Source organism: Rothia mucilaginosa, assembly GCF_901875305.1.
Classification (GTDB): Bacteria; Actinomycetota; Actinomycetes; order Actinomycetales; family Micrococcaceae; genus Rothia.
The window spans coordinates 173015-349170 of the sequence record NZ_CABFLY010000003.1 but is presented as its reverse complement, the minus strand read 5'-3'; the positions used below and the strand labels follow the sequence as shown (position 1 = coordinate 349170).

Below are 176156 nucleotides of genomic sequence, written 5' to 3'. Positions count from 1 at the left end.
AAACACCCACCCAAACACCAAAATACCTAGTCAGTACGTTTCAGGCGTGCCAAAAAATCTCCAAAAAACTTCCAAAAGACCTCAAAAATCTGCGAATTTCCCTCTCGGGAGCCCCAAAACTGGGCCGAAAGGCACCCAAAGCCCTCGCCAACAAAGACAAACCAAGAAACCCCAGAGCCAGAGGGCAGCAGAATGATACAAGAACAGCCCCTCCTGACGGAGGGGCTCTGTCTATATAGGGAACGTACATAGGAAACAGAAAAGGAGGGGCACTCCCCCGCCGAACATTCAGTACTAAACACTCAGTACTGAACACTCAGCAGAGAAGAACTCCTCCCCATCTATATGTATCGAGAAGGCTAAATCAGCTCTGTACTAGATCAGCTCTACAGCGCCCTGGTTCTTCTTACCGCGGCGAACCATCGCAAAACGACCGTGCAACAGGTCATCCTTGGAGATGGTGGCGTCCTCACCCTGAACCTTCACACCGTTCACCGAAGCGCCGCCCTCCTTCAGAATACGACGAGCCTCAGAGTTAGACTTCGCAAAGCCCAGCTCAGTCAGAACAGAAATCATGTCCAGACGATCCTCGGACAGCTTAGCCGAAGGAAGCTCAGCCACAACAGACTCCAGGGTAGCCTCGTCCAGCGCAGCGAAATCGCCCTTACCAAACAAAGCCTCCGAAGCAGCCACAGCCTGATCAGTAGCCTCAGTACCGTGAACCAGCGAAGTCACCAGGTACGCCAGAGTCTTCTGAGCCTCACGCTTAAACGGCTCCTTCTCAACCTTCTCGGCAAACTCAGCAATCTCAGCACGAGTCAAGAAGGTGAACACCTTCAGACGATCCACCACATCCGCATCCGCGGTGTTCAGCCAGAACTGGTAGAAAGCGTACGGCGAGCACATCTGCGGGTTCAGCCAAATAGCGTTACCCTCGCTCTTACCGAACTTGGTGCCGTCAGAGTTAGTAATCAGCGGAGTACCAATAGCGTGAACGCTCTTACCCTCCACCTTACGAATCAGCTCGGTACCGCTGGTCAGGTTACCCCACTGATCAGAACCACCGGTCTGCAAGGTGCAGCCGAAACGACGGTTCAGCTCCAAGAAGTCCAGGCCCTGCAGAATCTGGTACGAAAACTCAGTGTACGAAATGCCCTCATCAGAGTTCAGGCGCTTCGCAACAATCTCCTTCTTCACCATGGTGCCCACGCGGAAATGCTTACCAACATCGCGCAGCAACTGCAGAGCAGACATCTGACCGCTCCAGTCCAAGTTATTCACCATGCGGGCAGCGTTCTCACCCTCGAAAGACAGGAAACGCTCAATCTGAGCACGCAGAGACTTAACCCACTCAGCAACAACCTCCGGAGAGTTCAGCACACGCTCAGACGTCTGACGCGGATCACCAATCAAACCGGTGAAACCACCCACCAAACCCAGCGGCTTGTGACCCGCCAGCTGCAGACGACGCATCACCAGCAGCTGCACCAGGTGGCCCAGGTGCAGCGAAGCCGCGGTCGGATCATAACCCGTGTAGAAAGTCAGGGTCTCCTCACTCAGCGCCTTCTCCAGGGCAGCCTCATCAGTGCTCACATGCACCAGACCGCGCCACTTTAGCTCCTGCCAAATATTCTCGAAGGTATCGTCGTTATGCTGCGCGTTGAGGATCTCGGCAGACATGCTTCTCCCATTCACAAGGTAACAACGCCCAAAGGCGCTCGAACAAAATATGTAACAAGCCTAGCACCGCACCATCACAAACGCTCAGAACAAACGCCCGACGGCGGATGCAAGGATACGGCTACAAGCCCGCGGGCATCCGCGAACCCACCATGTGCAGGCGCTGAGTCGGACGAGTCATCGACACGTACAAATCACCCACAGCACCATCAGCATCATCAATCAGCTGCTGCGGCTCAACAATCACCACAACATCAAACTCCAGACCCTTCGCCTCCCACGGAGTCAGAACCAGCACCTGATTCTCCAACGCCGTCTGCGCGGTACCCGTGCGATCGGCGTGCGCACGAGCCACGGCCCGAGCCGTCTCAAGGTACAGGCTCGGCGGGCAAATCACGCCGATAAGCGCGCCGCCGGACTGGGCAACCTCATCGCTCACCACGGACACGGTTTGTTCCACCACGGCATCGGGGGCAACCTCATAAATCAGCGGAGGCCACTTGCCCTCACGCACAGCACGAGGCGCAGACACCTCATAACCAGCAGCCTGAGCAACCGACACCGCCGCCTCAGCAATCTGAGCCGGAGTACGGTAATTAATCGTCAGTTCTTCCAAAGTGAAACGCTCCTTCACAAACGGCTCCAATGCCTGCGACCACGAGGATGCAGCCGCAGCAGAAGAAGCCTGAGCAATATCGCCCACAATCGTAAACGACTTCATCGGGCAACGACGCATCAGCAGACGCCACTGCATGGGTGAGAGCTCCTGCGCCTCATCCACCACAATATGGCCATACGCCCACGTACGATCAGCAGAAGCCGCAGCCGCAGCAGTCATACGCTCGCCACGAACCTCATTCATCATCGCAATCTGCTCAGGAGTAATCACGCCATCAGCGCCAATATCCTCCAGCGACTGGTGAACATTCTCCAGCGCCTTCGCCGCATTCTCAAGGTTCGCACGATGCTCCGCCGTAGCACGAGCCGCCGCAGCCGCACCGGTCACCTTCGAAAAATCACCCAAAAGCTCAGCAGCTTCATCCAACAGGGGGACATCGGCCTCGGTAAAGGGAGCGTCCGCCGGGCGAGCCAGCAGAGCACGCTCAGCCTTCGACAACTCGCGGGTCGCAGACTCCAGGTAATGAGGCTTCGAGAACAACGAACGCAACAGGGTCTCGGGCGAGAGCGGCATCCACGCCAGATTCAGGGCGCGGCGCACATCCAAGGAGGCGCGCACATCATCCTGCAGGTACGGGCGCTCCACCACGCGGCCCGCCGCACGGTTCAGCTGATTATCCAGCTTAGCGGTCAGCTCCTTCAACAGAATCTTCACGAAGGTCTCGCGAGCCTCGTTGTGCGGCTTGCCGGTCGAGCGAGCGCGAGAACGAGCCGAACGCACCATCTCGGGAGTCAGCTCGACATCCGTTCCCTCAACATTCAGACGCTGAACCTGAGCCGGCACCTTCTGACGATCCGCCACCGCACGCTTAATAACCTTGACCATGCGCAAATCGCCCTTCAGAGCGGCCACTGCACGGTCTTCCTCAGGCACAGCGCGCAGACCCGGGTACAGGGTCGCCAACGAAGACATCACCACGCCGGTCTCACCCAGCGACGGAAGCACACGCTCGATATACCACATGAACGAATTCGACGGACCAACCACCAGCACTCCAGCCTTCGACAGGCGCTCACGGTTCGTATACAGCAGATACGCCGCACGATGCAGCGCCACAGCGGTCTTACCGGTACCGGGACCACCCTGGACCACGCGCACGCCCGGCAGCTCCGAGCGGATGATTGCATCCTGCTCGGCCTGAATGGTCGCCACGATATCGCCCATGCGGCCGGTACGCTTCTTATTCAACGCCGCCAGCAGAGCGCCCTCACCGTGCAGGGCCTCCGAATCCTCCAGCATGGCCTCATCGAAGACCTCGTCCTCAATATTCGCGACAATGCGGCCCTCAAGCATCAGATGGCGGCGGCGGCGCACACCCATCGGCTGGAAAGCAGTCGCCTGGTAGAACGTACCCGCCTCGGGGGCGCGCCAGTCCATGAGAAGGCGACGCTGATTTCCGTCGGTAATGCCGATGCGTCCGATGTAGCGCACCGCATCAGCACCCTCACGGTCCATGTCCAGGCGACCGAAAGTCAAACGAGAATCCACGGCGTTCAGCTGAGCCAGACGATCCTCGTAATAGGTCGCGAAAGAATCGCGCTCCGAACGGTTCTGGTGCCCGCCCACCGCCTGGTTCTTACGCACATCCGCCAACTTCTGAGCGGTCTCTTCGCGTAGCTCATCCAGACGAGCGTATACGCGGGACACGTACTCACGCTCAGCAGCCATCTGCTCGGCAAATAGCTGCTCAGCCATCGAGGATTCCTCGGGCCGGTGGGACTGGGATTCAGATGACACGCAAGCTCCTTAAACATCGTGCGTCTCAGTGCGGCGCCGTAACCGGTACCTAAAAATACGGGTCACTATTCTACAGGATGGGCTCTCGAGCCCAGAAATATGACGGCTCTCAAAGAGGCCGGCCAGACGACGAGGTGCCCCTCCCGAAAGCATCGGAAAGGGCACCTTTGACTCTGCCTTCTACAGCAGAAAGAAGTAGTGCGGAATCCGCTATCAGGCCGCAGCCCAGAACCGCTACTCAGAAACCAAGCTCAGAGTCTCAACACGATAGCCGGCCAGCGCCTCGCGGCCACCCAAGCCGTCTAGCTCCAGCAGGGCCGCCACACCAGCCACTTTAAGCTTGGCACGCTCCACGAGCTTCACCGCCGCCTCCAAGGTGCCGCCGGTCGCCAGGATATCGTCCAGGATTAGCACACGGGTACCCGGCGCAAAGTCGCTACAGTGAATCTCGATAGCCGCAGTACCGTACTCGAGCGCGTACTCCTCACGGTAAGTCTCGCGGGGCAACTTGCCGGCCTTACGAATCGTCATAATGCCCTTGCCCGTAGCGTAAGCCAGGGCCGATGCCAGCAGAAAACCGCGAGCCTCCACACCGGCAACCACATCAAACTCACCATCGAACCGGTGCGCCAGCTCATCGATGCAGGCCTTAAACACCTCAGGATTGGCGAAGAGAGTCGTCACATCGTAGAAGAGGATGCCCTCGTGCGGGTAATCCTGAATCGTGGCACAGGCCGCGGGGATGCGCTGTTCGATGGGGGTAGCCTCAGAAGCGGGAACGCTCATGCTCTCTCTTTCGTGGGGTGGCGTCGGGCCCGAACGGCCCGGAATCGTCTGCTGCGGCACAGGCCGCCTAGAGAATTCTACTCTGTTCCTGCCCTTTTTTCCTCTACACGCCTGCCTGTCACCCGCATTAGTCGGCGTCGACGTGAGATTGACGCGAGGTTCACGTACAAAGCCCCGGCCGCTTCCTCATGTGAGGAGGCCGGGGTTGTGAGGCCCGGGAAGCACCGGGGCTTAGGACCCTCCGGTTCTTAGGAGCCGGTGCTTTTAGGGCTCTGTGCTCTTAGGACTCCGCCAGCTTCGAACGCAAATCCCTCTTCAGAATCTTTCCGGTCGGTCCCAGAGGCATCGCATCCACCGCCACGTATCGACGCGGATACTTGTAGGCCGCAAGGCGACTTCGGGCCAGCGCATTGAGCTCCGCCTGCACCACACCCCAGTCGGCTCCAGCCCGCAACACCACGACGGCCACAATCTCCTCTCCCACGCGCTCATCCGGCACGCCCAGCACCGCTACAGACTGCACCGAATCGTGGGTGTACAGCACATCCTCAATCTCGCGCGGGTACACCGAGTATCCGTTGCGTAGCACCATGTCCTTGATGCGGTCCACAATAAAGATATTGCCGTCGGCATCCAGGCGAGCCACGTCACCGGTTGCAAACCACTCACCGTCGAACACGCTGGCGGTTGCCTCGGGGTTATTCCAGTAACCGAGCATCACGTTCTCGCCGCGCACCCACAGCTGGCCGCTCTCCCCCGTCGGGCACTCGACACCCGCGGAGTCACGCACCTGAACCTGCACACCGGGCAGGACGCGACCCACCGAACCGAGCACCATGCCGAAGGCCGCCTGGTTGAAGGAAACCACGGGCGAGGTCTCGCTCAGGCCGTAGCCCTCGTACACGGTGCAATCGGCCAGGTTCTTCCAGGCCTCATGCACCGGAGCAGGCAGAGCCGAACCACCCGAAATGCCGAAGCGCACCATACCGCGGAGGCGGGCGCAACGCTCCGGGTGTTCAGCCATGAGGGCCGCAAGAGAAATATACATACTCGGCACGGCCGCCAACACCGATACCTCAGCTGACTCAACCAGGCTCAACGCGTGATCGGGCGTAAAGCGCGGAAGCAAAGCCACCGTCGCGCAAGCCGCAAAAGCCGCATTCATCGATACCGTCTGGCCGAATGCGTGGAAGAGAGGGAGGCCGCCAAAGATGACGTCCTCGGCGGTGAAACCAAAAACCTCCACACAGCTACGGGCGTTCGAGAGGATGTTCGCGTGGCTGAGGGTCGCTCCCTTCGGGCGGCCGGTCGTACCCGAGGTATACAGGATAACCGCAGGATCCTGCTCCTTCACCGCGGCGGGTGCCAGCGGACCATCCACCCCATCAAAGGGCGCCAAGGGGGATGCGGAGGGCTCAAAAATTTCACACCGCACCGAACCGTTCTTCACCGGCACCGTCGAAGCGGCCTCCTGCGCCAGACGAGTGCCCGCAAAGGCGAAGAGCACCTTCGCGCCGCTATCTTCCAGATGATACTCCAGCTCCGCGCCCGACAACAGAGGGTTGAGCGGCACACAAATCGCCCCGCGCGCAGCAATACCGTAGTAGAGGGCAGGCATCAGCGGCACGTTCGGCATAGACAGGGCCACCCGGTCGCCAGATTCCACACCCAAGGCCCCCAGATACCGTTGCACCTCGGCCGCTGCGGAGGCCAATTCGCCATAACCGATGCTCAGCAACGAGGAAGGCTCGGAGGCATCACCCCCCACAGGCAACGCGAGCGCGGCCTTGTGCGGGGAGGCCGCGGTCGCCTCCACCAGAATTGAGGCGATATTATTCCGGGCCGAAGGCCCAGCCTGCGAGGGGTCACGGAGTGTGGAAGTCATCGTTGAGTTCTCCTGCGGTGTTGTTCGTATCGTCTTCGTCTGTAGTTTAAAGCCCTCATGCGGGCTCTCGGCATCCAGGTGCACTCACCATGAGCCGGACACACAACGGGGGTGCATCCGGAGCCACCGATTCATTCATCGGGAAGGCCCAAGACACACCCCTCACACACTACTGGGCTGCCGACCAGTCCAGGAAGCTTTCAGCCAGCGCAGCCCCGCCACTGGGGTCACGGGTAATCACTATTACGGTGTCGTCTCCAGCAATCGTACCCAGGACGGCGTCCATGCCGCTCTGATCAATCGAGGAGGCCATGAATTGAGCCGCCCCCGGAGGAGTACGCAACACCGTGATGTTTGCCGAACCCTCAGCGGTAATCAGTAGCTCCTTAAACAGGGAAATCATGCGGGCGTCCGGTGCGGTACCACCACCACGGCGCGCCGGATAGTTCGGGACAGCATAAATCAGGCCAGCGCCCTCATCACGGATACGCTCGGCCCCAATTTCAACAAGATCACGGGAAAGGGTGGCCTGGGTAACCTTCATACCGTCGTCGGTCAGGTACTGCGCCAGTTCAGCCTGGGAACGTACACGTCGGGTCTGCAGCAATTCAACGATGCGGGCCTGACGCGCGATCTTGGTCGAGGGGAAAGGCATGTTATCTCTTCTTCCTACGGTGCCAATCACGAGTGTGGACCTTCCCATCCGTCGGCGGAACGGGTAGCGTCCTCTCTACCCAAGATAATACATATACACATAAATATGCGTCATAAATATGGATTATTCTCATATTTATAGGGGAATCCGCCCCGTAATCTCACAATATGTACGCCCCAGCCGCCGCATCGCGCCTCGCAAATACGCATCCAAACGTATAACCTCACGAGTTATGCATAGAGCGGAGCTTCCCGAAACATAGCGAAAGCCCGCTCCCCGCACCGGCCACGCTCATCACGTGCCTGCGCAGGAGGCGGGCCCCCACAAAATCATTTGAACGGACGAATCGGTTAGTCCTCGTTATCCACCAGACCGTCCAAGTCCTCGTACTCCACGTTACGGGAACGACGGTTCAGCCACACGGCAAACACCATGCCGCCCAGCAACACCAGAACCGCACCGATAATACTTGCAATGCCAGCCACGCGATGACCGGTCACCTGCCCCTCGGTCACGGGCTTCAACGTGCCCTTCTCGGCGGTGTAAACAACCTCAAGCTGGCCATTATTTTCAACCAGCAAGCCGTCCACCTCACGCGGGAAGTCAGCCGGGACGTCACCGGTCTGCGACCCACGGAATTCCACCGTAGCGCTGGAATTGACCTTGTACTTATCCTTCAGATTCGACACGTAGATCTTGCCATTGAGCGCATCGTCAGCAGGGAGATTGCCCTTGTACCGCGCAACGTTCTCCTTGGTAATCAGGTCGGGAGTCAAATCCTGGTAGGTTCCCTGCATCACCCAGCTATGACCGGCATAGTTAGCATTCGTATTCACCCAGGCGAAGGAACGCACACCCACAACCGCCAGAATAATGGCCAGGACCACCGCGACGACAGCCGAAAGCACCGACAGCCAGTTCACACCGGGACGCTCCTCCAGCTCATCCTCGCTCATCGCAAAGAGGGAGGCGTTTTCCTCATCGTCGTCATACTCTTCGTAGTCGTCATACTCTTTGTACTCAGCATCAAACTCATCGGACTCCTCGTAGCGGAAATCCTCGGAATGATTAGTTGCAGAATCTTCATTCTGCAAACGGCGATTATGCGAGCTCTCTCGGTTAGCCATTATCTCTCCCTCAAATCGTCTACCTTCTAGGGTACCCATTACCGCGAAGCATCACCAATAAAAGAACAAACTCACACTTTATTCTTTACCTGACGAGGCCAAACACGCAGATTCAAATACCAAATCGGCGGATGCGCCATCAGCACTACAGGTGCAGGCGTTCACGCAAACGGGGTGAGAGCCGAAGCCCCCACCCCGTCAACATCGCTCAGCCTCAACTAGACGCGAGCCTCAGCGCCCAGCTGCTCAACAGCAGCCGCCACGGCTGCCTCTCGAGCGGCGGAAGCTTCATCCGCAGTCAGAGTGCGATCCGGTGCCCGGAAACGCAGCGCGAACGCCAGGGACTTCTTCGACTCGTCAATGCCGGTACCGCGGTAATCATCGAACACACGGATATCCTCCAGCAACTCACCAGCACCCTCGCGCAGCACGCGCTCCACCTCAAAAGCGGGCACACCGCGGTCCACCAGTAGAGCCACATCCTGGGTTGCCGCCGGGTAGGTCAGCACCGAAACAGCCTGATGCACCTCGACGCGGTGCGCAAACAGGGCCGAGAAATCCAGCTCGAAGGCGCAGGTACGCTCCGGCAGGTTCAGCTCCTGCAGCAGCTTCGGGTGCAACTCACCGGCAAAACCAATGCGCTCGCCGTTCGCGTCCAGCACCTCAGCCACGCGGCCCGGGTGGAACGCGGAATGCGCGCCGTTACGCACGGTAATCGGCGCAGATACGGCATCAGCCACCAGACGCACAGCATCCAGGGCATCACGCCAGTCATAAGGACGCGGAGCCGCACCGGGCATCACCTCGTGCTCGGCGCCGGAGAACAGGCCGGCAATAAACGAGGGCTGCTTCGGGATGCCGGCGTTCAGGTCCGCCAGAACCTCATCCGAAGGACGAGCACCCAGCGGCGGAATAGAGTCAGAGCCCAGCTTCTCACCCGGGATAAACACGTGGCCGGATTCGAAGATGGCCAGGTTCTTAAAGCCGCGGGAAAGGTTACGTTTGAGCACCTCAACCAGGCCGGGCAGCAGCGAACGGCGCATCCAGCCCTCGGCCGAAGAAATCGGGTTCTCCAGGCGAATCGAGGGCACCTCGGTTACGGGGTTCTCGGGGGTGCTGACCCACGGAGCCGACCACAAGTTGTTCGCCTCAGCCGAGACGAAGGGGTAGGCGAAGACCTCGGTCAGACCGGCGGCGGCCAGCGCGTTCAGGGCGCGGCGCTTACCTGCCTGCTCCGGGGTGTAGCCGCGGCCCGCGGGAGCCACCGGCAGGGTCGAGGGGATGTTCTCGTAGCCGTCGATACGGGCGATTTCCTCGGTCAGGTCTTCCTTAGCGCGCAGGTCGGGGCGCCAGGAAGGAACGGCCACCAGGTAACCGGACTCGGTGCGCTCCATCGAGCAACCAATCTCGCGCAGGCTCGACTCAATCTGCTCCGGGGAGTAGTCCACGCCGATGCGGCCGGCGGTGTACTCGGCGGGCAGCTCGATGACGACCGGCTCATAACCGAGGGTCTCGTCGGTGACGCCCGGCTCAGCCTGGGCGCCGGCCAGCTCGACCAGTAGCTCCACGGCACGCTGGGCGGCAGCTGCCTGAATCTGCGGATCAACGCCACGCTCAAAACGCTTCGATGCCTCAGAAATCAGCTTGTGGCGGCGAGCAGTACGAGCCACCGACACCTCATCAAAACGAGCAGCCTCAATCAGGATGCGGGTGGTCGAGTCGGTCACCTCGGTCGAGGCGCCGCCCATCACACCGGCCAGACCGATCACGCCCGAGTCATCGGCAATCACGATGTCCTCGGGGTGCAGGGTACGCTCCACGCCGTCCAGGGTCACCAGCTTCTCGCCGGCCACCGCGCGGCGCACCACGACTTCGCCCTGGACCTTATCGGCATCGTAGAAGTGCAGGGGCTGACCGGTCTCCAGCATCACGTAGTTGGAGATGTCGACGGGTAGCGACAGCGAACGCACACCGGCCAGACGCAGACGCGAGGACATCCAGGTCGGAACCGGAATCTCGGCCTTCACGCCGGAAACCTCGCGCATCACGAAGCGCACGCAACCCGGGTTACCGTGAATCGGGGCGTCGTCGCGCAGGGCCACCGGGTGGCCGGAGGAGTTCGCCTCGGGAGCGCGCTCACCGTAGGCAAGCACAAAGTCCTCGAAGGGAGTTCCGGTTGCGTGGGACCACTCGCGGGCGATACCGCGCAGGGAGAAAGCGTAACCGCGGTCCGGGGTCACGTTCACCTCGGCAGCCTGGTCGTACAGGCCCAGCAGTTCCATCGCATCGGTGCCGACCTCGGGGTCCAGGCCCAGGGTCGAGAGCACCAGAATGCCGCCGTGGTCGTCGCCGATACCCAGCTCGCGGGTCGAGGCAATCATGCCGGCCGACTTGTGGCCGTAGGTCTTGCGGGCGGTAATCGCGAAACCACCGGGCAACACGGCACCGGGCAGAGTCACGACGACCTTGTCGCCGGGCTTGAAGTTGTGGGCACCGCAGATAATGCCCTGAACGCCGGAGGGCTCGATGCCCTTGCCGGTCAGGGTCTGCTCCTGGCCCTCCGGAACCACACGCACCTGGCACCAGTTCACGGTCTTGCCGTTGGAGTGGGTTTCGGGTTCCATCGAGAGAACCTGGCCTACCACAATCGGGCCCGACATCTCGTCGGTGGGGCGGTGAACGTCTTCTTCTTCCAGACCAACCTTCACCAGGGTTGCCATCAAATCTTCAGCCGAAGCATCCTCGGCGACCGGCACGAACTCGCGCAGCCATGACAGGGGAATACGCATAATTTAAATCTCCATCCCGAACTGCTCAGAGAAACGGATGTCGCCCTCGACCATGTCGTGCATGTCGGCGACGTTGTTACGGAACATGAGGGTACGCTCAATACCCATACCGAACGCAAATCCCGAGTACTCCTCGGGATCGATGCCGGCGGCACGCAGCACGTTCGGGTTCACCATGCCGCAACCACCCCACTCAATCCACTGGGGGCCACCCTTGGCGTTGGGGTGCCACAGGTCCAGCTCAGCGGAGGGCTCGGTGAAGGGGAAGAAATTCGGGCGCAAGCGAATCTTAGCCTCTTCGCCGAACATGGCGCGGGCCATGTACTCCAGGGTGCCCTTCAAATCGGCCATGGTCAGGCCCTTATCCACGGCCAGGCCCTCAATTTGGTGGAAGACCGGAGTGTGGGTGGCGTCCAGCTCGTCGGTGCGGTACACCTGGCCGGGGCACACGATGTACAGGGGCAACTCGCGCGAGAGCATCGAACGCATCTGCACCGGGGAGGTGTGGGTGCGCAACAGCAGGTGAGCGTTCTTCGGCTCAACGTAGAAGGTGTCCTGCATTTCGCGAGCCGGGTGGTCCGGCTTAATGTTCAGAGCGTCAAAGTTGTACCACTCGGACTCCAGCTCGGGGCCATCGGCAACCTCCCAGCCCATGCCGACGAAAATGTCGGTCAGGCGCTCCTGCATCAGAGCGATGGGGTGGCGGCCACCCAGGGAACGGCGCGAGGATGCGGCTGACATATCCACGGTCTCCTCGGCCAGGATGCGGGCCTCACGCTCAGCCTCCAGCTCCTTGGTGCGAGCCTCAATAACCTCGGTCAGTGCGGCGCGGGCCTGACCCAGCAGTTTGCCCACGGGGCCCTTGTGCTGGTTCTGAAGGTCGCGCATCTGGCGGTTGGCAACGCTCATGATGCCCTTCTCACCGAAGAAGCTCAGGCGCACCTCCTTGAGGCTGTCAAAGTCTTTTGCCTTCTCGCGAATCTCCTGCTTGGCGCGCTCTCGCTCGGCCTCAAATGCCTCACGAACGGCGTCCAGACCCTTTTCGGGGTTGTTCTCCAGGACCTGCGCAATGTTGGCGAGGACCTGAGCCGGACCCTTCGGGCCCTCGTGTTCCTGCACGGAATCGGTCATTGTCACTCTTCTCTGCGTACCACCGGCGCGTTGAGGCCGGTCGGCTGGTTGTCACTATGGGGCTGCACCGCGGAACCGCGAGAGCTCACCAAACTACCTCAGGCACGGCGGGTACCGAGCGGGTCAGAGGCGGAGCATCCCGGTAGGGTCTGCGGGCGCATATCCTACCCATTTTAGACCAGAGAACAATGCGAAAGCATCAGAGCGCCCGGATAGTCCATCCGGGCGCTCTGATGCTTTGATAAGGCGTGGAGCCAACAGAGGCGCGCATCCCGCGGCGGCATATTCACCAAACGGGTCATCGCGGCAACAACGGTTAAGCCAGCATTTCCCTGACCTCGGGGTCGAAGGACGCGCGAATCCACAGCACGTTAGCGATAAACCATGCAGCGTACAGCGGCACAAAACCGTAGCGCTGAGCGTCAATCACGTTGCCAATCAGCGAGAGAATTGCGACGAAAGCACCGAGAATCGCGAAGATCAGGCCGACGGTCAGGCCCTGGCGCTTGCCCTTCTGAATCGTGACGTACACCCACGTGTACACGATAGCCGAGCCAATGAGCAATCCCAGGCCGCCCACGATGCCGAACTCCGGCAGGCCCTTCAACGGAGACAGATTGTCCGGCGCGAACGAGGAAATGATGCCGTGAATAAAGCAAATCAGCGCGGAAACAATCATAATCTCCTGCAGGTGCAGAATCTTGGGGTGCTTAGTCGGCGAATGGAACAGAATCCCACCAGGCTTGGAGCCACCTTCCTGAATGTAGATAGCTTGGGTATCCGATGGTACCGCGTCGGAACGGTACGCATTCGGGTCGTACGGAGGTTGAGCAGTCATCATTGTCTCCCAAATTGGATGTGATTTCTCCCTCAATACTACCCGGTTGGTAAGAGGTTTCCAAAGAAAACACCCGTGTTGAGCTCACATATGGCGACGTGCCGGCGAACCTCCCATCGAATGGTTCGTCGGCACGTCGCACAGTATCAGAGCATCAAACCAAGCCTGTCCACGCTGAGCAGACCTAGCTAAAAAGGCCCGAGCAGATGTAGTCGTTCTCGTCCTTCACCCCGGGCGGTACCGCGAAAAGAGCGTTACCGGTATGGCGCAGGTACTCACTCATCGCATCTGAAGCGGTCATCTTACTCAGCATCGGAATGAAATGGGTACGCGGATCACACACGTAAGCGATGAAAAACAGACCCGCATCCAGGCGTCCCAACTCATCAGCGCCATCAGTGTAGTTGAAGCCACGACGCAGAATCTGCACACCCTGGTTCTGATCCGGATGCATCAGACGCACATGGGAATCCGCAGGAATCAGGGGGCCGGAGCGACCCATCGCCGAAAAATCGAGCTTGGTGAACTCATCACCGCCAGAGAGCGGGGCACCGGTCGTCTTGGTACGGCCCACAATCTCCTCCTGCTCACGCAGTCGGGTGCGGTCCCATGTCTCAATCTTCATACGAATGCGGCGCGCGGCCAGGTAGCTACCGCCCTCCATCCACGCCGGGCTGTTCGCCGAATTCTGCGAGGAGGTCCACACGTGCTTCTTCAGCAGGTCCGGATCCTCAACCTTCAAGTTGTTCGTGCCGTCCTTGAAGCCGAAGAGGTTACGCGCCGTCACCTGTGTGGTGGTCGTGGAGGCGGTACGCCCGAAGCCCAGCTGCTGCCAGGCCACCACGGCGCGGCCACCAGCGATGCGAATCAGGTTGCGAATCGCGTGGAAGGCCACCTGCGGGTCGTCCGCACAGGCCTGGATGCACAGGTCGCCGTCGCTACGCTGCGCCTCCAGCGCGTCCCCGGTCATATGCGGGATGCGCACAAGCGCCTCCGGTAGCTTGCTGGCGAAGCCGAAGCGGTCCTTATCATTTTCGTCGACAAAGAAGCTACGGCCCAGGCCAAAGGTGATGGTCAGATGTGCGGCGGAGAGATCCATAGCCTCGCCCGTATCCTTAGGCGGTGCCTCGTAGGAGCGTTCCTCCCCCACGACCTCGCCAGCCTGCATCTTTGCGGAGGCCTTCGTCCACTCCTGGAAAAGGGAACGAATCTCTTCACGGTCGGTGGTCTTCAGGTTCAGCGCCACGAAGTACATGCGGTCCTGCACCTCGGTGGAGATACCGCTCTGGTGCTCACCGTAGAAGGGGTGAGAGTCGTTCGAGGCGCCCGAGGCTGAATTCGAGGCCGCGGCCTGGTTGTGGTTGTTGGAGGCTGGGCTGGCGCATCCGGCGAGCGCGCCTAACGCCCCCAAGGCTCCGGCGCCAGCAAGTGCTACGCCCAACGCGCCGCGACGGGTGGTACCGGCGGTGCGGGAAGTCTCGTGGTGTGCCTCCGGGGTTGTTTCAGTGGTATGGGAATTGCGGTCGGTAGGCATGGGAAGCCTTTCTTCTGTGCTGTGGTGAATATGTGAGAGCGCGGTAAATCTATGGGAGAAACGGAGCCCATAAAGGCCCCAGCCGGGCGGGGGCTCAATGTTCCCCCACCCGGCTACAGGTAGCGCATCCGTTTTAGCGGGCCGCTACCGTACGATGTGCTACTTCGCCGCGGAACCGGTGACGACCTCGGTCATCTTCGACACCGGCTCGGACAGAGCCTCTACAGCGTCGGACAGCTCGCGGACCTGGTCCTTGGTCAGCTCGTTGTACAGAGTGTAGCTGTCACCCTTCTTGTACTTGTCGAGCAGCTTCTGCACGGCCTCAAACTTCTTCTCGATGTCCTGAGCCAGCTTCGGGTCCTTCTGCTTCAGAATCGGCAGAACACCCTCGTAGGCCACGCGGGCTCCATCAATGTTGCCTTGGAAATCCGAGAGGTCGGTGTGCGACCAGGTCTCTTCCTCACCGCTGATCTTGGTGTTGAAGACCTCGTCCAGCAGTTCCTTCGAGCCGTTAGAAATCTGGAATGCCTCAAGCTTGAAGTTGGAGGAGTGCACCTCGTCGTAAAGCTTCTGGGTGTCTTCCACCAGCTTCTTGGCGACCTCCGCGCGCTGTTCCTTGGTCAGCGGGGTGTACTTCTTACCGCCGTTATTTTCGGCGGTCGGTTGCCACAGGTCCTTCTCAATCTTGTGCCAGCCGGTCCACTCCTTACCCTCTTCAACGTCTGCCTGGCGGGCATCCAGTGCCGGGTCCAAATCGCCGAAGGACTCAGCCACGGGCTCGATGCGTTCGTAGTGCATGCGAGCTGAGGAGTACAGGGCCTTCGCCTCGTCGTCCTTACCGGCGGTGTATAGCTCAGCAAACTGCTCAGTCTTGGTCTTCAGTGCCTCGACCTGGTCCTTAACGTAGGCGGTGTACTGGGTAACTGCGGTGTCGCGCAGGGCCTGTTCGTCGGCGGAAATCGAGGGAGCCTTCTCGTTCTTGGTCACGGTGAAGTCACCGCGGATACCGTCGCCGACCATGCCGGGCTTGCAGGCGGTTTTGTAGCTACCCTCGGGCAGTTCCACGGTCAGGTCGCGGCTGAGGTTCGGGCCAATGTTCTCCACCTCGGAGACGATGCGCAGGCCGTCAGCGCCAAGCACGTAGAACTCGTTGACCTTGGTGCCCTCGTTCTTAACCTTGAAGGTCACGGTGCCAGCCTTGACGGTGGTAGCCGACAACTTGCAGGCGTTGTCGCTTGCGGTGACGTTAATGGTGCCATCGGAGGATGCGGCGCCCGAAGCGGAGGACGCTACGTTCTGGTTGTTGGGGGTGCAGCCGGTCAGGGCGAGCGCACCGACCGAGAGCAGTGCACCTGCGGAGGCGAAAGTCTTACGCATGGTTTCTCCTTATTGTGTATGTGTTGGCGACGGTTCTTTGTCGCACCTTGAGGGGATATTTCTGGGGGATGATTGGTGAGCCATTCGGGCTCATGCAGGCTCATCCGAGCGGGTTAGCTCTAGCTCTGAGAACCCGAGGCTACCGTCTTTTCAGCTTCAGGCTTCGCCACCGGCTTCTTAGCCGAAACCTTCAGACCCGGACGCTGCGCACGGATGAACAGCGGCATCACGATACCCACGTACAGGATCCAGGCACCGGCCTCAAGCCAGGTGGTGGTCGAGGACAGGTTGAACACTGCCTTGAGCAGGGTACCCACAAAACCGCTCGGGTCGATGTAGTGGTAGGACTCAAACGCGGTGTTATTGAGGCCAGGCAGGATGCCCGACTCCTGCAGGTCGTGAATACCGTAGGAGAGCACCCCGGCCGCCACAATCACCAGGAATGCACCGGTGATAGTGAAGAAACGGGAGAGGTTGATGCGCATCATACCGCGCATCATGGCCCAGGCCATGAGGATGGCAACCAGGATACCGACGAGAGCGCCGAGCATGGGGGTTGCGTTCGCCTCCTGGCCGGCGGTGCGGGTGGCCGACCAAATGAACAGGGTGGTTTCGAGACCCTCACGGCCTACCGAAAGAGCAGCGAGCAGGATGACCGCCCAGGCGCTGGTCTGCGCGGCGTCCAGTTTTTCCTTGAGTTCGGCAGAGAGCAGGCGGGCGTTTTCTGCCATCCAGAAAATCATCCAGGTGACGAAGCCGACTGAGATGATGGACAGGGAGCCGCCGATAGCTTCCTGTGCCTCGAAGGTGAGGGTTTCGGGGCCGAAGGTGAGTAGCGCCCCAAAGCTGAGAGAGATGATGACCGCGACCGCCACGCCTAACCACATGGGTGTGAGCAGGTGGGTTCGCTTTGTCTTGCGGATGTAGGCCAGGAGGATTCCGACCACCAGGGCCGCTTCAAGGCCTTCGCGTAGGCCTATCAGAAAGTTTCCGAGGAAGGCTCCCCAAAAATTCATGTCAGTATCACCAAATCAACATATTTTTTTATCCTAATTGACTTCTTAAGAGTACGAGGAAAATGGTGCGTTTGACGACACTACTGAACACTCTGTCTGAGCGACTCGAAGGCCAGCCGAGCCTTCACCCACATCAAGGCCCTCCCACCAATACAAGTTGTCAGCATATCTTTACAGCAAATGAATACATAACTGACAATAAAGATAGGCTAGACTTAGTTTTAAGTTATGTTTCACGCATAAAAATACACGTGGGGTGGGGCTCCGCATCGGAGCCCCACCCCACGTGGACTTTTAAAAAAAGCTGAGAAAAATACTATTCGAACGAAAATATTACGTCACATGAACGCCATTACATTCCGCCAAGACGCCGCGACGACTACCTGAGCAGCCTCTGCCAGCGAAGCGCTCACCCTTAGCTTTCGCCCGTCCCAAGCCGACCGAGCTGACGCAAGAGCGCCTCCACAATCGGAAAGTCAGCAGGAATCCACGGTAGCGCCAGAATCTCAGCGGCCTCCACAGCCTCAAGGATTCCCTCCCCCACCGGAGGAAGCGGCATCCACCGCAGAGCACTGTGGTCCTCCAGAGTCTCCGGAGTACCCGAAAGAATCTCAGCGAAGAACACACGCATCGCCAGGCGCTCATTCAGGCGCCAACCCTGCGGGTACGCACCGGGCACCTCAGCACCCAGACGCGCCTGCACACCCAGCTCCTCTGTCAGCTCACGCACCAGCGCCTGCTCACAGCTCTCCCCCGGTTCAACCTTACCGCCCGGAAACTCCCACAGGCCGGCAACAGTCTGCGGGGCAGAACGCTGAGCCACCAGCATACGGGTCGGCGCCTCCAAAGAATCAACAATGGCGGCACCAACCACCTGAACCTCAAACGAGGGCGATACTTCACTCATCTTTATTACCTTCTTCTACGCCTTCTACCCATTCCATCTGCTCATCGTTCATATTCGAAGCCTCAGCGACCTCACGGCGAATGGTAGTGCCATCATTGAGCAGAATCAGCAGACGGTTACCGTTCTTGAACTCCATCAGGAAGACATCCTCAAGTTCAACCTTCGCCGCACGCAACTGCAATCGCACCCAGTCCTCGGTCTTGTGAGCATCCGCAATATCACGAGTGACCAATTTGCCCTTCACAATCAGAGCAAAGTTCGGCGCACCATCGCCCTTACGGATCACGCTCAGCGCACCATTCGGCTCAATCTGAGCGAACTCAATCTCTTCCAGGTCATAAATACCCTGCGCACGCAGGTCAGCAATCAGATGCATCGGGTCAAGAACCACATCGGACTGCTGGAAGCTCTTAATATCAATATCACCGTCGGTAATGACCGGCACACGCTGCTCACGCACCGCCATATGCAGAAAACGAATCTTCGTCGTCGCCACGTTCAGCAGCTGAATCATGCACAGCGTAAACACCAGGTAGACGATGAAGTAGAACAGACTAATCTGCGTGCTATACAGCACGCCACCAAGCAGACCACCGATAACAAAATTGCCGATGGTATCAATCGGGGTCTGGTGCCCCGCCTGAGAACTGTGAGTCAGGCGCAGGTACACCAAAATAATGATCAGGCCACAGAAAATCTTCAGCAAACCATCAACAATCGTCTCAACGGTCATAACAAAAATCTCCTAGAACTAAGCCCGGAAAATATCCGGCTCCAAATAGATAATGCGAGCCGCAGGAACAGCCTCACGAATACGCACCTCAGCCGCGTCAATCTCATCAGCTACCGCGCGACCAGTATCAGCATCATGGATGCGGATCTTTGCCGCCACCAAAATCTCCTCGGGGCCCAAATGCACGGTCTTAATGTGAATAATTCGACCGGAGTCGCCATCCTCAATCGCCGCACGAATCTTCGCCAAATCCTCCGGCGAAGCAGCCTCACCCAAAATCAGCGACTTCATCTCCACGGCCAGGAACGCCGCGATGAAGACCAGCAGAATACCGATAGCCAGGGTACCGAAAGCATCCCACAGACCGTTACCGGTCAGTAGGGTCATGCCCACACCAACCAGGGCCAGTAACAGGCCAACCAGCGCGCCCGCGTCCTCAAGCAGAAGCACCGGAAGCTCCGGGTTCTTCGAGGTGCGCAGGAAACGCAACCAGCTCTGCTGCCCCTTCAAGCCGCCGGATTCCTTGACCGCCACGCGGAAGGAATTACCCTCCAGCAGAATCGAACCCACCAGCACGGCTACAGGAACCCACTGCCACTCAGTAATACCGTGCGGATCGTGAAGCTTCTCGAACCCCTCATACAGGGCGAACAAGCCGCCCAACGAGAAAATAATAATCGAGACAATAAACGCATAAATGTAGCGGTTACGGCCATAACCGAACGGATGCTCTTCATCGGCCTGCTTGCGGGAGGCGCGACCACCCACCAGCAACAGCAACTGGTTACCAGAGTCAGCCAGCGAATGGATACCCTCGGCCAACATCGAGGAAGAACGGGTCAGAGCAAAAGCCAAGAACTTCAGGATGGCAATACCGATATTCGCCCCCAGGGCGGCAATAATCGCTCCGGCTCCTGAATGACCGGAATGACTGGATTGAGACATAGTTACCTTTCTGCAGGCCGCACCAGCCCGAGAGGCACGGAACCAACGGGGGCGACGCTATTCAAAAGTCTGTGAAAAAGCCCGAGGTGGGCACGACTAAAACCTCGGCCGGTACAGCCCCGGCGAACACAGCTCGCCGAAGGGCCGCATCGCGAAGTGATTAGCCCAGGAAATTAGCTCAGGGTGGTCGAGCGCTGCGCCATCGCCGAGGCGTACAGGCAGACCGCCGCAGCGGTACCCACATTCAAGGACTCCGCCGAACCGTACACCGGCACAGCCACTCGCATCGTAGCGGCCGCCTTCTCCTCGGCGTTCAAACCCTGCGCTTCATTCCCGAAAAGCCACATCGTCGGCTTGGACAAATCAAAATTACCCTTCACGCCTGACGGAGCGCTCGCCTCCACACCCGCGCGACGAGCCGCAGTGTACTCCGCCAGCTCCTGCAGGTTCACCGCACCGTAGCCGTCAGCAGCCAGCACCGCAGTCCCCTGAGACTTCACGTCCTCCGCGAAGTCCTCAAGCTCCACGCCCTGGATCACCGGCACATGAAACAGCGAACCCGCGGTGGAACGCACCGTCTTCGGGTTGTACAAATCCACCGAGCCCTTGGTGGTAATCACCAGGTCGGCACCGGCAGCATCCGCAACACGCAGAATCGTGCCCGCGTTACCGGGGTCCTGAACGCGAGAGAGCACGGCAATCAGCTTCGGGTTCAACGCGCCCTCACCCCACAGTAGCGAGAAGGAGGCGTCCACCATGAAGGAAACCGCAATAATACCCTGCGGGCTTACCGAATCGGCCATAGCCGCCAGCACCTCTTCGGTCACCACTCGCATGAAAACGCGGCGGCCCTCCTCGGGGGTGGGGGTGCCGTACACCCGCTCCAGCAGCTCAGCAATATCCTCGTGACGGTCGAACGCGGCCTCCGTAACGTACACGGCATCCAGGACGGGGCTCTTCAGGTGAGCCTTCAGAGCCTCACGCACAGCCTGCGGCCCCTCCACCAGGAATTGGCCCTTCTTCGTGCGGGCCGAGCGGGTGCGAAGCTTCGCAATATCACGCACACGGTCAGCCTGCGGGTTGGACATCACAACGGGAGTACTAATACGTTCAAAAAAATTCACCCCTTAAGGGTACAGGTAAAGCAGGACACAGCAGATGCCCGCACGGGACAAAAACCCCTCGAAGGATGCGAGAAGCCTAACACCGCCCTGCGTCATGATACGGGCGGTGCAGATACAGCAAAAGCGACCGCCCACACTCAACAGTGCGGACGGCCGCTCATGATGCTTGAGCACCGACCCCGGGCCTAGATTCCCGAGGAGCGGAACACACAACCTAGACTCAATTAAGCCTTGGGAGCCGAGGTGTCCTCGGGCAGGTTGTTCTTAGCAATCTCAACCAGTGCGTTGAAGGCAGCGGGCTCGTTCACGGCCAGCTCAGCCAGCATACGGCGGTCAACCTCAACACCAGCAGCCTTCAGACCCTGGATGAAGCGGTTGTAGGTCAGGCCCTGTGCGCGGGAAGCAGCGTTGATACGCTGAATCCACAGGCGACGGAAGTCACCCTTCTTCTTACGACGGTGGTCGTAGCTGTAAACGAGCGAGTGGGTGACCTGCTCCTTAGCCTTACGGTACAGGCGAGAACGCTGACCGCGGTAGCCGGATGCACGGTCGAGAATAGTACGGCGCTTCTTGTGCGCGTTAACCGCGCGCTTCACACGTGCCACGTGTGTCTCCTTCGTCTTATGTCCTGAACAGCTCACATATCACGCTGAACAGGAGCGAGTCTTTAATCAGTGCGCACCCCTATCGGTGCGCCAGGTGCAGAGCGTAAGCGGTGCTTACTTACCCAGCATCTTCTTGACAACCTTTGCCTGGCCGCCGGTAACGATCTGGTCAGAAGCCAGACGACGGGTCAGACGAGAGGACTTGTGCTCCAGGTAGTGGCGACGGTTCGCCTGCTGGCGCTTAACCTTGCCGCTACCGGTGAGCTTGAAGCGCTTCTTAGCACCAGAGTGGGTCTTCTGCTTCGGCATAGCTGCCGTTCTCCTTACATTCATCCCCCGCCACAACGGCGGGGTAGCTTAGTGGGGCTACGTACGCGAACGTATCAGCCCCAAGGACCAAAGGTGAGGCGCCTCTTGCGAGGAGCCTCGGAACCGGCACCGGGTGAACCCGCTCAACCACCCAACGGTGGAGGCGCGTGCCCATCCTAAAGTGACGACCCGGTTCCCTACTCGGCGGAAGCCTGTGCCTTCAGCTCGGCAGGCATAGCGTCTGCCAGAGAGTTGGTAACGGGCTTCGCCTTGGTCGTGTCAATACGCTCGCGACCCTTGCGACCGCCGGCGCCCTGCTCACGGCGAGCCTCTGCCTTACCGCGAAGCGGAGCCAGAACCATCACCATGTTGCGGCCATCCTGACGGGGGCGAGACTCAACGGTGCTCACCTCAGCCAGCTCAGCTGCCAGACGCTCCAGCAGACGCACACCCATCTCGGGGCGCTGCTGCTCACGACCGCGGAACTGAATCATTGCCTTGACCTTGTCACCACCGGAGAGGAAACGACGAGCGTGTCCAACCTTGGTTTCGTAGTCGTGGGTATCAATCTTCAGGCGGAAACGGATCTCCTTCAGAACGGCGTTTGCCTGCTTCTTGCGGGATTCACGAGCCTTGATCGCGGCTTCGTACTTGTACTTGCCGTAATCCATGAGCTTGCACACGGGCGGCTTCGCGTTCGGGGCAACCTCGACCAGGTCGAGTTCGGCGTCCTCAGCCAGGCGCAGAGCGTCCTTCAGAGGGACAACGCCTACCTGCTCGCCACCGGGGCCGACGAGTCGGACCTCGGGAACGCGGATACGATCGTTAATGCGTGGTTCGCTAATGACTAGCTCCTGTGCTCTGTGGGTTTCCCCGTGAATACTATCCGTTGCGGGCGCTAAAAAAGCCCCCGCAGTTACACAAGCGGAGGCGCAAACCAGCGTACGCCGAAAACGGCGGACGAACCCATTCACCTTAAATCCCAGGGGAAACCTGCGACGGCCAATCGGGTGGGAGGCATGCTCCACTTGCAAACTGTCTACAACCATACCCCAGAACCGCCCGACGGCGCAAGGGGTATTACCCCATAAACGTTGCGTGACGAGTCACCACGCGAGACCGCATCGGGGAACATCATATAGGGCAGTATGGCGAGCCCTAAGACCGCAGGGTGAACGCATTTACCGAAATAAACGAAATATGAGATTCTAGGGGTATGAGCACTGAAAACAATAGCTTCCGCTTTACCGCGGGAGAAGAAACTCCCGTCCACGGTCACACCGAACTCACCGAAGAGCAGGTCGAGGCCGTTAACGAGCAGCTGCGCGACATCGCAGACGTACCCGCCATCGAAATCATCAGCTCCGCCGCCATCCACATGATGAGCGCCGCGGCTGTCAAGTGCGGCCTCGCAGCCGACGAGAACGCCGACGATCTCAAGGACCTCGACGAAGCACGCAAGCTCATCACCGCTCTGGCAGGCCTGGTCACCGCCGCTGCCCCCGAGATTGGTTCCCAGCACGCAGCACCCCTGCGCGACGGCCTGCGCACCCTGCAGCTGGCTTTCCGCGAGGCATCCCCCTTCCCGGATGAGCCCGGTATGGGTCCCGGAGAGAAACTGACCGGCCCGGTCTACTAAACCACCCGGTCCACTACGCCATATCCGGCTTACTAAGCTCGAAGCCCCGACTCCATCGAATGAAGGAGGCGGGGCTTCGTCGTTTCTATACATGACATGAAAGCGCAGACAGCCACCCTATCGGGAGCCAGCAACCTTAAGGGCCTGCTCAAAGCTAAAGTTTCCCACATACAGCGCCTTGCCCAACACCACGCCCTCCAAGCCGGAAGGCACCATGGCACGCAACTTCTCAAGATCGGCCAGCGACGCCACACCACCGGATGCCACCACTCGACAGGCAGTCTGGGCCAACACCTCATCCAGCAGTTCCGCGCCGGGACCCGCCAGGGAACCATCTTTACTAACATCGGTCACGATGTAACGATACACGCCCACCGAGTCAAGCCACCTCAAGGCTTCGGGAACTCCGGGGCCCGACCAGTCGGTTCCACGGGCCACCGTCACCCAGCCCCGTTCAGGGTCGTAACGGGCGTCAAGCCCCAGAGCCAAAAGATCAGAACCCGCGTAGCGGGCCAGGGTGCCCTCAAGCCAGGAGGAATCCGCCAGCGCCGCACTGGTCACGTTCACGCGATCGGGATTGAGGCTCAGGGCTCGCTCCAGGGATTCGGCATCGCGAACACCCCCACTCACCTGAACACGCACCGGTTTGCCACGTTCGGCCGCGCAGGCACGAACGGCGGTGACAACCTGCGCCAGAACCTCGGTGTTAGTACCGCGCCCAAAGGCTAGGTCAAGGTCGACCAAGTGAATCCAGTCGGTGCCAGCTTCCACCCAGGTGAGCGCCGCCTCCACCGGATCGAGGCGACGCTCACCCCCGGACAGGGTGCCGCCCACCGGGCGTACCGCGTACCCCTCGGAGATATCGACGGCCGGCAAAAGTTCGAGGATAGGTTGAGCCATTATGCGCCCTCCCCACCGATAGCGGATTCATCCGGGGTAAGCGACAGCCGACCGGTCACCGCGAGAGATTCCACCCAGCGGCGCATAAATTCCGCACCCAGCTCACCGGACACCACCGGGCAGAACTGCACAGCGGTCAGCGGGCCGTTCTCCACCGCGGCAATATAGGGAGGTTCGGTTGCCGTCCAGCTCACCGAAGGCGGAGCGATGTAGTCAATGCTCTGATCAAAAACCCACTCAAAAACACCATGCTTAGACTTGAAACGCGCCTCGCCCTCAAGATCTTTGAGCAACTGACTGTCGGGCGAGGGGGATAGTGCGGAGGAGCCGGGAACCAGGTCCCGAGTGGACAGCTCCACACTCTCGCCGGGCCACTCCCCCATGCCCTGAACCTGCACGCTGCCCAGCTGCGGGTGGTTCACCGCGACGCTTTCAAAAAGACAGCTCATAGCGGCACCGGCCGCGAGCACGGGACGGCCGCCGGCCACGCGGCGCCCAATCACACGCTCAGCATCCTTGGCCTTTAGCTCATCGTATGCCTCGAGGGATCCGGCAGGACCAGCCACCACCATGCCGTCGGCTTCACGGAGCTGATACGGTTCGGCAGTAACAATGACCTCCGCGCCCGAATCCCGAAGAAGCTTTACCATGGCGCTGTGAGTTCCGGGGTCCCCTAGAACGGCGACCACGGGGCGCGGCGAGGAGACAGCATCCTGACGGGGATGAGAGGACGAGGATATGGGCATCGCATGTTCCTTGGGTAGTGCGGTAGACGGTTTGTCGTTAATTCACAATCTGCTAACGGGCGGGCCGAGCGCTCTCATGCGCCTCGGTAGCTTAGCCTAGTGGCGCGGCTGGGGAACCTCGAGGCGCTGACCGACATCGACTGCAGTGCTTGTCAGTGAGTTCAACTCCATAATACGCACCACGGTATCACGGGCATCACCGCCGGGGTTCACCGCCTGAGCGATGTCCCATAGTGTCTCGCCGTGCTTAACGGTCACCGTGGCTTGGGTGGCCGCGGCGTTCTCGACACGCGGGCCGAAGGACGGACCGAGGAAGGTAACGGCACCCAGCACCACGAGAGCAGCCAGGGTTAGCAAGGGCAGCCCCTTCAAATTGTGCAGGGGATTGAAACGTTCCAGCCGAGAAGACAGGGAACGAAGACCCGAAATAGCAGAAGGAACGAGGCCCGCAAGCGGGGAAGACATGTCCACGCCCTGCTCGGCGGGGCGCCCCGAAACGGAGCGTTCATTCGCCGGAGCGGAGGGGGTTGAAGGCTGAGAATCCGTTGCACTGGGAAAGACACGGCGGGCGGACACCAGGTAAGAAGAAGGCTGAGGGGCGGATGCACGACGGGAGGAGCCTCGAGCGGCGCGCGCGGACTGCCGTGCGTGCGCGGGGTGAAGTACCACCAAACCTTCCGGAAGGGTAACAGATGCAGAGGCACGGTGAGGAGCCAAAGAAGCTGCAGTCATAATTGTGGTTCCTTTCTCTCAAGCTCACTCCCGCGGCGATCCCACGGGGGTGAACAGTGCCGACTCTCTCTAGACTCGGCGGGTGAGTTGAGTGTGGTTGTTCGCTTTCTGTAGGGGCCCAGTGAAGGAACGTTCGAAGAGTCGCTCCACGGGCTCAATCTTCAGAACCCTCCTTCAACTGGAGAGGGCCGGCCGGTTTTCCGTTCGAATACTCTCGAACATTCGACACCTTCACCCACACCCCCATAACAGAATGGGTATTCGAATTGCATTGGAAATAATCCATCATCACCCCGAAATTCGGGCGGATTTTCCATTTATTCCGAATCCATGTTCTAAAGTCTAGCAGATACATACTAAAAATCCCTACGGTTTCGAAGAAAAAATCTAGTATATTTGTTTGAATTTATCGGTGAAGTGTTCTACACTGGTGTCAAGAGATGTTCCACACGCTCGTGATGAGTTCCATCATCGCGGGGCGTCACCCATGACGGATATAGATTCTGGTTTACCCCTGACGAGATAAGGGGTCCTACTCGCCTATACCGTGCGATATACGTCACCGCGGAACAAACATGTGGACGATCCATCCGTGCTCCGGCGAAGGTACGTAGCCTTCGACGACACAAACCGAAGGAAGAGATATGGCAACAGCACCCCGCCCGGCGCTGACCGCGCGCCAGCAGAAGATTCTTGACGCGATCCGCACCGAGATTGAACAGAAGGGCTATCCGCCGTCCATGCGCCAGATTGGCGACATGGTGGGTCTTGCTTCTCTCTCTTCGGTGACCCACCAGCTTGGCCGACTCGAAAATATGGGCTACATTCGCCGCGATCCCAAGCTCCCGCGTGCCATTGAGGTGCTCGATGAGAATGGTGCCGGCATCCACACTCCCCTGCCTGAGCTTCCGAACTTTGAGGTCGGCGAGGATGACCTTGTGCCCGTCCCTCTCGTCGGTCGCATCGCCGCAGGCGGTCCTATTACCGCCGAGCAGTCCGTGGAGGATGTGCTCGCTCTGCCGCGCCAGCTGGTTGGCAACGGCAAGCTCTTCATGCTCAAGGTCAAGGGCGATTCCATGATTGATGCCGCAATCTGCGATGGCGACTGGGTCGTCGTGCGCGAGCAGCACACCGCCGACAACGGTGACATCGTGGCCGCTCTGCTGGATGATGAGGCCACCGTGAAGGTCTTCCGCCAGGTTGATGGCCACACCTGGCTCATGCCGCGCAACGCAAGCTATGAGCCGATTATGGGTGATCGCGCCACCGTCATGGGCAAGGTTGTTTCGGTATTGCGTAGCCTCTAATTCCCCGCTCTTCGCGAAAAGCATTACGGGGATTCGGCCGCCCAACCCCGAGTTCCCGAGATCCCAGCACCCCGAGGTGCTGGTCGCGTCCTTCGAGGTTTCAGCGTTTCCGCATCCCCTAACGGGAAAACCTAACGGCCAAGCCAACGAATAAACCTGCTTGGCACAGAGAAAGCCCCGGCACTCGCAAACGTGCGATTACCGAGGCTTTCGGCTTTTCCCGTAGCTTGATGGAGATCTTAGCTTAGCTCGCTCGGTGGGGAAAGACGCGGCCACTCAGCACACGGGAATCCGCTAAGCACAGTCCCCCACTCAGCACACGTCGGGTTGAGGCTATCTATCAATAGATTCCGAGAGGCGGGCCAGCGCCCCCACCACGGCCTGCTTATTCTGAGTGGGCCACATCGGCGGCATAGCCTTCATCAGGTAGCCACCGTAGCGCTTCGTCGCAAGTCGCGAATCCAGAACCGCCACAACCCCGCGGTCGTCTACCGAACGAATCAGGCGACCCGCGCCCTGCGCCATGCGGATAGCCGCGTGATGCGCCGAGACGGCCATGAAGCCGTTGCCGCGGTGACGGTTCACCGACTCTGTACGAGCCTGCGCAATCGGGTCATCCGGGCGTGGGAACGGGATGCGGTCCATCACCACCAGGCGACAGGAATCGCCGGGGACATCCACACCTTGCCACAGGCTCATCGTGCCGAACAGGCACGAGTCGACGTCCTCGCTAAACTCCTCCACGAGGGCCTTCAGCGAAGACTCACCCTGCAGAAGAATGTTCAGGTCACTGTGCTCACGCATGTACTCGGCGGCGCGCTCGGCGGCGCGCTTCGAGGAGAACAGGCCGAGGGCGCCACCTTCTGACGCTTCACACAGCTCGCGAAGTCGCTCCAGCTGGCCCTCGTGCACGCCAAATCCCGGAGGCTTCAGGTCCCCAGCAACGTACATGATGCCCTGCTTGCGGTAGTCGAAGGGCGAGCCCACGTCGATGCTCGTCCAGCGGGGAGCGCCCTCCCCCTGCAAACCGAGGGCACTGGCGGCAACGTCGAAGGAATCACCCACTGTCAGGGTCGCGCTCGTTAGGATCACGGTGCGGTCGGCGAACAAGCCGTCGCGCAGCTGCAGGCCAACGCTTAGCGGGGCGATATTCAGGGTTGCCGGGTCGGTATCGGAGGCAGCCACGTAGCGGCCGTTCTCCCAACCGCCCTGACGCGAAACCCACAGCACATCCTGCTCAGCCGAGGCTTCCAGGATGCGGTTGCTCACCTCGTGCACCTCCGAAACACGGGAACGGGCCATCTGCAGGCCTGCGTCAACTTCTTGGCCGTCCGGTTTCGTGTCGGAAAGTGCGGCGCGGGCCGCATCGTTCACAGCGGACAGGGCCGTAAGCAGGCGACCATCCAAGCCCTTCAACAGGCCCTCAGGCAGGCCCTCCAGCGCGGTTTCCAGGGTTCCGGCGGCCATCTCCAGGGCGCCGGAGTCGGCCCTAGAATGTTTCTTCACACCTCGGGCGGCGCGGTGAACCATCGCAACGGTCAGCGATCCGGAAACCGCACCAGTCACGCGGTCCACCAGCTCGTGGGCCTCGTCAATAATGACGGTCTCATGTTCGGGCAGAACCTTCATGCCTTCGAAAGCGTTAATTGCCAGCAGGGCGTGGTTCGTGATGACAATGTCAGCCTCAGCGGCGCGGCTACGCGCCATCTCGCTGAAGCATTCCTCCACCAGAGGGCAGCGGCGGCCCAGACATTCGGCGGCGCTCACCGACACTTGCGCCCACGCGCGATCGGACACGCCGGGCTTGAGCTCGTCGCGGTCACCGGTCTCAGTGCGGTCAGCCCACTCGCGCAGGCGCACGACCTCCTCGCCCACGCGGGAGGTCGAAGACGGCATGTCGAAGAGGGCATCCGGCTCGTCTTCGGGGTAGCCACCCTCCAGCTTGTGCAGGCACAGGTAGTTATTGCGGCCCTTGAGCAGAGCCACCTGCGCTTGAGATTCCGGGCGCGGCTCCAGCGCTTCCAAAAGACGCGGGATGTCGCGGTTCACGATCTGCGCCTGCAGGGCCAGGGTCGCAGTCGCTACCACAATCGGCTGGTCGGACTCCCCCACACGTGCGAGGGCCGGGACCAGATAGCCCAGAGACTTACCGGTGCCGGTACCCGCCTGAACCAGCAGGTGACGCTGCAGCTCAAGAGCCTGCGCCACGTGCGCCGCCATGGTGCGCTGGCCTTCACGTTTCTGCCCACCGGTGGCCTCCACAACCTCGTCGAGCAGGTTCAGGGCATCCTTCGCACCGGGCAGGGTCTCAAGCTCCTGCCCGGTAAATCGGGTACTGTCGGTTATGGATTCTGGGGCGGCCCCGGAGGTGTTTTTGGGCGCGCTGGTGCGTCCCGTCGTCTTCTGCGTCACGTTGACCGGTTCCTAGTGAGTCTCGGCGGTATCGGCCTCGGCTGTGAGGGCGCGGGCCTCAGCCAGCTCCTCTTCCAGGACCTCCAGCAAGTCGCCCTCCAGCACGTACTCGGCCAGATCCGAAGCGACATCTTCACGGACCAGAGCAACTACGAACGTGCCGTCCGACACGAAATCGGTGCTCTTAATTTCGGCATCCCACTCGTGTAGGCGCGAAATAATCTCACCGTGGTTGTAAGGAATCAGCAGCTTGACCTCAATCGAAGGGCGCGGAATCGTGTCCGCAATCTTCTGCTTAAGCTCCTCGATGCCCTCGCCGGTACGCGCCGACACGATGACGTGCTCCGGCTCGCGCTGGCGCATCCGCTCCAGCACGAACGGGTCGGCGGCGTCCGCCTTATTCAGCACAATGATTTCGGGGATGTGGCGGGCATCCACCTCGGCGAAGACCTCGCGAACCGCGCGAATCTGGCCCTCCGGGTCGGGGTGCGAAGCATCCACCACGTGCAGGATCACGTCGGCGTCCGCGACCTCCTCCAGGGTGGAGCGGAACGCCTCAACCAGCTGGGTCGGCAGCGAACGCACGAAGCCCACCGTGTCGGAGAGGGTATAGCCGATGCCGTCGGGGGTCTGCGCCTTACGGACGGTCGGGTCCAGGGTTGCGAACAGGGCATTCTCCACGAGCACGCCGGCATCGGTCAGACGGTTCAACAGCGAGGACTTACCGGCGTTCGTGTAACCGGCAATAGCCACCGAGGGCACGCGGTTGCGGCGGCGATTCAGGCGCTTCGTCTCGCGGGCCGGAGCCATCGCGGCGATTTCACGCTTGAGCTTGGCCATGCGGGCGCGCAGGCGGCGACGGTCCATCTCGATCTTGGTTTCACCGGGACCACGCGAGCCGATGCCTTCACCGGAGGCGGCACGGCCACCGGCCTGACGGGACAGGGACGCACCCCAACCACGCAGACGCGGCAACATGTACTCCAGCTGAGCCAGTTCAACCTGTGCCTTACCTTCGCGGGACTTAGCGTGCTGAGCGAAGATGTCGAGAATCAGGGCGGTGCGGTCAATGACCTTGACTTTCACAATGTCTTCGAGGGCACGACGCTGAGAGGGAGCCAGCTCGGAGTCGACAATCACGGTGTCGGCGCCGGTGGCCTCCACGATATCCTTGAGTTCCAGGGCCTTGCCGGAGCCGAGGAAGGTGCCCGGATCGGGCTTGAGGCGGCGCTGAACTAGGCCGTCCAGTACCTCGGAGCCTGCGGTCTCGGCCAGCGCGGCCAGCTCACGCAGGGAGTTCTCGGCATCCTCGACGGTGCCTTCGGTCCACAGGCCAGCCAGCACCACGCGCTCCAGGCGTAGCTGGCGGTACTCGACCTCGGTCACGTCCTCCAGCTCGGTGGAGAGGTTAGCTACTCGGCGCAGGGCGCGGCGCTCGGCGAGGTCTTCCTGGTCTCCATCGAACTCGGAGTGCTCGCGCTGAACATCGGAAATTTCACGCGCGCGGGTGTCGAGCACGCGGTGGCTACCGCGCGTCGGCGCGGTCTCGTGATGCGCGGTGCCCGCGGCATCGTAGGTAATCAGTGAGGAGGCGGACTGGGAGCGGCCCAGAACGCGGTCCACGGTGCGGCGCAGCTGCTCGTCGCTCGGCAGCTTCTCGGCCTCGGATACGGAATTATTCTTAGAAGTCATACGCCTTCCATTATACCGCCGTTGCCCCGCTCGGGTAGGGGGTTTGGTCACCTGTGCGCTCAGGGCGTGCAGGCGGGCACGGCGGTGTGCGGGCCATGAGCGTCAGGCAGGATCGGGGCGCCGTTCGGCCCCGGAAGCCGGAGGGCGCGGGCCGCCCGGTACACTGGATAGCATGAGCGAGCAGCATTACTTTTCTGAGATCCCCGAGACGGAGTTCAAGCCCCGCCCCGTGCAGGTGGAGCTGGTAGGCCGCATGGTCACCGTCACCACCGCCAACGGCATCTTCAGCCCCTCCGGCATCGATAAGGGCACGGCCATCCTGCTTCAGGAGGCGCCCGAACCCCGCGGCGAGCGCCTCCTTGATATCGGCTGCGGTTGGGGCCCCATCACCCTGACCCTGGCGATGCTCGCCCCGCAGGCTCAGGTGCACGCCGTGGACGTCAACTCCCGCTCCATCAGCCTGACCAAGCGCAACGCCGCTGCACTCGGACTACCGAACGTCACCGTGGGAACCCCCGACTCAGTCGACCCCGAGTTGCGCTTCGACACCATCTGGTCGAATCCGCCAATTCGCGTGGGCAAGGAGGTTCTACACGAGATTCTGCTGACCTGGTTGCCACGCCTGGCCCCCGAGGGGGAGGCATACCTGGTGGTGCAGAAGAACCTCGGCTCCGACTCACTGCAGAAGTGGCTGGATGCGAAGCTGGACGAGCTGTACCCAGGCGAGTTTGAGGTGTCGCGATATGCGACCTCGAAGGGCTTCCGTATTCTGCAGGTGCACCGCTACGAGGACTAAAACCTGTAGCGCAGATTGCTAAAAACATAAAAGCGGCGGGTGTTTTCTGAATGTGTTGTCAGAAAACACCCGCCGCTTTTGTCTATAAAATCTCTGGTCTAGGACTGTTCGTTATCGCAATACGACGGTCGCAACCATCTGCGCCGGACCAGCCAAGACAACATGCTCCAGCTCGTCCGGGCCCAGCACGAAAGTCACCGCGAGGGTACCGCCGGGCACGTGTACGAGCCATTCGTCCGGTGCTTCCTCGCCGCCCCAGAAACGGGTCGCCGCAGCCGCAGCACACGCACCGGTACCGCACGACAGGGTCTCGCCCACGCCGCGTTCGTGCACGCGCATACGGATAGCACCAACATGTGAACCACCATCGTTATCAAGATCAGCCGGCACCACAAACTCAACGTTCGTGCCATCTGCGGGCACGGGGTTGACCTGCGGCTGGCTGTGCAGGTCCAGGCCGTCCAGCTTGCCCTCGGAGCCGAGCATGACCACGGTGTGCGGGTTACCCATCGAGATGGACAGGCCAGCACGCGGAGTCTTCAGGCCACGTGCAGACACCAGGCAGTCCTCGCCTCCCTCACGGGCGGCGTCACCGTGAATGAAGCTCCACGGGCCCATATCAATCGCGTAGCCCTCTTCGGTACGGGCGACGGTCTTCACACCGGCGCGGGTACCAATCTGCACGGTCTGGCCAATCTCAAGCTCAATCAGACCCTCGGTGCGCAGGTACTCCACGAAGGCTCGCACGCCGTTGCCGCACATCTCTGCGATAGAGCCGTCACCGTTGCGGTAGTCCATGAACCACACAGCGTCGGGGTATTCCTCGAGCAGCTTCTGACCCGCGCGGGAGGCGGTGCTGTGGGCAGCGCGAATGAAGCCGTCCGCGCCGATGCCGAAGTGGCGGTCGCAGGCGCGGGCGACCAGCTCGGGGGTGAGGGCAATCTCTGCGTTTTCGTCCGTCACGAAGACGAAATCGTTACCGGTGCCGTGACCTTTGGTGAGGGTTAGGCCTGCCAGCTCGCCCCAGATGGAAGGGTTCTCGCTCATATGCTGTCCTTAAAGTTGGTGACCAGTCCGTCTATGATTTTACCGCGACGACCGGTTCGAAGGGGTATCTGTTTGGCTACAGCTCGTTATTGTGGCTTATCGGGTACTTCCTCGGATGATGGCTTCCGCCTCATCTGCAAGGGTGGGTGAGAGCGCATCCAGCCAGTGCACACGCGGGTCCGCACGGAACCAGGTTAGCTGGCGGCGCGCAAACTGGCGGGTAGCAATCGTCGTATCCTCAATCGCCTGCTCCACACTGTAGTCCGCATCCTCAAAGGCGCGAGCGAACTGCGCGTAACCAATCGCGCGGGAGGCGGTCTTGCCCTCCTGCAACCCCTGCGTATTCAGGGTGCGAATCTCATCGAGCAGACCCTGCTCGTGCATCAGCTCCACGCGGCGGTGCAAACGCTCGTGCAGCAGGGCACGATCCATATCCAGACCAATCTGAATACTCTCAGTCACGTACTCGCGCACCGGCATGAACGCCGAGAACGGGCGGCCCGTCACCTCGAACACCTCCAGGGCACGAATAATGCGGCGCTCATCCTTCACACGCGCGGCCGACTCCGGGTCTACCTCCGCCAGGCGGGCATGCAGAACACCAATACCCTCGGTACGTGCCTGCTCCTCCAGGCGCTCACGCACCCGCGCATCCGTTCCGGGGAACTCCAACTTATCGAGGGCGGCGCGCACATACAGGCCGGAACCACCCACCAGAATCGGGTAGCGGCCACGGCCGCGAATCTGCTCAATCAGCTCACGGCTACGCTCCTGAAACTCCGCCACGGACGCCTCATCCCGCACATCCATAATGTCCAGCAGGTGGTGCGGGACGCCGCGCATCTCCTCAGCGGTGACCTTCGCAGTACCGATATCCATGCCCCGGTAGAACTGCATGGAGTCGGCGTTAATGCACTCGCCGTTCAGGCGCAGAGCCAGCTCGATGGCGAGCGCGCTCTTACCGGTGCCGGTCGGGCCCACAATAGCGATAACGGGCAGAGTTTCGGAGATAGTCATGCGCCCCATTCTACCGGTTCCCTCACCCCCACTCGCGGTGAGGATAAGGGCCCGAAGAACAGGGCGCATGATTCGTTATAGGTTTTAGGGGCGCAGACCGATGGTCGGCATGCCCAGACCCACCGGCGCACCGGGCACCTGGGTGGTGCCGGTACCGCAAGAGTCAGCCTGGGAGCGGTCCCACGCGTCACCGGCGCGGGTGCGGCGCAGCTGGTACTGCTCGGAGGTCGGGTCAGAAATCAGGTGGAAGGAACCAGCCTCGGTAATAGGCACGGTCACCATGTCGCCGGGGCGGGGAGTCTCGCAACCTTCGGGCACCGAGAAATGCACGAGGCGCTGGTCCGGTCCACGACCCGAGAGGCGGTGGGTCTGCTCAGCCTTACGACCAGCCTCCGCAACCACCATCAGCTCAACGGTCTTACCGAGCTGCTTGCGGTTCTCTTCACCGGCGATGCGGTCCTGCAGGGCAATCAGACGCTCGTAGCGTTCCTGCACGACCTCCTTCGGGATCTGGTTCTCCATGGTCGCCGCGGGGGTGCCGGGACGAATCGAGTACTGGAAGGTGAATGCGGAGGAGAAACGAGCCTGCTCCACAACTTTCAGAGTCTCCTGGAAGTCCTCTTCGGTCTCGCCGGGGAAGCCCACAATAATGTCGGTGGTGATCACGGCGTTCGGGATGCGCTCGCGCACCTTGTCCAGAATGTTTAGGAACTTCTTGGAGCGGTAGGAACGGCGCATGTCCTTGAGCACCTTGTCGGAGCCGGACTGCAGCGGCATGTGCAGCACGGGCATGACGTTCGGGGTTTCGGCCATCGCGTCGATTACGTCGTCGGTAAACATGGCCGGGTGCGGGGAGGTGAAGCGCACGCGCTCCAGGCCCTCAATTTCACCGCAGGCGCGCAGCAGCTTGGAGAACGCCTGGCGGTCGCCGAACTCCACGCCGTAGGAGTTCACGTTCTGGCCCAGCAGGGTCACCTCGATAGCGCCGTCGTCGACCAGCGCCTGAACTTCGGCGAGTACGTCGCCGGGGCGGCGGTCCTTCTCCTTACCGCGCAGGGACGGCACGATGCAGAAGGTGCAGGTGTTGTTGCAACCCACGGAGATAGACACCCAGCCGGAGTACACGTGATCACGTTTGGTCGGCAGGGTGGAGGGGAAAACTTCGAGAGATTCGAGCAGCTCCGCCTGCGCCTCGTGGTTGTGGCGGGCACGCTCCAGCAGAGTCGGTAGGGAGCCGATGTTGTGGGTACCGAACACGACGTCCACCCAGGGTGCCTTCTTGATAATGGCGTCCTGGTCCTTCTGCGCCAGACAGCCGCCCACGGCAATCTGCATACCCTTGTGGCGGCGCTTGACGGGGGCCAGCTGGCCGAGGTTACCGTAGAGGCGGTTGGCGGCATTTTCACGCACCGCGCAGGTATTGAAAACAACCAGGTCGGGTTCGACGCCCTCCTCAGCACGAACGTAGCCGTTGGCTTCAAGCAGACCCGACATTCGCTCGGAGTCGTGCACGTTCATCTGACAGCCGAAAGTGCGCACTTCGTAGGTGCGGGGGCTGGTTTCGGTGGTCTGGGCGGAATCGCTGAGGGTCGAAGTCATGCCCTATAGGGTATCCGATGGGAGATAATGGCTCTATGCAGGTTTCCCTTAGTAGTGACATTTCGCGTTTTTCACTGAACGATTCTTCCGGCTCTTCCGATGTCCCCGCGCAGCAGGCGGAGGCTCCCAAGGCGCTGAACCCGGAGGGGGCCGCCCCCGAGGCCGAGCGCTCCCCTAGCGGCGAGGCCGACCCTACCGGCAACGCCCTCGACGAGGCCCTCATCCAGGAGGCCATCACCCTCTACACCCCCGTGCCGCCCCAAGCGAGCGCAGACTCCGCCGCGATGCGCCGCAATCTCTCGCGCATGCTGGCCTGGGCGAGGGGCCTAGAGCAATCCGGCGGCCGCGACCTTGCGAACGTACGGATCCTGGGAACTGGCATGCGCTCGGTCGTGGTGCGTGTGAACTTTGAGGATTCCGGCCCCGCGGAAGCCGCCGAGGCCCTGCCCTCCTCCATGATTCTTAAGCGCTACCGCCGCAAATATTCCACGCAGAACGCCGGCGGTTTCGGCTACCTGCGCGAACGCTACGGTCTGCCGGCCCTCAACGAGCAGGTGCCCGGGCTCTTCCCGCGGTTCTACGGTGCCGACGCCGAACTGCGGGTTATCGCGCTCGAGGATGTCAGCGCAGGGACCGCCGAGGGCGAGCAGTACTCGGTCGCCCACGCCCTGCTGGAGGGCACCGAACAGCAGGCACTGGACGCGCTGAACTACTACATTGAGGCGTACCGCTCCCTTGCCGCCAGCGGCATTATGGGTGAGGCGGTGGAGGACTACCGCCTGAACCTGGCGCGTGCCGACCGCAAGGCACAGTTCCCGGGCGCTATTGCCTCGCCGGGGTTGGCCGAGCGCGGTTTGAAGAAGCTGTACGGTGTGGCTGATGAGGCGCGCACCCCCGAGCACGATGCTGACTCTAGCCCCGCCTCCAGCCCATCCGCACATGAGGACGCACCCGTTCTTCCCGCCGCAGTGGAGGAGCTCTCCTTCCGCTTCCGCCGCGTTCTGCAACCCTTCTTCACCAAGCGCCCGCCCGTTCCTGAGCAGTTCAAGCTCAACCGTGGCAAGGTGTATATGCTCTCTTCGGGCGATTTTTCGCCGCAGAACGTGCTCATCGGCCCGGCCGAGGACGCGCCGGCGCGCATCGTTGATGCTGAAGGCACCTGCCTGCACCACCGCGGCTTCCCCTTCGTTGAGGCGATGCTGGGCTTCCCCTCCTCGCCGGAGTACCCGCGCTATCGGGTGGACCGCAAGAAGGCCCTGCCGGCGCTGTACTCCGCGCTCTTCGACGACGCTCCGCTCGAGGCACACCTCGCCGAGGATCTCGCGGTGTGCACCGCAATCACGGTGTGCGTGCTCGTGGAGCTCTACTCCGCTTCCCCGCGCGCGACCCTGCTCCCGATGATTCGCCGCGAGGGCGCGCAGCTGATGCGCCTGCTCCTGCAGATTTCGGGTTCTCAGGATGCAACGCTCGCCGAATGTGCAGAGCGTCTGGACGCACCCGAGTAGGGAGCGGCTATAGGCCTTTGACAGGGCGCTTTATGGCTTGAGAAAGAACAAGGGTGAGCCCGCCACAGTGTATGTCTGTAGCGGGCTCACCCTTTTGTTCCTCATAGCGCGGAGCGTACCCGCACAGTCCTCCTGCCAATCTCTTATCGAAGGCCTCTACCAGAGCTCGTCCTCCGCACCATAGGCGGCCAGCTCCTCACGAATCACCGACATTGACACCGAGGAGGAGTACCCGCGGCGAGCCAGCATCCCCAGCAGTCGGCGGGTGACCCTATCCTTTTCAGCTCGGTCGCTCAGATCCATACCGGGGCACAGCTTCTTACGCACCAGCTCGGCGGCGTCCTCACGTTCCTGCTCGTCGGTGCGCTGAGCCAGGGCGTTCTCAGCTTCTTCACCGCGCACCCCGCGTTCAGCAAGCTCACGGCGTAGCGCGGCGCGGGAGAGCTTCTTGGTGCGGCTCTTCTGCGCCACGAACGTTTGGGCGTATTCGGCATCGTCAATGAGTTTTGCCGCCTCGAACTTATCGAGTAGCGGCTCGATGAGCTCCGCTTCGAAGCCTTCTGCCTGCAGTTTCTTACGCAGCTGACCTCGGGTTTTTGCCGAGTACGCCAACTGGTTGTACACGATGGTTTTAGCGCGCGTGTAGGGGTCGGCTTCTTCGGCTGTGCGGGCGGCACGCACCTTCTGTTTCCAGGAGGGTTGCTGCCCACCCATCCCCGCGGAGCCGTTCCCGCCGTTTCTCGGCGCGTGAGCCTCAGAGGCTTGAGAGCCTCGAGGGGCGGCCGGGCGCTTGCCGCTACCGATGCCCTGCGCCTCTTCCTCGGCGATGCCTCGAATAAAGGCTTCCTCGGCCGCGGTGAGCTTCTCGTTCAAGTTGCTTCCCTCCCTGAATAGGTTGCTCCCCGAGCCGCGGCCCGAGGGGCTCTTTCGGGTTTCCTCGTCGTCGCTCCGAGCCCCGAAGGCGGGCGCGTAGGGCGAGCGCTTCTGCATCTTTTCCCGCTGCGCCGGGCTCATGCGACGGAATCCGCGCTTGTAGTCGGTGTTCTTGGAGGCACACGAAGACTTGCGTTGCTTCTGCTTATCCCGCTGAGCTGCTTGCCTCTCAATTTCTTCTTTTTCTTCGGCGGTAAGTCCCGACCCGATGGATGCGGCACCGGCCCGGCTCATGCGACCGGCCGCCATGGGGCGCGGTTCTGCGCCTCCCGGCATGAAGGCCCGCACGGGAGCTTCATCGATGGAGACGGCCGGCAAGTTCGGGTCCACTCGCAGGCTGCGGCGCGGCGAGCCCTCGGAGGCTCCTTCGGCCCCTTGTTCCGCTTCCCCGCCCGGTACGGGTTCGAGGGGCGCCGTGGGCACCGGAAAGTAGCCCGGGTAGTCGTCGCCAAGGTCGCGGGCGATGCTTTCTTCAACAAAGCCGTGCGCGGCAGGATGCCAGTCCGGGAACTCCTCAGCGGCTACCGGATCCGTAGCACTGTTCCGCACCCATTTCGTAGGTACGTGTCCCTTAGACGCAGATGGTTCTGGTACAGGTTTTTTCGATACAGGTTTTTCGTGCGGCAGCGCAGCGGGCGCGGAGTCCAGAACAGCAGGAGGCGCCTCCCAGGTAAGGGTAGGCTCCGCCAGGGGCGCGGGCGCTTCGAAGGCCAGTGCCTCGAAGGCTCCCAGCTCGGCCGGGGCGGTGGGTGCTTCAAAGGTGAGGGGTTCAAAGCCTCCGTGAGCCGCGATACCGCCGTCCGCCGATTCAAACCCTGAAAAGCCGTCGGTGCCCGACACCGCGCCACCGAGGTTCTGTGCCGGAGAGGACCCGAAGAAAGGTTCGGTTGCGTCCAGGGCGGCGAAACCGGCGTCGTCCTCGCGCATACCGTCACGCTCGCCGCCGCGCGCGTTCTCGTCTTGGCCGAATACGCCTCGTTCCATCTGCCTGTCCCCTCCTCTCTTTCTAACCCACCGGAGCCCGTGTGCCTCCGGTTGGAGGCGCTCCCCCATTGTATCGAGCCGCACCGCCGCCGGTTCCGGCTTAAACGGTAATCGCCGCGCACCGTGCGAAAAGCACAGCGCACGGCGATTACCACGCGTTGTCGAGCGGACCGCACATCCTATCGGGGACGGGCCAGGGTTTAGAACTCCTCAGCCAGCTCGTCCAGCGGATCGTTCTCGGTGCCCTCGGCCTCTGCGGCCTCCTCGGTGGGCTCCTCCTCGATGATGCCCAGCTTCACCAGAACCTTGTACTGCAGTTCCTCAGTCAGCTCGGGGTTGTCCTTGAGAAGCTTACGAACGTTCTCACGGCCCTGGCCCAGCTGCTCACCGTCGTAGGTGAACCATGCGCCGGACTTCTTGACGATGTCGTTCTCCACGGCCAGGTCGAGAATACCGCCCTCGACGGAGATGCCCTCACCGTAGAGGATGTCGAACTCGGCCTGCTTGAAGGGCGGAGCCATCTTGTTCTTCACAACCTTGGCGCGGGTGCGGTTACCAATCGGGTTCGCGCCGTCCTTCAGGGTCTCGATACGGCGAATGTCGATACGCACCGAAGCGTAGAACTTCAGGGCCTTACCACCGGTGGTGGTTTCGGGCGAGCCGAAGAACACGCCAATCTTCTCGCGCAGCTGGTTGATGAAAATCGCGGTGGTGCCGGTTGCGGAGAGGCGACCGGTAATCTTACGCAAAGCCTGGCTCATCAGGCGGGCCTGCAGACCGACGTGGGAGTCACCCATGTCGCCCTCGATTTCGGCGCGGGGCACCAGCGCGGCCACGGAGTCAACCACCACGATGTCCACGGCGCCGGAGCCGACCAGCATATCCATGATTTCCAGGGCCTGCTCACCGGTATCGGGTTGGGAGACCAGCAGCTGATCGATGTCCACGCCCAGCTTAGCGGCATAAATCGGGTCGAGAGCGTGCTCGGCGTCGATGAACGCGGCCACGCCGCCAGCCTTCTGCACGTTAGCCACGGCGTGCAGGGCCACGGTGGTCTTACCCGAAGACTCGGGACCGTAAATCTCAATTACGCGACCGCGGGGCAAACCGCCGATGCCGAGAGCGGCATCCAGGGCAATGGCACCGGTAGAGATAACCTCGGTGGTAGTGGTTTCCTTATCGCCCAGGCGCATCACGGCGCCCTTGCCGTAGTTCTTATCAATCTGTGCCATGACGGCTTCAAGTGCCTTGGCGCGACCCTCTTCGGGAACGCGAGCTACGCTCTGAGACTTGGTGCTCTTAGCCACGTTAGTACCTCGTTCTTTGTGGTGTCAGTGATGACGTCAATAATGTTTCTAGGATTCGGCGGGGCTCGTCGCCCGGGCTTCTCGCCTGCCGGTTCCTTCTGAGACTACTCTAGGGTCACGACCTGACAGGATAAGGCCATTTTCACGATTTGTGGAAAAATCCCGAGGATTCTTCGAAAAATTCTCGATGTGGAAAAGTTTAGCACGAATCGAACAAAATTACGAGGTATTTTCGAATACCTCGCATAAAATTTCGGCAAATATTTTCGAATATTCGAAACCCGCCGAGACCGCCTCAATCGGCGTGTGCTCACCTTCCGGACTCTGGAGCTCGCCGTAACCCGGCAGCCACGGCTCCCCGCAGTCCGTCCCCGTGACATCTCCACCGCGCCCCGGCACTCACCGAGCTAACACAACGGCTCCTTATCCGGACCCCAGCGGCGTTCCTGCGGAATCTCCTGTTCCTCACAGACGGCAAACCAGACCGTCTTCGGATTGACTCCGGCATCCAGCGCCTCGGCCGCCGTCCGGTGGCCCAGGGATCCCAGCACCAAATCCCGGGCCAGCACCGGGGCGTACCCAGCACCAAATTCGTGCTCCATGAGCGCCCAAAACTCGCTCAGCTTCATCGCATCCTCCTTCATCTCACCCAGCGGCAAAGCGCCCGCGCCCACCTGCGGAGCACCCACCCCGGACTCTCCATTCTCACAATTCCGTCTCGTCACACGCCCGACAAAGAACCGATGCCGCACACCCGTTCGGGGTGTACGGCATCGGCCCAATAGCGGTGCGGTGCTCCCGCACCCTCACGTCTTAGAGGGAGACGTAGTAGTCGTTCTTGTAGCGCTCGGACAGCTCAGCCGGAACGGTATCCGGAATCTGAACGCCCTCAGCGACGGCCATACGATCGGCAACCTCGCGCAACATCTGGGACATCGGGATGTCCAGAGCCTGGCAAATCCAGGCCAGCAACTCGGAGGAAGCTTCCTTCTGACCGCGCTCCACTTCACTCAGGTAACCGAGGGAAACACGGGCACGCTGCGAAACCTCTCGCAGAGTGCGACCCTGACGCTGACGGACATCGCGAAGAACCTCACCGATGGCCTGGCGGAGGGGAACAACTCGTGCTTCCTCAACGACCGGGGCCACCTGCTGAGGGGTCTCGTCAATTTCCTTCCACTTCGTAATACCGTTGATTGATACGCGCTGCTTAGCCATGAGCTTCTTTATCACTTTCCTGAGTAGGTCTTCCCGACGCGCGGGACTGTACAGAGTTAAGCCTAACCGATTTTTAGGATGCGAGCTACAAAACTCGCTATTTTCGTCATCTTCTTCAGGCTCGTATCTATTCAAACAGACCAAGCTATGTGTTTATTCCCTTGAAGCTGGGAGAAGACTGGGAAATTCTTTGAAACGTAAAATATTTTCCCCGAGTCCTCCCCCATGCTTTTCCCCGAAGCTTCACGGGCACCGCACCAGTCACCTTGCGCGCCGCCGGGCTACTACAGGGTCATGTCACAGGGCCATGTCACAGAGCCGTTTGCAGAGTCGAACCTTAGAGGCTCTCCCTCAGAGAGCCCGAGGCGCTCCCCCGTACCGCGCGAGCCAGCAGCGCAATCGCATCCGCGGAGGCCGCCGCGCGAACCTGAGCGCGATCGCCGTCGTAGTGACGTTCGAACACCTCGCAGCCGCCCGGGGCGTGCACCCCGATAAACACGGTGCCCACCGGCTGGCCGTCCGCCGGGTCGGGCCCCGCCACGCCCGTGGTCGACACCGCGTAATCGGCACCGCACACCCGCGCCGCACCGGCCGCCATCTGGGCCGCCACCTCCGGGTTCACCGCGCCCTCGGTCGCAAGCAGCTGAGCATCCACGCCCAGCACCCGCGCCTTCACCTCATAGGCGTAAGAAATCACGCCGCCGCGGTAGTAGGCCGAGGCGCCGGGCACCGTGCAAATCGCGCCACCCACGTCCCCGCCGGTCAGCGACTCAGCCGTGGCCACCTGCACCGGACGTTCCTGGGATGCGCACGAGCGCACCGCATCGCGCAGCAGCAGAGCCGCCGCCTGCGGGGTACCCGAAAAAACCTCGGCGCGCGCCAGCTCGGGCGAAGCCGGCTGACCGCCTTCGTTCAGAAGAGGAACCATGATTCATCCTTTCCCGGCGGCCGGAACGACCCGACCGCCCGTTCACGCACCCGCTTCTTCCACGAGCGCCCCGGTGTTCGAGCGCCGCCACCGCTCGCCCCGGATACAGTTCGGGGGAGCGGCACGGGCCGCTCCCCCATCAACGCCTATTGAGCGCGCTGTTTCTGCGCGGCCTGGTTCTGCAGCCAGGTGCGGCGCAGGTTGTAGGCATCGCGCACATACACCAGGCCGGTCCACACGGTAATCGCTGTAACCGCACCCATCAGCACCCAGCCCGGCACCAGCCAGCCCAAGCCCAGCTGGCCCAGCGGCAGGAGCATCAGCACCAGCGCCACGGTCTGCAGCACCGTCTTGATTTTGCCGCCCTTACTAGCAGCCATGACGCCGTACTTGATGACGAACAGGCGCATCACCGTAATGCCCCACTCACGCAACAGAATTACGATGGTCACCCACCACCACAGCTCGCCCATAGCCGAAAGCACAATGAACGCGGCGCCGGTCAGGAACTTATCGGCAATCGGGTCGGCAATCTTGCCGAAGCTCGTGATGAGGTTGCGGGAACGCGCCAGATAGCCATCGGCCCAGTCCGTGAGCATGGCAAGAATAAAAATAATCCACGCCAGCCAGCGGTGGGTCGGGTCATCGGCGCCGAAAGTACCGCCGCTAACCAGCGCCACGATAAAGAAGGGCACCGCGATAATGCGCAGAACCGTCAGCACGTTCGGAACGTTCCAATTCGACGTGCGAGGCTGCACCACCCGGACCTCATCGGTGGGGGCTGGGGTGTGAGCGTCGCTCATGGGTGCTCCTTAGAGTCGGCGGGCTCGGCGGGTGAGCCCGATGTCATGGGTTCGTTCGAGGCGGGCCATACACCGCGCGAAGCGCGAGCACAGCCCCGTCAGATAGCGGCACTGAAGGGTATCGGGAACGCACAAACGCCCCGTACGTCCATTATACGGGTGCCTCATCGGGCACCGCCGAACGTACGGGGCGCTTGTGGATAACGCGTGAGCCTAGCGGCCCGTCAGCTGCCAGGCGTCCTCCGAACCCTCGTCATCGGATTCGTCGTAATAATCCGTGACGGGCTCCCCCGGGCCCACCGCGTTCGCGTACGGGTCGGCCGCCGGTGGCTCCTCACCGCGAATACGTGCCAAGGTCGCCTGTAGGTCATCCGGGCGGACCAGCACCTCGCGGGCCTTCGAACCCTCCGAAGGGCCCACTACTCCCTGCGACTCCAGCAGGTCCATGATGCGGCCGGCCTTCGCGAAGCCCATGCGCAGCTTACGCTGTAGCATCGAGGTCGAACCGAACTGCGTGGTAATCACAATCTCGGCCGCCTGCAACAGATCATCGAGGTCATCGCCGATTTCCTCATCAATCTGCTTCTTCGCGGCAGACACCATCACATCCTCGCGGTAGATGGTCGGGGCCTGCTTCTTCACGTGCTCAACCACAGCGTGAATCTCAGACTCAGACACCCACGCACCCTGAACACGCATCGGCTTCGAAGCGCCCATCGGCAGGAAGAGCGCGTCACCCTGACCAATCAGCTTCTCGGCGCCAGGCTGATCCAGCACCACACGGGAGTCAGTGACCGAAGAAGTCGCAAACGCCATACGGGACGGAACGTTCGCCTTAATCAGACCGGTCACCACATCCACCGACGGACGCTGGGTCGCCAGCACCAGGTGAATACCCGCCGCACGCGCCAGCTGCGTGATACGCACGATGGCCTCTTCCACGTCACGCGGAGCGACCATCATCAGGTCGGCCAGCTCGTCCACAATCACCAGCAGGTACGGGTACTCGTGAATCGTGCGCTTGCTACCGGGCTCCGGCTGAACCTTACCCTCGCGCACCGCCTTGTTGAAATCGTCCACGTGCTTGTAGCCGTAGTGGGCAAGGTCATCGTAGCGGGCGTCCATCTCGCGAACCACCCACTGCAGGGCCTCGGCGGCCTTCTTCGGGTTCGTGATGATGGGCGTAATCAGGTGCGGAATACCCTCGTAGGCGGTCAGCTCCACGCGCTTGGGGTCGACCATCACCAGGCGTACCTGGTCGGGGGTTGCGCGCATCAGAATCGAGGTAATCATCGAGTTCACGAACGAAGACTTACCGGCACCGGTCGCACCGGCAACCAGCATATGCGGCATCTTGGCCAGGTTGGCCAACACGAAGCCGCCCTCAACGTCCTTACCCACGCCCATGACCATCGGGTGGTGGTTCGCGTGGGCCTGCGGGGAACGCAGCACGTCGCCCAGGGCAACGGTCTCACGGTCCGTATTCGGAATCTCAATACCAATCGCGGACTTACCCGGAATCGGGGACAGAATACGAACATCCGGGCTGGCCACCGCGTAGGCGATGTTCTTGCTCAGCGCCGTCACACGCTCCACCTTCGTGGCCGGCCCCAGCTCAATCTCGTAGCGGGTCACGGTCGGTCCGCGCGAGAAGCCGGTCACGTGGGCATCCACCTTGAACTGCTCCAGCACGCTGGTGAGGGCCTCGACCACGTGCTCGTTAACCTCGGAGGATTCCTTGGCGGGCGGGCCGGAAACCAGCATCTCCTCCGAAGGCAGCACGTAGGCGCCGCGGGAGGACTGCACGACCTGCTCGCCGCGGGCCTGCTCGGTGGTCGCGGTCTGGGTGTTGTTCTGCAGGGAGCGGGATAGACCGCCAGCGGGACGTGCCGCTTGCTGCGACGCGCCCTCGCTCGCACTCTGGTGCGCGCCCGCCGAATGCATGCGGGTCGGAATCGGGGCTTGATCCGCGGTAGCACCTCGGCCGGCCTCCTGAGCGGATGCACCCGCGGTCGGAACCACGTCGTGGGGCCTGGTCTGCGGGGTGGACTCGGAGGGAGTCTGTTGCGAGGAGTCGGCGCTGAAACCGTCGTAGGCCTCAACATCGAAGAGAGGCTCCTCCCCCGGGATGCGGCCGTGCGCCACCGCCGCACGCTGCACCTGTTCCAGGCGGGCGGCGGGAGCCTGAGAGGCCTCCACGTCAAAGAGATCGGGACCGTTCGAAGCCGCGGCAGGAGCCTGGTTCAGACGACCAGGCAGACGGCTCAGGCGGTTCGGCTTGGAGCCGGTACGAGCGCCCGGAGCGGAGGTGGCGGGCTGCACGGGCATCTGGGTGGTCTCGGGGTGGGCGTCGTCCACCACAGCGTTCACGAAGGCCTCGTCACCGGCGTACTCGTCGAGAGGGCCGTCGTCGCCCTTGGAAACACCAAAGCCCAACCAGCCGCGCAGACGCGCCATCAGGCCACCGCCCGCAGAAGAGGATCGGACCGGCTTTTCGTCGTCACCGTACAGGTAGCTACGGTCGTGTTCCTCGGCGTTCAGATCCACGGTCTGGGTTGCATCATCCGAAGAGGAGCGCTCACGGGTGGTGCCGTTGGGCTTCTCGCCCAGGGCCAGACCCACCAGGTACAGGGTGCGAGGCACAACCTGGCGGATTGGGGTGTTGGTCATGACCATCAGCCCGGCGAGCGCCAGCAACAGGTGAATCAGGATCTCCACCGCCGTAATACCCCCGCTCAGACGAACGATGGGGGTACCGAGGATTACTCCCGTGACGCCACCTCCGGCCCATACGGCCTCGAAACCGTCCGCGAAGGTCGGGTGCCCAGCATGACGGGCGAAGAAGAGGGAGGTGGCAATCAGCAGAAGCAGAGACCCCAAAGTCACCCGGTTATTACGTTTGACCTGGTCGGGGCTCCGGAAGACGCACCAGGCGAGCACAAAGCTGAGCACCGGAATCAGCAAAGCGCCCTGACCGAAGATACCGCCGAGCATCGTGTGCCAGGCGTCCAAAGGTGCGCGCAACAGGCCGAGAGAGGTGTGGGCGCGCCAGTTGTACCACTCAACGCCAGCACTGATCAGGCCGAAGAGCAGCAGTACAAGTGCTCCGCCGTCACGACGCTGTTCGGGTTCCAGGTCGGTGCGTGCCGTGCCGATCGAACGCACCGCCCCGCCAATGGCATGAGCTATACTCAGCCAGACGGAGGCAATGGCGCCGGCGATAGGATTCGTCGCCTCGGCACCGCGACGGGCACCGCCCCTCGAGGAGGTGGTGCGCTTGCGGGTGGTTTTCTTTGACTTAGCGGTCGTACTACGACCCTTCGTGGTCCGTGGAGCCATACCTTTTAGAGTATCAACCTTCCCGTTAATCTAACGATTTCTTCGTCATCCGCGAGCGCCAGGGCTACATATGGGGCGTCGAGCACGGGCGCTATGCCAGCCGAAAACCCGCTGAGCCCGGCCCGCCCGGATGCACAGGAGGCGAGGCCGACACTCGGTATCGACCCCGCCCTTACATTTCGGGCAACCCGTTTCAGGTAACCCGTTTCAGCCTCGGCCCGAAAGCCGATGCCACCTACAGGAGGCGGCCGCGCTGATATTTAGTTCTTAGCGTCCGGAGAAGCACCCTCGATCACGACGGGCACAATCATAGGCTTACGGCGCAGGCGGCGAGAGATCCACGCGCCGATGGTGCGGCGCACAATCTGCTGCAGCTGCTGCACGGTGTGCACCTTCTCGGGTGCGCGGTGCAGCGCGTCCTCCAGCGCGGCGGTAATCTTCGGAACAATCTCGTCAAAGACGGCGTCGTCCTCCGCAATACCGCGGGCGTGGATATCCGGACCGGTCACCACACGCTTGGTCGCGCGGTCAATCGCGGTCACGATGGACACGAAGCCTTCCTCACCCAGGATGCGGCGGTCCTTCAGGTCGCTCTCGGTCACCTCGCCAACGGAGCGGCCGTCAACGTAGAGGTACTCGCAGGGAATCTCGCCGACTACGGTGGCCACGCCATCGCGCAGATCCACCACGGTGCCAGACTCGCAGAGCAGCACATTCTGTGCGGGAATGCCGGTCTCGATGGCCAGGTCACCGTTGGCAATCAGGTGGCGCACCTCGCCGTGAACAGGCATGACGTTCTTGGGCTTGAGGATGTTGTAGCAGTACAGCAACTCACCAGCAGCCGCGTGACCGGATACGTGAACCTTCGCGTTGCCCTTGTGCACCACGTGAGCACCCAGCTTCATGAGGGCGTTGATGATGCGGTACACGCTGGTCTCGTTACCGGGAATCAGCGAAGAAGCCAGCACCACGGTGTCGCCCGGCTCAATCTGAATTTTGTGGTCGCCGTTGGCCATGCGGGAAAGCGCCGCCATGGGCTCGCCCTGCGAACCGGTGCACATCATCACAATCTGGTCGGGGCGGTAGTCGTCGACCTTCTTCAGGTCCACGAGCACGTTGTCGGGCACCTTCAGGTAGCCCAGCTTCTCGGCGATGGTCATGTTACGCACCATGGAGCGGCCCACGAGCACGACCTTGCGGCCGCGTTCGGCGGCGGCGTTCAGCACCTGCTGCACGCGGTGCACATGCGAGGAGAAGGAAGCCACGATGATGCGGCCGCGAGCATCACGGAAGACGTTCGAGAGCACCGGGCCGATGTTTTTCTCAGTCGGGGTGAAGCCGGGAACCTCGGCGTTGGTGGAGTCCGGCAGGAACAGGTCCACGCCCTCCTCGCCCAGGCGGGAGAAGTGGCGCAGGTCGGTTAGGCGACCGTCCAGGGGCAGCTGGTCCATCTTGAAGTCACCGGTGTGCAGAACCTTGCCGGCCTGAGTGCGGATGAACACGGCCAGCGCATCCGGAATCGAGTGGTTCACTGCCACGAACTCGCATTCGAAGGGGCCGAAACGCTCCACCTGGTGCTCCTTCACCGCGAGGGTGTAGGGCTTGATGCGGTGCTCGGCCAGCTTCGCCTCCACCAGCGCCAAGGTCAGTTCAGAACCGACCAGGGGGATGTCGGGGCGGCGACGCAGCAGATAGGGAACCGCGCCGATGTGGTCCTCATGGCCGTGAGTCAGCACCATGGCAACCACGTCGTCCAGACGGTCAACAATGTAGTTGAAATCGGGCAGAATCAAATCCACACCGGGCTGGGACTCTTCGGGGAAGAGCACGCCACAGTCAACAATCAGCAACTTGCCGTTGATTTCATACACGGTCATGTTACGACCGACTTCACCCAGGCCGCCCAAGGGCACCACGCGCAGGGTGTCCTTCTTCAGGCGGGGCGGGAGGGGAAGATTCGCTTCAAAGACGCTCATCGTATGTCTCCTCTTTCTATTTTTCTTACTGTCTGTGTCGTGATTCATTCGAGGAGCCTAAACGCCGAGCCTCTGCAAGCGAGCCTGCGCTCATCTCCTCGTTCATCACGGGAAGTCTCATGGAATGCGTTCCGGAGCGGATTTCACTCCGAATCTGGGTTCCGAGGTATTCCGAAGTTTCCGCGGGTGATGTGGCATGTTTCTGCTGCCTAATTAGTGCTGTACCGCGGTGGGTCAATGATCGTTTAGAACCCTTCGGGAAATACACCAGAGCGGACCCCTCGCCGTCATAACAGCGAGGAGCCCGCGTATGGGGGCCGCGTTCTAGGTGTACCGAGGGGCACACGTCACGGTAGATATCGCCGCTACGAGCGGCCATCAATCACCGTGTGGGCGGCCAAAAATCTCTTAACCTGCTTCACGCTGCCCGAGCAGAACAGCCCGGACGCATAAAAGAAGCTGGATAAAAGTTTATGCGTTTTTCAGAGTGTGAGCAAGGCTCGAGGTCATCAGGTCCTCGCGCATAGCGGCCAGCACCTCCGGCTCGGAGAGCACGTGCGGCAGGCGAACAACAGGCTGATCCAGCACGCCCTGCCACGCGAGAATCTCCTTAGCGGCCACGCAACCAGGGGCGCGACCCATGGTGGCGCGCACAATCGGAGCCAGCTCAAGGTGCAGACGCTGCGCCTCCACGAGGTCCTGAGCCACCACTGCATCAATAAGGGCGCGGAAAAGATGCGGAGCAACATGCGCAGTCACCGACACCAAGCCGACAGCACCCATTGCCATCCACGGCAGGGTCAGACCGTCATCACCGCTGTAGTAGTGCAGGTCAGTGGTTGCCATCACCTCGGTTGCGGCACCAAAGTCAGCCTTGGCGTCCTTCACAGCAACGATGCTGTCAATTTCTGCCAGGCGACGGTAAGTTGCAGGAGCAATCGGGATGCCCGCACGGCCCGGGATGTCATAGAGCATCACGGGAGTATCGGTGGCCTTAGCCACGGTAGAAAAGTGAGCGTACACACCCGCCTGGGTCGGCTTGTTGTAGTAGGGGGTCACGACCAGCAGACCGTCCACGCCGACCTTCTCAGCGCGGCGGGCCAGCTCAATAGTGTGCGCAGTATCGTTTGAACCCACACCGGCAACGATCTTGGCGCGAGAGCCGACGGCGTCCTTCACAATCTGGAAGACGCGTTCGTTCTCGTCGTCGGTCATGGTCGAGTACTCACCGGTGGTACCGCAGACCACCAGTCCGTCGTGACCATTATCGACCAGGTAATTCGCCAGGTCCGCCACCTGTTTTTCGTCTACGGAGCCGTCCTGGGCGAAGGGGGTGACCATCGCGGTCAGCAAGCGACCAAAAACGGGTTCAACAAAGGTACCGGGGTTAGATAGGTTCTCAGACATATCTCCAGGTTACCCTCGAAATACAGATTTTTACCACATACCGCATAAATTTTCATATAGTGTCGCGCAACACTTATTCGCCCGCGCACCGCTGTGAACCCTAAAGCGCCTTTTCCACGCAGACACCAGCCTGACACCCCGAGACTAATACGCCAGTGGCCGCGCTGAGAACTCCCCCAGCACGGCCACTCAACCTTCGGAAACCCTACCGTTCCCTGCGTTATTCATAGTTACTCTTAGCGCATTTCCTTCGCAGCCCTACCCGAACGCAACGACCACGCGTTACGCATCGCCGCACGGGCTCGCTTACGCTCACCCACCGCATCGTACATACAGGCCAGGTTGAACCAGGCCTTCCAATCCTCCGGACTGGCCTCCACGGCCTCAGCAAAGGACTCAAACTCCGCCGTAGCAGCCGCCCGGTCCACCTTACCGCTCGGAGTGCGCGGCAGGTGATCCTCCGCCAAATCACCCGAATCAGACAGCTGCTGAGCCATCATCTGAATACGCGTACCAAAGAGAATCTCACGCACCAGGGCCCATGCGCCAAGCACGGGTAGCAGAATCATGCCAATCCCCAGCACCACGCCGGCCACCGAACCCGAAAGAAGCAGAGACATGCCGCGATCGGCCGTGTACACCAGGTACAGCACCAGCAGCGTGCAGGTCAACGCGGCGAAGGTCTTGCCGAACCCGCCAGCGTCCACAGTCACAAAGACCGCGCTGAAAATCAGCACACCCAGAATGAAGGCGCGCACCACGATGGGAAGCGGCAGAATGAGCACCGTCAGCACCAGCAGAACGCACGCGCACACCGTCCACAGACGTAGCGAAGTCCACCACGGGCCGCGGCTTCGCACGGCGGAGGGAACCGGCGAACCCTCGGAAGAAGTCTGTTCAGACATCAGGCCTTCCTAAGACAAATCCATGTAGGCGTCCAGCCCCACACTCAAACCAGGATGCGCCGCCACCTCGCGCACGCCCAACAACACACCCGGCATGAACGAAGCGCGGTCAAAGGAATCATGACGAATCACCAGTTGCTGGCCGGGATCACCCAGCAGAATCTCCTGGTGCGCCACCATGCCGCGCAGACGCACCGCATGCACATGCACACCGTCCACTACCGCGCCGCGCGAACCCAGCGGATCGGATGTAGTGGCGTCCGGGCTCGGACCCACGCCAGCCTCGGCGCGTGCGGCCGCCACCTTACGGGCGGTGTGCACCGCGGTGCCCGAGGGAGCGTCCACCTTGTTCGGGTGGTGAATCTCAATAATCTCGACCGAATCGAAGTAGCGGGCTGCCTTGGCCGCAAACTCGGTTGCCAGGATTGAACCGATCGCGAAGTTCGGGGCAACCAAAACACCCACGCCGGGGTGCTCACCCAGCAACTCACGCAAAGATTCCAGGCGCTCGGGGGTCCAGCCGGTCGTGCCAACCACCGCGTGAATCCGGTGCTCAACCGCGAAACGTACGTTGGCTTCGCTCGAATCCGGAACGGTCAGGTCAATCACAATCTCGGCGCCGGAGTCGACCAGTTCCTGCAGGTCATCACCGCGACCCAGGGCCGCGACCAGGTCCATGTCCTCGGCGGTGTTGACGGCGCGAACCGCCTCCGACCCCATACGGCCCGCGGCTCCAAGAACCGCTACCTTCCAAACCTTCTCGCTCATACGTTATCCGTTCCTTCACTTCTGATGTAACAGGTTTTTTGCTGACGGGTTCTCCCCAGGGCAATGCACCCCATCATTTGGGTGGCGCGTCGTTTAGGTGGCCCGTCGCCATTTCTTCCCTTCCATTATCCCCGATGCGTTAGCGTACCCCCCCCATGGGTTCCTTGTTGAAGGCGTCTTCTGCTCTCTCAGTCACCTCACTTAGAAAATCCGCTCGGGCCTCCCACCCCTCGGGCCCCACCCAGGCGCTGACGTGCTGGCTCTTTGCGTCATATACGCAATCCGGTACGTCATCTAATGGAAGCAAACCTATAATAGGTTGGTATTTTATTTTCAACCCGTCCCTCGGAGTACACAGACCGTATGAAATCCCTCTTTACCTCCTCTGTACGCCCATATGAAGCGAACCGGCGTTATATTCTGCCGGGTTTGGACGGTTTGCGCGCCATCGCCGTGCTCCTGGTCATCGTGTACCACTTCTGGCCCACGGTCCTGCCCGGCGGCATGATCGGCGTGGATATCTTCTTCGTCATCTCGGGTTTTCTCATCACCTCGCTCCTGTTGCGCGAAGGCGCCCTGAACGGCCGCATCGCGCTCGGTAGCTTCTGGGTACGTCGCGCCCGCCGTCTGCTGCCGGCTATCGCCCTCATGATTCTCGTACTGGGGCCCGTAAGCCTCATCGTCGGAGGCGATATTCAGGTTAACCTGGGCCGCCAGCTACTGGGCGCAGCAACTTTCTCGTCCAACTGGATCTCCATCTTCGCCGGAAACGACTACTTCGCACAGACCTCCCCGGAGCTCTTCACGAACTTCTGGTCCCTTGCCGTCGAGGAACAGTTCTACGTTCTCTGGCCCCTGCTAATTGTTGCGTCCGGCCTGCTATTGGGCCGCCGCTGGCGACATTTCAGCGCCATCATGGTGCTGGGAATTCTTGCCTCCCTGGGTGTGGCCGCCTTCCTGCTCATGAACGGCACGCCCATCAGCCGCATCTACTACGGCACCGACACCCACCTGTACGGTCTGCTGCTGGGTGCTCTGCTAGCCTTTGCCCGCCCCTGGTCGCTATACCCGCCGATGGGGAAGAAGGCGCTGTACCGTGTGGCTCAGCCCTTCGGTCTGATCGCGTTCACCCGAGTGATGGTGAGCTGGCTGAGCCTCTTCGCGCTCATCCCCTACGCAATTCTCGTGCCCGAATCTGCACCAGGTGCAATCCCCTGGGGTCTGTTCGGCGCCTCCCTGCTGGCCCTTGGCGTGATTCAGGGCATGCTGCCCGATATGCTTGCCGGCGCCTCCGAGGCTCTGCGCCGACTGCTGAACTTCGCACCCCTACGCTGGGTGGGTGAACGCTCCTACGGCCTGTACCTCTGGCACTGGCCGCTGGCCGTGGTCATGCACTACGTGCTCGGTGCCGATCGCTCCCCACTGGTGAACGTCGGCGTGCTGGTGGCGACCTTCGCCATCGCTGAGATGTCCTACCGCTGGATTGAGACCCCGATTCGACGCCGCGGCTTCCGCGAAAGCGCTAACCGCGTTATCGCTTCCTTCCAGAACGCCACCGTTAAGGCTCTGCCCATCGCGCTGACCCTGCTCGTGATTGCGGCCGCCGGTGCGACCGGCGTGGCCGTGCGCACCGCGCCGGCCATGACTACCGCCCAGCAGTCCGTTGAGGATGGCAAGCGCGCCGCGGCCGAACGTCTGAAGGCCCGCCAGGAGGCTCGTGCCAGCGCCTCCGCGAGCGCCTCGGCCGCTGCCAAGGATGGAAAGGATGCGAAGGTCAACGCTTCCGCAAGCGCCTCGGCCTCCCAGGAGGCCACCGGCCCTATCAACTCCTCGCAGGTGACCGTCGTGGGTGACTCCATCGTGGTGGCGGTCTCCCCCGATCTGTACGACAAGATGCCCGAGGCGCAGATTGACGCGGCTGAGGGACGTACCATCGCCAAGGCCCTGCCCATCATTAAGACCATGGGTGCCAGCGGCCAGATTCGACAGACCCTGGTGCTGTCGGTGACCGCGAACTCAACCATTCTGGACGGTCAGCTCGACGAGGTTCTGGCGGCCATGCCCGCCGATTCGAAGCTGGTGCTGGTGACCGGTTACGGCCCGCGCAACCTGAGCTGGATCGAGTACTCGAACACGAAGATTCACGAGTTTGCCTCCCAGCACTCCGATCGCGTGATTATCGCGGATTGGAACTCGGCTATTCGCCAGGCTCTGCAGACTCAGAGCGGTCTGCTCGCTTCCGACGGCGTGCATCCCGAGGCGGCCGGCCAGGAGCTTTACGCCCGGGTCGTGGAGCAGGCCATCGCCAAGGCGCAGAAGAAGTAGCGGCGTTGCAGACAGTGACGCGCAGAAACCGCATCGAACCAGTCACGCTGGCCCGGTGACGCTGGTCGGAGCAATGCCTGGGCGGTTCTAACGCACTGAAGACCCGCTGAAGACGCACTGAAAGGCCCGTTGGTTACTCTCGTGAGAGTGGCCAACGGGCCTTTCGATTCCGCATGGGCTTTATATCTCAACCGGCGAGGGACTGATGCCCCCCGCACGGGCCAAACTAACGCACGATGGTCGTAATCATCTGCTGCTCGCCCAGGAACGCGGCAAGCTCGCGTACCTCTTCGAGGGAGACCGCGCGAATCTTCTCCAGCAGCTCGTCGGTGCTCGTGAACTGGCCGGAATCCATCTCCGCGCGGCCCAGGCGGGACATGCGCGAACCGGAGTCCTCGCTGCCGAGCACGGTGGAGCCGGCCAGCTGGCCGCGCACCTTCAGCAGCTCCTCTTCGGTGATGCCGGCGGCCGCAAGCTTATCGAACTCGTAGCCCATGACCTCGCGCACCTGCTCGGTCTTGGCGGGCAGGCAGCCCGCGTACATGCCGAAGTAGCCGGCATCCGAATAGGCGCCAGAGAACGCGAAAGTGCTGTACGCCAGGCCGCGCTTCTCGCGAATCTCCTGGAACAGGCGCGAAGACATGCCCGCACCAAACGCACTGGTCAGCACGCTCAACGCGTAGCGGCGGTCATCGCCCGCGATGATGCTCGGGCAGCCCATCACGATGTTGGTCTGCTCAAAACCCTTCTGAACTTCTCGCAGCTCGCTCAGCGGCACGATGCCGCTGTCGGTGCGCGCACGGCGCGGTGCCGGGGCCACACCCTCCCGCAGGTCCCAGCCGTAGCGGGTCAGGGACTCCAGCACGAGGCGAACCATAGTGCTGTGCTCCAGGGAACCGGCGGCGGAAATCACCAGGCGGTCCGGGGTGTAGTAGCGTTTGTAGTGCTCCCACACGGCATCACGCGGGACCGCCTGAATCTCTTCGGGCGTGCCGCCGATGGGGCGTCCGAGGGGGTTGTCGCCCATGAGTTGCTCCACGAAGTTCTCAAAGGCAACGTCGGTCGGGTCGTCCTGATCCATCGCGATTTCCTCGAGGATCACGCCGCGTTCCTGCTCCAGGTGGGCGGGGTCCAGCAGGGCGTTGGTCACCATGTCGGTGATGACATCCACAGCCATGGGCGCGTCGTCGTCGAGCACGCGCGCGTAGTAGCAGGTGTGCTCCTTGGCGGTTAGCGCGTTGGATTCGCCGCCCACCGCGTCGAAGGAGGAGGCAATGTCCAGGGCGGTACGGGTTCCGGTGCCCTTGAACAGCAGGTGCTCCAGAAAGTGCGTGGAGCCGAGCATGCCGGGGGCCTCGTCACGCGAGCCCACCCCTACCCAGAAGCCGATGGACACGCCGCGCGTGCCGGGCATCTTCTCGGTGATGACGCGCACGCCACCGGGCAGGATGGAGCGGCGCACCTCGTTGCCGCCCGCACCCTCGTAGATGAGGCGGCCGTGCTCGTAGTCGAGCTCCTCGGCAATCGCCTCAAGCTCGACGGGCAGAGAAATAGACATAGAGAGAAGAACCTTTCAACAGGTACGTCTGAAGGTAAGCTTTCCTACCCTATTACCTGTAGACAGTCTCACAGTTGATAGGGCGGAAAAGCATCAAAAGATACAGGGCAAGCACAGCGAAGGGGCGTCCGGTGCATCCGGCGGGGAGTGAACCGCGCCGGGTGCGCCGAACGCCCCTCATCACTTAGCGGGGGTTACGACTACTCGTCGTCGCCCTCAACGACCGGTGCGAGCGAAAGCTTGCCGCGGTCATCAATCTTGGTGATCTCCACCTGAACCTTCTGGCCCACGGAGACAACGTCCTCAGCGTCAACCACGCGCTTGCCGCCGTTGAGCTTACGCATCTCGGAGATGTGCAGCAGACCGTCCTTACCGGGGGTCAGCGAGATGAAGGCGCCAAAGTCGGTCACCTTCACCACGGTGCCCAGGTAGCGCTCGCCGACCTCGGGAACCTGCGGGTTCGCGATGGCGTTCACGGCGGCGCGGGCAGCCTCGGCGGAGGGGCCGTCGGCTGCGCCAATGTACACGGTACCGTCGTCCTCGATGGAGATGTCGGCGCCGGTGTCTTCCTGAATCTGGTTGATCATCTTACCCTTGGGGCCGATAACCTCACCGATCTTAGCAACCGGAATCTTCACGGAGATAATGCGCGGTGCGAACTCGCTCATCTCATCGGGTGCGTCGATGGCGCTGGTCAGCACATCCAGGATGTGCAGACGAGCCTCGCGGGCCTGGGTCAGTGCGCCGGCCAGCACGGAGGCGGGGATGCCGTCGAGCTTGGTGTCCAGCTGAATAGCGGTCACGAACTCGGAGGTACCTGCCACCTTGAAGTCCATGTCGCCCAGTGCGTCCTCGGCGCCCAGGATGTCGGTCAGTGCGGCGTAACGGGTCTCGCCGTTCACCTCGTCAGACACCAGGCCCATCGCGATACCCGCGACGGGTGCGCGTAGCGGCACGCCGGCGTTCAGCAGGGACAGGGTCGAGGCGCAGACCGAACCCATGGAGGTCGAGCCGTTGGAGCCCAGCGCCTCGGAGACCTGGCGGATTGCGTAGGGGAACTCCTCGCGCGAGGGCAGCACCGGCACGAGAGCACGCTCAGCCAGGGCGCCGTGACCGATTTCACGGCGCTTGGGCGAGCCCACGCGGCCGGTCTCACCGGTGGAGTACGGCGGGAAGTTGTAGTGGTGGATGTAGCGCTTGGACTTGACCGGGTGCAGGGAGTCCAGCTGCTGCTCCATCTTGAGCATGTTCAGGGTGGTTACGCCCATAATCTGGGTCTCGCCACGTTCGAAGAGGGAGGAACCGTGCACGCGGGGCAGAACCTCAACCTCGGCAGTGAGCTGACGGATATCGGTCAGGCCGCGGCCATCGATGCGTACCTGCTCGGTGAGGATGCGCTGACGCACGATGTACTTGGTCAAGGCGGCGAATGCCACGGAGACCTCATCAGCGCGCTCTTCGAATTCCTTACCTTCGCCGGTCAGAGCCTCCATGAGGTCTTCCTTCAGCTCGGCTGCGGCGGCTTCGCGCTCCTGCTTGCCGGCGATGGAGTACACCTCGACCAGGCGGTCTGCGGCGAATTCCTTCACGGCCGCATCGACGTCCTCGCCGTGGCCGCCGAAGAAGGGCAGTTCGAGGGCGGGCTTGCCGGCGCGAGCAGCCAGGTCAGCCTGGGCCTTGCACAGGGCAGCGATGAAGGGCTTAGCAGCCTCCAGACCCTGGGCGACGACCTCTTCGGTGGGGGCGGTCTGGCCGTCCTCCTTGATGAGCTTCCAGGAGTTGTCGGTGGCCTCAGCCTCGACCATCATAATGGCCACATCTTCGGTACCGTCAGCCTTGGTGACGATGCGACCGGCCACAGCCATGTCGAACACGGCGTTCTCGAGCTGGGAGTACTTGGGGAAGCAGACCCACTGGCCGTCAATCAGGGCCACGCGCACGCCACCGATGGGGCCGCTGAAGGGCGCGCCGGAGAGCGAAGTCGATGCCGAAGCCGCGTTAATAGCGAAAGTGTTGTAGATTTCGTCCGGGTTGTAGGTCAGGACGGTCACGACGACCTGCACCTCGTTGCGGATGCCTTTGGTGAAGGCGGGGCGCAGCGGGCGGTCAATCAGGCGGGCAGCCAGAATGGCCTCGGTGCTGGGGCGGCCTTCGCGGCGGAAGTAGGATGCCGGAATCTTACCGGCTGCGTACATGCGCTCTTCCACGTCCACGGTCAGCGGGAAGAAGTCGAAGCCCTCACGGGGGGACTTGCCGACTACGGTTGCGGAGAGCAGGGTGGTCTCGTCATCAATGGTGACGAGCACCGAGCCGTTAGCCTGCTTGGCGAGACGGCCGGTTTCAAAGCGCACGTGGCGCTTACCGTAAATGCCGTTGTCGATTTCGACTTCGGCAAACTGGATTTCGGGACCTTCCACGGTTCCTTCTTTCTCTTGGTCAGCCGGTGCGTAGCGCACGAGTCGGCCTTCGATAGGAAACCACGGCACCGCTCCCCCGCCGTCGTTACGCCGGTTAAATCCGGCGGTTCCGGGCAGAGTTCCGCACCGTACGCATGTGCTGAGGGGGTGTTATTCCGTAATTCGCTACCGAGGACCGCGGCGTGTGCGCTCGCGGCTGGTTTTCTATCATGGTTGGTGGGGCACCCCACCGGACGGTCTGGGCCGTTTAGCCCGCGACCGGTTGAGGCGAGCGCCCCCGAACGCGGCAGTACGGACGTGCCGATGCCCCACGCCTCCCGAAGAAGGTGAAGAACATCTACAGCACGTCCGCACACACCGCCTCAAGGCGATTAATCACCACAAAAGCGTCAAGACGCTCCTGTTTTATCGGCGCAGACCCAGGCGCTCGATCAGCGAACGGTAACGCTCGATGTCGACGCTCTTGAGGTAGCCGAGCATGTTGCGGCGACGACCAACGAGGATCATCAGGCCACGACGGGAGTGGTGATCGTGCTTGTGGAACTTCAGGTGCTCGGTCAGGTCAGCGATACGACGAGACAGAACTGCAATCTGAACCTCGGGCGAACCGGTGTCGCCCTCGTGGGTTGCGTATTCCTTGATGATTGCCTGCTTGACAGCGGGATCCAGTGCCACTTTTTAACTCCTAGAGTTAGTACCGCATACGTCCCGTACGGACGGTTGCCGCCGGGTGGTGGGCTTACGCCCTGTACTACACGTCGTCTACTGCGGACTGCAGACGCGTTCTTCCCATTCTACGCTACCGGGACGCTTTCGCGGAAGGGAACGCAAAAGCCCGGCGGGAGGTAGCTCATCACACTACCGGCCGCCGGGCTCAGCCCGGATTTAGCGTTCGCTCTTGGTGCGCACCACCACGAGGCGGTAGTAGCCCAGCAGGAACAGGCACCAGATTGCGCCCATCACCAGCGCCAGCTGGGTGTCGGCGAAGAAGCCGAAGAGCACCACGATAAAGACCATAAAGGTCAGGGCCGCGTAGCTCAGCCACAGGGGCTGACTCACGGGTTGGGGGTCAGTATCAGCGCCGCTCCGCTTGTAGGCGATGTGCGCCAGCAGAATCATGACCCACACGAAGACCGTGGCGAAGGTGGCCAGCGAGGCAACCACCTCGAATGCGTTCTCGAAGAGCACATTCACAATCACGCCAACCGCCATGACCAGCACCATGAGCAGGGTGGTCATCCAGGGTGCACCGTTCTTGGTGACCTTCGCGAAGGACGCGGGGGCCAGCTTCTGCTTGGCCAGGCCGTACATCATGCGGCCGGCACCGTACACGTCGGCGTTCAGGGCAGAAATAGCGGCGGTAATGATGACCACGTTCAGGATTGAGGCAGCCGCAGGAATACCCAGACCCTCAAAAATCTGCACAAACGGCGAGTTCTCTTTCGAAACCGAATACCAGGGGTACAGGGACATAATGACCGAGAGGGTCAGCACGTAGAAGATCAGGATGCGGAACGGCACCGTGCGAATCGCCTTGGGAATCGAGGTGCGCGGGTCCTTCGCCTCACCTGCGGCAATACCGATGTTCTCAATACCGCCGAAGGCGAACATCACCACGGTAAAGCAGGCGAGGAAGCCGGTAAAGCCGTTCGCGAAGAAGCCGCCGTCCAGCGACCAGAGGTTCGTGGCTGAAGGCGCCACTAAATCGTGCGCCTGCACACCCACGAAGAGCAGAGCGATGCCACCAACAATCATGGCAACAATGGCACTGACCTTCACGAGCGTGAACCAGAACTCTGTCTCGCCGAAAGCCTTGACCTTCGCCAGGTTGATGGCGAGCAGAATCAGCAGCACCGAGACAATCCAAATCCACGAGGGGCTGTCCGGGAACCAGAACTTCATGTACACGGCGAAGGCGGTCACGTCCGCGACGGCCACCAGCGCCATTTCGAGGGCGTAGCTCCAACCGGTCACAAAGCCGGCCCAGCGGCCCAGGTAGAGGGTCGCATACTCGGAGAACGCGCCGGAGACAGGGTGCGCCAGGGCGAGCTCGCCCATCGCGCGCATCACCATGAACACCGCCGCGCCACCGATAACGTAGGCAAGCAGCACGGAGGGGCCCGCCAGCTGAATCGCGGAAGCAGAACCGTAGAACAGACCCGTGCCGATGGCCGATCCGAGGGCGATGAACATAATGTGGCGCAGGGAGAGGCCTCGCGAGAGCTGTCCGCTCTCAGAGCCGCTCGGCGTTGCCGATGCGTCCGGGGTGGAAACCGGGTTGGTTTGTACCATTTTTCTTTACCTCGTGGGGTTTGCCCGCTTGTGGCGGGGATGTCTTGCGTGTTGTGGGCGACGCCGTACACGGTTCGGCAGGCATCGCAATATTCACTCCCCATCGAGCGATGGGGCGTTGCGCAGAAAGTGTTGCCCTCGCGCATCGCCCCGGCGCATCCCCACCCAGCCTGCACGGCGGGAGGGAATACAAAAGACGGCGGGAAGGCAACGTTGCCTTTCCGCCGTCTTTTCTTCAAAGACTACTTCTGTCGCTTACGTCCAATGACGATAGAAGACAGAGCGGTTACAGCAGTCACGGTATAGACTGCAGGCCACGCGCCAAGTTTCTTGGCGAGCGGATGAGCGGCGCCGAACGCGCCCATGTATACAGCGGTGAGGAAGGTAGCACGGCCTGCGCCAGCCTTACGCTTCCAATTCTTGTAGGCCACAGCACCGCACAGTGCCAGGACAGCACCACCGAGCGGACGAATACCGGTGCTGGATGCAACCTTGTAGCCACCGAGCAAACCTGTGACGGAGGCGAGAGTAGGGCAGAACTTCACGACGTACTCCTCTGTGAGAGCGATTAGTTTCTTCAAACATAGTACTCCACGACACACAGAATGTATATTCACCGCGGCTAATATTTCTGCATTTCTCGCGGGTCGCGTACAAAAAGTGCCGGGGCGCAAACCCGTCGGTTCACGCCCCGGCACTTCATATAGCAAGCTCAGATGTTCATCTCGCCGTAAGTTGAGGAGCTTTAGAGCGCCAACTGTAGCGCCTCCAGCTGCGCCTCAGTCCACAGCTCAGCAGCCAGCTGCAGAGCGTAACGAGCCGAACGAGGAGCCACCACATCCACGGAGAGGTGGAAGTCCTGGTCCGCCTCCGGGCCGCACAGATCCGATACGCAACGCACACCGATAAACGGAATCTCGTAGTTGTGGCAGACCTGCGCAATAGCAGTGGTCTCCATGTCGGTGCTGATAGCACCCTCGAACGCCTCGCGGGTGTCCTTCACGTTGTGGGCGGTCACGAAGGAGTTACCCGCCAGCATCTGGCCGCGGCGCACCTCCCACGGGCTCTCAGCCTGCTCACGCACCGGCTCCAGCGCGGCGAGCGCATGCTCCAAAGCATCCTGCCACTCATCCGCCTGACCATCGTAACTTTCGGGCATACCCGGAACCTGGCCGCGTGCGTAACCGAACGCGGTCGCATCGGCGTCAGTGTAGGTGTAGTTCTCGCCAATCAGCACGTCGCCTACGTTAATGCCGCGAGCCAAACCGCCGGCGGTACCGGCGCTAATGACGCCCAGGCAATTCGAGGAGTAGCTGATCGCCTCGGTGACGGCGCTCGCCGCATTCACCAGGCCAATCTTAGAGCGGACCAGCAGCAGAGGCACCTGGTCCTCCCCCACCTGCAGGTAGCGCGGGTGGAACTGTGCGGCGCCCTCGGTGAAGGAGGGTTGCAACTCCTCGGTGGCCTTCAGGAACGGTGCGAGCTCCTCATCCATAGCCACCTGAATGATGATGGCGTTGGACATGCCGTCCATCAGCTCAAACATGCTGTTGAACGCCTCAGCCGGGTCAAAAGCGTTCGGGTCAAAGTCCACCGGGTTGAAGGCGGCGGTGAAGGCCTCGGGAATCTGCTCGCTCACTACGCCATCACCTGAGCCCATTCATCGCGTGCCGCGAGGAACTCGCGAGCAGCAGCCTGCGCACCCTCGAGGGTGTGGTTGGCGCCCCAACCGCACTGCACCTCGTTCGCCGCCGGAACCTCAGTGGCGTTGAGGATGTCATTGAGGGTTGCCTCCAGAATCGGGAAGAACTCCTCAGGCTCCAAGCCCAGGGTCAGCGCGTAGAAACCGGTCTGGCAGCCCATCGGGGAGAAATCGATCAGACGGTCGGTGTGGTTGCGCATGTGCTCAGCGCTCAGGTGCTCGATGGAGTGCACGGTCGGCATTTCCAGGTGCGCGGTGTTCGGCTGGGTGAAGCGGATATCGTACTTGATGAGGGTGTCGCCACCGGGCAGTACCTTACGGTCGGCGATGCGCACGTAGGGTGCCTTAACGGCGCGGTGGTCAAGGTTGAAGGATTCGACGTTCATTTTTTCCATGACTCTATCTTCTCTTAACTTTGCCGCTTCGCGTCCCCCTGTCTCACGAGGGGCTGAGAACGCTCGAGCACCGGGGCCATGCGGACACTAGGGCTCAGCGGGCGCCGGGGCCCTACGGGTACGACAAACCCCGGCAGCAGGTACGAAACCTGCCGCCGGGGTTCAAGCCTTCTGTGCGTGAGGTGCCGGATGCGACCCGCAGCCTACGCCTCGAGACTCTCCGCCTCGGCCTTCTTCTCGGAATCCTTTTCGGCCCGCACGGAACGCTCCGGCGGGCAGTAGGTCTTCGCGTCCTCCGCCAACACCTCGCGGGTCTTGGCCACGTCGTCGTTAATCTGCTCGATCAGCGCCTCCACTCCGGTGTAGGCCACCATGGGGCGCAGTCGCTTCACGAACTCAATGAGCACATGCTGACCGTACAGGTTGAAGTCTTCCACGCGTTCCTCGGGGCGGTCGATCACGTGCGCCTCCACCTGGCGGTGCTCGATGCCGTCAAAGGTCGGGTTCGTACCCACCGAAATAGCGGAGGGGTGACGGGTACCCGCCTCGTCCACGAGCCAGCCGGCGTACACGCCGTCCGCGGGAATCAGACCGCGGGCCTCCAACTCCAAGTTTGCGGTCGGGAAGCCCAGCTCACGGCCGCGCGCCAGGCCGTGCACAACCTCGCCGGCCATCATGTGGTGGCGGCCCAGCAGCTCGGTCGCGGCCGGCATGTCGCCCTCCAGCAGCAGCTGGCGGATGCGTGTCGAGGAGCAGCGGGTGTTCTCATCCACCATGAGGTCCTCCACGACCACAACCTCGAAGCCGTACTTCTCCCCCAGCTCACGCATCGTGTTCAGGTCACCAGAGTTATTGCGACCGAAGCGCACGTCATCGCCAATCACCACGTAGCGGGCGTTGAGGCCATCCACAAAGGTGGTCTTCACGAACTCCTCTGGGGTCTGCTGCGCAAACTCCAGGCTGTAGTGCAGCAGCAGATAGTCCTCCAAACCCAGCAGGCACATGTAGTGGCGGCGAGCGCTCTGGCTCATGATGTCGTGGTGAGCCACCTCGGGGCGGTGCACCTGAACGGGGTGCGGGTCAAACGAAACCGCGATGGAGCGCAGACCGTGCTCCTCAGCGAGGGACACCACGCGTGAAATCACACGGACATGCCCACGGTGCACGCCGTCAAAGTTGCCGATAGTCACGACCGAGGGGCCATAGCCGGCGGGGACGTCGCTCAAAGCGGTGTAGAGGGTCACGGGCTCTCCTGAAAAAGATAAACGTACCTCTCCATCCTAGACCACGGGCGGCAGGATGAAGAATTAGAAGGCACTCATCGCTAGAGAATGGAACGGGGGCTCAGCAAACACCCCGAAAAAGCCCGGGACGAGCTCCTCTCGAAGCCCCTCCCGGGCGCATACGAGCCTACTTGCGGCCCTTGGCAGCCGCGGCGGGCTGGGTTCGGGATGCGTTAAGCATCTCCTGGCGGATTGCGTTGGACTTGTTGATCCAGCCGTACCACACCAGCAGGCAGGGCGGGATGACCAGCTCGGTCACCATCAGCACAATAAGAATCCAGTTCGGGGTGCCGAAGTTCACCCAGGACAGGATGCGGCCCACACCGCCTAGGAACACCACCAGACACGAGAAGGCCAGCATGTTCACCCACTTAAACTTCAGGGCGATGAACACGAAGGAGAGGCCTACACCCACGTAGGTCGAGGCGAAGAAAACGTAGTTCGACTGCACCGAGGGGTTCGCGAAATCGGTCGGGGCATCAGGTACAGCCTTCACACCGCCAAAAACCTGCCACAGGCCGTAGGCAATCATAAACAGACCGTACAGAGCCACGGCGGCGCGGAAGGCGGCGCGGTTCTGCGGCTTTGCGGCCTCCTCGATGGTCTGGGGGCGGGCGAACGCCTCACGGGTTGCCTTCTTTTCTGCCTTCTTATCGGCCTTCTTCTCAGCCTTGGTGGCGGTGGGCTTTGCGGAGGCCGAAGGGTTCACACGCACGCCCTCGGGGGCCTTCGATGCCGAAATATTGGTCTCTTGGCCGAAGGCACCGGCGGCATCCTCCACCTGGGGAACCGGGGCAGTGTGCGGCTCGGTCTGCGAGGTCTGCTGCGCTACTTCGCGTTCCGTGGCCTTTTCTGCGGCGGCCTTCGATACGTTACGTTCGGAGGGCGTCAGGTTCTCGCTCATGTTCTCTCCTTGAGTCGGGCACCCCGCGCGGGGCGCCTGCGAGTGCTTGTCTGTGTGTAGGGGCCGGGGCCCCGAGTATGAGGAGGGGGCTTCCCCGGTGAGCGGGGAGGTCCCGAAAGGCAGGCTATCCGATAAGTGCTCTAGGATAAGCTTCCTAGTCGAAGGAGCGGTTCGCCTCAAAAACCAGCACCGGGGCGGCCTGCACCTTCCCGCGCTGCTTCTTGTTCTCCAGCAGGGCCACCAGGGTACCGTCAGGGGCGAAACTGGCCACAATACCCTCAACGCTGGCGTGCTGAATCGCGCCCTGATCATCGGCGCTCGCGTGGGTGGAGCGCTTGACCACGGTGCCATCGCCGCTGGGGGCGATGCGACGCCCGTAGGAGATGTCGCTCGCCTCGGCCGCACTGAGCTCGCGGGCCCCGAAAATACGGCGGGCGGCCTCTTCCAGAGGTAGCAGGGGCAGGTCCTCGAGGGGCCCCTCGCAAGCCTCGCGGCGTGCCGTCAGCTCGGCCAGATCGGCCGCATCCTGCAGGTGTACCGCGCCCACGCGGGTTCGGCGCAGCGCCGTTAGGTGCCCGCCCGTTCCCAGGGCCTTACCCAAATCGCGGGCCAGGGCACGAATGTAGGTACCCGATGAGCACGAAACCGTAACCTTACAGTCCACAACGGGAACCGAGGTCTCTACGCGCTCCCCCTCGCTCCGGAGGTCCTCAACAACGTACTCGGCGAAGCCGGCAGTCACGGAATGTACCGTGAACTCGTCTATAGTCACCGGGCGGGCGGGAAGCTTGACGTCCTCGCCACCGCGCACGCGCGCGTAGGAACGCACCCCGTTGATCTTGATGGCAGACACCGCAGAGGGAACCTGCATGATGTCGCCGCGCAGGCCGGCCACCGCCTCCAGGATGCGCGCACGCATCTGCTCAGGGTCAACGGCGGTCAGGACCTCCACGGCCTCGGGGTGGGCGGCGGTGTGCTCGCCTTCGGCGTCCTCGGTCAGCGTCTCGATGCCCAGGCGAATCGTGGCGTCGTAGGTCTTGTCCTGGCCAACCAGGTAGGTCAGCAGCTTCGTCGCCTTGTTCACGCCCAGAATCAGCACGCCGGTCGCGGCCGGATCCAGGGTACCGGCGTGGCCGACCCGTCGGGTTCCGGCGATACGGCGCATCCGCGAAACCACGTCGTGGCTACTCATCCCGGCGGGCTTGTCGATAACCATCAGACCCGAGGGGCCCTGGGACTGTTTCTTGGCCACTTAGGCGTCCTCGTCCGCTTCGGCCTCGTCCTTCTTGTAGGGGTCGGCGTCGCCGGCGTACTGCGCGCCCTCGGCGGCGGCGGCCAGCTTGGCGTCGCGCTCGCGGGTCTCACGCAGCAGGGACTCAATGTGGAAGGCGTTCTCGGGCACCTCGTCGGCCACGAAGGTCAGGGTCGGGGTCAGGCGCGCGGTGATGTTCTTGCCCACCTCCGAACGCAGAATACCTTTGGCCGATTCGAGGGCCTTCTTGGTGTTGGCGGCGTCCTCTTCGGAGCCGAGCACGGTGTAGTAAATGGTTGCGTGCTGCAGGTCGTTGGTCACGCGGGCGTCGGTGACGGTCACGAAGCCGAGGCGGGGGTCCTTCACTCGACGCTCGAGGGCCTTCGCCACGATGACCTTGATGCGGTCGGCAAGTCGTGCCGCGCGGGCTGCGTCAGCCATGTGTCTCTCCTTGTCTGCGGTTGATGGGGGGCCGCCCGATTCCCGGTTGATTCCGGTTGTTAGTTCCGATGCATTCCGAAGCGGACTGGGCGGGATACCTCAAGATGTCGGCACCTCGAGGCTGTAATGCTAGATACAAAAATTCTAGGGGTTGAGGGCAGGATGCGGAAAGCGCCCGCCCCCGCTCCCCCGCTCGTGGGCCCCCGGTCACGAAACCGGGTACCTGCGGGCGGGGTGCGGGTCACGGGCGCATCGGTATGGGAGCCTTAGACGCGCGGCTTCTCGCGCATCTCCCAGGTCTCGATAATGTCGCCTTCCTTGATGTCGTTGAAGGAGCCGAGGCCAATACCACACTCGTAGCCTTCGCGGACCTCGGTAGCATCGTCCTTGAAGCGACGCAGCGACTCGATGGTGAGGTTGTCCGCCACCACGGAGCCGTCGCGCACCAGGCGAGCCTTGGCGTTGCGCTTGATGATGCCGTTCTTGACAATCGAACCTGCGATGTTGCCCCACTTGGAGGAACGGAAGACCTCGCGAATCTCTGCGGAGCCGAGCTCCACTTCCTCGTATTCGGGCTTGAGCATGCCCTTGACGGCCTGCTCGATGTCTTCGATCGCACGGTAGATGACCGAGTAGAACTTCATCTCGACACCCTCGCGGTCGGCCAGCTCGGCCACACGCTCTGCCGGGCGGACGTTGAAGCCGATGATCACCGCGTTATCCACGGTTGCCAGGTTCACGTCGTTCTGGGTAATAGCACCCACACCGCGGTGGATGACGCGCAGCTGAACCTCGTCGCCACCGGCGTCGATCTTCATCAGGGACTCTTCCAGTGCTTCCACAGCACCGGAGACGTCGCCCTTGATGATCAGGTTCAGGGTATCCATCTTGCCCTCGGCCACGGCGGCGTCGAAGGACTCCAGGGTGACGCGCTTGCGACGCTTAGCCAGCTGGGCGTTACGGTCGGCAGCCTCACGCTTCTCGGCAATCTGGCGGGCGGTGCGCTCTTCCTCAGTGGAGAGGAAGGTGTCACCTGCGCGCGGCACGGTGGACAGACCCAGCACCTGCACGGGGCGGGACGGGCCAGCTTCCTTCACGGCCTGGCCGTTCTCGTCGAACATTGCACGAACACGACCGTGAGCCACACCGGCCACAATAGCGTCACCGACGCGCAGGGTACCGGACTGAACCAGGACGGTGGAAACCGCACCGCGGCCCTTATCCAGGTTTGCTTCGATGGCAACGCCGCGTGCTTCCTTGTTCGGGTTAGCGGTCAGTTCGAGCACGTCAGCGGTCAGGGTGACAGCCTCCAGCAACTCGTCGATGTTGGTACCGTTGCGAGCGGAGACGTCCACGAACATGGTGTCGCCACCGTACTCTTCGGGAATCAGACCGTACTCGGTCAGCTGGCCACGAATCTTCTCCGGGGACGCACCTTCCTTATCGATCTTGTTCACAGCAACCACGATCGGCACGTTAGCTGCCTGCGCGTGGTTCAGTGCTTCGACGGTCTGGGGCATAACACCGTCATCCGCTGCGACCACGAGGATTGCCACGTCGGTGACCTTCGCACCGCGGGCACGCATAGCGGTGAACGCCTCGTGACCGGGGGTATCGATGAAGGTAATCGCGCGGTCTTCACCCTCGACGGTGGTGTGGACCTGGTACGCACCGATGTGCTGGGTAATGCCGCCAGCCTCACCCTCAATGACGTTGGTGTGGCGGATGGCATCCAGCAGGCGGGTCTTACCGTGGTCGACGTGACCCATGACGGTCACAACCGGGGGACGAACCTCAAGAACGTCCTCGCCCTCAGCCTCAAGCTCTGCCTCGAGGTTGATATCGAAGGACTCGAGCAACTCGCGTTCTTCGTCCTCGGGGGACACAATCTTGACAACGTAACCCAGCTCAGCACCCAGCAGCTCGAAGGTGTCCTCATCGAGAGACTGAGTCTGGGTAGCCATCTCGCCCAGGTGGAAGAGCACCGTAATCAGCGAGGCCGGGTTTGCGCCAATCTTCTCAGCGAAGTCCATGATGGATGCGCCGCGACGCAGACGAACCTCGGTCGAGCCGTCGCCGCGAGGAACAACCACGCCACCGGGTGCCGGTGCATTCAGCTGCTCCTGCTCGTGGCGGCGAGCTGCCTTCGACTTGCGGCCCTTACGCTTGGAACCGCCGCGACCGAAAGCGCCCTGGGCGTTACCGCGACCGCCGGGGCCGGGACGACCCGGACCGCGGTTGAAGCCGCCGTTACCGCGACGTGCGCCGCCGCCGTTACCGCCACCGTTGTTGGAGCCGGATGCGCCGCCACCCACGTTGGATACCTTCGGCATCATCGAGGGGTTCGGGCGTGCACCACCGGACGGACGCGGTGCGCCGGGACGTGCGCCACCTGCGGGGCGGGGGCCGCCGTTACCACCGGGACGTGCGCCACCTGCGGGGCGGGGGCCGCCGTTACCACCGGGACGTGCGCCACCCGCGGGGCGAGGGCCGCCGTTACCACCGGGGCGGGGGCCGCCGTTGCCGCCGGAGCGTGCGTTGCGTGCCGGGCGGGGACCGCCGGAACGCTGGGAATCGTTGCGCTTCATGCCCTGCTGGGGTGCGAAGGGGTTGTTACCGGGGCGCGGGCCGGGCTTGGGGCCCGGCTTCGGAGCGGCCTCGGGGCGGGCCATACCCTGTTGCGGGGCGAAGGGGTTGTTGCCGGGGCGAGGGCCACCGGGCTTGGGCGCTGCAGACTTTGCGGCCGGCTTCGGAGCGGCCGGCTTGACGGCGGGCTTCGCTGCGGGCTTGGGGGCCGGCTGTGCGGCTGCAGGCTTGGGTGCTGCCGGCTTTGCGGCAGGCTTAGCGGCCGGCTTGGGAGCCGGCTTCGCTACCTTGGCCTCTGCCGCGGGGGCGGACTGCTTGGCGGGGTACTCCGCACGTAGCTTCTTCAGCACCATGGGGTTCAGGGTGGAGGAGGAGCTCTTAACGAACTCGCCCATCTCCTTGAGCTTGGCGATAACTTCCTTGGAAGGTACGCCTACCTCTTTAGCAAACTCGTGTACTCGAGGCTGAGCCAAATTTTCTCCTATCCCGGTCCGCACCGGGATAGGTGCGGACTCTAATGTGTACGGGGTGCGCACCGAGGGGCGCGCCAATTCGTGAAGTTACCGGTGGGTGAGCACGGGAAGGTACTCATTTCGCGGCACTCATTAGATATCCATCAGTTTTCTGACTCGCTTTCAGATAAGAAGTCGTCAAACTCGTTGACTAACAGGGGCTATACGGTGCCGGGTGTGGCTTCTGGCGAGGACTCGCGCGCCGTCAGGACGGCTCGAATCTGCTCGCAACAGGCCTTCAGCGCGGCGGCGGGTACCGCCCTCTTGAAGGCGCGGGCCAGGCCGTTCTTCTTCTCAAGAGCGACCACGCACGCTTCGCTCGGATGAATCCAAGCACCTCGCCCGGGCATCGTTCCCGCGGTATCGGGCAGATAACGCGGGGTGCCGGCCTCCTCGGAGGCGGGCTGAACGCTCGCGATACGCAGCAGGTTTTGCCGTTCGTCGCGAGTGCGGCACCCAACGCAGGTGCGAATCGGGTGTTCCGGCTGAGCAGAGGCGTCGCTGAGGACCGCTTTGGTCACGGCTCTGCCCTCCTTAGATTCTGTCGGAGCCCGATACGGTGTGCGTTTAATGCCTGAGCCGGAGCGAATCCAGGGCGCGCGAGAGCGTCCGGGGTGTTCCGGCACATCTTAACAGTGTATCCCGTTTTTGGATCTTGTGGGTAAAAATGTGAGACAGGCGCAGGGTACGGGGGCCTCCCCGGTACCCTACGCCTGCCGCTTCTCCCGCGTTTCACGCGGATGGACGCTGGTATGCCTTACTCGGCGTCGGTTGCCGCCTCTGCCTTTTCGCCGGTCTGCTCGGCGGCGGCTTCCTCGGCGAGGCTACGTGCCACGCGTGCAGCGACCTCTTCCTCGGCACGCACCTGGGCGTACTTCGATTCGGAGAGAATGTCGATGCGCCAGCCGGTCAGCTTCGCGGCCAGACGGGCGTTCTGGCCCTCGCGGCCAATGGCCAGGGAGAGCTGGTCATCCGGAACCACAGCGCGGGCGGAGTACTCGCGCTGGTTCGCGATAATGACCTCGGTCACCTTGGCCGGGGACAGGGCCGAAGCAATGAAGGTAGCCGGGTCGGGCGAGTAGTCGACAATGTCAATCTTCTCGTCGTTCAGCTCGGAGGCCACGGCACGCACACGGGCACCCATATCGCCGATGCAGGCACCCTTAGCGTTGATAGTCGGGTTCTTCGCCGAAACGGCAATCTTCGAACGGTGGCCAGCCTCGCGGGCGATGGAGTTAATGGTGACTAGACCCTCGGAAATCTCGGGGACCTCGTGCTCAAACAGGCGCAGCACCAGGTTCGGGTGCGAACGAGAAACCACGATTGAAGGGCCCTTGGGGCCGCGGCGTGCCTCTACCAGGTAGGCACGCAGACGGGTACCGTGCGGGTACTTCTCGCCGGGTACCTGCTCGTTAGCAGGCAGAACAGCCTCCACGGTGCCCAGGTCAACCTGAACCATGCGAGGGTTGTTACCCTGCTGAACCACACCGGACACCAGGGTGCCCTCGCGGTCCTTGAACTCACCCAGCACGGAGGCATCCTCGGCGTCGCGCAGACGCTGGGACAGCACCTGACGCACGGTGGCAGCAGCGATACGGCCAAAGTTGTTCGGGGTGTCGTCGAACTCATCGATCTTCTGGTTGTTCTCATCGAGCTCCGGGGCGAGAATCACGAACTCGCCGGTGGTGCGGTCGATGACGGCACGCGAACCCTTGATGGCCCCGGGCTGCTTCAGGTACGCGAGCAGCAGGGCGTTCTCAACCAGGGTGAAGAGCTCCTCCATGACGAGAGAGCGCTGCTTCGCCAATGCGCGCAGTGCGCCCAGGTCAATAGTTTTAATATCCTCCACGCTTTTCAGCCTTTCCCAGTTAGCACGGCGCCGGGACGCTCTCCGCGTCCCGGCTCCCGAACGGTATATACCCGGCACGGAACAGCCCGTGCCCGGAGCTTTAGTGTCTCTATTCTACCGGTTCAACCGGAGAATTGAAGTCAATTTCGACATGTGCAGAACCGATATTTTCCCACGCAACCAAAGCCGGTTCGTGGTACGACTCCTTCTGCCCCTTCTTGGTGTTCTTCTTCCGCGCCAGGACCGGACCCTCGTCCTGAACCTCGAGGAGGCGGGCCAGATACTCAGTGCCGTCGGATGCGGTGACCGCAACCAAGCGGGTACGGGCACGATCCCAATGACGGCGTTCCTTCAACGGGCGGGTTGCACCCGGCGAGGAGACCTCCAGCTCGTAGGGGAAGAACTCGTCGTTGACATCCGCGCGATCGAGAGCACCCGAAATCGCACCGGAAATCTCCGCGAGAGAATCCAACGACAGCGAATCGGTACGTTCCGCGGTGTAGTCCACCGTAATCTTCACGGTGCGGTTTGCCGCCGGACCTGAAATCTTCAGGCCCTCCAGCACGAGCGAGAACTCCGTAAGGACGGGGGCAATCGCCTCGGCGACCTCCTCCTCGCGAATCGGGCGGGTGCCCACACGCACTGGCGCCTCCACCACGGGCTCACGCTCGGCGCGGGTGCGCGAGGTATTCACACCGTTCGCAACGCGGGATGCGGCGCGGCGAGCGCGCGCATTGGGGGCGCTCTTCTTGGTTCCGGAACGCTTCGGCTTATACGCCACGGCTACTCCCCTTTGACCTCTGCGATGACCTCAGCCTCCGCGTTCTCAGCGGAAATCTCGCGGGCCTCACCGCTGCGGCGGTCCTTCAGTTCCAGCACGCCGTCCTTGAAACCACGGCCAATCACCAGAATGGTGGGAACACCCAGCAGCTCGGCATCACCGAACTTCACGCCGGGGCTGGTCTTGGGGCGGTCGTCCAGCAGAACCTGCACGCCGGCGGTCTCGAGGGAGGCGCTCAGCTCATCGGCGTAGGCGTGAGAAGCCTCGTCCTTACCGGTAACGACGATGTGCACGTCAGCCGGTGCCAGGTTGCGCGGCCAAATCAGCCCCTTCTCGTCGTGGTTGCCCTCGGCGACGGCGGCCAGCGCGCGAGTCACGCCCACGCCGTAGGAGCCCATGGTCACGGTCTGCAGCTTGCCGTTCTGGTCCAGAACCTTCAGGCCCAGGGATTCGGCGTACTTGCGACCCAGCTGGAAGATGTGGCCCATCTCGATGCCGCGGGCCGCCACCAGCTCGCCGGAGCCGTCCGGCGCAGGGTCGCCCTCGCGCACCTCGCAGGCCTCCAACACGCCGTCGGCGGTGAAGTCGCGGCCGAAGACCAGGTTCACCACATGTTTGCCCTCGGCGTTAGCACCGGTCACCCAGCGGGTACCGCGCACCACGCGCGGATCCACGAAGAAGGGGATGCCGGTTGCGGAAGCCACGGCGTCCTCGTCCTCGGAGTGCACGCCGAGCAGGGGCGCATCCAGGCTCAGGCCGGGGCCAATGTAGCCCTTGACCAGGTGCGGGTAGGCCTTCAGGTCCTCCTCGCTAGCCGCCTCAACCTCGACCTCGCCGCCGATACCCAGCAACGCACCGATATTAACCTCGACGCGGCCCAGGTCCACCGAGCGGTCACCGGGAACACCCACAGCGAAGACCTTACGCTCGCCGGAGGGGGTGATGACAGTGCCAAGGAAGCACTTGAGGGTCTGGGAAGCGTCCAGGGTGCCCTCGAGCTTCTCAGAGTGCAGCTCGTTCATGCGCTCGACGAGAGTCTCGATGGTCGCGGAATCGGGGGTGTCCACGACGATTGCCGCCGGGGTAGATTCAGTAATCTCGATTTCCTCGGGAACCACGGTGGTCACGGCCTCAACGTTTGCCGCGTAGCCGCCGGCCGAACGCACGAAGGTGTCCTCACCGATGGGAGTCGGGTGCAGGAACTCCTCGCTACGGGAGCCGCCCATCGCGCCAGACTGAGCGGTCACAATAACAATCTCCAGGCCCAGGCGCTTGAAGATGCGCTGGTAGGCGGCGCGGTGAGCCATGTACGCCTCGTTCAGGCCCTCATCGTCAATGTTGAAGGAGTAGGAGTCCTTCATGACGAACTCGCGGCCGCGCAACAGGCCGGCACGGGGGCGGGCCTCGTCGCGGTACTTGGTCTGAATCTGGTACAGGTAAACCGGCAAATCCTTGTAGGAGGAGTACAGGTCCTTGACCAGCAGGGTGAACATTTCCTCGTGAGTGGGGGCCAGCAGCATGTCGGCGCCCTTACGATCCTTGAGGCGGAAGAGGTTATCGCCGTACTCGTCCCAGCGGTTCGTGGCCTCGTAGGGCTCGCGGGGCAACAACGCAGGGAAGTGCACCTCCTGCGCGCCGATGGCTTCCATCTCTTCACGGATGATGTTCTCGACCTTGCGCAGTACCTTCAGACCCAGAGGCAGCCAGGTGTACACGCCGGGAGCGGCGCGGCGAATATAACCAGCGCGAACCAGCAACTTGTGGCTGGCAACCTCGGCATCTACGGGATCCTCGCGCAGGGTGCGCACGAAGAGATTGGAAAGGCGAAGTACCACGATTCTCCTTGAAAAGGTCGGTAGGTGAAGTCTGGGTGCCTCTCGCGCGGGCGGCACGCCCGCTGGAGGGCACAGTCGTCTTTAATTCTATAGCGTTTTCGTAAAGCCCGGGAACGGCGGTAGGATGCCCCGCAACAGCCCGAGCGGCTAATTCTCAAAAATGATGGTCGAAAACCGGCCAATCGGCACCCAGCCGGTACCGCTGTACAGAGCCATTGCCGCCGTATTGTAGTCGTTCACGTAGAGGCTCAGGTGCCTGTAGCGGCGCTGCAGCACCTGCGAGGCCGCCGCGAAGAAGGGCTTTGCCAAGCCCAGGCCGCGGTAGTCCGGGTGCATCCACACGCCCTGCACCTGCGCGGTGTCAAGGCTCGCGATACCCGCATCCGCCTTAAAAATCACGCGGCCGGAGGCATCCGTCACGATAGCACACCGCTTCGCACGAATCAGCCCGTGCAGGCGGGCGCGGTAACCATCACCGTATCGGGCAATCGGGTCGAAGCCCACCTCCTCAGTGAACATGGCCGCCGCCGCAACCAGCACCTGCCCCTCATCCTCCACCGTGGCCAGGCGTGCATAGCCCCTACTCTCAACCGGACGGTCAAGCTCCAGCGGATCCTGCGGACGCGGCAGACTCACCGGCAGATCCGGCAGGGGCGCCTCATAGAGGCCGGAGAGGTCCTCCTCCGGGGGCAGGTAGAGCAGCGGTTGCACGGGCCGCTCCGAAAGCACGCACAGACGCGGATCGTAAGCATCGCGCAGGCTCGGCTGAATCATGTGTAGCAACGGAACACTCGAGGTAGGCTTCTCCGTCTCCTCCGCCATCTGCTGCATCCGCTCCCACAGGGGCATCACGTAATCGCTCTCACCAAAAATCGAGTCCATGCGCGCCCCCACCTGCAACAGCAGCTGAGCCAGAGCGTCACGATGCAACGCCCCAACGCTCCCCTCAGAGGTGCAATCACTGCCGCCGGGAACCTCCTCGTACGCACAGCACAGCCGCACCGGCACCACATTTGAGCCCACCAGAACCACACAGCACAGCGTATCGCCGCGAGCACACCCCACGAACCCCTGATAGTGCTGCAGGGGGATGCGCGGGGCAGACTCAGGCAACGGAACAGCCGCGTAATGCTCAATCGGGTACAGGTTCGGGATCGGGTCCCCGAAAAGAATATCCTCCAGGCCGTCACGCCAGTGGGTGTCCAGGACGAACACCTGATGCTTCAGCGGGTCGTGCGGCTCGGGAGGAGGCGGGGCCTTCTGCGAATGCCGCGGCCTGCGGCGAAAAAGAGAGCGGGAGAAGAAATGAGTGAACATGAACAAATACAGGTGAGAGTGAGCGGATATACGCGCCCAAAAGCGCGTACTCCAAGAATACGCTGTCGCCGCCGGGCAAAGCATCTTCGACGGCTAGGTTTCTTCTACGGGACGAAGAAAACAGCCACGATGAAGAAAAATAGCGAAGGCGCCCTCGTGTGGAGGACGCCTTCGCGTGCAAGAGTTTTAGGGTTGGGGGCTACTCGATTAGCTCACCGACACCGCGGGGGAACCCTCGGGAACGTACTCGCCCGAAGCCTCCATCTCGGCGGCGATGCGGGTTGCCTCCTCAATCAGAGTCTCAACAATCTGATCCTCGGGCACGGTCTTAATAACCTCACCCTTCACAAAAATCTGACCCTTACCGTTACCGGAGGCCACACCCAGGTCGGCCTCGCGAGCCTCACCCGGACCGTTCACCACGCAACCCATCACGGCCACACGCAGCGGAACCTTCATGTGCTCCAGGCCCTTGGTCACGTTCTCGGCCAGCTCCCACACGTTCACCTGCGCACGACCACAGGAGGGGCAGGAAACGATGTCCAGCTTGCGGGGGCGAAGGTTCAGCGACTCTAGAATCTTCGAGCCCACCTTCACCTCCTCCACCGGAGGAGCAGAAAGGGACACGCGAATCGTGTCGCCAATACCTTCAGACAGCAGAATACCGAACGCCACCGAGCTCTTAATGGTGCCCTGGAACGCAGGACCGGCCTCGGTCACGCCCAAGTGCAGGGGCCAGTCACCGCGCTCAGCCAGCTGGCGGTACGCCTCCACCATCACGATGGGGTCGTTGTGCTTCACAGAAATCTTGAAATCGTGGAAGCCGTGCTCCTCAAAGAGCGAAGCCTCCCACACGGCGGACTCCACCAGAGCCTCCGGAGTAGCCTTGCCGTACTTCTCCAGCAGACGCTTATCCAGCGAACCAGCGTTCACGCCGATGCGCAAAGAAACGCCGTGGTCCGAAGCCATCTGCGCGATTTCCTTGACCTGGTCGTCGAACTTACGGATGTTGCCCGGGTTCACGCGTACAGCGCCGCAACCGGCCTGAATAGCGGCGTACACGTACTTCGGCTGGAAGTGAATATCAGCAATCACCGGAATACGGGACTGCTTAGCAATAATCGGCAGAGCCTCGGCGTCCTTATCGGTCGGGCAGGCCACACGCACAATATCGCAGCCGGCAGCGGTCAGCTCCGCAATCTGCTGCAGGGTCGCGCCAATGTCGTGTGTCTTCGTGGTCGTCATCGACTGCACAGAAATCGGAGATTCAGAGCCAACACCCACGGAACCCACCTTGAACTGGCGGGTTTTACGGCGCGGCGACAGAACCGCGGGAGCGGGCTTCGGCATACCAAGGCTGACCGACAAGGTTTTCCTCCATACATGAGTTGTGAAAGACGGTTATGCGTCTTTCTTTCAGCTTTTTATTGTGCCACTGACGCGAAAGAAACCACTAATACGGATACCCTTACCGCGCGTAACATCACATCTTTGAGGCAGTGCGAAGAGAGCAAAACATCTCCCTTAGAAAAGGGTGATCGGTTTGACGACGTCGGCGATAATCAGCACCACCGACATCAGGATGAACGCGCCCGCCACCACGTAGGTCAGCGGCAGAAGCTTCACCGGGTCGAACGGGCCCGGATCCTTACGCCCAGTCAGGCGCGCGAAGAAGCGGCGCATTCCCTCCCAGAGGGCGCCCAACACGTGGCCGCCATCCAGGGGCAGCAGCGGAATCAGGTTGAATGCGAAAAGCATCAGGTTCATATTCGCCACCAGAGAGACAAGCATCGCGGCCTTCGACTTCACGTCAATGCGGTCGGTAGCCGTCACCTCACCGGCGATACGGCTCACACCCACCACCGACACCGGCGACTCGGCGCTACGCTCACCACCGGTCACCAGGGTTACGGCCAAATCCCACACGCGTTGCGGCAGCGAAAGCATCGAGGAGCCCACCTTGCCGAGGGTATCCCCCACAATCCCGGGCACCTCGGTAATGGAACCGGGCACCAGCTCACTCGACGGGGAAATACCCACAAAACCGCCGCGGGTCGTCGCAATCGAGCCATCCGTAGCACGCACATACTGGCCCTTACCATCAGAGACCGGACGAACCATCTCAACCGGAGTCACCGACAAATCCAGACGCTGACCGTTACGCTCCACCGTCAAAGTGCTCGGGTGAGAACCCGCCGCACGAATCGCCGAAGACACAGCCTCCCACGAACCCGTCGACGCACCATTCACAGCAACCACACGGTCTCCCACCTGCACACCAGCAGCCTTCGCAGGCGACGGGGTGGACTTATCCGTGCACTCGCCATAGCTCAACGAATCGTGGGTCACGCTCACACTCGGCACGCACTCAGACACCGCCGACACCTTATTCGTCACCTGCGCCGTACCGAAACCACACACCAAAATAGCCGTGCAGACCACACCGATCAGCAGGTTCATGGTCGGGCCGCCCAGCATAATCACCATGCGCTTGAGCACCGGCAACTTATAGAACAGGCGATTCTCATCACCGGGCTGCATGCGCTCGGCGTCCGCCGCACGCGCCTCCTCAGCCAAGGACGCAAACGGGCTGGTGCTCCCCGAATGCCCCGCCTCATGGTGCTCCTTCACCTCAGCAGGGCTCGGCGGGTACATACCAATCATCGAAATGTAACCACCCAACGGGATCGCCTTGAAACCGTACTCAGTCTCGCCACGGTGGAAAGAGAACACGGTCTTACCGAAGCCAATCATGTACTGCGGAACGCGCACATTGAACAGCTTCGCGGGCACCAGATGCCCCACCTCGTGCAGGGCAATCGAGACGGCAATAGCGATTGCCATGAGGATAATGCCCACAGCGTACAGCAGGATTTCCACGCTTTTTCTCGTTTCGGTTCGGGGATACGAAGCTTCTAGAATACTCGCTTAGCCTGTGAAGGTGCCCTCCCCCGCTTTCTTTTGGGCTTGTTTGGGAGGCGTTGAGGAGGGGCGGCGTTCGTCCTCGTTCCTACAGGGGCACCCGCCCTCGCTTCGCTTCGGGCACCCTGATGTCACTTCGGACGACACCGCCCCTCCGCACACCAAGCTACTCGAGGTGGCGCGCCGCGTTTTCCGGAAGCGCCCTCAGGGTGTCACACGGACGCTCTTCCGCAGCGAAGCAAGGAGGAAGCGGAGCGTCCGGGTGACGGGTGCCCCTGCGTAGGCGCGGAGGAAACATGCGGCGTGCCATCCCAACTAGCGAGGCAAGGACGAACACCGTCCCTTCTGCAACAGCTACACTTCCCGCACAAGCAGGAAGAAAGCCATCTTCTAATTGCCGGTCATGCCCAGCAGCTCATTCGCGCGAACGCGAGCCCAACGCTCCGCGTTTAGCACAGCCTCCAGCGTCAAATCAGCGTCAGAGACAGCCTCAGCGCTGCCGGTGTGCTCCTCCAGCACGCGCGCCACCGAATCGACAATGTCGGTAAAGCGAATCGCGCCCGCATGGAATGCTGCCACGGCTTCCTCATTGGCGGCGTTGAACACTGCCGGATGCGTACCGCCGACCTTGCCGGCGTCCTTGATCATACGCACGGCGGGGAATGCTTCCTCATCCAGCGGCTCAAAAGTCCAGGATGCCGCCTTCGACCAGTCACAAGCAGGCACGGCACCGGGGATTCGGTGCGGCCAGGTCAGACCCAGCGCGATAGGCAGAACCATGCTCGGCGGAGACGCCTGCGCAATGGTCGAGCCGTCCACGAACTGCACCATGGAATGCACGATGGACTGCGGGTGAACCGCCACGTCAATACGGTCCAGGTCCACGCCGAACAGGTGGTGTGCCTCAAGCACTTCGAGTGCCTTGTTGACCATGGTTGCAGAGTTGGTGGTGACGACCAGGCCCATGTCCCAGGTGGGGTGTGCGAGCGCCTGCGCGGGGGTCACGTCGTGTAGCTGTTCGCGCTTGTAACCGCGGAACGGGCCGCCCGATGCGGTGAGGATGAGCCGGTCGATTTCGGCGTCGGTTCCGGAGGCGAGCGCTTGCGCAATTGCTGAGTGTTCCGAGTCGACGGGCACCATGGGAATGTCCAGAGGCGAGGCGTCCACGGTAGCGCGTACGAGCGGGCCGCCCGCGATGAGGGACTCCTTGTTGGCGAGCGCCACGCGGTAGCCGCTGTTCAGGGCGGTGAGGGTCGGTTCCAGGCCGATGGAGCCGGTGATGCCGTTCAGAACGGTGTCCGTCGGATGCGCGGCGGCCTGTACGGAGGCTTCGGGGCCGTGGGCAATCTGCGGGGTGTAGCCGGTGGCACCTGCTTCGGAGGCTGCCGCTTCGATGAGTTCGCGGAGGCGCTGCGCGTCGGCGGCGGTGCCGCTGGTGGCGACCAGTTCGGCGCGCACGTGCACTGCCTGGCGTGCGAGCAGTTCGAGGGATCGGGAGCCAGCCGAGAGGGCGACGACCTTCAGCGGTGCGTCGGCGGCGGAGGCGCCGGTGCCTTTGAGCGCGGCGAGGTGGTCGATCACTTCCATGGCTTGGGTGCCGATGGAGCCGGTTGAGCCGAGGAGGGTGACGCGCTGCGGTGCGCGGGTGAGTTCTGTAAGGGCGTCGGTGAGGCGGTCGCGGCTGCCGCCGACGCGTGCTGAGGATCCAAACTTCATGGTTCTAGTGTCTCACGAGCTCGCGGCTTCGCAGTGGCACGCTGGCTCGCCTCAGCGTGAGGAGCCTCAGCGCAGAAGAGCGCTCACCATAGAAGAATCCCCCACCCTGTAACGGGGCGGGGGATTCAACACATACGGTTTAGAGCAGGTCTTGCAGTAGCTCAATGCAACGGTCGAGGAATGCATCCACCTGCGTCTCGTCGTAGCTGACGGTGCCCGAGGCCGGGCGGAACATTGCATGGCGCACCACCGAGGGGTCGAGGGGCTCCTCGCTATTGAGCTGGGCGTAGACGTGGTCGCAGACGGCGTCCACATCGCCAACGAAGTAACCCATGTAGCGGCGCTTGCTAGGGCGGCGGAATCGTTCACCAACAGGTCGTTCCAGGCGCCCAGCAAGCAACTCACCGGTTTCGACGAGGGAGCGTTCCCAATTGTCCAGGCCGTACGCCTCAATATAGCGGCTACGCTCGAGCTTGGCGAAACGCTCCTCAATCTTTTCGAGGGCGCGGTCAACCACATCGAGCTTGTAGCCGCCGGGCTCTTCCCGGAAGATCACCTGACGAATCCGTCGGGAGGTGTAGAGATCTTCGGGGAGCTCAGATGCTCCGCTGAGCTTCTCGTAGTCCTCGGCGAGGCGGGTGAACAGGCGGTCTACTTCACTACGCTTGTAGCCGGGTTCGGTTTCTCCGGCACGGGCAAATCCGCCTCCGCGGGTGGTGCTGGCCAAGGTGACTCCTCTCAACGACTGAACTTTAAGAATACCAACGTCGAGGCCGCATCGTACAAGAACCTGCGGGCCATGTCTCAGATGCGTACCTCATCTCCGACAACCATCTTGATGCACGGAACCAGGTACACAGACCCGAGCACACACACAAGCGGGGTGCCCCTCCCCCACTGTGGGAGAGAAACACCCCGCTGAGCGTCATGCCGTTAGAGGGGCATCACGAAAACGAAGATAAGGCAACCGACCGCGGCCGCAAACAGAATTGAGTCGAGGCGGTCCATCATGCCGCCGTGCCCGGGCAGGATATTCGACATATCTTTCACGCCCATACGGCGCTTAAAGACGGACTCCACCAGGTCGCCAGCAGTGGAAGCAATCACCATCACCGCGGCGAAGGGAATACCCCAGAACCAGGGCGAACCCATCACGGCGAAAGCAATAGAAGCGACCAGGGCCGAGCCAACGTAGGAACCGGCCAGGCCCTCCCAGCTCTTCTTCGGCGAAATCCGCGGCGCCATGGGATGCTTGCCCCAGTTCACACCGGCGATATAACCGAAAGTGTCGTTGCTGACGGCCATGAGCAGAATCATGAGGATTCCCTGCACGCCGTGCTCACTCCGGAAGTACACCATCGCGGTACCCAGCATAAGGGGAATCCACAGCACGGCCAGCAGGCCTCCAGCCCATGACCTCAGCGGAGACACCCTGCGGTCAGCTCGCGGAGCGTAAGAAGCCAGCAGAAGCAACAACAAAGTCACGCCCACCGCAAGCCACAACCCGCCGAATCCTGCGGCGTAACCGCAGGCCACCGACACCGCTGCGAGGACCCCCAGCGGAACAGCAAGGATACCGTAACCGCGACGGGTATTGAAGACGGTAGCCACTTCCCAGACGCCTATCCCGGCGGCCAGGGCGGCAAAAGCCACCAGGACCGGCTGGATGAAAAAGCCCAACACCAGAACGAGGCCGAAGCTCACACCCACACCGATAGCGGCGGGTAGGTTACGGCCGGCCTTGGAGGCGGGCTTAGCGTTCTCAGAAGTAGTGTTCATTCTCTATCCCCGATTGGCGGGGCAGAGCGGTGAGCGCTACTGTCCCTTCCTTCGCTTCGTTGCGTGTCGTGATGAGGATTTAGACCTCGAGGAGCTCAGCTTCCTTGTGCTTGTACAGAGCGTCGATCTGCTCGACGTGCTTCTTGGTCAGAGCGTCCAAATCCTTCTCAGCGCGTGCACCCTCGTCCTCACCAATTTCGCTGTCCTTGACGAGCTTATCGATGGAGGTCTTAGCGTGACGGCGCACGTTGCGGATAGAGACGCGTGCCTCCTCAGCCTTCTGGTTGACGAGCTTGGTGTATTCCTTACGGCGCTCAGCGGTCATTTCAGGCATAACCACGCGGATTGCGGCACCGTCGTTGCTGGGGTTAACACCCAGGTCGGAGTCGCGCAGTGCCTTCTCAATAGCGGCCAGAGCGGTCACGTCGAAGGGAACGATCTTGACGGTGCGTGCATCCTCAACGTTGAAGGACACCAGCTGCTGCAGAGGAGTAGGAGCGCCGTAGTACTCGGCGGTCAGGCCGCTGAAGATGGCGGGGTTCACGCGGCCGGTACGGACCTTGGCGAACTCAGTCTTAGTTGCTTCGATGGTCTTTTCCATCTTCTCGCCGGCTTCGGCAAGGATTTCTTCGATCACGGAAGGATCTCCTTAGTCGTAATTCTGGTGTGCAGAATTGTCGGTGGGGCGCGTTCCTCACCCTCCCGTTGCTCTGCCGCACGCACTCCGGGGCATCAGACCCCAAATATGCGGAGGAGGCATGAACACATACGAAAGATGGTGAACGCCATGGTTTCTATCAGTTTAGACGGTACCAGCGGGCAGGGCGAGTTAGGCTCTACCCGCCCGGTACCGTGACGTTATTACGCGCCCGAGAGCGCGGTGTGACGGGCCGGATGCGCACCTAGCGGGTGACGAGGGTACCCATCTTCTCGCCCAGAATCGCGCGGGTCACGTTGCCCTCGCCCTGCATGCCGAACACACGCATCGTCACGTTGTTGTCGCGGCACAGGGAGAACGCGGTCTGGTCCAGCACGCGGATGTTACGCTGCATGGCCTCATCGTAGGTGAGGTTGTACAGGCGCTCAGCGTTGGGGTCCTTGTTGGGGTCCGCAGTATAGATGCCGTCCACACCGTTCTTGGCGACCAGCACCTCGTCGGCGTGGATTTCCAGGGCGCGCTGGGCGGCCACGGTGTCGGTGGAGAAGTAGGGCAGACCCGCACCAGCACCGAAGATCACGACGCGGTCCTTCTGCATGTGGCGGATAGCGCGGCGCGGAATGTAAGTCTCAGCGACCTGCGGCATAGTGATAGCGGACTGAACACGGGTGTCGATACCCTCCTGCTCCAGGAAGTCCTGCAGGGCCAAGGAGTTCATGACGGTACCGAGCATACCCATGTAGTCCGCGCGGGAGCGGTCCATACCAGCCTGAGAAAGCTCAGCGCCACGGAAGAAGTTACCGCCACCAATCACAATGGAGGTCTCAACCTCGCCGACAGTTGCGGCAATCTGCTTGGCGATGCTACGAACCACCTCGGTAGAGATACCGACTTCACCACCACCAAAAACCTCACCGGAGAGCTTGAGCAGCACGCGGCGGCGGCCGGTCTCATCACGGTGCATCGGGCGGGAATTCGCTTCAGTCATGGTTCCTCCAGTGGCTTTTTCAAAGAATAGTGTGGGCGGGTTAGTGCCGCCCGGTCCCTATCAAGGATACAGCAAAGCCGGGTAGCCACCACTGGTGACTACCCGGCTCAACGCTATAATCCAAACCTCACTTTTCGCCCCTAATCGAAGCGAATCAGTTTAGACGCGGAACGTGATGTCGTTCCTTATGCACCCACGCGGAAACGTGCGAATGCGGTTGCGGTTGCGCCAGCCTCGGACAGGACCTGTGCAACAGACTTCTTGGAGTCCTTTGCGAAGTCCTGATCCAGCAGGGTGTTCTCCTTGAAGAAGCCCTTCAGGCGACCCTCAACGATCTTGTCCAGAATCTTCTCAGGCTTGCCCTCTGCAATTGCGGTCTCGCGAGCAACGCGCTTCTCAGTCTCAATCTGGTCTGCGGGGATGGACTCGGAGTCCAGGTACTTGGGGCTCATTGCAGCAATGTGCACTGCCACGTCGTGTGCAATCTCGTCGGTGTTCTCACCGGAGACAGCCAGCAGAACGCCAACCTGTGCGGGCAGGTCCTTGGAAGTCTTGTGCAGGTACACTGCAACGTGCTCACCCTCAACGCGTGCAACGCGGCGGACAACGATCTTCTCGCCCAGCAGTGCGCCAGCGTCGGTGGTCAGCTCCTCAACGGTCTTGCCCTCGTAGGTTGCAGCCTTCAGCTCTTCCAGGGTGGAAGCGTTAGCAGCAATAGCGGCCTCGAGCACGTTCTGGCCGAAAGCGATGAAGGGGTCGGACTTTGCCACGAAGTCGGTCTCGGAGTTGACCTCAACCATGTAGCCAACGCCGTTCTCGACGCGTGCAGCCACCAGGCCCTCAGCGGTTGCGCGACCCTCGCGCTTGGTGATGCCCTTCAGACCCTTAACGCGGATGATCTCGGCAGCCTTCTGCTGGTCGCCGTTTGCCTCGTCCAGAGCCTTCTTGACGTCGAGCATACCTGCGCCGGTCTTCTCGCGCAGTGCCTTGATGTCTGCTGCGGTGTAGTTCGCCATTGTGAACTCCTTGTGTTGCTGTAATAATCGGGAAATTTCCCGGTGGTACTATGGCGGACGGCGCCGCGCCCAGGTCAGGGCGGGCGCCGTCCGAACGTGGCCCCCACGGGTGGGGGCCACAAAGCATAAAGCTTAGTGGGCTAAGAAAGCTTACTTAGCTGCCTCTTCAGCCTTTGCAGCCTCGTGCTGCTCCAGGAGCTCGCGCTCCCAAGCTGCCATGGGCTCCTCAGCTGCTTCGGTCTTGCCGTTCTTCTTAGCGTTGCGCTCAATCAGGCCGGCTGCGACAGCGTCAGCAATCACGCGGGTCAGCAGGTTGACGGAGCGGATAGCGTCGTCGTTACCGGGGATCGGGAAAGCAACTTCGTCGGGGTCGCAGTTGGTGTCGAGGATAGCAACAACGGGGATGCCCAGCTTCTGAGCCTCGTTAACTGCCAGGTGCTCCTTCTTGGTGTCAACAACCCACAGCAGAGAGGGAACCTTGGTCAGGTTACGGATACCACCGAGGGTCTTCTCGAGCTTCTCGAACTCGCGACGCATCAGGAGCAGTTCCTTCTTGGTGTAGCGAGAACCTGCCACATCGTCGAAGTCAACCTGCTCGAGTTCCTTCATGCGCTCGATGCTCTTGGAGATGGTGGTGAAGTTGGTCAGCATACCACCGAGCCAGCGGTGGTTCACGTAGGGCATGTTCACGCGGGTTGCCTGCTCAGCAATAACTTCCTGAGCCTGCTTCTTGGTACCCACGAACAGGATGTTGCCACCGTGTGCGACGGTCGACTTAACAGCCTCGTATGCCTTGTCAATGAAGGCGAGGGACTGCTGCAGGTCGATGATGTAGATGCCGTTGCGCTCGGTCAGAATGAAGCGCTTCATCTTGGGGTTCCAACGGCGGGTCTGGTGACCGAAGTGAACGCCGGAGTCCAGCATTTCACGCATAGTTACGACGGGCATGTCGTCTCCTTTGTGGTGCCGCGCGGACCTCCCATTCGGGCTAGCCCAACGCGCGCATAGTAGTTATCAGTTTCTCCTGGCGGCGATTAGCGTTTACGGTTGCCCGTTCAGCTCAGGCCCTAACCACCCGGATGGGTGGACCGAAGGTCCCTTATCGGCGCCCCTTTCCGAGGAGTACCGCTCACGCCGCGCGTCGTCAGTGATGCCCTACGGATGCCTCTCAGAGGAGGGAATATCCGCGCAGGCGCACTGCAATACGACATTGTACCGTATTTTGTGCGATTAATCCGCAAGAGAGGACATAGAGCCCTCCCCCGATTGCACCGGTGTGTTCAGCGGCACTGTGGATGAAGGATTTTCTACCGGAACCGGCGGATTTGTCCACATTTCTCGGCGCGATGTGGCGACCCGATTGAATACATGATGAGCTCACTCTATGAAGAACACTTTGAAGGCTCTAGAGCGAGCACTGCGGGGCTTCGCCCTCCTGGCCTGTTGCCTGCTGGGTGCGGGTAGCCAGAGCTATGTGACTGGAACGAGTATCGAGGCTGCCACGACCGTTACAGCCTCGGTCACGGAGGCACCTGGCCCCAACGCTGCGGGTGGCACAGACCCTGTCACCGTTGAAATCGCCTCCAGCCACACACGCTACCGCTCCCCCACCGCAGACTCCACCCCGCGGGTTATCCACCCCTTCGAGAAACCCGCCCAACGCTGGAGCGCCGGGCACCGTGGAGTGGATCTGGCCGTGCCCGAACACGACCGGCACGTCTACGCACCGGCTTCGGGAAAAGTGGTGTTCAGCGGCATGGTCGTCAACCGCAAAGTACTGGTCATTGCGCATCCGGATGGGCGGCGTAGCACCTTCGAGCCCATGGACGAGGCGCTGCCGGTCGGCGCCGAAGTAACGACCGGGGACGTCATCGGCACCGTCGCCTCCCCTGATAGCGCTGGCGAGAACGGCGAACACCCCTACCGGCGGTGCTCCACCCCGTGCCTGTACTGGGGTGTACGCCAGGGAGGTACCCACGGGGACGGCAGCGGCAAGGATGCCGAATACATCAACCCCATGAGCCTGCTAAGCTCACGAGATCCCAGCATTCTACTTCCGGTACCGGGCGGGTACTAGCCGTCGAGCGGCGGTTACATACCAGTATGCAGAAGACACCCGAAACAGCTGGATACAGCGATGGCCCGTCGCCCCCTTTCGGGAAACAACGGGCCACATACCCCAATCTGGAGCGCGCTCCCTGATGGAGCACCGCCCCCGGAGGCTAGTTACTATTTACTGGAGCACGTCACCGTCAGCATCGCCGAACTGGTTCGGCTGACTAGACTGGTTCGGCTGTGCCGACTGCTGGCCGTACTGTGGCTGAACCGGCTGAGCAGACTGCTGAGGAGCACCCTGAGCCGGAGCCTGAGCGGGCATGGCAACCGTCGGATCTGCCTCACCCTGCACGGGCTGCGCCGTACCGGGCTGAGTTACACCGGGCTGAGCCACGGTCTGGGGGCTGAAGACCTGGGTAGGCGAATCATCACCGGCAGCGTAAGCGGCACCCTGCTGCGGCTGATAGCCGCCCTGTGCCGGATACGCGCCCTGGGCCGGGTAAGCAGCCTGCTGCTGGTATGCACCCGGGCCAGAAACACCCTGAGCCGGAGCAGCATAGCCCTGCGCAGCACCATAGGCCGCACCGGTTGCGCCTGCCGCAGTTGCGGCATAGGCGGCAGCGGTTGCCTCACGACGCTCACGACCCTTCGCACGAGCAGCCGCAATCTTCTTGCGGAAGAGGAACAGCAAGATCAGACCAACCAGAATCAGAGCCAGAATAATACCGTCCACGATCAGGTCGGTCAGGCTCGGACCGGAGGCAGGAATCGTCAGACCCGAAGTGTTAGTGACACCGTACTCGGTCTTGACGCTCAGCTCGCCACCGTTGACGGAAATCTGCACACTCGAACTGTCCTTAACCTTGTTCACGGACTCAACCTTCTGCTGATCCATGGAGGAGAAGGTCGGGGCCTTGAAGGTGAGCTCGAAGGGAGCGCTGTAAGAGCTACCCAGCTTCGAGCTGAGCTTAATGACCGGGGTCACCGTGTAGTCGGAACCGAAGGGGTGGTAGCCACCCGAGCGGCTCACCGTAACCTTCGAGTCGGGCAGGTACTCGTTCAGACGCTGGTTGAACTCTGCTTCATCCTTACCGCGAACCTTCACGCTCACGACGGTGGAGTCACCATCCTGGCGCACCTCGGTCTCGTCGTTACCGCCGCCGGCGAAAACGTCCTTGAGCTTCTGCTCAGCACCGGCAACATCTTCAGTCGGGAAGGCGTAGAGGAAGCGTGCCTCCATCGAGCCATCCAAGCCCAAGGAGGTTGCAATCTTCATGGACTTCATCGACACATCATGCGAAGAGACAAGGGTGAAGGTGGGCTTAATCTTGCTCGAGGATTCCGAGGAGCTCGAGTAGGAGGAGCTGGTGGCGCCGCTGTAGCTAGAGCCCGAGCGGTCCTTCAGAATCATGTTCACGCCGTAGCCCTCCGGGGAGCACAGCAGGGAGCAGTCCAGGGTACCCGAGACCTTCTTCACGACCTTGAAGGAGCCGCTGCTCTCGGTGACCTCACGACTGAAGGCCAGGTCGGTGGTGCCCGCGCCAAAGATCTTCTTAAGCTTATCGCTCAGATCCTGTGAGGAGGAGGCATCAAAGACCAGGGTGCGGCCAATCTCGTCCTTAGCCGCATCGGTCGATGCGGAGGGCGCGGAAGTCTTAGCCTGGGTGGTCTCCAGACCCTTCTTCAGCTCGGAGCCGTCGGGTTTGACCTGGTTCAGGTAGGCATCCACAGCGGAGGAGGTCTCGGTAGCCATGATGTCCTTCGAAACGAAGGAAACAGTGGCGTGGTAGCCACCGTCCTTCTCGGCAGCCTCAATCACAACCTCACGGAATCCGTGATCCTGGATATCCTTCGCGGAGATAGTGGAGCCACCAGAATTCTTTACTTCCTTATCGCCGAACTTCACGGTGGTGTCGCCGTCGCTACTGAACACGCTGCTCTTACGCGAAGACTCAATCACGCCGTCAACCACGAGAGCCTCAGGAACCCAACCCAGCAGCTCCTTCGAGGTGAAGTTCTCCTTCACCTGGATACCCTGAACCAGACCCTGGTTGGAGTTGAGGACCGTGATCAGCGGGGTGGTAGTAGAACCGGAGGCCTTCAGGATGCTAGCCACCTTAGAGCGGTACTCGTCAATCGAGGAGAAGGGCAGGGTGAAGGTCGCACGGGCCTTGTCACCCTCGGTCTGGATACCGCCGTATTCCAGGCCGTTAGGCAGGTGCTTACGGATAGAAGCATCCAGAGCCTGGGTACCGCCCTTAATCTTGTCCTGGTTGTCCTTGACGTCAAAGGAAACCTGCATGGTGCGGGTACCCTTATCGGTATTTTCGAGGCCCAGCTGGGTCTCAATCTTCGCACCGCAGGCACTCAGAATCAGGGCCGCGATGGTCAGCAAAACGGCCAGGAGCATCCGGCGCTGGCGGGAGCCGCGCTGAGCAGAATAAGTCAAAGTCTGCATATGTCCTCCCCTAAGCGCTCGTCATGCGGAAGGCAATGAAGTACACAACCATCACGGTCAGAACCCACGCGGTGCTCAGCAGTGCGTGCATAATAACAGGCGACTTAGCGGCGCGACCCAAACGGTTCAGGCCCAAGTAAATGAGCGCTTCACCTGAGAACACCGCAAAGGACATCAGCAGGCTCAGCAGCATAAAGATGAATCCGAAGCCTTCGTTGCTGCTGACGCCACGCATGAAGAGAGCAACCAGGCTCAGAAGAATGTACGTGGGAATTACGGGCAGGCTTGAAACCGCCACTACCTGCATCGAGGACGAGAAGGTCGCCGGAACCTTACCGATGCGGGCGGTCAGCATAATCTGCACGCCGCGCAGAATCAGCACTACGGCAGAAACCATGAGGAACATCAGGAAGGCGAGGAAGACCTGACCAAAGGTGATTTTGTAAGCCACCAGGCTGTAGGCATCACGCAGCATGAACTTCACGATGCCCAGCGACAGCTGAGTGAGGAAGAACGCCGAAATAATGGCATGCAGAAGGCTGGGGATAACCCAACCCCACACGCCCGATGCCGCAAGACGGGAGTTGGCCTGGCCGGGCTTACCGGCGAAGACCTCAAGGAAGGCATCCCAGGTGGAGCGCAGAGCCGTCACGAAGGGGTTCGGAGCGGCGGGGGCGTAGACAGCCTGAGCGGGCTGACCAGGCTGGCCGGACTGAGCCCCCGGGTAGGGCTGGCCTTGGACCGGCGGAATCGGCTGGCCGGCGGGCTGCTGTGCCTGTGCACCCTGGGCGGGAGCCCACTGCTGAGCCGGCTGGGTGGGCTGTACCGGTTGTGCGGCCTGCGCGGACTGACCTGTCAGCGAAGCATCCTGCGCAGGGCGGGCGCCAGCATCATAGCCGTAGCCTCCTGCAACAGAATCACCCTGCGACGGGTTATGGGGAGTGTTCTCCGACATTGAGATCCTCTCGTATGGTATGTCTGTCAATGATGCGAACCTACCGGTATCTTCCGTACCCAAGGTGCAATCACAGTCTCTCTTTACATGAGACTCTTCCACAGTACCCTATCAAGCACAGGTATGCTCTCCGTGTGGTCATTTGTTGTAACTCGGGGTAAGACTATGGGTGTTGCTCCTTCCAGCCCCTACCAATATGAACTGCCAAGACGGCAAAAGCCCCGCCCGTCGACAAGTGGGTGAAGTCGACGGGCGGGGCCGTAGGGAGTGCGGGGCTCGAACCCGCGACCAAGGGATTATGAGTCCCCTGCTCTAACCGGCTGAGCTAACTCCCCATCCGGTGCAGTGCGCAATACCAGATCTTACCTACCATCTGGCGCGTGCACCATCATCTAGGGTACCCGAAGGCACTCCTAAGAGTGAAAAACATTGCGGGCCGCCTCTGAGTGTCTCTCCCCTACGCGCAGTATCACGAGGGAGCAAGGCTGAGGCACCAGCGATTCCAAAGCCTCGGAGCTACCCGGAAACGTTAGCGACGGGAAGCCAGGTAACGCTCATAAGGTGCGTTACTCACATAGAGCTCCTCGAAGGTACGCCAGGTGTTCTCCGCGCTGTGGAAACCCACAATGCGGCGGGATTCACGGCCCATCTGCTCGCGTTCCTCAGCGGGTAGCGCGATGATAGCCTCTAGCTTCTCCGCCAGGTCCTTCGCGTTATTCGGCTCGAAAAGGTAGCCATTAACGCCCTGCTCAACCAGGTGGGGCAGAGCCAGGGCGTTGGCAAGAACCACCGGGGTGGAGGCACTCATTGCTTCCAACGAGACCAGGGACTGCAGCTCGGCGGTGCCGGGCTGGCAGAAAATATCGGCCATCTGGTAGACCTCGGGCAGCTGATCGTCTGGCACGAAACCGCGGAAAATCACGCGGTCGGCCACACCGCAGTCGTGCGCCTTCTGTTCGAGAGCCTCACGCAATTCACCGTCGCCGGAGATATCGAGCACCACGTGGTCGTACGATTTGGGCAGTAGCGAGAAGGCCTCGATGAGAACGTCCACGTTCTTCTCCTCGGCCAGGCGGCCCACAAAGGCGATACGCAACTCGCCGGGGACTTTGCCGATATCCGTGCCCTCAGCCAGCTCATAATTGCTAATTTCAATACCGTTCGAGACGGGCATGACGGGGTGGGTGAAGTGGCCCAGGTCGCGCATCGCATCCGCACCAATCTGGGTGGGGGTCGTGACCACAGCGGTACGAGCGAAGCAGAAACGCATGTCCTTCCAGGTGCAGCGGTCAATCAGACGCTTAATGGGCGCGGGGAAGGGTAGGAACGGGTCCAGGTTAGCGGGCATGAAATGGTTGGTCGCGATGACGCGAATACCACGGCGCTTCGCCTGGAAAATGAGGGCTCGGCCAATGATGTAGTGGCACTGCACGTGCACGACGTCGGGGCGCACTTCGTCAAGGATCTTGCCGACCTCAGACCAGATTTCCCAGGGGATGCAGATGCGGTTGGTCTCGTGAGTGGGGGGCAGGTGCGAGCGCAGACGATGCTCAATAATGCCGCCCTCAACCTCGGTGCGGTAGCTGGGGCCGGGGATGGGGCTGGCGGCTACCACGTGCACGGAGTGGCCACGCTTGAGCATGGCGTTCGCGAGGCGGTGCCCGAATTGTGCCGCGCCATTAATATCCGGTGGGTAGGTCTCTGCGCCAATCAGAATCGTCTTTGCCTGGTTCATGACGGGGCTCCTCATCGGGTGTAGTGTGTCGGTGACTCGGGTTGGCGAATATCGCCGTAACCGTTCCTGTGTGCCGTATCTGCCTGTGGTCGCCGCGCGCGGAAGGGGCATCCTGTGGGGCACGACATTTGTCCATTCTACCGGGGACTCGCCGTGTTCTCCGACCTGCAAGGTGGGTTGGCCCCTGGGAATTGTCCCAAAAACATATTTGCCTCCGCCGCAGAGGTAAATTGCGGGTCTGCCGGGGCATAACAATGCCCCGACGGGCGGGGCCTGTCGGGGCATTGTGTTATTCGACCGGTGGTCGCGTGTGGCCGGTAGCTCGCTTAGCGGCGGACCAGGCGGTTTAGGAAGTGCAACACGGTCGCGATGGATGCGCCCAGTGCCGCAAAGGACTTCCAGCGGGCCTGCAGGACCTCGGGCTTGCGCACGTTCTCTGCCAGGCCGCGGCCGGTTGCTGCGGCAGTTGCAGCCACCTCGGAGGGCACTGCCTTGAGGGCGTCCAGAGCCTGCTGGGTGCTGTTCTGAACATCACCGGTGTAGGACTGTAGGTCGTCGCGCAGGGCAGCCAGGTGCTGGCGACGCTCTGCGGTGCGCTGCTTGAGCTCTTCGAAGGTCGGCGGCTTGGGCTCTTCCTCGCCGCGTGCCTTGCGTTCTTCGGCTTCCTTGCGGGCGCGTTCTGCGGCTTCTTCAGCTTCCTTAGCCTTCTGAGCGGCACGCTCGGCCTGCTCCTTCTTCAGACGCTCAGCGGACATGGCGGTGCCTTCCTTGAGAACGCCAAGGTCGAAGAGCAGACCGAAGATTGCAGACTCCGGCTTGAAGGGTAGCTGCGCCTTGACCTTCTTGAGGCCGACCAGCGCACAGATAGCCACGATAATCAGGAAGATAAGGGCAAAAATCAGTGCCGATGCCCAGTACGGCATGACGGTGCCGAGACCGAGGATTGCGGCGGCAACCAGGGCGATGATGAGGAAGAGACCGAAGACGGCGGCAACGCCGAAGAAAGCCGCGCCCTTACCAACGGCGATGCCCTTGGTCTTCAGCTCGTGCTTTGCAATCTGGATCTCGTCCTTGATCTGGCTAGGGCCGAGGGACTTGAAGGTTTTGCCAGCGTCGATGATGTTCGCGACGCCGGACTTAATCCCGCTGATGCCAGCAAAGAACCCCTTGGGTGCCTTGGGATTAGTAGTAGTGGTCATGACCACCTCTCCGTGACTCGTATTTGGAGGCTTCTGCTTCGCACTCCACCTCCTATATTTTAGCCCCTCGCCCCAAGTGTTCGTGACCGTTTGAACGGAGGTTACAGCCATCTCTTGGGGTATTTTCGACTTTTTGAGGGGTGGGCTTCAGCCGCAAGCTAAGAATTTGCCTCGCCGAGGGCGCAAGCCCGAGGGGTTACTGGTTCACGGCTTTAGAGAGAACGTGCCGACTGGACTCGAACTAGCGAGGCGAAGATTTTCCGAGCGCGCGAGGAATCATCTTTGTTTCCCTCCGTAATTCTCTGTTGCTCTGGACTCGAACCAGACGGAGCCTGGAGCAGGCGCCCCAGCGCCTGCGTATGGCGGAGTGGTTACTGGTTCGAGCCAGAGGAACAGATAAAGCAAGAACCCCCGAGACGAAGTCTCGGGGGTTCTTGCTTTATACGCTCCCCCGACTGGACTCGAACCAGTAACCCTTCGATTAACAGTCGAATGCTCTGCCAATTGAGCTACGGGGGAATATTTTGTTTTCGTTACGCGGTTTCCCTTGCAACGAGTAATAACTATACCGGGGGTCTCAGGACTCCGCAAGCCGAAATATAATGAAGTGCATCACATTCTGTGGTGGTGGTATGGAACCGCCCATTGGGTCCGCCGGGTGCTCAGCGGACACCCAACGGGCCTCCACACTACGCCCCTCCCCCGTCGCGCCGCATCGGGTAGGGGGCTACAGGCAGCAAACCTAGCCGCGCTGTGCGGTGAGCTGGCGGCGGCGCATTTCCAGTTCGAGGAGCTGACGCTGTACCGCTTCGAACTCTTCGTCGTCGGGGTTTGTGCTGAGCTGCTCCAGGCGCATCATCAGGTCGGATTTTTGGCGGGCAATCTGCTGCTCGAACAGGGCGTTGAGCGCGCCGGTCACGAAGCCGGGCAGACGCTCGGCACTGCTGACGGGCAGAGGTGAGACAGCAAGCTCCGCAATGGCGGGGTGCACCCCCTCCACCGCGCCGGAACGCACGCAGTTAATCCACTCGATGCCGGGCGTGGGGGCCATGACGGTCGCGGCGTGAATAATGCCGGCGGCCACCTCGCGGTGAGTGCGGTAGCGGAACTGCACGGTGGCGAGGGTTCGCCACTGCTCCACACTGATGAGCTCGGGGTGCTGCAGGGCAATCTCCAGGGCGGCCTTTTCGAGGCGCGCGACCGGGTCGCTCGGGTCGGGGGCGAGGAACTCCTCGACGGCGGGGGCGGTCGCCTCCGGCTGGGGTGCGGCGGGCTGAATGCTGCTCGGCAGGTGCGCGGCGGCGTTGTAGCCCGCGTAGGCGCTGGGTGCGGCGTAATCCTCCGGGGGCGGCGCATCGTAGGCGGGGTCGTAGGGTGCGTCAGCATAAACCGCACCCTGGGCACCCGCATAACCCGGTGCACCCTGCGGGCTTTCGTTCAGACGCTCGTAACGCGGCGCGGCGACCGTAGCCTCCGCCTGCTGGGTACGCGAAAGCTTCGGATGGTTCTGCGCATACGCCACGGCACGCTGAATCTCGTCCAGCTCCAGGCCGAGCTGGCCCGACACCTTACGCATGTAGGCAGGGCGCAGGTCGCGGTCCTTAATGCCGGCAATAATCGGGGCGATGGCGCGCATCGCCAGCACACGGCCCTCAAGGGTCGCCAAATCGTACTTGGCGAGGGTCGTGTCGATAGCAAATTCGAAGAGCGGGCGGCGCGAGGCAATCAGCGAGCGCACGGCGGCGTCTCCCTTGTGCAGACGCAGGTCACAGGGGTCCATACCATCCTCGGCCACCGCCACGAAGGTCTGCGCAACGAAACGCTGATCCTCCTGAAAGGCAGCCATGGCGGCCTTCTGGCCGGCGGCGTCACCGTCAAAGGTGAAGATGACCTCTCCGCCGGAACCGTCGTCGGTAATCATGCGGCGCACCATCTTGATGTGCCCGGGACCGAATGCGGTACCGCAGGTGGCCACGGCGGTGGTGACGCCCGCCAGGTGCGCGGCCATCACGTCCGTGTAACCCTCTACGATGACGACCTGCTTCTTCTTGGTCATCTCGCGTTTTGCCAGGTCAATGCCGTAGAGCACCTGGGATTTCTTGTACAGCTGCGTCTCGGGGGTGTTCAGGTACTTGGGGCCCTGGTCGTCGTCGAAGAGGCGGCGGGCGCCGAAGCCGATGGTCTCCCCCGCGATGGTGCGAATCGGCCAGATGATGCGGCCGCGGAAGCGGTCGTACAGGCCGCGGTTACCCTCCGAGAACATGCCGGTCGCCTTCAGCTCCTCGTCGGTGAAGCCCTGGGAGCGAAGGTGCTTGAGCAGGTGGTCCCAGCCGCGCGGGGCGTAGCCCACGCCGAAGTGGCGGGTGGCGGCAGGGTCGAAGCCGCGGGCACCCAGGAAGCGCTGCGCCTCCTGCGCGTCCGGCGAGTAGAGGTTGCGTTCGAAGAACTCGGCGGCAATCTTGTGCGCGTCGAGCAGGCGGCGACGCATACCCGCCTCGTAGCGTTCGCCGGGGTTACCGCCCTCGTAGTGCAGGGTGTAGCCAATGCGGGCGGCCAGACGTTCCACGGTCTCCACGAAGCCGGTGTGTTCCATGGCCATGACGAAGGAGTACACGTCGCCGGACTCACCGCAACCGAAGCAGTGGTACGAGCCGACCTGCGGGCGCACGTTGAAGGAGGGCGTGCGCTCGTCGTGGAACGGGCACAGGCCCTTGAAGGTGCCGATACCCGCGCTTTTGAGACTCACGTAGCCTTCAATGATTTCGCGAATATCGGTGCGGGCACGTACTTCGTCAATGTCTTCTTTGCGGATTAATCCAGCCATAAACTCAATTCTACGGTGGTGATGCGTGAGCCCCGGGGGCTACCCCGGGGCGGGTTGGCCGAGGATTTCAGCCGCGATGGTTCGGACGGGGTTTAGCCGCCCGAGATGTCGAGCTCAGCCTCCACCAGGCCCAGGCGTTCGGCGTCGCCCAGGATGCGCGAATCCAGCCAGCCGTCGGGCAGGTGCGGCTGCTTAGGGCTGCCGGCGCGACCGCGCGAACCCTCCACGGCGGCACCCGGGTAACCAATCGAGTGGTCCAGCTGAGCAATCAGCTCACGGAAGGTCGCCAGGTCGGGCACCTGAGCCATCTTCGCGCGCAGCTCGCCACCGACCGGGTAGCCCTTGAAGTACCACGCCACGTGCTTGCGGATCTCGCGCAGACCGCGAGTCTCATCGCCGAAGGTCTCGACCAGCAACTCGGCATGGCGGTAAATCATGTCCGACACCTCGGTCAGGGTCGGGCGGATACGCTCCGACGAACCCTCAAACGCATTCTGCAGGTCGCCGAACAGCCACGGACGGCCCTGGCAGCCGCGACCAATCACCACGCCGTCCACTCCGGTCTGCTCGACCATGCGCACGGCGTCCTCGGCGGAGAAAATATCGCCGTTGCCCAGAATCGGCACGTCCGGAATCAGCTCGCGCAGCTGGGCAATCGAATCCCAGTCGGCCTTACCCGAATAATGCTGAGCCGCGGTGCGACCGTGCAGAGCAATCGCCGCAACACCGGCATCACGAGCAATCTTGGCGGACTCCAAGAACGTGATGTGGTCATCGTCGATGCCCTTGCGCATCTTAATGGTCAGCGGAATATCGTTGCGGGAGGCTTCCTTGACCGCGGTCTGCACGATCGCGGTGAACAGGTCGGTCTTCCAGGGCAGGGCTGCGCCGCCGCCTCGGCGAGTCACCTTGGGAGCCGGGCAGCCAAAGTTCAAGTCAATGTGGTCGGCACGGTCCTCTTCAACGACCATGCGCACAGCCTTACCGACGTTGACCGCGTCCACACCGTAAATCTGGATGGAGCGAATCTTCTCGTCCGGATCGTGCTCGATGATGCGCAGGGACTCGGGCTTACGTTCCACGAGGGCGCGCGCGGTCACCATTTCGGTCACGTACAGGCCGCCGCCATATTCGCTGCAGAGGCGGCGGAAAGCCTTATTGGTCACGCCGGCCATGGGAGCGAGGACCACGGGAGTATCAACGGTCAGATTCCCCAGTTTCAGGGGCGGAAGAGTCAGACGGGGTGCTTCAGAATTCACCCCTATATTGTGGCATACGGGGGCAAATCGGGAACCGGACTCAGCTGACGGGGTACAGAGCTATCGGGGTACAGCGGCACAGTACAGCAACACAGTACGGCGGCACGGCACAGACTTAACAATGGTGGTGAGGCGCAGGCACGCGAGAGGGGCGGGAGAGTATTCCACTCCCCCGCCCCTCTCGGCAAGAACCAGCCGGCAGACTCGGTACCGAGAATATACTCGGGAACCTACCCGAGAACCTACTCGGTCACGTAAATATAGGTCGGGTCACCCTCCACCGAGGCGGTACCGGCGCGCAGCAGCACGTCGGTCACCTGAACCAGCGCCTCCATGGAGTCGTCGACCTCCACCGTCACCGGGTACTTAGCACTCAGCAGGGACAGCACCTGCATAATCGCCTCCACGGCACCCTCATTATCGAAGTCGTAACCCAGCAGCAACTCCGTAGCAGTCTTATCATCCACCAGCGCCGCCTCCGGGTCCGTCTCGAAGGGGTGGTAGCTCACCGCAAACGCCACAATCGGGCCCTTCTTACCCTCTGCGGCAGCCTCACGAATATGATCGCGAAGCACCACGGCACCAAAAGCACGCACCTCATCCGAAAGGAAGTAGCGGTTCACCGTGCCCATACCCACCTCAGCAGGAACATCCCACTGATGCGAGCGGCGGTAGAACTCCCAGAGGGCGGCGGTTAGCTCCACCGAGCCGGTCGCCAGGTCCTCAATGGCCTGAGTCTCGTTACCGTCAGCATCCTCACGCAAAGACACCGGGGGAATCGCTCCCGGTTCCACGCGCACCATGCGGGAACGCTGAATCAGCTTCATGCCGGTCGCCTGCGCGAACTCCTCGCCGTCGCTAAACGGCGACAGCTTCACGCGCAGGGCGGTGGTCTGGCCGTTCGCCGCGGCCACCTCTCGCAGGGCGTCCATCAGGGTGGTGCCGATGCCCTGGCGGCGGTGGTCAGCTGCCACCTCAATGTAGGACCACAGACGCGTCGGATGCAACAGCGAAGCTACCACAGTACCGGCAGCCACCGGCACACCCGAAGCAGTCACCACCAGAGTACGGCTAAAAGGCGCGTCACTGTCCGGGCCAAAGAGGCCACGCTGGCGCTCCTCAACCTCATTGCGGGCAGAGTTCCAAATCTCAAGCAGGGCAAGGTCATCACCCTCCTGCCAGGGGCGAATCTCAAATTTTTCACTGAGGCGTTCAGCCATGTCTGCGCACCTTTCCTTCACTCGCGTCTATCGCGCCAATCAGTCTAACCAGGGTAGCCCAAATACACGACGGCGGGTAGCCTCTTTCGCTCTAAGAGGCTACCCGCCGTCCATGTTATGAATATTTTTAGCCTGCCAGGCGTGCAGCCAAGTAGGACTTCACCTGATCCAGAGCCACACGCTCCTGGCTCATGGTGTCGCGCTCACGGATGGTCACCGCCTGATCCTCGAGAGTGTCAAAGTCCACGGTGATGCAGAACGGGGTACCGATCTCATCCTGGCGGCGGTAACGGCGGCCAATAGCGCCCGCCTCGTCATAGTCTACGTTCCACAGGCCGCGCAGCTCATTCGCCAGCTTGGTTGCCGGCTCGGACAGCTCCGCCTTCTTGGACAGCGGCAGCACAGCAGCCTTCACCGGTGCCAGGCGCGGGTCGAGCTTCAGCACGACGCGCTTGTCCACACCACCCTTAGTGTTCGGTGCCTCATCCTCGACATATGCGTCGACAAGGAACGCCATCATGGAGCGAGTCAGACCGAAGGACGGCTCAATCACGTACGGCACGTAACGCTCACCGGTGGCCTGGTCGAAGTACTCGAGCTTCGCGTTGGAGTGCTCGTTGTGAACGCCCAGGTCGTAGTCGGTGCGGTTCGCAACGCCCATGAGCTCGCCCCACTCGGAACCCTGGAAGCCGAAACGGTATTCGACGTCAATGGTGCCAGCCGAGTAGTGCGCACGGTCTTCCTTAGGAACGTCGAAGCGGCGCATGTTATCCGGGTTAATACCCAGGTCAACAAACCAGTTCCAGCAGTCCTCAACCCACTCGTTGAAGTACTTGTCAGCGTCGTCCGGGTGCACGAAGTACTCGATTTCCATCTGCTCGAACTCACGAGTACGGAAGATGAAGTTACCGGGGGTGATCTCGTTACGGAACGACTTACCGATCTGGCCGATACCGAACGGCGGGCGCTTGCGGGACGCAGTGACCACGTTGTTGAAGTTCACGAAAATACCCTGAGCGGTCTCGGGGCGCAGGTAGTGCAGACCCTCCTCATTATCCACCGGGCCCAGGTAGGTCTTCATCAGACCGGAGAAGTTCTGCGGCTCGGTCCACTCACCACGGGTACCGCAATTCGGGCATACAATCTCGCTCATACCCTCAGCAGCGCGGCCCTTCTTTGCCTCAAAGTGCTCCAGCAGGTGATCCTGACGCAGACGCTTGTGGCAGGAGAGGCACTCGACCAGCGGGTCGGTGAAGGTTGCCACGTGACCGGATGCCTCCCACACCGCACGGGGCAGAATAACGGAGGAGTCCAGGCCGACCATGTCCGCACGGGAGCGGACGAAACGCTGCCACCACTGCTGGCGGATGTTTTCCTTCAGCTCCACACCGAGGGGACCGTAGTCCCATGCGGAGCGGGAACCGCCGTAGATTTCACCGGCCTGGAAAACAAAGCCGCGGCGCTTTGCGAGCGCAATAACGTTATCGAGGGTGGACTTTTCAGCCATAGTTACTCCTTCTGCCCCGCCACCGGCTGTGACGTGCGTGAGTTCGGGTTATTGAGGGCACCACCCAAAGCAGGGGCGCCCGATATTCGCGCTCATCGGCGCAATATGCACACTTTTGATGCAAGACACTAGGGTACCATCACCACCCCACCCCTGGGTATGCCTACCCGGCCCACCACTCCCCCATTTTTGCCGGACGCCAGGATGCACCCGGCGGGATAAACTAGAGGGCATGGAAGAGATTTTTATTCGCGACGACATGATCCGCCTCGGCCAGTTCCTCAAGCTCGCCAACCTCGTAGAGGACGGCGCGCAGGCACGTGAAGTCATTCAGCACGGCCTGGTCAAGGTCAACGGCGACATTGAAGAAGCGCGCGGCAAGCAGCTACACCCCGGCGACACCGTCAGCTTTAACGGCATGACTGTGAAGGTTGCGCACGAGGGCTAGTCCTCTCTCTGCTTGGTTAGGGCTTGGTTAGGGCTACATGCGAGGGTACGGCGTACGTCCTCGTTCCTCCCCTCACTAAGCAGGGGCGGGACGCCGCATATTTCCTCCTGCTGAGCGCTGGAGGCGCTGGTGACCGTCCTCGTTCCTACAGGGAACCCGCCCTCGCTTCGCTTCGGGCACCCTGATGTCACTACGGACGACACCGCCCCTCCGCTCGCACCAAGTCGCATACCACGGACAGCCGGGGTAGCTATACCCTCCGGAAGCGACATCAGGGTGCCGCCCCGGACGCTCTCCGCAGCGAAGCAAGGAAGAGCGGAGCGTCCGGGTGCGGCGGGTGCCCCTGCAGGAGCGGAGAAAGGGTATAGCGTCCCACCCACCCAGCCCCTGTAGGAACGAGGACGAATACCGCTTTCCGTGCGGAGCCAAGCATCCCCGGTCTTTCTAAGCGGAACTACACGTAAGCCCCCGAGTCATCACGACCCGGGGGCTTTCCATATAGTCGATTTAGGTGTCAGCGCCTTCCGTGCTGCCGGTCGCCTCCGCAACCTTCTGCGCACGAATACGCGGCTCCTTACCCTGCACCTTCACTTCCAGGAACTCGCCCACATAGCGAATCTCCATGGCACTCACGCCGTGATCCATTCCACCCATCTCGTCCATGGTCCCCATATGATCCTGAAAGGGTGCGCTTCATGGTGGAGCCTTTCAGGGTCATATGGGGCAGTGGAGAGAAGTGGTGAATCAGTGGACGGCGGTGGATGCCGGAGTAGGAGTGGTGTGTTCTTCCTTCGGACTGGTGGGAGCCAGGTGGGCAGGGTCCAGATCAATCCGGCGCAGCAACTGAGCGTTAAGCGCCACCACAATCGTCGACAGCGACATCAACACCGCAGCAGCAGCCGGGGGAAGTAGAATGCCGCTAGAGGCGAGCACGCCGGCGGCCAGGGGCACGGACAAGATGTTGTAACCGGACGCCCAGATGAGGTTCTGGATCATCTTGCGGTAGCTGGCCTGCGAGAGCTCAATCATCGACAATATTGCCCGGGGATCGTCACTGGCCAGGACCACTCCGGCGGATTCCATTGCCACATCCGTGCCGGCCCCGATGGCGATGCCGACCTCGGCGCGGGCCAGGGCCGGGGCGTCGTTGACACCGTCGCCGACCATGGCCACGCTCAGGCCACGCTCCTGTAACTGGGTGACCTTGGTGTCCTTGTCCTGGGGCAGGACCTCGGCGAAGACCTCATCAATCCCCAAGTCCTGACCAACCGCATGGGCCACCTGCTGCGCGTCACCGGTAATCATCGCGACCTTCACCCCGCGGTCCTGCAGGGCTTTCACAGCGGCGCGGGATTCGGGGCGAATCTTGTCCTCGACGGCCACCGCACCGATAATCTGACCGTCGCGGACAATATGGAGCACACCGGCCCCACGCCCGGTCCAGGCGCTGGTGGTGTCGGTGAGCTCGGCCGGGGTGGTGAGGTTGAACTCGCGCAGCATGTTCGGCCCGCCCACGAGGATCTCAGCGCCATCGACAGTGGCCCGGACCCCCCGGCCGGAGGCGGCGCTGAAACCAGTTGCACGGATTTGCCGACGAGAGGCCTCGGGATGGGCGGCCGCGGCCGCCACGATGGCGCGGGCCACGGGGTGCTCGCTGTCGGCCTCCGCGGCGGCGGCCAGAGCCAGCAGCTCGCCCTCGGTGACGCCGACAGTTGCCGCGACACCGGTGACCGCGTGCGCACCCTCGGTCAGGGTGCCGGTTTTATCAAAGAGCACCACGTCGATGGTGCGCATCCGCTCGAGCGCCATCCGGTCCTTGATGAGCACCCCGGATTTCGCGGCCCGCTCGGTGGAGATCGCAATGACCAGCGGAATCGCCAGGCCCAAGGCGTGCGGGCAGGCGATGACCAGCACCGTGACCGTGCGCACCACGGCATCGTCCGGGCTGCCGATGGTGGTCCACACCACCGCGGTGATCAGAGCAGAGATCAGCGCGAACCAGAACAACAACGCCGCCGCCCGATCCGCCAGGGCCTGGGCCCGGGAGGAGGACTCCTGTGCGTCGGCAACCATGCGTTGGATCCCGGCCAAGGCGGTGTCCCCGCCGGTAGCCTCCACCCGGACGCGGACGGTGTTGTCGGTGGCCACGGTACCGGCGACCACCTTGTCACCGGTGTCGCGGAAGACGGGACGGGATTCGCCGGTGATCATCCCCTCATCGAATTCGGCGGCTCCCTCGAGGATGGTTCCGTCGGCCGGCACCCGGGCACCGGCCCTCACCAGCACGACGTCGCCGACGACCAGCTCGGAGATGTCCACGGTGCGGGTCGTCCCGTCGACAACTTTCTCGGCCTCATCCGGCAACAGGGCAGCCAGCGCGTCAAGCGCGGAGGACGCACCCCCGAGAGCGCGCATCTCCAGCCAGTGGCCCAGTAGCATGATGGTCACCAGCAGGGCCAGCTCCCACCAGAAGTCCAGGTCAAAACCGCCCAGCCTCAGAGTGGTTACCCAGGAGGCGACAAACGCTACGGTGATGGCCATGGCGATCAGGAGCATCATCCCGGGTTGGCGGGATTTCAGTTCCTTCCATCCGCCCTTGAGGAAAGGCGTTCCGCCGTAGACGAAGATGATCGTGTCCAGTACCGGGGGAACCCAGGTGGATCCGGGGAATGCCGGGAGGGGGTAGCCGAGCAGGTGGGCGACCATGGGGCTGAAAATAACGACGGGAATGGACAGAATCAGTGACCACCAGAAGCGTTCCCGAAACATTGCGGTGCTGTGCCCGGCGTGTTCGCCGTGACCATGAACCTGGTGGTCTTCGTCCAGGACGGAGTGCGGGTGACCGTGGGGCATCGCCTGGCCGTGGGTGTCGGCGTCTGCGTGGTGTTCGTGGCTGGCATGATTCGGGTGGTGGGTGTGGTCTGTTTCCGGAGCGTGGTGATCACCATGGTGATCGCCGGAATGGTGGGGAGTGTTCATGACGTTCCTTTCGCTCAACCCGGTCGGGGTCGAGATGATGGGTGAAATCGATCAGGATAAGACGGTGTAGCCGGTCGCCTCGATAGCCCGGCGAACCATCTCCGGAGGTACGACACCGGTGACCGTGACGGTGGAAACACCACCAGCAGCGAGATCAACCTGGACGTCGTCGACCTGAGGGAGGGCTTGAAGGGCCTGGGTCACGCTTTTCGCGCAGTGCCCGCAGGTCAGGCCGGTGACCTGGTAGCTAGGGGAGGACCCTCCTGCTGACGAGTCGCTGGCGGCAGGGTTGGAGGCGGTGTCGGCATGTGAGGCAGGTCCGCAACAGCTGCAGCCGTGGGAGGCCATCGGCAAGAGGCGGGGCAGGGAGGTGATCATGGGAAAGCTCCTACGGGTCGGTGGGATGGGGCGATGCTGCTCTCCAGTATATACCCCCCTGGGGTATATTTTCAAGAGATGGAGGACACACCCCGGCCGGCAGGCAGGTCCGGATTAGCGTCCACCACGCTCATCCACGTCGCCGATGACGGCGAGGGTATCCCACCTGGCCAGCTCGGACACATCTTCGAACGCTTCTACCGGGGGGCGCCGCCCGCAGTCGGAACAACGGCGGGGCCGGTATCGATCTGACCATCTCCAAGGTACTGATCGAGGCCCACGGTGGCACCCTCACCGCCACCTCCCCCGGGGCCGGTCGCGGAGCGGTGTTTGCCCTCCGCCTCCCGCTATCCCCTCCCGACAGTGAGGAGGCTGCTCGGTGACCACGCCCTGCCCCGCATGAGGGTCGTGCCCTCCACCCCTTGAAAATATACCCCAGGGGGGTATATACTGAAGAGCAGCACCGCCGCCTTTCAATATATACCCCAAGGGGGTATATGCTGGAGAGTAGCATCGCCGCATCCCACCGACCCGTAGGAGCTTTCCCGTGATTACCTCCCTGCCCCGCCTCTTGCCGATGGCCTCCCACGGCTGCTTCTACCACAGCCTCACGACCTGCCTGGGGGAACTCGACAATGAGGATATCCAGGTCACGATCACCGATGAGGCGACCGGTGAGGCGCTGGTGGACGAGGCGACAACCACCTTCGACAATGGGTTTATTGGCTTCTGGCTTCCCAATGATGCCACCGGCCTGATTGAGGTCAGCTACCAGGGGCGTACCGGCACCACGGAGTTTTCCACCACCGACGACGGTGCCACCTGTGTCACAGACCTGCGCCTGACGTGATGGCTCAGTAGAGTCCTCACCTGCGCCTGTCTCCCGTATCACTGAAATTTTGCACCAAGAAAGGTTAAATCATGACGAACACGTTTCCCCGACGACAGTTTCTGCTCGGCGGGCTCGCCCTCGCCGGCACCGGAGCCTTGGCCGCCTGCAGCAGCAACCCTGGACCCGCTACCTCGACACCAGGTCCCTCCCTTCACCCCACTCCCACCTCCACTGCGCTCGGTGAGCCGACGGTGCGCCGGACGCTGACCGCCCGGCCCCTCTCCCTGGATATCGGCGGCATCGAAGCCAAGACGTGGGGATACGTCTCTAACACCGGGGATGCGGCCATTGAGGCCACCGCCGGCGACGTTCTCCAGGTCGATATCACCAATGAACTGCCTGAGAGCACCTCCATCCACTGGCATGGCATCGCACTCCACAACGCAGCCGACGGTGTGCCCGGCATGACCCAGGACCCCATTGAACCTGGCAAGTCTTTCTCCTATGTTTTTAAAGTCCCCCACGGTGGCACCTACTTCTACCATTCCCACGCCGGCCTGCAGCTTGATCGCGGCCTCCACGCCCCACTAATCATCCGTGACCCGCAAGACGCTGAGGACCATGACGTCGAATGGACCATCGTGCTCGACGACTGGGTCGATGGCATTCAGGGCACTCCCGACGATGAGCTCGCCAAGCTCACCGGAATGGGCTCGGGCGACCATCACGGGAAGATGGGAATGGGAAATCATCACGGCACCCCGGACCGGGTACTGGGCGGGGATGCCGGCGATGTGATGTATCCGCACTACCTCATCAACGGACGTATCCCCCGTGCTCACCGGACCTTCGAGGCTCGCCCGGGCAACAAGGCCCGCCTGCGGTTTATCAACTCCGGCGGTGACACCATCTTCAAGGTGGCCCTCGGGGGTCACCGCATGACCGTTACCCACACCGACGGCTTCCCTGTCCAGCCCTTGGAGACCGAATCGATCTACCTGTCGATGGGCGAGCGTGTCGACGTCGAGGTCATCCTCGGCGACGGCGTCTTCCCGCTCACGGCTTTGGCGGTGGGTAAGAACGACCGCGCCTTCGCCGTCATCCGCACCGCCGGCGGCCAGGCCCCCAGCCCCGATGTCGACTTCCCCGAGTTGTCGTCCACCGGACTGCTTCTGTCCTCCCTGAAGCCAGCAGACCGTGCACTCCTGCCCGAGGGCACACCAGACCGAGAAGTCAGCATCGACCTGGTCGGGCAGATGATGCCGTATAAATGGAGCATTCTCACCGACGGCCAATCCTCCTCCGCGACCGTGCAGGAGGGCCAGCGCCTGCGGATGGTCATGCGCAACAAGACCATGATGCCCCATCCCATGCACATCCACGGCCACACGTGGTCGCTGCCCGGCAGCGGCGGGCTACGCAAGGACACCGTCCTTCTCCGCGGCGGTGAAACCATAATCGCCGACCTGATCGCCAAGAACCCCGGTGAGTGGGCATTTCACTGCCATAACGCCTATCACATGGAAACCGGGATGCTCAGCTCGCTTCGCTACAAGTAACCCCCACAGCAGGGATGAGTGCCGAGGTGGGCAGAGTCGCTACAGACCACCCACCGGGCAGCACGAGGACTAGTCCTCTCTCTGCTTGGTTAGTGCTTGGTTAGAGCTACATGCGAGGGACCGCGTTCGTCCTCGTTCCTCTCCCCTTACCTAAGGATGCGGCCGGTGCGCACCTTCCTACGCTCCTACAGGGGAACCCACCCTCTCGGGCGCTCCGCCTCTCCTTGCTTCGCTGCGGAGAGCACCCGAGAGGGTACCCTGATGTCGCTTCCGGAAGGTGCACCGGCACGCTCCGGCAGCGGGGCTGAGGGCGCATCCGGAAAACGCGGCCGCACCCGCACAGTACCCCAGCGAGGAAAGGCAGTGTCGTCCGTAGTGACATCAGGGTGCCCGAAGCGGAGCGAGGGCGGGTTCCCTGTAGGAACGAGGACGAATACCGCTTTCCGTGCGGATTCCAAGCGGAACTACACGTAAGCCCCCGAGTCGTGATGACCCGGGGGCTTTCCATATAGTCGATTTAGGCGTCAGAGCCTTCCACGGCGCCGGTCGCCTCCGCAACCTTCTGCGCACGAATACGCGGCTCCTGACCCTGCACCTTCACCTCCAAGAACTCGCCCACATGGCGAATCTCCATGGGGCCAACGCCGTGGCCGATACCGGCGTACAGCACCTTGATGCCGTCGGTGTACTTGCGGATCCAGTCGTAGGTGTAGTTCACTATCTCCTGCGGGATGACGGGGTCTTCCTGGTCGCGGCCGAAGAACACCGGCAGCTGGGTTTCCTTGAGCTCCTCGTCCTTGAAGTACGGCGAGTCAGAGTCCACCGCGTAGCCCGACAGCCCCACCACGGCGGCGAACTCGCCGGGAGCGTGACGCACCATCGAGGTTGCGACGCCCATGCCCTGCGAGAAGCCCAGCAAGGTCACCGAAGCGTACGGTTCACGGTTCGCGCGCACCCACTCCAGCACGTAGTCGCTCGCCTGCTCGATGGCGCGCTGGTCGGATTCGAGCTGCTGGTTCAGCGGGTACCACTGGTAGCCGATAGCGTCCGCAGCAATGTAGGCGCCGGTCGAGGCCGCGGAGAACTGGGTGCCGACCGGCTGCGGTGCACGCATGGAGGCGTAGGTGAAGCCCTCCTGCGGAAGGTGCGCCGCCAGGGACAGCAAATCATGCTCCTGGGATCCGTAGCCGTGCAACATGAGCACCAGGTGGGTGCCTGCGCGTTCGTTCTCGGGGCGGGTGTATTCGACGACGTATTTGTTTTCGCTCATGCACCCATCTTAGCGAGGACTGCCCCGCAAATCTGTACCGCGGGTTTCGCCGCTAGCTTGACCCTCACCTAACGTGAGGTTTTAGAGTGAAACCATGGACGCGAACATAACACCACCTGACGGGCAGCACGAATACACCGTAGGAGAAGCAGCATCGCTACACGGGCTCACAGTCCGCACGCTACACCACTGGGAGCAGCGAGGCCTACTCAACCCGGCACACGATGAGTTCAACGGGTACCGATACTACACCGATACAGACCTTGAACGAATCACCGTCATCATGGGGTACCGCGCCACCGGCATTCGAACGCACGGCGTAGACCCGGAGAACGTGACCTGGGGTTAAGCTCCCCCCAGGCTGCCCCCAAGCTGAAGAGGCCCAAGAGCTATGCGTGAGCATCCGGGCACGAAAATACACCCGGTTCCCCCCATCCGGGGAATACCGGGCGTTCCATGCTGCGTTAGCCGTCGCTACTAGCGACATTCCTATTAGGCCGCATCGCCCAGTTGACGGCGATGCTCCTGAATACGGCGGTCTAGGTGCTCAAGATTCAGCTGCAATCCGAGGATTTCGTTTTCAATCTTCACTCGGGCACGTTCCATCACCTCGATGGAGAGAGCGTGGTCGTGCGGGTTGCTCAGAATAGTGCGGATGTCAGCAAGACTCATTCCGGCCTGTCGGCAGGTGGCAATAAACCGAGCCGAAGAGATGGACTCTTCGTCAAATACGCGATTTCCGTGAGCATCTCGGGGCACCGCGATTAACCCCTCTTTTTCGTAATAACGCAGGGCATGGGTGCTCACCCCCAACTGCTCTGCTACCTCTTGAATACTTGCCACGGATTACATGCTAGGAGGTTAGAGCGGGTCTAAAGCAAACTGGGCCGTCTTCTCTTTTTGGGCCCCAAAAAGCATGTTCCCGAGGATCTTGAGGCGGGGCACCGCCCCCCTCCAGGGGAATATATTTGTCTGACTAGTGCAAATACTATTTCTGGTGGAACGACCGCGTGCCGCCGCTCCCTCACGTAGAAGGACCGGCGGCACGCGCTCCGTCATGAACGGTGTTTTACCGATGTTCTCACCTGGTGGAAGAGCCTACGACGATGCTATGCGCGTACCCGGAGTTCCCCGTCCACCGCGGAAATTCTCAGGCAGGCCCCGCATCGGCAAAGCGGTTCTCAGGCGGCTAGGCCACGGTGCGGTAGAGATTCGTAATGGATTCGAGAGCCTCACGCTCGCGAGTCTTCTCATCCTTAGAATCCTCTTCGAACGTGCCCAGGGCGCGAGCAAGGATGCGTTCCACCTGCTTCGCCTCAATGAGGAAGCCGTCGTGACCGTGGTTCGACTCGATGATGTTCACCTCGACCGGGGTGGGCAACGCCTCCGCCAAGCGATGCGACTCGTGCGGGAAGAACAGGCGATCGGTGTTCACCGCGGCAATCGTCCACTCGCAATCGGTGCGGGCCAGCGCCTGAGAGAGCGAACCGCGACCGCGCGCCACATCGTGCGAGATGAGGGCCTCGTTGACGGCCAGGTAGCTGTTCGCGTCGAAGCGTTCCACCAGCTTGCTACCGTGGTGATCCAGGTAGCTCTCGATGGCGTAGCGTCCGCGAGGCTGACCCAGCAAGCCGCCCTCAACGCTTTCTCCGCGGTTCTCCTCGCGGCCGAAGCGGTGCTCCAGCTCGGCGGGGCTGCGGTAGGTGGTGTGGGCGATGCGGCGGGCCAGGGCGAGGCCCGCGGTCGGCGCGGGGCCGTTGTAGTAGTCGCCGCCGGCAAAGTTCGAGTCGGAGCGAATCGCCAGGTTCTGCGTGTGCGCCCAGGAAATCTGCTCGGCGGTGGCCGAAGGACCGGAGGCGATGACCGCGCATCCGCGCACCAGCTCGGGGTTGGTTGCGGCCCACTCGACGGCGCGTGCGCCCCCGAGGGAACCGCCGATGACGTAGCGGAAGCTCGTGATGCCCAGGGCCCGGGCCAGACGCGCCTCGGCGCGCACCGAGTCGCGGATGGTGACGAGCGGGAATCGGGATCCCCAGTGCTCGCCGGCGCCCGGGTAGCCTTCGGGAATGATGCTGGCCGGACCGGTCGAACCGTAGCAACCGCCCAGAATATTGGGGGCAATAACGAAGTATCGGTCGGTGTCGATGACCGCGCCGGGGCCCACAATGCCCTCCCACCAGCCGTCGGATTCGATAGCGCGGATGAGGGGCGCGGGCATGTCCGGGGTGGGCACGCCACGGGAGACATGCGTGTCGCCGGTGAGCGCGTGCAGGATGAGGATTGCGTTATCGCCGGCCTCGTTGAGGGTGCCCCAGGTTTCGTAGCCGATGGTCACCTGCGGCAGGGTGATGCCGGATTCAAGTTCAAAGTCACCGATGGCCAGCTGACGCAGGTAGCCCTGCGCCTCGGGGTGTTCGGTGCGGGTGCCGGCCACGGGAATGGGGGCGGTCACGGGCTGGGCAGTACAGGTTTCGGGGGCGGTCTGAGCGGTCATGGGTCCCTCCGGTGGGTTGTGCAGAGCTGTCCGCGTCGCGGCGGTAAGAACGCGTCGGCCAGTTAGGGGCGGCGGGTCAGAAACAGCAAAGATGACGGATGCGGGGTACTCCCCCGCGGACGGGCTGAGGGGTGCCGGGTGGCGCCTCCTCGGCCCGTCCGCGAGGGCGGGCCGCCGCGTTTAGGAGAGGGTGTCGAAGCCCAGCTGCAGGTCGGCGAGAATATCGTCGATATTCTCAATGCCGACGGAGAGGCGCACGAAGTTCGGGTACACGCCAATCTTCTCCAGCTCCTCAGCGGACAGCTGGGAGTGGGTGGTGGAGGCCGGGTGAATCACAAGCGAGCGCACGTCACCGATGTTCGCCACGTTGGAGTGCAGCTTCAGGGCGTCCACGAAGTCGCGGGTCTGCTCCAGGGTTGCACCCTTGAGGGTGAAACCGACGACCGCGCCGGGGCCCTTGGGCAGGTACTTCTGTGCGCGCTCGTACCAGGGAGAGGATTCCAAGCCAGCCCAGATAACACGGTCGACCTGCGGGTTGGCTTCGAGCCAGCGAGCGACCTTGGTGGCGTTCTCGATGTGGCGCTCGATGCGCAGGGAGAGGGTCTCCAGGCCGATGCCGATGTTGAAGGCGTTGGTCGGCGAGATGGCGGCACCGGTGTCACGCAGCAGCGAAACGCGGGCCTTCAGAATGTAGGAGAGGTTCGCACCGAACGCGGAGTCCTTGCCCAGGTCGCGTGCGTAGACCAGGCCGTGGTAGCCGGGGGCAGGCTGGTTGAACTTGGGGAACTTCTCGGGATCTGCGCCGTAGTCGAAGTTACCGGAGTCCACAATCACACCGCCGATGGAGGTGCCGTGGCCGCCCAGGTACTTGGTGGCCGAGTGGACGACCACATCCGCGCCGTGCTCGATGGGGCGCAGCAGGTAGGGGGTGGGGACGGTGTTGTCCACGATTAGGGGCACGCCGTTTTCGTGGGCAATTGCGGCGATGGGCTCAATGTCGAGCACGTCGTTGCGGGGGTTGGGCACGGACTCGCCGTAGAACAGCTTGGTGTTGGGGCGAACCGCGGCGCGCCACTCGTCGAGGTTGTCAGGATTCTCAACGAAGGTGGTTTCGATGCCGAGATCGGCGAGGGTGTACTTGAGCAGGTTATAGGTACCGCCGTACACGGAGGGCGAAGCAACCACGTGGTCACCGGCACCGGCAATGTTCAGAATTGCGTAGGTGATGGCCGCCTGACCGGATGCCAGCAGGAGCGCGCCGACGCCGCCTTCGAGGGAGGCGATGCGGTTCTCGATAACTTCCTGGGTGGGGTTGTTGAGGCGGGTGTAGATGGGGCCCAGTTCGGCAAGAGCGAAGCGGTTTGCAGCTTGCTCTGCACTGTCGAAGACGAAGGAGGTGGTCTGGTAGATGGGTAGTGCCCGAGCTCCCGTTGCGGCATCCGGCGCCTGACCTGCGTGGATCTGGCGGGTTTCGAACTTCCAACCGGCGGGGTTGGCGGGAGTCGGGACGGTAGTGTTGTTGCTCATGCTTGGCTCTCCTAAGGGGATAGTTAGGGGGCCGCATGCCGAGCGGTACAGGAATCGTCGTTGAGTTGTCCTGTCACGATTGATGTACCGGATTCGGTCACATCGGTCCCGCGCTTGCGTCACGCTTTTGCGTAACGCCCGGTCTTCACCCAGGGCACCCCACCGCGGAGGAGGGTTGCCGGCCAGCTAGCTGGGGCTTATCGCTGGCGCTCTTGACCTGTATTCAGGGTGTCATAATCGGTTGCGCGGGGTCAAGGGTTTTAGGAGTGCGCGACACTTTAAGACGCTTCATTGCAAAGATGACGTTTTATGAATTGCCTTTGCTATGACCTCATTTTAGGGGTTCGTATACTCTCAACCCGATTAGCCGAGTCAGGCACCTGTGGTATCCGCAGCAGATTCATCCCATTGGCCTTGACCCGGGGGGAGTCCAACAGAGCCTAAAAGACCGGGGAAAAGATTCTCAATCACGCTGTCTCGGCGTGTAATTTTACGGTGCGTTCCCAGCACTTCGGTGTGCATGAGCCCTGATTCTCGGAGCACCTTGAAATGATAAGACATCGTAGATTTGGCGATTCCATAGTCAAAATCACCGCAGAACTGCGGCCCGTGGTCTGCAATGCGTGCGAGAACATCTCGTCGAATGGGGTCTGACAATGCACCAAGGACACGATCTAACGTCACGTCATCAGAGGTGGGGTGATGCAACCGTTCCTTACCCATAACCACGCCTTTCCGGGTTTTTCGCATAACGTATTGAGCCTTCATGACTCTGTGACAGAATATTACATCTTGGGCTTGCCTTTTAGCATAATATAGATTTATTCTAATTTTGACGAACATAGAAATAACATGAAAGGATACACAATGAGTTCTCACAATACATCTCATCAGCTACCTCAAAATTCTGAGGCAACCATGCGGCTTGTCTCATTCAGCACTCTCTTTGTCATCGGCACAGATACTTTTCTCACTGCCCCTCTGCTTCCGCTGCTCAGCAAGGAGTTCAACACCACCACAGAACAATCAGGGTGGTTCGTCTCTGCATACGCTTTAGGGTATGCAGTTTTCGCACTCATTGCAGGCCCGCTGTCAGACCGCATTGATCGCAGGCGCATTATTCTTACCGGGTCCATCGGCTTTACGCTTTTTACGGGCTTATGCGGTTTAGCATGGGGGTTTTGGTCTCTTTTTACCGCCCGGTTTCTTGCGGGAGTGTTCGCTTCTCTGATCTCACCGCAGATTTGGGCATCTATCCCCATGACAGTGCCGAAACAAGCCATTATTAAAACTATGGGGTATGCAACGGCTGGACTTGCTATAGCCCAAATCGCCGGTATTCCTGTAGGTTCTTTCCTCTCCACTTATGGATGGCAGATACCATTTTTTGCAATCGCCGCAGCGTCTCTTCTTCTCTTGGGTATACTTTATTCACGTTTTCCCAGCATTCCCCCTGTGTCTGCGGCGCAAGATGGAAATTTTCTGACTCCCTACCTGCACGTTTTAAAAGCCCCTTCACTTTTGCTATCCCTCCTGGCGTACCTGATTTTCCAGACAGGAGTATTCGCATCTCTATCTTTCATAGGTTCATGGTTCGCGCGAGACTTTGGGGCATCGCAGACAACCATCGGTTTCGCCATGCTTGTAATCGGATGTGGCAACGCTCTAGGCTCCCTCACAGGGTCACGATTCGTCGCACATATAGGTACGCAGAAGACTATGCTCATGGGACTTATGGCACTCAGTATTGTGTATCTCTCAGTGTCATTGACAGCTAATTTCTGGATTGCTTTAGGTATTTTTACCATTGCACTTTTTCTCGGAGGAATTATGCTCCCCGTCCTCATGGGAGAGCTACAAAGCCATACCGCTGCAGCTCGCGGTACTGTATCATCCCTCTCAAATACGGCAATGTACGCTGGAACAACTATCAGCGGTGCCGTTGGCGGTACATTACTTACGCAGTTTCCGGGGTATAGCGGTATAGCCGTCATGAGTGCATGTGCAGTCGCAATTTCTCTTGGTGTCTATGCACTTGGTGGGGCATTCCGAGCGAATAACGGGGGATCGTTTTAACTTCTTCGAATAAAATCAAAAAAATTTAATCACAGCATTCCGTGAGCCGTGCTACACTGGTGGAAACCTTGAATCTAGGAGTGATGAGGTATGACCTCCCGCTAAAGTCGCACCGGCTCGCGGAATGCCCGCCCAGATGGTGGGCTCTAAAAATTTCAGAAACAACCCTGCTTTGGTTCGATACATTTCAGGAGCGCATAGTGTGCGCTTGGGATACCAAAGTTCTGAGGGTTTCGTTGTTATACCTTCCGCACCTGCAGTCGGTGACTTGGGATTATTCAGGCACTACGTAGTGCCTCTCTCACGACTATTCATCTCACCCGTCCCACGTATTGCAGGCCTGCGAACACCATGCTCAAGCGGCTTCGGGTGACTAAGCACCGCAAGGTTTTATCACGATGTCTACAATTCTTGACGCCGCGCAGCTCAGCCGCGTCTTTGGCACAGGCGAACGCGCCTTTACCGCCGTCGACCGGGTGTCGCTTCGCGTTAGCTCCGGTGAAATTCATGCCCTTCTCGGCCCCAACGGTGCGGGCAAAACGACGACCGTGCAGATGTGCTCGACCCTGCTCACACCCACCGGCGGTAGCCTCACCGTGAACGGCGTTGATGCTATCGCTCACCCGCAGCGGGCGCGCCGTCACGTGGGTCTCGCGTTGGGCGGGGAGAACGGCTTCTACCCGCGAGCCAGTGCCCGCGACAACCTGCTGTTCTTCGCCGATGTTGCGGGGGTTTCCGGGCGGGCCCGGCGGCACGAGGTGGAACACGCCCTAGCCCGTGTAGAGCTCACCGACGCCGCCACGCGGCCCGTCCAGGAGTTCTCCCGCGGCATGAAGCAGCGCCTACATATTGCCCGCGCCCTGCTCGGCTCCCCCGCCCTGCTCCTGCTGGATGAGCCAACCAACGGGCTCGACCCCGATATCGCCCTGACCGTGCGTACCCTCATCCGGTCTCTGGCGGATGAAGGTACCGCCATTCTGCTGACGAGCCACCTGCTCGGCGAAATTGAGGATCTGGCGCACACCATCACCGTTTTGGGCGCCGGTTCCGTTGCGGTGAGCGGCACCCTCGAGGACGTTGCCGCGCACGCAGGTATTGCCGCCACGACCGTGGTTCAGGTGGACCCCACCGCTACCGAGGGCATTGATACACTACGCGGCTTCCTCGGCGATAAGGCGGCGGTGCTGTTTGCCCCGCGCGGTTCCGGTTGGGAGCTGACCCTCTACTGGCACGGCGAGCGCGCCACATTCGAGGCGGGCGAGGCGCACCGCATCCTGGCGGAGGGGCTCACCGCCTCACGCATTGGGGTACGGACCGAGCCGTACACTCGCCCGGCAACCTTGGAAGAGGCATACCTGGCGATGGCGGAGGGGCTCAAACGATGAACGCTCAGACGCGGCATCCGAAAGAGTCCCGGCAACAGCGCCGAGGGTGCAACCTGTGGCAGGAGTGCGCCCGTCAGCTACGGCTCATGGGCTTTAGTCTGCGGCAGTTCCTGACGGTCCCCTACTTCATTCAGCTACTCATCAGTACGGTACTCGGATCGGTTATTATCCAAGCTCTTGCCGTGCACGCGGCGGCGCAGAGCTCCGCGGGGCACTCCGTTGACCCGACCCTGGCGTGGACCCGCGCGGGTATTGTGGGCATGTGGTCGGTCTGTATCGTGTCTGCGGGCATCATCAATTTTGAGCGTTTCCGCGGGACCCTCGTGTACCTGTGTTCGGGGTCGATTTCTCCGGTGCGGGTGCTGGCGGCTATCGTTTCGAGCGCCTCCATCGTGGGTCTGGCGGCCCTACCGCTGGCCTGGTTGACGTGGACCCTGGCGACCCTCAACCTGCAGGTCACGGACTTTTCCGCGCTCTGGCCACGCTACGTTCTGGGCGTTCCCCTGCTATGGCTTGCGTGCCTGTCGGTCACGTTCATGATTGCGGTGTTCTTCGTGGCGACGCCGAACGCCATCGCCTACGAGGAGCTGCTCCTCGTGCCGGTGTTTATTCTCTCCGGGGTTCTCTTCACGACCGTTGAAGCGCCCGCCTGGCTGGATGCCGCGGGCGTGCTCATTCCCCTGCAGGCGCCGGTTCACCTCCTACTTGGGCGTACCGCCATCACTACCCCGGCGGATGCGCTCCTCCCCTTGGTTCAGACCCTGATCGTGAGCTTCATCTGGGCGGCATGCGCTTTCCTCTTTGCGCGGAAGGCTCTCGCCTCCGCCCGTCGCCGCGGCACCCTGGGGGCGATGTAGCGTGCGTGTTCTCTCTACTGGCTCCCTGCCCGGCGTGGTGCGTCGGGCGCTGTCTACCGCCTCTATCGGCTGGTCGTCATCGATTACCTTCGCGACCCTCGGAACGGCTATTACGACCCTGGTGCTCGTGCCGGGCCTCAACGTGCTTTTTACGGTGCTTCTGGGCGCCGACCTCGCCGCGAACGATACGGTGCGCATCGGCTGCGCGACCGCGCTGATTGCCACCCTCAGCTCGGTGGCCGCCGGCATTGTCGCGCGAGTCGCTACCGACCGGTGGATCGGCGTCTTCGAGTACGTGTGCACGGCACGAGCGGTGGATGCGGGCTACTGGCTGGGTGCGGCGGCGGTGCCCGCGCTGCTGGCTTCCGTAACGGGCCTGAGCAATGTGGGTATCGTGTGGTTGCTCTCCCTCACGGCACCCCCTACCGGGGCGGGTTCCGGGCTTCTGCTCGGCGCCATCGCGCTGATGCCCGTTGCGGTTCTGGGCGGGGTATGCCTGGGCATTTTTGCCGCCGGGCTGGGCCTGTACCTATCGGATCCGTACACGGGATCCAATTTTCTGTCCATTATTCTGCCGGTCAGCGCGGGTGTGATCGTTCCGGTGAGCACCTACCCCGCGTGGCTTGCGTGGGTGTGTTCCTGGGTTCCCGGCTCCCGGCTGGTGCAGGCTCTAGACGCCTCTGGCGGTATTGCGAGCAGCACCGCGCCGGATCTCTTCGCGCTCCTGGCAGCGGACACAGCCCTGGCGGTACTCTACGCCGCAATCGGGTTGGGGCTGACGGTCCTTGCCGCCCGCCGCATCCGCGCCGGCGCCCGCGCTTCACTGCTATAACGCTGCTATAGGGCGTGAAACCCAAAAGGAACAAACCTTTTAAGTGCCCACTACCCGGCGCATTATCCGGGCGTCATATTCAACCGGGTGCTGCAACCAAGAAAGAATCTCCTGTGACTACTCCTCCCGCCGTCTACACGCTCGAGGCCCTCGGTTTCGACCCCTCCTGGCAGGGTGCGGCAATCCGCGCCGCGTTCACCCTCGACGGTACCCTCGAAGATTTCACCCTCGCCCGCATCAGCGCCGTGCACCGCACCCGCTGCGAGCTGCTGACCTGTGAGCGGGGCGAGCTCGTGAAGCTTTCCGCTCCCCTGCGCCCGGTCGAGAACGACTACGGTGAAGAAGAATACCCCGTTGTCGGTGACTGGGTGCTCGCCCAGCCCATCCCGGGAACCGGCGGTGAAACCCAGCCCGCGGAGCATAAGCTCCTCGTGATTCTGCCCCGACGCAGCTACCTCACCCGCCCCAGCGCCACCCGAGAATCCGCGGATCAGCCCGTCGCCGCTAACGTGGATATGCTCTGCATCGTTGAACCGTGCTTCCCCGAGCCGTCCATCGGGCGCATTGAACGCTACACCGCCCTGGCGCATGCCTCCGGGGTGCAGGTCGCGCTGATTCTCACCAAGGGTGACCTGGTGACGGCCGAACAGCTCGCCGGGTACCGGGAGTCTCTGGGGGGCGGCGTGGATGCGGTACTCACCGTCTGCACGGATAACGGCTACGACCCTACCCCGGTCGCGGAGCTCGTTGCCGGGCGCACCGCCGCATTCCTGGGCCGCAGCGGCGCCGGAAAATCCACCCTCGTCAACGCCCTGCTCAACCCCGGAGTTGACCCCCGCGAGGACGGCTCAGAGAACCAGGTGCAGGTAACCTCCGCGGTTCGCGGCACCGACGGCAAGGGACGCCACACCACCACCAGTCGCCAAATGATCGTTCTGCCCGGTGAGGCAGACTCCTGTGCAGAATCTTCAGCAGGCACGGTGCTCATTGACACCCCGGGCGTGCGAGCGCTAGCCGCCACAAGCGATAGCGCCGCGATTGACGAAACCTTCGAGGACGTCTCCAGCTACGCCTCCGCGTGCCGGTACAGCGACTGCTCCCACAGCTCCGAACCCGGATGCGCGGTGCAGCAGGCACTCACCGACGGCGTCCTCAACCCCGAGCGTTTCGAACGCTACCGCAGGATGATGGCCGAATCCGCGCGCCTACGCCTGCGCTCCCAGGAGCGCGAGTACCGGCAGAGCAACCGTGCCTTCACGAAGGCGAACAAGGCGGGCCGCCGCACTCTCATGTCCATTAAGGGGCGGGCCAACTAACTGCCGAACATGCACGTTCCGGCGGTGCTTCGGCGATGCTTCCATAAGCTGAGCCGGGCAATCCGGCGCAGACAGCAATATAGTAGCCTCCCTCACTCTTCGATACACTAGAACTAGGCGTGCCCACAGGCCCCAGCGCCCCCTCCGCCAAGCCCACGGCGGGGACCCCTGCACCTCCGGCACACACCGTTCACAGATCTAAACTCAAGGAAAGAGGTGGCCTCATGGCTGAACAGAACCTCACCCCGCCCGTACCGAAGAAGGTCGAGCACCGCCGCGAACACCACGGCGACGTCTTCATCGACCACTACGAATGGCTCCGCGACAAGGAAAGCGAAGAGGTCCTCAACTACCTCAAGGCTGAAGCCGCGTACACCGAAGCCGTCACCGCAGATGAACAGCCCCTCCGCGAGTCCATCTTCAACGAAATTAAGGACCGTACCCTCCTATCGGACTTGACCGTCCCGAACCGCATCGGCGACTGGTGGTACTACAGCCGCATGGTGCCCGGCGGCCAGTACCCCGTCTTCTACCGCTACCCCGCCCTCAACGAGGGTGATGAGGTCGTGCGCTACACCCCGCCGACCGTCACCCCCGGCGAGGTCCTCGAGGGTGAGGTCGTCATCCTCGACTGCAACGAGTACGCCAAGGACATGGAGTTTTTCTCCCTTGGTAGCTTCCAGCCCGCGCGTAACGGCAAGCTGCTGAGCATCTCCGTGGACGAGAAGGGCGACGAACGCTACGAGCAGCGTTTCCTCAACATGGAAACCGGTACCTTCCTCGAAGACACCATCCCCAACATTGCGGCGGGTTCCTTCTTCATCAATCACGCCAGCCAGCTCGTCTACGTGGTACCGGACGATTCCTGGCGCCCCTGGCGCGTGTACGTACACGATATCGGGCAGGGCACCGAAGATTACCTCATCTACGAAGAGCCGGACAACACCATGTGGCTCTCGCCCGCCATGAGTTCCGATCGTTCTTCTGTCATCCTGACGAGTTCCAACTCCGAATACACGGAAGTGCGCATCGTCCCCATCGATCAACCCAAGAGTGAGCCGACGCTCATCATCCCTAAGAGCGCAGGCATCGAATACTACGCTGAGCCGATCACTATTGCTGGTGAACAGCACCTACTCATCCAGCACGACTACAAGGCGTTGAACTCTGAGCTGGTGCTCGCCGACATGCCGCGCGAGGGTGAAAACCTCGACGAGTACGCGGCCCGCTGGGTTCCGGTCATCCGCCACAGCGAGCATGTGCGCCTGGAAGGTTTCACGCTCACCGCAACGCACCTGGTCGTTACCGCCCGTGCAGACACCACCACCCGCATTTTCCTCGCGCCGCGTGAACAGCTGCCCATCCAGTGGCGCCGCCGCCGCCCCGCGGGCGTGACCTTCATGGAGCCTGCCGGCTTCGACGAGGAACTGTACACCGCCTCGGTGCTGCGTGCGGAGAACTACTCCCCCGTGCTGCGCATCGCCTACACCTCGTACCTGACTCCGCGCCGTGTCTACGACTACTTCCCCATGTCGCAGACCCTGCTACTACGCCGTGAAACCCCGGTGCTGGGCGGCTACAACCGCGAGGACTACCGCGCCTACCGCGACTGGGCACCGGCCGCGGACGGCACGCTCATCCCCATTTCGGTGATTCACCGCGCCGACCTGGACATGAGCAAGCCGCACCCGGTCATCCAGTATGGTTACGGCTCGTATGAGTCGTCCATGGACCCGATGTTCTCCATCCCGATGCTGTCAATCCTAGACCGCGGCGTCATCTACGTCATCGCGCACATTCGCGGCGGAGGCGAGATGGGCCGCTCCTGGTACCAGAACGGCAAGAAGCTCGCGAAGAAGAACACCTTCACCGACTTCGTGGACGTCACCAGCTACATTGCGGCTAAGCCGTGGGCTGATGAGGCGCGTATCGGTTGCTACGGCGGTAGCGCGGGCGGCCTACTCATGGGCGCCGTTCTGAACCTCGCCCCCGAAAAATACGCCGCCTGCCTGGCAGCCGTACCGTTCGTGGATGCACTGACCACCATCCTTGACCCGGAGCTGCCGCTGTCAGCGATGGAGTGGGAAGAGTGGGGCAACCCGATTAAGGACCCCGAAGTGTACGCCTACATGAAGTCATACACCCCGTACGAGAACATCCGCCCGGTCCGCTACCCGGCGATTGCTGCGGTGACGAGCCTGCACGACACCCGCGTACTCTACGTGGAGCCCGCCAAGTGGGTTGCGGCGCTGCGTGAGCAGATTGACCCGTCGTCGCCGGTGCCGCTGCTGAAGATTGACATGTCGGGCGGTCACGGTGGTGGTTCCGGCAGGTACACTCGTTGGCGTGAGATTGCGTGGGATTACGCGTTCCTGCTGACGCACCTCGGCGTTACTAAGTAAGTAACCGCGCTTTAAAAAGAACGCTCCGTCTGTATCTGAGTGATACGGACGGGGCGTTCTTTGCTTATCTCTGCTCCTGTGGCGGTTCGCTACACACTTCCTCCGCGCCTACGCAGGGGCACCCGTCACACGGGTGCTCCGCACTCTCCTCGCTTCGCTGCGGAGAGCACCCGTGTGACACCCTGAGGGCGCTTCCGGAAGGTGTAGCCTCACCGCCTGGTCCGCATAGGCTACGGAGAACGCCCTGATGTCACTACGGACGACACCGCCCCTCCGCGCCTTCCTCAACGACTAGCCTGCCGCCAAGGTCTGCGCCGGGTCAATACGCGAAGCCTTCGCCGCCGGGTACAGACCAGCCAACACACCAACCAGCGCACCAGCACCCAGGCCCAGCAGAATAGTGTCGGCACTAATAATCGGCGTCCAACGGTTCAGCAAAGACACAATCGAGATGCCGTTAACCGCCAGCACAATACCAGCCACAGCGCCCAGGATGCCGGTCAGTAGCGCCTCCGCCGAGAACTGCAGCAGAATACCCGAAGGGCGCATACCAATAGCCAGACGCAAACCAACCTCACGGCGACGCTCCATCACCGCAACCAGGAACGTATTCATAATGCCCATCGCACCAATCACGAGGGTAATAACGCTCATGGCTAGAAGCATGGTGCGTTGCTGCTGGTCGACAGCCTCACGAAGGGTCTTCGGCTCCGGCGGCACACTCACGCTATACAGGGCGGGACGTTCCGGCAAGAGCGCGTACGGTGCTTCCTCCGCAATCTGGTTTGCGGCACCGGCAACAGTACTCACCACAATCTGAGTGGAACGCTTACCGGTCTGCGCCGCAGCGGCACCGCCACCGGCAGCGGGCTGTGCTTCTTCAGCATCGGCACCAGGCTTCGCGCCAAGCGGCAGGTAGACCGAACCGTACGACAGAGTCAGCGAGGGATTCTCCCGCACCACACCGATAACGGTGTACGGCTCATCGCGAATATAAACCGTGACCCCGGGGCTATAGGGCAGCGCGAGCTGGCGCATCACGCTTTCGCTGAGCACCACGACCTTATCGTTCCGCTCCACATGCCCCTCGTCGAAAGTGCGACCCCACACCAGGTCATGACCCTGCACGCTAAAGATGCTGGGCGTTGCCGCAAGAACGGCAGCGGTCACGTTCGCGCCGCGCTCACCGAAGTTGTCTGGACCGCGCTGAATATCGGCGGATTCATCCAGCTGATCCACCAGCGCGGTACCGGTCACTCCGTTCAGCTGACTAACGCGCCGATAATTTTCGCTTGCCGCCAGGCTCAAGAGTTCAGCCCGGCTCATGGATTCGGTGCGGGTAGAGCTAATCGTAAGGTGCTTAGCCCTAAAAATGTCGAAGCTGTCTGCCAGCTGCCCAGAAATGGTGGCGGTCAGACCAACGGTCAGCACAAGCGAAGCGATACCCAGAACCACACCAAGCATGGTGAAGATATTGCGCCGCACCCGGTGCACGGTAGCGTCCCACGCTTCTTTGAGGGAGGCGAGCGCCCAGGGTGCACGCCCACTCCCCTGCGGCTTAGAGGCTTGTTCCTCAGTAAAGCTAGGCAGGTTCAGAGACGCGCGGGTGGTCGTTTCTTCCTGCCGCGGTGCATCCTGCTCGATGAGCTGCCCCTCGTGCATACGTAGCACCCGGTCGCAGTGCTCAGCCACGAGCGGGTCGTGAGTAATCACAATCGTGCTTTGCTGGTCACCCGTACATTCGCGGAGCAGATCAATGACTTCACGGGTGAGCTCTTCATCCAGCGAGCCGGTCGGCTCATCACAGAGCAGCAACGCCGGTTCCCCAATGAGCGCACGGGCAATAGCCACACGTTGCTTTTCACCGCCTGAGAGAGTGGTGATGGGTGCATCCGTTCGGTGGCTCAACCCCAGCAGGGCGAGAATGTCTTCAACACGTTGTGCTCGTTCCGCTTTGGGCACGCCACGGTAGATGAGCGGTAGCTCAACGTTGCGGTACACGTTCTTATGCTCGATAAGGTGGAACGCCTGGAAGACGAAACCGATGCTGTCCAGGCGCGCTTCAGCTCGCTGTGCCGCGTTGAAGGTTGCGGTGTCTGTACCGTCCAGCAGGTAGCTGCCGGAAGCGGGCGTGCTGAGCAGACCGAGGATATTCAGCAGGGTTGATTTGCCGCTACCGGACGGTCCCAGAATTGCGACAACTTCTCCGTAGCGGACTTTCAGGTCAATATTTTTGAGCACGTCAATTCGAGTGTCACCCTGCATAAAGTGCTGGGACACTCCCTGAATATCGACGCTATAGGCTGGTGGGTGCGCGTGAGCGGCGCGGGAGTCAGTCATGGCTACTCCCTACTTTTTCTCGCGCATGATTTTGACGCTGTCGCCTTCGTGCAGGTCACCGGTGACGGCGTTCTTGCCGTTGGCGTTGCTGATGACGGTAACGGTTACCTCGCGTTCTTCACGGGCCTTCGATCCGTTGGAGCTTTCGGGGCCAAGCACGATGACTCGGGTCTGTCCGTCACGGGTGTAGAGCGCCGATGAGGGCACGACCAGGTGCGCTTCGAGGGTTTCTTCGAGGGTGAGTTCCGCGTTGACGGTGCCTCGGAGACTGTCCGCTTTATCCCCTACGTCGAGGGTGAGGATGCGTTCCCCTTCGGTGCTTCCTGCCGCACCGGCTGCGCCGTTGAGGTTGGAGCCAGCCGCGCCTTCTGCGCCATTGGCCTGGCGACCGGCCTGGCTGTTGCCTGCGGCACCGGCGGCTTCGGAGGTGTTCTTGTATCCGAGGGTTGCGATGTACTCAGTATCACCGAGGGAGGGCACGGTTACCTTCTGACCGCTACGAGCTTCGGGAGTGAGCCTGCCGGTGGCTCCGGTGCAGCTGAGGGTCTTGCTACCTTCTGCGATAGTGGCTACGGGGCCGTCTGCAATGGCGCCGGTTGCGCGGGAGTTACCGGTAACGAGTCCGGCGCGGTTGATGATGAGGAAGTAGCGGGCCGGAATGGGCTGGTCAGTCTTCACGTGCGGGTAACCGAGGCTGTCGAGGAGGTTGTTGAGAGCCTCGTAGGTGTCTTCGGTGATGCGCGCGGGCTGCGGGCCCTGACGTCCCATGGCGGTTAGCGCATTGTTGAGGAGCGCAGCGTCGGGGCCGCTGTCGTCGAGTTTGAGGTCGCGGTAGAGCGCGAAGCCGCCGGTCAGGGTGATAAGAGGTTCACCGTTGACTTCTGCGATGAGGGTGCCGTTGCCGACGGTGTCACCGTGTTTGATGGTGATTGCGGTGTACTGTCCTTCACCGCTGTAGCGTAGCGGGGTTGAGGTGGCGTAGTTGGCGGTGCAGGTCAGGGGCACGGTGGTGCGCAGTTTTTCGCGGGTGACCGTGGCAGTGATGGTGGAGGGGTCCGGGGGTGCCGCTTCCGCGTCTTTTTGGGCGGTGGTTTTGATGTTTTGGGCGCTGATGAGCGTGCCGACGGTGATGATGAGAAGCAGGGCGATAATGCCGTAGAGCCAGAGGGTTTTCTTCTGGCGGGTGGGGGTGGCGCTCATGGTGTCCCTTCTTTGGGTGCGCGTACGGGAACGCTATTATCTGTGCCGTTTGGGCTTAGGTGGCGGCGATGCCGTGTGGGGTTAGTTTGTGCCCGGCACGGGGATACGTGCCGGGCACAATACGCTGTGACGAGGCGTAGCTGTTGCAGCTACTCTGTACGCCTGTTCTGGATAGTCCGCAGGATTAGCTCAGAATCTTTCGGGCGTTCTCTTCAGCAGTTTTCTTGGCAGTGGTCACCTGCTCGATGAGACCCTGCTCCTTTTCGAGGAAGGAACTCAGGTAAGCGATAACCATCTTTCGCTGTTCGGCATCCAGCCCGGTTGCTTCACGGCAGGTCGCGTCGTTAATCGCCAGTTCGTGGGTGTCTTGGTTGTTCTGGCGGTACTGTTCGCGAGCCATATCCGGAGTGGTGTAGTCGCCCCCGAAGCGTTCCTTCATGCACTGTGCCCACTTCTCGGTGGCAGGCCCAAGGTCTTTGATGATTGCGTCGTTGTTGAGATAGTGAACCGCAGTAATGTAGACCTTTCGTATGGTCTCGTAGGACTCTTCTGAACCGTAGACTGCGCGGATGGCTTCTTGCTGGCAACCGCCCTTTCCTTCAGTACCGTTAAGAGCCTGCATTTCAGCGTCGCTCATAGTACGGCTCTGCTCTTCCAGCGCTGCAGTAGCCAAAGAGTAGCGCTCTTCGTATCCACGAGCACGGGCATCCGCGACGGTGAGAGGTTCAAAACCCGCCTTTAGAAGCAACGAGATTTCAGTTTCTCCGGCAGGAACCTTGTAGTTCGGGAATCCTCGTTCAGTCATGCACTGGCTCAGGGAGCGCTGGTAGGCACGAGCAACGTTGTCAGAAAGTGAGGCGAGGTTCTCTACTTTTTCGATAGCTTGACTATCGGGGCTCTTGGAGGCGCTATACGCCTTCTCAGCGTTAGCGGAAGCCGAGGAACCGGCGCTGGGTTGCCCGGACGCGCAGGAGCTAAGCACCAGGGTCAGCGGGAGTAGAGCCCCGGCGAGGGCTCGTAGGGTGTTCTGTCGACGCATAGGTGTGCACTTCCTCGTGAAATATATGCTGCATCTTTGTCCGCTCGTTCACAGGGCTCACCATTGTTTGCCCTTGAGAGAAGATGATTTGAACACTAGCCTACTATGCGCCGGGGGGGAGGCAATAGGAGACGGGGTCCGCCTTCGTACCCCATGCAGTGTTTGGGAGGCACTCCGCATGTTTCTCCATCGGGATACGACTGGAGGGACGGTGTTCGTCCTCGTTCCTACAGGGGCACCCGCCCTCGCTTCGCTTCGGGCACCCTGATGTCACGTTCGGACGACACCGCCCCTCCGCGCACGCTAGGTTACCCGAGGCGGCGCGCCGTGTTTTCCGAAAGCGCCCTCAGGGTGTCAGCCCGGACGCTCTCCGATGCGGAGCGAGGAGAGGGCGGAGCGTCCGGGTGACGGGTGCCCCTGCGTAGGCGCGGAGGAAACATGCGGCGTGCCTCCCAGATGCTATAGGTACGCAGCAAGGACGATAACCGCATTTCCAAGCGGAGCCAAGCGACCCAGCTTTTCCAAGCGGAACCGCGCATCCCGTGCAGAACAAGAGAGCACGAAAGAGGCGCCGCCTCCCACACGGGAGACGACGCCTCTTTCGTTAGAGCCGAATCAGCGGAAAAGCTTAGCCTTCCACGCCGCACTCAGCCAGAATCAGCTCACGCACGCGAGCGGCGTCAGCCTGACCGCGGGTAGCCTTCATGACCTGACCGACGATAGCGCCAGCAGCCTGAACCTTACCGGCACGAATCTTGTCGGCAACGTCGGGCATTGCTGCCAGTGCTTCCTGAACAGCTGCGGTGAGCGCGCCGTCGTCGGAGACCACAGCCAGGCCGCGTGCCTCGACGATTTCGGCGGGGGTGCCTTCACCGGCGAGGACGAACTCGAGCACCTGGCGGGCAATCTTGTCGTTAATCTTTCCTTCGCCGATGAGCGCTTCGAGGGCGACCACGGTTGCGGGCTCTACGCCGAGGGAGGTGAGCTCAACTTCAGCCTGCTTTGCGCGGCGGGCGATTTCACCCATCCACCACTTGCGGGCTGCGGCTGCGGTTGCACCCGCGGCAACGGTCTCTTCGATGACGTCGAGTGCGCCTGCGTTGACGACGTCGCGGAACTCTTCGTCGGAGTAGCCCCATTCGCCCTTGAGGCGGCGGCGGCGTTCTGCCGGAGGTTCGGGCAGCTCGGCGCGCAGACGCTCAATCCACTCGCTGTTGGTGACAACCGGTACCAGGTCCGGTTCAGGGAAGTAGCGGTAGTCGTCGGCATCGGACTTGGGGCGACCCGAGGAGGTTTCACGGGTGTCTTCGTGCCAGTGGCGGGTCTCCTGGGTGACCTTTTCACCGCGCTCGAGGATTGCGGCGTGACGGCGAATCTCGTAGCGGACGGCGCGTTCGACCGAGCGCAGGGAGTTCACGTTCTTGGTCTCGGAGCGGATGCCGAACTTCTCCGCGCCCTTGGGCATGAGGGAGACGTTGGCGTCGCAACGGACGTTACCGCGTTCCATGCGGGCGTCGGAGATGCCGAGGGAGCGCACGATGTCGCGGATGGCGGCAACGTAGGCGCGTGCCAGCTCGGGTGCGCGTTCGCCGGCGCCGACGATGGGTCGGGTCACGATCTCGATGAGCGGCACACCGGCGCGGTTGTAGTCGACCAGGGAGAAGGTTGCACCCTGGATGCGGCCGTCGGCGCCGCCGACGTGGGTGAGCTTACCGGCGTCCTCCTCCATGTGGGCGCGCTCAATTTCGACGGTGAAGATGGTACCGTCGTCGAGCTCAACGTCCAGGGAGCCGTTTTCGGCGATGGGGCCGTCGGCCTGGGAGGTCTGGAAGTTCTTCGGCGAGTCCGGGTAGAAGTAGTTCTTACGGGCGAAGTAGGACTTATCCGCGATGTCGCAGCCCAGCGCCAGGCCGAGCTTGATGGCGGACTCGACGGCGGTCTTGTTCACCACGGGCAGCGCGCCGGGCAGACCGAGCGAGACGGGGGTGATGTTGGTGTTGGGCGTATCGCCAAACTCGTTGGGTGCGGAGTCGAACATCTTGGTGTTGGTGTTCAGCTCGACGTGCACCTCGAAGCCGAGGACGGGGTCGTACTTTTCGATGGCTTCTTCGAAGCTGAGGACTTCTTCACTCATTACTTGGTTCCCCCAAAGTCAAAGTCGCGGATCAGGGTTTCGGTGTCGGACAGGCTCTTGTAGAGCGGTGCGCCCCACTTTGCGGTCAGCAGTTCTTCCAGGGCTGCGCCGACGCGGTAGAGGCGTGCATCCTCGCGGGCGGGTGCGGTGAACTGGATGCCGACGGGCAGGTTGTTCTCTTCAGAGAGTCCGCCGGGCAGGGAGAGCGCCGGAACACCAGCCAGGTTGACGGGCACGGTGGCGACGTCGCCCAGGTACATGGCCATGGGGTCGCCTTCGGTCTTCTCGCCGAGCTTGAACGCGGTGGAGGGCGCGGTCGGGGAGATGAGCACGTCGCACTTTTCGAATGCTGCCGCGTAGTCGCGCTGGATGAGGGTGCGCACGCGCAGTGCGGCACCGTAGTAGGCATCGTAGTTACCTGCGGACAGCGCGTAGGTGCCGAGGATGATGCGGCGCTTCACCTCGTGGCCAAAACCTGCGGCGCGGGTGGCGGCCATGACGCGTTCGATGGTGACGGGGCCGTCTTCGGGTACGACGCGCAGGCCGTAGCGCACGCCGTCGTAGCGTGCCAGGTTGGAGGACACCTCGGAGGACATAATCATGTAGTAGGCGCTGATAGCCTCGGTGACGGAGGGCAGGGAGACCTCAACGACCTCTGCGCCTGCGGCACGTAGCTCTTCGACGGATTCGCGGAAGCGTGCGAGCACGCCTGCTTCGAAGCCTTCGCCATCGCCGCCGCCGAGCTCCTTGATGACGCCGACGCGCAGGCCGGACAGGTCGCGCTTGCGTGCGGCTTCTGCACCTGCCTTAGCTTCTGCAGCGAAGTTGCCGGGGGTGTCGGGCAGAGAGGTGGAGTCGAGAGGGTCGTGACCTGCGATGGCCTCGTGCAACATGGCGGTGTCAAGCACGGTGCGGGCGACGGGGCCGACCTGGTCGAGGGAGGAGGCCATAGCAATCACACCGTAACGGGAGACGGAGCCGTAGGTGGGCTTGACGCCGACACTACCGGTCAGTGCCGCGGGCTGGCGGATGGAGCCACCGGTGTCGGTGCCCAGGGCCAGGGGCGCCTGGAACGCGGTGACGGCAGTTGCGGAGCCACCGCCGGAACCGCCGGGGGCACGGTCGAGTGCCCAGGGGTTGCGAACCACGCCGAATGCGGAGTGCTCGTTGGAGGAGCCCATTGCGAATTCGTCGAGGTTGGTCTTGCCGAGGATCGGCATGCGTGCTTCGCGGACCTTGCGGGTGACGGTGCCGTCGTAGGGGCTCATCCAGCCTTCGAGCATGCGGGATGCTGCGGTGGTGGGCTGGCCCTTGGTGACGATGAGGTCCTTGAGGGCGATGGGCACGCCTGCGAGCGGGGGCAGTTCCTTGCCGGCTACACGGTCTGCGTCCACTGCTGCTGCGGTGGCGAGTGCTTCTTCAGCGTTGATGTGCAGGAAGGCGTTGAGACCGCTCTTACCGTCTGCGCGGTTATCGCTCAGGGGTGCGCCGTCGGTGGCGGCGATACGGTCCAGGTGCGCCTGGGTGAGTTCGACGGAGGTAATCTCGCCGGCGGCCAGCTTGGCGGCTGCCTCGGCTGCGGTGAGCTGAATCAGTTCGTTCACTTGGTGTGTCTCCTCTTAGTCTTCGTCGAGGATTGCCGGCACGCGGAACTTGCCGTCCTGTGCGTCGGGGGCGCCGGAGAGCGCCTCTTCCTGGGTGAGGGTCGGGACGGGTACGTCTTCGCGGAAGACGTTCTCGAGGGGGATCGGGTGGCTGGTCGCGGGGATGTCAGCAGTTGCTTTCTGCGACATAGTCTCAACGGATGCGACGATGATGTCGAGTTCAGACGCCATCGCGGTGAGTTCTTCATCGGTCATCTCAATGAGTGCCAGCGATGCCAGGTGCTTGACCTGTTCAAAGGTGATGGCAGACATGGTTCTCCCGTAGTTTTGTTTTATGTTTCTTTTCTAGTGTAGTGGAGGTTGGGTTTCTCGTCTCTTCGGGAGGCGTTCTGCCTACCTATCGGTCGGGGCGGTGCGAGGCGGGGGCTCTCACCGGGCGCTCGAAGCTCCACTGCAGGAGGTTAACGCGCAACGCCCCGCTCCTTCGGTGAAGGGCGGGGCGTTGTGGTACAGCGTCAGAACGACCGCTTCAGGGGTGAACCTTAGGCGGGGATGTTCAGCACCTGACCGGGGAAGATCAGGTCAACGTTGTAGATGATGTCGGTGTTCGCAGCAGCGATTGCCTGGTAGCCACCTGCAACGCCGAGCTTTGCAGCAATCAGCGAGAGGGAGTCACCGGGAACCACGGTGTAGGTGCCTGCGGCAGCCTTGGGAGCTGCTGCGACGGGTGCTGCGGGAGCCTCAACTGCCGGTGCAGCGGGTGCTGCCTGAGCGGCAGGTGCAGCCTGGGCTGCGGGTGCAGCAGCGGGAGCCTCAACGGCGGGTGCTGCCTGTGCTGCGGGTGCAGTGTAGGCCTGCTGGGTCTGCGACTGTGCAGCCACGGTGGTGGTTGCGGCGGTCGAGGTGGTGGGCTCGGTGTAGGTGGGAGCTGCGCCGGTCTTGCCGTAGAGGCCAAGCTTAGCGGAGCATGCGGGCCATGCGCCCCAGCCCTGGATAGCGAGCAGACGCTCGCCAGCCTCGATCTGCTGTGCACGGGTAGCGTTCACGGGGGAGCCGGACATGCCGACACCGTTCCAGGACTGCTGGGTGAACTGCAGGCCGCCGTAGAAGCCGTTACCGGTGTTGATGGACCAGTTACCACCGGACTCGCACTGTGCCAGTGCGTCCCAGGTAGCACCGTCTGCTGCGTTTGCAGCAGGCATCGACAGGGTAGCTGCTGCAACGCCACCGATGGCGAGAGCTGCTGCGGAACGACGAATGGAAGTGTTCTTCATAATGCTCCTTGGGGCCGTCCCCGCTCGTTCCGTCCCCGGAACTCTAGCGCGCCGCCGCTCACCCTTTGATAACGAAGTAGGTTACTCATTTTTGGCTCTACCATGTGAGCGGCTCTCCACCGATTTCATGTCACCAGGGGTCATCCTGCACTAATGTGCGGATTCCAGTGGCATTTCCTCGATGGGGACGTGCGGTAGAACCGGGCATCGTTTCAAGCATTCCAAGCTTGAAACCACACAGGCGATTCTCTTGCGAGAATCTATCTGGTCTCAAAGATAACCGAGGTTTGGACGGTTTCCAACCCCGTCTCAGGCTACCAGCGGACCCCTCAACTTCTCCCAGGGTTCTTTAAGGTAAAGAGCACTGGAAACATTAATCCTCCAGTTGAACCTTGGGATTTTCGGTCAACATCCCCCGGTATTTCGGGGTTTTCTAGGGAGTTTACTCGGGCCCACTCCCCCACTCTCCGCAACTTTTAAGGAGCATCCGCACCCCTCAGGCAGAGGATTCGAACAGCGTGTAAAAAATTTTTAAATATTTCTATGCTCTCGGAGTGTTTTTAAGCTCTCCAAGCCCTAGAAACTGTGGTAATTATAAGTGCCAAATTTTGGCATTCGGGCCCCGAGGACTATTCCTCGGGGCCCGAATGGCGCATATATATCTCTCAACACCCCGCATCCCACAGCCCGAGGTACTGCGACCAGAAGTACCGCGGTGCGCGAAGACGGAGGAACACCTCGATGCCTATGCTTCCGACTCGCCGAAGGCGCTTTCGGGACCGTCCTCGAGTGCCTCCGGACCACCCTCAAGCAGGGCGGTGAAGCCCTCCTCATCCAGCACCCGCAGGCCCAGGGCCTCAGCCTTATCCAGCTTTGAGCCGGCGTTCGCACCGGCCACCACAAAGTGGGTCTTCTTCGAGACCGAACCGGAGGCCTTACCGCCGCGAGAAATAATCGCTTCCTTTGCCCCGTCGCGGGTGTAACCGTTCAGGGTGCCGGTCACGACCACGGTCAGGCCCTCCAGGGTCCGCTCCACCGATTCGTCGCGACTGTCCTCCATACGCACACCGGCGGCCGCCCAGGAATCCACAATCTCGGCATGCCAATCCTCAGCGAACCACTCGATGATTGAATCCGCGATGGTGGGGCCCACGCCGTCCACCGAAGCCAGGCGCTCGCGATCGGCCTCGCGGATAGCCTGCATCGACCCGAACTCGGCCGCGAGCGCGCGGGCGGCAGTCGGGCCCACGTGACGAATCGAGAGGGCAACCAGCACGCGCCACAGCGGCTGTTGCTTTGCCTTCTCCAGCTCAGCGAAGAGATTCAGCGTATTCTTCGTGGGCTTCGGCTCGGGGCGCGCCTTGGTCGGCTTGGTGTAGAAATAGGGCACGCGTTCCATCTTTCCGGTGCCCACGCCCTTGACCTTCTTCTCACGTTCGATGGTCACCTCGCGCAGGTCCTCAATGTTGAGGCTGAACAGGTGCGCTTCAGTGGTCAGCGGAGGAGTGTCCGGGGTCGCGGGGCTGGTGAGTGCCTTGGCGGCCTCGAAGCCGAGCGCCTCAATGTCGAAGGCGCCGCGGCTTGCCGCGTAGTACACGCGCTCGGTCAGCTGCGCCGGGCAGGAGCGGGGGTTCGTGCAACGCAGATCCACGTCGCCTTCCTTGCCGGGTGCCAGGGGCGAGCCGCAGGAGGGGCACTCGCTGGGCATCACGAACTCGCGTTCGGTGCCGTCACGCAGGGCAACCACGGGAGCAACGATTTCGGGGATTACATCGCCCGCCTTGCGCAGCACCACGGTGTCACCAATGAGCACGCCCTTGGCCTTGACCACATCCTGGTTGTGCAGGGTGGCTCGCTCCACGGTCGAACCGGAGACGAACACGGGCTCCATGACGCCGTAGGGGGTCACACGGCCGGTGCGTCCCACATCCACGCGGATGTCCAGCAGCTTGGTGTTCACCTCTTCGGGCGGGTACTTATAGGCCACCGCCCAGCGCGGCACGCGGGAGGTGTAGCCCAGCTGAGCCTGGGTCGCGAAGTCGTTGACTTTAATGACGATGCCATCGATCTCGTGCACGAGGGAGTGGCGCTGTTCGCCGTAGCGGTTGATGAAATCGAAGATGCCCTCGACCGAATCGGTCAGCTCGCTGTAGGGGCTCACGGGTAGCCCCCAGGAGGCGAGCAGATCGTAGGTCTCGTACTGGGTGGCAATATCCAGGCCGGTACGCGAACCGATGCCGTGCACGTACATGCTCAGCGGGCGGGAGGCGGTGACCGCCGCGTCCTTCTGGCGCAGGGAGCCTGCCGCGGCGTTACGCGGGTTCGCGAAGGGGTTCTTACCCGCGGCAATCATGGACTCGTTGAGCTTCTCAAAGTCGGCGGAGGAGATGAACACCTCGCCGCGAATCTCGATTTCTTCGGGGAGGTTCTCGCCGCTCAGCTGCTGCGGGATACTCGCGATGGTGCGCACGTTATGGGTGACGTCCTCGCCGGTGGTGCCGTCGCCGCGGGTTGCGGCGCGCACGAGGGTGCCGTTGCGGTAGAGCAGGTTCACGGCCAGACCATCAATCTTTAGCTCGATCAGCCAGCGCGGGGCGGCACCGGTGAGGTTTCGGACGCTCTCCTCGGTCTTGGTCAGCCAGGCGCGCAGCTCCTCGAAGGAGAAGACGTCCTCGAGGGAGTACATGCGTTCCAGGTGGGTAACGGGCGCGAAGGCTTCAATGGCTTCGCCGCCGACCTCCTGGGTAGGCGAGTCGTTGGCAATGATGAGCGGGTGCTCGGCCTCGATGATTTCGAGACGGCGGTAAAGCGCATCGTACTCAGCATCGGAGAGGAAGGGGGCATCCTCGTTGTAATAGGCGCGGCGGGCTGCGCGAATCTTATCGGTCAGCTCGGCGTATTCGGCGCGCAGGGCCTCGGTAATCTCTGCGGAGTTTTCTCCGGGGTTCTCTGCATGAGTCCCGGCGGGAGCAGCAGTGGGGGCGTTGTTCTCAGTCACCCGTCCAGTTTAACGTGTTGGGGCGCGGACCTCCCCCGCCGCTGTCACGGAGGGTCTTCCCCAGCCGGCTTCCCGCGGACAGAGCTCACCCCCGCCTCCTGCGGGCACTCGCGCGAGTGCCCGCTGAAGGCGGGGGTGAATTAGAAATATGGGTTTAGGCCTCGACAGCGTCAGCAACAATCACCGTAATGTTGTCGCGGCCGCCCGAACGCAACGCCTCGTGCTGTAGCACGTCCGCGGCGTCCTGCGGGTGACGAATCGAAGTGAGCACACGAGCCATATACTCGTGCGAAAGCTCGCCGGAGAGGCCGTCGGAGCAGAGCATCAGGCGGTCACCGGGGCGTGCAGGCAGAACCCAGAAGTCCGGCTCCCAGTAGTTGCCGGTGCCCAGCGCGCGGGTAATCACGTTGCGGCGCGGGTGGGTCAGAGCCTCCAAAGGCGTAATCTGGCCCTCGTCGACCAGGTACTGCACCTCGGAGTGGTCCGTCGTAATCTGTTCCAGCGAGGCGGATCCCTCGGAACCGGGCAGCTTCTCCATGGTGGAGTGGTGAATACCGTCGTCCTCGCGCATCAGACGGTAGGTACGGGAATCACCAATATTGAAGACAACCCACAGGTTCTGCCGACCGATGCTGGTCAGCCACGCGCCGGTCACGGTAGTACCGCCGGAGCGTGAGAGAGCTTCCTTAATCTCTTCGTTGGTTTCACCGAGGATGTCGTGCAGACGGTCGAGAGACTGCACAATTTCCTTGTTCAGCTCAGAATTGATGCGGCGGCGGCGCTTGACCGGGTCGCTCTCGTCGATTGCCGCGATGCGTTCGGCATAGGCCTTCTGCTCGCTTTCGCTGCGGCCACCGGGCATCGTAAAGAAGGGCGAGTAGGCGAGCTGCCGCACGCACAGGCGTGAGGCAACCTCACCGGCCTCGTGGCCGCCCATGCCGTCCGCGACCACGCAGAGAGAACCGGCGACAACCATCGAATCTTCGTTATTTTCTCGATGCGCGCCGCGGTGAGTAGCGCCGCCGGTACGTAGTTTCAGTTCAGTCATGAGAGGTTGATCTCCATAGTGTAGTGTGCGCGACGGGTCACCGCCACGGGGTCTACGTTACCAAAGCTTCGGACGTTTCGCGTTCCCTGGGAGGTAAGGGTGTAATGATTTCCCACCTGCCGGAGCGTGTTCGCCGTCTCATTATCGGTCAGCACGGTGCCCGGTTCAGCTAGGGACACCAGGCGCGAGGCCAGGTTCACGCTGGAGCCGTACACATCGCCACGGTTGGCCAGCACCTCACCCCAGATGAAGGCGACGCGCACATCCGGCAGATGCGGGTCTGCACCAATTTTTTCAGAGAGTTGCAGGCTAATCTCAGCAATAGCATCCGGGGTTTCGGTGAGGAAGAACACCTCATCGCCGAGGGTCTTAATGATGCGTCCACCCAAGGGCGCGATGACGTCCAGGCAGCTCTGCTCGAAGTGGTTGATGAGCTGCGAGAGGGCCGCCGCATCCAGGTTGCGCACCAGAGAGGTGTACGAGACCAAATCCACGAAACCCACACCGCGCACGAGCGGCAGGTGAGCAATACCCGAGCTGGTGGCGTTATTCTCACGCAGACCCAGGCGCAGAATCCCGGCGTACATCTGGCGGCGGTAGGCATAGACAGCCAAGTGTTCAAGCACCTCGAGGTAGCGGGGAAAATCCAAGAGCAGCTTGCGGCGGGCCTCATTGTCATCCATGTTCTCGGTGACCATGATGTTATGCACCAGGGCCTCAATCTGCCAGGCGACCGTGCGATCGGTCAGCTGGCCCTCGGCCCGTACCAGGGACACCACGTACTCCATGCGAATCGTGCCCTCATCGTCCAGGGCTCGCAGGTCGGCGAGCATGCGCACATCGGTCTCAGTGAAGTAAGGAACGTTCGGGGCAATATCGGGGAACCCCATATTGCGCCAGATGCGGCGGGCCGCCTTCAGAGGGATCCCAGCCAGTTCCGCCGCCTGCGAGGGAGTGTACCGGTCACCTTCACCAAGCAGGGACTTTTCGAGAGCACGCACGCCCTCTTTGGAGCGTTCGTCCCGGTAGATATTGTTTTGGGCGAGATTCTGCAGAATTTTGAGGTTGAGCATCTGGGTCTCGGGGCCCATGCTCCCACCGGAGGCACCCGACGGAGCAACGCTACCCGAGTCCTGCGGAGAGGGTTCGGGTCGGTAGTGGTTCGCCGTGCTCATTACCGTTACCGGTCCTTTCTTCTCTGCCGGATGAATAGTTCATTGTTCTGCTCGGGTCTACGCAAACCGCGATGGCATTGCCACGCAATCGCTTCCCGTCGTATGGGATGCCTTCCACCGAAGCGGACCGTACTCTGTACCCCGCCCGGCGCGTGGTTCCGGGCTCTCCCCTACCCCCATGAGAGGACACGGTAGTGGAGTATTTCACACTTAAGGATACTCCAGTCCGCGGTATTCCGGCGGGGTTCAGCCCACAGCCTGTCCCGACAATCTACCCCAACGCGGTGAAATCTAGATGTAACCGACACGCAGAGGGTAGTGCTCGCGGTAGGCGGCCTCCAGCTCCGCGTCGAAACGCTCAGGGGTGGGAACGTAGCGCAGACGGTGATGCACCCCGCGGCACACCACGTAGACCGAACCGTACCCCAGCCAGGATCCTAGAGTGCCCTCGCGCACCCAGCGCTGTCCGAGCAAATCCAGGTCAAGAGATTCGTCACCCATGCGGGTCATGAGCCCCCGTCGCACCACCAGACGGTGCGTAGTGATGAGATATCCGGTGGTCAGCCAGCGCCACCCGATACGCAAGGCACCCACGAAGAACACAACCGCTGCAATCGTGCCAACCCACCACAGAATCGCAGAGGAACGCGCCGTGGAGGCGAAGGCTGCCGCCGCGATGCCGAACAGCAGGCAGATGAGGCTGGGTAGTAGCGCCCCCGGGTGCTGGCGGGTCGCGACGATGACGTATTCACCGGGGTTAAGTTGTCCGCGCAGGCGCATGGCACTCCTCAATATGGTCGCAGGTCGAGTGCCGGCGAGTCGGTCGCCGGGGGCTTCTTGTACTTCTAGTGTGCCGGGTGAAAATCCCCGTAGCTACCGTTGGCCGGGCGTAGATGTTCAATATCGCCCACCGCGTAGGGGGTGAGTGTGCCGTCCTCACGGCGAATCAGGATGCGTCCTTGAGCGTCCATATCCTCGGCTACGCCGCGCACGACGCTGCCGTCGGGCAGGCTCATGGCCACCTCCGCACCGAGGGTGGCGCATGAGGCGCGGGCTGCATCCAGCAAGCCGGGTGCGCCGGTAAGGGGGTCGGCCGCCTCGGGGTCTCCTCCGGCGCGCAGGAAGGCGCGGTAGCGTCGGGCGAAGACGGCCAGCAGGCGTTCGAGCACCTCAGTCGAGTTGACGGTGCGTCCCGTGCACATGCGCAGGCTGGTGGCGGTGGGCACAGGGAGCTGCTCGGCAGTCATGTTGGTGTTCTGACCAATGCCCACGATAATGCTGCGAAGCCCCTTGTTGGCTCCACTTTCGGGCACGAGTTGAGCGAGCACGCCGCAGCCCTTCGCCCCGTTGGCGATAACGTCGTTGGGCCACTTAAGGTGAGCCTTGGCGCCGTAGTGCCGCCAGATGTCTACGACGCTCAGCCCGGCCACGAGAGTGAGCCAGTGGTAACTATCTTCGGGCAGGTCGTGGGCTCTGGGTTCGGTCGAGGCGTGCGGGCGCACCACGATGCTCGTGGCTAGGCACGCGCCGGGCGGTGCGGTCCAGGGGCGGGCCAGTCGGCCTCGGCCGTCGCTTTGGTAGAGGGTTGAGAAGACGGAGAGTTCGCCGAGGCTTTCACGGTCGGCGTCGGTTCCGTTCATGAGCAGTTCGCGGGCCCGGGTGGTGGTGGAGTCCACGCTGTCGAAGAGGTGCACACTCCCGTACCCGGCATCCAGGGCGGCGGTGCGCGCGCGGGACGCATCCAGTACGGTGGCCGAGGCTTCTACCTGTTCGTTCTCGTTTGCTTTGCCCTCGGTCATCTTCTTTCCCTTTCCCTGTGTGTTTTGGTTCTTACTTGCTCTGATTCTCGTGCTTCACACGGTACATGTCGGTGCGCGGGGTATCACCCGGCGCATCCCGAACGGTGTGGGTTCTCACAATATCATCAAGCACCCGTCCGCCGCGCCCCTCCCGCCACGTGCTGAGCGCGCCCGCTGTTCCCGGTGGCGATGAGACGGTACATTAGACAGTGCGGGTGTGTGATGCACCGAAGCAGATACGGGGCCTGCCCCGTTCACCCCGAGTTTTAGCCCGAAGGAAGTCCCCATGGCCCACTATGCAATTACCTACGTTTACGCCGCCCCCGAGGAGCAGGCCAAGTACCGTCCGGCTCACCGCGAGTACCTGGCCTCTCAGATTGAGGCTGGCAACCTGATTGTTTCCGGTCCTCTGCTTGACGGTGAGGTTGCCACTGGCGCCCTGCTGATTGCGAAGGTCGATTCCGCAGAGGATGCCGAGAAGATTGTGGCTAACGACCCCATGAACATTGGTGGCGCCGTGGTTTCGCACACCGTGACCGCGTGGAACCCCGTGTTGGGTACCATCTAGTCGTTGCCCGTATGTCGAATACGGATATTTCCCCTCCCTCGGCTCAGGTGAGCCCGTGTGGAGGGGATTTCTGCGCGCACGCAATGTGTGCACGCGAGTGTACTTAAGGGTGGAATGTGCGTTCCTCATCTAGCATGTGTGCCCCAGTTCGCACTATAGTTTAAGGATATGCACTGTTGTGCCCACCTCATCGCTGGGGAGGGCAGACATCCCATCACCGCAACCACTGGCTCCCGTCGCGTCGGGTAAGAGCAGGAACGAGGAATAATGTCCGAGAACCTCCAGCAGGAATACGATTTGAGCACCACCGCCGGCAAGCTCGCCGATTTTTACGCGCGCCGCGAGCATAGCTACGCACCCAGCGGTGAGGCTGCCATCGAAAAGCAGCACGCCCGCGGTAAGAACACTGCCCGCGAGCGCATCGAAATGTTGCTGGATGAGGACTCTTTCGTTGAGTTCGACGCCCTGGCCCGCCACCGCACTACCGCATTCGGCATGGAGGCGAAGAAGCCCCTCGGCGATGGTCTGGTCTCCGGCTACGGCACGGTGGATGGCCGCCTGGTTGCCGTGTACTCTCAGGATTTCACCGTGTACGGCGGTTCTCTCTCGCAGGTGAACGGCGAGAAGATTGTGAAGGTGCAGAAGTTTGCACTGAAGAACGGTTGCCCAGTCATCGGCATTAACGACGGTGGTGGCGCCCGCATCCAGGAGGGCGTGGCCTCACTGGCGATGTTCGCTGATATCTTCCGTATGAACGTGCGCGCCTCCGGCGTGATTCCGCAGATTTCGGTCATTATGGGTCCGTGCGCCGGCGGTGCCGCATACTCTCCCGCCCTGACCGACTACATCGTCATGGTGGATAAGACCTCCCACATGTTCATCACCGGCCCGGACGTCATCAAGACCGTGACCGGCGAGGACGTGGACATGGAGACCCTGGGCGGCGCGCGTCAGCACAACTCCGTGACCGGCACCAGCACCTACCTGGCCGAGGACGAGGACGACGCCTTCGACTTCGTGCGTGAGCTACTGGAGTTCCTGCCCTCGAATAACCTCTCGGAGTCCCTGCCGATGGAGCACGACCAGGAGCCCGAGGTGACCGTGGACGACCTGGATTTGGATACCTTGATTCCGGATTCGGCCAACCAGCCCTATGACATGCGCGAGGTAATTGAGTCGGTCGTGGACGACGGCCACTTCCTCGAGATGCAGGCGCTGTATGCCCCGAACGTGATGATTGGTTACGCCCGCGTTGAGGGCCGCACGGTCGGTATCGTCGCCAACCAGCCGATGCAGTTCGCTGGTTGCCTGGACATTTCGGCCTCTGAGAAGGCCGCCCGCTTCGTGCGTAATTGCGATGCCTTCAACATTCCGATTCTGACCTTCGTGGATGTACCCGGCTTCCTGCCCGGCACCGATCAGGAGTTCAACGGTATTATTCGCCGCGGCGCGAAGTTGCTCTACGCCTATGCGGAGGCGACCGTTCCGCTGGTCACCGTCATTACCCGTAAGGCCTACGGCGGTGCGTACATTGTGATGGGTTCGAAGAAGCTGGGCGCTGATATCAACCTGGCGTGGCCTACCGCGCAGATTGGCGTGATGGGTGCGCAGGGTGCCGTTAATATCCTTTACCGCCGCGAGCTGGCCGCCCTGGCTGCAGAGGGCGGCGATGTCGAGGCACGCCGCGCCGAGCTAATTGCCAAGTACGAGGAGGAGCTACTGAACCCCTACCAGGCGGCTGAGCTCGGTTACATTGACGAAGTCATCGCCCCGAGCGAGACTCGTGTGCGTATCATCTCTTCGCTGCGGGCCCTGCACGATAAGCGTGCAGCCACTCCCGCGAAGAAGCACGGCAATATCCCGCTGTAAACCTCGCAACGATAGCGTTTCTACTCCCATGTATCGGGGTGCCCTGCGCCCCGTACCGCACGGTTCGTTTCCCCCGGTAGCCCAGAGAAGCGAACCGTGCGGACTCTAAGGTTCTAAGGAGGCGTGCCGATGGCAGGCTACAATCCGCTGAGTTATTTCTCGTTCGGTAAGAAGAAGGACGCGACGAGCGCCTCGGCTACCCCCGCCCCGTCTGGGGGTCGGGGCCGCGCGGGTGTGCGCGTTTCTTCCCGTAGTACATCCCGGGTACGTTCTGAGGTGGTCGCCCCTTCACCCCGTAGCCAGGCGGAGGTTCACCATAACGAGGCTGAGGAGCACGAGCCGTTCTTGAAGGTTACGAAGGGCAACCCGACCGAGGAGGAACTTGCGGCTCTGACCGCTGTGGTGGCCGCAATGCAGGCGGAGGCTGTGCATCAGGAGCAGAACACGCTGGTGGGTGCAGCTTCGCGTATCTTGAATCGCCGTCAGCGTTTGGGTGCTTCGTTGCGCCCGGGTCCCGGTTCGTGGAGGCGCGCACGCCCCATGTAGGCGTTCTCTTGGTTTTTGTTTGGTTCCCGTCGGTTGTCGGAAGATGCGGCGGGAACCATTTATTTTTGCACGTATTTTATGGGTAAAACGCCGTATTCACTGCAAAATACAGAAAAATAGGCGGTTCTGTCATAATTCATTCATATAGAGCATATTGATGTGTTTTAATGATATAATATACATACAATCGTAATAGTGTTGATATATGACAGGGAACATGTCTAAAACATGACTAAAAATTACAAGCCCCCTTCGGATGTCTACATCACACTTCTCCTGCCGACGCTCCGGCGCCTGTCGAAAACCTCAGCTCGCACAGCCTCTTATATTTGCGAACAGCTACGACAGCAGACAAAAGCCCTCGGCTCGCGGAAGGATCTTCCGGACCTCGAATCCACCGATTTTGCAACTGCGGTGCGTACCACCCTCAAAATCTTGGTGGCGTTGCGTTATGCCCAGGTTATGCCCCGGATTACCCCGTGGGAGAAGCGTAAGTACCTTCTCACTCCCCTAGGTGCTGAGCTCACCTGCACCCCGCATCTGAACGGTGCTGTGCCTGCCCGCGTGGTCAAGCAGGTTCAAACGCTGTGTGCACAAAATCTGTCTGCCAAGAGCACTAAAAAGCTCAAGAAACAGGCCAACGCTCTCCTCCAAGAGGCCGCTTTCCTCCCCCATTCCTCCAAAGATTCAGGGCCGGATGCAGTTTTCCCCGTGGCGGCAGACACTACGCAGGCCCGCCTCGCTGCGGAGGGAGGGCTCGCATCCGATGGAGCCGGATTCAGCGGCCAGTTCCCGCAGAGCACCCCCCTCGATGCGATACTCAAGGCCAGCGAATCGCCGATTATGCACGCCCAGGCAGAATTTGCTGAACATTTTACGCAGGATTTAATTCGGCATATTTACGCCGTCACCCCGGAGTATTTTGAGCATATTGTGGCTGATATTTTTACGGCCCTTGGTTTTATTACCGAGGTGACCGGTGGCGTGGATGATAAGGGCGTCGACGTTATTGCCCGCTATTCCGACGGCCTTGATTTCGCTCCCATTTATATTCAGGTTAAGCACTATTGCGGGACGATAAAGGTCACCCCCAATGAGATTCAGAAGTTGGCCGGTGCGGTGCTTCTGCACGGCGGCCTGCAAGGAGTGCTCGTGACCTGCGGGGCGTTCGCTCAGCCGGTCCCCGAATATCTGCAGGGATTGCCGGGGGCGCGCAATATTGCTCTGGTCGATCAGCACAAGTTGGTGGAGCTCATGATTCGTCATCGCGTGGGCGTGCGTGAGGGCGAGGGGGAATGCGGCTACACGATTGACGAAGAGTACTTCGAGAAGGGCATAGAGTCCTAGCCTACCCCGTGCGAATGGCGCAACTACCGCAGCCGCTCGCACGGGGTTCTGCGTCGATAGCAGAGCCTGCGATACGCGTTAACCGCGGTATGCGCTACGGCAGATCACCTAGGTTCCGGTTTCTCCCCGACTCCAGGTTATTTCTCGGCGTTTCTCATAAAACTTCGCCACCTATTTTCCGCATATTTCTCGGACACCATTTCTCGGTTAACCCCAAAATAGGGAGTCCCGCCTTTTATGGCTAAAATAAAGAATGTTATGCGACACATACTCCTCGCGTTCTCAGAGCAGAGGACAGCTCCGAATCAAGGAGAGATAAGCCCCGCATATTTACTCGGGGGCCGTCCTTTCCCGCTCCCAATATCGTGCGCGACGTGTCGCACCACCATAAATTCATACATGTAAATCACGATAAGGAATCCCCCAGTGGCTTTTGTGAATAAAACGATGCTTCACCTCGACCACTCCGACCTGCGGCAGATGCAGGAACAGACCTCCTGGGAGGCGCTGCCTGAGCAGGCCCGCACCCTCAGCCTGGCAGCCATCTTCTCGCTCCTGCACCACTTCGAGCGCGCATCTGAGCGCGGCGAGAAGATTTTCTTCCCCGATATGTACACCCCGGTCGGTGTAGACCTGGGCTTCACCATGACTCAGCGTTTTATCGCTGTTGATGACACTGTGCTCTTCCGCGAGGCCGTCAATAAACTCATTACCGCCCTCGTCAACAGCGATTACCTGGAGGTTTCTCTCAGCCAGCTGCACCCCGGCAACCTGAACTATGCGCTCAGTGAGGCCGGACGTGAACTGCTCGCTGCGTCCAAGGAGAATCAGGCCCGCGACCTCGCGAAGATTCTACCCCTGCAGGCGGGCGTCTACCTGTACTACCTGCAGCGCTTCTACCCCGAGTTGCTCTCGCACCTGACGGTCCGTGAGCTGCTGCCGATTGTGCTGAGTGTAGCCCCTTCCTACCCTGCAGCCGCACCTGTTAAGATTCGCGAGCTGGTGCTGCGCGAGTGCGGCTTCGTGCAAGGCTGGTACGGCCTGTCCTACCTGGAGCAGCGCATCGTTGAGCCTGCCATCGCTCGAGCTCTGAGCCTGCTGACCGGCGCAGGGTACCTGCGTACGAAGACCATCCACGAGTACACCGATTCACCGGTGACCCTGTACTCGCTCTCGCCCGAGGCGAAGGAGCTTGTGGCGCGATACCCCGAGCAGGCGGTGCCTGCCGCCGAGCTGTCCTCGGTGCTGAGGGAAGTCCCCGAGGACGATGCCGCATCCGTAACCGCCGAGGATATTCTTGCGACCGAGAAGCTACTGGTGCACATGGGCACCCTGCTCTTCGGGGTGCTCAGCAACGGCGGGGCGGACATCGAGCTGAGCCTACCCAGCCTGGAGCAGGTCTTTGAGCGGGATGAACGTCTCAAGGCCGCCGCCGAGAATCCCTTCTTCCAGCGGATTGAGGCGCAGGACTACCTCTACGACGTGCTGACCGCGCACCGTTACCTCTCCGAACGCGGCACCGTGTACTCGCTGGGACCGGATTTCGCCTCCGCGCTCGCGCAGGTTCAGGAGCCGAAGATTGAGCGTCTAGTGGCCGCGGCTCTGCTCGATCCTGCTGCTGTGGATGCATTGCCCTACCCTCACCAACTGCTCTACCCGATCCTAAAGATTGTGGGCAAGAACCCGCGCATCTCGTACTACGATGTGTACGACGAGCTGAAGATCGACCTCGGTATCCCCTATCTGCAGGGAGAGGTTGCCCCGCACCGTTATAAGCTGACCCCGCGCCTGCGCAACCGATTCTCTGTGGCCATGCACGTGCTCAAGGGTGAGCGGTTCTTGAACGCCCTGCGCGAGAGTACGGGCCGTACCTCCCGTAAGAACCCGGAACGCTACGAGCTGAGCGAGTCGGGTCGCGAGCTGCTGGAGCGTTTCCCTGAGGGTGCCCCGGAGGCGGTGACCGCCCGCTTGGCACCTCTGCCGCCGCAGTCGCTCAAGCACAAGCTTCCGCAGGATGTCGCCGAGGAGCTCGCTGCACGCGAGCAGGCGGTGCAGGCCGCGAAGGAGGCGCGGGCCGCCGAGCGTCAGGCTCGCCTGGCTACTCGTGAGCAGTCACACCGTGTCGAGCCGGTACCGGGTGCATCCCCCGCGTTGTTGGCTCGCCCAAGCACCGCCGCATCCGCCGCACCCTCAGTCTCTTCGACTCAGCAGGCCCCCGTCACGCTGTCTCCTTCAGCCCCGGTTTCTGCCATTTCCGAGACACCCGCCGTGGCAGTGAGCGTCGAGCCCTCCGCTGCCCTTGAGGTTGCCGCCGCCCAGGTGCGTGAGGCTCTCAAGCGGTACCGTGTGGTCTTCCGCCGCGAGGCTCTGGCGCCGGCGCTGGCAGGCGTGAGCGATGAGCGTTTCCGCCGCATCGGTTTTGATTTGTTCCTCATGCGCGGCTATCACGTTGAACCGTTGGATGCTCAGGGCGTGGACGGTGTGGCAACTCCCGCCAGCGGAGATGCAGAACGCGCATTCTACATTCGGGCTCTGCGACTGGATTCCGGAACGGTATCCCCGCAGGAGGTCACCCGGTTCTTCCTGGCCGTGCACGCCCGAGGCGGCCAGCTCGGCACCTTCATCACGAACACCGCGTTCAGTGATGAAGCCTACGACGAGTTCATCCGCTGCTCGACCAAGTACCCGCAGATTCTGGTGGATCTGGTGTCTGGTAACGAGTTGCAGGATCGCCTCATCGCCCACCGCCTGGGTGTGGCCGAAGGAACCGGCGGCCTGCTCGAACTGAAGGGTGAGTACTTCACGAGCTAACGGCTGGCGGAGTTAGAGCGAACCCAGATGGGCCCGCATCCATAAGATCCGTACCGATAGGGGCCCGCGCATACGAGAGTTGTCCGTGTGCGCGGGCCCTTCGTGTTCTCTGTCCTCCGGCGTTACCCGTCTCTACCGGGATGGATTATTAGACTTTAAGCGCGCTATATCGTGGCAGAAGGCACACTACTGGGTTAGGATATGAACATGAGCACCTACCAGGAACTTCCGAGCATTTACCGTGTGAAGCGCCAGTTGAGCGATGTCGATCAGCTGGCCAACGATTACTTTGAAAAGATTCTCGACCTTAACCCTGTGCTGGCTACGGAGCTGGGCCGCAAGGGCGTCGAAACCCTCTACCCCGATTACTCCCCTGCCGGCGAAAAGGCGTTGCACCGTCTGGCTAAGAAAACCCTCAAGAAGGTCGGCAGTGTTCTGCCCATTGATGACGTCGACCTGGTTACCTTGGATGCGTTGCAGGAGCGTTTGAGCCTGTACCGCGCCCAGCACAAGGCGGGCTTTGGCTATTGGCAGCTCAATAACATCACGTCGGTTCCGCAGGAGGTGCGTTCGGTTTTCGACCTCATGAAGCGCAACTCCCGCGAGGATTGGGAACACATTATCGGCCGCATGCACCGCGTGCCCGAGGCGCTGGATGGGCTCGTGCTGAGCCTCGAAGCGGCCCGCGCGGACGGCAAGATTTCCCCGCGCCGTCAGGTGGATATCGTCATCGAGCAGACCGCCGCATACTACGCGCCCGGTGGTTTCTTTGACGAGCTGGCCGCCGAGGTTGCCGCCGCCGAGCCCGAGCTAGCCGAGGCCGCTGCTGAGGGGGCTGAGCATGCTAAGGATGGCTACCGCCACCTCAACGACTACCTCGTGAAGGTCCTACAACCTGCCGCCCCTGCTCGCGATGCGGTAGGCCGCGAAGCGTACAGCTTGCACTCGCGTTCTTTCTTGGGTACCACCGTCGACCTGGATGAGACCTATGCCTGGGGCGTGAAGGAGCTGGAGAGCATTATCGCCCGTCAGCGCGAGGTGGCCGAGGAGATTGAGCCCGGCGCCAACATCGAGCGTGCCAAGCAGTTGCTCGATGAAGACCCAAGCCGCCAGCTGAACGGCACCGATGAGCTGAAGGCGTGGATGCAGAAGCTCGCCGACGCGGCGGTGGCAGATCTCTCGGTCGAACACTTCGCAATTGGCGGCCCTATGCGCCGCATCGAGTGTTGCATCGCGCCCACCCACGAGGGCGGTATCTACTACACCGGGCCTTCCCCTGATTTCTCGCGTCCCGGCCGCATGTGGTGGTCCGTGCCGGAGGGTGAGGATACGTTCACGACCTGGCGTGAAACCTCCACCGTGTACCATGAGGGCGTTCCGGGGCACCACCTGCAGATTTCTATCGCTACGGCCTTGGCCGGCACTATGAACTCCTGGCGCACCAACATGCTGTGGGTTTCGGGCCACGGCGAGGGTTGGGCGCTGTACGCCGAGCGTCTCATGGAGGAGCTGGGCTACCTGAAGGATCCGGGCGACCGTATGGGCATGCTGAATGCTCAGCGGATGCGCGCGGCCCGCGTGGTCTTCGACATCGGCGTGCACTGCGAGTTGCCGGTGCCCGATGAGTGGGCTGAACGCCTCGGCGTTGAGCCCGGCACGATTTGGACTTCCGAGCTGGGCTACGAGTTCTTGAAGCAGAACTTGGACGATTCTGAGGGCCAGGTGCGCTTCGAATTCTTGCGTTATCTGGGCTGGCCGGGTCAGGCCCCCAGCTACAAGATTGGTGAGCGCTTGTGGTTGCAGTTGCGTGAGCAGGCCTTGGCTCGCGGCGAGGATATGCGCCAGTTCCACACCCGAGCCCTGATGCTTGGCTCGGTGGGTCTGGATACCCTGCGTCGTGCGCTCACCGATGAGATGATGCTTCCGCTCGAGGCCGACGACGATGACGACTAGGCTATAGCGCCGCGCCGTTTCTATCACGGCCCGCTCCTATAGGCCTTAACGCTAAAGGCCCTCACCTCAGTTATTGAGGTGGGGGCCTTCAGCGTGTGCGGGCTCAGCCGCTCGAGCCTTAGGTGGACCTGGTGGGCAGATTTAGTAGCCGAAGTGTGCCGTGCCCGGGTCTTGCGAAACGGAGCCTAGCGAGCCGGGGGCGCTCAGGTCCACCAGGTGCGGAGCGAAGCGGCACCAGTAGTCGGTCAGTGCACCGTTGGACTCGCGGATTCCCACGCCCACGCAGCGTCCGCCGACGACCCACACGCCCAGAACGGGGTGACTTACCGGCTGGATGATGCCCTCGTAGCGAGGGGCGGGGATGTACTCCTGGTAAACGAACTCGCTCTCGGGTGCGGTGGAGAAGAAGTTGTCTTCCTCCGGTTTGACGAAGACGTTGTAATCAGGGGCGTAAATCTCCACGCCGTCGCCCTCTCGTCCGAAGATGGGTTTGCGCACCCAGTTGCGCAGGTCACCGCGGTGCCCGGCGTAGGTGGGTACCAGGTTCGGGTGATTCGGGTACTTATCCCAGAGAGCAGCCAGCAGTAGCTTATTGGACAGGAACATTTTCCAGGCGGGCTCAATCCAGCGTTGCACCGCGCCGTGGTAGGCGAAGAGCAGCTGATCGTAACCTGACTCGCTGTCGGTGACCAAGTCCTCCCAGGGGTAGAGCTTGAAGAGGTTGCTGATGGGTCGGCCTTCGGCGTCTTTCCAGCTCTTGGTTGGTTCGTCAAAGATGATCTCGTCGATGGGAATCAGGATAGTTTCGATGCCGGCCTGCTGAGCAGCGTAGGCGATGAGCCACAGGTTGTTGTAGTCTTCCTGGTTCTCGTCGATATCCTCAGGCACGTGGGCTAGATGTAGGACGGGACGCTGGCCCGAGGTTAGCTCGGGTGCGAAAATTTGTCGCCAGCGGTCCACGAAGGCCTCACCAATTTCGCCCCAGTGCGCGTAGCCCTGCATGTCGAGGCGCTGGTCCTTGGCCCAGGTCTTCTGGCAGACGGCCGCCTCTACGATACCGGTGGGGGTGTCGGCGTTGTACTCCAGTAGCTTGAGGGGTTCGCCGGGCACGCCGGAGTATATGAAGTCGAAGCGCCCGTAGAAGTCGGGGTCACGACGGTTCCACGATTCGACAGCCAGGTTGAAGGCGCCGTGCGGCAGGCCCAGGGTGCCGAAGGCTCCGGAGGCCAGGTAGTCCACGGCGCTCAAGCACATGCGGTGCATTTCTTCTGCCTGGGCACGGACGGAGTTCATCTCTTCCGGGCTGAAAACGTAGGCGGCGTACTCGTTCCAGTAGTGGTCGGGGTCGTCGGGGCCGTCCACGCTGTAGGTGAGGCCTTCTTCGACAATAATCTTCTCCCAGTCGGGGCGTCCCAGGGGAAATTCTTCACGGCGCATCATGGTTTCCTTGCGGGTAGCGGGGTGATGTACGGGTGCAGGTGCGGGAAGTCTTAACCGCCGGAGTGGCCGCCGCCGGACTTGGAGCCACCGCCGAAACCACCCTTGCTGCCGCTGGACTTACTACCGGACTTGTTCGAGCTGGAGGAGCCCGACTTGCTGCCAGACTTATTGCCCGACTTAGAAGAATTGGAAGAGCCGGAATTGCTACCGCTGGTACCGTTGCGGCGTGAGTTCGAGACGGTGCCGGTCGTGTTGTCACGCACCGAAGAGGTCTTACCGGTGTTCTTGGTCGAGATTTCCTTACCCGAAGAAATCGTCGAAGCCTTCTTGGCATTGCGGTAGGAGTCCTCAAATCCGCCGCCGCTCGAAGGCACACCACTGTACACTGTGCCATTCGAGGGGCGGGTCGTGGAGCCACCCGAGAGCTTCTCACCCACGCGCGGAATGTAGCTGGCCGACGCGCCGTTCGAGTTGGCGGCGCTCTGACGGCCCAGGTAGTACCACAGGAAGGCGTTAGAACCGCTGTGGTGGGTCGTGGTGGAGGAGTTCGACGAGCCCGAAGAACCGGAAGAGCCAGAACCCGAGGAGCCAGAATGTGAAGAGCTAGAGCTCGAAGAATCCGAGCTGGCCGACTCCGAGGGGTTGGCGGTCGGTTCCTGCGCGCCGGCCTTCTCACATTCGGAGTCGTCCACGCGTTCACCGGTCGTGGCATCCTGGCAGACGCGGGCGTACTCATCATCGGATGCGAGGAAGGCGTTCTCTTCCTGATGCATGCTGTTATAGGCGAAGATGCCACCGCCAATGAGCAACACGCTGGCACCGGCCACCGCAATCATCTTAGTCACGCCAGGACGGGTGGCACCCAGGTTCACAGCGTTCTGCGAAGCGGAGCGGGCAGCACGGCTCGCGAAGTCGGCCACGGAGTTGAGGGGGCCTCGCGAGGTTTTGGGCTGATCAACCCGGTGGGTTCCGCCCGGGTGTTGGGGTGCAGAACTCATGCATCTCTCCTTGAAGGTGTCGTGCGGAGGCGTTTTCGCCGGATGCGCGGCCGACCGGTGAGAGCCTACTGAGGACGGCCTCGGGAAGGCTTGCCACCGGGCCGTTGCATTGGTCGGAAGAGCGAAAACGGCACTGGCCCGGGGTGTATCCCGGACGCACATCCAGCATAGCAAGGGAGTCTGGGAGTCACCTTGGCGCGAGGAACCGTCTTACAAGGTTTCACGCGTTATGCCGGTTGCGTTATGCCCGCGTTCTACTCGAGTTTGCTTGCTGTTTGTTTTCCCCTGTTCAGCAGACTCTGCATCCGTGTTTCGTGAGGTTCCTTATCTCCTCCACGCCTCCCACACTTTCACGCCCCTCACCATGGCAACAGGACGCAATCCATCCAGCCGCTCGATGCAGAAAAGTCACGCTTCGTCACGAACAGCCCTTGTGGGGGTCGGATGAAACACTTCTTCACAAGAATTTGCACCCCACCGCACCTTGGGAGCAAAGTATCCCACATGTCCACATCTCATGCATCATCGTCCCGCCGTATACCGGCGTGGGCTACCTCATTCGGTAATCAGATTATTGCTTCACTCATCCTCGGCGTGTTGCTGGGTGCGCTCGCGCTCGCGCTCGGTGGCGACGCCAAGAGCAACCCCAACTGGCTTATGGCCACACTGGATACCATCGGTTCCTCCTACGTGACCCTGCTGAAGGCCGCCGTGATTCCGCTGGTCTTTACCGCGGTTGTCGCCTCCATCTCTAACCTCGCGCAGGTTACCAACGCGGCCCGCCTGGCGGTCAACACCCTCGTTTGGTTTGCTATCACCGCGTTCTTCGCTGTGTCCATCGGCATCATCCTCGGCCTGGTGGTTCAGCCCGGCGTGGGTGCACAGGTGCAGGGAAAGCCCTACACCGGTTCCACCGGTTCGTGGACCGCGTTCCTGACCGGCCTGATTCCGGTGAACTTCCTGGGCCTGGGCGTGAGCGCTAAGGCAGGCGACTCCGGTATTACTGCCTCCGCGTCCTTTAACGTGCTGCAGATTCTGGTGATTTCCGGTGCGGTCGGGATCGCCGCCCTGAAGGTGGGCGAGGCCGCTAAGCCCTTCATCGACGTGGTGAAGAGCGCACTGGCCATCATCCAGAAGATCCTGTGGTGGATTATTCGCCTGGCCCCGCTGGGCACCGTAGGCCTGATTGCGAAGGCCGTCTTCGCCTACGGCTGGGGCTCGATGGGCTCGCTGGCCAAGTTCATCATCGCGCTGTACGTGGGCCTGCTTCTGGTGTTCCTCGTGGTTTACCCGCTGATTGCTCGCGCCAACGGCCTGTCGGTGCGACAGTACTTCTCTGGCGTGTGGCCCGCGGTTCAGATGGGCTTCGTCTCCCGCTCCTCAATGGGTACCATGCCCGTCACCCAGACCGTGGCGGAGCGTAACCTGGGTGTGCCCCGCGCCTACGCTTCCTTCGCGGTACCACTGGGTGCAACCACCAAGATGGACGGATGCGCCTCGGTCTACCCGGCCCTGGCCGCCATCTTCGTGGCACAGTTCTACGGTATCCACCTGGAATTCACCCAGTACCTGCTGATTGTGCTGGTCTCGGTGCTGGGGTCCGCAGCAACTGCGGGTACCACCGGCGCAATCGTGATGCTGACCCTGACCCTGTCGACCCTGGGTCTGCCCCTGGACGGTGTGGGTCTGCTCCTGGCTATTGACCCAATCATCGACATGGGCCGTACCGCTCTGAACGTCGCCGGTCAGGCTCTGGTGCCGGCCGTGGTGGCGCGCCGCGAGGGAATCCTAGACGAAACCCTCTACAACGCTCCCCGTTCCGAAGGTGGCTTCGTACCGGAGTCCCTGTACGAGGAGCAGGTGGCCGACGAGCCGAAACGCCTGCAGATGGCCGAGGCACGCTAAACCCGAGCACTCCTGCGGCTTCACGTGGCCGGCCTACAGCACGCTGGTACGCATAGCGGCCGTTGCCATGCTTACGGCGTATCTCACTCCCCTGCGGTTTGAGGGGATTGGGATACGCCGTTTTACGTACCCACCGCGAGTTTGCCGCCGTCTAATCCGCGCCGCGGCCCGGTCCCAGAGCGTCCATCTTCTGCTGACCAGCTACCTTACGCCCGTCGCGAGCGCGGCAAGCTTCAAGGTGCACATGAGGGTAAACTCACGGCTCTGGTCTTAAAATAGAGAGCATGACTGCTGTAGACCCTTCACCCGCCCCTTCCGCCGAGGCCGCGCCGGTACGATTGGTGCTCGCCTCCGCGTCCCCCGCGCGCCGCAAGCTTCTGGAGGATTCTCGCATCGCCTTTACGGTGCGCGTCTCCTCGGTTGACGAAGATGCTGCGCTCGCCGCTGCCAACGAGCGGGCACGAGCCGAAGGACGCGAAGGGCTCAGCCCGGCTGAGACCGCTTCCCTTCTGGCGAGCCTCAAGGCCCGGGCGGTCGCCGAGGAGCTTGCCGCCGAGGGTGTGCGCGATGCTCTGGTTCTGGGGTGCGATTCCGTCTTCGAGTTCGAAGGCCGGGCCTACGGCAAGCCGCACACCGCCGAGAACGCCCGTGAGCGCATCACCGCTATGAGCGGGCACCACGGTACGCTCCATACGGGTCACGCGCTCGTGGATTTGCGTGGTCTTGAGGCAGGGGCCGAGCTATCCGCTGGATTACCCGCTGTTTCCGAGTTGCGTAGCGCCGTCGTGCACTTCGATGAGCTGAGCCCTGCCGAGGTTGATGCGTACATCGCTACGGGTGAGCCGCTGTGGGTGGCCGGCTCCTTCACTTTGGACGGTTACGGTTCAGCGTTTATCCGCGGTATCGAAGGTGAATTCCACACGGTGGTTGGCTTGTCTATCCACGCCCTGCGCGATTTGTTGCGCCGCCGCGGTGTGGCTGTCACGGATCTGTGGCTACCGCCTGAGAGCTAACTCGGGGATTCATCATCCACGTGGGTGCGTAGGTAGAACCGTGTCCTGTGCCTCCAGCACACATATTTGAACACTATTCGATATCATGGAACAGTACGATAGGCGATACATTCGCCATTCTTGCCGTTTCTCGATATGCTTTCGGCAGGAGATAAAGGAGAGCTTTAAGTGACTCAGAACCAGGCAGAAGCCGCCAAAAAATTTACCGCGGTCCCCGGCCGACACACCGGCCCGGTCAGTAAAATCCTCATCGCCAACCGCGGCGAAATCGCCGTCCGTGTGATTCGCGCGGCCCGCGACGAAGGCTTGCAGACCGTTGCCGTCTACGCTGATCCCGACCGCGACTCCCTGCACGTGAAGCTGGCCGATGAGGCGTACGCTCTGGGCGGTTCCACCGCGGCGCAGTCCTACCTGGTGATGGACAAGCTCATCGAGGTGGCTATCCGTTCCGGTGCCGATGCGGTGCACCCCGGTTACGGCTTTCTCTCCGAGAACGCGCAGTTCGCGCAGAAGTGCATCGATGCCGGTCTAACCTGGATTGGCCCCTCCCCCGAATCCATTACCCAGCTGGGCGATAAGGTGGCGGCACGCCACATCGCCCAGAAGGTAGGCGCTCCCCTGGTTCCGGGCACCAAGGACCCGGTCAAGTCCGCCGACGAAGTTGTTGCCTTCGCCGACGAGCACGGCCTGCCGATTGCCGTGAAGGCCGCCTTCGGTGGCGGTGGCCGCGGTATCAAGGTGGCTCGTGACCGTGAGAGCATCGTCGAGATGTACGAGTCCGCCGTGCGTGAGGCAACCGCGGCATTCGGTCGCGGCGAGTGCTTTATCGAGCGTTTCCTGGATTCCCCGCGTCACGTTGAGACCCAGTGCCTGGCCGATGCGCACGGCAACGTTGTGGTGGTCTCCACCCGTGACTGCTCCCTGCAGCGTCGTAACCAGAAGCTCGTCGAAGAGGCGCCCGCTCCCTACCTGAGCGAGGAGCAGAACAAGCGCCTCTACGAGGCCTCCCGCGCGATTCTGCGCGAGGCTGGCTACCAGGGCGCCGGCACCTGTGAGTTCCTGGTCGGTACGGACGGCACTATCTCCTTCCTTGAGGTCAACACCCGCCTGCAGGTGGAGCATCCCGTCTCCGAGGAGGTTTCGGGCCTTGACCTGGTGCGCGAGCAGTTCCGCATTGCCCGCGGCGAGAAGATTGAGGAGAAGGACCCCGTGCTGCGCGGTCACTCCTTCGAGTTCCGTATCAACGGTGAAGATCCGGGCCGTTCCTTCATGCCGGCCCCCGGCACCATCGAGAAGCTGAACATCCCCACCGGCCCCGGTGTGCGTTGGGATTCCGGCTTCGTGGCTGGCGACGTCATCGGCGGTAATTTTGACTCCATGCTGGCCAAGCTGATTGTGACCGGCCAGGACCGTGAGCAGGCTCTACAGCGTGCCCGCCGTGCGCTGGCTGAGCTAAATATTGAGGGTATGCCGACCGTCATCCCCTTCCACCGCGTGGTTCTGGAGGACCCGGCCTTCGTTCCGGCCGAGGGCGAAGAGTTCAAGGTGCACACCCGCTGGATTGAGACCGAGTTTAACAACACGATTCCCATGTACGCTGGTGCTCCCGGTAGCGTGGATTCCGATGAGAACGATCGCACCACCGTAGTGGTGGAGGTTAACGGTAAGCGCATGGAGGTGTCCCTGCCCGAGATGGGTGGTGTGGCCAAGCCCGCCGTCAAGCCGGCTTCGAAGAGCCGCAAGTCTCGTTCCTCCCGAGCCGCCGCGAAGTCCGGCGGCGACGAGCTGACCAGCCCCATGCAGGGCACCATCGTGAAGGTGGCTGTCTCTGACGGTGATACCGTGGCCGAGGGCGACCTCGTCCTGGTCCTGGAGGCTATGAAGATGGAGCAGCCCATCACCGCGCATAAGGCCGGTAAGGTTTCGGGCCTGTCGGCTAAGCCGGGTGACACCGTCACGGCCGGCGCCGTGCTGGCGACCATCAAGTAGTCGTAACGCTTGTGTAGAATCCCCGCCGCAAATTCCTCTTGCGGCGGGGATTCTTGCGTCATGGTGAACTCTGCGCACCGTGTCAGCGCACCGTGTCAGCGCACCGTGTCAGCGCACCGTGTCAGCGCACCGCGTCACTGTGCGGGACACATCCCATTCGGAGGGGGCTGCTCCTCAGAAAACTCTCCGAAAAGCGCCACTCGCAGAGAACCACCGTCCAGATAGTGACGAGGCCTGCGTTAACTTTTCTGAACGGTTTATAATAATGCACTTTGGGGGAACTTTTCGTCCTGAACCTCTCACACCCGGTTCAATTCCTCCGGCATCATGTCGCGGCACTATCCCCGCCGCCCCATGTACCGAGATTAGCATCGCCGACGCCACAGGTCCCCTTTTGTACGCACAGTCCATCCTCGGGAGCATCTCTCATGAGCACCACTGCATCCGGCACCAAGGCACCCGCTGCGCCGGTCGAGAACACGACGCCTCGCAGCCGCGTGATTCTCGCATCGCTCATTGGTACCACCATTGAGTTCTACGATTTCTATATCTACGCCACCGCCGCCGTGGCTGTCTTCCCCGTGCTGTTCTTCCCCGCGAAGGACGCCACGACCGAGTTGCTGGCCTCCTTCGCAACCTTCGGCGTCGCCTTCATTGCGCGCCCCCTCGGTTCCGTGATTTTCGGCCACTTTGGCGACAAGATTGGTCGTAAGGCAACCCTCGTCGGTGCGTTGCTCACCATGGGTCTGGCAACCTTCATCATCGGCCTGCTGCCCACCTACCACCAGATTGCGCTCTGGGCACCGACCATGCTGACCATTATGCGTTTCTGCCAGGGTCTGGGCCTGGGCGGCGAGTGGTCCGGCGCGGCACTGCTCGCTAGCGAATACGCTCAGGACGGTAAGCGCGCCCGTGCCGCCATGTGGCCCCAGTTGGGTGCCCCCATCGGCTTCGTCCTGGCCAATGGCTTCATGCTGATTCTGACCAGCTTCATCGCCTTTAACTCCACCACCGACGCGAAGAACCTCGCACACCCCTTCCTCGTTTGGGGTTGGCGTATCCCCTTCCTGCTGTCCATCGTGATGGTCGCCGTCGGCCTCTACGTGCGTTTCCGTCTGGAGGAGACCCCCGTCTTCGCCAAGGCTGCCGCTAACAATGAGAAGGTTAAGACCCCTCTCGTTGCGGCATTCAAGGTCGCTTGGTGGCCCATGATTCAGGGTACTTTCATCATGGTTGCCTGCTACGTACTGTTCTACCTGATGACCGCGTGGATTCTCTCCTACGGTATTGCCAAGGCTGAGAAGGGCGGCCTGGCCATCCCCTACCACGAGTTCCTCATTATTCAGCTGGTCTCGATTATCGGCTTCGCCATCTTCATCCCGATCTCGGGCTGGCTGGCAGATAAGTACGGCCGCCGCACCCAGCAGCTGTGGACCACCATCGCCATGGCCGCCTTCGGCCTGTGCTTCGGCCCGTTCATCTCCCCCGCCGTTGTGGGTACCGGCGCGAACGTGAACACGGTTGCCGTGACCGTCTTCATCTTCATCGGTATGTGCCTGATGGGTCTGTCCTTCGGTTCCATGTCGGCTTACCTGCCGGAGCTGTACCCCACCAACGTGCGTTACACCGCTAGCGGTATCGCCTACAACGTGGCGTCCATCCTCGGTGCGGCCCTGACCCCGTTCGTGGCGGTTTGGTTGAACTCCTCCTTCGGTGTGGCTGCCGTGGGTGGCTACCTGGCCTTCGCCTCGATTCTGAGCGTCATCTTCATCCTGCTCACTCACGAAACCCGTGACGTGGACATGAACGCCGTCGGCTCCAAGAAGTAGAGTTCTCAGAAGTAGCTGAACGTAATACAGCGGTGGGGGTCGCCTTCCATATCTCTTGGAAGGCGACCCCCACCGCTTTTGTATTTATCCCGGATGCGGCTAGAACTTGCTACGGGTGTGAAGCTTACGCGCCGCCTCAGCAATCGAGCCGGACAGCGAGGGGTACACCGTGAAAGTCTCGGCCAGATCATCCACCGTGAGTTTTTTCTCCACGGCCAGAGCAATCGGGTAAATCAGCTCGGAGGCACGCTGGCCCACGACCACACCGCCGATGACGGTACCCGAGTGGCGGCGGGCGAAAACCTTCACAAAGCCGTCACGCATCGCCATCATCTTGGCACGGGGGTTCGTGCTCAGCTGCAGGGTCACAGCCTCACCACGGTAAGCGCCTTCGTGCAGGTCCTTCTCACCGATACCGACGGTCGCAATTTCGGGCGAGGTAAAGATGTTCGCCGCAACCTTGTCGGTGCGCAGGGGACGTACGGTGTCACCAAGGATATGCGCCATCGCGATACGGCCCTGCATGGCTGCCACGGAGGCCAGCGGATACACGCCCGTGCAGTCGCCAGCCGCGTAGATGTTGTTCACGCTCGTACGGGACACGCCGTCCACCGTGATGTGGCCGCTCGGGGTGTGCTCCACGCCCGCCGCCTCCAAACCCAAATCTTCGGTATTGGGAATCGAACCAATAGCCACGAGGCAGTGCGTACCCGAGACCTTGCGGCCGTCAGAGAGGGTCACGATTACGCCGGAGCCGTCCTCGGTGCGCTCCACTGCGGAAGCGCGGGAGCGGGGCATGACGCGCACACCGCGACGCTCGAAAACGTCCTCCAGCACGCGGGCGGCATCCTCATCCTCGCCGGGAAGCACACGGTCACGCGAAGACACCAGGGTCACCTTCGAACCCAGACCGTTATAGGCTGAGGCAAACTCGGCACCGGTCACGCCCGAGCCGATCACAATGAGGTCCTCGGGCACCTCGCTAAGGTTGTACAGCTGGGTCCAGGTCAGGATGCGCTCGCCGTCAGGCATGCCCGTGGGCATCTCGCGCGGATGCGTACCCACAGAGAGCAGCACGAAGTCGGCGTGTAGCGGGTAGACGAGGCCGGCCTCGTCGGTCACCTGCACCGTGTGGCGGTCCAGGAGCTTGCCGGTGCCGTGAATAATCTTCACGCCCGCCGAGGCCAGGGCGCGCTTGATATCGGCAGACTGCTGCTGGGCCAGGTCGCGCACTCGGCGGTTCACGCGGTCCATGTCTACCCGAAGCTGCGGGGCCTTGCCCTTGGTATTCTCAATACCTAGGCTTCCGGCTTCGGAAAAGCGGGTCATCATATCCGCCGTGGCGATAAGCGTCTTGGAGGGCACGACGTCCGTTAGCACGGCCGAGCCGCCGATGGCCTTGCGCTCGATAAGCGTCACGTCTGCCTGCGAGGATGCGGCCACCATCGCGGCCTCGTAGCCGCCGGGTCCGCCGCCAATAATTACAATGCGCTGGGATGCGTAGTTCACCGTTGAAGTCATGCCTTAATTGTGAGCTATGCCGCCTGCACGGGGCAAACGCACTCGCCGTGCAGATGTGCCATATTATGACACTCCGCACGGCGAATTTCCGCCGCGGGAAGGGGCGTGCGGGGTCGGGTACTCCCTCGCCTCGCCCCCCCGACCCACTACTCTTCAAGGGCCTGCGGGTTCTCCGCGTAAATCGAGTTAATGAACTTCTCGGCCCACTCCAGCATGGGACGGTCCACCAGCTCCTTGCCGCCAACCGGCATGGTCTTCGGGCGGGGAACCAGGGTCAGCCAGGTGTCCATGCCCTTCGGCTGGGCGTGCGTGGAGCCGGGGTACACACGCTTCAGGCGCATCTGGCGGGATTCCGGCAGGGGCTGGGTGCTCACCACGCGCAGCTTCGGTCCCAGAATCATCATCTCCTGGATACCGGCGGCGCGGGCGTGCATCCGCAGCGTAGCCACGGCCAGTAGGTTCTCTACGGCCTCGGGCAGTTCACCGTAGCGGTCGGCCAGCTCCTCGCGGGCCTCCGTAATCTTCTCTTCGGTATCGGCCGCCGCAATCTGGCGGTAGGCCTGAAGACGCAGACGCTCCGAATCGATGTAGGTGTGCGGAATATGCGCGTTGACGGGCAGGTCGATCTTCGTCTCGACCTCGCGCTCTTCCTTCTCGCCGCGGTAGTTCGCCACAGCCTCACCGACCAGGCGCAGGTACAGGTCAAAGCCCACGCCCGCGATGTGACCGGACTGCTCGCCGCCAAGCAGGTTGCCCGCGCCGCGAATCTCCAGGTCCTTCATCGCCAGCTGCAGGCCCGCGCCGAGCTCGTTGTGGGTCGCCACGGCTTTCAGACGCTCGTGCGCAATCTCGCCTAGGGTCTTATCCGCCGGATACAGGAAGTACGCGTAGGCGCGTTCACGGCCTCGGCCCACGCGGCCGCGCAGCTGGTGCAACTGGCTCAGGCCGTAGTTCTGGGCGTTGTCCACGATGAGCGTGTTCGCGTTCGAGATGTCCAGGCCGGTCTCCACGATGGTCGTGCACACCAGCACATCGAAGCGGCGCTCCCAGAAGTCCACAATAATCTGCTCCAGGCGCGACTCGCTCATGCGGCCGTGCGCGGTAGCGATGCGTGCCTCCGGCACGAGCTTGCCAATTTCGGCGGCCACGTTATCGATATCGGCCACACGGTTGTGTACGAAGAACACCTGGCCCTCGCGCATGAGCTCACGGCGAATCGCGGCGGTGATCTGGCTGTCGGTGCGCGGGCCGACGAAGGTGAGCACGGGGTGGCGTTCCTCGGGGGCGGTGGCCAGCGTCGAGGTTTCACGGATGCCGGTCAGCGACATTTCGAGGGTGCGCGGAATCGGGGTTGCGCTCATGGCGAGCACGTCCACGTTGGTGCGCATCTGCTTCAGCTTTTCCTTATGTTCCACGCCGAAACGCTGTTCCTCGTCGATGATGACCAGGCCCAGGTCCTTGAACACGATGCTGTCCGAGAGGATACGGTGCGTACCGATTACCACGTCCACCGCGCCGGAGGCGATTTCCTCGGCAATCTGACGGGTTTCCTTGGCCTTCTGGAAGCGGGAGAGCACGCGAATCTTCACGGGGAAGCCGGAGAAACGCTCGCTGAAGGTTTCGTAGTGCTGCTGAGCGAGCAGGGTCGTGGGCACGAGCACCGCGACCTGTTTACCGTCCTGCACGGCCTTGAACGCGGCACGCACGGCGACCTCGGTCTTGCCGAAGCCCACGTCGCCCGAGATGAGGCGGTCCATGGGGATTTCCTTCTCCATGTCCTCCTTCACCTCGTGGATGGCGGTGAGCTGGTCGGGGGTCTCGTTGTAGGGGAAGGACTCTTCGAGTTCTCGCTGCCAGGGGGTGTCGGGCGCGAAGGCATGGCCGCGCGAGGCCTGGCGCGCTGAGTAGAGTTTCACCAGGTCGGCAGCGATTTCCTTGACTGCCTTGCGGGCACGGGACTTGGTCTTAGCCCAGTCGCTACCGCCCATCTTGGACAGGCTCGGGTTCTCGCCACCCACGTAGTTGGAGATGAGGTCCAGCTGGTCCGAGGGCACGAAGAGTCGGTCGGGCGCACCACCGCGCTTGGCGGGGGCGTACTCGATGACCAGGTATTCCTTCATGGGTTGCACGCCGTTGACGGGGGCGGCACCGGCCACCGGGCGGGAGGTCATCTCGACGAAACGACCGATGCCGTGGCGCTCGTGCACCACGTAGTCGCCGGGGTTCAGCGCAAGCGGGTCGACGGCGTTGCGGCGGCGACGCGTCTTAAACTTCTGGCCCGATGCGGAGCGCGGCGCGTAGGTGCCGCGGCGACCGAGCAGTTCGGCCTCGGTGAAGACGGCAAGCTTGGCGCCCTCGAGCAGGAAGCCCGCGGATGCGGGTGCCTCGCAGACCTCGACGATGCCGTGTTCGAGGTCCCCGGCGGGGTCCTCCTCAAGGCTTGCCCGGCGGGCGGCGGGCACGGATGCGGCGCCCTCCTCCCCGGAGTGGAGCAGCGCGATGAGGCGGTCGGTCGAGCCGCGCCCGTTGGTGAGGGCGAGGACGGTCCACTGCTGCTGGATGAGGTCGCCGAGTCTTTCGAGCATCCGGTGCACGGAGCCGTTGAAGGCGGTGGCGGGCCGGGCGGTCAGGGTGTAGGTGTCGATGCCGTCTTCAATGGCGTCGGCCATGCTCTGGCTGCTGAGTGCACCTGCGGCGTCTTCGAGTAGATCTGCGTCAGTGACGAGGTCGGTAATGTCCCACCAGCTGAGTTTGGCTTCGAGTGCTTGGGCGGTGGTTTGGTCGATGGTGCGGAATCCGCTGTCGCTCATCCGTAGCTGGCCCAGGTCGATGGGTGAGATAGCGTCGGCTTCTGCGGCGGTGTCCCAGGCTGCGGCGAGGAATTCTTCATTGGTGGCGACGAGGTCTTCGGCGCGGGCGCGCACGCGTTCGGGTTCGACGTTGATGATCATGGACCCTGCCGGCAGTAACTCGGTGAGGGTAGTCATAGATTCGATGAGTAGCGGGGTGAGCGATTCCATGCCCTCAACGTAGATTCCACCCGCAATCTTTTCGAGCATGGATGCGGCTGCCGGGTAGTCGGCTTTCAGGCGTGCGGCGCGGCTCATGACTTCGGGGGTGATGAGCAGTTCGCGGCAGGGCAGTAGGGTGAGTTCGGTGAGTTCTTCTCCCCCGCTGAGGGTGCGCTGATCGGCGACGGAGAAGTGGCGCATTTCATCGAGTTCGTCGCCGAAGAATTCGAGGCGTACGGGGGTTGTTGCGGTGGGCGGGAAGACGTCGATGATGCCGCCTCGCACGGCGTATTCACCGCGTTTGGCCACCAGGTCTACGCGGGAGTAGGCGGCATCGTTGAGGCCTCGCACTACGTCTTTGAAGGGGTATTCTTCGCCGCGAACCAGGTGCACAGGTTCGAGCTTTTCGATACCGGTGACGATGGGCTGGATGACTGCACGCACGGGCGCGATAACAACCTGGGGGCGGTTGGCAGCTTCCCCGGTCATGGTGCGCAGTACTTGGAGGCGGCGGCCGACGGTATCGGAGCGCGGTGAGAGTCGTTCGTGGGGCAGGGTTTCCCAGGCGGGGAAGAGCGCAATGTCGGCGGCGGGCAGGTAGGAGCGTAGCGCTGCGGCGAGGTCTTCTGCTTGACGGTCAGTGGGGGCGATGACGAGGCTGAGCGCCTCCGGGGTGCCTTCGCGTACCGCGGTGGAGAGATCGGCCAGCAGGGCCGCGTGGGTTCCGGCGACGGCTCCTATGAGGGTGCGGGCACTACGCTCGGCGGCGGGTACGGCGGCCGCGGCGCGGATGGCGGCCCAGCGTTCCTGCCGGTTGAGAAGCTTCAGGAGGGGGTGTAGCGGTGCGGCGGGGCTCTTTTTGGTCGCGCGGGTGGGGCTCATGGCTTCTCCTGAATCATGGTGTGAGCGGTACGAGCTGAGTGAGTGGGACGAGCTGGTTGGGTGGCATTCTCAGACACCGTTCTCAATTTTCCCGCCGCTCGTGTGAACAGCCTTTTTATTCTAGAGCGGCTCCGTCTCGCGCGGGTATTTCGCTGTCTTCGTTTCGCAGGGCGGCGAATATTTCTTGGATATTCTGTGCGCTCTATTTCTGGTATTTCGAGGGTGCCCGGCCTGCGGAGTTTTGAAGTCTTTCTCTCTCCCCATAATGTAGGGTGCAAATCACACTTTTCCGGTGTGGTTGCAGAGTCTCCTCGGCCTCGAATTCTCAGCTTCATCCTGTACTCTAGTCAATACACCGATAGGAGCACTCTCCCGCATTCTTCCGAAACGAAGTGTTTAAAGAATTACCACCTTTAATAGGCATTTCGTGATGCATTGTGCTTCTTTGAGGTATCAAATATCACCGTTTCTTTCGATGTTTCTTCCGGAACGTCGCATCAGAAAGATACATATGACAACCACATATACACAGCGCCCCGGCGCCGCACCCCGCAAGCGGGCGGCGAAGAAGTGGGCTGCATTCGCACTCGCTATGGGTACCGCCTTCGCAGCGGCACCTGTGATTCCTTCAGCACCCGCCTCCGCTGCTACCGGAACCCACGACGGTTCCAGCAGCGATAAGGCGGCTGCTTCATGTTATGAGGTCAAGCAGGTCAATCCTGCTGCTTCCTCTGGCACCTATTGGCTGTACACCCCGCAGATGAGCGGTCCTGCGCAGTTCTACTGCGATCAGGAGACCGACGGCGGCGGTTGGGTCATGGTCGGTCGAGGCCGAGAGGGTTGGACCGAGTCCTACAACGGCACGGGCGATCCGAACCAGTTGCATCAGAACCCGACCGGTCCGGCCGCTTTCACTCCGGTCCAGCTCTCAGGCACCACCGTGGATGCCCTGCTGAACGGCATTAAACCGCAGGATCTTCCCGACGGTATGCGCCTGCACCGCGCCCACAACGCGCGAGGCACCCAGTGGCAGGACGTGTACGTGCAACGCCCCCAGACGGATCAGTGGACCTGGGCTATGAGCTACGGTCAGCGCTGGGGTACCGTGCGGTTCAAGGGTGCGGGCATTAACCGTACCGCTCACATGGGCGGTTCTCCTTCGGAGATGGCTCCGGGTATTACGACCAGCTCGGTTCGTTTCTTCGCTAACCCGAACCAGGACTACAAGATTGGTTTCGCCTATGGTGCCCTGGTGAATTTCGGTAGCGAGAACCCGGATTCGTACATCTACCAGAAGCGCGGTTCGGCCGGTTACTCCATTCCCTTCACTCAGGTGTTCCTACGCCCGAAGCTGACGCAGAATGACCTGCATTTCTCGTCAATCGGTTCGGGTTCCGCGGCAAGCAACCGTCGCGCCCTGCCCAATAGCTACACGATGCCTGTGCGTTGGCGCACGAGTGAGCAGACCGGCACCGGCAAGAAGAACGAGATGCACACCTACGTTCAGGCCATCACCCAGGTGGGCGATACGGTCTTCACCGGCGGCGACTTCAAGTACGTCGAGTCGGCCGGTGGCGAGCGCGTGAACCAGTCGTTCCTGGCCGGTTACAACGTGGATTCGGGCGAGCTGGTTCGTTCCTTCCGCCCGACCTTTAACGGTCAGATTAAGGCGCTTGAGGCCCTGCCGAATAACCGCCTGGCGGTCGGCGGTGAATTCACCGAGGTCAACGGCGAGAAGGTCAACCACTTCGTGATTCTGGATGCAACCACCGGTCAGATTGACCGTACCTGGGATCTTCAGATTCAGCGCCGTAACGGTGATGCCGCTCAGGTGAAGACTCTGCTGGTGCAGGACGGTTACCTCTACATTGGCGGTAACTTCACCCATGTTAAGGGCAACACTTCTAAGGCTTACGCATATTCACGTGGTGCCGCTCGTATTAAGCTTTCCAACGGTGCGGTGGACTGGAATTGGCGCCCGAACTTCAACGGTACCGTCAACGGTATTACTGCCGCTTCTGATAGCTCCACTGTTCACGCTGCCGGTTACTTTACCGAGCTGAACAATCAGCGTGCTTTCCGTCTGGCCGCTATGAAGGGCTCCGATGCCTCGAACATTAAGTGGGAGTGGGAGCCCTCGCTGAAGCTGAACATCACTGACCGCATTGTGTATGCGTTCCAGTTCGATGTTCAGGATGCTGGTTCGACCGTGTGGGCCGGCGGTGCCGACCACCTGATTGCTAACTACTCGAAGAACGGTTATGGCCGTATTTCGTCGTCCATTTCTAAGTACGGTGGCGACTGGCAGGACCTGCATCTGAGCGGTAACACGATTTACGGTGCTTGCCACTGCGGCGATGTGCTCTTCGAAGGTTCGACCGGTTACCACACGTACTGGAAGGAGTCGAAGGCCGTTCACCGCATGCGTCTGGTGGCCGCGTTCGATAAGGATAGCGGCGAGGTTATCGGCGAGTTCAGCCCGGTGCTCAAGGGCGCCAGCGGCTACGGCGTGTGGGAGTCCTTCGTGGATTCGCGCGGCAACCTGTGGGTTGGCGGCGACATTAACCGCTCGCTGGGTGCTAACGGTGAGCAGCGCACTGTCGGTTTCGCTCGCTTTGCGGCTCGCGATGTGACTCCTCCGGCTACTCCTTCGAACCTCTCGGCCCGTCGAGAGGGTTCGACCGATAAGCTCTCGTGGTCCGGTGTTCGTGAGGGCGGCGTGCGCTACCAGGTGTTGCGTGATGACCGTGTGATTGCCACGGTGAACGGCACCAGCTACGAGGTGGAGCATACCGATGGTGCACGCTACTACGTGCGTTCTATCGATGCGTCTGAGAATTTCTCGGCTTCCACGGGTGCGGTCCAGGCCTAGCACCCCATTGCGGGCTGAATGAGTCCGTTTCTTTCCTTGCTACCGCCTGCGAGGAGTTCCCGGTGGAACTCTCGCAGGCGGTAGCGCACCCGGGGTATCGCTACCCCCCTAGTTTTGGTTCTGTCCGAGCTTGGTGCGGTCCGTACGGTCCGCACCGGACGGTCAGAATCATTCCGCATCATCGCGGCAGTCGTTCCGGCGGTGTCAGGTGATGCGGTTGAGCACGTTCGGAGTCAGTCGGTGGGTCACCCGCCTACAGGTTCTGAACGTATTCATTCAATTTCCGATAACTACACTCACTGATTCCGATAGTGGACACGCTGTTAGCTCGGATTGAACGGCTTTCTTAGGGGCGCACACAACGCCGATGCGCAGGAGAGCCGAGCATGAGAAACGCGCCCGCTACCGGTTGAGGTCTCTGAGGAGAGACAATGAATTTTCTTCCGTTGATGCGTCGGGGGCGTTCTCGTTCCCTGGCGTCCGGCGAGGCTGTTCCTCCGAGTTCTGGAGCAGCGTCCCGTTCGATGTCCCGAGCGTGGGGCGCCGCGGTGGCTTCCGTTGCGATGGTCGTGGCTTCGCTGGGTCCGATTGCGACCGGTGCGCAGGCTACTGATGCCCACTACTACGACGGTTCGTCGAGCGAACGTGCTGCCGCCAGCTGCTGGGAAATCAAGCAGAACAAACCGAATGCTAGGAGTGGCGCCTACTGGTTGTACACCCCGCAGATGAGCGCTCCGGAGCAGTTCTACTGTGATCAGGAAACCGATGGCGGCGGTTGGGTCATGATTGGTCGAGGTCGCGAGAGCTGGACCGAGAATTACAATGGCCGCGGCAATGCCGAACAGCTGTATAAGAACCCCACCGGTTTTGATGCGGTGCAGTTGCCGGGTCAGACGGTGAATGCGCTGTTGAACGGTACCCGTCCGCAGGATTTGCCCGATGGTGTGCGTTTCCACCGTGCCATGAACGTTGAGGGTACTACGTGGCAGGATTTTACGGCTCGTCGTGATTCCAGTACCGAATGGACCTGGACCCTCCGCGCTAAGATGTACTGGTCAAACTTTTCGGTGAGGAACACCTGGCAGTACAGTAGCCGTTACAACTATTTCAGCCGTGATCAGGTTGCTGGCAATATCTTTACCCACGACTCGGATGACTTCCGCTCTCTGCATTTCGTAGAGAAGCCTTCGCAGGGTTATAAGCTGGGCTTCACCTACGGACCGCATGCAAGGATTACGTGGTGGACCGAAACCTATCTGATGAACCGTCCTTCGGCGTACATCTACCGTCCGGCAAATGACTACTCCACTCCTCTGGTCTTTACCCAGATATTCTTGCGCCCGAAGGTGACGCAGAATGATCTGGCGGCTAAGGGCCTGCATGATTACGGTCAGCAGGGTGCTGAGGCCAGCAACCGCCGCGCGTTGCCCAATAGCTACTCCGAGAAGTGGAAGTGGCGTACAAGTAGGACGACCGGAACCGGTAAGAATGGCGAGATGAACACCCAGGTTGAGGCCATCACCGAGGTGGGCGGCGCGGTCTTCACCGGCGGCGACTTTGCCTACGTTGAATCGGCCAGCGGTGAGAAGGTCGACCAGGCTTTCCTTGCGGCTTACGAGGTGGGTACCGGCGAGCTGCGCCGTTCCTTCCGTCCGAGCATTAACGGTCAGGTGAAGTCGGTTGAGGCGCTTCCGAATGGCCTGTTGGCTGTGGGCGGCTCCTTCACCAGGGTGAACGGTGAGAACCACAACGGCTTCGTGTTGCTGGATCCGAAGACGGGTCAGGTGGCGGAGCAGTGGGATATTCACGTTCAGAGCCGTATCTCTTCCCTGCCGGTTCAGGTGAAGACTCTGCACGTTCGCGACGGGTATCTGTACCTTGGTGGTTCCTTCACGCATGTGAAGGGTAACACCTCCGCTACGTACGCCTACTCGAGGAATCTGGCCCGCATCAAGCTGAGCAACGGCGAAGTGGACTGGAACTGGCGTCCGGTGTTCAATGGCACGGTGAACGGTGTGAGTGCTTCCGAGGGAAACACCCACGTGTATGTGGCCGGCTATTTCACGCAGCTTAATGGCGGTTTGGCTTTCCGTATTGCCAATATTACGAATCCTCGCCAGAGTGGCGGCGATTGGAGCCATGAGCCGTCGTACATCCCCGGCGGTGCTCGGACCTGGGATTTGAGGAATGAGCGTCTGATGTGGGGCTTCCAGTTTGACGTTCAGGATGCTGGCTCTTCCGTCTGGTTGGGCGGTACCGAGCACATGATTAGCCGCTACGATAAATCGAGCATGCGGCGTACCGACAGCGCAATTACTCGCGAGGGTGGCGATTTCCAGGATCTGCATCTGAGCGGTAAAACCATCTATGGTGCCTGCCACTGCGGTGATTTCCTGTTCCAGGGTGCAGATAAGGTCTTCTCGGAATGGGTAAATGCCGCGGATGCCCAGACGATTCGCCTGGTCGCCGCCTTTGATAAGGACAGCGGCAAGATGCTTCCTGAGTGGGCTCCGATTATGAGCGGCGCGCATGGCTACGGCGTGTGGGAGTCCTTTGTGGATTCGACCGGTACCCTGTGGGTGGGCGGTGACCTCGACAAGTCTCTGGGTGCTAATGGTGTGCAGGAGACCGTGGGCTTCGCCCGCTTTGCGGCTCGCGACGTGACTCCTCCGGAGACTCCGCAGAATCTGAAGGTGAGGCATAACGGTGCGAAGGATCAGTTGAGTTGGTCTGCCGTGTCAGAGCGTCATGTGATCTACCAGGTGTTGCGTGATGACCGTCCGATTGCAACGGTGTCTGGTACGAATTTCTCGGTTGACCACCGTGATGATGCCAAGTATTACGTACGCGCGGTGGACACCTCGGGTAATTATTCTGCGAGCACCCAGGCTGTGCGGGCAGCATAACTCCTAGTTCAGGGCAAATATCGAGTAATATAACGTTTAATTCAACGTGATATTCGCCCTAATACCCCGGATTAGTTTTGTAACTAATCCGGGGTATTTTGCACATAGTGTATACATTTCCCTGATGTGCATCATAGTTTTTTCACCTAAAGATGTATATTTCCTTCATACGCAGGTTTACATCCAGCAATACCTGTTCTCTATTCTCAAATGTTACGAAAATGCAATCTTTTAGAATTCAAGTATTTTCTCAGCTTGGCGTGATAGCCTTTAGGAACCGAACCTCTGGGCGCGGTATTATCCTTCCGGAACATTGACCATCTCACTCCAACCACCAAAGAGGCTTCCTATGTCTAACCTTTTCTCTGCGGGTTCTTCGAAGGCCCGTCGCCTCAGCGCTCTGAGCACCCTCGCGGTTTCGGCGCTTCTGCTCAGTGCTTGCGCTTCCGAAAATTCCACTGCGCAGAGTTCTTCGTCGGCCACCTCCTCGGCGAGCGCTTCCGCCAACGTATCTTCGGCTCAGTCCTCTTCAGCTGCTGGTGCGCAGGCCTCGGCCTCGTCCAGCCACAACTCCGATCAGGGCGCATCCGATGCTAGCCCTTCAGCTGGTGCTGAGACCACCTCCTCCGACGGCCAGAAACTGGAAGAGATTTACACCGGTGCTGAAGACATGAAGAAGGCTTCTCCGGTCCCCACCGATAATTCAGAGGTCAAGAAGACCACCGAGCTTGTCAATTCCTACGAGAACATTCTCTCCACCGTTAAGCCGGCGCCCTCCGCCGCGGCTTCGCCGGAGGCGACCAGCGAGCCTACCAGCGATGAGGATTCTCAGGAACAGAATGTGGAGAAGGCTCGTGCAGTCCTCGATGAGGACACGATTCACGCCATCGAGAATATTTCTGTGGATTCTGCCGCCGCCGAGTTTGCAGTGCAGGCCTCCGAATATGCTATGGCGGGTTGGCATTACGAGGGTTCCTCCACCGTGGTGGGTACGCCCCGCATGGCCGATACGCAGTACAAGGGTCAGCCTGCACGCCTGCTGGAAGTGTGCATGGACTCCTCGTCGGTCAAAATTTACGATGAGAACAATCAGCCCGTTAAGGACGATAGTTCCCCCAAGCGTTCACTCAATATCTACACCCTTGTTCAGGTCAACGGTCAGTGGAAAATTGCAACCCACGATTTCCCGAATAACCCTGATTGCTAGGGACTAATTGAGATGTCGGTCTGCGCAGTTTAGCTCGGACCGGTATTATCCACAACGCATTAATGATGCTGCGTTTTCATACAATTTTTGGTATTCATTTGGAGATATCATGAAAGCCCTTTTTGGGATAACGGGGTCTGGCTTTTCTCGTTCTGCCATGACTCGTTCGACCCTATGCCTCAGTATTGCAACCGCGCTGGCATTGCCCGCTAGCCTTCCCACTCTGGCACCGGGTGCCGCGGTCGAAAAAACCGCTGAACAGACGAACATTCAGAAGGACTCTTCCTTCTACAACGGCACCACTTCCGAGCGCGCCGCTGCCAGCTGTTGGGAGGCTAAGCAGGCCAACCCCGAAGCAAAGAGCGGTGCATACTGGCTGTATACCCCGACTATGAGCGCACCTACTCAGTTCTACTGTGACCAGGAAACCGATGGTGGCGGCTGGGTCAAGATTGCTGAGGGCCGCGACGGCTGGACCGAAGGCTACGAAGGTCAGGGCGACCCCGCTCAGCTATATAGTTCTGCGGCGCCCGCTTCTTCAGGTCTGACGCTCAATCAGGACCAGGTTCGTCCTTTCTCATCTCTACCTGCTGCTACGACCCCGGTGCAGCTTTCGGGCACCACCATTAACAAGTTGCTCAACGGTATGTCCCCGCAGGATTTGGCTGACGGCTACCGCTTCCGCCGCGTGCTGAACACATCCGGCACTAAGTGGCAGGAAGTGACTGTACAGCGCCGCCAGACCTCCGAGTGGACCTGGGCTTTGCGTGCCAACGCCTTCTGGTCCAATGCTGTCGTCCAGAACCCCGACGAGTTTGCCGCGTATAACGATAATAGTCGCCGGGATTGGCACGACGTCACCTGGCAAGACCATATGTTGCGCGGCCAGGACAATGGTTTCAAGGCTCTGCTTTTTGAAGAGATGCCCAAGCAGGATTACCGCATCGGCTTCCGCTACGGTAAGGATGCCCCCATCGCTCAGGACGGCGCTGTCCCTTCCATGAGCGATGCACGAAACTCCTACATCTACACAACCGAGGGAACGAGCCAGAGCGCTTTTGGTTACACGCAGATGTTCCTGCGTCCCAAGCTGACTCAGAACGACCTGAAGCTAACCGAGATTGGTTCGCAGGGCACCGAAGCCAGCCACCGCCGCGCGCTACCCAATAGCCGTTCCGCAACCTGGCGCTGGCGTACGAGTTCTAAGACCTCTAGCGGTAAGACTGACGAGCTGCACACCTATGTTGAGGCCATCACCGAGGTTAAGCACGATGAGAACTCCTCCACCGTGTTTATCGGTGGAGACTTCATGAACCTGGAGTCCTCCTCAGGTGAAGTGGTGAATCAGTCCAACATCGCGGGCTTCGACCCGAAGACTGGGGAGCTACGCCGAAACTTCCATCTGACGGTCAACGGTCAGGTTAAGGCGGTTGAGGCTCTGCCGAATAACCGCCTGGCAATTGGTGGCTACTTCACTAAGGTGAACGGCCGGGACTTCTCAGGTTTCGTGGTCGTGGATGCCACCACGGGTGAGATTGCTCCCGAGTGGGAGTCCGTAAGCATCTCCAACCGTATCCAGGGCGACGAGCTCGTGGTGAAGACCATTCACCGTCGAGGCGATTACGTGTATATCGGTGGTTCTTTCACCCACGTCAAGGAGAGCGATAGCGCGGGCATTGCATACTCCCGTAACATCGCACGTTTCAAGCTGGGCGCACCCTCCAATGGTGTACCCGGTATCGTAAGCGTCGACCGCGAATGGCGTCAGGCGTTCAATGGTACTGTGAACGGCATTAGCACTTCCGAAGATAACTCCCACGTGTATGTGGCTGGTTACTTTACCTGGCTGAACGACGGCTTGGCATATCGTGTAGCAGACATCACTGAGGATCAGCAGAAGGGTGGCCACTGGGTTTACCAGAATTCCGAAGTTCCCCCCGGTGCAAATGTGAGTGACCTAATACACGAGACAAAGGTCTGGGGCTTCCAGTTCGACGTTCAGGATGCTGGATCCGGCGTCTGGGTTGGCGGTACGGAGCATCTTATCTCCCGTTACAGCAAGAGCGATATGCGTCCTACCTACACCGCAATTACCCTCACCGGTGGCGATTTCCAGGATCTGCACCTGGATCAGGAGCGCAAGACCCTCTACGGAGCTTGCCACTGCGGCGATTTCCTGTACCAGGATTCGCACACCAAGCGTGCACCGCTGCCGGAGTCCTCTGTGATTCATTCGGTGAAACTTGTGGCCGCTTTTGACCCGGAAACGGGCAAGATGCTACCCGAATTTTCCCCCGCCATTAAGGGTGACCACGGCTTCGGCATCTGGGAATCCTTTGTGGATTCCACCGGCGCTCTGTGGGTCGGTGGCGATATCCATCACACCCTGGGGGTTAACGGCATCCAGAACACCGTGGGCTTTGCACGTTTTGAACAGCGTGACGTGACCCCGCCGGCTACGCCGCAGAACCTGAAGGTGAATCTCAAGGATGACAAGGACTCCCTGACGTGGGACCCCGTCTCCGATAGCGATACCGTACGCTACCAGATTCTGCGTGGCGACCGCCCGATTGCCACCGTCTCCGGCACCTCCTATGAGGTGGATCATCGCGATAATGCGCACTACTTTGTGCGCGCCGTGGACACTTCGGATAACTACTCGGCTTCGACCGGAGTCCAGATTGCCCCCAGTCGTCTGAACCCCACACCCGCTCCTCCGGAGAGCCCCTCACCTATCAAACCGAAGCCCGAAGAGCCTCAGCCGACTCCTACCCCCAAGGAGCAGATTGTTTTGCCCTATGGCTCCACCTGGAATTACGTTGTCTCTGATAAGGCTCCGAACCGTGCGAAGGCTTGGAAGTACAACTTCCATTTCTCTCTAGAGGATTTGGCCAACGCTACCTGGCACGAAGGTCGGGCGCCTATCGGCCTTGGTTACGGTAAGTTCAATACTCGTGTTCCGGTTCACCGTTACCGCCCGTACAACAACATTTACGCCTACACCACGATTGATCTCACTCGTGATCAGGCAAGTCGCGATCTGGTGCTGACCACCTACGCGGATGATGCTGTTGCTGTAGCGGTCAACGGCCAGGAGGTGGGACGTGCCGGTTTCGGAACCCGCGCAGCCCTCTGGAACACCACCGTTGCCGTGCATGGTGTATCCGCTGACCAGGCTCAGAAGACCCCGGTGACCTTCACGGTTCCGGCTTCTCAGCTGAAGGCGGGTACGAACCTTATTGCCGTTGAGGTGCACGGTGCTCGATCCGGTTGGTTTACTCGCCCGGGTGTCAGCTTCGACCTGCAGGCTACTGTCACTGCGGCAGTGCCGAATCCGGCTGATCCTGCCGCTGAGAACGAGGCGGACGGTGAGCGAGTTGCCACCACTGAGAACGCTCAGCAGGGCCGCGGTGTCCGTACCGTGCGTGACGGTGCTGGTACCCGTGTTCCTCTTGCCGCACGCCGAAGCTAATCACGACCGGCGCGTCTAGCTAGGGGCGCATTTCATGGTTTCCGTAATGGGGTTTGATTTTCCGAATGATTTCGGAAAGTCAAACCCCATTTATGCGAATAAAATACTTTTTCGTGTTCGTGGGAGTGAATTCTCCTCCAATGATTAGAGCCCTCTAATAATTTGAATATCATGCAGCATATCAATGGTGATATTCGGGTTTCTAAGACGAGGTACAGGCTGTGCTTGCAGACCAATACAATAACCTCTTCACTAGAGGGAAAATACACTAAAGGGCTTAGTCAGTGAGTTTTACAACTTCTTTCTGGAGTCCTATCCCCCGGGAAGGTTTCTGCTCAATCTCGTTGTAAAATATCGATATAGTGGTGTACTGAGAAAAAGAGCTAACCACTCACTTCTCAGGCGAGACTTCCGGACTTTCTCGCACCCATCCCGAAAGGGAGTAATTCGCTCTCCTTCACTCCTCTCACCGATTCAAAGGAATTGTGCATGTCCACCTCCGAGGCACCTCACACCCCGAACTCCACCCCCTCATCGGGATTTGCCGCTACTTTCTCCAGCACCCTGCGCTCCCTGGAGGCAGCGCAGAAGCCCGGTATTGGCGTACCCGCCTATACCCGCTGGGTCAATCGTCGCGTCGCCCGCTACTTTGCCGCAGCTGCCGTGGCCCTGGGCATCACTCCCAACGGAGTCACCGCCATTTCCGCAGCCTGCTCCGCAGCCGGCCTTATTGTGCTTATCACCTGCCCGCCCACCGTGGGCGTGGGTATCTGTGCAGCTCTGCTCTTCGCACTCGGCTACGGTCTTGACTCCGCCGACGGCCAGGTAGCCCGTGTGACCGGTGCGTCCTCCCCCGCCGGCGAGTGGCTCGACCATGTGGTCGACTCGATTCGAGTACCTTCCGTACACATGGCCACTCTGCTCTCTTTCTTCCTGTACCCCGCGCACTATTCCTTCAGCGGTTCCCACGCCTTCAACGGCTGGCTCATTGCCATACCCATGATTTTCACCACCCTCACCGCAGGTCACTTCATGAGCCAGATTCTCGCCGAGCAGCTACGTAACAACCGCAAGACTGCCGCTCCCCCGACTGGCGGTCCCCTGCGTTCCTTCGTCAACCTGCACATGGACGCTGGCACCCTCTGCTGGATTTACATTTTCCTCGGCTTCGGTCCGCTCTTCGTGGTCGTGTACGCTCTACTACTACTCGCTAACGCCGCCACGATTCTAGTGTCCATGCGCCGCAAGTACGTCAGCCTGTCCACCCCCGCCGAGTAAGGAGAAAGATCAATGATGCACTTCACCTCTCGCAACCCCGCCGTTTCCGCCGTCATCGCGACCAACGGCAAGCGCCCCGAGTTGCTGCGCGTGGCCGTGCGCTCCATCCTGGATCAGAGCTACCGCGGCTTCGTCGAGGTTATCGTCGTGTTCGACCGTGTTGAGCCCGACCGTCTCGAAGACATCGAGGTCGGTGAAAACCGTGCCCTGAAGATCATCTCCAACACCCGCACCGGCGGCCTGGCTGGCGGCCGCAACAGCGGTATCCTCGCCTCGACCGGCGCCATGATTGGTTTCTGCGACGACGACGACTACTGGATGCCTTCCAAGCTCACCCAGCAGGTCGCCCTCTGGCGCGAAAACCCCGAAGCCGCAGGTATCTCCTCAGGCATCACCGTGCGCTCCGGCGGCCAAGACATCGTGCGCCTAGCGCCCGAGCGCGCAACCTTCGCGGATTTCCTGCGCTCACGCATCACCGAGATTCACCCCTCCGCCATGCTGTACTCCCGCGAGGACCTGCTCGGCGTCGATGGTGAGCCTGCCCGCATCGGCCTGGTCGATGAGGAACTGCCCGCCGCCTACGGCGAAGACTACGATCTGTTGCTGCGCGCGACCCGCCACGGCGACATCCTGAGCGTGTCCGAGCCGCTGATTCTGGTGCTCTGGGACCGGCCTTCCTTCTTCTCGGGTAAGTGGCAGTCCATGGTCGACGGCCTAACCTACATCCTGCGTAAGTTCCCCGAATTCGAGCAGGACCCTAAGGGCCTGGCACGCATCGCCGGTCAGGTCGCTTACGCTCAGGCTTCCTTGGGTAATAACAAGGAGGCACGCGCCTACGCACGCGCCGCGCTACGCCGTGACCCCAAGCAGTTGCGAGCCTGGGCCGCCTACGTGGTCTCTACCGGCATCATTAAGCCCGCAACCCTGCTTGAGCTCGTCCAGAAGACCGGCCGAGGCCTCTAACCCGGATACCGCACAGACATGGTTACTTCATCCGTTCCCTCCTATCCGGGCGTTTCACCGCTCGCGCTGAAAGACTCCGCGAAAGAGCTCCCCAGCGCCATTGCACGCGCCCGGGTACGGTTGCGTCCCGAGCCGGTCGCGCAGAAGAAACTGCCGGCCTGGCCGCTCATGACGCTACTTTACGGCTTCCCCGCACTGTGGGCGTTGGGCATCCTGCAGATTGCCCCGATTATCCTGGCCGCAGTGATGCTCTTTTACTTGGTTATCCGAGGTAATGTGCGGGTTCCTGGCCCGCTGTGGGTGTGGGCCGCTTTCAGCCTGTGGGTTGTGGTTGCGGCGCTTGCCCTAACTCGTTCAACCGACATCATCGGTTGGGGTCTGCGCTTCGTCAATATCCTCAGCGCTGGTATCTACGCCCTCTACTACTACAATGCCCGCTCATCCATCAGTCTCAACAAGCTGATGGGCGGCCTGGCGACCCTGTGGGGCACGCTCATTGTGCTCGGTTATGGCGGCGTGTTCTTCCCCGAGTTCCGTCTACGTACCCCCATGAGCTTTATCATGCCTTCGGGATTCATGCAGAACCCACTTGTGCGCGACTACATGTTGCCTCCTCTAGCTGAGGTTCAGCGCCCCTGGGGTGCTCCCGAAGCGTATGTGCGTCCCTCCGCGCCTTTCCCTTACGCCAATAGCTGGGGCTTGGCCTATACGCTACTTACCCCGGTGATGCTCGCCTGTTTGTTGCGCCTGCGCTCCATTTGGATGCGTATCGCGTTACTCATCGCAATGACCCTTTCCACGGTCCCCGCGATTGCTACCAGTAACCGAGGTATGTTCATTGGCTTGGGCATCAGCGCCGCCTACGTTCTATTGCGTCAGTTCCTGGCTGCCAATTGGCGTGCTGTGGGTATTGGTGTTGCGGCGATCATGGCTGTGGTGGTGGCTCTCTTCGTCTCCGGTACTGTGGACCACATTCTGGGTCGACAGGATTACTCCGATTCGACGGGTGGGCGTGCTGCCCTATACCGGGCTACGTGGAAGGCTACGCTCGAGTCCCCCATCATTGGGTATGGAACTCCGCGTATGGAGCCGAGCATCGGTGTGTCGATGGGTACTCAGGGCTACCTGTGGACCCTCATGTTCTGCTTTGGTTTTGTGGGTCTGGCACTGTTCCTGTTCTTCATTCTGAGCACTATAGTGGCAGGGGCCCGAGTGAGGACCGCGGCGGGGTACTGGTTGCACAGTCTGCCGGTAGCTAGTTGCGTCGTCTTCATCTTCTACAGCTTCGATATCGCGCAGTTGAGTATTCTGCTGCTCGCCTCGATGGCTTGTCTCCGCTCAGTTCAGGAGGGTGAGGGCCTATGACGAATCCTGCTGATATGGCCTCGGGTGGCGGGCATCCCCGCCGCCGGGCCCGTCTACGTAAGGAGGCGCAGGCCCTAGCCAAGGAGGTCGCACTGGCCGAGGAGTACGACGAGTTCGTCCCCACTGTGGACGATATTCGTTCGGGTCGTTTCCCGGCCACTACGGCCCTGCCGATTGTGCCTCCCGCTCAGGATTTTGCTTCTGCCGGGGACGGTTCGGCGTTTTCCGAGTCCTCTCCCTCCGTTGCTTCGGTTGAGTCCGCCGATGTGCGCCCGGGTGGTGCGCATCGCGGGGGGTCTCGCCGTATGGTGCGGTCAGGTTCTGTGAGCGGTGCCTCCTCCGCAAGCGCGGTTCAGGTAGCCAAGGTGGGGCAGGGCAAGAAGCAACCTAGCCTTGCTAAGAGTGGTTCGTTGGCCTCGCTGTGTGTGATGTACGGCGCTGGCATCGCGTTTGTCACCACGATGGTGGTTTCCAATGGTATTGGTGCGGCGGGTTCGGGCGAGTTTTTCCGTCTGATGGCGCTGTTTGCGATTGCGATTTCGCTCGTGACCTTCGGTGCGGATACCGGCCTGGTGCGTACTATCTCGGCGCAGCGTGCTCTGGGACGCTATGGGTTGCTCCCGCAGCTCATCCGTTATGGTCTCGTGCCTTCGCTGGTGACTTCGGTTTTCCTCATTGCGGGCGTGTACGTGTACTCGTTCCTGGTGCCTATGGCTCCCGAGTATCAGGCCGCTATGCGCGTCAGCTCGGCTTTTGTGCTGATTGCGGCGCTCATGACGGTTTTCTTTGGTGCCTTGCGTGGTCTGCACCGTGTGGTGACTTTTACGGTGCTTCAGAATGTGCTGTTGCCGACGCTGCGCTTTGCCGCGGTGGGACTGGTTGTGCTGTTCTCGGGTCAGCTGATGGACCTGGTCTACGCCTGGACCGTGCCCGTGGCGATTACCGCTATTGTGGCGTTGTGGTTGTTGGAGCGTGCTTTTCCGAATGAGGAGCATATGGAGGTCCTGCCTTCTGAGGATTCCCCGGAGGAGACTTTCCGTTCTTTCTGGAGCTTCAGCTCGGCCCGCGGCGTTGCTACCGTGGTCGAAACGATTCTTGAGTGGATTGATGTGCTGGTGGTGACAGCTTTCCTGGGTGCGGCTGCTGGTGGTGTCTATGGTGCGGTCAACCGTTGCGTCCGCGTGGGCACCATGATTGAGCACACCGGTCGCGTGGTGACTGGCCCGTCGATTAGTGCGGCGCTGGCGACCCGTCAGCTGGATCGAGCTCGGGATATCTTCCTGTCCACCACGCGTGTGCTGACGGCTTTGTCGTGGCCTTTCTACCTGTCCCTGGCGTTCTTCGGCCCTGTGCTGTTGCATTTCTTTGGTAAGGGCTTCGAATCCGGTGCGGGTATTCTCTGGGTGATTTGCCCGGCGGCGATGCTCTCGATGAGTGCTGGCGGTGTGCAGTCCGTGCTGTTGATGAGCGGTAAGAGCCGCTGGCAGCTGCTAAATAAGCTGTCCTCGCTGGTCGTGGCCGTGGTCCTGAACTTCACCCTGGTTCCCGTGTGGGGACTGTACGGTGCGGTGACAGCCTGGTCTTCGGCTCTGCTGATCGATACGTTCCTGGCTAGCTATCAGGTCTTCCGCCTGGTGGGTATTCGTGCCTCGTGGCGTGAGATGGCTCCCTCGTTGTTCCTGGGGGCCGCGGTGCCTACGGTGTGTGCGCTGGTGGCGTTGCTTTTGCTGGGGCAGAGCGTACTGGGCGTCATCGTGTATGCGGTTCTTCTGGTGCCGGTGTACGGCGGCGTGCTCTTCCGTTTCCGTAAGGCGTTAGGCATCGAGCGGTTCCTTTCGGCTCGTCGTGCTAAGTCCGCTACTTCCTAGTCTTCCAATTTTCTCCGATA

The 176156-nt window shown here is 61.5% G+C and carries 130 protein-coding genes, 2 tRNA genes, 1 pseudogene and 1 riboswitch; of the genes and pseudogenes, 35 read left to right on the top strand and 98 right to left on the bottom strand.

The window, feature by feature from the left end; genetic code table 11:
- Window positions 1–375 precede the first annotated feature (375 nt).
- The 19 genes from tyrS to infC all read right to left on the bottom strand — a co-directional run bounded on the left by tyrS (window position 376) and on the right by infC (window position 22702).
- Window positions 376–1680, bottom strand: coding sequence for a tyrosine--tRNA ligase (tyrS, locus tag JX292_RS05575; protein ID WP_204862328.1), 1305 nt, complete (start codon window positions 1678–1680; stop codon window positions 376–378).
- A 121-nt stretch (window positions 1681–1801) separates the two neighbouring features.
- A complete protein-coding gene (locus tag JX292_RS05570) occupies window positions 1802–4054 on the bottom strand; it encodes a HelD family protein (RefSeq protein ID WP_204862362.1) in 2253 nt (750 codons plus the stop codon).
- 276 nt (window positions 4055–4330) lie between these two features.
- Window positions 4331–4882 carry an adenine phosphoribosyltransferase gene (locus JX292_RS05565; RefSeq protein WP_204862326.1) on the bottom strand — a complete coding sequence of 184 codons (552 nt, stop codon included), beginning with the start codon at window positions 4880–4882 and terminating at the stop codon, window positions 4331–4333.
- 280 nt (window positions 4883–5162) lie between these two features.
- Entirely contained in the window at window positions 5163–6767 is a 1605-nt protein-coding gene (locus JX292_RS05560) for an AMP-binding protein (RefSeq protein WP_204862324.1), read from the bottom strand.
- A 169-nt stretch (window positions 6768–6936) separates the two neighbouring features.
- Entirely contained in the window at window positions 6937–7422 is a 486-nt protein-coding gene (locus tag JX292_RS05555) for an arginine repressor (RefSeq protein WP_204862323.1), read from the bottom strand.
- 350 nt (window positions 7423–7772) lie between these two features.
- On the bottom strand, window positions 7773–8549 hold the full coding sequence (locus JX292_RS05550; RefSeq protein ID WP_204862321.1) for a hypothetical protein: 777 nt from the start codon (window positions 8547–8549) through the stop codon (window positions 7773–7775).
- 218 nt (window positions 8550–8767) lie between these two features.
- Window positions 8768–11338 carry a phenylalanine--tRNA ligase subunit beta gene (gene pheT, locus JX292_RS05545; RefSeq protein ID WP_204862319.1) on the bottom strand — a complete coding sequence of 857 codons (2571 nt, stop codon included), beginning with the start codon at window positions 11336–11338 and terminating at the stop codon, window positions 8768–8770.
- Between the two features lie 3 nt (window positions 11339–11341).
- Window positions 11342–12469 (bottom strand): phenylalanine--tRNA ligase subunit alpha, encoded by a 1128-nt coding sequence (gene pheS, locus JX292_RS05540; RefSeq protein WP_204862317.1) that lies wholly within the window; start codon window positions 12467–12469, stop codon window positions 11342–11344.
- A 316-nt stretch (window positions 12470–12785) separates the two neighbouring features.
- Window positions 12786–13307 (bottom strand): ABC transporter ATPase, encoded by a 522-nt coding sequence (locus JX292_RS05535; RefSeq protein WP_204862315.1) that lies wholly within the window; start codon window positions 13305–13307, stop codon window positions 12786–12788.
- Between the two features lie 184 nt (window positions 13308–13491).
- Entirely contained in the window at window positions 13492–14841 is a 1350-nt protein-coding gene (gene efeB / locus JX292_RS05530) for an iron uptake transporter deferrochelatase/peroxidase subunit (protein WP_204862313.1), read from the bottom strand.
- Between the two features lie 159 nt (window positions 14842–15000).
- Window positions 15001–16218: an iron uptake system protein EfeO gene (efeO, locus tag JX292_RS05525; protein WP_204862311.1), complete on the bottom strand. Its 1218-nt coding sequence runs from the start codon at window positions 16216–16218 to the stop codon at window positions 15001–15003.
- A gap of 119 nt (window positions 16219–16337) precedes the next feature.
- On the bottom strand, window positions 16338–17234 hold the full coding sequence (gene efeU, locus JX292_RS05520; RefSeq protein ID WP_204862310.1) for an iron uptake transporter permease EfeU: 897 nt from the start codon (window positions 17232–17234) through the stop codon (window positions 16338–16340).
- Window positions 17235–17649: 415 nt separating this feature from the next.
- Window positions 17650–18141 carry a (deoxy)nucleoside triphosphate pyrophosphohydrolase gene (locus tag JX292_RS05515; RefSeq protein WP_204862308.1) on the bottom strand — a complete coding sequence of 164 codons (492 nt, stop codon included), beginning with the start codon at window positions 18139–18141 and terminating at the stop codon, window positions 17650–17652.
- Window positions 18134–18874, bottom strand: a complete 741-nt coding sequence (locus JX292_RS05510) for a DUF421 domain-containing protein (RefSeq protein WP_239653650.1) — start codon at window positions 18872–18874, stop codon at window positions 18134–18136. Before JX292_RS05510 ends, JX292_RS05515 begins: the two co-directional genes overlap by 8 nt.
- An 18-nt stretch (window positions 18875–18892) precedes the next feature.
- Window positions 18893–19819, bottom strand: a complete 927-nt coding sequence (locus tag JX292_RS05505; RefSeq protein WP_204862306.1) for a cation diffusion facilitator family transporter — start codon at window positions 19817–19819, stop codon at window positions 18893–18895.
- Between the two features lie 173 nt (window positions 19820–19992).
- Complete coding sequence (locus JX292_RS05500; RefSeq protein ID WP_239653657.1) at window positions 19993–20907, bottom strand: TrmH family RNA methyltransferase; 915 nt, start codon at window positions 20905–20907, stop codon at window positions 19993–19995.
- A 260-nt stretch (window positions 20908–21167) separates the two neighbouring features.
- The gene (gene rplT / locus JX292_RS05495; protein ID WP_005507127.1) at window positions 21168–21548 is read right to left on the bottom strand and encodes a 50S ribosomal protein L20; all 381 of its coding nucleotides are present in this window, start codon (window positions 21546–21548) and stop codon (window positions 21168–21170) included.
- A gap of 114 nt (window positions 21549–21662) precedes the next feature.
- The gene (gene rpmI / locus JX292_RS05490) at window positions 21663–21857 is read right to left on the bottom strand and encodes a 50S ribosomal protein L35 (RefSeq protein ID WP_004006287.1); all 195 of its coding nucleotides are present in this window, start codon (window positions 21855–21857) and stop codon (window positions 21663–21665) included.
- Window positions 21858–22054: 197 nt separating this feature from the next.
- Window positions 22055–22702, bottom strand: a complete 648-nt coding sequence (infC, locus tag JX292_RS05485; protein ID WP_044142246.1) for a translation initiation factor IF-3 — start codon at window positions 22700–22702, stop codon at window positions 22055–22057.
- A gap of 371 nt (window positions 22703–23073) precedes the next feature.
- On the opposite strand from infC, the gene JX292_RS05480 reads away from it, so the two are divergent.
- Complete coding sequence (locus JX292_RS05480; RefSeq protein WP_204862303.1) at window positions 23074–23496, top strand: DUF1844 domain-containing protein; 423 nt, start codon at window positions 23074–23076, stop codon at window positions 23494–23496.
- Between the two features lie 117 nt (window positions 23497–23613).
- Here the strand turns inward: JX292_RS05480 and JX292_RS05475 are convergent, their stop codons facing one another.
- The 3 genes from JX292_RS05475 to JX292_RS05465 all read right to left on the bottom strand — a co-directional run bounded on the left by JX292_RS05475 (window position 23614) and on the right by JX292_RS05465 (window position 25874).
- On the bottom strand, window positions 23614–24396 hold the full coding sequence (locus JX292_RS05475) for a HisA/HisF-related TIM barrel protein (protein WP_204862302.1): 783 nt from the start codon (window positions 24394–24396) through the stop codon (window positions 23614–23616).
- Window positions 24396–25142, bottom strand: a complete 747-nt coding sequence (locus tag JX292_RS05470) for an imidazole glycerol phosphate synthase (protein WP_204862301.1) — start codon at window positions 25140–25142, stop codon at window positions 24396–24398. The genes JX292_RS05475 and JX292_RS05470 overlap by 1 nt, the downstream gene beginning before the upstream one ends.
- Window positions 25143–25238: 96 nt before the next feature.
- On the bottom strand, window positions 25239–25874 hold the full coding sequence (locus JX292_RS05465; protein ID WP_204862300.1) for a LysM peptidoglycan-binding domain-containing protein: 636 nt from the start codon (window positions 25872–25874) through the stop codon (window positions 25239–25241).
- A gap of 644 nt (window positions 25875–26518) precedes the next feature.
- Between JX292_RS05465 and lexA the strand changes: the two genes are divergently transcribed.
- Window positions 26519–27181, top strand: a complete 663-nt coding sequence (gene lexA / locus JX292_RS05460; RefSeq protein ID WP_204862299.1) for a transcriptional repressor LexA — start codon at window positions 26519–26521, stop codon at window positions 27179–27181.
- 333 nt (window positions 27182–27514) lie between these two features.
- Here the strand turns inward: lexA and JX292_RS05455 are convergent, their stop codons facing one another.
- Window positions 27515–29527 carry an ATP-dependent DNA helicase gene (locus JX292_RS05455; RefSeq protein WP_275586147.1) on the bottom strand — a complete coding sequence of 671 codons (2013 nt, stop codon included), beginning with the start codon at window positions 29525–29527 and terminating at the stop codon, window positions 27515–27517.
- Between the two features lie 78 nt (window positions 29528–29605).
- Complete coding sequence (hflX, locus tag JX292_RS05450) at window positions 29606–31285, bottom strand: GTPase HflX (RefSeq protein ID WP_204862298.1); 1680 nt, start codon at window positions 31283–31285, stop codon at window positions 29606–29608.
- Between the two features lie 172 nt (window positions 31286–31457).
- On the opposite strand from hflX, the gene JX292_RS05445 reads away from it, so the two are divergent.
- Window positions 31458–32081, top strand: coding sequence for a class I SAM-dependent methyltransferase (locus JX292_RS05445; protein ID WP_204862297.1), 624 nt, complete (start codon window positions 31458–31460; stop codon window positions 32079–32081).
- Between the two features lie 111 nt (window positions 32082–32192).
- On the opposite strand, the gene dapF is transcribed toward JX292_RS05445, so the two are convergent.
- The 3 genes from dapF to miaB all read right to left on the bottom strand — a co-directional run bounded on the left by dapF (window position 32193) and on the right by miaB (window position 35744).
- Window positions 32193–33128 carry a diaminopimelate epimerase gene (dapF, locus tag JX292_RS05440; protein WP_204862295.1) on the bottom strand — a complete coding sequence of 312 codons (936 nt, stop codon included), beginning with the start codon at window positions 33126–33128 and terminating at the stop codon, window positions 32193–32195.
- 96 nt (window positions 33129–33224) lie between these two features.
- On the bottom strand, window positions 33225–34145 hold the full coding sequence (miaA, locus tag JX292_RS05435) for a tRNA (adenosine(37)-N6)-dimethylallyltransferase MiaA (protein WP_430538710.1): 921 nt from the start codon (window positions 34143–34145) through the stop codon (window positions 33225–33227).
- An 84-nt stretch (window positions 34146–34229) separates the two neighbouring features.
- Window positions 34230–35744: a tRNA (N6-isopentenyl adenosine(37)-C2)-methylthiotransferase MiaB gene (gene miaB, locus JX292_RS05430; RefSeq protein WP_204862291.1), complete on the bottom strand. Its 1515-nt coding sequence runs from the start codon at window positions 35742–35744 to the stop codon at window positions 34230–34232.
- Between the two features lie 35 nt (window positions 35745–35779).
- On the opposite strand from miaB, the gene JX292_RS05425 reads away from it, so the two are divergent.
- Entirely contained in the window at window positions 35780–37249 is a 1470-nt protein-coding gene (locus JX292_RS05425; protein ID WP_239653649.1) for a hemin ABC transporter substrate-binding protein, read from the top strand.
- Between the two features lie 156 nt (window positions 37250–37405).
- Here the strand turns inward: JX292_RS05425 and JX292_RS05420 are convergent, their stop codons facing one another.
- The 11 genes from JX292_RS05420 to dapB all read right to left on the bottom strand — a co-directional run bounded on the left by JX292_RS05420 (window position 37406) and on the right by dapB (window position 51817).
- Entirely contained in the window at window positions 37406–39166 is a 1761-nt protein-coding gene (locus JX292_RS05420) for a RecX family transcriptional regulator (protein WP_204862289.1), read from the bottom strand.
- Between the two features lie 200 nt (window positions 39167–39366).
- Window positions 39367–40473, bottom strand: coding sequence for a recombinase RecA (gene recA / locus JX292_RS05415; RefSeq protein ID WP_204862287.1), 1107 nt, complete (start codon window positions 40471–40473; stop codon window positions 39367–39369).
- Between the two features lie 407 nt (window positions 40474–40880).
- Window positions 40881–41102 (bottom strand): DUF3046 domain-containing protein, encoded by a 222-nt coding sequence (locus tag JX292_RS05410; protein WP_204862358.1) that lies wholly within the window; start codon window positions 41100–41102, stop codon window positions 40881–40883.
- 184 nt (window positions 41103–41286) lie between these two features.
- Entirely contained in the window at window positions 41287–41691 is a 405-nt protein-coding gene (locus JX292_RS05405; protein ID WP_204862286.1) for a helix-turn-helix domain-containing protein, read from the bottom strand.
- A gap of 337 nt (window positions 41692–42028) precedes the next feature.
- Window positions 42029–42622, bottom strand: coding sequence for a CinA family protein (locus tag JX292_RS05400; RefSeq protein WP_204862356.1), 594 nt, complete (start codon window positions 42620–42622; stop codon window positions 42029–42031).
- 143 nt (window positions 42623–42765) lie between these two features.
- Entirely contained in the window at window positions 42766–43422 is a 657-nt protein-coding gene (pgsA, locus tag JX292_RS05395) for a CDP-diacylglycerol--glycerol-3-phosphate 3-phosphatidyltransferase (protein WP_204862284.1), read from the bottom strand.
- 213 nt (window positions 43423–43635) lie between these two features.
- On the bottom strand, window positions 43636–46761 hold the full coding sequence (locus tag JX292_RS05390; RefSeq protein ID WP_204862283.1) for an FtsK/SpoIIIE family DNA translocase: 3126 nt from the start codon (window positions 46759–46761) through the stop codon (window positions 43636–43638).
- 260 nt (window positions 46762–47021) lie between these two features.
- Complete coding sequence (locus JX292_RS05385; RefSeq protein WP_204862275.1) at window positions 47022–48737, bottom strand: ribonuclease J; 1716 nt, start codon at window positions 48735–48737, stop codon at window positions 47022–47024.
- Between the two features lie 471 nt (window positions 48738–49208).
- On the bottom strand, window positions 49209–50144 hold the full coding sequence (dapA, locus tag JX292_RS05380) for a 4-hydroxy-tetrahydrodipicolinate synthase (protein WP_204862273.1): 936 nt from the start codon (window positions 50142–50144) through the stop codon (window positions 49209–49211).
- A gap of 236 nt (window positions 50145–50380) precedes the next feature.
- Window positions 50381–51049 (bottom strand): tetratricopeptide repeat protein, encoded by a 669-nt coding sequence (locus JX292_RS05375; protein ID WP_204862271.1) that lies wholly within the window; start codon window positions 51047–51049, stop codon window positions 50381–50383.
- A gap of 9 nt (window positions 51050–51058) precedes the next feature.
- Window positions 51059–51817 (bottom strand): 4-hydroxy-tetrahydrodipicolinate reductase, encoded by a 759-nt coding sequence (dapB, locus tag JX292_RS05370; RefSeq protein ID WP_204862269.1) that lies wholly within the window; start codon window positions 51815–51817, stop codon window positions 51059–51061.
- A gap of 363 nt (window positions 51818–52180) precedes the next feature.
- Between dapB and JX292_RS05365 the strand changes: the two genes are divergently transcribed.
- Window positions 52181–54142 (top strand): acyltransferase family protein, encoded by a 1962-nt coding sequence (locus tag JX292_RS05365; protein ID WP_204862267.1) that lies wholly within the window; start codon window positions 52181–52183, stop codon window positions 54140–54142.
- 226 nt (window positions 54143–54368) lie between these two features.
- On the opposite strand, the gene JX292_RS05360 is transcribed toward JX292_RS05365, so the two are convergent.
- The 26 genes from JX292_RS05360 to rpsB form a co-directional block, all read right to left on the bottom strand.
- The gene (locus JX292_RS05360) at window positions 54369–55700 is read right to left on the bottom strand and encodes a M16 family metallopeptidase (RefSeq protein ID WP_204862266.1); all 1332 of its coding nucleotides are present in this window, start codon (window positions 55698–55700) and stop codon (window positions 54369–54371) included.
- Between the two features lie 200 nt (window positions 55701–55900).
- Window positions 55901–58117, bottom strand: coding sequence for a polyribonucleotide nucleotidyltransferase (locus JX292_RS05355; protein ID WP_204862264.1), 2217 nt, complete (start codon window positions 58115–58117; stop codon window positions 55901–55903).
- A 405-nt stretch (window positions 58118–58522) separates the two neighbouring features.
- The gene (rpsO, locus tag JX292_RS05350; protein ID WP_005507098.1) at window positions 58523–58792 is read right to left on the bottom strand and encodes a 30S ribosomal protein S15; all 270 of its coding nucleotides are present in this window, start codon (window positions 58790–58792) and stop codon (window positions 58523–58525) included.
- A gap of 210 nt (window positions 58793–59002) precedes the next feature.
- Window positions 59003–60409: an amino acid permease gene (locus JX292_RS05345; RefSeq protein WP_204862262.1), complete on the bottom strand. Its 1407-nt coding sequence runs from the start codon at window positions 60407–60409 to the stop codon at window positions 59003–59005.
- A 242-nt stretch (window positions 60410–60651) separates the two neighbouring features.
- Window positions 60652–60954, bottom strand: coding sequence for a hypothetical protein (locus tag JX292_RS05340; RefSeq protein WP_239653648.1), 303 nt, complete (start codon window positions 60952–60954; stop codon window positions 60652–60654).
- Between the two features lie 200 nt (window positions 60955–61154).
- On the bottom strand, window positions 61155–62048 hold the full coding sequence (gene mtnN, locus JX292_RS05335) for a 5'-methylthioadenosine/S-adenosylhomocysteine nucleosidase (protein WP_204862257.1): 894 nt from the start codon (window positions 62046–62048) through the stop codon (window positions 61155–61157).
- Entirely contained in the window at window positions 62048–62506 is a 459-nt protein-coding gene (locus tag JX292_RS05330; RefSeq protein ID WP_049332787.1) for an S-ribosylhomocysteine lyase, read from the bottom strand. Before JX292_RS05330 ends, mtnN begins: the two co-directional genes overlap by 1 nt.
- 203 nt (window positions 62507–62709) lie before the next feature.
- On the bottom strand, window positions 62710–63750 hold the full coding sequence (locus JX292_RS05325; RefSeq protein WP_204862251.1) for a bifunctional riboflavin kinase/FAD synthetase: 1041 nt from the start codon (window positions 63748–63750) through the stop codon (window positions 62710–62712).
- Between the two features lie 166 nt (window positions 63751–63916).
- Window positions 63917–64693, bottom strand: a complete 777-nt coding sequence (locus JX292_RS05320) for a DUF4345 domain-containing protein (protein ID WP_204862250.1) — start codon at window positions 64691–64693, stop codon at window positions 63917–63919.
- Between the two features lie 154 nt (window positions 64694–64847).
- A complete protein-coding gene (truB, locus tag JX292_RS05315; RefSeq protein WP_204862249.1) occupies window positions 64848–65945 on the bottom strand; it encodes a tRNA pseudouridine(55) synthase TruB in 1098 nt (365 codons plus the stop codon).
- On the bottom strand, window positions 65946–66386 hold the full coding sequence (gene rbfA, locus JX292_RS05310; protein WP_204862248.1) for a 30S ribosome-binding factor RbfA: 441 nt from the start codon (window positions 66384–66386) through the stop codon (window positions 65946–65948). It abuts the gene before it with no gap.
- 266 nt (window positions 66387–66652) lie between these two features.
- On the bottom strand, window positions 66653–69445 hold the full coding sequence (gene infB / locus JX292_RS05305) for a translation initiation factor IF-2 (RefSeq protein ID WP_204862247.1): 2793 nt from the start codon (window positions 69443–69445) through the stop codon (window positions 66653–66655).
- A gap of 200 nt (window positions 69446–69645) precedes the next feature.
- A complete protein-coding gene (locus JX292_RS05300; RefSeq protein ID WP_204862245.1) occupies window positions 69646–70005 on the bottom strand; it encodes a YlxR family protein in 360 nt (119 codons plus the stop codon).
- A 236-nt stretch (window positions 70006–70241) separates the two neighbouring features.
- Entirely contained in the window at window positions 70242–71333 is a 1092-nt protein-coding gene (gene nusA, locus JX292_RS05295) for a transcription termination factor NusA (RefSeq protein ID WP_204862243.1), read from the bottom strand.
- A gap of 109 nt (window positions 71334–71442) precedes the next feature.
- On the bottom strand, window positions 71443–72114 hold the full coding sequence (rimP, locus tag JX292_RS05290) for a ribosome maturation factor RimP (protein ID WP_204862241.1): 672 nt from the start codon (window positions 72112–72114) through the stop codon (window positions 71443–71445).
- 2 nt (window positions 72115–72116) lie between these two features.
- Window positions 72117–73949: a proline--tRNA ligase gene (locus JX292_RS05285; RefSeq protein WP_204862239.1), complete on the bottom strand. Its 1833-nt coding sequence runs from the start codon at window positions 73947–73949 to the stop codon at window positions 72117–72119.
- 147 nt (window positions 73950–74096) lie between these two features.
- Window positions 74097–75266 (bottom strand): GNAT family N-acetyltransferase, encoded by a 1170-nt coding sequence (locus JX292_RS05280; protein WP_204862237.1) that lies wholly within the window; start codon window positions 75264–75266, stop codon window positions 74097–74099.
- Window positions 75267–75473: 207 nt separating this feature from the next.
- Complete coding sequence (gene ispG / locus JX292_RS05275; RefSeq protein ID WP_204862354.1) at window positions 75474–76616, bottom strand: flavodoxin-dependent (E)-4-hydroxy-3-methylbut-2-enyl-diphosphate synthase; 1143 nt, start codon at window positions 76614–76616, stop codon at window positions 75474–75476.
- A 174-nt stretch (window positions 76617–76790) separates the two neighbouring features.
- Entirely contained in the window at window positions 76791–78146 is a 1356-nt protein-coding gene (locus JX292_RS05270; protein WP_204862235.1) for a M50 family metallopeptidase, read from the bottom strand.
- A gap of 432 nt (window positions 78147–78578) precedes the next feature.
- Window positions 78579–79904 (bottom strand): 1-deoxy-D-xylulose-5-phosphate reductoisomerase, encoded by a 1326-nt coding sequence (gene dxr / locus JX292_RS05265; RefSeq protein WP_204862233.1) that lies wholly within the window; start codon window positions 79902–79904, stop codon window positions 78579–78581.
- 139 nt (window positions 79905–80043) lie between these two features.
- Window positions 80044–80631: a cell division protein DivIVA gene (locus tag JX292_RS05260; RefSeq protein WP_204862231.1), complete on the bottom strand. Its 588-nt coding sequence runs from the start codon at window positions 80629–80631 to the stop codon at window positions 80044–80046.
- Between the two features lie 206 nt (window positions 80632–80837).
- Window positions 80838–81683, bottom strand: coding sequence for a phosphatidate cytidylyltransferase (locus JX292_RS05255; protein WP_204862229.1), 846 nt, complete (start codon window positions 81681–81683; stop codon window positions 80838–80840).
- A gap of 79 nt (window positions 81684–81762) precedes the next feature.
- Complete coding sequence (frr, locus tag JX292_RS05250; protein ID WP_204862227.1) at window positions 81763–82320, bottom strand: ribosome recycling factor; 558 nt, start codon at window positions 82318–82320, stop codon at window positions 81763–81765.
- 265 nt (window positions 82321–82585) lie between these two features.
- Window positions 82586–83329 (bottom strand): UMP kinase, encoded by a 744-nt coding sequence (gene pyrH / locus JX292_RS05245; RefSeq protein ID WP_204862225.1) that lies wholly within the window; start codon window positions 83327–83329, stop codon window positions 82586–82588.
- A gap of 185 nt (window positions 83330–83514) precedes the next feature.
- Window positions 83515–84345 carry a translation elongation factor Ts gene (tsf, locus tag JX292_RS05240; RefSeq protein WP_204862222.1) on the bottom strand — a complete coding sequence of 277 codons (831 nt, stop codon included), beginning with the start codon at window positions 84343–84345 and terminating at the stop codon, window positions 83515–83517.
- A 150-nt stretch (window positions 84346–84495) separates the two neighbouring features.
- Window positions 84496–85293, bottom strand: coding sequence for a 30S ribosomal protein S2 (rpsB, locus tag JX292_RS05235; RefSeq protein WP_204862214.1), 798 nt, complete (start codon window positions 85291–85293; stop codon window positions 84496–84498).
- A 436-nt stretch (window positions 85294–85729) separates the two neighbouring features.
- On the opposite strand from rpsB, the gene JX292_RS05230 reads away from it, so the two are divergent.
- The gene (locus tag JX292_RS05230) at window positions 85730–86422 is read left to right on the top strand and encodes a M23 family metallopeptidase (RefSeq protein WP_239653647.1); all 693 of its coding nucleotides are present in this window, start codon (window positions 85730–85732) and stop codon (window positions 86420–86422) included.
- Window positions 86423–86578: 156 nt separating this feature from the next.
- Here JX292_RS05230 and JX292_RS05225 read toward each other — a convergent pair whose 3' ends face one another.
- The 10 genes from JX292_RS05225 to JX292_RS05180 all read right to left on the bottom strand — a co-directional run bounded on the left by JX292_RS05225 (window position 86579) and on the right by JX292_RS05180 (window position 99557).
- Window positions 86579–88858, bottom strand: coding sequence for a flagellar motor protein (locus JX292_RS05225; RefSeq protein ID WP_204862212.1), 2280 nt, complete (start codon window positions 88856–88858; stop codon window positions 86579–86581).
- 10 nt (window positions 88859–88868) lie between these two features.
- Window positions 88869–89813 (bottom strand): hypothetical protein, encoded by a 945-nt coding sequence (locus JX292_RS05220; RefSeq protein ID WP_204862210.1) that lies wholly within the window; start codon window positions 89811–89813, stop codon window positions 88869–88871.
- Between the two features lie 261 nt (window positions 89814–90074).
- Window positions 90075–90148: transfer RNA gene (locus JX292_RS05215), tRNA-Ile, on the bottom strand.
- Between the two features lie 194 nt (window positions 90149–90342).
- Window positions 90343–91548: a glycosyltransferase gene (locus JX292_RS05210; RefSeq protein ID WP_204862208.1), complete on the bottom strand. Its 1206-nt coding sequence runs from the start codon at window positions 91546–91548 to the stop codon at window positions 90343–90345.
- Window positions 91549–91874: 326 nt separating this feature from the next.
- Window positions 91875–92747, bottom strand: coding sequence for a phage holin family protein (locus tag JX292_RS05205; protein ID WP_204862206.1), 873 nt, complete (start codon window positions 92745–92747; stop codon window positions 91875–91877).
- A gap of 446 nt (window positions 92748–93193) precedes the next feature.
- Window positions 93194–93266 (bottom strand) — tRNA-Asn (locus JX292_RS05200).
- 223 nt (window positions 93267–93489) lie between these two features.
- Window positions 93490–95571: a DNA primase gene (dnaG, locus tag JX292_RS05195; RefSeq protein WP_204862204.1), complete on the bottom strand. Its 2082-nt coding sequence runs from the start codon at window positions 95569–95571 to the stop codon at window positions 93490–93492.
- Window positions 95572–95663: 92 nt separating this feature from the next.
- A complete protein-coding gene (dusB, locus tag JX292_RS05190) occupies window positions 95664–96830 on the bottom strand; it encodes a tRNA dihydrouridine synthase DusB (RefSeq protein ID WP_204862202.1) in 1167 nt (388 codons plus the stop codon).
- A 242-nt stretch (window positions 96831–97072) separates the two neighbouring features.
- On the bottom strand, window positions 97073–98050 hold the full coding sequence (locus tag JX292_RS05185; RefSeq protein WP_204862200.1) for a GNAT family N-acetyltransferase: 978 nt from the start codon (window positions 98048–98050) through the stop codon (window positions 97073–97075).
- 127 nt (window positions 98051–98177) lie between these two features.
- The gene (locus tag JX292_RS05180; RefSeq protein WP_204862198.1) at window positions 98178–99557 is read right to left on the bottom strand and encodes a glycine--tRNA ligase; all 1380 of its coding nucleotides are present in this window, start codon (window positions 99555–99557) and stop codon (window positions 98178–98180) included.
- Window positions 99558–99789: 232 nt separating this feature from the next.
- On the opposite strand from JX292_RS05180, the gene JX292_RS05175 reads away from it, so the two are divergent.
- A complete protein-coding gene (locus JX292_RS05175) occupies window positions 99790–100005 on the top strand; it encodes an RNA-binding S4 domain-containing protein (RefSeq protein ID WP_204862196.1) in 216 nt (71 codons plus the stop codon).
- Window positions 100006–100512: 507 nt separating this feature from the next.
- On the opposite strand, the gene JX292_RS05170 is transcribed toward JX292_RS05175, so the two are convergent.
- The 3 genes from JX292_RS05170 to JX292_RS05160 all read right to left on the bottom strand — a co-directional run bounded on the left by JX292_RS05170 (window position 100513) and on the right by JX292_RS05160 (window position 103362).
- Window positions 100513–100677 carry a hypothetical protein gene (locus JX292_RS05170; protein ID WP_204862364.1) on the bottom strand — a complete coding sequence of 55 codons (165 nt, stop codon included), beginning with the start codon at window positions 100675–100677 and terminating at the stop codon, window positions 100513–100515.
- 72 nt (window positions 100678–100749) lie between these two features.
- On the bottom strand, window positions 100750–102774 hold the full coding sequence (locus tag JX292_RS05165; protein WP_204862350.1) for a copper-translocating P-type ATPase: 2025 nt from the start codon (window positions 102772–102774) through the stop codon (window positions 100750–100752).
- Between the two features lie 261 nt (window positions 102775–103035).
- Window positions 103036–103362 carry a heavy-metal-associated domain-containing protein gene (locus JX292_RS05160; RefSeq protein WP_204862194.1) on the bottom strand — a complete coding sequence of 109 codons (327 nt, stop codon included), beginning with the start codon at window positions 103360–103362 and terminating at the stop codon, window positions 103036–103038.
- 86 nt (window positions 103363–103448) lie between these two features.
- Between JX292_RS05160 and JX292_RS05155 the strand changes: the two are divergent.
- The 3 genes and pseudogenes from JX292_RS05155 to JX292_RS05145 all read left to right on the top strand — a co-directional run.
- Window positions 103449–103745 (top strand): annotated as a pseudogene (locus JX292_RS05155) (sensor histidine kinase); the annotation flags it as partial.
- Window positions 103746–103909: 164 nt separating this feature from the next.
- Window positions 103910–104212 carry a CueP family metal-binding protein gene (locus JX292_RS05150; RefSeq protein ID WP_239653646.1) on the top strand — a complete coding sequence of 101 codons (303 nt, stop codon included), beginning with the start codon at window positions 103910–103912 and terminating at the stop codon, window positions 104210–104212.
- Between the two features lie 71 nt (window positions 104213–104283).
- Complete coding sequence (locus JX292_RS05145; RefSeq protein ID WP_204862192.1) at window positions 104284–105753, top strand: multicopper oxidase family protein; 1470 nt, start codon at window positions 104284–104286, stop codon at window positions 105751–105753.
- Window positions 105754–106270: 517 nt separating this feature from the next.
- Here JX292_RS05145 and JX292_RS05140 read toward each other — a convergent pair.
- Window positions 106271–107023, bottom strand: coding sequence for an alpha/beta hydrolase (locus tag JX292_RS05140; RefSeq protein WP_204862190.1), 753 nt, complete (start codon window positions 107021–107023; stop codon window positions 106271–106273).
- Between the two features lie 94 nt (window positions 107024–107117).
- On the opposite strand from JX292_RS05140, the gene JX292_RS05135 reads away from it, so the two are divergent.
- A complete protein-coding gene (locus JX292_RS05135) occupies window positions 107118–107372 on the top strand; it encodes a MerR family transcriptional regulator (protein ID WP_239653645.1) in 255 nt (84 codons plus the stop codon).
- A 143-nt stretch (window positions 107373–107515) separates the two neighbouring features.
- On the opposite strand, the gene JX292_RS05130 is transcribed toward JX292_RS05135, so the two are convergent.
- The 4 genes from JX292_RS05130 to JX292_RS05115 form a co-directional block, all read right to left on the bottom strand.
- Window positions 107516–107866: a MerR family transcriptional regulator gene (locus JX292_RS05130; RefSeq protein ID WP_049332847.1), complete on the bottom strand. Its 351-nt coding sequence runs from the start codon at window positions 107864–107866 to the stop codon at window positions 107516–107518.
- Window positions 107867–108212: 346 nt separating this feature from the next.
- On the bottom strand, window positions 108213–109517 hold the full coding sequence (gene metX, locus JX292_RS05125; RefSeq protein ID WP_204862188.1) for a homoserine O-acetyltransferase MetX: 1305 nt from the start codon (window positions 109515–109517) through the stop codon (window positions 108213–108215).
- 180 nt (window positions 109518–109697) lie between these two features.
- Window positions 109698–111044 carry a bifunctional o-acetylhomoserine/o-acetylserine sulfhydrylase gene (locus tag JX292_RS05120; RefSeq protein WP_070680597.1) on the bottom strand — a complete coding sequence of 449 codons (1347 nt, stop codon included), beginning with the start codon at window positions 111042–111044 and terminating at the stop codon, window positions 109698–109700.
- Between the two features lie 105 nt (window positions 111045–111149).
- A riboswitch (SAM riboswitch) is annotated at window positions 111150–111262 on the bottom strand.
- 154 nt (window positions 111263–111416) lie between these two features.
- Window positions 111417–111767: an ArsR/SmtB family transcription factor gene (locus JX292_RS05115; RefSeq protein WP_204862347.1), complete on the bottom strand. Its 351-nt coding sequence runs from the start codon at window positions 111765–111767 to the stop codon at window positions 111417–111419.
- Window positions 111768–111911: 144 nt separating this feature from the next.
- On the opposite strand from JX292_RS05115, the gene JX292_RS05110 reads away from it, so the two are divergent.
- From JX292_RS05110 to JX292_RS05085, 6 genes are all read left to right on the top strand, one after another.
- Window positions 111912–113120, top strand: a complete 1209-nt coding sequence (locus tag JX292_RS05110) for an MFS transporter (RefSeq protein ID WP_204862186.1) — start codon at window positions 111912–111914, stop codon at window positions 113118–113120.
- Window positions 113121–113518: 398 nt separating this feature from the next.
- Window positions 113519–114505, top strand: a complete 987-nt coding sequence (locus tag JX292_RS05105; RefSeq protein WP_204862184.1) for an ABC transporter ATP-binding protein — start codon at window positions 113519–113521, stop codon at window positions 114503–114505.
- Window positions 114502–115362 carry an ABC transporter permease gene (locus tag JX292_RS05100; protein ID WP_204862182.1) on the top strand — a complete coding sequence of 287 codons (861 nt, stop codon included), beginning with the start codon at window positions 114502–114504 and terminating at the stop codon, window positions 115360–115362. Before JX292_RS05105 ends, JX292_RS05100 begins: the two co-directional genes overlap by 4 nt.
- Window position 115363: 1 nt before the next feature.
- On the top strand, window positions 115364–116194 hold the full coding sequence (locus tag JX292_RS05095) for an ABC transporter (protein WP_204862180.1): 831 nt from the start codon (window positions 115364–115366) through the stop codon (window positions 116192–116194).
- A 113-nt stretch (window positions 116195–116307) separates the two neighbouring features.
- Window positions 116308–117510, top strand: a complete 1203-nt coding sequence (gene rsgA / locus JX292_RS05090) for a ribosome small subunit-dependent GTPase A (RefSeq protein ID WP_204862178.1) — start codon at window positions 116308–116310, stop codon at window positions 117508–117510.
- Between the two features lie 224 nt (window positions 117511–117734).
- Entirely contained in the window at window positions 117735–119912 is a 2178-nt protein-coding gene (locus JX292_RS05085) for a S9 family peptidase (RefSeq protein WP_204862175.1), read from the top strand.
- Between the two features lie 291 nt (window positions 119913–120203).
- On the opposite strand, the gene JX292_RS05080 is transcribed toward JX292_RS05085, so the two are convergent.
- The 12 genes from JX292_RS05080 to JX292_RS05025 form a co-directional block, all read right to left on the bottom strand.
- Window positions 120204–122252: an ATP-binding cassette domain-containing protein gene (locus tag JX292_RS05080; RefSeq protein ID WP_204862174.1), complete on the bottom strand. Its 2049-nt coding sequence runs from the start codon at window positions 122250–122252 to the stop codon at window positions 120204–120206.
- Between the two features lie 9 nt (window positions 122253–122261).
- A complete protein-coding gene (locus JX292_RS05075) occupies window positions 122262–123452 on the bottom strand; it encodes a secretion protein HlyD (protein ID WP_204862169.1) in 1191 nt (396 codons plus the stop codon).
- A gap of 184 nt (window positions 123453–123636) precedes the next feature.
- Window positions 123637–124491, bottom strand: coding sequence for a chromosome partitioning protein ParA (locus JX292_RS05070; RefSeq protein WP_204862167.1), 855 nt, complete (start codon window positions 124489–124491; stop codon window positions 123637–123639).
- Between the two features lie 628 nt (window positions 124492–125119).
- Window positions 125120–126625: an Asp-tRNA(Asn)/Glu-tRNA(Gln) amidotransferase subunit GatB gene (gene gatB / locus JX292_RS05065; protein WP_204862165.1), complete on the bottom strand. Its 1506-nt coding sequence runs from the start codon at window positions 126623–126625 to the stop codon at window positions 125120–125122.
- On the bottom strand, window positions 126625–128229 hold the full coding sequence (gene gatA, locus JX292_RS05060) for an Asp-tRNA(Asn)/Glu-tRNA(Gln) amidotransferase subunit GatA (protein WP_204862164.1): 1605 nt from the start codon (window positions 128227–128229) through the stop codon (window positions 126625–126627). The genes gatB and gatA overlap by 1 nt, the downstream gene beginning before the upstream one ends.
- Window positions 128230–128244: 15 nt before the next feature.
- Window positions 128245–128541 (bottom strand): Asp-tRNA(Asn)/Glu-tRNA(Gln) amidotransferase subunit GatC, encoded by a 297-nt coding sequence (gene gatC, locus JX292_RS05055; RefSeq protein ID WP_049332870.1) that lies wholly within the window; start codon window positions 128539–128541, stop codon window positions 128245–128247.
- 230 nt (window positions 128542–128771) lie between these two features.
- Window positions 128772–129503: a transglycosylase family protein gene (locus JX292_RS05050; protein ID WP_204862162.1), complete on the bottom strand. Its 732-nt coding sequence runs from the start codon at window positions 129501–129503 to the stop codon at window positions 128772–128774.
- 745 nt (window positions 129504–130248) lie between these two features.
- Window positions 130249–132501: an NAD-dependent DNA ligase LigA gene (gene ligA, locus JX292_RS05045; RefSeq protein ID WP_204862155.1), complete on the bottom strand. Its 2253-nt coding sequence runs from the start codon at window positions 132499–132501 to the stop codon at window positions 130249–130251.
- Between the two features lie 154 nt (window positions 132502–132655).
- Window positions 132656–133549 carry a PP2C family protein-serine/threonine phosphatase gene (locus JX292_RS05040; RefSeq protein WP_204862153.1) on the bottom strand — a complete coding sequence of 298 codons (894 nt, stop codon included), beginning with the start codon at window positions 133547–133549 and terminating at the stop codon, window positions 132656–132658.
- Window positions 133546–134724 carry an adenylate/guanylate cyclase domain-containing protein gene (locus JX292_RS05035; protein ID WP_204862151.1) on the bottom strand — a complete coding sequence of 393 codons (1179 nt, stop codon included), beginning with the start codon at window positions 134722–134724 and terminating at the stop codon, window positions 133546–133548. The genes JX292_RS05040 and JX292_RS05035 overlap by 4 nt, the downstream gene beginning before the upstream one ends.
- Window positions 134725–135015: 291 nt before the next feature.
- The gene (locus tag JX292_RS05030) at window positions 135016–135504 is read right to left on the bottom strand and encodes a PH domain-containing protein (protein WP_204862149.1); all 489 of its coding nucleotides are present in this window, start codon (window positions 135502–135504) and stop codon (window positions 135016–135018) included.
- 65 nt (window positions 135505–135569) lie between these two features.
- Window positions 135570–136523: a biotin--[acetyl-CoA-carboxylase] ligase gene (locus JX292_RS05025; RefSeq protein ID WP_204862148.1), complete on the bottom strand. Its 954-nt coding sequence runs from the start codon at window positions 136521–136523 to the stop codon at window positions 135570–135572.
- Window positions 136524–136809: 286 nt separating this feature from the next.
- On the opposite strand from JX292_RS05025, the gene JX292_RS05020 reads away from it, so the two are divergent.
- The 6 genes from JX292_RS05020 to JX292_RS04995 all read left to right on the top strand — a co-directional run bounded on the left by JX292_RS05020 (window position 136810) and on the right by JX292_RS04995 (window position 145617).
- On the top strand, window positions 136810–137091 hold the full coding sequence (locus tag JX292_RS05020; protein ID WP_204862146.1) for a YciI family protein: 282 nt from the start codon (window positions 136810–136812) through the stop codon (window positions 137089–137091).
- Between the two features lie 267 nt (window positions 137092–137358).
- The gene (locus JX292_RS05015; RefSeq protein ID WP_204862145.1) at window positions 137359–138960 is read left to right on the top strand and encodes an acyl-CoA carboxylase subunit beta; all 1602 of its coding nucleotides are present in this window, start codon (window positions 137359–137361) and stop codon (window positions 138958–138960) included.
- Window positions 138961–139089: 129 nt separating this feature from the next.
- A complete protein-coding gene (locus JX292_RS05010) occupies window positions 139090–139506 on the top strand; it encodes an acyl-CoA carboxylase subunit epsilon (RefSeq protein ID WP_204862143.1) in 417 nt (138 codons plus the stop codon).
- A 228-nt stretch (window positions 139507–139734) separates the two neighbouring features.
- The gene (locus JX292_RS05005; protein WP_239653644.1) at window positions 139735–140853 is read left to right on the top strand and encodes a restriction endonuclease; all 1119 of its coding nucleotides are present in this window, start codon (window positions 139735–139737) and stop codon (window positions 140851–140853) included.
- Between the two features lie 426 nt (window positions 140854–141279).
- The gene (locus JX292_RS05000) at window positions 141280–143664 is read left to right on the top strand and encodes a restriction endonuclease (RefSeq protein ID WP_204862142.1); all 2385 of its coding nucleotides are present in this window, start codon (window positions 141280–141282) and stop codon (window positions 143662–143664) included.
- A gap of 207 nt (window positions 143665–143871) precedes the next feature.
- On the top strand, window positions 143872–145617 hold the full coding sequence (locus JX292_RS04995; RefSeq protein ID WP_204862141.1) for a DUF885 domain-containing protein: 1746 nt from the start codon (window positions 143872–143874) through the stop codon (window positions 145615–145617).
- A 141-nt stretch (window positions 145618–145758) separates the two neighbouring features.
- Here JX292_RS04995 and JX292_RS04990 read toward each other — a convergent pair whose 3' ends face one another.
- Window positions 145759–147054 (bottom strand): glutathionylspermidine synthase family protein, encoded by a 1296-nt coding sequence (locus JX292_RS04990; RefSeq protein WP_204862140.1) that lies wholly within the window; start codon window positions 147052–147054, stop codon window positions 145759–145761.
- Window positions 147055–147107: 53 nt separating this feature from the next.
- Window positions 147108–148055, bottom strand: coding sequence for a hypothetical protein (locus tag JX292_RS04985; RefSeq protein WP_204862139.1), 948 nt, complete (start codon window positions 148053–148055; stop codon window positions 147108–147110).
- Between the two features lie 504 nt (window positions 148056–148559).
- On the opposite strand from JX292_RS04985, the gene JX292_RS04980 reads away from it, so the two are divergent.
- The 4 genes from JX292_RS04980 (at window position 148560) to JX292_RS04965 (ending at window position 154791) form a co-directional block, all read left to right on the top strand.
- Window positions 148560–149960, top strand: coding sequence for a dicarboxylate/amino acid:cation symporter (locus tag JX292_RS04980; RefSeq protein WP_204862138.1), 1401 nt, complete (start codon window positions 148560–148562; stop codon window positions 149958–149960).
- A gap of 284 nt (window positions 149961–150244) precedes the next feature.
- Complete coding sequence (locus JX292_RS04975) at window positions 150245–150973, top strand: Maf family protein (RefSeq protein WP_204862137.1); 729 nt, start codon at window positions 150245–150247, stop codon at window positions 150971–150973.
- Between the two features lie 168 nt (window positions 150974–151141).
- Window positions 151142–152962, top strand: a complete 1821-nt coding sequence (locus tag JX292_RS04970) for an acetyl/propionyl/methylcrotonyl-CoA carboxylase subunit alpha (protein ID WP_204862136.1) — start codon at window positions 151142–151144, stop codon at window positions 152960–152962.
- Window positions 152963–153390: 428 nt separating this feature from the next.
- Window positions 153391–154791, top strand: coding sequence for an MFS transporter (locus JX292_RS04965; RefSeq protein WP_204862135.1), 1401 nt, complete (start codon window positions 153391–153393; stop codon window positions 154789–154791).
- Window positions 154792–154890: 99 nt separating this feature from the next.
- Here the strand turns inward: JX292_RS04965 and JX292_RS04960 are convergent, their stop codons facing one another.
- The gene (locus JX292_RS04960) at window positions 154891–156312 is read right to left on the bottom strand and encodes an NAD(P)H-quinone dehydrogenase (protein WP_204862134.1); all 1422 of its coding nucleotides are present in this window, start codon (window positions 156310–156312) and stop codon (window positions 154891–154893) included.
- Window positions 156313–156458: 146 nt separating this feature from the next.
- Complete coding sequence (mfd, locus tag JX292_RS04955; protein ID WP_204862132.1) at window positions 156459–160205, bottom strand: transcription-repair coupling factor; 3747 nt, start codon at window positions 160203–160205, stop codon at window positions 156459–156461.
- Window positions 160206–160716: 511 nt separating this feature from the next.
- On the opposite strand from mfd, the gene JX292_RS04950 reads away from it, so the two are divergent.
- From JX292_RS04950 to JX292_RS04915, 8 genes are all read left to right on the top strand, one after another.
- Complete coding sequence (locus JX292_RS04950; protein WP_204862130.1) at window positions 160717–163077, top strand: fibrinogen-like YCDxxxxGGGW domain-containing protein; 2361 nt, start codon at window positions 160717–160719, stop codon at window positions 163075–163077.
- Between the two features lie 431 nt (window positions 163078–163508).
- Entirely contained in the window at window positions 163509–165983 is a 2475-nt protein-coding gene (locus JX292_RS04945; protein ID WP_204862128.1) for a fibrinogen-like YCDxxxxGGGW domain-containing protein, read from the top strand.
- A gap of 349 nt (window positions 165984–166332) precedes the next feature.
- Window positions 166333–167190, top strand: a complete 858-nt coding sequence (locus JX292_RS04940) for a hypothetical protein (RefSeq protein WP_204862126.1) — start codon at window positions 166333–166335, stop codon at window positions 167188–167190.
- Window positions 167191–167299: 109 nt separating this feature from the next.
- Complete coding sequence (locus JX292_RS04935) at window positions 167300–170662, top strand: fibrinogen-like YCDxxxxGGGW domain-containing protein (RefSeq protein ID WP_204862124.1); 3363 nt, start codon at window positions 167300–167302, stop codon at window positions 170660–170662.
- Between the two features lie 489 nt (window positions 170663–171151).
- Window positions 171152–171940, top strand: a complete 789-nt coding sequence (locus tag JX292_RS04930; RefSeq protein ID WP_204862122.1) for a CDP-alcohol phosphatidyltransferase family protein — start codon at window positions 171152–171154, stop codon at window positions 171938–171940.
- A gap of 12 nt (window positions 171941–171952) precedes the next feature.
- A complete protein-coding gene (locus JX292_RS04925) occupies window positions 171953–172903 on the top strand; it encodes a glycosyltransferase family 2 protein (RefSeq protein WP_204862121.1) in 951 nt (316 codons plus the stop codon).
- A gap of 18 nt (window positions 172904–172921) precedes the next feature.
- Window positions 172922–174268 carry an O-antigen ligase family protein gene (locus tag JX292_RS04920; protein ID WP_204862120.1) on the top strand — a complete coding sequence of 449 codons (1347 nt, stop codon included), beginning with the start codon at window positions 172922–172924 and terminating at the stop codon, window positions 174266–174268.
- Entirely contained in the window at window positions 174265–176136 is a 1872-nt protein-coding gene (locus JX292_RS04915) for an oligosaccharide flippase family protein (protein WP_204862119.1), read from the top strand. Before JX292_RS04920 ends, JX292_RS04915 begins: the two co-directional genes overlap by 4 nt.
- The last annotated feature ends 20 nt before the right edge of the window (window positions 176137–176156 follow it).

Excerpts from the sequence above, each read along its gene's own strand:
- JX292_RS05070 (WP_204862167.1), bottom strand. The coding sequence starts at position 124,491 with ATGCGTCGACAGAACACCCTACGAGCCCTCGCCGGGGCTCTACTCCCG.
- JX292_RS05160 (WP_204862194.1), bottom strand. The coding sequence starts at position 103,362 with ATGATCACCTCCCTGCCCCGCCTCTTGCCGATGGCCTCCCACGGCTGC.
- pheT (WP_204862319.1), bottom strand. The coding sequence starts at position 11,338 with ATGCGTATTCCCCTGTCATGGCTGCGCGAGTTCGTGCCGGTCGCCGAG.
- JX292_RS04960 (WP_204862134.1), bottom strand. The coding sequence starts at position 156,312 with ATGACTTCAACGGTGAACTACGCATCCCAGCGCATTGTAATTATTGGC.
- JX292_RS05140 (WP_204862190.1), bottom strand. The coding sequence starts at position 107,023 with ATGAGCGAAAACAAATACGTCGTCGAATACACCCGCCCCGAGAACGAA.
- JX292_RS04925 (WP_204862121.1), top strand. The coding sequence starts at position 171,953 with ATGATGCACTTCACCTCTCGCAACCCCGCCGTTTCCGCCGTCATCGCG.
- JX292_RS05410 (WP_204862358.1), bottom strand. The coding sequence starts at position 41,102 with ATGAAGCTGAGCGAGTTTTGGGCGCTCATGGAGCACGAATTTGGTGCT.
- dapA (WP_204862273.1), bottom strand. The coding sequence starts at position 50,144 with ATGTCTGAGAACCTATCTAACCCCGGTACCTTTGTTGAACCCGTTTTT.
- JX292_RS05405 (WP_204862286.1), bottom strand. The coding sequence starts at position 41,691 with ATGGCTAAGCAGCGCGTATCAATCAACGGTATTACGAAGTGGAAGGAA.
- JX292_RS05500 (WP_239653657.1), bottom strand. The coding sequence starts at position 20,907 with ATGTCCAACCCGCAGGCTGACCGTGTGCGTGATATTGCGAAGCTTCGC.
- JX292_RS05075 (WP_204862169.1), bottom strand. The coding sequence starts at position 123,452 with ATGAGCGCCACCCCCACCCGCCAGAAGAAAACCCTCTGGCTCTACGGC.
- JX292_RS04965 (WP_204862135.1), top strand. The coding sequence starts at position 153,391 with ATGAGCACCACTGCATCCGGCACCAAGGCACCCGCTGCGCCGGTCGAG.
- JX292_RS05050 (WP_204862162.1), bottom strand. The coding sequence starts at position 129,503 with ATGAAGAACACTTCCATTCGTCGTTCCGCAGCAGCTCTCGCCATCGGT.
- lexA (WP_204862299.1), top strand. The coding sequence starts at position 26,519 with ATGGCAACAGCACCCCGCCCGGCGCTGACCGCGCGCCAGCAGAAGATT.
- JX292_RS05135 (WP_239653645.1), top strand. The coding sequence starts at position 107,118 with ATGGACGCGAACATAACACCACCTGACGGGCAGCACGAATACACCGTA.
- dapB (WP_204862269.1), bottom strand. The coding sequence starts at position 51,817 with ATGAGCGAGAAGGTTTGGAAGGTAGCGGTTCTTGGAGCCGCGGGCCGT.
- JX292_RS05555 (WP_204862323.1), bottom strand. The coding sequence starts at position 7,422 with ATGCCTTTCCCCTCGACCAAGATCGCGCGTCAGGCCCGCATCGTTGAA.
- JX292_RS05465 (WP_204862300.1), bottom strand. The coding sequence starts at position 25,874 with ATGACTGCAGCTTCTTTGGCTCCTCACCGTGCCTCTGCATCTGTTACC.
- JX292_RS05550 (WP_204862321.1), bottom strand. The coding sequence starts at position 8,549 with ATGGCTAACCGAGAGAGCTCGCATAATCGCCGTTTGCAGAATGAAGAT.
- JX292_RS05180 (WP_204862198.1), bottom strand. The coding sequence starts at position 99,557 with ATGGCTGAAAAGTCCACCCTCGATAACGTTATTGCGCTCGCAAAGCGC.
- JX292_RS05385 (WP_204862275.1), bottom strand. The coding sequence starts at position 48,737 with ATGAGCGTCTTTGAAGCGAATCTTCCCCTCCCGCCCCGCCTGAAGAAG.
- JX292_RS05320 (WP_204862250.1), bottom strand. The coding sequence starts at position 64,693 with ATGAGCGAGAACCTGACGCCCTCCGAACGTAACGTATCGAAGGCCGCC.
- JX292_RS04995 (WP_204862141.1), top strand. The coding sequence starts at position 143,872 with ATGAGCACCTACCAGGAACTTCCGAGCATTTACCGTGTGAAGCGCCAG.
- JX292_RS05570 (WP_204862362.1), bottom strand. The coding sequence starts at position 4,054 with ATGGCTGAGCAGCTATTTGCCGAGCAGATGGCTGCTGAGCGTGAGTAC.
- efeB (WP_204862313.1), bottom strand. The coding sequence starts at position 14,841 with ATGCCTACCGACCGCAATTCCCATACCACTGAAACAACCCCGGAGGCA.
- rbfA (WP_204862248.1), bottom strand. The coding sequence starts at position 66,386 with ATGGCTGACGCAGCCCGCGCGGCACGACTTGCCGACCGCATCAAGGTC.
- JX292_RS05470 (WP_204862301.1), bottom strand. The coding sequence starts at position 25,142 with ATGCCCATATCCTCGTCCTCTCATCCCCGTCAGGATGCTGTCTCCTCG.
- pgsA (WP_204862284.1), bottom strand. The coding sequence starts at position 43,422 with ATGAGCGACGCTCACACCCCAGCCCCCACCGATGAGGTCCGGGTGGTG.
- JX292_RS05040 (WP_204862153.1), bottom strand. The coding sequence starts at position 133,549 with ATGACTGAACTGAAACTACGTACCGGCGGCGCTACTCACCGCGGCGCG.
- JX292_RS04950 (WP_204862130.1), top strand. The coding sequence starts at position 160,717 with ATGACAACCACATATACACAGCGCCCCGGCGCCGCACCCCGCAAGCGG.
- JX292_RS05110 (WP_204862186.1), top strand. The coding sequence starts at position 111,912 with ATGAGTTCTCACAATACATCTCATCAGCTACCTCAAAATTCTGAGGCA.
- JX292_RS05425 (WP_239653649.1), top strand. The coding sequence starts at position 35,780 with ATGCAGGTTTCCCTTAGTAGTGACATTTCGCGTTTTTCACTGAACGAT.
- JX292_RS05105 (WP_204862184.1), top strand. The coding sequence starts at position 113,519 with ATGTCTACAATTCTTGACGCCGCGCAGCTCAGCCGCGTCTTTGGCACA.
- dapF (WP_204862295.1), bottom strand. The coding sequence starts at position 33,128 with ATGAGCGAGAACCCTTCCATCTGGGGCGAGCTGGCAGGCCTAACCCTC.
- hflX (WP_204862298.1), bottom strand. The coding sequence starts at position 31,285 with ATGACTTCTAAGAATAATTCCGTATCCGAGGCCGAGAAGCTGCCGAGC.
- JX292_RS05205 (WP_204862206.1), bottom strand. The coding sequence starts at position 92,747 with ATGACCACTACTACTAATCCCAAGGCACCCAAGGGGTTCTTTGCTGGC.
- JX292_RS05020 (WP_204862146.1), top strand. The coding sequence starts at position 136,810 with ATGGCCCACTATGCAATTACCTACGTTTACGCCGCCCCCGAGGAGCAG.
- JX292_RS05165 (WP_204862350.1), bottom strand. The coding sequence starts at position 102,774 with ATGTTTCGGGAACGCTTCTGGTGGTCACTGATTCTGTCCATTCCCGTC.
- JX292_RS04990 (WP_204862140.1), bottom strand. The coding sequence starts at position 147,054 with ATGCGCCGTGAAGAATTTCCCCTGGGACGCCCCGACTGGGAGAAGATT.
- miaA (WP_430538710.1), bottom strand. The coding sequence starts at position 34,145 with ATGACTATCTCCGAAACTCTGCCCGTTATCGCTATTGTGGGCCCGACC.
- JX292_RS05080 (WP_204862174.1), bottom strand. The coding sequence starts at position 122,252 with ATGACTGACTCCCGCGCCGCTCACGCGCACCCACCAGCCTATAGCGTC.
- JX292_RS05210 (WP_204862208.1), bottom strand. The coding sequence starts at position 91,548 with ATGAACCAGGCAAAGACGATTCTGATTGGCGCAGAGACCTACCCACCG.
- JX292_RS05010 (WP_204862143.1), top strand. The coding sequence starts at position 139,090 with ATGGCAGGCTACAATCCGCTGAGTTATTTCTCGTTCGGTAAGAAGAAG.
- JX292_RS05280 (WP_204862237.1), bottom strand. The coding sequence starts at position 75,266 with ATGTTCACTCATTTCTTCTCCCGCTCTCTTTTTCGCCGCAGGCCGCGG.
- JX292_RS05185 (WP_204862200.1), bottom strand. The coding sequence starts at position 98,050 with ATGGCTGAACGCCTCAGTGAAAAATTTGAGATTCGCCCCTGGCAGGAG.
- JX292_RS05085 (WP_204862175.1), top strand. The coding sequence starts at position 117,735 with ATGGCTGAACAGAACCTCACCCCGCCCGTACCGAAGAAGGTCGAGCAC.
- tsf (WP_204862222.1), bottom strand. The coding sequence starts at position 84,345 with ATGGCGAACTACACCGCAGCAGACATCAAGGCACTGCGCGAGAAGACC.
- mfd (WP_204862132.1), bottom strand. The coding sequence starts at position 160,205 with ATGAGCCCCACCCGCGCGACCAAAAAGAGCCCCGCCGCACCGCTACAC.
- gatC (WP_049332870.1), bottom strand. The coding sequence starts at position 128,541 with ATGTCTGCCATCACCTTTGAACAGGTCAAGCACCTGGCATCGCTGGCA.
- JX292_RS05030 (WP_204862149.1), bottom strand. The coding sequence starts at position 135,504 with ATGCGCCTGCGCGGACAACTTAACCCCGGTGAATACGTCATCGTCGCG.
- JX292_RS04985 (WP_204862139.1), bottom strand. The coding sequence starts at position 148,055 with ATGAGTTCTGCACCCCAACACCCGGGCGGAACCCACCGGGTTGATCAG.
- JX292_RS05515 (WP_204862308.1), bottom strand. The coding sequence starts at position 18,141 with ATGAGTGAAGTATCGCCCTCGTTTGAGGTTCAGGTGGTTGGTGCCGCC.
- JX292_RS05345 (WP_204862262.1), bottom strand. The coding sequence starts at position 60,409 with ATGGTACAAACCAACCCGGTTTCCACCCCGGACGCATCGGCAACGCCG.
- JX292_RS05230 (WP_239653647.1), top strand. The coding sequence starts at position 85,730 with ATGAAGAACACTTTGAAGGCTCTAGAGCGAGCACTGCGGGGCTTCGCC.
- pyrH (WP_204862225.1), bottom strand. The coding sequence starts at position 83,329 with ATGACTGAAGCGAATTCCCGCCCGATGCACCGTGATGAGACCGGCCGC.
- JX292_RS05510 (WP_239653650.1), bottom strand. The coding sequence starts at position 18,874 with ATGACCGTTGAGACGATTGTTGATGGTTTGCTGAAGATTTTCTGTGGC.
- JX292_RS05480 (WP_204862303.1), top strand. The coding sequence starts at position 23,074 with ATGAGCACTGAAAACAATAGCTTCCGCTTTACCGCGGGAGAAGAAACT.
- JX292_RS04915 (WP_204862119.1), top strand. The coding sequence starts at position 174,265 with ATGACGAATCCTGCTGATATGGCCTCGGGTGGCGGGCATCCCCGCCGC.
- JX292_RS05445 (WP_204862297.1), top strand. The coding sequence starts at position 31,458 with ATGAGCGAGCAGCATTACTTTTCTGAGATCCCCGAGACGGAGTTCAAG.
- JX292_RS05420 (WP_204862289.1), bottom strand. The coding sequence starts at position 39,166 with ATGGAACGAGGCGTATTCGGCCAAGACGAGAACGCGCGCGGCGGCGAG.
- ispG (WP_204862354.1), bottom strand. The coding sequence starts at position 76,616 with ATGCCGAAGCCCGCTCCCGCGGTTCTGTCGCCGCGCCGTAAAACCCGC.
- JX292_RS05115 (WP_204862347.1), bottom strand. The coding sequence starts at position 111,767 with ATGGGTAAGGAACGGTTGCATCACCCCACCTCTGATGACGTGACGTTA.
- JX292_RS04940 (WP_204862126.1), top strand. The coding sequence starts at position 166,333 with ATGTCTAACCTTTTCTCTGCGGGTTCTTCGAAGGCCCGTCGCCTCAGC.
- dxr (WP_204862233.1), bottom strand. The coding sequence starts at position 79,904 with ATGAAGTTTGGATCCTCAGCACGCGTCGGCGGCAGCCGCGACCGCCTC.
- JX292_RS04975 (WP_204862137.1), top strand. The coding sequence starts at position 150,245 with ATGACTGCTGTAGACCCTTCACCCGCCCCTTCCGCCGAGGCCGCGCCG.
- rpmI (WP_004006287.1), bottom strand. The coding sequence starts at position 21,857 with ATGCCGAAGCAGAAGACCCACTCTGGTGCTAAGAAGCGCTTCAAGCTC.
- metX (WP_204862188.1), bottom strand. The coding sequence starts at position 109,517 with ATGACCGCTCAGACCGCCCCCGAAACCTGTACTGCCCAGCCCGTGACC.
- efeO (WP_204862311.1), bottom strand. The coding sequence starts at position 16,218 with ATGCGTAAGACTTTCGCCTCCGCAGGTGCACTGCTCTCGGTCGGTGCG.
- tyrS (WP_204862328.1), bottom strand. The coding sequence starts at position 1,680 with ATGTCTGCCGAGATCCTCAACGCGCAGCATAACGACGATACCTTCGAG.
- JX292_RS05035 (WP_204862151.1), bottom strand. The coding sequence starts at position 134,724 with ATGAGCACGGCGAACCACTACCGACCCGAACCCTCTCCGCAGGACTCG.
- JX292_RS04935 (WP_204862124.1), top strand. The coding sequence starts at position 167,300 with ATGAAAGCCCTTTTTGGGATAACGGGGTCTGGCTTTTCTCGTTCTGCC.
- JX292_RS05005 (WP_239653644.1), top strand. The coding sequence starts at position 139,735 with ATGACTAAAAATTACAAGCCCCCTTCGGATGTCTACATCACACTTCTC.
- JX292_RS05145 (WP_204862192.1), top strand. The coding sequence starts at position 104,284 with ATGACGAACACGTTTCCCCGACGACAGTTTCTGCTCGGCGGGCTCGCC.
- JX292_RS05175 (WP_204862196.1), top strand. The coding sequence starts at position 99,790 with ATGGAAGAGATTTTTATTCGCGACGACATGATCCGCCTCGGCCAGTTC.
- pheS (WP_204862317.1), bottom strand. The coding sequence starts at position 12,469 with ATGACCGATTCCGTGCAGGAACACGAGGGCCCGAAGGGTCCGGCTCAG.
- JX292_RS04920 (WP_204862120.1), top strand. The coding sequence starts at position 172,922 with ATGGTTACTTCATCCGTTCCCTCCTATCCGGGCGTTTCACCGCTCGCG.
- JX292_RS05225 (WP_204862212.1), bottom strand. The coding sequence starts at position 88,858 with ATGCAGACTTTGACTTATTCTGCTCAGCGCGGCTCCCGCCAGCGCCGG.
- JX292_RS05375 (WP_204862271.1), bottom strand. The coding sequence starts at position 51,049 with ATGTCTGAACAGACTTCTTCCGAGGGTTCGCCGGTTCCCTCCGCCGTG.
- JX292_RS05365 (WP_204862267.1), top strand. The coding sequence starts at position 52,181 with ATGAAATCCCTCTTTACCTCCTCTGTACGCCCATATGAAGCGAACCGG.
- efeU (WP_204862310.1), bottom strand. The coding sequence starts at position 17,234 with ATGAATTTTTGGGGAGCCTTCCTCGGAAACTTTCTGATAGGCCTACGC.
- JX292_RS04930 (WP_204862122.1), top strand. The coding sequence starts at position 171,152 with ATGTCCACCTCCGAGGCACCTCACACCCCGAACTCCACCCCCTCATCG.
- JX292_RS05360 (WP_204862266.1), bottom strand. The coding sequence starts at position 55,700 with ATGTCTATTTCTCTGCCCGTCGAGCTTGAGGCGATTGCCGAGGAGCTC.
- JX292_RS05120 (WP_070680597.1), bottom strand. The coding sequence starts at position 111,044 with ATGAGCAACAACACTACCGTCCCGACTCCCGCCAACCCCGCCGGTTGG.
- JX292_RS05255 (WP_204862229.1), bottom strand. The coding sequence starts at position 81,683 with ATGAACACTACTTCTGAGAACGCTAAGCCCGCCTCCAAGGCCGGCCGT.
- JX292_RS05025 (WP_204862148.1), bottom strand. The coding sequence starts at position 136,523 with ATGACCGAGGGCAAAGCAAACGAGAACGAACAGGTAGAAGCCTCGGCC.
- JX292_RS04945 (WP_204862128.1), top strand. The coding sequence starts at position 163,509 with ATGAATTTTCTTCCGTTGATGCGTCGGGGGCGTTCTCGTTCCCTGGCG.
- JX292_RS05505 (WP_204862306.1), bottom strand. The coding sequence starts at position 19,819 with ATGTCTCAATCCAGTCATTCCGGTCATTCAGGAGCCGGAGCGATTATT.
- JX292_RS05015 (WP_204862145.1), top strand. The coding sequence starts at position 137,359 with ATGTCCGAGAACCTCCAGCAGGAATACGATTTGAGCACCACCGCCGGC.
- JX292_RS05565 (WP_204862326.1), bottom strand. The coding sequence starts at position 4,882 with ATGAGCGTTCCCGCTTCTGAGGCTACCCCCATCGAACAGCGCATCCCC.
- JX292_RS05220 (WP_204862210.1), bottom strand. The coding sequence starts at position 89,813 with ATGTCGGAGAACACTCCCCATAACCCGTCGCAGGGTGATTCTGTTGCA.
- miaB (WP_204862291.1), bottom strand. The coding sequence starts at position 35,744 with ATGACTTCGACCCTCAGCGATTCCGCCCAGACCACCGAAACCAGCCCC.
- JX292_RS05170 (WP_204862364.1), bottom strand. The coding sequence starts at position 100,677 with ATGGGGACCATGGACGAGATGGGTGGAATGGATCACGGCGTGAGTGCC.
- JX292_RS05560 (WP_204862324.1), bottom strand. The coding sequence starts at position 6,767 with ATGACTTCCACACTCCGTGACCCCTCGCAGGCTGGGCCTTCGGCCCGG.
- JX292_RS04980 (WP_204862138.1), top strand. The coding sequence starts at position 148,560 with ATGTCCACATCTCATGCATCATCGTCCCGCCGTATACCGGCGTGGGCT.
- JX292_RS05390 (WP_204862283.1), bottom strand. The coding sequence starts at position 46,761 with ATGGCTCCACGGACCACGAAGGGTCGTAGTACGACCGCTAAGTCAAAG.
- JX292_RS05535 (WP_204862315.1), bottom strand. The coding sequence starts at position 13,307 with ATGACTGCTCAACCTCCGTACGACCCGAATGCGTACCGTTCCGACGCG.
- rpsB (WP_204862214.1), bottom strand. The coding sequence starts at position 85,293 with ATGCCCGTCGTAACTATGCGTGAAATGCTGGACTCCGGCGTTCACTTC.
- JX292_RS05475 (WP_204862302.1), bottom strand. The coding sequence starts at position 24,396 with ATGGCTCAACCTATCCTCGAACTTTTGCCGGCCGTCGATATCTCCGAG.
- JX292_RS05330 (WP_049332787.1), bottom strand. The coding sequence starts at position 62,506 with ATGGAAAAAATGAACGTCGAATCCTTCAACCTTGACCACCGCGCCGTT.
- gatB (WP_204862165.1), bottom strand. The coding sequence starts at position 126,625 with ATGAGTGAAGAAGTCCTCAGCTTCGAAGAAGCCATCGAAAAGTACGAC.
- JX292_RS05100 (WP_204862182.1), top strand. The coding sequence starts at position 114,502 with ATGAACGCTCAGACGCGGCATCCGAAAGAGTCCCGGCAACAGCGCCGA.
- dnaG (WP_204862204.1), bottom strand. The coding sequence starts at position 95,571 with ATGGCTGGATTAATCCGCAAAGAAGACATTGACGAAGTACGTGCCCGC.